Origin of the sequence: Bifidobacterium saguini DSM 23967 (genome assembly GCF_000741715.1) — a bacterium.
Taxonomy (GTDB): domain Bacteria; phylum Actinomycetota; class Actinomycetes; order Actinomycetales; family Bifidobacteriaceae; genus Bifidobacterium; species Bifidobacterium saguini.
In genome coordinates this window covers 1-168,357 of the sequence record NZ_JGZN01000004.1, presented here as the reverse complement: position 1 = coordinate 168,357, position 168,357 = coordinate 1, and the positions used below count along the sequence as shown (strand labels likewise).

123 protein-coding genes, 2 tRNA genes and 7 pseudogenes are annotated in these 168,357 nt (G+C 55.5%); 73 read left to right on the top strand and 59 right to left on the bottom strand.

Annotated features, from left to right (window positions below):
• From BISA_RS11830 to BISA_RS02200, 3 genes and pseudogenes are all read left to right on the top strand, one after another.
• Nucleotides 1–942, top strand: a pseudogene (locus BISA_RS11830) (ISL3 family transposase); the annotation flags it as partial.
• A gap of 43 nt (nt 943–985) precedes the next feature.
• Nucleotides 986–1,603, top strand: a pseudogene (locus tag BISA_RS02205) (RICIN domain-containing protein); the annotation flags it as partial.
• Between the two features lie 176 nt (nt 1,604–1,779).
• Nucleotides 1,780–2,967 (top strand): ATP-binding protein, encoded by a 1,188-nt coding sequence (locus tag BISA_RS02200; RefSeq protein WP_202806947.1) that lies wholly within the window; start codon nt 1,780–1,782, stop codon nt 2,965–2,967.
• A 65-nt stretch (nt 2,968–3,032) separates the two neighbouring features.
• Here the strand turns inward: BISA_RS02200 and BISA_RS02195 are convergent, their stop codons facing one another.
• From BISA_RS02195 to BISA_RS02175, 6 genes are read right to left on the bottom strand one after another with little or no spacing between them, the layout of a single operon-like run.
• Nucleotides 3,033–3,977, bottom strand: a complete 945-nt coding sequence (locus BISA_RS02195; protein ID WP_033889945.1) for a glycosyltransferase family 2 protein — start codon at nt 3,975–3,977, stop codon at nt 3,033–3,035.
• Between the two features lie 16 nt (nt 3,978–3,993).
• Entirely contained in the window at nt 3,994–4,704 is a 711-nt protein-coding gene (locus BISA_RS02190) for a hypothetical protein (protein ID WP_162178582.1), read from the bottom strand.
• Nucleotides 4,649–5,752: a hypothetical protein gene (locus BISA_RS12765; protein WP_156099582.1), complete on the bottom strand. Its 1,104-nt coding sequence runs from the start codon at nt 5,750–5,752 to the stop codon at nt 4,649–4,651. The genes BISA_RS02190 and BISA_RS12765 overlap by 56 nt, the downstream gene beginning before the upstream one ends.
• On the bottom strand, nt 5,722–7,431 hold the full coding sequence (locus BISA_RS02185; protein ID WP_033889943.1) for a DUF6020 family protein: 1,710 nt from the start codon (nt 7,429–7,431) through the stop codon (nt 5,722–5,724). Before BISA_RS02185 ends, BISA_RS12765 begins: the two co-directional genes overlap by 31 nt.
• On the bottom strand, nt 7,428–9,185 hold the full coding sequence (locus tag BISA_RS02180) for a DUF6020 family protein (protein ID WP_033889940.1): 1,758 nt from the start codon (nt 9,183–9,185) through the stop codon (nt 7,428–7,430). Before BISA_RS02180 ends, BISA_RS02185 begins: the two co-directional genes overlap by 4 nt.
• Nucleotides 9,182–12,463, bottom strand: coding sequence for a DUF4422 domain-containing protein (locus BISA_RS02175; RefSeq protein ID WP_033889939.1), 3,282 nt, complete (start codon nt 12,461–12,463; stop codon nt 9,182–9,184). Before BISA_RS02175 ends, BISA_RS02180 begins: the two co-directional genes overlap by 4 nt.
• Nucleotides 12,464–12,609: 146 nt before the next feature.
• Between BISA_RS02175 and rfbB the strand changes: the two genes are divergently transcribed.
• The 7 genes from rfbB to BISA_RS02140 all read left to right on the top strand — a co-directional run bounded on the left by rfbB (nt 12,610) and on the right by BISA_RS02140 (nt 21,660).
• The gene (gene rfbB / locus BISA_RS02170; protein ID WP_033889980.1) at nt 12,610–13,632 is read left to right on the top strand and encodes a dTDP-glucose 4,6-dehydratase; all 1,023 of its coding nucleotides are present in this window, start codon (nt 12,610–12,612) and stop codon (nt 13,630–13,632) included.
• A gap of 106 nt (nt 13,633–13,738) precedes the next feature.
• Nucleotides 13,739–15,193: a sugar nucleotide-binding protein gene (locus BISA_RS02165; protein ID WP_033889937.1), complete on the top strand. Its 1,455-nt coding sequence runs from the start codon at nt 13,739–13,741 to the stop codon at nt 15,191–15,193.
• A 114-nt stretch (nt 15,194–15,307) separates the two neighbouring features.
• A complete protein-coding gene (gene rfbA / locus BISA_RS02160) occupies nt 15,308–16,210 on the top strand; it encodes a glucose-1-phosphate thymidylyltransferase RfbA (protein WP_033889936.1) in 903 nt (300 codons plus the stop codon).
• A gap of 27 nt (nt 16,211–16,237) precedes the next feature.
• Nucleotides 16,238–17,521, top strand: coding sequence for a glycosyltransferase family 2 protein (locus BISA_RS02155; RefSeq protein ID WP_033889934.1), 1,284 nt, complete (start codon nt 16,238–16,240; stop codon nt 17,519–17,521).
• A gap of 9 nt (nt 17,522–17,530) precedes the next feature.
• The gene (locus tag BISA_RS02150) at nt 17,531–19,498 is read left to right on the top strand and encodes a rhamnan synthesis F family protein (RefSeq protein ID WP_033889933.1); all 1,968 of its coding nucleotides are present in this window, start codon (nt 17,531–17,533) and stop codon (nt 19,496–19,498) included.
• A 69-nt stretch (nt 19,499–19,567) separates the two neighbouring features.
• Nucleotides 19,568–20,404: an ABC transporter permease gene (locus BISA_RS02145; protein WP_033889932.1), complete on the top strand. Its 837-nt coding sequence runs from the start codon at nt 19,568–19,570 to the stop codon at nt 20,402–20,404.
• The gene (locus BISA_RS02140; protein WP_033889931.1) at nt 20,404–21,660 is read left to right on the top strand and encodes an ABC transporter ATP-binding protein; all 1,257 of its coding nucleotides are present in this window, start codon (nt 20,404–20,406) and stop codon (nt 21,658–21,660) included. Before BISA_RS02145 ends, BISA_RS02140 begins: the two co-directional genes overlap by 1 nt.
• 73 nt (nt 21,661–21,733) lie before the next feature.
• On the opposite strand, the gene BISA_RS02135 is transcribed toward BISA_RS02140, so the two are convergent.
• Together BISA_RS02135 and BISA_RS02130 are read right to left on the bottom strand one after the other, a co-directional pair.
• Entirely contained in the window at nt 21,734–22,993 is a 1,260-nt protein-coding gene (locus BISA_RS02135; protein ID WP_033889929.1) for a nucleotide sugar dehydrogenase, read from the bottom strand.
• 94 nt (nt 22,994–23,087) lie between these two features.
• A complete protein-coding gene (locus tag BISA_RS02130) occupies nt 23,088–25,490 on the bottom strand; it encodes an LTA synthase family protein (protein ID WP_279381609.1) in 2,403 nt (800 codons plus the stop codon).
• Nucleotides 25,491–25,838: 348 nt separating this feature from the next.
• Here BISA_RS02130 and BISA_RS02125 point away from each other — a divergent pair, with 348 nt between their 5' ends.
• The 5 genes from BISA_RS02125 (at nt 25,839) to BISA_RS02105 (ending at nt 32,550) form a co-directional block, all read left to right on the top strand.
• Nucleotides 25,839–27,968 (top strand): alpha-galactosidase, encoded by a 2,130-nt coding sequence (locus BISA_RS02125; RefSeq protein WP_152597258.1) that lies wholly within the window; start codon nt 25,839–25,841, stop codon nt 27,966–27,968.
• Between the two features lie 83 nt (nt 27,969–28,051).
• Nucleotides 28,052–29,413 carry an ABC transporter substrate-binding protein gene (locus tag BISA_RS02120; RefSeq protein WP_033889928.1) on the top strand — a complete coding sequence of 454 codons (1,362 nt, stop codon included), beginning with the start codon at nt 28,052–28,054 and terminating at the stop codon, nt 29,411–29,413.
• A 94-nt stretch (nt 29,414–29,507) separates the two neighbouring features.
• Nucleotides 29,508–30,446: a carbohydrate ABC transporter permease gene (locus BISA_RS02115; RefSeq protein WP_033889927.1), complete on the top strand. Its 939-nt coding sequence runs from the start codon at nt 29,508–29,510 to the stop codon at nt 30,444–30,446.
• Nucleotides 30,443–31,327 (top strand): carbohydrate ABC transporter permease, encoded by an 885-nt coding sequence (locus tag BISA_RS02110; RefSeq protein WP_081889967.1) that lies wholly within the window; start codon nt 30,443–30,445, stop codon nt 31,325–31,327. The genes BISA_RS02115 and BISA_RS02110 overlap by 4 nt, the downstream gene beginning before the upstream one ends.
• Nucleotides 31,328–31,473: 146 nt before the next feature.
• Nucleotides 31,474–32,550, top strand: a complete 1,077-nt coding sequence (locus BISA_RS02105; protein ID WP_051917287.1) for a LacI family DNA-binding transcriptional regulator — start codon at nt 31,474–31,476, stop codon at nt 32,548–32,550.
• An 83-nt stretch (nt 32,551–32,633) separates the two neighbouring features.
• On the opposite strand, the gene BISA_RS02100 is transcribed toward BISA_RS02105, so the two are convergent.
• Nucleotides 32,634–33,665, bottom strand: coding sequence for a glycosyltransferase family 2 protein (locus BISA_RS02100; RefSeq protein ID WP_033889926.1), 1,032 nt, complete (start codon nt 33,663–33,665; stop codon nt 32,634–32,636).
• 133 nt (nt 33,666–33,798) lie between these two features.
• Complete coding sequence (locus tag BISA_RS02095) at nt 33,799–35,088, bottom strand: ATP-binding protein (RefSeq protein WP_202806946.1); 1,290 nt, start codon at nt 35,086–35,088, stop codon at nt 33,799–33,801.
• 289 nt (nt 35,089–35,377) lie between these two features.
• Between BISA_RS02095 and glf the strand changes: the two genes are divergently transcribed.
• The 4 genes from glf (at nt 35,378) to BISA_RS02075 (ending at nt 39,578) form a co-directional block, all read left to right on the top strand.
• The gene (gene glf / locus BISA_RS02090; protein WP_033889925.1) at nt 35,378–36,553 is read left to right on the top strand and encodes a UDP-galactopyranose mutase; all 1,176 of its coding nucleotides are present in this window, start codon (nt 35,378–35,380) and stop codon (nt 36,551–36,553) included.
• Between the two features lie 176 nt (nt 36,554–36,729).
• Entirely contained in the window at nt 36,730–37,959 is a 1,230-nt protein-coding gene (locus BISA_RS02085; RefSeq protein WP_033889924.1) for an ATP-binding protein, read from the top strand.
• 23 nt (nt 37,960–37,982) lie between these two features.
• Nucleotides 37,983–38,642 (top strand): DUF4190 domain-containing protein, encoded by a 660-nt coding sequence (locus BISA_RS12160; RefSeq protein ID WP_051917286.1) that lies wholly within the window; start codon nt 37,983–37,985, stop codon nt 38,640–38,642.
• A 114-nt stretch (nt 38,643–38,756) separates the two neighbouring features.
• Entirely contained in the window at nt 38,757–39,578 is an 822-nt protein-coding gene (locus tag BISA_RS02075) for a fumarylacetoacetate hydrolase family protein (protein WP_033889922.1), read from the top strand.
• Between the two features lie 267 nt (nt 39,579–39,845).
• On the opposite strand, the gene BISA_RS02070 is transcribed toward BISA_RS02075, so the two are convergent.
• A complete protein-coding gene (locus BISA_RS02070; protein WP_033889921.1) occupies nt 39,846–40,775 on the bottom strand; it encodes an AEC family transporter in 930 nt (309 codons plus the stop codon).
• A 385-nt stretch (nt 40,776–41,160) separates the two neighbouring features.
• On the opposite strand from BISA_RS02070, the gene clpB reads away from it, so the two are divergent.
• The 3 genes from clpB to BISA_RS02055 all read left to right on the top strand — a co-directional run bounded on the left by clpB (nt 41,161) and on the right by BISA_RS02055 (nt 46,209).
• On the top strand, nt 41,161–43,830 hold the full coding sequence (clpB, locus tag BISA_RS02065; RefSeq protein WP_033889920.1) for an ATP-dependent chaperone ClpB: 2,670 nt from the start codon (nt 41,161–41,163) through the stop codon (nt 43,828–43,830).
• 141 nt (nt 43,831–43,971) lie between these two features.
• Nucleotides 43,972–45,006 carry a glutamyl-Q tRNA(Asp) synthetase gene (locus BISA_RS02060; RefSeq protein ID WP_033889919.1) on the top strand — a complete coding sequence of 345 codons (1,035 nt, stop codon included), beginning with the start codon at nt 43,972–43,974 and terminating at the stop codon, nt 45,004–45,006.
• Nucleotides 45,007–45,099: 93 nt separating this feature from the next.
• Nucleotides 45,100–46,209: a glycerophosphodiester phosphodiesterase family protein gene (locus tag BISA_RS02055; protein WP_033889917.1), complete on the top strand. Its 1,110-nt coding sequence runs from the start codon at nt 45,100–45,102 to the stop codon at nt 46,207–46,209.
• Nucleotides 46,210–46,400: 191 nt separating this feature from the next.
• Here the strand turns inward: BISA_RS02055 and rlmH are convergent, their stop codons facing one another.
• Together rlmH and upp are read right to left on the bottom strand one after the other, a co-directional pair.
• Nucleotides 46,401–46,880 (bottom strand): 23S rRNA (pseudouridine(1915)-N(3))-methyltransferase RlmH, encoded by a 480-nt coding sequence (rlmH, locus tag BISA_RS02050; RefSeq protein WP_033889916.1) that lies wholly within the window; start codon nt 46,878–46,880, stop codon nt 46,401–46,403.
• A gap of 154 nt (nt 46,881–47,034) precedes the next feature.
• Nucleotides 47,035–47,676: a uracil phosphoribosyltransferase gene (upp, locus tag BISA_RS02045; RefSeq protein ID WP_033889915.1), complete on the bottom strand. Its 642-nt coding sequence runs from the start codon at nt 47,674–47,676 to the stop codon at nt 47,035–47,037.
• Nucleotides 47,677–48,036: 360 nt separating this feature from the next.
• Between upp and BISA_RS02040 the strand changes: the two genes are divergently transcribed.
• Entirely contained in the window at nt 48,037–49,764 is a 1,728-nt protein-coding gene (locus BISA_RS02040) for a phosphatase PAP2 family protein (RefSeq protein ID WP_051917285.1), read from the top strand.
• Between the two features lie 309 nt (nt 49,765–50,073).
• Nucleotides 50,074–51,384: an ATP-binding protein gene (locus BISA_RS02035; protein ID WP_033889913.1), complete on the top strand. Its 1,311-nt coding sequence runs from the start codon at nt 50,074–50,076 to the stop codon at nt 51,382–51,384.
• A 354-nt stretch (nt 51,385–51,738) separates the two neighbouring features.
• On the opposite strand, the gene BISA_RS02030 is transcribed toward BISA_RS02035, so the two are convergent.
• From BISA_RS02030 to BISA_RS02020, 3 genes are all read right to left on the bottom strand, one after another.
• A complete protein-coding gene (locus tag BISA_RS02030; RefSeq protein ID WP_033889912.1) occupies nt 51,739–52,551 on the bottom strand; it encodes a hypothetical protein in 813 nt (270 codons plus the stop codon).
• Nucleotides 52,541–53,668, bottom strand: a complete 1,128-nt coding sequence (locus BISA_RS02025) for an NUDIX hydrolase (protein WP_081889965.1) — start codon at nt 53,666–53,668, stop codon at nt 52,541–52,543. Before BISA_RS02025 ends, BISA_RS02030 begins: the two co-directional genes overlap by 11 nt.
• A gap of 177 nt (nt 53,669–53,845) precedes the next feature.
• Nucleotides 53,846–56,083, bottom strand: coding sequence for an RNA degradosome polyphosphate kinase (locus BISA_RS02020; RefSeq protein WP_033889910.1), 2,238 nt, complete (start codon nt 56,081–56,083; stop codon nt 53,846–53,848).
• Nucleotides 56,084–56,708: 625 nt separating this feature from the next.
• Here BISA_RS02020 and BISA_RS02015 point away from each other — a divergent pair.
• Nucleotides 56,709–58,025, top strand: coding sequence for a metallophosphoesterase (locus tag BISA_RS02015; RefSeq protein WP_033889908.1), 1,317 nt, complete (start codon nt 56,709–56,711; stop codon nt 58,023–58,025).
• Nucleotides 58,026–58,347: 322 nt separating this feature from the next.
• Here the strand turns inward: BISA_RS02015 and BISA_RS02010 are convergent, their stop codons facing one another.
• Nucleotides 58,348–59,163: an IclR family transcriptional regulator gene (locus tag BISA_RS02010; protein ID WP_033889907.1), complete on the bottom strand. Its 816-nt coding sequence runs from the start codon at nt 59,161–59,163 to the stop codon at nt 58,348–58,350.
• Between the two features lie 292 nt (nt 59,164–59,455).
• Here BISA_RS02010 and leuC point away from each other — a divergent pair, with 292 nt between their 5' ends.
• Together leuC and leuD are read left to right on the top strand one after the other, a co-directional pair.
• Nucleotides 59,456–60,859 carry a 3-isopropylmalate dehydratase large subunit gene (gene leuC / locus BISA_RS02005; protein ID WP_033889906.1) on the top strand — a complete coding sequence of 468 codons (1,404 nt, stop codon included), beginning with the start codon at nt 59,456–59,458 and terminating at the stop codon, nt 60,857–60,859.
• Nucleotides 60,860–60,872: 13 nt separating this feature from the next.
• Complete coding sequence (gene leuD, locus BISA_RS02000) at nt 60,873–61,568, top strand: 3-isopropylmalate dehydratase small subunit (protein ID WP_033889903.1); 696 nt, start codon at nt 60,873–60,875, stop codon at nt 61,566–61,568.
• Nucleotides 61,569–61,610: 42 nt separating this feature from the next.
• Here leuD and BISA_RS01995 read toward each other — a convergent pair whose 3' ends face one another.
• Entirely contained in the window at nt 61,611–63,269 is a 1,659-nt protein-coding gene (locus BISA_RS01995) for a PH domain-containing protein (RefSeq protein ID WP_033889902.1), read from the bottom strand.
• Nucleotides 63,269–63,841, bottom strand: a complete 573-nt coding sequence (locus BISA_RS12155; RefSeq protein ID WP_161786508.1) for a PH domain-containing protein — start codon at nt 63,839–63,841, stop codon at nt 63,269–63,271. Before BISA_RS12155 ends, BISA_RS01995 begins: the two co-directional genes overlap by 1 nt.
• 255 nt (nt 63,842–64,096) lie before the next feature.
• Between BISA_RS12155 and BISA_RS13080 the strand changes: the two genes are divergently transcribed.
• The 5 genes from BISA_RS13080 to BISA_RS01965 all read left to right on the top strand — a co-directional run bounded on the left by BISA_RS13080 (nt 64,097) and on the right by BISA_RS01965 (nt 72,463).
• Nucleotides 64,097–64,342, top strand: coding sequence for a hypothetical protein (locus BISA_RS13080; protein WP_033889901.1), 246 nt, complete (start codon nt 64,097–64,099; stop codon nt 64,340–64,342).
• A 104-nt stretch (nt 64,343–64,446) separates the two neighbouring features.
• The gene (locus BISA_RS13300; protein WP_237746068.1) at nt 64,447–65,931 is read left to right on the top strand and encodes a CPBP family intramembrane glutamic endopeptidase; all 1,485 of its coding nucleotides are present in this window, start codon (nt 64,447–64,449) and stop codon (nt 65,929–65,931) included.
• A 215-nt stretch (nt 65,932–66,146) separates the two neighbouring features.
• Complete coding sequence (locus tag BISA_RS01975; protein WP_033889900.1) at nt 66,147–66,587, top strand: hypothetical protein; 441 nt, start codon at nt 66,147–66,149, stop codon at nt 66,585–66,587.
• Nucleotides 66,530–70,951 (top strand): immunoglobulin-like domain-containing protein, encoded by a 4,422-nt coding sequence (locus tag BISA_RS01970; RefSeq protein WP_033889899.1) that lies wholly within the window; start codon nt 66,530–66,532, stop codon nt 70,949–70,951. Before BISA_RS01975 ends, BISA_RS01970 begins: the two co-directional genes overlap by 58 nt.
• Before the next feature lie 303 nt (nt 70,952–71,254).
• Nucleotides 71,255–72,463 (top strand): beta/alpha barrel domain-containing protein, encoded by a 1,209-nt coding sequence (locus BISA_RS01965; RefSeq protein ID WP_033889966.1) that lies wholly within the window; start codon nt 71,255–71,257, stop codon nt 72,461–72,463.
• Between the two features lie 109 nt (nt 72,464–72,572).
• Here the strand turns inward: BISA_RS01965 and BISA_RS01960 are convergent.
• Nucleotides 72,573–73,034: pseudogene (locus BISA_RS01960) on the bottom strand (FAD-dependent oxidoreductase); the annotation flags it as partial.
• On the opposite strand from BISA_RS01960, the pseudogene infB reads away from it, so the two are divergent.
• From infB to ribF, 4 genes and pseudogenes are all read left to right on the top strand, one after another.
• Nucleotides 73,032–75,041, top strand: a pseudogene (gene infB, locus BISA_RS01955) (translation initiation factor IF-2); the annotation flags it as partial. The pseudogenes BISA_RS01960 and infB overlap by 3 nt on opposite strands.
• Before the next feature lie 138 nt (nt 75,042–75,179).
• On the top strand, nt 75,180–75,707 hold the full coding sequence (gene rbfA / locus BISA_RS01950) for a 30S ribosome-binding factor RbfA (protein ID WP_033889897.1): 528 nt from the start codon (nt 75,180–75,182) through the stop codon (nt 75,705–75,707).
• Between the two features lie 73 nt (nt 75,708–75,780).
• Entirely contained in the window at nt 75,781–76,890 is a 1,110-nt protein-coding gene (gene truB / locus BISA_RS01945; RefSeq protein ID WP_033889896.1) for a tRNA pseudouridine(55) synthase TruB, read from the top strand.
• A 115-nt stretch (nt 76,891–77,005) separates the two neighbouring features.
• Nucleotides 77,006–78,193, top strand: a complete 1,188-nt coding sequence (gene ribF, locus BISA_RS01940) for a bifunctional riboflavin kinase/FMN adenylyltransferase (protein WP_033889895.1) — start codon at nt 77,006–77,008, stop codon at nt 78,191–78,193.
• 67 nt (nt 78,194–78,260) lie between these two features.
• Here ribF and radA read toward each other — a convergent pair.
• Nucleotides 78,261–79,744: pseudogene (gene radA / locus BISA_RS01935) on the bottom strand (DNA repair protein RadA).
• Between the two features lie 149 nt (nt 79,745–79,893).
• Here radA and BISA_RS01930 point away from each other — a divergent pair.
• Entirely contained in the window at nt 79,894–80,523 is a 630-nt protein-coding gene (locus BISA_RS01930; protein WP_033889894.1) for a hypothetical protein, read from the top strand.
• 117 nt (nt 80,524–80,640) lie between these two features.
• Nucleotides 80,641–80,730, top strand: coding sequence for a 30S ribosomal protein bS22 (locus tag BISA_RS12445; RefSeq protein ID WP_004268639.1), 90 nt, complete (start codon nt 80,641–80,643; stop codon nt 80,728–80,730).
• A 158-nt stretch (nt 80,731–80,888) separates the two neighbouring features.
• Here BISA_RS12445 and rpiA read toward each other — a convergent pair whose 3' ends face one another.
• From rpiA to BISA_RS01910, 4 genes are all read right to left on the bottom strand, one after another.
• Nucleotides 80,889–81,587, bottom strand: a complete 699-nt coding sequence (gene rpiA, locus BISA_RS01925; RefSeq protein ID WP_033889892.1) for a ribose-5-phosphate isomerase RpiA — start codon at nt 81,585–81,587, stop codon at nt 80,889–80,891.
• A 190-nt stretch (nt 81,588–81,777) separates the two neighbouring features.
• A complete protein-coding gene (locus BISA_RS01920) occupies nt 81,778–82,689 on the bottom strand; it encodes a ribonuclease H family protein (RefSeq protein WP_033889890.1) in 912 nt (303 codons plus the stop codon).
• A 197-nt stretch (nt 82,690–82,886) separates the two neighbouring features.
• Complete coding sequence (gene pgm, locus BISA_RS01915; RefSeq protein WP_033889889.1) at nt 82,887–84,563, bottom strand: phosphoglucomutase (alpha-D-glucose-1,6-bisphosphate-dependent); 1,677 nt, start codon at nt 84,561–84,563, stop codon at nt 82,887–82,889.
• 201 nt (nt 84,564–84,764) lie between these two features.
• Nucleotides 84,765–86,288, bottom strand: coding sequence for a sugar porter family MFS transporter (locus BISA_RS01910; RefSeq protein WP_033889963.1), 1,524 nt, complete (start codon nt 86,286–86,288; stop codon nt 84,765–84,767).
• Nucleotides 86,289–86,635: 347 nt separating this feature from the next.
• On the opposite strand from BISA_RS01910, the gene BISA_RS01905 reads away from it, so the two are divergent.
• On the top strand, nt 86,636–88,690 hold the full coding sequence (locus BISA_RS01905) for a glucose PTS transporter subunit IIA (RefSeq protein WP_033889888.1): 2,055 nt from the start codon (nt 86,636–86,638) through the stop codon (nt 88,688–88,690).
• A gap of 72 nt (nt 88,691–88,762) precedes the next feature.
• Nucleotides 88,763–89,605 carry a PRD domain-containing protein gene (locus tag BISA_RS01900; RefSeq protein WP_033889886.1) on the top strand — a complete coding sequence of 281 codons (843 nt, stop codon included), beginning with the start codon at nt 88,763–88,765 and terminating at the stop codon, nt 89,603–89,605.
• A 2-nt stretch (nt 89,606–89,607) separates the two neighbouring features.
• Here the strand turns inward: BISA_RS01900 and BISA_RS01895 are convergent, their stop codons facing one another.
• Nucleotides 89,608–90,786, bottom strand: a complete 1,179-nt coding sequence (locus BISA_RS01895) for a diacylglycerol kinase family protein (protein ID WP_033889885.1) — start codon at nt 90,784–90,786, stop codon at nt 89,608–89,610.
• Between the two features lie 178 nt (nt 90,787–90,964).
• On the opposite strand from BISA_RS01895, the gene serS reads away from it, so the two are divergent.
• The 7 genes from serS (at nt 90,965) to galE (ending at nt 100,821) form a co-directional block, all read left to right on the top strand.
• Nucleotides 90,965–92,251: a serine--tRNA ligase gene (serS, locus tag BISA_RS01890; RefSeq protein WP_033889884.1), complete on the top strand. Its 1,287-nt coding sequence runs from the start codon at nt 90,965–90,967 to the stop codon at nt 92,249–92,251.
• 280 nt (nt 92,252–92,531) lie between these two features.
• Nucleotides 92,532–92,616 (top strand) — tRNA-Ser (locus BISA_RS01885).
• Nucleotides 92,617–93,452: 836 nt separating this feature from the next.
• A complete protein-coding gene (locus BISA_RS01880) occupies nt 93,453–94,769 on the top strand; it encodes an ABC transporter substrate-binding protein (RefSeq protein WP_033889882.1) in 1,317 nt (438 codons plus the stop codon).
• A 192-nt stretch (nt 94,770–94,961) separates the two neighbouring features.
• Nucleotides 94,962–95,933, top strand: a complete 972-nt coding sequence (locus tag BISA_RS01875) for a carbohydrate ABC transporter permease (protein WP_033889881.1) — start codon at nt 94,962–94,964, stop codon at nt 95,931–95,933.
• Nucleotides 95,930–96,889: a carbohydrate ABC transporter permease gene (locus BISA_RS01870; protein ID WP_033889880.1), complete on the top strand. Its 960-nt coding sequence runs from the start codon at nt 95,930–95,932 to the stop codon at nt 96,887–96,889. The genes BISA_RS01875 and BISA_RS01870 overlap by 4 nt, the downstream gene beginning before the upstream one ends.
• A gap of 479 nt (nt 96,890–97,368) precedes the next feature.
• Nucleotides 97,369–99,624 (top strand): 1,3-beta-galactosyl-N-acetylhexosamine phosphorylase, encoded by a 2,256-nt coding sequence (gene gnpA, locus BISA_RS01865; RefSeq protein ID WP_033889879.1) that lies wholly within the window; start codon nt 97,369–97,371, stop codon nt 99,622–99,624.
• Nucleotides 99,625–99,798: 174 nt separating this feature from the next.
• On the top strand, nt 99,799–100,821 hold the full coding sequence (galE, locus tag BISA_RS01860; RefSeq protein WP_033889877.1) for a UDP-glucose 4-epimerase GalE: 1,023 nt from the start codon (nt 99,799–99,801) through the stop codon (nt 100,819–100,821).
• Nucleotides 100,822–100,900: 79 nt separating this feature from the next.
• On the opposite strand, the gene BISA_RS01855 is transcribed toward galE, so the two are convergent.
• Nucleotides 100,901–101,572, bottom strand: a complete 672-nt coding sequence (locus tag BISA_RS01855; RefSeq protein WP_033889875.1) for a LuxR C-terminal-related transcriptional regulator — start codon at nt 101,570–101,572, stop codon at nt 100,901–100,903.
• Nucleotides 101,569–102,891 carry an ATP-binding protein gene (locus BISA_RS01850; protein ID WP_033889874.1) on the bottom strand — a complete coding sequence of 441 codons (1,323 nt, stop codon included), beginning with the start codon at nt 102,889–102,891 and terminating at the stop codon, nt 101,569–101,571. The genes BISA_RS01855 and BISA_RS01850 overlap by 4 nt, the downstream gene beginning before the upstream one ends.
• A 113-nt stretch (nt 102,892–103,004) precedes the next feature.
• Here BISA_RS01850 and BISA_RS01845 point away from each other — a divergent pair, with 113 nt between their 5' ends.
• The 3 genes from BISA_RS01845 (at nt 103,005) to BISA_RS01835 (ending at nt 107,539) form a co-directional block, all read left to right on the top strand.
• Complete coding sequence (locus BISA_RS01845) at nt 103,005–104,960, top strand: PspC domain-containing protein (RefSeq protein ID WP_237746066.1); 1,956 nt, start codon at nt 103,005–103,007, stop codon at nt 104,958–104,960.
• Complete coding sequence (locus tag BISA_RS12150) at nt 104,953–105,816, top strand: Asp23/Gls24 family envelope stress response protein (protein ID WP_051917282.1); 864 nt, start codon at nt 104,953–104,955, stop codon at nt 105,814–105,816. Before BISA_RS01845 ends, BISA_RS12150 begins: the two co-directional genes overlap by 8 nt.
• A gap of 133 nt (nt 105,817–105,949) precedes the next feature.
• Nucleotides 105,950–107,539 (top strand): alpha/beta hydrolase family protein, encoded by a 1,590-nt coding sequence (locus tag BISA_RS01835; protein WP_033889873.1) that lies wholly within the window; start codon nt 105,950–105,952, stop codon nt 107,537–107,539.
• Nucleotides 107,540–107,541: 2 nt separating this feature from the next.
• On the opposite strand, the gene BISA_RS01830 is transcribed toward BISA_RS01835, so the two are convergent.
• From BISA_RS01830 to BISA_RS01810, 5 genes are all read right to left on the bottom strand, one after another.
• Complete coding sequence (locus tag BISA_RS01830) at nt 107,542–108,177, bottom strand: DUF4125 family protein (RefSeq protein ID WP_033889872.1); 636 nt, start codon at nt 108,175–108,177, stop codon at nt 107,542–107,544.
• Nucleotides 108,178–108,236: 59 nt separating this feature from the next.
• Nucleotides 108,237–110,375, bottom strand: coding sequence for a DUF4037 domain-containing protein (locus BISA_RS01825; RefSeq protein ID WP_033889871.1), 2,139 nt, complete (start codon nt 110,373–110,375; stop codon nt 108,237–108,239).
• Nucleotides 110,376–110,640: 265 nt separating this feature from the next.
• Nucleotides 110,641–111,831 carry an MFS transporter gene (locus BISA_RS01820; protein WP_033889870.1) on the bottom strand — a complete coding sequence of 397 codons (1,191 nt, stop codon included), beginning with the start codon at nt 111,829–111,831 and terminating at the stop codon, nt 110,641–110,643.
• Nucleotides 111,832–111,951: 120 nt separating this feature from the next.
• Nucleotides 111,952–112,025 (bottom strand) — tRNA-Pro (locus BISA_RS01815).
• A gap of 112 nt (nt 112,026–112,137) precedes the next feature.
• Nucleotides 112,138–116,409: a glycosyl hydrolase family 95 catalytic domain-containing protein gene (locus BISA_RS01810; RefSeq protein ID WP_081889961.1), complete on the bottom strand. Its 4,272-nt coding sequence runs from the start codon at nt 116,407–116,409 to the stop codon at nt 112,138–112,140.
• Between the two features lie 378 nt (nt 116,410–116,787).
• Between BISA_RS01810 and lysS the strand changes: the two genes are divergently transcribed.
• The 4 genes and pseudogenes from lysS to BISA_RS01795 all read left to right on the top strand — a co-directional run bounded on the left by lysS (nt 116,788) and on the right by BISA_RS01795 (nt 121,803).
• A complete protein-coding gene (gene lysS, locus BISA_RS01805) occupies nt 116,788–118,467 on the top strand; it encodes a lysine--tRNA ligase (RefSeq protein WP_033889868.1) in 1,680 nt (559 codons plus the stop codon).
• A gap of 230 nt (nt 118,468–118,697) precedes the next feature.
• Nucleotides 118,698–118,763, top strand: a pseudogene (locus BISA_RS13555) (zinc-ribbon domain-containing protein); the annotation flags it as partial.
• Between the two features lie 243 nt (nt 118,764–119,006).
• Entirely contained in the window at nt 119,007–120,533 is a 1,527-nt protein-coding gene (locus BISA_RS01800) for a serine hydrolase (protein ID WP_161786489.1), read from the top strand.
• A 103-nt stretch (nt 120,534–120,636) separates the two neighbouring features.
• A complete protein-coding gene (locus BISA_RS01795; protein WP_033889866.1) occupies nt 120,637–121,803 on the top strand; it encodes a zinc ribbon domain-containing protein in 1,167 nt (388 codons plus the stop codon).
• 103 nt (nt 121,804–121,906) lie between these two features.
• Here BISA_RS01795 and BISA_RS01790 read toward each other — a convergent pair whose 3' ends face one another.
• The 10 genes and pseudogenes from BISA_RS01790 to BISA_RS01750 all read right to left on the bottom strand — a co-directional run bounded on the left by BISA_RS01790 (nt 121,907) and on the right by BISA_RS01750 (nt 130,785).
• The gene (locus BISA_RS01790) at nt 121,907–122,161 is read right to left on the bottom strand and encodes a hypothetical protein (protein ID WP_033889865.1); all 255 of its coding nucleotides are present in this window, start codon (nt 122,159–122,161) and stop codon (nt 121,907–121,909) included.
• Between the two features lie 55 nt (nt 122,162–122,216).
• Nucleotides 122,217–122,510 (bottom strand): hypothetical protein, encoded by a 294-nt coding sequence (locus tag BISA_RS01785; protein WP_033889864.1) that lies wholly within the window; start codon nt 122,508–122,510, stop codon nt 122,217–122,219.
• Nucleotide 122,511: 1 nt separating this feature from the next.
• Nucleotides 122,512–122,775, bottom strand: coding sequence for a hypothetical protein (locus tag BISA_RS01780; protein WP_033889863.1), 264 nt, complete (start codon nt 122,773–122,775; stop codon nt 122,512–122,514).
• A gap of 47 nt (nt 122,776–122,822) precedes the next feature.
• On the bottom strand, nt 122,823–123,077 hold the full coding sequence (locus BISA_RS01775) for a hypothetical protein (RefSeq protein ID WP_033889862.1): 255 nt from the start codon (nt 123,075–123,077) through the stop codon (nt 122,823–122,825).
• 44 nt (nt 123,078–123,121) lie between these two features.
• Nucleotides 123,122–125,725 carry an FtsK/SpoIIIE domain-containing protein gene (locus BISA_RS01770; RefSeq protein ID WP_051917281.1) on the bottom strand — a complete coding sequence of 868 codons (2,604 nt, stop codon included), beginning with the start codon at nt 125,723–125,725 and terminating at the stop codon, nt 123,122–123,124.
• A 21-nt stretch (nt 125,726–125,746) separates the two neighbouring features.
• The gene (locus BISA_RS01765) at nt 125,747–127,189 is read right to left on the bottom strand and encodes a hypothetical protein (protein WP_033889861.1); all 1,443 of its coding nucleotides are present in this window, start codon (nt 127,187–127,189) and stop codon (nt 125,747–125,749) included.
• A 33-nt stretch (nt 127,190–127,222) separates the two neighbouring features.
• Nucleotides 127,223–128,476 carry a hypothetical protein gene (locus BISA_RS01760; RefSeq protein WP_237746065.1) on the bottom strand — a complete coding sequence of 418 codons (1,254 nt, stop codon included), beginning with the start codon at nt 128,474–128,476 and terminating at the stop codon, nt 127,223–127,225.
• 63 nt (nt 128,477–128,539) lie between these two features.
• Nucleotides 128,540–128,605: pseudogene (locus BISA_RS13550) on the bottom strand (zinc-ribbon domain-containing protein); the annotation flags it as partial.
• Nucleotides 128,606–128,771: 166 nt separating this feature from the next.
• Nucleotides 128,772–129,707, bottom strand: coding sequence for a hypothetical protein (locus BISA_RS01755; RefSeq protein WP_033889858.1), 936 nt, complete (start codon nt 129,705–129,707; stop codon nt 128,772–128,774).
• Complete coding sequence (locus tag BISA_RS01750) at nt 129,700–130,785, bottom strand: hypothetical protein (protein ID WP_033889856.1); 1,086 nt, start codon at nt 130,783–130,785, stop codon at nt 129,700–129,702. The genes BISA_RS01755 and BISA_RS01750 overlap by 8 nt, the downstream gene beginning before the upstream one ends.
• Before the next feature lie 247 nt (nt 130,786–131,032).
• Here BISA_RS01750 and BISA_RS01745 point away from each other — a divergent pair, with 247 nt between their 5' ends.
• The 5 genes from BISA_RS01745 (at nt 131,033) to BISA_RS01725 (ending at nt 135,969) form a co-directional block, all read left to right on the top strand.
• Nucleotides 131,033–132,082: a hypothetical protein gene (locus BISA_RS01745; protein ID WP_152597153.1), complete on the top strand. Its 1,050-nt coding sequence runs from the start codon at nt 131,033–131,035 to the stop codon at nt 132,080–132,082.
• 39 nt (nt 132,083–132,121) lie between these two features.
• Nucleotides 132,122–133,546 (top strand): VirD4-like conjugal transfer protein, CD1115 family, encoded by a 1,425-nt coding sequence (locus BISA_RS01740; RefSeq protein ID WP_051917280.1) that lies wholly within the window; start codon nt 132,122–132,124, stop codon nt 133,544–133,546.
• Nucleotides 133,547–133,639: 93 nt separating this feature from the next.
• Complete coding sequence (locus BISA_RS01735; protein WP_161786490.1) at nt 133,640–133,969, top strand: helix-turn-helix transcriptional regulator; 330 nt, start codon at nt 133,640–133,642, stop codon at nt 133,967–133,969.
• A gap of 80 nt (nt 133,970–134,049) precedes the next feature.
• Complete coding sequence (gene menA / locus BISA_RS01730) at nt 134,050–135,039, top strand: 1,4-dihydroxy-2-naphthoate octaprenyltransferase (protein ID WP_033889850.1); 990 nt, start codon at nt 134,050–134,052, stop codon at nt 135,037–135,039.
• A 189-nt stretch (nt 135,040–135,228) separates the two neighbouring features.
• The gene (locus tag BISA_RS01725) at nt 135,229–135,969 is read left to right on the top strand and encodes a phosphoglyceromutase (protein ID WP_033889849.1); all 741 of its coding nucleotides are present in this window, start codon (nt 135,229–135,231) and stop codon (nt 135,967–135,969) included.
• Between the two features lie 155 nt (nt 135,970–136,124).
• Here the strand turns inward: BISA_RS01725 and phoU are convergent, their stop codons facing one another.
• A complete protein-coding gene (phoU, locus tag BISA_RS01720) occupies nt 136,125–136,799 on the bottom strand; it encodes a phosphate signaling complex protein PhoU (protein ID WP_033889848.1) in 675 nt (224 codons plus the stop codon).
• Between the two features lie 196 nt (nt 136,800–136,995).
• On the opposite strand from phoU, the gene BISA_RS01715 reads away from it, so the two are divergent.
• Nucleotides 136,996–138,189: a sensor histidine kinase gene (locus BISA_RS01715; RefSeq protein ID WP_033889846.1), complete on the top strand. Its 1,194-nt coding sequence runs from the start codon at nt 136,996–136,998 to the stop codon at nt 138,187–138,189.
• A gap of 15 nt (nt 138,190–138,204) precedes the next feature.
• Here the strand turns inward: BISA_RS01715 and BISA_RS01710 are convergent, their stop codons facing one another.
• Together BISA_RS01710 and serC are read right to left on the bottom strand one after the other, a co-directional pair.
• Entirely contained in the window at nt 138,205–138,459 is a 255-nt protein-coding gene (locus BISA_RS01710) for a DUF2530 domain-containing protein (RefSeq protein WP_033889845.1), read from the bottom strand.
• A gap of 77 nt (nt 138,460–138,536) precedes the next feature.
• Nucleotides 138,537–139,679, bottom strand: coding sequence for a phosphoserine transaminase (gene serC / locus BISA_RS01705; RefSeq protein WP_033889844.1), 1,143 nt, complete (start codon nt 139,677–139,679; stop codon nt 138,537–138,539).
• 224 nt (nt 139,680–139,903) lie between these two features.
• Here serC and BISA_RS01700 point away from each other — a divergent pair, with 224 nt between their 5' ends.
• From BISA_RS01700 to BISA_RS01690, 3 genes are all read left to right on the top strand, one after another.
• Entirely contained in the window at nt 139,904–140,857 is a 954-nt protein-coding gene (locus BISA_RS01700) for a CHAP domain-containing protein (RefSeq protein WP_033889843.1), read from the top strand.
• A gap of 165 nt (nt 140,858–141,022) precedes the next feature.
• The gene (locus tag BISA_RS01695) at nt 141,023–141,760 is read left to right on the top strand and encodes an NlpC/P60 family protein (protein ID WP_033889842.1); all 738 of its coding nucleotides are present in this window, start codon (nt 141,023–141,025) and stop codon (nt 141,758–141,760) included.
• Between the two features lie 209 nt (nt 141,761–141,969).
• The gene (locus BISA_RS01690; RefSeq protein WP_033889841.1) at nt 141,970–143,007 is read left to right on the top strand and encodes a universal stress protein; all 1,038 of its coding nucleotides are present in this window, start codon (nt 141,970–141,972) and stop codon (nt 143,005–143,007) included.
• A gap of 143 nt (nt 143,008–143,150) precedes the next feature.
• Here BISA_RS01690 and BISA_RS01685 read toward each other — a convergent pair whose 3' ends face one another.
• Nucleotides 143,151–143,564, bottom strand: coding sequence for an OsmC family protein (locus tag BISA_RS01685; RefSeq protein ID WP_033889839.1), 414 nt, complete (start codon nt 143,562–143,564; stop codon nt 143,151–143,153).
• Between the two features lie 231 nt (nt 143,565–143,795).
• On the opposite strand from BISA_RS01685, the gene BISA_RS01680 reads away from it, so the two are divergent.
• From BISA_RS01680 to BISA_RS01670, 3 genes are all read left to right on the top strand, one after another.
• Nucleotides 143,796–144,596 carry a thymidylate synthase gene (locus tag BISA_RS01680; protein ID WP_237746069.1) on the top strand — a complete coding sequence of 267 codons (801 nt, stop codon included), beginning with the start codon at nt 143,796–143,798 and terminating at the stop codon, nt 144,594–144,596.
• 141 nt (nt 144,597–144,737) lie between these two features.
• A complete protein-coding gene (locus BISA_RS01675; protein WP_033889837.1) occupies nt 144,738–145,400 on the top strand; it encodes a dihydrofolate reductase in 663 nt (220 codons plus the stop codon).
• Between the two features lie 39 nt (nt 145,401–145,439).
• Nucleotides 145,440–145,967: a low molecular weight protein-tyrosine-phosphatase gene (locus BISA_RS01670; RefSeq protein WP_033889836.1), complete on the top strand. Its 528-nt coding sequence runs from the start codon at nt 145,440–145,442 to the stop codon at nt 145,965–145,967.
• Nucleotides 145,968–146,006: 39 nt separating this feature from the next.
• Here BISA_RS01670 and BISA_RS01665 read toward each other — a convergent pair whose 3' ends face one another.
• Nucleotides 146,007–146,339: a branched-chain amino acid transporter permease gene (locus tag BISA_RS01665; RefSeq protein WP_033889835.1), complete on the bottom strand. Its 333-nt coding sequence runs from the start codon at nt 146,337–146,339 to the stop codon at nt 146,007–146,009.
• Between the two features lie 2 nt (nt 146,340–146,341).
• Complete coding sequence (locus BISA_RS01660) at nt 146,342–147,193, bottom strand: AzlC family ABC transporter permease (protein ID WP_081889959.1); 852 nt, start codon at nt 147,191–147,193, stop codon at nt 146,342–146,344.
• Nucleotides 147,194–147,660: 467 nt separating this feature from the next.
• Between BISA_RS01660 and BISA_RS01655 the strand changes: the two genes are divergently transcribed.
• The 4 genes from BISA_RS01655 to BISA_RS01635 all read left to right on the top strand — a co-directional run bounded on the left by BISA_RS01655 (nt 147,661) and on the right by BISA_RS01635 (nt 152,130).
• On the top strand, nt 147,661–148,905 hold the full coding sequence (locus BISA_RS01655; protein ID WP_051917279.1) for a tyrosine-type recombinase/integrase: 1,245 nt from the start codon (nt 147,661–147,663) through the stop codon (nt 148,903–148,905).
• A 92-nt stretch (nt 148,906–148,997) separates the two neighbouring features.
• The gene (locus BISA_RS12145; protein WP_051917278.1) at nt 148,998–149,699 is read left to right on the top strand and encodes a helix-turn-helix domain-containing protein; all 702 of its coding nucleotides are present in this window, start codon (nt 148,998–149,000) and stop codon (nt 149,697–149,699) included.
• 160 nt (nt 149,700–149,859) lie between these two features.
• Nucleotides 149,860–150,432, top strand: a complete 573-nt coding sequence (locus BISA_RS13295; RefSeq protein WP_237746064.1) for a hypothetical protein — start codon at nt 149,860–149,862, stop codon at nt 150,430–150,432.
• Between the two features lie 351 nt (nt 150,433–150,783).
• Nucleotides 150,784–152,130, top strand: coding sequence for a tyrosine-type recombinase/integrase (locus tag BISA_RS01635; protein ID WP_237746063.1), 1,347 nt, complete (start codon nt 150,784–150,786; stop codon nt 152,128–152,130).
• A 334-nt stretch (nt 152,131–152,464) separates the two neighbouring features.
• Here the strand turns inward: BISA_RS01635 and BISA_RS01630 are convergent, their stop codons facing one another.
• From BISA_RS01630 to BISA_RS01595, 8 genes are all read right to left on the bottom strand, one after another.
• Nucleotides 152,465–153,643, bottom strand: a complete 1,179-nt coding sequence (locus BISA_RS01630) for a sensor histidine kinase (protein ID WP_237746062.1) — start codon at nt 153,641–153,643, stop codon at nt 152,465–152,467.
• Nucleotides 153,640–154,305 carry a response regulator transcription factor gene (locus tag BISA_RS01625; protein WP_033889832.1) on the bottom strand — a complete coding sequence of 222 codons (666 nt, stop codon included), beginning with the start codon at nt 154,303–154,305 and terminating at the stop codon, nt 153,640–153,642. Before BISA_RS01625 ends, BISA_RS01630 begins: the two co-directional genes overlap by 4 nt.
• Before the next feature lie 178 nt (nt 154,306–154,483).
• The gene (locus BISA_RS01620; RefSeq protein WP_033889831.1) at nt 154,484–156,520 is read right to left on the bottom strand and encodes a beta-N-acetylhexosaminidase; all 2,037 of its coding nucleotides are present in this window, start codon (nt 156,518–156,520) and stop codon (nt 154,484–154,486) included.
• A gap of 132 nt (nt 156,521–156,652) precedes the next feature.
• Entirely contained in the window at nt 156,653–157,525 is an 873-nt protein-coding gene (locus BISA_RS01615; protein WP_033889829.1) for a carbohydrate ABC transporter permease, read from the bottom strand.
• 2 nt (nt 157,526–157,527) lie between these two features.
• Nucleotides 157,528–158,463, bottom strand: a complete 936-nt coding sequence (locus tag BISA_RS01610) for a carbohydrate ABC transporter permease (RefSeq protein WP_051917277.1) — start codon at nt 158,461–158,463, stop codon at nt 157,528–157,530.
• Between the two features lie 10 nt (nt 158,464–158,473).
• The gene (locus tag BISA_RS01605; protein WP_033889828.1) at nt 158,474–159,784 is read right to left on the bottom strand and encodes a sugar ABC transporter substrate-binding protein; all 1,311 of its coding nucleotides are present in this window, start codon (nt 159,782–159,784) and stop codon (nt 158,474–158,476) included.
• A 397-nt stretch (nt 159,785–160,181) separates the two neighbouring features.
• Entirely contained in the window at nt 160,182–161,111 is a 930-nt protein-coding gene (locus BISA_RS01600) for an ROK family protein (protein ID WP_033889827.1), read from the bottom strand.
• A 131-nt stretch (nt 161,112–161,242) separates the two neighbouring features.
• Nucleotides 161,243–162,358, bottom strand: a complete 1,116-nt coding sequence (locus BISA_RS01595) for an ROK family protein (protein WP_051917276.1) — start codon at nt 162,356–162,358, stop codon at nt 161,243–161,245.
• 233 nt (nt 162,359–162,591) lie between these two features.
• Here BISA_RS01595 and BISA_RS01590 point away from each other — a divergent pair, with 233 nt between their 5' ends.
• On the top strand, nt 162,592–163,917 hold the full coding sequence (locus tag BISA_RS01590; RefSeq protein ID WP_033889826.1) for an ABC transporter substrate-binding protein: 1,326 nt from the start codon (nt 162,592–162,594) through the stop codon (nt 163,915–163,917).
• Between the two features lie 55 nt (nt 163,918–163,972).
• Here the strand turns inward: BISA_RS01590 and BISA_RS01585 are convergent, their stop codons facing one another.
• On the bottom strand, nt 163,973–164,779 hold the full coding sequence (locus tag BISA_RS01585; protein WP_237746060.1) for an EamA family transporter: 807 nt from the start codon (nt 164,777–164,779) through the stop codon (nt 163,973–163,975).
• Nucleotides 164,780–164,820: 41 nt separating this feature from the next.
• Nucleotides 164,821–165,534 carry a YqcI/YcgG family protein gene (locus BISA_RS01580; protein WP_033889823.1) on the bottom strand — a complete coding sequence of 238 codons (714 nt, stop codon included), beginning with the start codon at nt 165,532–165,534 and terminating at the stop codon, nt 164,821–164,823.
• Between the two features lie 469 nt (nt 165,535–166,003).
• On the opposite strand from BISA_RS01580, the gene BISA_RS01575 reads away from it, so the two are divergent.
• Together BISA_RS01575 and BISA_RS01570 are read left to right on the top strand one after the other, a co-directional pair.
• Entirely contained in the window at nt 166,004–166,621 is a 618-nt protein-coding gene (locus BISA_RS01575; protein WP_152597154.1) for a DUF4192 family protein, read from the top strand.
• A gap of 94 nt (nt 166,622–166,715) precedes the next feature.
• Nucleotides 166,716–168,263: a ParB/RepB/Spo0J family partition protein gene (locus tag BISA_RS01570; RefSeq protein WP_033889821.1), complete on the top strand. Its 1,548-nt coding sequence runs from the start codon at nt 166,716–166,718 to the stop codon at nt 168,261–168,263.
• Nucleotides 168,264–168,357: the final 94 nt, after the last annotated feature.

Sequence of the window (168,357 nt, the reverse complement as noted above, 5' to 3'; positions counted from 1 at the left end):
CGGTGCCGTGGGCGAGGCCGGGAAGCGGGTTCACGCTCCTGTTCGAGGCGATGGTCGTGGAGCTGGCCAAAAGCCAGCCGGTCGCGGACATCGCCGAGCAGGTCGGCGAACATGACACCCGCCTGTGGCGGTTCATCCGCCATTACGTGGACGAGGCGAGGCTTTACGAGGACTACACGGGCGTGGAGGCCATAGGCATCGACGAGACCAGCCGGAAGGGCCACCGGTACATCACCGTGGTCGCCGACCTGGTGGAGCGCAACGTAATCTGCGTGGATCCCGGGCAAGGACTCGACCACGATCAAACGGTTCGCGCGGGATTTCATGGATCACAACGGCGATCCCGACCGGGTGCGTCTGGTTACCTGCGACATGAGCCTGGGGTTCGCCAAGGGCATCCGCGAGCGGCTGCCCAACGCGGCGAGAATCATCGACAAGTTCCACGTGATCAAACACGCCAACGAGGCCGTCGACAAGGTCCGCAAACAGGAGGCCCGCGGCAACGCGCTGCTCAAGCGGACCAAGTACCTGTGGTTGAGGAACGAATCGAACCTGACCGGCCTGCAATTGGAAACCAAGCGCAGCCTGCAACGGCGACGATTGAAAACCGGAAGCGCCTGTCAGATGCGCGAGACCCTCCAGGACATCTACGACACCAGCGCCGATCGAGCCGAGGCCGAGACGGCCCTCAAGCGTCTGTGCTCGTGGATGACGCGCTCCCGGCTCGAACCCATGAAAGAGTTCGCCCGCCAGATACGCCGCCACTGGCGGGACATCCTCGCCTACTTCGACCACCCCTACACCAACGCGATCCTCGAAGGACTCAACAGCGTCATCCAGAACGTCAAGACCCGAGCCCGCGGATTCAAGAACATGGGCTACTTCAGCACCATGATCTACCTGACCTGCGGCAAACTCGACCTCAGCACCGTCACCACCTGACAGACCCACCCACACCAAACAGCGAAAGGCCAAAAATGATGATGGTTCTATCACCTTACAGTCGGCAGTTGCCCGGAATCGTGTGCTTGATGTTGCTGCTGGTTCCACGGCCAATGGTGCGAATGTGCAGATTTATTCGTCAAATGGTACCAAAGCACAACGGTGGAAAGCTGTTCCGGCCAAGTCGATGCGTCAGCGCATTGATAACCTAGCTGCAGAGCATAAAAATGATGTTGCTGATGGCGTCTATCAGATTGCGCTGCACTCGAGTCCGTCGAAGGTATTGGATGTGTTCGCTGGCTCCAAGAGTGACGGTGCCAATGTGCAGCTGTACTCGTCGAACGGTACCAAGGCTCAACAGTGGAAGGTGTTGCATGATCCGACGGGCTATGTGACGATAACCAATATCGGCTCGGGTAAGGTGCTCGATGTTGCGGCTGGCTCTACGGCCAATGGTGCGAATGTGCAGCAATATGCTTCAAATGGTAGTTGGGCGCAGAAGTGGATTTTCGTGAAGAACTCCAACGGCTCGTTGACGTTGCATTCCGCGCTGAATGAATCCTTGGTCATCGATGTTGCTGCTGGCTCCACAGCGAATGGTGCGAACGTGCAGGTTTATGCATCTAACGGCACTAAGGCCCAGCAGTGGGTGCTGGAGTAGTGTGCCTGTGACGTTGATTTTCTTCGGGCTGGATTCCTACTAGAGCCTAGCCCTCTTTTATTTATGTCATTGAGTATTTTTGCTCAATGGTTGAGTAAAAATACTCAGTCATTGAGCATTTTTCCAACAGTACTGTAAAATGGCTTTATAGTGCGGCTTTTGAAAGGTTGGATATAGTGCAGTACGAAAGAATTTTAGTGCAGCGTTTGGCCGGAAGACTAAACGAGCCCCGTCGCTTCATACAGGTTGTTGTTGGTCCACGGCAGACGGGAAAAACCACGGCGGTGCGGCAAGCGTTGGAAAAAGTACGATTTGAGCATCGGTTCGCGCGAGCATCGCAGAATCTTACCATGCCTCGAGAATGGCTTCGCCGTGAATGGGATGAAGCTAGGATGCTCGCGCACCGATCCGATGCTCCTGTCATATTGGTTGTTGACGAGATTCAGATGATTCCTCAATGGTCGTCTGTAGTGAAGGCTCTGTGGGATGAAGATACCGATAACGGTACAAATCTGCTTGTTGTGCTTACAGGCTCCTCGGCATTATTGTTGCAAAAAGGTTTGCGTGAATCTCTGACTGGTCGGTTTGAACTTCTGCGATCGCAGCAGTGGGATTATCGTGAGTGTCGCGACGCATTCGGTATGAGTCTTGATGACTACCTATTCTTCGGTGGATATCCAGGTGCATTGCCTTTACGAGATGATGTGGAACGTTGGTTGGCGTACATGACCGATTCCATTATTAATCCGAGTATTCTTAACGATGTAATTGGTTTGGAACGTATCACTAAGCCAGCGCTTATGCAGGCGTTGTTCTCTCTTGGATCTGCATATTCCGCACAGGAACTGTCATACCGAAAAATCATGGGACAGCTTGATGATGCAGGGAATACCACCACCATCGCGCATTATTTGAATGTGCTTTCCGATGCTGGGTTGCTTACTGGTATTCAAAAATATAGTGATAAGACAGTGCGTAAACGTGCTTCATCGCCACGTTTAGCTGTGCATGATACGGCATTGATGACAGCCTCATACGGTCCGAACCGAAGTATGTTGCTTACGGATGCGAATCGTCGTGGGCATCTTGTTGAGAGCGCGGTTGGTGCCTATTTGCTTCGGCGCTCTGCGCAGGAAGGATTCGAGGTCAATTGGTGGCGCGATAAGAATAACCGCGAAGTCGACTTCGTTGTATCCAGTGGAACGAGTCGCACCGCTATCGAGGTTAAAAGTGGACGTATTCGTCGGCTGGATGGTCTGGATGCGTTCTGCGCCGAATATCCTGGTACCGCCACTATTGTTGTCGGTTCTTATGAGACGCCGCTGGAAGATTTTCTGTTGGGTAGAGTGCCGCTGTTCGTCTAACAATTAAGGGTGATGCTCGCAACTGCGAACATCACCCTTAATGAGTTGGTACGTGGCCCAATGGCTTAGTGTCGCTTCAGATAAGCGAACTTGTTGGCATCCACCACGAAGGTCTTGCGGTCGTTCTTGGCCATCACGTCGAGGATGATGCCGGCCACGATGAGCAATAGTCCTGCGATGACGAGCATTACGGCACCGATGAGGGTGGGGAAGTGCTCCACAACGCCGGTGTTCATGAACTCAACCGTCACCGTGCCGCACAGCACGAGACCGATGATGCCGATGATGAGGCCCAGCCCGCCGAAGAACGGCAACGGCTTGTATTCACGGATCATGCGGAAGATGGTGCCCATCACCTTGATGCCGTCGCCCACGGTGTCGAGCTTGGAGACGGAGCCTGCCGGACGATCGCGGTACTGAATCGGCATCTCGTAGAGACGCAGATTGTTGTTCAGCGAGTGGATGGTCATCTCGGTTTCGATTTCGAAGCCGCGGGAAAGCACCGGATAGGTCTTCACGAACGTGAAGTTGAACGCACGGTAGCCGGTCATGATATCGGTCACATGAGCGCGGAACAACCCGTTGATGGAACCACGGACCAGGCGGTTGCCGAAGTTATGGAACGGACGCTTATTCTCCTGGAAGTAGGTGGAGGAGAGGCGGTCGCCGATCACCATGTCGTAGCCTTCCAGCACCTTCTCGACCATTGCCGGTGCTGCGTCTGCCGGGTAGGTGTCGTCGCCGTCGGCCATCACGTATACGTCGGCGTCGATATCCTCGAACATGGCGCGAACAACGTTGCCCTTGCCCTGACGAGGCTCCTTGCGCACAATAGCGCCTTCGGCGGTTGCAATCTCCGCAGTGCGATCGGTGGAGTTGTTATCGTATACGTAAATGGTGGCGTTCGGCAGTGCCGCCTTAAAATCACGCACCACCTTGCCGATAGTGACTTCCTCGTTATAGCAAGGCAGCAGCACGGCAACAGTAGGGTTCTTGGTCTCTTCTGGCATGGTTATCACTATATCCTTAATGCTGGAGAGTCAAATCTGATTTGGCTTTTGGAAACCAGTGAGACAATCCAAAACCAGCGATTGTGCAGATGAACATTTCCCATACGGGATAGAAGCCAATGCCATAACCAGCGATTGATACGGAAGATTCCCCTGAGACGGACGAAGTCCAGAAGAATTCGACGAACCAAGAAACACCTGTAATAAGGGCTATGGCTGAGAGTATCAGGCCAGTAGCACATAGCGTCATCTCTCCAGTTTTTCTCCATTTTCGGCGGAACGCTTGTGCCATTGCAAAGGCGCTGACGACTGTTAAGCTAAGCCAGCCTATATAAGAGAGAATTGCTAAAGCCAGGTTCACTCGAAGTATAGGAATGAACAAATTATTAGTCGGGTCTCCCTCGGTTCCAGCTACTCTGCCTGACGAAGCAGTGCGTACGAATGTTAACCAATCAAAATCGCTATTCGTGTCAGCGGAGCTGCTACGTGGGGCTCGCGTTCCAACATTTCCGAGGACGGTTTTTGGATTCACTAAATCCAATGACAATTTACCGATATGCTTAATCCATGTTGCAGCTGTGTCTTTGGTAACTGGTGGCGCGCTCGAGCTGATGAATAGGCCACTTCTTGTTTCCAGCTTTCCATTTGAAAAAGCGTTCTGAAGCTCTGTGTTAGCTTTCTCGTAGAATTGCTGAGTTTTTTTCAGCATCTTTGAAATAACCTGCATCCTGATATCCGGTACGCAATGCCCACCAGCAGAAATCTCCTTGCAGTTCCTTTGTGGTGCTGCCGGCCCAGCCATCCCATGCTTTACGTATATCAGGTTCGACTGTACGTAGTGTTGGACTGTTTTTGAATGCAAGATCAATTGCATTTCTTGTAACCCATACCGAAGAACCGTATTTATCGGAATCTTTAGCTTTAATATGTACTATAGTTGAGGCTAGCCGAGCGAAAGACCCCTGCGTGTAGTCGCTGACAAGAAAAACCCCATAATGCATATAATTCATACAGGATAGTCCCAATCCGGCGATTACTGTAAACATTGGAGCAATCGCAAGAATACATCCCTTCTTAGTGAGCGTAGATAATGAGATTGTGCCTTGGTATTTTTGAATACACCAAATAATGAAAATTACTAGTGAACATGTAATAATAAATGGTGCAATCCAGATGCTGCTTTCCATTGTAAACCAGAATATTGCATTTCCTATGCCGCCAAAAATTCCGTATATAGCGAGTTGCTTTGGAGACTGATGACGATATAAGAATATAGCTATGTAAGCAGCGAAAACCATCATTGCCGAGGGGACAATGATACCCATGCGATATGTTGCTTGAAGAAATCTATACGTAAATGAGTTCGGGGAATATAATAATCCAGCAAATAGGATTACGCGAACGATGTCATTAGGAATGAGCGGTTTAACTGCATGTAAAAAGAACAAGACAGCTATAACAAGGAAAACAGTGAGAAGGGTTTGGTATGGGATGCCTGTATAAAAAGATAACGTTAAAAAGAGCGAATAGCCAGGAGATTTTCTTAAGGTAAGATGTGAATAATCCCCTAACCAATTTCCAGAAAGAATGTTCCTTGTATAGTTAATGAAAGCCTGGTCGTCAAAGAGGGAACTCATGTGCGCAACTAAAGGTGTTTGCGTGGCAATCCAAATGCGAATGAAGGCTAATATTATATAGGACCAGAATATAGTATTCTTTCTTACCGCATGTAAAGAAACAGTATTCATTTTTGTTCCGACTTGTATTTCATGCATAATGTATAGCCAATCAATATAGGAGCGATATAGATTAGCGGTAAAGTATATCGGCTTCCTAAGACTTGTATGGAAATAGGGGAAATCCATAAGCCGGCTTCTGTCAGTAGCACGGGAATAGTTATGAGCAGCATGAATGATAGCTTCGACCGATCAACAATCGTTGCAATAAAGAAGAAGAATAATGGAATTACTAAAGTGTAAATAGCACATTTAAATGCGATATTTAAGATTGGTGTGCGCACGATGCGGTTATATATGCGTTGTGCGATATCTCCTGATGACACTGCCCATCCTTTACTGATATAAGCATCAGGTATGTTCGACCCATCATAATCAGTCATAAAGCTGGAATCGAGCTGTTGCGCGATAAGTTCAGTTGTCTTTCCGAATCCGCTTTCTAGAGCGACATATGATTGTAGATATGAGTCAGGATGTCTTAGACCCTGAGCAATGTATGCTTTCATCCAATTGGGATAAGCGTCGGTAGGTTCTTGGATGCGGTACTTGACAGGATCCGCTATATACCATTTCCAACGCTGGGCAAGGTCACTGTAATCGAGGAGTTTATCAATGGATTTATGTTCCTCGGGTGTGACATCGTGCGGATAATCATGCACATAACGTGCTGTTTGTTGTAGTGGGACAGAAAGCGTCTCGTAATGCTCTGTCGGCTTCACTTGAAGCGCAGGAAGGACGAAATGAGGCATGATTCCTAATAGGAAAACTGCAGAGATGAAAAAAGATACAAGTATTTTTTTAAAATACTTATTTTTCTCGTTCCCAAGGTTTTCATTATTTTCTGGAGAAAGGCGCTTGCCGAGTTTGTTGTGTGAGATCATAAAGAACCAAATCAACAAAGCAAATATTGATGGAAGCAGTATGTATACTCCAAGTTGTTTGCTCAAGCAGGCGAATATCGTGATTGCGGTAAATGAGATAGTCGTTTGCCGCGTTAAAGAGGCTCCTCGGCTATGAATGATTTCGGCATAAAGAGTAAACCATATAACGAATAGGGGAGAAAATAATACATCCTTCGAAAGGAACGTGTTCCAAATGGGAAACATCGGGCAACAAGCGTAAAATGCGAGTGCTATGCGAGTTGGCCATAAAGCAAGTCCAAAACGATATTGAGCACGTGTAATCGCGAATGAAAACGCAAAGCAGCATAATGCAGATTCGAGAAGAACAAAGGAGAAGAACGCTAGCCCCACCTGGCCAATTGCTTTTCCAAGAACTGCTATGCTACCAAAAAGAACGACGGTGGCCAGTGGATTATGGTCAGATAGACTCGGTGTACCATCAAGCGTTCGGGTGAACCACCCTATAGAAATTAATGTGTCCCCCAAAAAATTTGCTGGATATAAAGCAATTAGCCACGGTAGCCAGCAGACCAACATGATGATTGAGCGAATGGTGATGGTCTTCCATATAGTGCGATGATGAACAGATGAATCTTTTGCCTTATTATTGGTCAAGGAATTTTGCATTAAAAATGCGCACGCAAGATAGCATGTTGCAAGCAAGCCCAAGAGAATAATGAAATGCGCTACCGTTTTTTTCGAGAACTGAAAGTAGCCATTGCTATCGATGGCATCGCATAGTGTCATTACGGTGGCTCCGATTGCTGAAAAAATCAAGGCCGACATAACTTGCGTTCGTGCAAAAACTTTATTCACTTCGTGTCCTTCAATATGGGGAGAACGACGATTAATGGCAGCGCAAAGAACAAAGGCACCACATATCTCACACACATCACAGGTGCTAATGCCAATGTTGCCCAATAGAGGAACGGGAAAGCCCAGGCAACAATCAAGTTCTTATTCTTCTTACGCTTGATAAGAAGAATAAGAGAAAGCAACATTGCGAGGAATGGCAGTGCTGGCGAGACCCAGATGGTCAATAGGGGATGCCCGCGGAACATATCCCAAGTGCCAGCATGCAACCATGCCAGATATGTCGGGAATTTAGTAGTTTGATTATAGTCCGAGACTTGGTTGGTGGCGCCTCCGGCATCAATAGTTCGATTGAACTCGTTCCATGGTGACAATCCAGTCCATCGGTTCATGGCCGAGCTTGTTGGATATAGGTAACCGATTTCTCCCCAGAGGAAGGCTCTGACATAGTTCGAGAGATGACCGTTCATTACTGAAAAATACATAGCAGCATATCCAGTTGGATTGGAACTGAACGCATCGTCTAATAATGCAGCCTTGGCTGGATCGGAAATAGGAGCCAGATAACCTGCTCCCTTGTCGGTGTCATAGAACTTGCCGATCGGGGTGGTATCCCACGGCTTAGTGGTAGTCCGACCGGCTTCCAGCGCATCTAAGTCGTAGTATGTTCCGATTTGCTGAATCTGTTCATCGGTCAAAGTGTTGTAGTCGTACATATAAGTACGCACAATCTGTTGAGATGGCACGGAAAGCGTCTCACGTGCGGAATCCGCACGTGTATTCGCAACGTTCGCAACAATGCCGGAAAATGCTGCTGACAATGCAAAGACCATTGCTATAGATATCACTGCTCCTAATCGTTGCCTCCATTGCTTGATGAAGGGCAAAGCGATAAGGACCACGATGATAACGACATACAGGCCTTGTTTGCGCATAAGACACATGCCCAGCACAGAGAGTGTCCATTTCGTCAAGAAAGGTATGTTTGTCAATTGAGCTGGGTTCTTAACGAAATCGATTAACAGTGTCACCGAAAGAATGAAAAACACTGCGAACAGCGAATCTTTGGCAGTAGTCACCGCATAGGCTTGAAGAACGGGATTAAGAACCATAATTCCGTTGATTGCCAACGTTATCCATACAGGAGCTCCCCAATCGAGAGCTTTACTGGTGGCGAATGCCATCGCGAACGCTAGAGCAAATGCTTGCACAAGGCAGAATAACGATACGCCAGTGTTGTACGAACCGAATAGAAGATTTCCGATTTGCATGCATCCAGCAAGGACCAATGTGTGAGCCGCTGGCCAGTGCAGGTCCACGATTCCTTCGTTGAGAAGATATGTTACCTGAATTGGACCGTCGCTTGAATAGTTGCCGGGATAGAACGATAGAAAGGCTGGTATCCACAAGATGAAGGTGAGGATGCCAAATGCGAGGATTCGTCTTCCCGGAGCTAGAGCGATGATTCGTTGAGAGAATTTCGAGCCGGATATGCAATTAGTATCTCGGTTCTGATACCAATCCCAAAGACACAATATGCCAAAAATGGCTATGGCAATAACGCATCCATAACAAAGGCCGCGAACCCAGATCCATGCGTCTTGGAAAGACATCAATCCTAGGGACTCATAAAATGAGCGTCCCACAGAAAATGTTGTGCCTAATCCAAAACCAACGATTACTGCGATTGCGATATTGATGGCGGTAAGAGAACTCCTGAGCTGTGTTAAAGCTCCATTAATTATTTTTGCCGTCACTGATTTGCTCGCTTGTAATTACGATTTAGAATCTGGTACAAAATTCCGAATTGCATATTCGGATTTTCAAACGGGGCCTTTACGGTGAATGCTTCTGGCCATCGGCTCATAAACTCGCCGCGTTCCTTTTCAAAACGAATGGCTTTCTTCCCGGAAGCATCCGAACCACGGGACACTGATTCGTAGTGATGAAGCTCCGCAGTCGGAATAAAGACAACGAGCAGCTTCTCGCGCAATACTTTCAGACAGAAGTCGACATCGTTATAGTTCACGGCGAGCTCTTCAGTCATGCCATGGACTTTATCGAACGCATCCTTACTGACCATCAAGCAAGCGCCGGTAACAGCGCCAAGGTCACGCGCAAGCATAGTGGCTTCGAAGTTGCCTGGGTAATTACGCGGTTCCTGGTAGTACAGATGTCCCGGGCCGTCAGGGCCAAAGCTGATGCCAGCATGCTGAATGGTGTTATCAGGGAACAACAGTTTGGCACCGGTGATACCCACATCTTCACGCATGCACGGACCGAGCAGTTCTTCAATCCAATTAGGAGTGATAACTTCTGTGTCGTTGTTGAGCATCAGGTAGTAATCACCCTTTGCTTGGCTTGCACCGAAGTTGATTATGCGTGAGAAGTTAAAGGATTCCATACCTTCCAACGTCACAACACGAACATGCGGGTCCAACTGCTGTGCCATCTCGTAGTACTTGAAGGTGAACGGGTCCTCGCTGTTGTTCTCCACAATAACGACTTCGTAATTGTCGTAGGTAGTCAATTTACGAATCGACGACAGACAGTTGTGCAGGACTGATACGGCATCCTTGTTCGGGATGATGATGGATACCATCGGATGGTTCCCGAGGGCATAATTGACTTTGAAACGACGTGGCATAAGCGGCGAATCAACGACCTCACCCTTGATGCCGCAACGTTCCAGATGCGTCTCAATGGAAAGACGGCTGCTGTCGAGTGTGTAGTCCTTTTGATCAGCACGTGCCGCGGTCGACTGGCTGTGTACGCGCCAATGGTATAGAACGCGTGGTTCATGGTGCACATAGCGAGCCTTTTCGCCAATGCGGAACGTCATATGCCAATCTTGCGAACCGTCATACTCCTTACCGGGCAGATCCAGTGTGTCCATAATGGACTTGCGTACGGTGAGGAAGTGGCATACATAATTCATGCCAAGCAGCAGATCAGGGTTCCACTCAGTCTTGAAGAATGGCTCGCGATACTTGCCGTTATCAAGCTTGTCTTCATCGCAATACAGCATATCCGTGTCAGGATGCTCGTTAACTGCTCGTGTATAGCAGAACAGTGCATCTGGTTCCAACACATCGTCATGATCCAGGAAGCACAGGAAGTCACCCGTTGCGAGCTTGATGCCCTCATTGGTGTTCAGCGTGATTCCTTGGTTCTTTTGCAATGTGATGTGCTGAATTCGCTTGTCTTGCGCACATAGCTTATCGACAACTTCACTAAGCTCCTGTTCTTCTGGGGATGCGTTGACGAGCAGGAGCTCCCAATTTGGATAGGTCTGCTTAACGACGGAATTCGCCATAGCACGCAGGAATGGGATTGGGGTTTTGTACAGCGGGACGATGATGGAGTATTTCGGTTTGATGGTAAACCGTGCATGTCGTTGTGCCATCAGCTCTCCAACAGTTGCGCGTTGGCGAGACCTGAACCATTTGTCGTAATCACCAGCTGCACAGGCAGGTTCTGTTTGCCGTGCCCACAGATTGCGTAATGCCTGTGTTTGTGCGGGTAAAGAACATAAGAATGCATCTTGATGATCGCTGTCCGGGAACTGAACCCAGATAATGAATGTGTCGGATCGGGGAATTCGCAGAGAGAAGGATACTTTTCGTATACGAAGTCCTGGAAGGGAAGCGTCATCGCTGAGCTCTTCGCCCATGCAGATCCAATCTTCCGTAGAAAGATGGTTGCCGAGTCCATCCAATGCGATGATATTCACGTAATCATTTGGATTGCCTTCATGCATCAGCGGAATGGAAACATGACCGTGGATAATCTCTGTACCGTCGAGATTATTAATCAACGCATCTGCAGATACGCGGGCATCGCTTTCGAGCAGTTGTTTATCGCAGTTGCGGATGGATCCTGCATCATTATGCAAGAATCGGTTGGCGACGGACTGCAGCTGTGCCATGCGGCGATTGATAGTGATGTCGGCAAAGACGTGATTGTTATGTGCATCATCCGTTGCCTGAACGGAGGTGGTTTGATCGTGCGCCACAATCGGAAGAACCAATACTGGCTTTGTGCCAGTTGGCACAATCTTCGCAGGCAGGGGTTTGCCGTCTGAAGAAATGGAGGAAACTTTGAACTTCCAGTTTGGTTTCAGTCCTTCTGCCTGTAGTCCAGCATAGATTTTTCCTGGACCTCGAACAATTGGTGTGAGCTGAAGTTTCTCAGCGTTCCTCGGAGCATTTGATGTCGTCGCAGCATGCTGTTGCTCATCTGTATTACGGAAGTAGACGCGTTGCAGGTTGATACCGTTGTAACCCTTGTCATATAGGTACGTGAGATACATGCCGCAGATACGTTCGCCAAGGTAGCCAGAGACTCGACGGGCAACGGGGGTGTAATGAGAGATATCTCGCAACTGTTCATGGGTTGCTAGCACATCAAATAGGAATTCAGAGTATGTGCGGAACAGTTCGCGCTTCATCACGAACATATTGCATACATAAACCTTGGTTTGGTTGAGATATTTCTGTGCGCTCGGCCAAATATCGGGATACTTCAGGCGAATAATATCCATAACCGTATCGAGATCTTCGATATGGTGTCCGAAGGAATCGCGGTACTGCTCATAGACGGTTGTCTTCTCCATCGCTTCAATTGGTTCTGGTGCAATGAAATCGTGCGCGGTGATGACCCTGCGCATGGTTTCCTCGTCAAAATCAATACGTTGCAGAGTCTCTTTATCATTGCGGTCGAAAGTGACATCGCCGAAAATAAATGGTTCATGGTGAATCGGGTATTCGGTATCAGAAAAATTGAAGTAGCGTCGGTAATGCAGGAAGCCGTAGTAATCAGCGTCTGTATTTTTCCAAGCCCAATACTGGCCGGTCAGCTCGCAATAGGAACGATTCTTTTGAGAGATGGATTCGCCATCATCGTCATGCAGCATATTAGGCATTCTGGATGCAGACAGCGCAGAGCCCACCTGAATTGGCTCCAAAAGGTTGTTCTCAGGAATGTGTGTACCAGGCTTGTGGCAGGAGACAAACAATTTAATGTCTTCGGACATAAATGAGCTACTTTCTTTCTCTGGCATGTGCTTCGTCTAGGATACTTCGTCCCCTCTATGGTGCGGTAGTTCCGTGAAATATCGGCTACAAATGCCACACGTTCCATAGATGCCTTCCGTACGGGAGAAACGGTATGATTTGCCGTATGGCTGATGAAGTTTTTATTCCGAAGAATATTATTGTGACTGGTGGCTGTGGTTTCATCGGTTCGAATTTCGTTCATTACGTGTACAACAATCATCCGGATGTGCATGTGACGGTCCTGGATGCGCTCACTTACGCGGGCAATCTGGAGAACATCAAGGGGATTCTTGGTGATCGGGTGGAGTTCGTGCATGGGAACATCTGCGACGCGGAGCTCCTGGACCGTATCGTTCCCGGTCATGACGCGATCGTGCACTACGCGGCGGAGTCCCATAATGACAACAGCATCGCGAATCCGGAGCCGTTCCTGAAGACGAATGTGGAGGGCACGTTCCGCTTGCTGGAGGCGTGCCGCAAGTACGACGTGCGCTACCACCACGTGTCCACGGACGAGGTGTACGGCGATCTGGCGTTGGATGATCCGGCGAAGTTCACGGAGGAGACCCCGTACCATCCGTCCAGCCCGTACAGCTCCACGAAGGCGAGCTCGGACCTGTTGGTGCGCGCCTGGCATCGCACGTTCGGCATCCGCGCCACCATCAGCAACTGCAGCAATAATTATGGTCCGTACCAGCATGTGGAGAAGTTCATCCCTCGTCAGATCACGAACATCCTGGAGGGCCTGAAGCCGAAGCTGTACGGCAACGGTCTGAACGTGCGTGACTGGATTCACACGGACGACCACTCCACCGGTGTGTGGACCATCCTGACCAGGGGCCGTATCGGCGAGACCTACCTGATCGGCGCCAACGGCGAACGCAACAACATCACCGTGTTGCGTGACATCCTGACCGTGATGGGCAAGGATCCGGATGATTTCGACTGGGTCAAGGACCGTCCGGGCCACGACCGTCGCTACGCGATCGACTCCACCAAGCTGCAGACTGAGCTTGGCTGGAAGCCGACCCATACGGACTTCCAGAAGGGCCTGGAGCAGACCATTCAGTGGTACACGGATAACCGTGCTTGGTGGGAGCCTTCCAAGGCGGCCACCGAGGCCAAGTACAAGCAGCAGGGACAGTGAGTGTAAGCGAGGGGAGACGGCCCGTTGACCGGGTGTCTCCCCTCGACTCATGGTGATGGTGGCTCTCCTGGGTGAGGGCTGGTATGTGCGGAAAGAGGATTGATTCATGTCGTTTGAATTTGAGAAGGAATTGAAGGTCACCGAGACCAATATCCCGGGTTTGCTGGTGTTTGATCTGCCGGTGCACGGCGATAATCGTGGCTGGTTCAAGGAGAATTGGCAGCGGGCGAAGATGTTGAAGCTGGGTTTGCCGGATTTCGGCCCGGTACAGAACAACATCAGCTTCAACGCGACCAAGGGCGTGACGCGTGGCATCCATGCGGAGCCGTGGGACAAGTACATTTCGATCGCGGCGGGTGAGATCTTCGGCGCGTGGGTTGACCTCAGGCCGGGTGAATCCTTCGGCCAGGTGTTTACGACGCGTCTGGATCCGTCGAAGGCGATCTATGTGCCGCGTGGCGTGGGCAACAGCTTCCAGGCGTTGCAGGACGGCACCGTGTACACGTATCTGGTGAACGCGCATTGGAGCCTGGAGCAGAAGAAGACCTATACGTTCGTGAACCTCGCCGACCCTGAACTGGACATCCAGTGGCCGATCCCGCTCGAGGAGTCGGAGCGCAGCGAGGCCGACCTGCATCACCCGATGCTCAAGGACGCGAAGCCGATGGCCCCGAAGCGCACCCTGGTGACGGGCTGCAACGGCCAGCTGGGCCACGCGATCCGCGCCTACGCGGAAGCCCACAACCTGGAGGGGTTCGAGTATACGGATATCGACGAGTTCGACTTCTCCGACCCGAACGCGTACGACAAGTATGACTGGAGCCTGTACGGCACGATCATCAACGCGGGCGCCTACACGGCCGTGGACAGGGCGGAGACCCCTGAAGGCCGTCCGGTCGCGTGGAAGGCCAACGCTCAGGGCCCGGCTCTGCTGGCCAAGGTGGCGAAGGACCATCACATCACGCTCGTGCACGTGAGCTCGGACTACGTGTTCGACGGCACGCAGGAGGAGCATACGGAGACCGAGTCGTTCGCCCCGTTGGGCGTGTACGGCCAGACGAAGGCCGCCGGCGACATCGCCGTGGCGAACGCCCCCGAGCATTACATCCTGCGGTCCTCCTGGGTGATCGGCGAGGGGCATAACTTCGTGAAGACCATGATGATGCTGTCGAACAAGGTCACGGACCCGGAGGACAAGCTGGACCAGGTGACGGTGGTGGACGACCAGTACGGCCGCCTCACGTTCACCAGGGACATGGCCGAAGCCATCTTCCACCTGCTCGACAGCCACGCCCCGTACGGCACGTACAACCTGACCGGTTCCGGTGCCGTGAAGTCGTGGGCGGATATCGCCAGGGAGGTGTTCGACCTGACCAACGGTAACGGTGATAAGGTCAAGCCGATCAGCACTGCTGAATACTTTGCCAACGCAACTAACCCGGTGTCCCCGCGTCCGACCCATTCCGCCCTGGATCTGTCGAAGATCGGCGAGGCCGGCTACACGCCCGCCGACTGGGAAGATAGCCTCAAGGCATACGTGGCCAAGGAACTCGAGAAGTAACCTTAGCTGCTATCCCGTGTGAAAACCGCACAGAATACTCTGTGCGGTTTTCTGTTTTGCGCTGGTATTGGCTAAGCTGGATACGCTTGTACGAATATGGAGAAAGCAGGTCTTATGAAGGGCATTATCCTCGCTGGTGGTTCGGGCACTCGACTTTACCCGCTTACGACGGTGACGTCGAAGCAGTTGCTGCCGGTGTATGACAAGCCGATGATCTACTACCCGCTGAGTGTGCTGATGATGGCCGGTATCCGTGACATCCTGATCATCTCCACGCCGAAGGACCTGCCCAACTTCGAAAAGCTCCTTGGCAACGGCGAGCAGTATGGCGTGCATTTCAGCTACAAGGTGCAACCCAGCCCGGACGGCCTGGCCCAGGCGTTCATCCTCGGCGAGGAGTTCATCGACGGCGAACCCTGCGCCCTCGTCCTCGGCGACAACATCTTCTACGGCAACGGTTTGGGTGCCACGCTGCGTAAAGCTAAGTCCAAGGCAGAGAACGGCGAAGGCGCTTCCGTGTTCGGTTACTACGTCGATGACCCGGAACGCTACGGCGTAGTCGAGTTCGATGCGGATAAGAAGGCTATCTCCATTGAAGAAAAGCCGGCTCATCCGAAGTCGAACTACGCAGTGACCGGCTTGTACTTCTACGACGAGCGCGTGGTTGAGTTCGCCAAGCAGGTCAAGCCCTCAGCCCGCGGCGAGCTTGAAATCACCGACCTCAACAAGATGTACCTCGAGGTGGGCGCATTGAACGTCCGTACGCTGGGCCGCGGCTATGCTTGGCTGGATACGGGCACCATGGATTCCCTGTACGAGGCCGGCGAGTTTGTGCGCACCGTGCAGCGTGCCCAGGGTCTGCCGATTGCAGTGGCCGAGGAGATCGCCTACGAGAACGGCTGGATCAGCAAGGACGAGCTCCTCGAATCCGCCGAACGATACGGCAAGAGCCCCTACGGCAAACACCTCAAGGATGTGGCGGACGACAAGATTATTGTCAAGCCGAAGGACGACTGAGTTATCTTGTTCTGAATGGGGAGAAGTATGCCCACCATCTCATTTGTTGTTATCGCATATAACGTTGAGCGATATATTGCAGATTGTTTGCATAGTCTGCAGGCCCAAACGCACAATGATTTTGAGGTCATCGTAGTTGATGATGCAAGCACGGATAATACCAAATCAATTATCGAATCAACTATTCAGGGCGATAATCGATTTACTTTAATCTCGAAAGAGCATAACGAGGGTGCGCACCTTGCCCGACGCACTGGTGTTGCGCACACTACAGGTCGTTATGTGATATTCGTTGATGGCGATGATCGCATGCAAGACACGGCTTGTGAGGTGCTTTCAGTAGTAGCGGCCAATCGTGATTTTAATATTTTGCGTTTTGGTCGCTCGCTTGTTCCCCATGGCGATGCCAATGAACGCACCGCATTGCAAGAGGAACGGGTATTCAATCTCACTACTGAAGACATGCATTCTAGCGATGTACTGAAATCGGTATTTTCTGAAGATTTTGCAGTACGTAACACGTGGAGCCTCATCGATTGTATGTTTGATGGTGATTTTGCTCGCCAAGGATTCGCGGCAATGACCAGTGAATCCCTTGGCCGCATGCAGGATTCCTATGAATTTTTCGTACTGGCTTCCCGTGCGCAGTCGATGATGTTCTTCACGGAATACCGGGCTCTTCGTTACAACTTTGGAGCAGGGGTTTCCGGATCTGGACTCGAAACTATACAGAAATTTGACCGTGGTCAGACTGGCATCCGCGCATCCATGAATGCCGTGCTGCAATATGCTGCTGCCGCTGAGAGTGATGATATGGCTCGTTGCGCACAGTGGTATAAACATACGGTTCTAGGTATTGTCGGCCGCGAGTGGGTTATGCGCCTAACGGAAACGGACCAGATTGCAGGCATGCGCTCTCTACGTCATGAGTGGGGAGACGAAAATGCGGCCTATATGTTATTGGACCCGCTTACAGCCCGGGCGCGTTGGTTCGTCGAGCACGAGGCGATTCCCTCAGATGACGATCCATATACTCGGTGGACGATGCTATTTGATGCATTGGATTTACATGAGGTATCGGACCCGCTGATTCAGCAACGCATCGATGATTACCGCTTGTTACGGCAGGAATTGATTGATCGTGGACAGCGTCAGCAGGAAGAGCTGCAGCGTCAACAACAAATTACAGAACAACAAAGGCTGTTAAAGAGCGGTTCATTGTTGCGCCGCGTAGTTGACCGTTGCCTTCCAGAGGGCAGCACTAGACGTAGGATATTGCGTGCCAGTGCTCATCGGATATTGCGCCGATAAGGAGTATGAGTGGTTACTGTATCTCTGAAGTCTCAACTTAAACGATGCGGAATCTATTGCATATATGACAAGTATGGTCGTGTCGGTCGGTATGTAGACTACTTCCTTTCGCAGCTCAGCGACTCATTGGACACACTTGTCATCGTGGTGAACGGGAGCTTAGATGCGTCGTCGCGTCAGCGTCTTGATCGGTTTGCTGACCGCATTATTTTCCGGGAAAATAAAGGTCTTGATATTGCGGCATATCGTGAAGCGATGCTTACCCTCGGTTGGGAGACACTGGCTTCATATGATGAAGTTGTCTGCTTGAACGACACCATTCTCGGACCTGTTTATCCATTTTCGGAAATGTTTTCCGTAATGGACGCCAAGGATGTGGATTTCTGGGGAATCACTGCTTACCCGCATGATGTTGCATTTGGCGAGGAAATTCCGACCCATTTGCAGTCGTATTGGCATGTGTACCGCAAATCACTGGTTAGTTCGCCAGATTTTCAACGGTATTGGGAAACCATGCCGGTGTATGAGGATTATGCGGCGGCGACTCGTAATCATGAGATGACGTTTACCAAACGATTTGCTGACCTTGGATTCAAGTGGGCCTCGTATATCGATTACGAAAAATACAAGCCTCAGTCAGCATATCCAATGTTGTACGATCCGGTATCGCTTATTCGTAACGATCGTTGCCCTGTATTTAAGAAGCGGTCGTTCTTTGTCGAATACCAGTATTATTTCAATCAGACAGCAGGGCAGCCAGGCTTGGAACTGCTCGAGTATTTGTGCAATCATACTGACTACGACACGGACTTGATTTGGGATGCGGTACTGCCCTCATACAATATCGCTGACATCGCGAAAGCAACTCATCTGAATTATGTGCTTCCATATGATACGCGGAATCAGCGTAATAATGATGCCCTCCGTTCGGCGTTTATCTACCATGTATACTTCTTGGATTTGCTTGACAAGACGTTGAGCTATCTCAAAAATCTTCCTGAAGACACCGACCTGTACATCACAACCAATCAGTCGAAGATTGAGGCCATTCAGGCTGCCATGGCGGCTCAAGGGTTCCATCATCCAGTCACGTTCATTCCCGTCCAGAACCGAGGCCGGGACGTATCTGCATTACTAGTTGGAGCTAATGACGTGGTGCTTGGCGGAAAGTATGACATCGTTGGATTCGCGCACGATAAGAAATCCGGTCAAAACCAGGAGAACGGTCATTACGGTACCGAAACTGAGGGATTCGCCTACAAACTCATGGAGAATACGCTCGGCTCCAAGGATTATGTGCAGAATATCCTGACACTGTTCGCGGATAATCCGCGACTCGGTATGGCAACTCCGCCTCCGCCCATCCATGCGTTGTATTTCGCTCATACGTTGCCGCATGATTGGGCTATTAATTTCGATATCACTAAGGATTTGTTGGAGAACAAACTCCATATCCATGTGCCCTTGGATGAGCGGAAGCCGAGCGTATCTGCCATCGGCTCGTGCTACTGGTTTAGGGTAGAGGCTTTGAAACCGTTGTACGAGTATGGATGGAGTTACGAAGACTTCCTGCCAGAAGGCAAGATGGGAGTCGATGGCACAATCTCACATGCTATTGAACGTGCTAATGGATATATTGCGCAGTCGCAAGGCTATTACCCAGCCTGGGTGATGTCTAGTAAATACGCGCGCATTGAAGTGGATTCCCTGTATTACATTGCGCAAGGGTTCATGGATACTACTAGTGTTGCTCGTCGTGGCGAAAGCGTGATGGAGAACCTTGGCAGTTTGAAATCGTCGCTGACGCTCAAAGGCAGATTGCGCCGATCGACGCATTTGGCGTTGGGCAAAGTGTTTCGAGTGTTGACTTATCCGCTGCCTCAGCCAGTGCAACAACAGCTCAGAAAAGTTGCATGGGCTCCAATTCACGCTGCATTTGCGGCATTGAAAAAACTGCGCTCTGGCTCGCGCCGTTAGCAGTGGTACGCCAGCTGATTGTATTGGGAAAAGCAGGGAAATCCTCTATCTGAGTAGAATAAGGTGCTTATGAAGAAAGCATGGGACAACCTCCGCAACCGTTACCATTACTCGGTAGTGGTGTTCAAGGAGCTTGTGAAGACCGATTTCCAGTTGCGATACCAAGGATCTTTCCTTGGTGTGCTTTGGTCAGTTCTGAAGCCGTTGATGTTGTTCGCGGTGATGTATGTGGTGTTCGTCCGATTCTTGAAGTTCTCTGACGGTACGCCAAGCTTCGCGATTTCGCTGTTGTGCGGTACGTGCTTGTGGAGCTTCTTCAACGAATCCACGTCGATGGGTATGTCTTCGATCGTGAACCGTGGTGATCTACTGCGTAAGATTCACTTCCCGAATTACATTATTGTGGCATCCACCACGATGGGAGCCATGATTTCTTTGGCCATCAACCTTGTGGTGGTGATTGTATTCGGATTCTTTGCTCATGCTCATTACACTTGGCATGTGCTTCTGGTGCCGTTGAATATCCTGCAGCTCTATGCAATCGCCCTAGGAGTGGCTTTAATTCTGGCCACTCTCTATGTGTACTTCCGCGACGTGGCCCATATTTGGGAAGTTATTCTGCAAGCCATGTTTTATGCCACGCCTATCATTTACCCAATTACGATGATTGCTCAGCGTGCGCCCGAACTAGCATGGGTTGAGAAACTGCTGATGATGGTTCCCACGACTCAAGCGATTATGGATGTTCGCCATAACCTTATTTCTCCTGAAGACGTGCCGACGATTTGGACGCTGGTGAACAACCCTTTGCTGTGCTTGCTGCCATATGTTGCTTCTGTCGTGATCCTGTGGATTGGCGTTCACGTATTCCGTAAGCATAGTGCCAAGTTCGCGGAGGTGCTCTGATGACTGCTGTGGAAAATATTGCAAAGAATGAGGTTGCTGCAGTAGCTGCAGACGAGCGTCCAGTGGTGCTGAAGGTCGATCACGTTGCCAAGTCTTTCCGCCTGCCTACGGAACAGGCTAGCGGTCTGAAGATGGCTTTCCTGAACTGGACGAAGGGCATTAAGGGATACACCGAACAGAAGGTGCTCCGTGACATTAGCTTCGAAGTGCATCAGGGCGATTTCTTCGGCATTGTGGGGCGCAACGGTTCTGGTAAGTCCACATTACTGAAGATCATATCTCAGATTTATGTGCCGGAACAGGGCACAGTGGATGTGCGTGGCAAGCTGGTTCCCTTCATTGAGCTTGGTGTGGGCTTTAACCCTGAATTGACCGGCCGTGAGAATGTATACCTGAATGGCGCGTTGCTTGGCTTCACCCGTGAAGAGATCACTGCGATGTATGACGACATCGTTGAATTCGCCGAGCTTGGTGAATTCATGGATCAGAAGCTGAAGAACTACTCCAGTGGTATGCAAGTGCGTTTGGCGTTTTCTGTGGCTATCAAGGCACAAGGCGACATCCTTGTGCTTGATGAGGTTCTGGCCGTCGGTGATGAGGCATTCCAGCGCAAGTGCGACAACTTCTTCTCCGAGGTGAAGAAAGACCCGACCAAGACCGTTATCTTGGTGACGCATAGCATGGATTCGGTCAAGAAATACTGCAACAAGGCTATCTTGATCAAGAATGGCGAAATCATCGAAAGTGGAGACAAGGATGTGGTCGCCGACCGCTACACCTTGGAGAATATGGCCACAAAGAAGGCGTCTGAAAAGGATGAGCCTGATTCCTTCCCTACAGGCTTGAACGCACGCGTACCGTTCTTGAAGGTATGGCCAGTTTCCAATCAGTTGTCTGATGGTGTAGAGCCGTTCCGTTTCGATGTCGAATATGAATTCACAGAGGACGTTCCCTTCTATCTTGCTATTTCGCTCGTTGATACGAAGCGAGGAGGCGTGGTGTGTGATTCCGGCTCGGTGCCTATGCAGAATAATGGGCGGCAGCGTGTTAGTTTTGAAATCCCGGTGAATGCTTTCAACAATAGCGATTTCAAGCTGTTGGTTTCATTGCGTCTTGACAATCCTGAGGATCCGAACAGAACGGATATGATTGCTTTTACCAATGATGACAATTCATGTTTCTTTGCTGTGAGGAATAGCAAGAATAAGAATTACGCATTGCTGAGTGACCGGGCACTGCAATTCCATCAGATTTAGAAAAGCTCATGCCAATAGTTGGAGGGGTGTGGTTCGTATTGAACCGCACCCCTCCAACTATTGTTTGCAGTAGTCAGTCGCGCTTGAACAAATCCCTTGTGTAGACCTTATCGGCTACGTCATTGAGGTCGCTGCTCCAGCGATTGCTGACGATAATGTCGGCTTCTTGCTTAAACTCCTCAAGATTGTGAGTGACCCTGCTGCCGAAGAAATCAGGAGCATTGAGCGTGGGTTCATAGACGATGACTTCAATGCCGCGAGATTTGATGCGCTTCATCACTCCCTGGATAGCAGACTGGCGGAAGTTATCCGAGCCGGATTTCATGGTGAGGCGGTATACGCCGACCACAGGCTTAGTGGTGCCGTTCGCCTTAGCCTTCTCGACCAGCTCTTCAATCTCAGAGGCGATGAAGTCCTTGCGAGTGCGGTTCGAATCCACGATGGCCTCAATGAGGTTCTGCGGCACCTTGTCATAGTTGGCAAGGAGCTGCTTGGTGTCCTTTGGCAGGCAGTAGCCGCCGTACCCGAAGCTGGGGTTGTTGTAGTTGTCGCGGATACGTGGGTCGAGGCAAACGCCCTTGATGATTTCGCTGGTGTTGAGGTCACGGCTCTCCGCATAGGTATCGAGCTCATTGAAATAGGCCACGCGTAATGCCAGATATGTATTGGCAAATAGCTTGATGGCTTCTGCCTCGGTGGTGCCAACAATCAGCTCTGGAATACCCTTGGACCCATCAGGGTTGATACGCTCGTGCTCGGTGGGATCAGCTCCAGCGGAAAGCAGATTGGCGAAGGTGCGTGCGGCCTCGACTGCTGCTTTATCATCTTGAGGAGCGCCTACAACGATACGGCTCGGGTGAAGATTGTCGTACAGTGCATGGCCCTCACGAAGGAACTCAGGGGAGAACAGGATGTGATCGTCGTTGAGCTGCTTGCGTAGCTGTGCGGTGTAACCCACAGGAATAGTTGATTTGATGATGATCCAAGCGGACTGATCGTATTTGCGGATTGCCGCAATGGCAGCCTCCACACTGGAGGTATCGAAGTAGTTCTTTTGGGAATCATAGTTGGTCGGGGTAGCCACAATAGCGTAATCAGCACCGGTATAAGCCTGCTTGGGATCGAGTGTGGCTTGGAAATTCAGTGGATGTTCTCCGGACTTATTCCCATCGAGGAACGCAGTGATTTCCTTATCAACAATCGGGCTGGTGCCTGCGTTCAGCAGATCCACTTTCTCTGGCACGATGTCGAGCGCATGCACCTCATTATGCTGCGATAGCAACAGTGCTACCGAAAGACCGACGTAACCGGTGCCGGCAACTGCAATCTTCATATCCACTTACTTTCTGTCTGCTGTGGTGCCATATACAAACTAATAATTTACAGCTTAGTCGTTTGGACTCTCGACGAATTCATTGAGCGCAATTCTATCCGGCTGCAAAGAAGCTGTCTTGAAGATAGCCCTTGCCTTTGGTCATGTCGTATTGCACCAGTCGATAATCTCGAAGCAGTGCGCGAGCTTCCTCCGAGAGTTCCTTACGCTTGATGCGGTTACCTGAAGCGTCCAGATATGCGGTGCTGCTGTCATCGCTCCATGAGGAATTGGAACCGACCAAACGATTGAAAGCGGGGAGAGTCGCGTGCACTTCCGTAAGCATCTCCAGATATGGAGAGACCTTGGCGTTCATGTGCTCTGCAGCCAGAGCCATAAAGTAATTGGAGGAAACAAAGCCAGTATTGTTGGCGTCAAGCTTGGTGCCAGCGGAGACAGATGTTTGATTCGACCAAATGGAATAGTCGGTTTCATGCAGTGGGATAGTGTTGTTGTTATCTGCTGCTGCAGTTGAATACACGGCGGGAAGATGATCTCCGTAGAAAATTACGGTGATGGGTTTCTCGATGGTATTCAACTGATTGAGGAAGTCGGCAGTTGCTTGATCGGTGAGATTGACGCCCTTCGCATAGCTGTCAATGCCCCATTTTTCATCATCGGAAAGCTCTGAGATATCCGCTTCCCTGAACTGGTTATTCGTATAGAAATCGTCATATGGCGTGTGGTTCTGCATAGTCACCAGTTGGATGAACTGTGCATGAGTACTGTTGTTGAGTGCGTCAAGAACGTTTTGATAAGATGCTGCATCGCTCACGTAAGGTGAACTATCAATATGTTCTTGATGAGTGATTGCCGGAGTACTGTCCAACGTATAGAGATGGTTGAAGCCGAACTTCTTATAGTTGGCATCTCGCAAATACATGTCCTTAGAGAACGGATGAACTGCCACAGATCCGCTTTGACCATATTTTGCGTTCCATATTTGGTTGAACGTATAGGGGTTCTGCTGATGGGGGACCAGTTCCTGGTACGGCGACTGCATGGAATCATCGAATAGAGCAAGGCTCAGTCCGGTCAGCGCCTGGTGTTCGATATTGGCGGTTCCGCCCCCAATGGCAGAAGACAACATGAGACCGGAAGTGGTGGAATCCTTGATGGTGCGGATGTTGGGCATTGGATCTTCAAGGAGAGCCACGCCGGGCACTCGTGTCGGATCAGAGAATGATTCCGAAAGAATCATAATCACTGTGCTGTCGGTAAGTTCGTTGGCTCGAGACTGATTGGTGGCCTGAGCATTCTTAGCGTAGCGTTGAGCAAGGTCGAGCATCGTTTCCTCGCTATAGTTCTCCGGCGTTTCCATTATCTTTGCATGTGCAAGACGAAGAAAACTGACTGCTGGTCCGTTATTGGTTGCGTCGGCTGCCGTGCTCCACGGTACAGGTCTATCGCCTAAGCTTTTCGCCCAGTTATAGGACCATGAGCCGTTAGTACCTAAATTCCAGGTAAACGACCAGAGCAGTGCAACGCTGAGCGCTGCGGCAATGATGCGCGTGCAGTTGCCGATAATGGTCTTTGCGTTGCGGAATGGGCGCCACCAATGGAACGGGATGACGCAACGTCGTCCGTCAATACATTGAAGAATCAGGCAGATAATAGTTAGCCAAACCAGCATGGTGATAGTGCCATCTACTAAGCCTTGGCTGCCTTTTGGAATAAATGATGTAATTTCGCCGCCATTGCCGCTGGAGAGGAAGCTCAGATCAGAGGGAATGACCGGCTCATTGCGTAGGTCCACTTTGATGCTGTTTGCTACCGCAAACGAGCTCATCGCAATAGCGAACACAGCTGTTGCTATCCAGAACCGGTTGAGGATGAACACAAGAACCAGGTAAATCATGCCCAGTGCACAGAAGTTAAGCAGCCAATTCAGCTTGCCTTCCAGCCACATTTGCGAGACGAACTTGGTGAGCTGCCCATTGACGCTGTTTAGGATTTTTGTTGTATCATCAACCGCGTTCGGGTCATCATAAGTTGGTTCCGTGTACATGCCCCATTGAATGAACAGCGTAGCCGCTGCAGTCATGAGAGCCATCACTACGGCATATAGAGTGTATGGGCCCTTCGGGCGTTTTTGCCACAGGGTGTGAATCGTTGCGAGCGCCTTAAGCAACGATTGCATCTGCTTGGAAGTGAGAATCGCCTTAGCAAGAGTTATGAACCATGCTGAGATTTGAGACGCGGTCCTCTTTATGCTCCGTATCAATAATGTAAGTGAGTTCAGTTTGGCGTCGTCGTCGGATACGTTGCTGATTGTTCCTGATGTTTCTGATGCATCTGATGCATCTGATGCATCTGCTGCAGAGTCAGTCTCAGATGCAACAGTGGGCATGATCGGCCTGGGTGCTTCTTCAGATGGTCCATTAGTGAAGACATCTTGGTTTTCGTTTTTAGCGCTATGGGTGCGATGCCGGAAATCAACAAAGGCGAGCATGGGCATGCTGCGATTTGTATTGTTATCTTTGTACCGCTGTCCGGTCACTGACTTCACCTGTTCTACTACTTCAATGTACCGGAGACATTGTAATCGCACGTTTAGGACGAGTTCATCTAAAAGGTTGGACATATTTATTTGTCGTACCAGCTTGACTTGGAAACGATACCAGTATATGCTGTTAAATATCTCGAGGTTGAGAAACGGCTGGTTGTAAAGAATCTAGATATAACAATACTTTCAAAGGAGATAAGTGGTAATGATTGCCTTAGCGAATAATGGTAACGATTTCGTATGGCTGGAGTTGCAATGACTGTGACACACGAATCTTCAAACAGTGAGAAGAGGTGAATCATGAGCAGTGTCTCTATTGGTAATGGGCATATCGAATACAAGTTCTTCTATAGCAAGGATGTTCCGCTGTCTGCGGAAGCGGTTGCACTAGAGGGGCGCCAGAATGAATCCGCTAGGATGGTGTTATTCCCTCATCGCATCCCTGTGGTGGAGATTATGGCTGCAGGCAGAGGAGAGGGCCACTGGATTACCAGCACTCGTCTTGTACAGACATCCTTAGGCGCAGCGTTGAGGGTTTCCTCTGTGGAAAGCCGTGAAGATAAAGATGCATCGTACTGCAACATCCATATGAACAGTGAGCAATATGGTCTGGAGGCCGTGCTTCATCTCACATTGTTCCATACCGCCAATGCCTTGCGTGCAAGCGTTGACATTACCAATACATGGGACGATTCCCTGGTTCTGGAATCCGTAACGCCATTCAGCACATCCTTTGGTACAACTCTTGAGAATAAAAAGACTGATTTCAGCTCTTGGTCCTCGTATGAATGCACCAATGAATGCATTGGTGAAGGTCGTTGGGTTAAGACGCCAGTCAGACGTTTTTGCCCGGCTTTGCATCCGGAGTTATCCCAACGCGATCCTCAAGGGTGCCATGCTGTATTTTCGGAGGGGACGTTCTCTACTGGAACATCATCGCCTGTCGGCGTGCTGGAATCTGAACGCCTCAATATGGCTTGGGCATTCCAGATCGAGAACAACGGCGGATGGCGCTGGGAATTCGGCGAGGATCGCTCGGATGGCTATTTCGCTCTATCCGGTCCCACCTGGCGTAACAATACGTGGTCTCGCACTCTTGGCAAAGACGAAACGTTCAGCACTGTTCCGGTGTCGATATGTTTCGGCACTGATTTCCATGAAGCAATGGCTGGCCTCACTCGTTATCGCCGGGCAGTACGCAGCCAAATGGGGCGCTCCTCATCCCCGATAATCATCTTCAACGATTACATGAACACCATCAATGGCGATCCGACCACTGAAAAACTGCTGCCACTCATTGACCAAGCTGCTGATCTCGGCATCGAAGTCTTCTGCGTGGATTGTGGTTGGTATGACGATTCCGGTGATTGGTGGCCGTCGGTTGGTGAATGGAAACCGTCCACTACCAGATTCCCCCACGGATTGAAGGAGGTAATCGATCGAATCAAAGACAAAGGCATGATTGCTGGCCTCTGGTTGGAGCCTGAATCCGTAGGCATTGAGAGTCCTGTGGCCTCTCAGCTGCCTGATGAAGCGTTCTTCCTTCATGATGGCAAGAGAATGGTGGAACAGAAGAGGCTCATGCTCGATTACCGCAATCCAATGGTTATCGACCGCATGAATAGTATCGTGGATGGTCTGATTGACGAATATGGTGTCGGATACTTCAAGTTTGACTTCAACATTCGCCCTGGTTCCGGAACCACCTATGCGGCAGATAGCTCCGGAGACGGCCTGCTGGAACACGGGCGAGCCTATCTGCGTTGGATCGACTCGCTATATGCTCGGCATCCCGGACTCATTATCGAGAACTGTTCCGCAGGTGGCGGCCGAACGGATTTTGCGCAGGCCTCCCATTTCCAGCTGCTCTCTACGTCAGACCAGCAGGATTACCGCCTCTACCCGGTGATCTCCACTGCCGCACCCATGACCATGTTGCCGGAGCAAGCAGGGAATTGGGCGTATCCGGAACGTGATATGAATGCCGAGCAATTCGCCTTCGCATTATGCAACACCATGATTGGCCACTACTTCCTCTCCGGATATGTGAACACGTTCAGCGAGTGGCAGAACAACATGGTCCGCGAGTCAATCGAAGCGTACAGCAAGGAGGTTGCGCCGCATATTGTGCAATCCGAACCATTCTGGCCGCTGGGCATGCCCGCTTGGGATTCGCAAAAAGTGTCGTTCGGTCTGAAAGACAGTAATACGGTCATCGTGGCTGTTTGGGGGCGTAACGCCGCTGAGAAGACCACGGTACTTCTGATTCCCGGAGCTGCTGGGCACGACGCCAGCATCGATGTATTGTTCCCCCGTTCACTGGAAGTCGACTCATGGGCTCCTCATTGGAATCGTGAGCTTGGCGCCCTAACCGTGGACGTCCCTGAACGTGAATTCCGTGCTCGGATATTCTCGCTCTCACTCAAATAAATAAGTCATTGCACCAATAAATCCAGATAACTCAATACACCCTGTCGCGGTATTGCGCCGCGCAAATAGAAAGGAAACCAACGATGATTTCTGGAAAGTGGGTAGGAAAGGGACGCGTCGCGTGTGCGGCATTGATCGCTTGCGCCACACTGCTTGCAGGAGGTTGTTCCAACCCCACGGCAACACAGTCCAATGAAGACACATCAGCCGCGGGGTATTGGCCGGATCAAAGCACTGACCTGTCAGGTGTGAACCTCACCATGTGGGTGTCTCCAAATTCCAAAAACTTGTTTGAAGACGTTGTCGCCTCGTTCAACAAAAAGACAGGTGCAAACCTCAAAATCAGCGTTGTCGCTGATGTGTACGTGAATAACGCCCAAACCAAGATCGCTACTGGTGACGTTCCAGACCTTGGCGTCTGGCAGCCGACTTCTTCAATGCTTTCCGGCCTAGTGGCCCAAGGCAAAGTCCAGAAGCTTGATAATGCTCCGTTCATCAAGAACTACAAGGAAGGTTACGCGGACGCGGCCGGCATGTACAAAGGATCTCGATACTCCCTCCTGTTCACTGCACCTTCCGTGCTGGGCGTGTATTACAACAAGGAAGTATTCGAGAAAGCCGGCATCAAGGAAATGCCGCAGAACTGGGATGAGCTCCTTGAAACGGCACAAACCATCAAGAACAATCTTCCGGAAGGCACGAACTCTCCGTTCTACGACATGGGCGGCGCCCAGTGGGGAACGCAATGGGCCGTTCAAGTACAGCTCGCTGAAGCCGCCCGTGACGGCTTGTGGGATCGTGTGAATAGCGGCAAGGAGAAGTTCACCGATTCCACCATCATGGACGCCATCACGGAATACCAGAGCATGATTAATGATCTTCACCTGTTCAACGAAGATATCGGTTCCGCTACAGATGTGACCGAAGAACAGGCGCTGCTTAATGGTGAGACAGCCATGATCTTCGGCAACTTGAGCCTGTTCCTCGGCGTCTCCGCAATGGCCAATAACGACAAAGCCACCTTGGATAAGAAGATCGGCTTCTTCCCAATCTCCAAGGAAGGCACTATCGCCACTGTGGTGCCTGAAGAGACCAATGGTCTCGTGGCCTTTAAGACCGGTGATTCCAAGCGAGAAGCCGCATCGCGCCAGTTCTTGACGTATCTGATGGGTGATGCCTACCAGGACTTCATCAACAGTCAGAACACTACGTCGATTCTGACCACGGCGGAGACCCCGGACACTGTTCCGCAGGCGCTGATTGATGCCAACGATTCCATCAAGAACAGTGTTGGCTCCATGCAGTCACTGGCCATTGCCAATCCCGATTTCTATGTGAATCTCGCCAGCATGGTAAACGGCACGATGACCGCTCAGCAGGCTGCTCAGACCACACAGGATCAGTTCGATGAAATCGCCAAAGCTCAGGGCGCAGAAGGCTTTTAAGCCTTTGGCGAGTTGACGGGCAGTATGGCGGTCGTTTCCCTTGTCGTAGCAATGGCCGCCGTACTTCTCCCCGTACCATAAGAAAGGAGTGTTGATGTCAACACATAGCGCATCGAGCGTGAAGCAATCTTCTACGGGAGTTGCCCGGCATAATTACATTCGGTTGCTCAGCCAGAACTATCCGGTTCGATTCCTCGTTCCTGCAGGTTTTATACTGCTGGTGTTCTTCTTTATCCCTACAATCCTGAATTTCGTTCTCGCGTTCACCAACTGGAGCGCATACAACCCGAATATCTCATTCAACGGATTCGATAACTTTATATCGCTGTTTAAGAACGGCATGCTACTCAGGGATTTGCGAACCACCCTGATCTTCGCTGTATGTGTGGCGTTCTTCCAGAATGTGTTCGGTCTGTTCCTAGCAGTCTTCTTGGAAGAAGACACCTTCGCCAACCGGTTGGCACGAGTACTATTCTTCATCCCCGTGCTGATGTCGGCGCTCGCAGTCGGCTACGTGTGGCAGGCGATTCTGCAGCCTAATGGCGCTCTGAACCAGCTGCTTGGCGGCCTGTTGGGACACACGGTGAAAACGGCTTGGCTGGGCAGTACCACATGGACCATCGTGCTCGTCTCGGCAATCCAAGGGTGGAAATGGGCTGGTCTAGCAATGATCATCTACCTCGCTGGATTGAAAACCATCGACTCCGAAGTACTGGAAGCTGCAGCAATTGATGGGGCGAACGGCTTCCAGATGTTCTGGAAAATCAAGTTCCCACTGCTGGCTCCTGCCGTGACATTCAATGTGGCTACCTCGCTGCTCGGTTCCATGAACGGTTTCGACACCATTCAGGCAATGACCAACGGCGGACCTGGTGGTTCCACCGAAATCTTCAACCTGTACGTGTGGCGTACGTTCGGCCAAGGAACTTATGCGCAATCCACAACAATGAGCCTCATCCTCTTCCTCGTGGTGATGATCATGGCCGTTCCCGTAATTACATACCTGCGCAAACGTGAGGAGAAGATACTATGACAATGGCTACGTTCCAGGCGGAACCGCAGAAGTCGGATCAGCCGGTATACAAAAGCAAATGGTCGACTGGCCGTAAGATTCGGCATATCGTGTTCCTGGTTCTACTGGTATTCATCTCTCTGGGGCTGCCGTTCTATCTGCTATTCATCACGGCGAGCAAGAACCAAGCAGAGGCATTGCAGCTCTCGCTCCGTCTGCCCACGGAATGGCACCTTATCGACAACTTCAAAACGGTGCTTACGGAAGGCAAGATGATTACAGCCTTCTTCGGTAGTGTGGCAGTTACGGTACCGGCTGTGGCATTGGCGCTGATTTTCGGCTCTATGGCATCTTGGATTCTCGCTCGACGTGCTACTAAGCCGATGGCCATTATCTATGCACTGTGCATCTCTGGCCTGATTCTTCCTCCCGCAGTGGTATCCGTCATGATGTTGCTGAAAACTATCGGATTGGCAGGTACCGCAATCGGCATGATTTGCGTATACATGGGCATATATCTCTCCACGGTGATTTTCTTCGTGACCGGATTCATCAGGACGATTCCGATATCTCTGGAGGAGTCGGCCCGGATCGATGGGGCCTCACCGGCGAGAATATTCTTCACCATTGTGCTGCCGTTGCTGGGACCGACTCTGGGAGCTGCGACGATTCTGCTGATCCTGTACATATGGAATGACGTGTTCTACGCGTTGTTCATTCTCTCCGGCAAATTCGATACGCTGCCGCTGAACTTGTACAACGTGGCAAGCGCCGGCTTACACCTCAACAATTGGCATCTCATTTTTGCGTACATCATCCTGATGAGTCTGCCGTTGCTAATTGTGTTCGCTGTGGCTCAGAAGAAGATTATCTCTGGTATTACCGGAGGCGCAGTGAAGTAATCAGGCTTATCCGTTGCTGATGTGAGGTCTAATTCCCGCCTCTGCATCGGCAACGGATTATCTATTTTGCTAATCTATTGAATAGTGGGCGGACTCAGCGCCGAGTCCCTATTCCGGACTTGAATACTGTGTAATGCGGTGAAAGGATGACCAAGATGCGAGCTTCTGGCAAGAAAAGCGTGTCCATCAAAGATGTTGCCAAGCTGGCAGGTGTGTCGGTGTCATCCGTATCCCGATATCTCAATGGTGGCAGCAATGTTAGCCCGGCAAGCCAGAAGAAAATTGCGCAGGCCATTGAAACGTTGAATTATAGGCCTAGCGCCTTGGCTCGAGCTCTGGTGAGGGAAATCAATCCGGCCATCGCAGTGGTGACGATTAACTCATCTCAGCTCGGACCGACCCAGATGCTTGGCGGCATAGAAGCTCGAGCTCGGGAACGAGGAGCCTCCATCACCATTTCCGTTCCTGAAACTGATCGCCGTGAAGATATTCTCAACTCTCTGCACATGGCTGCAGATCAGAATCCTTTGGGAATCATCTTTATGTATCCGGACATGGTCGACGAAAACATCAGCGACTTTTTCCCACTCGAGGGACCTTATGTGATGGTAACGGGCCAGCAGACTATGGGGGCCCATGAGGTATCCCTATGCGATCAGGAAGGTGGTGAGATCATCACTCGTTATCTTCTTTCGCTGGGGCATAAAACGGTCTACCATGTAGCGGTTCCGGTTCGATTGGAATACAACAGGCGCCTTCAAGGATGGCGGAAAGCTCTGGAAAATACCGGTTCGTATATTCCCGATCCGATTATTTGTGGGTGGGACCCGGAAGATGCGCGCGAAATCGGCCGTCGCCTTGCTCTGAACGATGACGTAACAGCTGTTTTCGCCGGCAATGATGAATTAGCCATTGGCCTTATCTCAGGCTTACGCGACATGGGCAAGCGCGTCCCCGATGATGTCAGTGTGGCTGGTTTTGACGACCATCCACTTTCCGGTTTTTGGGATCCAGGTCTCACCACCATTCACCAGGAATTCATACGCGCTGGCCGAGAAAGCGTGGATTTGCTGCTGCGGCAAATTCCTCAGTATCAGGAGAATCCTGATGGCGGAATTACCGATGCAAACGGCGATGAAACCGAGATCTCTAAAAAGAGTTTGGACATTCATGGCAAATTAATCATCAGAAACTCAACAGGAGCGCCGCGTCAAGAGAAATAAAACGTTTCTGTTGAGCATAGGTAATGCAGGAATTGTGGCCGTTGTCCAGTCTCGATTTAACCACGGTCAAATATCTACCGCGTTTACTTCATATTTTTGATTTTGGCATCGTAGATGTGTTTTTCGAGCAGTCGGATTTGGCGGGTTGCGGCGCAGTGCAGTCGCTGGGGGAGTGGGAGTTTGCGGAATAGCTCGTGGAACTCTGCAGTATCCTGTTTGCGCTGCTGCTGGCTGGTGGCATTGTTGAAGTCGGGTGCAGTGGTTTCCTCTTGGAATGAGCCGACGAGCGTGTAGTAGCTGCGGCCGGGGCGTACACCCTGCTCCAAGCACAGGCGGAAATTGGTGGCACCGGCTACGAAATTGTCGTGGTAGAAGCTGAAGCTGCGCTCCTTATGCGTCACCGAACCGGCGGATTGCAGCCAGTTGTACAGGTTCACATCGAGGTCAGCTACTTTGCCCATACGCGTGTACAGCTCACCGGCCACCATCACATCCTGTGCATACATGCCTTCCGGGAAGCGGATGCCATCCCACAGTTCGCGCTTATACAGGCGGCACCAGTTGGCTTCGTTGAAGTAGCGGGCTTCGGTATTGCGGCCGAGCTTATCGCCGATCAGACGCAGGCTCTTGCAGAATACGGTTTGGTAAGCGGCGAGCGGATGCTCGAACACGGTGATCTTGCCGGGCGCTTCGGCGCCGGCTGCAGCCTCGGCGGCCACGGCGTCCAGCTGGGAGACACCGAACTGACGCCAGCGTGCCTTGCTCATATCCGCACCAGTGTTCACAAGCGCATGCAGCAAGTATTCGATATTGCGGCGGTCGAGGATGTCGTCGTTGTCTGAAAAAGCGATGTATTCGCCGTGCGCCGCGTCTAAGCCGGCATTCTGCGCCTTTGAGATACCGCCGTTGGTCTGGTGGATTACCTTCACGCGTGGATCCTGCTTGGCATAGGCGTCGCAGATGGCGGGGCTGGAGTCCTTGGCGCCATCATCCACCAGAATCACTTCCAGATTCGTATACGACTGCCCCAGGATCGAGTCCACGCAGTAATGCAGGTAATCCTCGGCGTTATACACCGGCACAATAATGGAGACGAGCGGCTGAGGCTGTGGCATGGGGTTCCTCTGGAAATTCTCTGCTGATGTGGACATTCTCAGTATCGCACGATTATTCATCATGATGCTCTCGAAAATCAAGGTGATACAACGTAATTCTGCAAATGCAGACCTTTACTGTATTCCGGGAAGTTTACGCTTCCAGACTGTTCGGGTTGAGCAGAAAATCGTATACGCTCATGGTGAGAATGCCGTGGTCATCTCGGGTCGGTTTAACAACGTCGCGAACAAGCACAATCTTTTTGAAACTGTCGTCAACTCCTAGCAACGAAGCTTTCTCTTGGGCTATCTTCTCCTCGGTGGGCAACTGGTATGCGGATTGAATGTAATAACGCTGACTACCAAGATTGGCCACAAAGTCGACTTCTAAGTATTTCCGGTAAGACTCCCCATTCCGAGTTCCACGCTGTTCTACAATACCCACGTCGACGTTGTAGCCGCGCATCCGCAACTCGTTATAAACGATGTTCTCCATAATGTGTGTTTGCTCGACTTGCCTGAATCCCAGACGAGCATTGCGCAGACCTATATCTTCAAAGTAGTACTTTTTGGGGCTGCCGATGTACTTGCGGCCTTTGACGTCGTATCGGCGAGCTTCCTCGATGACGAATGCGTCTTCAAGGTAGTCGATGTATTGCACGATCGTTCTTGTGCTAATTTTGGAGTGCAGCACACTATCGAACGTGGCCTTGATTCTGTTGGGATTGGTTAAGGCGCCAATCGAGGATGCAAGCACATTGGTAAGGTCATCCAGTTCCTGAGATTTGCGCAGTTTATTGCGCGCGACGATATCCTTGAGGTAGGTTTCCGTGAACAAGTTCTCCAAATAGCGTGACTTCTGTTCATCGGTATGCATGGACAAGGTGAGGGGCATGCCGCCGAACACCACGTATTCAGCCCAGCCGTGCTGGACGTCTCCGTCATACACCTGCATAAATTCAGCGAACGACAGCGGGCGGACTCGCACCTCATCTCCGCGACCGCGGAATTGGGTCATCACATCTGTCGATAGCATTTTTGAGTTACTACCGGTCACATACACGTCCACATTGCGCATATGCAGCAGGCCATTGAGTACTTCATACAAGCGAGGCGGCTCTTCGCCTCGCAGCTCTTCGTCTGAGATGGCGTATTGGACTTCGTCAAGCAGCACGTAGTATTGTTCGGTTCTGCTGGTGATGCGTGATTTCAAATACTCAAACAGTTGAACCGGATTACGGTATTCGGCATATGACATGTCATCAAGCGCAATCTCGATAATATGGTCGTTATCTACGCCTTGTGCACGTAAATGGGCTTCGAACAAATCAAATAATAAAAAGGTCTTTCCGCAGCGTCTTGGCCCCGTGATTACTTTGACCATGCCGTTGCCCATGCGTGCGATGAGGTCATTGAGATACTTATCCCTGGTAATGAGCAGCATGCATCCTCCTCGTTTCATGTTGGCGCACTGTATTCAGTCTATTGCATAATATTGTCATTTTTGTCAATTATTGTTAATGCAACTGCTGTCTATTGCATATAATTGACATATATGACAAATATTTGCAATAGAACATGCGTTGTGTGCTTGATTTTGTCATCGCTGATGATGTGGTTGCCTAGGGATTAAATCCGTCCGGCGTGTGTACGAGTAGTATTGATGCGACTTGTGTTGTGAATGCTGAATAAGCGCACCACTACGGAAGCTTTGACTTTAAAGGAATGCGAATATGGCTGAATTCGAATACCCGGACCTGGTGATTGTTGGCGCTGGCCTGTTTGGCTTGACTGTGGCGCAGCAGGCGGTGGAGCATGCGGGCGCTCGCGTGCACATCATCGACGTGCGCGACCACATTGGCGGTAACGCGTACTCGTACTTCGATCCGGAGACCGGCGCGGAGATTCACCGGTACGGCGCGCACCTGTTCCACACCTCCAACAAGCGCGTGTGGGATTACGTGAACCGCTTTACCTCGTTCACCAACTACGTGCACCGCGTGTACGCCACGCATGACGGCGAAGTCTACCCGCTGCCAATCAACCTTGGCACCATCAACCAGTTCTTCCACGCGCATTACACACCGGCCGAGGCCCAGAAGCTCATCGCCGAGCAGGCTGGCGAGCTCGCCGGCACCGATCCGGAGAACCTGAACGACAAAGGCATCCAGCTCATCGGCCGCCCGCTGTACGAGGCGTTCATCAAGAACTACACGGGCAAGCAGTGGCAGACCGACCCGGCCGAGTTGCCCGCCTCGATTATCAAGCGCCTGCCGGTCCGCTTCAACTACGACAACCGTTACTTCAAGGACACGTGGGAGGGCCTGCCCGCGGACGGTTACACCAAGTGGTTCGAGCGCATGATCGATGATCCGCGTATCACCGTGGAACTCGGCGTGGACTTCTTCGACGAATCCCAGCCGTACAACAAGAAGGCTCTGCAGGCTGCGGGCGTGCCGGTGGTGTACACGGGCCCGATCGACCGTTACTTCGACTACGAGCTCGGCGACCTCAAGTGGCGCACGGTGGACTTCAAGGAGGTCCGCTACGGCGAAGGCGACCACTTCGGTTGCCCGGTGATGAACTTCTCCGATGCCGACGTGCCGTACACGCGTGCCATCGAGTTCAAGAACTTCAACCCGGAGCGTGCGGACCAGCAGAACCCGGACAAGACCGTGGTGTGGGAGGAGTACAGTCGCTTCGCCGAGCGCGGCGACGAGCCGTACTACCCAATCAACACGGACGCGGACAAGACGCTGTACGCGCAGTACGAGGCCAAGGCCGCCGCCGAGCCGAAGACCGTGTTCGGCGGACGTCTCGGCACGTACAAGTACTACGACATGCACCAGGTGATCGACACCGCCCTGACCGCATACGAGGAACAAGTCGCCCCGCTGCTCGCGAAGTGATGCTGTTCGTTAAGGTGCCTTATCTTCTGTGCATAACAAGGCAAGGAGATAAGGCACCTTTTCGGTACTTCTTCTCTGACGGGAATCATCTTAAGAATTATTTATAGTTCACTTTAATTCGTGATATCAATAGCCTATGATTTTAAATATACTTAAAATTGAAAGGCTGCTTGGTGATGAATTATATCGAACGTGAACAATTGATATCGGTGTTGTATCGACATCGGGATACGCAATCGGTCAAAGTTCTGACAGGTGTGCGTCGGTGCGGCAAAAGTACATTGCTGCGTCATTATGCGGATAAACTTCTGGCTGACGGTGTGCCGGAACGCAACATATTCGTTAAACGATTTGATTCCTTTGATATGCCTCTTGGATACTCGGCCGAGCAGCTCTATCGAGATTTGCGGAATGCTGCCGAGACCTCTGAATCAGGCACGTTTTATGTGATGCTGGATGAGATTCAGGAAGTAGACGGTTGGGAAAAAGTGGTTCGTCGTCTACAGACTCGTGAGCATACTGACGTATATATCACTGGATCGAACGCCTATCTGTTATCCGGTGAACTTGCCACCTATTTGGCGGGGCGTTATGTTGAAGTTCCTGTATATCCCTTGTCGTTTCGGGAATATGCGTCGTATGTAGCGCAACGGTCAATTCGAGAGTCGCAAGATCAGTCATTCGCTCGCTACATGATGTTTGGTGGTATGCCGGGTCTGTACTCGGACGGTGCTCCCGAGGATCTTAACCAAACCAAGGCGCAAGAGATTCTAAGTGCCATATATGAATCTGTGGTGATTAAAGATGTGGCGACTCGATATGGCATTCGTGATCTCGCAACATTAGAGAAGCTTAGTCGCTACTTGTTTGCCACTTCGGGCAATCTTTTCTCAACCAACAAAGTGGTGGGCACATTAAAATCAGCCGGTATTGGCATTACCAATCTGACTGCCGACAATCAAATTGATGCTTTAGAGAAAGCGTTCATCATATACGGCTGCGAACAATCTCGGCTTCGAGGCAAAGAGCTACTGCGGCCGCAACGCAAGTATTACCCAGTAGATAATGGTTTCCGCAATCTTGCGCATGGGTTCGATGGCTCCGATCAAGGTGCCCAGCTTGAAGGTATCGTATATATGGAATTGCGCAGACGCGGATATTCAGTGTCGATTGGTACGTTGCCGGATGGGGAGATTGATTTTGTTGCTCGACGAGGTTCGGAGAAAATTTATATTCAGGTCACATTGAATATGACTGACGAAAACACGCGTGCTCGTGAATTGGCTCCTTTGCAGAAGCTAAATGATGCTTTCCCTCGCATGGTGCTGACGCTGGATCATTTTGGTTTGGGGGTCACCGACGAAGGTATAACCATTAGGAATGTTGTTGATTGGCTGCTGAAGTAGCTGCCTTACGGAAGGAGAATTCGATGAGCGATTTGAATGAGCATGAGGACCTAGGCGAGACTTCCGGCGAAGAGCATCAGCCTGAAACGCAGCATGGGAATCCGACCGCGAACCCGCAGAATGCGGCTTCATATGCGGCTCCAAGCATGCAGCAGAGCAATCCATATGCGAATCCATACGCGAATCCATACGCAAATCCGTACAATCCTTACGTGAATCCCTACATTGCCCAGCGGTATAACAGCTTTGCCGTGGGCGGTTTTGTCGCATCATTCTTCGCCTCAATAATCGGCATTGTGCTGAGCGTCATCGGATTGAGTGAAATCAAAAAACAGGGCGGCAAAGGGCGCGGTCTAGCCATCGCCGGAATCATCATCGGCGCAGTCAAAATCATCGTTGAAATCATTCTGATTATCGTCGCAATCATTGGCGTTGTTTCGTGGGTCGAGCAGGAGTCTCGCAATGGTGGGCTGGACAGTTACACGTATGAATACAGCTTTGGAGACTCCGGCAACAGCCATAACCGTGACCGCAGCACTGATGACCATGACTACAGTGATTTGGACGATTTTGATTTCGACTTTGATCTTGACTCTGACTCCAATGGCGATTCTCGTGATGACTTCGATGACCTGTTCGAGCAATATCAAGGTGATAACAACACCACTGTCTTCGCACAGTAGATGAACTGGCCATTATGCTCTGTGTTTGATGTTGTGACATGAAACGGGTGGCAAAAAGTACGTTTCACGCAAAATGGTCATGCCGGCCTGAAGTGCCGTAGTAGTGTTGGCCCTATGAGACTTGCACGATTTTCTTTGAATGATGCGCCGCGCTATGCCTTCGTGCAGAAGGATCCAGTTGACGGCAAGGACTACCTCATCGAGTTGGACGGTCATCCGCTGGCCGGCGACCAGGTCAAGCCCACGGGCAATCGTTACGCGGTGGACGCAGACGGTGTACGTCTGCTCGCCCCGGTCATTCCTTCCAAGGTGTACGGCCTGGCCAAGAATTACGAAGCGCATGCGCAGTTCATGCACGAAGCCGGCCACTCCGAGATTGCTCACGCTCCGGAGAACATGGTCATCTTCACCAAACCGTCCACCTCGGTGATTGGCCCGGACGATCCGATTGTGTACCCGGCCTGCTCCAAAGACATGAACTTCGAGCCGGAAGTGGCCGTGGTGATGGGCCGCATTGCCAAGAACGTGCCGGTTGAAAAGGCTATGGATTACGTGCTCGGCTTCACCTGCGTGAACGACGTAACGTTGCGCGACCTGCAGGGCCTCGACCCGACCTGGACGCGCGCCAAGGGCTTCGACACGTCCTGCCCGCTCGGCCCGTGGATCGTGATGCGCGACGACCTCGACTGGAAGGACGCGAAGATTTCCTTCACGTTGAACGGCGAGGACGTGCCGATGGCATCCGGTACCACCGCGAACCTGATTCACGGCATCCCGGAGCAGATTGCCGCGATTTCCTCGTTCTCCACGCTACTGCCTGGCGACGTGATCATGACCGGTACGCCGAACGCGTCCGGTCATCTCGACCCGGGCGATGAGACCATCGTGCACGTGGAAGGCATCGGCGACCTGCGCAACGTGATTGTGCGCGCCTGATTTTGTTTGTGTTTGCCCATGCGGCATCATGGGCGGCTTAGAGCTTAAGGGGCAGTAACTGCGCGTCCGGACGGATGCGGTGCGCAGTTGCTGCCCCTTTTGTGATGCAAACAGGCAGTACCTGCGCAAGGGGTTCGTCGGTCCGCGCAGTTACTGCCTGTCGGAGGTCCGAAATCGGCAGTGACTGCGCGTGGGTTGTGTGCGGGCGCGTAGTTACTGCCTGCCGGATGAGGATTGAAGGTACAGGGTGCCTGCCCAAGGTCGCCGTCACGCGCCTGGCAGCGCCGCATGCAGCACGGTCATGACCACCAAACTGATGATGGCGGTCACGGTTAGGGAGAATCCCGCGAGCTTCGCGTTGCCGGTGAGCGAGTCAGTGAACTTGGTGGAGAAAATCGTGATGGGGGCGAAGGAACCCAGCACAATAATCTCGCGAATGCGCATATCAAACGGCAGTAGGAACCAGGCGGCCACCGCGATAATCACGCCAAACAGTGCGCGCCAGCCAATCACTTTAAGCAGTTCCATGCGGTCCTTGCGATTGTCCGGAATCTCCATCATCAAGCCGATCATGGCCATTGCGCAGAAGGCGTTCGCGTTGGCGAACGGGGTGATCAGCGTCACGATAGGCTGCGGAATCGTGATGTGCAGGAACATGAACACCAGCATCAGCATGTAAATGTCGAACGAAATCGAACCCAGAAAATCATGGGCGATATTGCGCAGTCGCAGGCTCAACGGCAGCGACTTGAAGTTCTCATCCATCTTGAGCAGCGTGCGCGTAATGGTGAGCGACCCGGCCGTGGCCACGGTTGCGTTACCAATGTCGAGCATGATGATGGGCAGGCCGGCCGAAGCGCCCATGAACGTCTGTACCACGGGCAAGCAGAACGCGCCCAAGTTCAATCCGGACGCATTAAGCATCTGGAAAGCGCGATAGTTGCGTTCATCGCCATGCGAGCCGAGATACACGATAAACAGCGGAATCGCGCAAGCGAAGAAGCCGAACAGCACAATCCACAGCATACGCATGTCATGCTTATTGGTGGCGAACGACAGGATGATGGCGCAGGGGAGCGTCAGATTGAACACCAAGCCTTGGGCGACCTTGTAGTCGCGCTCGCCGAAGATGTGCAGGTGTTTCAGTGCGTATGGGCCCAGAATGGCGAGCAGCAGCGCGCCGGATTGGAAAATCATGAAGCTTCTTCTTGTCTCTCGGAAAAGAGTGTGCCGCGTGCCGTTGCTGGTGCGAATGCTGACGCGCGAACGTTGCCCACAATAGGAGCTGCCATGCTCAATATTGGGCGGATGTGTGTGATTTGGACAGCGGGACTTCAGTGGATTTCAGTGCGGCTTCAGTGCGATTGGCGGTTGGGCGGCGGAAAACTGGCGGATCATCGGCGGATTCCCTAGTCAAATTCAAAACTTGAGTCACCTTCACTCAAGTTTTGGGAATAGAATGGGCTTTAGGTCGGTTGAACGAATCAGAACATGACACGAATGCCTGCCTGCTGGTGCGCAGCGGATGTTGATGCTGCCGCCGCAAGCAGGCATACAAGAAAGACTTTGGGAGGAACACATCATGGAACAGAAGTTCACCACTATGGCCCAAGAGGCCGTCGGCGACGCGATTCAGAGTGCGTCCGCCGCTGGAAATGCGCAGGTTGAGACCCTGCATGTGATGGATGCGCTGCTACGCCAGGAAAATGGCGTGGTGCGCTCGCTGATTGAGGCCGCGGGCGGCAATGCGCAAGCCATCGGCGCCGCCGTGCGCAACGCGTTGGTCGCGCTGCCGAGCGCATCCGGTTCCACTACTTCGCAGCCGCAGGCCAGCCGTCAGTTGACCGCCGCCATCGCCCAGGCTGAGAAGGAAATGCAGCAGATGGGCGACGAATACGTCTCCACCGAGCACCTGCTGATCGGTATTGCGGCCAGCAAGCCGAACCAGTCGGCGGAAATCCTGGAGAAGAACGGCGTGACCGCAGCCGCACTGCGCAAGGCAGTGCCGGGCGTGCGCGGTGGCGCGAAAGTCACCAGCCCGGATGCGGAAGGCTCGTACAAGGCTCTGGAGAAGTACTCCACCGACCTGACCGCCGCAGCCAAGGAAGGCAAGCTTGACCCGGTGATCGGCCGCGACCAGGAGATTCGCCGTGTGATTCAGATCCTGAGCCGTCGTACCAAGAACAACCCGGTGCTGATTGGTGAGCCTGGCGTGGGCAAGACCGCAGTCGTGGAAGGTCTGGCCCAGCGTATCGTGGCCGGCGATGTGCCGACTACCTTGCAGGGCAAGAAGCTGATTTCGCTTGACTTGGGCTCGATGGTGGCCGGTTCCAAGTACCGTGGCGAATTCGAGGAGCGCCTGAAGGCCGTTCTGAACGAAATCAAGAACGCTAACGGTCAGATCATCACGTTCATCGATGAGATTCACACCATCGTGGGCGCGGGTGCTGCCGAGGGTTCGATGGACGCTGGCAATATGCTCAAGCCTATGCTGGCCCGTGGCGAGCTGCGCCTGATCGGTGCGACCACGCTGGACGAATACCGTGAGAACATCGAGAAGGACCCGGCTCTGGAACGTCGTTTCCAGCAGGTGTTCGTGGGTGAGCCGTCCGTGGAAGACACCATCGCTATTCTGCGTGGTTTGAAGCAGCGTTACGAGGCGCACCACAAGGTCACCATTGGCGATGATGCGCTGGTCGCCGCCGCAACACTTTCCAACCGCTACATTTCCGGCCGTCAGCTGCCTGATAAGGCCATCGATTTGGTCGATGAGGCCGCTGCGCACCTGCGTATGGAACTCGATTCCTCCCCGGAGGAGATCGATGAGCTTCAGCGCAAGGTGACCCGTCTCGAGATGGAGGAAATGCAGCTCAAGAAGGCCGAGGATCCGGCATCCAAGGAACGCTTGGGCAAGCTGCAAGCCGAACTCGCGGACACCCGTGAGAAGCTCAGCGGCCTCAAGGCGCGCTGGGATGCGGAGCAGGCCGGCCACAACAAGGTCGGCGACCTACGTGCCAAGCTCGATGACTTGCGCGTGCAAGCGGACAAGTACACCCGTGAGGGCAATCTGGCCGAAGCCTCCAAGATCTTGTACGGTGAGATTCCTTCCATCCAGAAGGAGCTCGCAGCCGCCGAGAACGCGGATGCCGAATCCAAGGATGCTGGTTCCACCGACCCGTCGCAGGAGCCGATGGTCCCGGACCGTGTGGACGCCGACTCCGTGGCTGAGATTGTGTCCGACTGGACAGGCATCCCTGTGGGTCGGCTGATGCAGGGGGAGAACGAGAAGCTCTTGCACATGGAGGACTACCTCGGCAAGCGCGTGATTGGTCAGAAAGAGGCCATTCAAGCCGTGTCCGATGCGGTGCGCCGCTCTCGTGCCGGCATCTCCGACCCGAACCGTCCGACAGGTTCGTTCCTGTTCCTCGGTCCGACCGGTGTGGGCAAGACCGAACTGGCCAAGGCGCTCGCAGACTTCCTGTTTGACGATGAGAAGGCTATGGTGCGTATCGACATGTCCGAGTACATGGAGAAAGCGTCCGTGTCCCGCCTGATTGGTGCCGCACCTGGTTACGTGGGTTACGAGCAGGGCGGTCAGCTGACCGAGGCCGTGCGCCGTCGTCCGTACTCCGTCGTGCTGTTCGATGAGGTCGAAAAGGCCAATCCGGAGATTTTCGACGTGCTGCTGCAGGTGCTCGATGATGGCCGTCTGACCGATGGTCAGGGCCGTACTGTGGACTTCAAGAACACGATTCTGATCATGACCTCCAACTTGGGTTCGCAGTTCCTGGTGAACGAGGATCTGGATGCGGATGCCAAGAAGAAGGCTGTGATGGACGCGGTGCACATGAACTTCAAGCCGGAGTTCCTGAACCGTCTGGACGACATTGTGATGTTCCACCCGCTCACCCGCGAGGAATTGGGCGGCATTGTGGACATCCAGGTCAACAGTGTGGCTCAGCGCCTGACCGATCGCCGCATCACGCTCGACGTGACCGACTCGGCTCGCGAATGGCTCGCCAACACGGGTTACGACCCGGCGTACGGAGCTCGTCCGCTGCGTCGCCTGGTGCAGACCGAGGTTGGCGACCAGTTGGCACGTATGCTGCTGGCCGGCAAGGTTCACGACGGCGACACCGTGCTGGTCGACCAGACCGGTGGCGAGCACTTGGAGATCTCCGCATGGGCCAGCGACCAGCTTGTTGGTGATGACCCGGCCGTGAAGGTCGGCAAGGTCTCTGAAGACAAGTGACATCTGCTTAACAACTGAGCGCTGAATGGCTCTCTCTGCATATGCATATGTGTGGAGAGAGCCATTTCGTTACTATGAATGCTGTTGCAGTTGTACTGTCGCTTTGGCAGGGCTGAAAGGTTGAAGTTTGGGGAGGAAGCCATGACCGGACGATTTGCGCCCACCCCTTCGGGGCGCATGCATATTGGCAACGTGTATGCCATGCTTGCGGCATGGCTGTCCTCCCGCTCTTGTGGCGAACGCATGCTGTTGCGCATCGAGGACGTGGACAAGCCGCGCGTGATTGCAGGCGCGGACCAGCTCATGATGGATGATCTGCGCTGGCTCGGCTTCGACTGGGACAATGCTGATTCGCCGATGTATCAGTCCCGCCGCACCGAGCGCTACGAATACGCGCTCGAATGCTTGCAAAACGTGAGCATGGACGAATCAATGCAGAGCGTGCTCTACCCATGCTTCTGTTCGCGCGCGGATATTCGCGCCGCATCCGCGCCCAATGAAGGCGATGGATTCATGGTCTATCCCGGAACGTGTCGCCGGCTATTGCAGGATCATCCCGAGGAAGTACAGGCTCGTTTGGCTCAGGGCGATCAGCATTCCATGCGCATCGCTATGCCGCAAAGCTCCCCAGATCGGGATGCGTCTTTCGACGATTGTGTGTATGGACGTCAACAATATGATTTGCCTCGAGAAGTCGGCGATTCAGTAATTCGCAGAGCTGATGGGCTGTTCGGCTATCAGCTAGTCGTGGTTGTGGATGACCTTGACATGGGCGTTGACGATATCGTTCGTGGCCGTGATCTGCTGCGTTCCACGGCACTGCAAATGTGGATTCGGCACTGCCTGCTGGCAGGTGGATTCAAGCCGGAGTGCGGTATTGTTATCGCCAATCCTGAATACGCGCACCTGCCGCTCATCGACAATGCGGCCGGTCGCCGCCTTGCCAAGCGCGAACGATCATTGGACATGGGAGCCTTGCGCGCTCGCGGAGTCACACCTGAACAAATCATTGGCTTCTGTGCTTGGCTGCTGCGCATCCGCCCGACCTCCGAACCCGTCACTGCGGCCGAGCTGTTGAATGATTTCAGCTGGCAACCGTTGCACACCAACCATCCTGACCGCGCGCTTGACCCCGAGGATCCCAATACCCCGCAGTGGCTCGCGGACGCACTGTAATCTGCCAGCAAATTCACAAGAAGTTCATGGACGAACGGCCTCATTGAACGCCGGTGCAGCGGTAATCTGATACCACTAACGGGAAGGATTCCAATGTCTTCAAAACTGTTGAGAAATGCCGCACTGGCAGGCGTCGCGGCCGCTGGTGCTGCCGCCTGGGCAATTGCCCCACGTACCTTCAACGATAAGCGTCGCAACTTTGTGCCGTCCATTCCTGAGGTGTGGTACGCGCATCGCGGTCTGCATGATGCCGGCTCGGGGCTCGTGAACCCGAGCGATGTGGAGGATTATTCCGGCGACAATCCCATCAGCGCCAAGGCGGATGCTGCAAACTCGTCCATTGCCGAGAATGCTGAATATGTGGCATTGGCTCGCCGCATGGCTATGAAGGCCGGCTACGGCAGCCCGGATGTTGCCGGTCCAATCGCTCCTGAAAACTCGCTGGCTGCGTTTGCGGCCGCTTGCGAGGCAGGTTATGGCATTGAACTTGATTTGCAACTTACGCTCGACGGCCAAGTGGTTGTGGTGCATGACGCTGACCTCAAGCGCGTAGCCGGCGACCCGCGCCGCATCGAGGATCTTACCTACGACGAATTGACTCGTATCCCGCTGTTCCCCGGCTCCAAACCCGGCGACCTGAAGGCCAAGCCGTTGCCGGGTGCCGATGCGAATCCGCCGCTGGTGGTCACGCCATCCACCGCGCCTGATGGTTATTACCAGCATGTGCCGCTGTTCTCCGACGTGCTCAAGGTAGTCGCCGGTCGCGCACCGCTGATTGTGGAATATAAGTTCAGCAACAACAGCGCTTGGGACGCTCGCACTGAAGAACTGATGGAGAAAGGCCACGCACTGCTGGAATCGTATAACGGTCCGTATGTGATCGAGTCCTTCCATCCCGGTGCTGTGAACTGGTACAAAGAGCATCACCCGGAAGTGTGCCGTGGCCAGTTGAGCTGGCCGGCCAAGTTGCAAAAGGATGGTCCGGTGGAATGGGCTGCAGGCCTGCTGGCGTTCGACTGGATGTCCCGCCCTGATTTCGTGGCCTATGACTGGACTGGTGGCGCGTCTCCACAGGTTCGTCTGGCTCGCGCGATGGGTGCCATGCCGGTGTCTTGGACTGTGCGCAGCAGCGATGAGCTGGCCCAGTGCGACCAGTACTTCGACCGCCACATCTTCGAAGCGTTCGTTCCTGACACTCAGTGAGCTATGGTTCCTGCTGCCGAACCTTACATTGATGTGAGACTCGCACGACTACCCCTCAGTCGACTTCGTCGACAGCTCCCCTGACAAGGGGAGCCACAAGAAGGCGCAGACTGAGGGGAGTCCTTGCCGCGCAATAACTGAGAAGTCATCGCTGTGTGCAGTCGCACTCAGCAGTCGCTTGAGTGATTGCCTTACTTATGGTAGGGCTCGCCGGCGTTGATTTTATAGGCGCGGTAAATCTGCTCAAGTAGAATCACGCGCATCAGCTGATGCGGGAACGTCATTTTTGAGAAGCTGAGCTTAAAGTCAGCGCGGCGTAAAATCGCATCATCAAGACCGATGGATCCGCCGATCACCAGCTGAATATGGCTCGTGCCGCGTAGTCCCAAATCATTGATTTTCGCGGCAAGCTCTTCGCTGGAGAGCTGCTTGCCATCGATGGCAAGGGCGATAACGTAGGCATTATCGCGCAAATGTTTGGCGATGCGCTCGCCTTCTTTGGCTTTGATTTGCCGCTCGACACCTTCGGAAGCGTGCTCGGGGGTCTTCTCGTCCGCCACTTCAATGATGTTGAGCTTGCAGTAGCGGGAAAGACGCTTGGAATATTCGTCGATGGCGTCGCGAAGATAGCGTTCCTTTACGCGCCCAGGCGCAATAATGTCTATTTGCATACAGTCCTTGAAAACATAAGGCTCCCCTCAGCGAGGGGAGCTATAAACAATCAGTCAATGACAAGTAATTGATTAACGCGTGTGGCAGCAAGGCGCACCGAGGGAAGGCGCACATCTGGTGCGTCGACCGAGGAGCAACGTAGCTGACACTCCGTTAATCAATTACGCCGTAGAGGCGATCGCCGGCGTCGCCGAGTCCCGGCACGATGTAGCACTTGTCGTTGAGTTTCTCATCAACCGCGCACACCACGACCTTGAAGTCGATGGACGGGTCGATGTGCTCTTCGACATACTTGATGCCTTCGGGAGCGGCGATGATGTTGATGGCGGTCACGTCTTTGGCGCCGCGCTCGGCCAAGTAATGCGTGGCAGCAACCAGGGTGCCACCGGTGGCGAGCATCGGGTCGATGAGGAAGCACTGGCGGCCGGAGAGATCTTCAGGCAGACGGTTCGCGTAGGTGATCTGCTGAGTGGGGTGCTCCTCGTCACGCTTCATGCCAAGGAAGCCGACTTCGGCAGTCGGAATCAGACGTGTCATGCCATCAAGCATGCCCAAGCCGGCACGCAGCACCGGCACGATAATCGGGCGCGGGGAAGCGAGCTTCTTGCCGGTCATCGGAGCGACCGGAGTCTCAATCGGGGTGGAGACTACGGAAAGATCGCGGGTGGCTTCGTAAGCCTCAAGCATCACAAGCTCAGAGACGAGCTCGCGGAAGGTGGAGGAGGGGGTGTTCTTGTCACGCAGTACGGTGAGCTTATGCTCGACCAGCGGATGATTGAGTACATGCAATTCCATAATTGCTAAGCCTACCCGTTGTCCCTAGAGAAATCACCTAGACCGGGGATGAAGCGCAAGCTTTGTGATACTGCGGCACACAGCTGGCTGCATACAGTAGCGATCGATAGGAAGACCGCATGAAGTATTCGATTGTAGCCGTGACCTCGTAACTACATTGCCGCATTGCACTGTTCAATGAGCTGTCATGTCGTATTCATGGTGCGCAACCATACGGTACATATGCCTTTCCTAGCGTTGAAAATGAGGGCGTTTCTGGTTGGAATTGAACATATCTGTGCGTTCTGGACCCCAGCGTTCTTATCGATTGATGGTCGAAAACATCAATCCGTGCGGACCTATATCAATGAGGGAGGGGTAATGTCCGTATTCACATCAGGCAAGCGCGCGCTTGCTGCCCTCGCCGCCGTCGCTACGCTCGCTGCAAGCTTTGCGGCCGCAGTGCCGGCAATGGCAGAGGATCAACCTGTATATCCGTCCGACAGCACCAAAGCTGATCCGCAGGCGCTGCTCAAGGAGTTCGACAACTACTGGGTTCCAGTGGCCAATCCAAACAACGATGAAACCACTGTTTTCCGTGGTGACGTGACCGATGCAGGAGCATCCATTCTCAAGGAAAATGATGACCTGACCGTTGCCATCAACAATAAGGCGGCTGATGATGACGCCGCTGGCACCAAGGTTGATGATCATTACACGCAGCTGCAAAAGGCCTTGATTGATGGTGATCAGAACAACCGTGAGACGTTCGTGGATGCTTTCGGTCCAATCATGGGCGAATGGTTCTGGGATGGCATGGTGGTTGACCCGAATACCAAGACTCGCGCATTGCAGAAGACGTATGACCTGCTCAATGGCATGGTCGGCTACATTCCAGTCACTGGCGCAAAATACGGTTTTAACTACCCTCGTCCGTCGCTGAACAAGACCACCGGTGGTGATTTGTTCGACCGTAGCGCGAACGGCAAGAACGATTTGAAGGGCTTGCAAGCCGAACTACCGATTAAGCGTGCCGCCGATTGGGACAACCCGTGGCAGGATCCGTTCCGCGGCCTTCAGCACGGTGCCGGATATTCCGGTCTCGCCGGCTCGCTGGATGCCAATGGCAAGTACCAGAACAATCCTTCGCAATCCTTCCCCTCCGGCCATACGATGGCGTTCTACACGTCCGGTCTGACCTTGGCCGCGATGATGCCGGAATTTGCTCCGCAGATTGCGGCTCGTGCGGCTGAGGGCGGCAACAACCGCATCGTGCTTGGCGTGCACTACCCGCTGGATGTGATTGGTGGCCGTATTGTCGGTGAGGCTTCCGCTGCAGGCCGTTTGAATGATGATGTTTACTTCGAACAGGTTATCAAGCCCGCCCAGCAGGAGCTGCGCGACTATCTGACCAAGCGCGGTCAGGAAGCCGGTTATGGCAACACCCTTGAGGAAATCATTGCCAACACTAAGGCGAACACCACTAATGGTTACAAGAATCTCAACACGGATGCTGTAGCCACCGAGCCGGTCACCGATGTGAAATCCGCCGTCGACGTCTATACTGAGCGCCTCACCTACGGCTTCCAGCCGGTTGGCGCCACCAATCAGGCCGCTCGCGTTCCTGCCGGTGCCGAGGCTCTGCTGCGCACCGTGTTCCCGACTCTGAGCGCCGATCAGCGCCGTGAAGTGCTGGCTCGGACCGAAATCCAGTCCGGTTACCCCCTCGATTCCACTTCCGATGGTTGGCAGCGTCTGAACCTTGCCGCCGCGTTCAGCTCCAAGGTCACTCTTGACGCCAATGGCAATGTGGTAAGCGTTGAACCTGGCCAGCAGGCGCAGGTTATCAAGCAAGAAGAGCCGAATAATAACGGCAACCCCGATACCAATGGTGGCACCAACAACAACAGTGGTACCAACAATCAGAGCCAGAACAACGGCAATCACAGCAATAAGCCGAAACCGAATGCTGCTAAGCCAAAGGTCGCTAAGTCGAACGGCAACCTCGCCAATTCCGGTGCGGATGTAAGCGTGTTCGCTGGCATGACTGTGCTGTTCCTGGCTGCCGGTGCTGCGCTCGCTGCGGTTCGCAGAATGCGCAACCGTTGACTCTGAATCATTGAGATTGCAGTATGATTGCGCACTTTGGCGCACTGTTGTTGTGAGATAGTGCGCTGTGCAGAGCCCTACTGTGCAGCAGTCTCTCAGAAGTCAATACTGACTATGTAATGGGTGGTGCTCCTGCCTGAATAATGAGGCAGAAGCACCACCCATTTTGTATTTGACAAATAGTTGTGTGGTGCAAAACATGGAATATATGAGGTGTAAAATAATGAATTCAAATGGTGTAAAACACGGAATGTAAACGGTGTAAAACCGTGATAGTGAACTATGTTGACCGGCTAAGGAGATTAGACAATGAACGAATCGGGTAATCTCGGAGGCACCCTGTTCCAGCCTAATTATCGCCCTCGCGTGGTCGACAGTAGATTGAGTACGTTGCTGAAAGCTTTCGGCGGGGTGGAAATTGTTGGGCCTAAATGGTGCGGAAAGACGTGGACTGCTCTTTCACAATCGCGAAGTGCCGACCGATTGGATGATAGTGCTACGTTTGCAGCAGCCCAGACTGATCCCGCGCTGGTTTTAATGGGCGAAGAACCTCATCTGGTGGATGAGTGGCAAGACGTGCCGCAGATTTGGGATGCCGCACGCCGCCATATTGACGACAATGCGAACCGTAAAGGCCAGTTGATTCTTACGGGTTCGGCTATTCCCAAAGACAGTGAGGCTATTCACCACAGTGGAACTGGGCGTATCGCTCGCGTGCGTATGTGGCCTATGAGCTTGGCGGAATCCGGAGATTCCACGGGAGCGATAAGTTTGTCAGGTTTATTTGAAGGCAAATTCCACCCGGCAGAGCGCGAAACAAGCATCGAAGATATTGCTAGATGGTGCTGCAGAGGCGGATGGCCTGCGAACCTTGGGCTAGACGATGAATTCGCCTTGGAAATTCCGGGTGAATATATCAAGAGCGTGTTGGATATCAGTGTGCCGAAGATGAACAGGAGCGCTGGCACTGCACGGGCTTTGATGCGAGCGCTCGCTGTAAATATTTCACAAGCACCGAAATATACAACTTTGGCTGCAGACATGGCATATGGCGATGAACGTCGTGAGCCCGATACGCAGACCGTGAAAAGTTATATGGAAATGCTGAAGGATTTGTACCTATTGGCGGATTTAGAAGGCTGGGAACCGCCACTCCGGGCTAAAAGTCGTGTGCGAACCAAGCCCAAAAGGTATTTTGTGGATCCATCATTGCCGGCTGCGGTATTGGGCGCGTCTCCGGCAACGTTGATGCGCGATACGCAAACACTCGGCGATTTATTTGAAACCCTGTGTATCCGCGATCTTAACGTGTATTTGTCGTCTATGCCGGGTGCCGGCAACCGCATTACGTATTACCGTGATGATAAGGGTTTGGAAGTCGATGCTGTCATTGAACTGTCTGATGGTCGCTGGGGAGCTATTGAAATCAAGCTCAGCGATCTCAAAGTCACTGATGAAAATGCGAATAAGCTCATATCATTCCGTCATAAAATATGCGGTAATCCTCTGGCTCAAGTTCGTGAACCAGAATTTATGATGTTTCTTACTGGCCGTGGCAATAAAGCTTATCGGCGTAATGACGGCATTCTTGTTGTGCCTATCGCAACTTTGGGCGCTTAGAAGTGTGAAGCGTCGAGCCGCGAAAGCGCCTGTCGGCGCAAGGGCTGGAGCGTGAAGCGGACAGCACGGCGTGCTGTCCGTAGCGACAGCCTGAGTGAGGCGATAGCCGAGCGAGGGTGATGTTGAGTCTTCGCGTGAGCGAAGTCCTTAATTGCAGGACCGGAGGGGCTCGAGGCCCTTGCGTAGTGCATTAAAGAAAGTGTGAAGCGTCGAGCCGCGAAAGCGCCTGTCGGCGCAAGGGCCGCTCGCGGCGGCAAAAAATGGAGCCCGGGGCTTAAGCACGGCCCGACGCGAATCCCTAGTATAGCGTGCGCCTTGATGTTGGCACGCCGGACGCGTAAGGCTCTGCCGTGCTTACTCCAGCCGACCGCGACGCCAGAGATGAGCACCCTGCTCGAATGTACGTGCGGTGGTCATCAGGTTGGCTGAAGTATGCAGCAGCCGGGCTGCTCGAGTCGCTGGATGCGTCGTGCCCGTATCTTGCTTTGCCGTCAGCTCCGCCCCGGCAGGAGTACTCCGCTTTGCCGCCACACGCAATCCCAGCGCCACCACATCCGTGAACGCGGCCGCACGCTCCAATGCCACAGCAAAATCGCCCACGAACGCACCGGAAAGGATTGAATCAGCAAGTCGTACAATATCGTCTTCAGTAGGCGCCTGATCCACGCCGGCGATTGCCGAAGCCGTGGTGGCTACCGGCTCACCGAGTCGCCACAGTTGTGCAATCGAATCACGATTCTTACGCATCCAAGTGCGCAGCATATAGAGTCGCCACAGCACGCCTGGCAGCGAATCTGGTTCAGCATCGCTCCACAGTTCCGCAATCTCGTCCACGCCGACGGTTTCCACCAAAGTCAATACGCGTTGCACGACTTCTGGATCTTCGCTATGCCGCACGCGATCCAGCAATGCTGCGGCAGACAAATGGCTCATCTCGCTGAGTGCCTGCGGATCCATGCCGCCTGCCAAGCCATCGGCCACAGCAGGATCGAGCTGAGCTGGGCGTGACGGGCGTAGCGAACCCATGCGAGCCGGGCTGAACGCAGCACCTGCCGCGCGCAGCGAACCAAAGCCGGGTCCTAAACCAGAGCCATGCGAGGCGGCATGCGCGGCCGCAGCTGCAGCCGAAGAATTGGAGGAATCAGGGAATGCGGGCCTAGTAGACAAGCGGTTGAACCTTCTGAATATCGATGATTTCCGGGCCATCCGGAGTGCTGACAACGAATAATGCTACCGCTGTACCGGTTGGCATGAACGGTGTTTTCGCGATAAGCCGCTTGCCAAGTGCCGCAGGACGGCACATCGCCCGCAGATGTTCGAACATGCCGCCAATCACCGGCCGGTGCATGCAAATCGCCGTGCCCTGCTCGCGCTCGAGTGCAAAATCAATCTCACTGAGCAAGCATTCCCAAGCGGCTGATGGACTGGCTGCGAATGCATCTTCGGTCAAATCATCAAGCTTCACCATTTCGCTATTGGTTTCCCAAGCGAATGTTTCCAAGGTCTGCTGGCAGCGTAGCCAAGGAGATGTAGCCAGACGAACCGGATTGAAGCAGGCGAGCTCTGGGTTGAGTGCATAAGCCGCGGCCGCTCCGCGCGGCGTAATCGGACGATTCGCATCCGTACCCTTCCACATTTTGCGAGCCTCAGCCTTGCCATGCCGCACAATAATCACCGGCTGCGCCTTCAGCGCGCCCTCTTGCACGCGGTCGACAAACAGTGCCAGAACATCTTTATCGGTGGAGTGCGTCAGTTTCTTGCGCGCCTCCAGCGGAGTCAGCCAAAGCACTTCATCAATCTCGCCTTCATCCGCGCGATGTATCGGGCCAAACGCGTGCGTGCGGCGCAGATTATCCACGGTGCTGATGGGATGTGCCATCCAGAACATCACATGCTTGCCGTCTTCTGAGATGTTCTTGGTGTGGCGATGCTTGGCACCTTCCTCAGCGATGGGGTAGGTGACATCGCCCAAATATGCGCCGAGTGCCACAGGCAGACCGCTTTCCTCGCCCATTTCGCGTACGGCCGCATGTCTATGCGATTCGTTCGGGTCAAGCTTGCCCTTGGGCCAGCTCCAATCGTCATACTTGGGCCGGTGCACTACGCACAGTTCTATTTGGCTGAGTACGTTGTGCGATGAGTCCGATAGCGCCTGTGCGTCGACGGCGCTGGGAGATTCGTTCGTTGGTGATTGTTCCCGGGTGCTGTGCTGCCCTGCAGCAGGGCTCTCGGCGGTCTTCCACCGATAGATGATTCCTCCGGCGGCTTCTGTGACATGCCTCATATTATTGCTACCCATCACTGGTTATTGTAGGGCAAAACAGCTGCCGCTACGTAGTTTGTGCTTACAAAATGACGATGCCCGGTTCCCTGTGTGAGTACAGGAAACCGGGCATCAATTACTATCTGTCCGCTAACAGTCTACCAGTGTTTTCGCGTTAGCGTTCACGCTAGATGTGCGTCAGTTATGGGAAGCGCGGCGGCGCGTGTGCTTGCGAATCAGGTACTCTTGGCTGTCCACCAGCGGACGACCTTCATCATCCTTGGTGTGCAGCACATAGGTGCCGTCCGGCTGCATGTGCCAGCTCACGGTGGAATCAGCCATCTGCAGGTCCACATACTTGATGAGCTCGTCGATTTGCTCCGGAGCGGTGACGCGAACCAGAGCCTCCACACGGCGGTCGAGATTACGGTGCATCAAATCAGCGGAACCAATGTACACCTCCGGGCCGGAAGCTGGGCCTTCGCCAATCTGCGGGCCATCGGCGTTGCAGAAGGCGTAGATGCGGGAGTGCTCGAGGAAACGGCCGAGAATCGAGCGCACGCGGATGTTCTCGGAAAGTCCCGGAACGCCAGGCTTCAGAGCACAGATGCCACGCTCGACGATATCAATCTTCACACCGGCCTGAGAAGCGCGGTACAGGGCGTCGATGGTCTTCTCGTCAACGATGGAGTTGACCTTGATCTTGATCCATGCTTCCTTACCAGCGCGGGCAGCATCCTCCTCGCGGCGGATACGCTGGATGAGGCCAGTGCGCACGGTGCGCGGCGCGACCAGCAGGCGATGGAAACTGGACTTCGGAGCGTAACCGGAAAGCTGGTTGAACAGGCGGGTCAAATCCTGGCCGACTACCGGATCGCAAGTCAGGAGACCCAGATCGGTGTAGAGGCGGGCGGTCTTCGGGTTGTAGTTACCAGTGCCCACATGGCAGTAGCGGCGCAGACCATCGGCCTCCTGGCGTACGACTTCGATGAGCTTGCAGTGGGTCTTCAGGCCCACGATGCCGTACACCACATGCACGCCAGCGCGTTCGAGCTTACGGGCCCAGGCGATGTTGGCATCCTCATCGAAACGAGCCTTAATCTCCACCAGGGCGAGCACCTGCTTGCCGGCATGAGCGGCGTCAATCAGTGCGTCGATGATCGGGGAGTTGGAGCTGGTTCGGTAGAGCGTCTGCTTGATAGCCAAGACCTTAGGATCTGCCGCAGCTTGTGCCAGAAAGGCCTGAACCGACGTGGAGAAGGAGTCGTAGGGGTGGTGCAGCAGGATATCGCGTTCGCGGATGGCGGCGAAAATATCCTGTGCGCGGGAGGACTCGACTTCAGCGATCTGGCGGTTCGTGGTCGGTACGAACGGACGGTTCTTCAAGTCAGGGCGGTCAACGGCACCGAGCTCGAAGAGCACAGTCATGTCCAGCGGGCTGGGCAGGCGGTACACCTCGTCCTGGCTCACACCGAGTTGGTCGGCGAGCAGCTGGGAGAGGAACGGGCTGGTGGTGTCGGTGATTTCCAGGCGGATTGGCGGTCCGAAGCGGCGGCGCAGCAGTTCCTTCTCCATAGCGTTGAGCAGGTTCTCGGCGTCATCCTCTTCCACGTCGATATCTTCGTTACGAGTCACGCGGAAGGAGCGGGCTTCCTTGATAATCATGCCCGGGAACAGGGATTCCAGATGAGCGGCGATGAGCTTCTCCATCGTGATGAAGCCGTAACGCTCGTCCTTGGACTCTTCGTCGGTCATGTCGTCCACCGGCACGAGACGCGGCAGGTTGCCCGGAATCTTGACACGGGCGAAGTGGGACTTGCCAGAAGCAGGGTTCTCCACAATCACGGCGAGGTTGATGGAACCGCCGGAGATGTACGGGAACGGGTGGGCCGGATCCACTGCGAGCGGGGTCAGCACGGGGAAGACCTGCTGGCGGTAGTAGCGGGAGAGGCGCTCCTGCTCGGCTGGGGTGAGCTTGTCCCAGGTCAGCAGAACGATGTGTTCCTTCTCCAGCTCGGGAAGAATGGTGTTGATGGTGTAATGCGCATGCTCATCCTGCAGGCGATGTGCGGTTTCGCTGATAGCGCGCAGCAGCTGGCGCGGGCTCAGTCCTGCTGCGGAGGGCACGGCGATGCCGGAATCGATACGACGCTTCAAGCCTGCGACACGGACCATGAAGAATTCATCAAGGTTCGAAGCGAAAATCGCGGAGAAGTTAGCACGTTCCAGCAGCGGAACATCTTCGTTTTCTGCAAGCTCAAGCACACGCTGGTTGAACTTGAGCCAGCTCAGTTCGCGGTCGAAGAAGCGATCCTGCGGCAGCGGAGCTTCGCCTTCCTTATCGACGCGTCGGTCGTTCTTGTCTGTTTCGGCAATGTGCTCTGCGATTTGGCTTCGCAGGATTGCCTTTGAGGGTGCGTCAAATATCTGTGCCATAGCTTACATCGTAGGCTTTGGTGTGGCCGGATTCGCGGTTACGCGCCAGAGTTCAGACTCCGTTCATGTTGGTGTTGAAGTTGTGTGCGACACGCCGGAAATTCGTTCGAATCGAACAGAAACAAACATTGGACGGGTTCGAATCGAAAGTAACCGTTCGTTTATTGGATGTAACTGAGTTTGATTGAACAGTTGCGATAAAAACCGAACAACAGCGGTATGCAACTTGCGGTATCAGACCTACGTGAATAGATTATGAGGTACAAGAACAACTGAACAGAGCAGAGCCCACAAGTAGTGTATGGTCACGAGGACTGTTACGTTGGACGGGCATTGGAAAGACTTACCGTTGCAACGATGATGTTGTGCAGAGATTCTGCTCGTAAAGTTGAACTTGTAGAAAAGGCCCACTCCGGTGGGCCTTTTCTTTTGCTTGGATGCATGGTGGTGGGGACGCTGCAGGCAGCAACTGCGCGTCTGCACGTATGCGGCGCGCAGTCACTGCCTGTATTGGGCTGTTATTCGGCAGTATGTGCGCGGCGGGTGCGTCAGAGCGCGTACATACGGCCTGTTTTGCCTGCGCGACTGCCGTCTGTTTCAAGATTGCATGTGTACAGTGGTGTGCATGACGGAAACACAGCGAGCTCCTGAAGGTTTTAAGCCACGCATCAAGCCGGTCGAAGCCGGGGATGATCGTCCGGTTTCTATTTCCGCGCGACTTGGCCGACTGCAATTCCACACGTCTGGTAAATTCCGCGTATTGCAGGTGGCTGACATTCAAGATGGGCCGAAAATCGCCAAAGATACGATTGCGCTGATCGAAGCAAGCCTTGACGCCACGCGTCCGGATTTGGTGGTGTTCTCCGGCAATCAGATTGCCGGATTCAGTCCGTCGTTCGCCGGTTCGTTCCGTAAACGCCGCTGGAGTGAAGACTTCATTAGCGAGAGCGCTCTAGAGAAGACGCGCACTATGGTGCGTGAGGCAACCGCCCAATTCGTGGCGCCTCTTGAAGCTCGTAAAGTGCCGTGGGTAGTGACCTACGGCAACCATGATTTTCAATGCGGATTAAGCAATGCCGAGCTTGATGCCATATATCGTGAATTCCCTGGTTGCATTAATGCGGCTGACGCGTTGCTTCCTGACCAGACCATATATACGTGTGAGCTGGGTACGTTGGCGTTGCCAGTAAGGGATGTAGAAAACAGTCGCAACGTGATGGGCTTGGTCATTCTGGATTCAGGAGACTATGCGCATGGCGGCGGTTTCGGAGTGCCCTCTGAGCGTGCGCTTGATTTTCTGCGTCGAGTGCCGGGATTGCTGAGCGGAGAATCGGATGTGGAAGAGATGATATCTGATTCGTACCCGATGGTGAAGTCGATGGTATTCCAGCACATGCCGCTGCCGGAATATTACGATGTGCTCAAGCCGGTGCAACCCAACACTGCTTACGCAATGCAGGGGTATCGCAATCATGCCAATACCTATTACGTTCTTGATGAGGAACACACCCAGCCTGGCGGGTATCTCGGTGAGGGGATCTCTTGCCCGGATCAGTCAGATGAATTTGCGATTTTGCGGGATACCGGTGGCTATTTTGCCGTGGCTGCAGGCCATGATCATCGCAATGGTTTTGTGGGGGAGCGTGAAGGAATCACGTTGATTGCCACGCCGACCTGCGGGTTCAATACTTACGGTCCGGCACCAGCGAAACGTGCAACGCGATTGATCGAATTCGATATTCGGCACCCGTATGAGCCGCGTACGCAATTGTTGGAATTCGGCGAGCTCGTCGGCAAGCCCAGCTCATCTAAACAGGCGTACACCTATGCGGTGAACCAAGCGACGCCCGGCGAGGGTGAGGGCGACGATTTGCTGCGCAAGCCATCGTTCTGGAACAAAGTGGCTGACGTATTCCACGATATTGCCATCAATCTGCCGTGAATTGAGGTATGTGAAGGTTCACAGTCTGTACTGTTGGCGAGTCTGAGTGATTGCGAGTTGCTGCTACACCATCTTTGAGTCTGTTGACTGTAAGTTGAGTCTGTTGACTGTAGGTTTTTGAACAAAAACTGTAGGAATTTCAACAAAGACTGTAGGTTTTTGAACGAAATACGTTAGGAATCCTACAGTCAGAGTTCAATTCCCTACAGTCGGTGTTCAAAAACCTACAGTCAACGGGCAAATAGTTGCTCATGCATGACAAAAGGTTGATCACTGGGATATTCCGGCGAGCAACCTTTGTATATCAATGAGTAAAGAGGAACTAGCGGACGGCCTTTACTAGGGCTTCGGTCAGATACTTGCCAGCAGCCATGACCAGCGGAGCATAACGGCGGCCGGGAGCTGCACCCATACGGCCGGTCGGGCCGGAAATGGAGATAGCAGCGATGACCTGGCCGGAGGCGTTGCGAATCGGAGCGGAGATGGAGCACACGCCCTCTTCGCGCTCGTTCACGGACTCAGACCAGCCGCGCTTGCGGACGGCGGCCAGCTTGGTGGCGGTGAACTTCGCATGACGCAGACCCTGGTGCAGACGTTCGGAATCTTCCCAAGCCAGCAGGATTTGAGCGGCTGAACCGGCTTCCATCGACAGCATGGCGCCCACCGGAATCGAATCGCGCAGACCGGAGACGCGTTCCACAGCGGCGATGCACACGCGCTGGTCGCCCTGACGGCGGTAAATCTGTGCGGATTCGCCGGTGCGGTCGAGCAGGGTCTGCAGGATCGGGCCAGCGGCAGTCAACAGGCGATCCTCGCCGGCTGCTGCAGCGAGTTCGGCGAAGCGAGAGCCCAGAACAAATCGGCCATGCTGATCGCGCAGTACGAAGCGATGGCGCTCAAGCGCAATGGCCAAACGGTGTGCGGTCGGTCGGGCCAGGCCGGTGGCGGCAACGAGCTGGCCGAGCGTGGACGGTCCGGATTCGAGCGCGTCGAGAATTTTCACGGTTTTATCGAGCACACCAACGCCGGAATGAATCTCCCCGTCGGACGCAGGTGTGGCTGCTGCAGCAGGGGCGGTCTCAAGCGACTCGGGCGCGGTGGTGCCGGCTTCTAAAGGTTCTTCTTGGGAATCAGTCATAATACATGTGATTATGCCATCTCACATAGTGAAATACCAAATCGAGGAAGTGTCTCACTTGGTGGTCGCTGCTCAAAACATCATCCACGATGTTAGAAATCGGCGCACAAGAGCAACTTGACACAGTATATAAGGTATCCACGGACAGCACGAAGCAACGCAAAAACAAGTATTAACGCGGTTATCTCAATATCCGGCCTGAGCAAGGCCGAGCCCAACATGACCACATAGGCTTATACCACGAACAAGGCGCGAACACAATACCTCGCGCGGAATTTTTTGGAGGAACACTATGGGAACGACACTGGCCGAGAAGGTCTGGGCCGATCATCTGGTGCGCAAGGGCGGCGACGGCGCTCCCGATCTGCTGTACATCGATTTGATGCTCATGCACGAGGTCACCAGTCCGCAGGCATTCGAAGGCCTGCGTTTGGCCGGCCGTAAGCCGCGCCACGTCGATCAGCTCATCGCCACTGAGGATCACAACACCCCGACCGTGGATATCGATCGACCGAATCCGGACAAGACGAGCGCCCTGCAGCTGAGCACTTTGGAGAAGAACTGCAAGGAATTCGGTGTGCGACTGCACCCGCTGGGCGATGCCGACCAGGGCATCGTGCACGCGTTCGCCCCGATTCTGGGCTTGACTCAGCCGGGTATGACCATCGTGTGCGGCGATTCGCACACCTCTACTCATGGCGCGTTCGGTGCTCTCGCATTCGGCATCGGTACTTCCGAGGTCGAGCATGTGATGGCCACGCAGACCCTGAGCCTGAAGCCGTTCAAGACGATGGCCATTAACGTCAACGGCAAGCTGCCGGCGGACGCCACCGCCAAGGACATTATTCTGGCGATTATCGCCAAGATCGGTACCGGCGGCGGCCAGGGCTACGTGATCGAGTATCGCGGCGAGGCCATTCGCAACCTTACGATGGACGAGCGCATGACCGTGTGCAACATGTCCATTGAGGCAGGTGCCCGCGCCGGCATGATTGCTCCTGATGAGACCACGTTCGAATATCTGAAGGGGCGCCCGCATGCGCCGGAAGGTGAGATGTGGGACAAGGCCGTGGCGTATTGGAAGACGCTGAAGACCGATGACGACGCCGTATTCGACAAGGTGGTGGATATTGACGCCACGAAGCTTGGCCCATATGTGACTTGGGGCACCAACCCCGGTCAGGGTCTGCCGATCACCGCTGATGTGCCGGATCCGGCCAAGATTGCCGACGCTACCGAGCGTTCCGCAGCTGAGCGCGCAATCAAATACATGGGTCTGAAGCCCGGCATGCCGATTAAGGACATTGCCGTGGATACCGTGTTCATTGGCTCCTGCACCAACGGCCGCATTGACGATCTGCGCCAGGCCGCCGCAATTATGAAGGGCCGTCACAAGGCCGATTCGATTCACCGTGTGCTGGTCGTGCCGGCATCCTCCCGCGTGCGTTTGGAAGCGGAGAAGGAAGGACTTGACAAGGTGTTCAAGGACTTCGGTGCCGAATGGCGTAACGCCGGCTGCTCGATGTGCCTCGGCATGAACCCGGACAAGCTGGTGCCGAACGAGCGCTCGATTTCGACGTCGAACCGTAACTTTGAAGGCCGTCAGGGCAAGGGCTCGCGCACGCATCTGGCCTCTCCAGCCGTTGCCGCCGCCACCGCAATCCGCGGCACGATTTCCAGCCCGGCTGATCTGTAAAGGACGTTAGATTATGGAAAAACTCACTACTTTGACCGGCGTGGGCGTGCCGCTGCGCCGCTCCAATGTGGATACTGATCAGATTATTCCGGCAGTATTCCTGAAGCGCGTGACCAAGTCCGGCTTCGATGACGCCCTATTCTACGCATGGCGCCGCGATCCGAACTTTGTGCTCAACCAGCCGGAATACGCCGGCAAGGGCCAGATTCTGGTAGCTGGCCCGGAGTTCGGCATCGGCTCCTCCCGTGAGCACGCTGTATGGGCGCTGCATGATTACGGCTTCCGCGTGGTGATTGCCCCGAGCTTCGCCGATATCTTCTATGGCAACACCGCCAAGAATGGTGTGCTGGCTGCGATTATGCCGCAGGAATCCGTCGAGCTGCTGTGGAAGCTGCTCGAAGAGGAGCCTGGCCGCGAAATGACGGTTTCGCTGGAAACTCGAACCGTGACCTGCGGTGACGTGACCCTTCCATTCGAGGTGAACGATTACACCCGCTGGCGCTTGATGAACGGCTATGACGACATCGATTTGACGCTGCAGCACGAGGACGATATCGCCGCTTATGAGAAGATGCGTGCCGAAAAGTTCCCATTCAAGCCCAAGACCATCCCCGCCAAGCACTGGCCCGAAGAGCAAATCCAGTCCGCCCGCGAACCGGAAGATGACGGCAGTTGGGCTGGACCACTAGCTGATCGCGGCATTATCTGATGCATCCCATGTGGGGCTCTTCTCTCGGGAAGAGCCCCACAGTCATTGTTCCATCCACCGCTGCAGAGCCTCGGCATCGGCGCGATGCAGGAACATGAATCGCAATTCATCGATGCCGTTCATCACAAACAACGACATCTGCACGCGTTCGATGCCACGCGATTCGCGCCACAATGCTGTGTACCGCGTAATCGATTGCACTCGTGCCCTGCTCGTCACCAAAACGAATCTGGTGAGCCGAAGTGTGCCGGTAACAAGAATGCGCGATGAGCAACGGGCGCCAGAATCATCAGTGCTGAGCAGCGCGAATCCTTCAGTCCGTGCTTTGAGCAAACGACACACCATCCACCACAATCCCAGTGCGATAGGTACAATCACCAGCCACCAAGGCCAACCTAAGTCCGGAATGGCACACCAAGTGCGCAACGTCACTGCAGCATGCGCATCGGAACCTATCCACACTGCGGCGGTGATCGCCAAGGTTACGATCACCGGCAGCGTGAGGTAATACCGCAGCAGAGTACGCCCGGTATAGCGCAATTGTGGTACGTGTGCAGTGGCTTCCGCGTTGCGCGGTACGTGTGATGGCGATGCAGCAGGCGCTGCGGACATTTCCGGCAGCCCCCACTCCGGCAATATCTCGCGTAACACGGCATACACGCGCCGGGTGCTGATTACCGGCAGAATTTGCGCCGCCGAAGTCCCGCTTTCCCTGCTTCCGCTGTTTGCGGTTGAGGAGCTGAGCCCCAATCCAACCGAACAAAGGTGGAACGGCCGGCGTAACATCGATTGACGAATGGTCACTGTTTGAATGCGGCTGACCGGGATGGTCGTGGTGTGCCGGGTGAACAGTCCGCGAACCACCACCAAATCGTCACCGCGACGCCATACCTCGAATCCATAGAATCTCAACAGCGAGGTGACGATGCTTACCATCAGCAGCAGCATTACACATGCCAATATCAGCACAATAATCGAGAACAGCCCACCGGTGAGCGCAGTCTGTACCGAGCGCTCGGCTTCATGCATCATGCTGCGCGGTAGCACATCCTGAACCTGCTGCACAAAGCCATACACCACGAACGCCGCGGCCAAAAATCCTATGTCCGTTATGGCAAACAGCAGAATATCGCCTACGGAGGCGCGGAATAGAGGTTTTTGTGATGGATTGCTCGATGTTGGTACGGGTGTCGGTACAGGAGTCTGTGGGTCGTTTGCCAAGGCGGTGTTCGAATCTGCTGCCGTGGACTGCGACAATGCGCGCAGATGCTCCAATTCAAGTTGCAGCGCGGCCGGTACTGCATCCAATCGAATGTCGGTGTCTGCGGCACCTGCTGCCGAGACGGTAAGTCGCGCTACCCCAAACGGTTGCAGATAGATAGGTTGTGAGCTATTGATGGCATGGATCGAACCATAGCTAATTGTTCGATTCTTGCGAAAGAACAGACCCGACTTGAACGCAAGTTGGTCAGGTCCCAGTTGATACCGGGTGGTCAGCCAATTGATGACAGGCTGGCAGAGCGCGACGAACAGAACGCTGAGAAAGATCAATGCGATGGTCATGGCAGACAGCTCCCTGCGCGCGATGAATAGCAGTGCGAAGAACAGTCCGATGACGCCCTTGGCGGTTTCCACCACCCCGATGATCAGAGAAGCCGGGTGCAGCCTACGCCAGTTGGTGCTGGTGCTTTCGGTGTTCATCACAGATCATCCTTGGCTGCGGCAACGCGTTCGGAGATCAGCGATACCAGCCGTTCGGCCTGCGCGGTATCCAGCGCGGCGATCTCATGCTCGTCGGCTGCAGTGTGCACCACTACGGTGGTCAGTCCAAAGTGCCGCTGCACTGGGTTCTGCTTGGTATCCACATGTTGCACACGCGTATATGGCGTGGTGGTGGAGCGACGGAACAGCCAGCCTTTGCGTGTGGCAAGGTCGCGCTCGCCGATGCGGAATCGGGTGAAGGCGTACAAATACTTGGTCTGCAACGGTTGTGAAGCCAGATCCAGGACCGCATAGGCTACGGCAATCCCAACAATAAGTTGTTGCCAGAATCCCCACCAATCATTCGCCATGCACACGGCTGCAATCACAGCGCAGACTGCAAGCCAAATGGCGCATTGGATCGCCTCGTTAATCAGCCACACTGTCCGCACGCTCGGCGGAAGCGGTCGCCAATCGCCGGTGATGCCGCTGTTGTGGCTCTGTGGTTGTGCCATGCTGTCTGGTTCGCCATCGCCTTCGTTGATGGAGGCGGCATTACTGGGAGCGGGCATTTGCGTTTGTGTGTGGGTATGAGTTTGCGTTTGAGCCGTCGTCTGCGTCGTCGACATAGATTCCCCTCTGCTCCATGAATATGGACATGGTATCAGAGCTGGCTATGAATCGAATTGGGGACAGTATTGACTGATTCAAGGGGTGAAATGCGCGTTTCCCCCTCCCCCCCCCCCTATACTTGAAAGCTGCACTTGAAATACGTAGTGAGCATCGGAGCTTGCTGCATATTTCCGATGATGGGAGGGAGATATTTCATGATGGCTGCTCGTGTTGGGAAGCGTATTATCGGCGTAATTGGTGCATTGCTGATAATCGTTGTGGCGGCAGTTTTCGCTATACCAGTCCATGCAGCTGAAGTCGTGGAAAGCGCTGCTTCAACCGGGCGCGCACTCGCAATGACTGGATCAAACATATTGAGCGTGGTAGTGGTGGTAGTGGTGCTGCTTGTGCTCGCCGCCGTACTGTTCGCGTTCTCTAAGCGCAAACAACCCCGACGGTAGAACATATTAGGGGGGTATGAGGTTGCATCTGCCCGTCCCTGTATTCGTCAATATTTCTGGACATAGTCACGAATTGTTCAGAAATGACGAATAGGTTGAGCATCATGAGCATGAATGAGCAACAGCCAGGGTGGCAACCACGCGGACAGCAACTGCAGTCAGGATATGAGAATCAGACTCCGCAGCATTCTCAGCCGCAAGAACAGTCGCAAGAATCTGAACCGCAGCCGCAGTACTATGCGGCACCTCAGACGATGCCGATGCCCGCGGTGCCGATGGCTCCAGCTCCTCAATATCCATTCCAACAACCGCAGTATCCGCAGTATGCGGCTGTGCAGGCTCAGCCACAGCCGCAATACCAGCAAGCGCCGCAGTCGCCATCGTATGCCGCGCCCGCTCAGCTAGGTGTACCGCAACAGACGGCGCAAGTTCCGCAGCGGCCATGTGCGGTGCCAGCGCCTCCATCGGCGTATACGTACACGCCTACTCAACCGGCTGCTTGGCCACCGCAGTCGCAGTATGCTGCGCCTCAGCCCCTGAGCCAGCCGAGGCTACAGCCGCAGCCATATGCGTACGTTCCACCGCAGCCTCCGGCTATAGCAATCAATCCGCGCCAATTGTGGAAAACCTGGCGCAGACGTGTAGTCAATCGTGCGATGGGACTTGCTTTTATTTACGAAGGCATGATGTACGTGGGTAGTATCGTAGCCGTTATCGCGCTCGGCGTCATCATGCCCAGCTGGTCAGATTCCACGAAAGGCGACGGTATCGTCAGCCTTGCTTCGTTGGTCTTCGCTATGGGATTCCTGCTGATTATGCGCAACCGGGATATCCTGACCCGCGAATTCTGGCTTGGCGGACCTCATCGGGATACGTACGGCGAACCAAATCAACTTGGGCGAATCAGTCAATACGGCGGCGGACGTATGCGAGCTCAATGGTTCCTGATTTTCATCCTTCTGGGTCTTGGCGTGCAGAGTGTAGTTACATTGGCGCAAATGGGCGTTTCCATGTTTGGCGGCGACCTGGTTTCCCCCACCTCAGAAAGTTTGAATGAATCCTCCAACACCGTGACCATGTGGTTGTACATCGGCTTGCTGGGGCCGATTTGTGAGGAAGTCATGTTCCGCGGCGTGCTGATGAAGGAACTCAAGCCGCTTGGCAAGAACTTCGCTATTGTGACGTCGGCGTTCGCTTTTGGTTTATTCCATGATGACTTCGTGCAAGGTACGTTTGCCTTCCTGTTCGGTTTGATTCTCGGCTTTGTGGCAATGGAATATTCCTTGGTATGGTCGATTGCGCTGCATATTTTCAACAACGCGATTCTTTCCGGTGTGATTGATACATGGTTCGCCGGCCAGCTCAACGATTCGCAATACGCGGTGTACACGATAGCGCTCACGGTGATTGGCGTAGTCGGTGCCGTGGTGGCGTTGGCGCTTTACGGTCATGGGCTCAAGCAGTATCGCATGCAGAATCGCAGCATTCCAGACACGTATGCTGGGTGGACTTCTCCAGTGTTTATCGCGTTTGTGGTGGTGAATCTTGTCCTGACCACATTGCTGCTGGTCGAGGCGTTGGCTTCTTGATTGGTTATCGGGCGGTTATCGGGAACGAACTCGTTTGTATCATGCATGCTAATTATCGGCGGTAAGCCTCGCAAACCCTTGGAATTCTTGGGATTCGCTGGAAAAACATCCGTAAAAGGGGGTATTGTGCTTTCTTAGGAGAGTATTCAAATCGTTCTCCGGCTCGGATGCGGGGATGTGTGTACGCGTAGTGGCGGAGAAGAGGGGATTCCGCCATGACAATAACCAAGAAAATAGTGGGTGTGCTGGCCGCGGCTGCGACTGTGCTCACCTTGGGCGTGACGGCGCTGACCGCCAATGCCGCTGACAGTGTCGGCTCTGATGCCAACGCCACTGCAAATGTGAAACAATCATTGCAATATTTGCAGCAGCTCAATGATTTGCGCGCGCGTACCGATCGCACACCGCTGACCGCGCAGCAGATTGCAGACGCACAAAATGCTGATAATAAAGCCGGCATGACTGCTAGCCAGATTGCTGACGATACCGCGGATGGTGCGGCTGTTCCAGCGCTCAAGGTCAACAATGACCTTATGAAATGGGCCCAGACTCGTGCCAACGAATTGGTCGCTAAGGGCGCTTGGACGGTCACGCCAATATGTACAACGGTGCTCCGAGCTGGTATGCGCACGTTGAGAACACGGATTATAACCTGACACACTCCTCCAAGTATCAGAGCGGAACCTACTTCTTCGGTCCCGAAGCGTTGGCGTTGTCGTGGTCGAGTGCTGGTGGATTAACCGGTAATGCAGTCGATGCTTGGTATTCCGAGTTGTCCGCACAGCCAGGGAATAAGCGCCAGGGTTACGGTCATTATCTGACCGAGGTCAGCCCGCTGGCGGATATCGCTGGTATTGGCGTGGCTGTCAAGAACGGTTTCACCATTACTGTGCTTGAAATCGGCAACAGTTATCAGGGCGGATCCGTAACCGGTAAGAACCAGACCGTTGACGAGGCGTTGGCTGCGCTGGGCGGCGACCAAGAGCCTACCCAGCCGAGCGGTGACGTGGCCATCAACGAGACCAACTTCCCTGATGCCCATGTACGTCAGACGTTGAGCTCATACTCTTATGATCCCAATCAAGATGGTGTTCTGAGCAAGGACGAGCTGAACAACATCAACTATCTGTATCTTGATACAGTCTCCTCCCTCAAGGGTCTCGAGTTACTGCCCAAACTGAGTGCACTGAATGTGTATGACGGTTCCTTTGACTCGTTTGATTTCGCATCATTCCCAGCATTGACAAGTCTGACGCTCGCCAACACTGGCGTCACGCAATTGTCGGTGCCGGCCACGCTTCAGCAGCTGTCTGTGGGCGGCGAACAATCGATTGATTTGGACTTGACTCAGGCAACTGGACTCACCTCTTTAAGCATCAACGGTTGGGACAAGACAACATTGCCGAACCTCCCCAACCCGCAGAAGTTGGATGATTTGTCGGTGCGCGAGGCGAAGAACCTGCAGTCTGCTGATTTGTCAAGCTACACGGGATTGACTTCCTTGGCGCTGTCTGGAGATACCAGACTGAAGTCTCTGAAACTGAATGACAAGGCTGACCTGGTTCGACTGCTGCTGTACGGAGTGCCGGCAGACGTGAACCAGTTGGGTCTCGGCAAGTACACCAATTTGATTATTTTGGACTTGGGCGGCACCAATGTCAATGAATCCACATTGGCCTCGGTGAAAAGCAGCAAGCTTCAGCAGCTTGGTCTGGGCAACACCAAGATTACAAGCCTGAGCAAGTTCACTGGAACTGCACGCACGGTGATTCTTGGTGGCAACGGTATCGCTGATAATCAAGCGAATGGTATTGTCTCCGGTTTGACAGGAAGCAATATTTCTGGTGTTGATTTGTCCGATAACGATATTCGCAACATCACTATTCCTGAGAACGCCAAGTTTGATTCACTCAACTTGAATGGCAACAAGCTGACCTCGCTCAATATCCCGAGTTCGGTAACTCCTCGCAGTGAGGGAGAGTACACCTCCAGCTATGTGGATCTGTCCGGCAACCCGTTGCTGGCGGTGAATGCCAACGGCAACAACAAGGGTCTGTCTTTGACCGCTTTTGCAGGATACCAGGCATCCACGCAGCATCCGATCGCCGAGGGCATGGGTGGCGTTGAAGAAACGCCGCAGGCCATTGAAGCCGAACCATATACCGGCACTTACGACGAAGCCACTGGCAGCTTCAATCTCAAGAGCGTGGTTCCTTGGATCGATGCCTCTAAGATCAGCAACGTGGCAGGCGCCAAGCTTGACGGCACCAAGCTTACCGGTCTGACCGGTGAAGCGACGGTGACGTATTACTACGACATGAATCTGAAGCCGAAGAACAACAACAGTGGCGTTATCGATCATCTGAAGGCCACGTTGAAGCTGAGCCCGAAGTCCGCTCCGAAGGACACTGTCGCTCCGGTGCTTTCCGGCGTGAAGAAGGATGTGTCTTTGACGGTGGGCGATGCTTTCGACCCGAAGTCCGGCGTAACTGCTGCTGATGATGTGGACGGTGACCTGACTTCCGGCATCGCCATCGATCTTGGTGGCCTGGTGCTGAACAACGGCAAGGTTGCCAACAGCGGCGTCTTCACGGTGACTTACACGGTCGCGGATAAGGCCGGTAATACCGCCACGGCAACTACCAAGGTGACGGTTAAGACCAATACCAAGGCGTTGCAAGCAGCTGTTGATGCAGCAACCAAGCTTGACCAGTACCAGTACACCGCCGATACGTGGGCTGCTTTCACCGCGGCTCTTCAGTCAGCTCAGGATACGCTGGCCAATGCTGCCGCTTCCCAGTCTGACTTGGATGCAGCCCAAGCCAAGTTGGCTCAAGCACAGGGCGCGTTGGCAAAGGACACCACTGCTCCAGTCATTTCCGGTGCTGATAACACTACAGTTGACTTTGGCGCAACCTTCGATCCGAAGGCCGATGTGACTGCTACCGATGATGTTTCCGGCGATTTGACTGATTCCATTGTGATTACCGGCTCAGTGAACACCACTGTGGCTGGCCAATACACGCTGACCTACACGGTTTCTGATAAGGCTGGCAACAAGGCCGAAGCCGAGCGTGTAATCACTGTGAGCGAGAAGCCAGACACCACCAAGCCGGTGTTCTCCGGTGTGGAAGATGCCTCGGTCAAGGTCGGTGGCACCTTCGATCCGAAGGCTGGTGTGACCGCATCCGATGACAAGGACGGTGACCTGACTGATTCCATCGTGATTACTGGCACTGTGGATACCAATACGGTTGGCGACTACACGCTGACTTATGCGGTTTCCGACAAGGCTGGCAATACCGCCACTGTGGTACGTAAGGTTTCCGTGACCGCATCTGACACTGCCGCTTTGCAGAAGGCTGTGAATGCGGCTGCCGATTTGCAGGAATCTGATTACGCTGCAGACGGTTGGGCCGAGTTCGCTGCCGCTCGCAAGAATGCGCAAGACGTGCTGGCCAACAAGAACGCCACTCAGTCCCAAGTTGACAAGGCTGCCGCGCGTTTGACCGCTGCGCAGAAGGCCTTGAAGAAGCTCGACAAGACCAAGCCGGTGATTAAGGGTGCCGACGATGTGACCATCGCCGTGGGCGACGCTTTTGATCCGAAGGCTGGCGTGACTGCTTCTGATGATGTGGACGGTGATTTGACCGCGTCCATTGTGATCACCGGTTCGGTGGATGCCACTACGGACGGCGTGTACGAGCTGACCTACACCGTGTCTGACAAGTCCGGCAACAAAGCAACGGTGACTCGCAAGGTCACTGTCAAGCCGAGTGCTGACGCTTTGAAGCAGGCTGTGGAAGACGCTGGCAAGCTCAACGAGAACGACTACACCACGGATTCGTGGAAGACTTTCGCTGATGCACTTGCCAAGGCTCAGGCCGTGTTGAAGCAGCCTGACGCTACTCAGGCCGAAATTAACGCTGCTCTGAAGGCGCTTAATGATGCACAATCCAAGCTGGTCAAGGACGTCACCAAGCCTGAGTTCGCCGGTGTGGAAGACACTGAAGTTGCCTTCGGTGCAGCGTTTGATGCCAAGGCCGGCGTGACCGCTAAGGATGACGTTTCTGGCGATTTGACCGCTAAGATTGTCGTCACCGGTTCGGTGGATGTGAATAAGGCTGGTGTGTATGAGGTTACTTACACGGTTTCCGATAAGGCCGGCAATACCGCTACCGTTGTGCGCAAGGTGACCGTTAAGGCCGCTGATCGCACTGGTTTGGACGCTGCTATTGCCGCCGCTCAGACGCTTGACCAGTACCAGTACACGAAGGAATCGTGGGCTGCTCTGACCAAGGCGTTGACTGAGGCCATCAAGGTGAATGGTAACGCTCAGTCCACGCAGGCTGCCATCGATGCCGCGGCCAAGAAGCTTGCCGATGCCCAGGCTGCACTCGCGAAGGACGAGACTAAGCCGCTCTTCTCCGGTGTGGATGATGTCACACTGAACTACGGTGACAGCTTCGACGCCAAGGCTGGTGTGCTGGCTTGGGATGAAGTCTCCGGCGACTTGAGCGGTGCCGTTACCATTGCTGGTGCCGTGGACACCAAGACGGCTGGTACCTATGAGCTGACCTATACGGTTACCGATAAGGCTGGTAATACCGCCACCGTGATTCGTAAGGTCACGGTGAAGTCTGCCAAGGACGGCTTGCAGCAGGCGGTTGATTCTGCCAACAAGCTCAACAAGGGTGATTACACGGCCGATTCGTGGAAGCAGTTCGAGCAGGCTCGCGATAATGCCAGCAAGGTGTTGAGCGACCCGAACTCCACTGAATCTGAGCGCTTCGCAGCTCAGCAGCAGCTGGATGAGGTAATGGGCAAGCTCCAGAAGAAGACGCCTTCTGATGGCAACACTGACAATAAGGGTGAACTGAGCAAGGGCGATTCCAAGAAGAATCAGTCCAAGAATCCGTTGACGGATACCGGTTCGTCTGTGGTGTACATCCTGTTGGCTGTGGCTGTGCTGGTGGCCGCCGCTGTAGTACTGCTGGCTGCGCGTCGCCATCGTGAGTAGCAAGTGAGGTATTGAGACCGCCTGCGATTTCAGCAGCGGTCTCAATCCGAACCAGGCGATAGTTGAAAGCCCGTTCCTGTTTTTGTATGCAGGAGCGGGCTTTTCGCTATGCCATGCCGGTTAAAATGGCCTCTTATTGTAGTTGACTGTAGGGTTTTGAACACTGACTGTCGGATTTCTAACGTATTTCGTTCAAAAACCTACAGTCAGTGTGCAAAACCCTACAGTCGGTGTTGAAAATCCGACAGTCAAATGGGCGATGGTGGGCGGTGTGGCGTTCGCTGTATGGCTTATCGTTGGAATATGAGTGATTTTGAGCCGTTTTACGATGTGAACCGCACATATGAAGACAACTATGCCGACGGCCCGTTTGGCGCGTTTGCTGATGTGCTGAAGAAGGACGAAACTCCATCAGGCCGTGTGGCTGGTAGCTCCCCCTATAAGGGAGAGGTGGAGAAGGATGACGTTGCCTCTGGTCCCAGGATGATGGAGGCAAGCGGCACCTACTCTGATTACGGAGAACTGGGTGCACATGGCGAGTCATTCCTAGGCCAGCCGGTAAATTTGGCATTCGGTATTCCGGCAGGGCCGCTGCTTAACAGCCGCTATACTACGGCGGCCTTCCGTATGGGCTTTGATTTGGCCACCTATAAAACCGTGCGCTCGCGTGCGTGGGGCTGCAACCCGTTCCCGAACGTATTGGCTGTGCATCCTGCTTCCGCAGATGGTTCGCTCACTCCGGGGAGCGCGGAATTAGATGAAGGTGTACTGGCTGATACCAATTACGAGCAGCCGATTTCCATCTCCAATAGTTTTGGTGTGCCCTCCCAGGGGCCTGATGTATGGCAGCCGGATATGCGTGCGGCCATTGCGGCCGCCGGGCCGGGCCAGATTTTGGTGCCGAGCTTCCAAGGCTCGCGTGTGGAAGGCATGAGCGAAGAGGACTACATCGCCGATCATGCAACCACCGCACGGTTGGTCAAGGAAACTGGCGCAAAGCTGATGGTGATGAACACCAGCTGCCCGAATGAGGGGCACAACCGTTTGTTGTGCCATAATCCATTGCTCGTTGGCCGTATTACCGAAGCCGTGAAGAATGAGATCGGTGATACGCCGCTGATAATTAAGCTGGCATTCATTCCGAGTGACGATGATCTTGAACTGATGGTGCGTTCCACCGTGGGCCGTGGCACGGTTCAGGGCTTCAGCACGATTAACACGATTTCCGCGAAGCTTGTGGACAAGAATGGTAATCAGGCGTTGCCTGGCGTTGGCCGTGATCGCTCCGGTGTGTGCGGTAGTGCAATTCGTGGAGCTGGACTTGACATGGTGCGCCGATTGGCTGCACTGCACGAACGTCTGGGTCTTGATTTTGCAATCAATGGCGTGGGCGGCGTGGTTTCGCCTGCTGATTATCAAGCCTATAAGGCAGCCGGCGCAGATTCGGTGATGTCCGCTACTGGAGCCATGTGGGATGCTGAATTGGCTCGTAAGATTAAGTCGAGTTTATAAGTCTTGGATGCGTAATCTTTATAGTTTGCCCCAGCTGAAGTCCTTACGGCTGGGGCAAACTCGTTTTACAAGGGGCTGATTTGGGTGATATTGGAATATCCCGCGTGAGCTACGCTTCGGCGGCGGCCTTCATTGCCACGGCGCCGACGTAGTAGACCGGCTTGTCGAAGTTCGGCTGGAACAAGAAGTCCACGTTAGCCAACTGGTCGATGGTGAAGCCGGCCTGAATCGCCATCGAAATCACATTGGCAGCGCCGGAAATGTCGGCCTTGGAGCAGAACTGGCCGCCCTTGACCTTACGGGTTTCCGGATCCCAAGTGAGAATCGAGGTGACCGGTGTGGTGGTGAGCATGAAGTCCGGGCGGTAGTCCTCGGTGAGCTCGGTTTCGTGCACGGTAAGGCCGCGGCGTTCGGCGCCGGCCTTGGTGAGCCCCGAGGCGGCTAACGACAGATCGTAGAGCTGCACGGCGGAAGTAGCCTGCGTGCCCATGTACTTCACGGTCGGCTTCTCGATATTGCGGCCCACGAGAAGACCCTGACGAACCGCGTTGGTGGCCAGTGGAATGTAGTCGGTGGCAACAACTTCCAGGGCGGCGGTGCTCCGAGCAACGGTCCCGCACGCGGTGGCGGCCGCGGTGGTCGCGGCGGTGCTGCAGGTGCATTCGGCCGTCAGGGCGGTAAGTCCTCCAAGGCTCGTAAGAACCGTCTGGCAAAGCGTCAGGAATATGAGGAGCTGAAAGCACCGACCATTGGCGGCGTTCGCATTCCGAACGGCAATGGTCAGGTTATTCGTCTGCGTCAGGGTGCTTCTCTGGCTGATTTGGCCGAGAAGATCAACGTCAATCAGGCTGCCCTGGTGACCGTGCTCTTCCACTTGGGCCAGATGGCTACCGCTACCCAGTCACTGGATGAAGAGACTTTCCAGATTCTGGGCGATGAGATCGGTTGGAAGATTCAGCTGGTTTCCGCTGAGGAAGAGGATAAGGAGCTGCTCCAGCAGTTTGACATCAACCTTGATGAGGAAGAACTGCAGGATGATAAGGATCTGAAGCCTCGTCCGCCGGTTGTCACCGTTATGGGCCATGTCGATCACGGTAAGACCCGACTGCTGGATACTATCCGTAAGACCAACGTCATCGCACGCGAGGCCGGTGGTATTACCCAGCGCATCGGTGCATATCAGGTTACGGTGGATCTTGACGGCGAAGCCCGCAAGATTACCTTCCTCGATACCCCTGGCCACGAAGCATTCACCGCAATGCGTGCCCGTGGTGCAGAGCTCACTGACGTTGCCATCCTTGTGGTTGCCGCTGACGATGGTGTGATGCCTCAGACCGTTGAGGCCATCAACCACGCTCAGGCAGCTAAGGTGCCGATTGTCGTGGCTGTGAACAAGATCGATGTGCCTGGCGCCAACCCTGATAAGGTTCGCGGTCAGCTCACTGAGTTCGGTTTGGTTCCGGAAGAATACGGTGGCGACACCATGTTCGTCGACATTTCCGCCAAACAGAACATCAACGTGGACAAGCTCCTCGAAGCTGTGCTGCTCACGGCCGATGCAGAGCTCGATCTTCGTGCCAATCCGAACATGGACGCCCGTGGTGCCACCGTCGAAGCCCGACTCGACAAGGGTCGTGGTGCTGTGGCCACTGTGCTGGTTCAGCAGGGTACGCTGCACGTTGGCGATGCCATCGTGGCCGGCACCTCCTACGGCCGCGTCCGTGCCATGCTCGACGAGAATGGTCACACGATGGAGGCCGCAGGTCCGTCCACACCTGTTCAGGTGCTTGGCCTGACTTCCGTGCCTACCGCAGGCGATCTCTTCCTCGTGGCTTCTGATGATCGTGCGGCCCGCCAGATTGCTGAGAAGCGTCAGGCTACCGAGCGCGCCGCCCAGCTGGCGAAGCGCCGCAAGGTCGTTTCCCTCGAGGACTTCAAGAAGAAGTTCGCCGAGTCCGAGATTGACATGCTCAACATCGTCATCAAGGGTGATTCCTCCGGTTCCGTCGAGGCGCTGGAAGATTCCTTGATGAAGATCGAGGTGTCCGACGAAGTCGGCATCCAGGTTATCCACCGCGGCGTTGGTGCGATTACCCAGAACGATGTCAACCTGGCTACGGTCGACAAGGCTGTTATCATCGGCTTCAACGTGCGTCCGAACCGTCAGGTTGCCGATCTTGCCGAGCGCGAGGGCGTGGAAATCAAGTACTACTCGGTTATCTACCGCGCAATCGAAGACATCGAAGCATCCCTCAAGGGCATGCTCAAGCCGGAATACGAAGAGGTTGTCACCTCTCACTCCGAGATTCGCGAGATCTTCCGCTCCTCCAAGTTCGGCAACATCGCCGGCGTTATGGTGCAGGACGGCGAGGTCAAGCGTGGTACGAAGTGCCGTATTCTGCGCAATGGCGTTGCCACCGTCAACGATCTCGAGATCTCCTCGCTGCGTCGCTTCAAGGACGATGTCCAGTCCGTCAAGGAAGGCTACGAGGCCGGTATCAACCTCGGTACCTTCAACGACATCGAACTTGGCGACATCATCGAGACCTTCGAGATGCGCGAGGTTGAACGCAAGTAGTTCATGATGCGTATAGGCCCCCTCTGACCGAGGGGGCTGTCAGCCGCAGGCAGGTTGAGGAGAAGTTTCCCTCAATTTTGCCTACGTTCGGCAGCCCTCCTCGATCAGAGGGGGTCAAATTATTGAAAGGAAACCCTTATGGCAGGAACCAACCCCCGTGCCGCACGCATTGCAGCGTTGATTCAGCGCGTTGTAGCCTCCTCCATCGAGCGTGAGCTGCATGATAAGCGTCTGACCAACATCACCGTCACCGAAGTGCGTGTGACCAACGATTTGCAGATCGCCAAGATTTACTGGACTCAGCTCGGCCACGAAGGCAAGGAAGCAGGAGAACGCAAGCGCGCTCAGCAGGCTCTTGACCAAGCCAAAGGCCATCTGCGTTCCCTGGTCGGTCACAAAGCTGGCTTGCGTCTGACCCCGCAGCTGCAGTTCGTGTTCGATGAAGTGCCCGGTGAGGCTCACGAGATCGAAGATATTCTGGCTTTGGCTCGCAAGCGTGATGAGGAACTCGCAAAGGCTCGCGCCACCGCCCAGTACGCCGGTGATGCCGACCCATACAAGCACGACGATGAGCCCGAAGACGATTCGAACTTCGAAGACGACTTTGATTCCGATGATGATGCGGACGACTTCGAGGACGATTCCGTGGACTCCTCTGAAGAATAAACTGTCAACCCAGCCGAAGGCGAAGAACACCATAGCGAGCGGAAGCTCACCTCTGTTCTTGCGAAGGAGAACCATGCCACAATCCACTCCATCCGGCCTGCTTATTATTGACAAGCCGCAGGGTGTGACCAGTTTTGATGCGGTGGCCGCAGTACGTGGCGCACTGCATATCAAAAAAGTAGGCCATGCGGGCACGCTTGACCCTATGGCCACTGGTGCGTTGGTGATTGCATTCGGTCATGCTACGCGCTTATTGAACGCGATTGTGGCACACGATAAAACCTATGAGGCTACGATTCGCCTTGGCCTCGGTACCACTACCGATGATGCCGAAGGCGAATTGGTGCACGCGGCTACTTCTACCGATGTGCAAGGTCTTACCGAATCAGTGATTCGTGAGACTATTGCGAGTCGCTTCACAGGGGATATTGAACAAGTACCGAATACCTTCTCCGCTATCAAAATCGATGGCAAGCGAGCTTACGATTTGGCTCGCGAAGGCAAGGATGTAGAGCTGAAAGCCAGGCCGGTGACGATAGGCGAATTTACAGTTTTGGCCGTTCGCCGAGGCTTCGTGCCGGGCAGGTGTGCTGGTGAACCGCTTGTACAAGCCGGGACGAACATGCCTTCCGACATGGTTCCGGTAATGGATGTTGATGTTCGAGTCAGCTGTTCGTCCGGCACATATATCCGTGCGCTGGCCCGTGACCTAGGCGCCGAACTTGGCGTAGGCGGACATTTGACTCGTTTGCGACGTACGCGAGTCGGCAAGTTTGCATTGCCTGATGATACGAGCGGGCTGATTAGCGATACCGCCATGAGTGAGACTCATGCGCATACGATTACTGCTCATACAGAGTCGAAAACATTCACCACTCGCGAAGGTGAAACCATTGCACGCAATAAATGTGTATTGGACACTCCCGTTGAGTTATCCGGTGTTGATCGCCGCACTTGGTTGCTAGATCATGCTCTGACGATGGAACAAGCCGCTCGAGGCGCTATGCCGGCATTGGACATCACCGCCGAGGAGGCTGCGGAACTGCGATTCGGACGCCGCATCGAGCGCACCATCAGCGAACCTACGGCTGCCATTGTTCCGCAGACTCATGATGTAGTGGCAATTATTGAGCGAGCCAATGCGCATCAGGCGAAGCCCGCTACCGTATTCCCCATCGCGTAAAGTAGACGCGGTTAGTTTGATGCTTCTGACTCCTCCGTATGAGGGGAGCGGTTACGCGGAAGCGTGACTGTACAACATGTACGGCTCAGTTTGAATAAAAGGAATCCTACGAGACATGGAAATTACTTATCTGACTCCGGATGAACAGGGTGAAGTCGCTTGGCCCTCGTTCGACAACGATAAGAAGGCCGTGGTGACGCTCGGCGCGTTCGATGGCATGCATCTAGGGCATCAAGCCGTTATCAAGCGTGTAGTGGAGCTTGCCAAGAAGCATGATTCATTCTCCGTGGTGATTCTTTTTGAGCCGCGCCCGGCTTTTGTACACGGATGGGCAGCCAAGCATGATGGGCAGGAGCCCACGGAGGCCAATATTGATGCCGAAGCCTTGACAAGTGTGCATGAGCGTCTGCAACGTATTGAGCAGCTGGGTGTGGACCATGTGCTCGTGGTCCGTTATACCTTGGCGTTTGCCTCGAAGTCGTACATCTTCTTCCTTGGCCGGCTGGTCGGCAAGCTGGGCATGCGTACATTGGTGCTTGGTCAGGACGCTGCTTTGGGCAAAGACCGTGCAGGCGACATCAAGCATATTGCCAATCTGGCTGCTGGCGCTGGCGTGTTCGAGCTGGATGTGGTGGATGATCGCGGTCCGGGCGAGGTGCGTATTCCTCGTGACTTCAAGCCGCAAATGCCGGCTGAATGGGGGGAGCCGGCCGATCCGCTGGCTGGATTGAGCAAGGCGGAGCGTCGCTCTTGGAGCAAGAAGCATCAGGCCAAGGCCATGCGCGCATGGAGCTCCACCAATGTGCGCTACCTTCTGGCTCATGGCCGTATTCAGGAAGCTAACGCCATTTTGGGTGCGCCTCATGCCATTGAAGGTGAAGTAGTGCATGGCGAAGAGCGTGGCCGTACCATTGGCTTCCCAACTGCGAACCTTGGCACTGATATCGAAGGCTACATTCCCGTGGACGGCGTATATGCCGGCTGGCTGGTGGATTTGGGCGTGGAAAACTCTGATTCCACCGAACAGTCCGAAACCAATGCAACGCCCGAGGAGCAGTCTGCTCGACGTTGGCCGGCCGCCATTTCTATCGGCACCAAGCCCACGTTCAGCGAGAAGACTGGTCTCAACGAACGCGTGGTGGAGTCTTACTGCATCACCGATGACTGGCTGGACCTTTACGGGCACAAGGTGCGCGTGGAATTCACCGGATTCCTCCGCCCACAGGTGAAGTTCGACGGTGCCGACGAACTGGTCGCAGAACTCAAACGCAACGTCGAAGAGACTAAGCGTTTGGTTGCATAGTGAGCATCTTTGTTATCTGGCTCTCCCTCACACATGAGGGGGAGCCTTTACCGTAATAAGAGTGCATCTATTGGGCATGACCGGATGCATCTCTGCTGGTATTGCTTACTTTTTTCACACCCAGTGCTTCCAACGCGTCGGCTAGCGTTCCCGCCTCAATCAACCGAAGCCCATCGATATGCACTGGTTTGCGCAGCGGGGGAATAACCGCCGTGGTAAAACCTAAGCGAGCTGCTTCTCGCAGCCTATATTCCATACGTGGTGCAGGCCTCACCTGACCGGTCAGGGAAATCTCGCCAATCGCGCATGTGGTTTTCGCAATAGGTTTTGCAGTTGCGGCGCTCGCCAGCGCGCTCACAATGGCTAAGTCGGAGCCGGGCTCTTTAGCCTGTCCTCCGGCAATCGTAGATACGTAGAGGTCATTGGCCAGTAGGTTGAGTTTGCTGTGACGATATAACACCGCTGTCAGCATGGCAATACGGCTGGGATCCACGCCATTAACCGCTCTGCGAGGCGTAGGCAGCACTGATTTGGTTACCAATGCCTGCACTTCGATAGGCAAACTACGATGACCGTCGAGCGTGAACGTCACGCAAGTACCTTCTACCGGTGCGGAATCAGTGGTAGAAGGGCCGCCTCCAGACAGGAACAATCCTGATGGATCAGTGACTTCCTCAATACCTTCGCCGCTCATATCAAAGCAGCCGACCTCATCAGTCGGTCCAAAGCGGTTCTTGATTGCGCGCAACATACGAAGCGCAGTTTCACTATCACCTTCAAACTGGCACACCACATCAACCAGATGCTCAAGCGTACGCGGGCCAGCAATAGAACCATCCTTGGTTACATGCCCCACCAAAAACACTGGAATATCCAAGGTTTTGGCAGTATCGATAAGTGCGCTCGCCACTTCGCGCACCTGTGTGGAGCCGCCTGAAATACCATCAACCTCTTGAGAGACAATGGTTTGCGCGGAATCAACAATCACCAAAGCTGGCTTGGTCTGTTCAATCAACCCTAACGCGGTAGCCAAATCAGTGGTGGAGGCCAGCAGCAGATTCGGCTCTACAGCGTTGATGCGTGAGGCGCGAAGTCGAACCTGAGCTTGCGACTCCTCGCCGGAAATATACAGCACGGTGTGCGCCTTGCTGTTATCAGCGTTTGCTACAACTCTGGCCACATTGCCTGCCGTTTGCAGCAGCAGCGTCGATTTGCCGATGCCGGGCTCTCCGGCGATTAATGTCACCGAGCCTGGCACCACGCCGCCGCCAAGCACTCGATCGAACTCACTAAACCCAGTGGATAGCCGCTCCACAGTTTCTGTGCCGATCTCGGTAATAGGCTTTGCTGCCGAACGGGAAGTATCAGCCACGGTGATCGACTGCGTACGCGAGGTACGGCCGGGTGCTGCCGTTTTGGAACCCGCCGCCGGTCGAGCCTCGTGGAATTCCTCCACGGTGCCCCATTGCCCGCACTCAGGCATTTGCCATACCACTTCGAGCCGTTCCACCCGCATTCGGAACATACGTATTGCACAGTTGATTTCGCCATGATTCCACCCTAACGCCGAATATGAGGCGTGGTAAAATTTTTCCCTGCTAGCCGGCCTAGGGAATCAATGTTGCATGAAGATTCCAACAATCGCCGTAACGCTCTTGATATATCGAGCAGCGTCACACGGCTGTGAGAGAATCAAGGGCATGACTAACTCCGAGAATGTTTCGACTACACAATCCCACGGCAAGCTGATCGCAGTCGTCATCGCAGCCGCTGTGGTTATCGTTTTGGCAGTACTTTCGGCGTTCATCTGGCCGGGCTGGGCAATCGTTTCGAAAAACGATACCAACGCTACACAGACCACTCAGCAGCAGTCTACGGATACTGAGCCTACTAAGCCGACCATCGATCCTACTGCTTTGCCGGATGATGCCAGCGAGCTGTTGAAGGCCATGCCGGACAGTGTATTGAACTTTGCTCGTACCAAGGCTGAGGCTTCTACCTCATGGAGCAGTGCTTCCCCTCTTGAGGAATACACGGTGACCTACTCCACTGGGGATACGGCCAAGGATATTACGTTGATTGTGGCCCAGTGGTCCACCGCCGACAATGCCAAGACACAATATGATGCTTTGGCTGCCGCTCAAACTGGCGAAGAACTGGCTTCCGGCAATGTGAAGGTGTCCGGCGACGCAACTGGCTCGTACACCGTCAAGGCTGATGCATCAGATGCTAAGAAAGCTGTGGCCACTTGGCAGAACGATACAGTGGTGTTCCAGGCCAGCGGTAACAAGCAGGCGCTTGAGCGTTTCTACCAGAAGTTCCCGCTGTAAACCCGTCTGATGACTCGCTCAACTACGTTGTGCGCCACACAGGTTTTCTCTGTCTGGCAAGACGTGTACTATAGTGCGAGTTGCAACTTTTACGATTAATCGAAATGGAGGCTTCAGATGGGTTCTGTCATCAAGAAGCGCCGCAAGCGGATGAGCAAGAAGAAGCACCGCAAACTGCTGCGTAAGACCCGCCACCAGCGCAAGTAGTCTTGCTTAGCGATTTAAGGCATTGAAAACCCCGCGAGCCGTTTGGCTGCGGGGTTTCTTTATCTTCCGTCTGCTGTGCCGAGTAATGCAAAGAGCCGCACCTGCATTGTGCAGATGCGGCTCTTTTATGCTGCGTCAGCTATTAGTCAGCGCGCAACTCACTTGTTGGAATTGGTCATCACGCGCGGGCCGTTCGGATCGCCGACGATGACCTTGTCCACCATGTTGAGGAACAGGCCGTGCTCCACCACGCCAACAGTGGTGATGAGGTCCTCGGCCAGCTCCTGCGGGTGATCGATACGATCCAGATGCAGGTCAACCACGAAGTTGTTCTCGTCGGTGCGCACTTCCTTGCCCTCGGCGTCGAGACGCAGCACCGGCTTGTAGCCCTTGGCTTCGAACTTCTTGATGACGTGGCCGGCGCCGAACGGAATCACCTCGACCGGCAGTGGGAACTTGCCGATAGTGTCCACAACCTTGGACTCATCCACAATCCAGACGATCTGGTTGGAGTTGGTGGCCACAATCTTCTCCCACAGCAGGGCAGCGCCGCCGCCCTTGATGCCGTTGAAGTTCTTATCCACTTCGTCGGCACCATCGATGGTGATGTCGATGTGATCCACATCGTCGATGTCCACAATCTTGATGCCATAGCTCTCAGCCTGAGCCTGGGTGCGGCGGGAGGTGGTCACACCGGTGAACTCCAGGCCTTCCTCCTGATGACGGCGGCCGAGCTCATCCACCAGGAACTTCACGGTGGAACCGGTGCCGAGACCGGCGATCATACCATCCTGAATGAGCTTGGCGGCTTCGATGCCGGCGGCCTTCTTCAGCGCGTCCTGCTGAGCCTTATCCATGAGTTGTTCTCCTTTGTTTTCTCTGGGGTCAACCGTATGTATTAACGGTGTAAAGCCTTCCTTCTTATCCTAACGCGGGTGAGCGAATTTGTGCCCTCGTGTCCGTTTCCTATGCGTATGCGTGCGGCTGTGTGATGTGAGATTTATCGCAGAGTCGCGCACATGGCAGCAGATGGACTATCGTATTGCCTTATTTGCGGAAGAACGGCACATTGGTGATGGTGAGGTTACCCTCGCCATCTACATAGCCTTCAATCGCAATGGTGCCAGAGATTGGCATCGGCTGTCCGTTGAAGTACGGGCTGGTCTTTGGCGCGGGGGAGAAGGTCAGGTTGCCGGAGACGGTCAACCCGCTGGGAGAACCTGACGCCGGCGCTATGGGTGTAGCAGATGCGGTGGGACTTGCGCTGCTATTGGCCTCGCCAGCAGTCTCGCTAAAGTCCAAATCTGGTACGCCCTCAGGCTCGCTCAGTAGGTCGGCGATTGATTGCTTTCGTTTGGTCGGTTCCTGTGATTCGGCACTTGCAGAAGGTAATAAGCCGGTTTCAGGTTTACGCAAATCAGCTGCATCAGCCTTGCCATCCAATACCAATTGCACATCAGGCGGCACATCGGTGCCATGCGCATATTCAGAGTTCAGCAGCGACTGCCAGCCTTCAATCGGTAGATATCCATCGCGTGCACCCGATCGGCAATCGCTAGCATAAGTACGAGCCAGCTCGTCCACAAGTTCATTGCCAGCATTGCCGGCATGCCCCTTGACCCATTTGAAATTCACAGGTCCCGGTCTGCGTGAAATCTCAGCGTCAATCGCTTTAATCAGCTCTACATTCTTAACCGGCTTCTTCTGCGAATTCTTCCATCCGTTGCGCTTCCAACCCTTTACCCAAGTGGTGGAGCAGTTAATCGCATACTGCGAATCAGATTCGATGAGCAGCGGCTCGGAACCGGGGTGCGCTCGCAGCGCTTCAAGCACCGCGCACAACTCTCCGATTTGATTGGTGCCGTTTGTGGCTCCGCCTGCATCATAGCCATGCTTGTCATGCTCGTGACCAGGTGTGCCGCCTGCGTTCTTCGCATGGTCGGCCCACGCCCAACCCATTGGGCCATTAGGATTGCCTAAAGCACTTCCGTCTGTGGATACGGTAATAGTCATGTGCCCCACACTATCGCATAGGGCGTCGGACTTTGCAGCTGTTTTGTTGAAGTGACGCACAAACAAGTAAAGGGTTGTTGGACTGTAATGCCACAGTCCAACAACCCTTTATGTTTTAAAATTCAGCGCTTAATGAAGCAGAATCACTCGCTCAGGGCCTTGTCGACCACGAGCTTGGCCTCGTCGAGCACCTTATCGAGGGCTTCAGGGCTCTCGAAGGACTCGGCGTACACCTTGTAGATGTTCTCGGTGCCGGAAGGACGGGCCGCGAACCAGTTGTCCTTGGTGGTGACCTTCAGGCCACCGATCTTGGCGTGGTTGCCCGGAGCCTCGGTGAGCTTGGCGGTGATGTCTTCGCCGGCAAGCTGGGTGGCGGTCACATCGTCGCCGGTGAGCTTGGCGAACTTCTGCTTCTGCTCAAGAGTGGTTGGGGTGTCGACGCGCTTGTACCAGGATTCACCGAAGCGAGCCACCTGATCCTTGTGCAGTTCGGCCGGGTTCTTGCCGGTCTTGGCGGTGATCTCGGCGGCCAGCAGGTCAGGAATCAGGCCATCCTTATCGGTGGTCCACACGCGGCCATCGCGACGCAGGAAGCTCATGCCGGAGCTCTCCTCGCCACCGAAGGCGACCTCACCGGTGAACAGCGGGTCAACGAACCACTTGAAGCCGACCGGAACCTCAACCAGCTTGGCGTTGATGGAGGCAGCCACGCGGTCAATCAAGGAGGAAGAGACCAGCGTCTTGCCGATGCCGGCACCAGCAGGCCAATCCGGGCGATTGCCGCCGAACAGGTATTCCACAACCACGGCGATGTAGTGGTTCGGGTTCATGACGCCCCAGTTCGGGCAGACAATGCCGTGACGATCGGCATCCGGGTCGGTGCCGCCAACCAGATCGTACTTATCCCAAGCGCCGGCGTTGAGCTGGTCGACCAAGCCCTTCATGGCGTACGGGGAAGACGGATCCATACGAATCTTGCCGTCGTGATCGATGGTCATGAAACGCCAGGTCGGATCGACCTCAGGGCGCACGACACCGATGTTCAGGCCGTACTTCTCATTGATGAGCGGCCAGTAGTTCACGGAAGCGCCGCCGAGCGGGTCGATGCCGAGGCGCACGCCGGAGTTGCGAATCACATCGAAGTCGATGACGTTCTTCAAATCATCAACGTAGTGCTCACGGAAGTCGAAGCCTTCGACGTACTCGGACTTGATGGCCTCTTCGTACGGCACGCGCTTGATGTTCTTATAATCGCCGAGCAGCTCGTTGGCGCGGGCGGCGATGGCGTTGGTGGTCTCAGCCGGAGCCGGGCCGCCAGTGACGGGGTCATACTTGAAACCACCATCGGTAGGCGGGTTGTGGGAAGGAGTGACGACGATACCATCGGCAAGGCCTTCGCCCTCGAAACGCTGAGTGCCATCAGCTGCACGGTTATGGGTCAGAATGGCCTGAGAAACCACAGGGGTCGGCACGAAGTCATCGCGGGAATCGATGCGAACGTGCACGCCGTTGGCCACGAGAACCTCGATAGCGGTCTTCTTGGCCGGGCCGGAGAGCGCGTGGGTATCGGAGCCGAGGTACAGCGGGCCGGTGACGCCAGCCTTCTTACGATATTCGGCAATAGCTTGGGAGATGGCGATGATGTGAGCCTCGTTGAACGAGGTCTTCAGGGACGATCCGCGGTGACCGGAGGTGCCGAAGATGACACGCTGCTCGGGGACGGACGGATCGGGGACAAGGTCATAGTACTTGCCGATGACCTCATCGACGTTGATCAGATCTGCTGGGGTGGCGGGTAAGCCCGCATTTTTTGCTACCATGCTTCCCTATTGTGCCACGGATTTCAACGTTTTGGGCGAAGCTATGTTAAGAGTTGTCAACTTCTGTGCGAATGATGAAAAAAGATGTGGCGACACGCGGCCGAGAAGCGCCGCAAAACATGGCAAAAACAGTAATGGCCGGTATTGCATCCCGAAATAATCGAGGCAATACCGGCCATCAGGCGAGGAATCTAGCTGCGATCAGCGGTGAGCGATCTCCTTCTCAATCTCCTCCAGCGACTTGCCCTTGGTCTCAGGCACGAAGCGCAGCACGAACGGAATGGACAGGGCTGCGAACACACCGAAGATGGCGAACGGGCCACCCACGTTGTTGCCGAAGGCATCCAGCAGCACGAGGAAGAACTGGGAGACGATGAAGTTGCCCAGCCAGTTGGCGGCGGAGCCGAAGGAGGAGCCAATGCCGCGCACGGACAGCGGGAAAATCTCACCGATTAGCACCCAGGCGATCGGACCCCAGGAGATGGCGAAGCCAAGGATATAGAAGGCGATGAGAATCATGGTCGGCACGGCGAGCACAGCAACGTCGCCCACGAAGTTCATCACAGCGAGAATAGCCAGAGAGACGGTCATCACGATGGAACCGAAGATCAGCATGCCCTTGCGCGGGAACTTGTCCATGATCATGGTGGCCACGATGGTGGAGACGAAGTTCACCACGCCGATACCCACGGAAACCCAGATGGCGTCTGCTTCAGGGAAGCCAAAGCCCTTGATGAACACCTGCGGCAGGAAGTAAATCACGGAGTTGATGCCAACGAGCTGTTGGAAGAGCATGATGCCAATGGCGGCAATCAGCGCCGGGCGGGCGATGCGGAACAGTTCGCGCACGCCACCCTTGGTGTCCTGAGCGGCAACGGCCTTGATCTCATCGAGTTCCAGCTGCACTTGAGCCTGATCGACATCCTTACGAATCAGGGTCAACACCTTGAATGCGTTGCGTTCGTCGCCCTTGTTCACCAAGTAACGCGGGGATTCCGGCAGTAGAATACCGCCGATCAGCAGTAGTGCGGCCGGCACCAGTGCAGAGCCGAGCATCCAGCGCCAGTCGCGGGCGCCGAGCAGATTGTGACCCAGGAAGCCGAGGTTGGAAGCATACGCCAGCAAAATGCCGAACGTGATCATCAACTGGAACAGCGTGGAAAGCGAGCCGCGGCGCTCCTTCGGCGCAAGCTCAGCCAGGTAAGCCGGGGTCAGGGCGGAGGCGGCACCCACGGCGAGGCCCAGAATGATGCGGGCGGCGACCATCATCAGGAAGCCAGTGGCGGTGGCGCACATGCTTGAACCAATCAGGAACAGGATGGCGGAAACGATGAGCAGCTTCTTACGGCCGAACTTGTCGGACAGTGCGCCGATGGACAAAGCGCCGGCGCAGGAGCCGATGAGCACGGAGGAAGTGATGAAGCCGGTCTGGGAGACGCTCAAGCCGAAGTCGGATTCGATCAGCGGGGAAGCGCCAGAGATGATGCCGGTATCGAAGCCGAACAGCATACCGCCAAGGGCGCCGAACGTGAAGATGAATGAGCTATTGAGCGGGAATCGGGAGGAGAATCCGCGAGATTCCGCCGCTTCGATGGTCTCAATGGTGTTGGTCGCCATGTTTGCCATTGCGCTGGCACTGTTTTCGAGCGCCTCGGTGGCATCCGCTGCCACGTTCGTTGGTGCGGCTGTGGTGTTTGCCGTCGTCATTGCTGTCGTTCCTTTCATCGCCGTTGACGGAGCGCGTTCGTCGTGCTCCATGTGCCGCGTGCAGGCAGTACCTCGTTGTGCCACCGAAAACAAAAAAGACCTGGAACAATGTGGAACGTGCGCATCCAATACAGCAAAGCCGCATATGGATATGCAAATTCCACATCGCTCCAGGTCTTGCCTCGTTTCCAAGTAACAACCCTGCTACGCAACGTGTGAAAAATACAATACGACTTTTCTGCCCGCGACACTCCGAAAGACGATCGATTTCTGCAATCGTTTGCGATTTAGGGGTGCGCCGCAGCTGGATGGACAAAGTTGGATGTGATGCGAGACAATGGCGGAAACGGAGACGAAGGGAGCGAATGGTGCACGCCTCAGAAGCAATGGCCGAGCAGATTCTTGACGCTCTCGGTGGTTCAGCCAATATTCACGAACTTACCCACTGCGCAACCCGACTGCACGTCACCCTTGATGATGAGAACAAGGTCAGCTTGAAGCAAATCGAAGCCATTCCGGGAGTATTGGGAGCCTTCCCGCGCGCAGGTGGCCGCTATCAGATCATCATTGGTGGCGCGGTTGCTTCCGTTTACGAGCGCATGATGAGTGCAATGAAATCGGTTGCATCCCGTGCGTCCGAAATACCAAGAACATCCCAAGAAACCGAACACTTCGCTGGTCCCGCTACTGCCGCAGCTTCCGATGCAACCAGCCAAGAGCCTTCACAATCCTCCATATTTCACATGCCATTGCCGCGCACTATCCGCGCTTGGGCCAGCGCCATTTTGGACTATGTCTCCGACTCATTCCGTCCGTTGCTTGGCGTGCTGTTGGGTGCATCGATAATCATCGCGCTCGCCAATGTGGCCGTGGCGCTTGGCCTGACCCCGGATGGCAATGCCACAGATGGTTGGCGCGCCCTCAAAGCCATTTGGGAAGTCATGTTTGTGATGCTGCCCATCATGATTGCCACGAACGCAGCACGAAAACTCAATGTTGATTCGTGGCTTGGCGGCGCAATCATGTCTGCATTGATGGCACCGCAGATTGCGGGATTGAGCGGCGGCATCAGTGCGTTCGGCATGGTCATTCCCATCAATGACTACAGCGGCAGCGTGTTCGTGCCGTTGCTGATGGTTGCTCTGCTGGGCTTGGTCTACCACGGATTAAAACGCGTGATTGCGAACAGTGTGCAATTGGTATTTGTGCCGTTCTGTTCGCTTGTGGTGGTTTATGTGTTCTCGGTGCTGTTCGTAGGACCTCTGGGCGTATGGCTTGGCAGTGAGTTGGGTGCGGGCACTGCTTGGCTGAACGCGCATGTGCCGTTCCTATTCGCGCTCCTGATTCCTATGCTCTACCCGTTCCTGGTGCCGCTCGGTTTGCATTGGCCGCTTAACGCCTTGATGCTGATGAATATTCAGACGCTGGGTTATGACTTTGTGCAAGGGCCGATGGGTGTGTGGAATTTCGCCTGTTTCGGTGTTACAGCAGGCGTGCTCGTACTTGCTATTCGAGAGCGCGACCCTGCGATGCGTCAGACTTCGCTGAGTGCATTGTTGGCTGGGCTCTTGGGCGGTGTTTCCGAGCTGAGCTTGTACGGCATTCATTTGCAGCATCGCCGCACCTACCGCTGGCTGCTCGCCGGGTGTGCGGCTGGAGGTCTCTCCAGTGCGCTGCTGAGCTGGCTGTTCCCCTCTGTGCTGCCGTCCGGCCAAGTGATCCACGGAGTCACAACCACGGCATTCGCGTTCTCTTCGCTGCTAACCATTCCTGTGTTCAATCGAGCATGGGTGTATGCATTGTCCATCGCCATCGCATTCGCTGTGGCCATGTTGCTGACAGTACTGTTCGATTACCGTATGCCGCAAAGCGTTGCCGCGCAACCAAAAGCTGCTGATTCCTCGTATCCGCTGTGGCATGCGGATTCTCCCAATGCACTGTTTGCTCCTATCGCGGGCTCTGTAGTTGATTTGGATTCGATTGGCGACCCGGTGTTCGCGTCTAAAGCACTAGGCGAAGGCGTGGGCATTATGCCTGATGATTCAGCGGGTGCTGAAGCAGTGTATGCGCCGGTAAGCGGCACGGTAAAAACTGTGGCTAAAACCGGTCATGCGTTCGGCATTAAAACCGACGATGGCGTTGAGGTACTGGTGCATATCGGACTTGATACCGTGGACATGGGAGGAGAAGGATTCGTTCTGCAGGTTGGTAAAGGGGATTGCGTTGCTGCCGGCGATGTGCTGCTGCAAGTGGATTTTGCTGCTATCGTGCGCGCCGGCCATAATCCAGTAGTTGTGATGACTGTAGTCAATACGATGGCGATGACTTCGGTAATGCCATTGCTTGTAACTGCTGAGGCGCAGCAAGGGGAGTCGAGGAAGGTGACTGCCGGAGAACCTATTATCGATGTAGAACGCTAGCGCAGAGCATCAAGCGCAGCAATCGAATAATCGACAAGACATATTGTGATAGTCAGTGAGGGGAGGTGCGTCATGGAAATACTGAGAGTGTTCAACAATAACGTCGTGCTTGCCAAAGACGGCAATGGCGGTGAAGTGATTCTTACTGGCCGAGGCTTGGGCTTTCAGGCCAAGCCAGGGCAGTCGGTGGACGAATCGAAGATTGTGCGCACCTTTGTACCTGCGGATGGTCGAGACCCTGATCATCTGGCACAGATGCTTTCGGATATTGATCCGGAGATTATTCGTATTGTGGTGGACTCTATGAAGCAGATCGGATTAGGGGAGCGTGAGGTAGGCAGCACCACGCTGGTGATGGCGCTGTCTGACCATATCGCTGGTGCTATCGCGAGGCAAAAGTGTGGTATTACCGTTGAATATCCTCTGGTGGGGGAGATCAGCAACCTCTATCCCAAGGAATACGAGCAGGGATGTGCGCTGCTCAATGCCATTAATGACAAGCTTGCGGAACCGTTGCCGGCCGGTGAGGAAACATCGCTGGCCATGCATCTGGTGAACGCAGGGTTTGCCACTGGAGACTTGACCTACACATACACAATGACCGGTGTGATTCAGCAGATGTTGGACATCATCGAGCATACATACGGGCTGAAGCTCGACCGTGAGTCGGTGAATGTGGGGCGCTTTATTACTCATCTGCGCTATTTGTTCATCCGTATTCATCAGAACAAGCAGCTCGTGGATGAGCCGGCACCCATCGTGAAGGCAATTCGCGATGCTTACCCTGAGGCGTTGCGCTGTGCTTCAACGATTGGCAGATTGCTGGAATTGCGTTTGGACGCGGATGTAAGCGAAGACGAAGTAGCCTACTTAGCTATGCACGTAGCCCGGGTCACCGCTGACGCTCAGCAGTAGCCCTATTTCACTGGCTCCAGAATGCTCGTCGTCTCCGCGAAATCAGATGTGGCATTCGCTGCTGCAACCTGAGCAGTCTTCAGCGTGGAGGTATCCGGTACGCGCACGATGAGCGCTCGCTGGTCCACTGAGAAACGAATGTGCTTGGTTTCCGGCAGCATATCGCCATCCACTTGAGCCTTGGCTGGTTTCTCCAAGGTGATTTCCGCGGTAATACCCTGCACCTGCTCTACCGTGGAGTTGGTGGAGAGCGGGTTCTGCTCCGGTTTGCCGGTGATGGTCTGGTGTACCACATCGCCGAACAGGTTCGCCCAGCCCAGAATGCCACCGGTGGTGTCGATGATTTCAAAATCAAGGATGCCATCATCGTATGAGGCGGCGGGCATCAGCGAGAATACGGGGATCTGACCGCAATTGCCGGCCATAATCGTACGAAAATCAAGGTTCTTGATGGAATGAGTGGAACCATCGGAACTGGTAATGGTCAAATTGCCGCGGAACTTTGGTGCAAACAGATTCTTGATGCCGCCCACAAAGTAAGCAAGCCAGCTGATGTTGGCTTTCAATGCTGGATCGGTGTCATCAATCATGGCGGCATCGAAGCCGATACCGGCGATAATAAGGAACGCGTGGCCGTGATCGTCTTCAGGATGATCGAGCAAGCGGAGACGGCCCATATCCACCAAACGAGAACCGTGGGAGGTGGCCACGGTCAGTGCCGCATCGATATCATCCACAGGAATGCCCATATTGCGGGCGAACAAATTACCGGTGCCGATAGGAATAATGCCCAGCGCATGGCCGGTGCCGGAAACCGCGCTCGCCACCGTGCGCACCGTACCGTCGCCGCCGACCGCAATCACTACGTCGGCACCATCCTCGAGTGCTTCCAATGCGCAGGCGCGCCCGTCTTTGTCGAGCTGCGTGTCATAGAAACGAATACGATTCAATCCTTTAGAGCGGCAGAACTCCTGAATATGCAGACGCTGAGTGGCGGCCTGAGGCTTGGAAGGGTTGATAATAAAGGCGTACTGCACCTCATCGTCCCTACGCTTTTCCAGTGTTTCAGCGAGCTTGCGGCGGCGTGCGGCGCGAATACCCAAGACGATAGCTGCAATAAACACCGCAAGAAGCAGCACCGCGGCGATGATGATAAGCACTGTAAGCGTGGACTGAGGCATGACTCCTATTTGTAGTGGCACTCAAGGAACAAACGCCGAAGGTTGCGGGAACGTGAACAATTTGCGCACAGGGCTAGTGTGCGCGCTGTTCAAAACCATTCCTGCACTTGCGCAATTAGTGAGATTGATAGAATGAACAACCTATCGCGTGTCGGCTTACGGCGGTAGTGTTAGGCGCATGCTTGATATTCAATTCATCCGTGAACACACTGATATCGTCAAGGAATCCCAGCGCAAGCGCGGCGAGTCCGTTGAACTCGTCGATGAAGTGCTCTCCTCCGATACCGCACGCCGTGAAGCACTGAAGGCTTTCGAAGAGGCCCGCGCCCAGCAGAAGGAAATCGGCAAGAAGGTTGCCGCAGCCCCGGCCGACGAAAAGGCCAAGCTGATCGCTGAAACCAAGGAACTTTCCCAGAAGGTTGCCGAGTACAAGTCCAAGGCCGATTCCGCAGCCGAGGAATACACCACCGCCATGTGGAAGCTCTCCAACATCGTGGAGCCGGAAGCTCCGGAAGGCGGTGAGGACGATTACGTGGTGGTCAAGAAGGTTGGCCAGATTCGTGACTTCGCTGCAGAAGGCTTCGAGCCGAAGGATCACCTGACCCTCGGCACCGAGGTGGCTGGCATCGATATGCGCCGTGGCGTGAAGGTGGGCGGTTCCCGTTTCTACTTCCTGCGTGGCGCTGTAGCCCGCATGCAGATTGCCATGCTGACTATGGCTGTGGATCAGGCCGAGGAACACGGCTTCGTGCTGGCCATCACTCCGACGCTGGTACGTCCTGAGGTCATGCGCGGCACCGGCTTCCTGAACTCCCATGCCGACGAGATTTACCGTCTGCGCGAGCCCGATGACCAGTACCTGGTCGGTACTTCCGAAGTGGCTCTGGCCGGTATGCACGAGAACGAGATCCTTGACCTCGGCAACGGTCCGCTGCGCTACTGCGGCTGGAGCTCCTGCTACCGCCGCGAGGCCGGTGCCGCAGGTAAGGACACCTCCGGCATCATCCGCGTCCACCAGTTCGATAAGGTGGAAATGTTCGTCTATGCCAAGCAGGAGGACTCCTACAAGGAGCATGAGCACCTGTTGGCTATGGAACAGGAGATGCTTGCCAAGGTCGAGGTGCCGTACCGCATCATCGATACCGCTGCCGGCGATCTCGGCTCCTCCGCTGCCCGTAAGTTCGACTGCGAGGCTTGGGTGCCGACCCAGGGTCGTTACCGCGAGCTGACCTCCACCTCCAACTGCACCGAGTACCAGGCTCGTCGTCTGAACATCCGTGAGCGCATGGAAGACGGCAACACTCGCCCGGTCTCCACGCTGAACGGCACGCTGGCCACCACCCGTTGGCTGGTCGCCATTCTCGAGAACCACCAGCAGAAGGATGGCTCCATCGAGATTCCGAAGGCCATGCGTCCGTACATGGGCGGCAAGGAAGTCATCGAGCCGACCAAGTGGGAGGCCTGATTCTCAGGCCTGCTGTTGCCCTGCGACGCGCGCGACGCTATCGCTGGGCGCTGCTACGAATACTCCACCGGACTGTTCGTCAAGTGGGAGGCCTGATTTCGCCAGCTTTGTTCTCAATCGCTATTGCCTCCCTCTGACGATGGAGGCGGCTCGAAGAGTCGGAGGGAGAGAAGCCGGCGAAGCCGTAACGGATATTGTTGCAGCGGCGTCGGTAGGTTCTCCCTACCGTATGTATAATTGAACATCGTGCGCTTCGGGGTTGCTCGGAAATGCGCACAAAGGACAGATGTCTGAGCGGTCTAAAGAGACGGTCTTGAAAACCGTTGAGGGGCAACCCTCCGCGAGTTCGAATCTCGCTCTGTCCGCCCTTCAAGGGCTAGGCGACGCGCCTAGCCCTTTTTCTTTTCTTGGAATTCCTATACCCCACGTACAGAGTTCGTCTTAGTGCAAAGATTTCGGGCAGTGAGGCCTAGTCTCCCGAATTTCTTGTACTGAGTTCGTCTCAGTGCAAAGATTTCAGGTAATGAAGCCTGTTCTCCTGAATTTCTTGTGCTGACGGGTTCTCAGTGCAAGAAATTCGGGGTGAGTGGCCTTATTCCCCGAATAAGTTGCGCTGAGTGGAGGGGAATTTAGCGATGAGGGGAGATATGGGCCGGTGATAACACAAAACGACCGTTTTTGTTCGTGTGTACAGCACGCACGCGAGCAAACGCTCATGCATGTCTGCACATGTTCGCTGTGATGACAAACTATGGCCGCATAGGTGTTTTCTCATGTTCACTGAAATGACAGGCCGTATCCGCATGGGTATATGCACAAGTCGTTCGAGGATGGTCTCCGAAAACGGTAGCTGTTGAGGTCGTATCCACATGCGTGTATTCACTCGTCCACTGTGATGGCGAGTACACACGCATAAGTGTCTTCACACCTTCTTCATAATCTAGATACATGCCGTTGTTGAAAGCAGGATTTTCCGTGATAGTCTGTAACCGGTCACACAAACCAAGCGAATATAACATTTATGCGAAGGGAAGTCGGCTAAGTTAACTGACCTTATGTGTCTCGAACCGTTTGAACTCAACGTTTTTGCGGGGGGCGCGCGGAAATTGTTAGCAAAGTTGACAATTTTCTTTTGAAGGCATAAATTAGCTATTGTTCGTCACAGGGAAGTGATGAGACCATATAACGAAGGAGTAGAGATATGGTATCGCACAACAAGCGCCTGGTAGCAGCTCTGGCTGCAGTAGCAGCTATGGGTATGGGCCTTGCCGGTTGCGGCAGCGACACTGCTAACACTGGTGATTCCAGCAGCGACGGCGGTAAGGTCACCATCACCTACATGCACCGTCTGCCGGATTCCGAGGGCATGACTCTGGTCAACGACATCGTTGCCAAGTGGAATAAGCAGCACCCGGATATTCAGGTCAAGGCCACCAAGTTCGATGGCAAGGCCTCTGAAATGATCAAGAAGCTTGAGACCGACGTCAAGTCCGGCGAGGCTCCGGATCTGGCTCAGGTCGGTTACGCCGAGCTGCCTGAGGTCTTCACCAAGGGCCTGCTGCAGGACGTGACTGAGTACGCCGAGCAGTACAAGAATGACTTCGCATCCGGTCCGTACAGCCTGGTTCAGGTTGATGGCAAGGCTTACGGCCTGCCGCAGGACACCGGCCCGCTGGTTTACTTCTACAACAAGGCTGAGTTCGAGAAGCTTGGCATCACCGAGGTCCCGCAGACCGCCGATGAGTTCATCGCCGCTGCTAAGACCGCTGCCGCCGCTGGCAAGTACATCATGTCCTACCAGCCTGATGAGGCCGGCAACATGATCTCCGGTCTGGCTGGCGCCTCCGGTGGCTGGTACAAGGTGAAGGGTGACTCCTGGGTCGTCAACACCGAGACTGATGGCTCCAAGGCAACCGCTGACTTCTACCAGCAGCTGCTCGACGCCAAGGCAGTTACCACCAACCCGCGTTGGGATCCGTCCTTCGATGCTTCCATCAAGGATGGCCAGCTGATCGGTACTGTGGCCGCCGCTTGGGAAGCCCCGCTGTTCATGACCTCCTCCGGTGGCACTGGCTCCGGCGAATGGCAGGTCGCTCAGCTCGGTGACTGGTTCGGCAACGCTGGCAAGACCGGTCCTGACGGTGGTTCCGCTGTGGCCGTGCTGAAGAACTCCAAACACCCGAAGGAAGCAATGGAGTTCCTGGATTGGTTCAACACCCAGGTTCCGGATCTGGTTTCCCAGGGCCTCGTGCCGGCTGCTACCACTGAAGATGCTGAGACTCCTTCCGAGTGGTCCACCTTCTTCGGCGGCCAGGACATCATGAAGGAATTCAAGGACGCTAACAACAACATGGGTGACTTCACCTACATGCCTGGCTTCTCCGCAGTCGCCGCCAAGATGAACGAAACCGCAGCCAAGGCCACCGATGGCTCCGGCAAGGTTGCAGACATCTTCTCCGACGCACAGACCACCTCTGTGGATACGCTGAAGAACCTCGGCCTGTCTGTTTCCGAGTGACATTAACGGCTAGGGTTCCTTCCAGCCGCTGATATCCTCAACCACACATCGAAAGGCCGGAGCTCAACACTCCGGCCTTTCCTTTTACTTGAGTTCGGTTCGTCATTAATTGTGTTTGATCTGACTGTATCGATCCGAACTTTATTACGTACTTTCTATTTCTCACTGTTCTTTTGAAAGACAGGTTTCCCTATGACTGCAACAACAAAAACGGCGAAGACGGGGGTCGCCAGGCGTGCCGCTAAGCCAAAGGCTTCTGACGCTGTGAAGCGTGAGAATCGTACTGGCTGGGCCTTCATGGCACCGTTTGGCATCCTGTTCGCTCTGGTATTCATTCTGCCTATCATTTGGGCTATTTATTCCAGCTTCTTCCGCCAGGTCACCACGGGCGGTGGCGCATACGGCGGTGGCGAACTGGTGAACAAGTTCGTCGGACTTCAGAACTTCCAATACGTTATTACTTCCGGCAATTTCTGGGCTGGTGTGGGCAGGGTAGTGCTCTACACCGTGGTTCAGGTGCCGGTCATGATCATCGCAGCACTTGCTCTGGCAATGCTCATCGATTCCTACATCGTCAAGCACATCACTGCATTCCGTCTGAGCTACTTCCTGCCGTACGCCATTCCGGGCGTGGTTGCATCCATCATCTGGGTGTACCTCTACAACGGCCAGATTTCCCCTATCGTTAAGGGTCTTGCCGCCATTGGCATCAAGGTGAACTTCTTCGGCGACAATGTGGTCCTTGGCTCTATGGCCAACATCACGACCTGGACCTTCACCGGCTACAACATGCTGATCTTCCTCGCCGCGCTGCAGGCTATTCCGCACGATTTGTACGAGGCCGCACGCATTGATGGCGCTAATGGTTTCCAGATCGCCATGAAGATTAAGCTGCCGAACGTGCGCGCAGCTGCTCTGCTTGCCATGCTGCTCTCCATCGTCGGTACCATCCAGCTGTTCAACGAGCCTCAGGTGATGTCGATTTCCGATCCGAGTATTTCCAAGTCGTATACACCAATGATGATGGCCCTCAACACCTCGCAGGGCACCCTGACCCCAGGTGGTGATGGACCTGCATCCGCTGTGGCCATCGTTATGGCACTGATCGCTGGCGTCCTCGCCGTGGTCTACACGCTCGTTGAAAGGAAGGTGAACGCAGAATGAGCACCGTAGAAGCTACTGATAAGGAATCCCGCGCGGCCGCACGCGCTCGTAAGAAGGCTGACAAGATTCGCGACAAGCATGCCAACGACCTGCCTCGTTCCATGCAGCCTTCCGCGCTGGTCAAGACCATCACCATCGTTGTTCTGGTCTTCGCACTGATCTACTTCCTGTTCCCGATTTACTGGGCCATCATCGCCTCGACCAAGACGCCGAGCCAGATGACCGGCAGCAACGGTCTGTGGTTCGCCGTGGGGCTGAGCGATTTGCCTGCCGCCATCGCCAAGAACTATGGCACACTGATCGGTTGGACCCGTGGCCAGTTCTGGCGCTGGGTGCTGAACTCCCTGATCTACTCGGGCGTTTCCGCTCTGGTGGGTACGCTTGTGGCCGTGATGGCAGGATACGCTACCGCAAAGTTCAACTTCAAGGGTAAGAACCTTGCCATTGGTGTGATTATGGGCTGCATGCTGATGCCGGCCGCTCTGCTGACCATTCCGCAGTACTCCATCTTCCACGCCATGCACCTGACCAACACGATGCTCTCCATCATCATCCCGTGCTGCGTCTCTCCGTTTGGCTTCTTCCTGGGCCGTGTGTATGCGCAGACCTCGGTGCCGAACGAACTGCTTGAGGCAGCTCGTATCGATGGCGCAAGCGAAGCTCGCATCTTCTTCACCATTGTGTTGAGGATTCTGGCTCCGGCAATGGTCACGATCTTCCTGTTCCTGTTCGTGGCCACTTGGAACAACTTCTTGCTGCCGTTGATGATGGTCTCTTCCGACACTTTGAAGCCGGTGACCTTGGGTCTGTACGGCATGGTTTCCTTGGCAACCTTCACTGATCGTGGTGCTCTGATGATGGGTGCTCTGCTCGGTGTGCTGCCGGTGATTGTGCTCTTCCTTGGTCTCCAGCGCTACTGGCAGGCCGGCCTCGCCGCTGGTGCGGTCAAGGGCTGAGCCGTAACGAACAGTCCGGTGGACTGTTCGTAGGCTCAGCCTGAGTGAGGCGGCAGCCGAGCGAAGGTCGGATTGAGTCCGAGCGTAGCGAGGTCCGTTCTTGCTTCGGCCGAAGGCGAGCCGTTAAGCAGACAGCCCGGTGGGCTGTCTGTGGGCTCGGCTTGGAACTATCATTCCCGCCGTCCGGTGCCTCGTGCTACTCCTTCCGGCGCCGGACGGCTTCTTAACAATAAGTAGCACGCAACCATACTGACCCGGAGTCTTCCTGATTCTTGTTATGAGATCGTCGGTGGAACCGACTGGGAAGCTCCGGTGATGTTCAATTCGCTCTTCCGGCGTTGCCGTGGGGCTACTCTCAAGGATTTATGCAGTCAGGATCCTGGACGCCCGACGGCGGCGCCGGATTCTTGTTTTATATGCATATATTGTTTACAATTTAATTATCCAAAAAAATAATCAATGTCCTCAAAGGAGAGACTATGACTAGCACCGGCCGCTTCACCTTGCCTAGCGAGGAGAATTTTGCGGAGAAGACCAAGGAGCTTGCCGAACTGTGGGGCGCGGATGCCATCCGTAACTCCGATGGCACGCATCTGGATGAGGCTGTGCTTGCCTTGGGCAAGAAGATCTACAGCGCATATTTCCCGACTCGCGCGCATAACGAGTGGATCACCTTGCATATGGATGAAACCCCGCAGGTGTATCTGCTGACCGATCGCATCCTGGCCGAATCGGATACGGTTGATATTCCGCTGATGGAAAGCTTCTTTGCCGAGCAGCTGAAGCCGAATCGTGATGCCGACCCTCACAAGTATTGGGAGGTTGTAGACCGCACCACCGGCGAGGTCGTCGATCCGGCGAACTGGACGCTTGACGCGGACGAGGACACCGTGCATGTGAGTGGCGTTGCCGCATGGCATGAGTACACGGTGAGCTTCCTGGCCTACATCATCTGGGATCCGGTGGAAATGTACAACCACCTGACCAATGACTGGGGCGATAAGGAACACGAGATTCCATTTGACATCTATCATCCGGCCACCCGCAAGTTCGTGTTCGACACGTTCGAGAAGTGGTTGAAGGACAATCCGCAGGTGGATGTGGTGCGTTTCACCACGTTCTTCTACCAGTTCACCCTGCTGTTCGATCCGAAGCATCGCGAGAAGATCGTGGATTGGTTTGGCTGCGCCTGCACTGTGAGCCCGGCCGCTCTCGATGACTTCGAGAAGGAATACGGCTACCGTCTGCGTCCGGAGGACTTCGTGGACGGCGGCGCCTACAACAGCGCATGGCGTGTACCGCGCAAGGCGCAGCGCGACTGGATCGACTTCCTCTCCGGCTTCGTGCGTAAGAACGTCAAGCAGCTTGCCGATATGTCTCATGCCGCGGGCAAGGAAGCGATGATGTTCCTTGGTGACCAGTGGATCGGCACTGAGCCATACAAGGAAGGCTTCGAAGACCTGGGTCTGGATGCCGTGGTCGGTTCCATTGGCGATGGCACCACAACCCGTATGATCGCTGACATTCCGGGCGTCAAGTACACTGAGGGCCGCTTCCTGCCGTACTTCTTCCCGGACACCTTCTACGAGGGCAATGATCCAAGCATCGAAGGTCTCGACAACTGGCGCAAGGCACGTCGCGCCATCCTGCGCTCTCCGATCTCCCGTATGGGCTACGGCGGATACCTGTCTCTGGCGGCCAAGTTCCCGAAGTTCGTGGATACCGTGACCCACATCGCCGATGAGTTCCGCGATATCCACGATCGTACGGACGGCAAGCCGGCCGAGGGCGAGCTGAACGTGGCCATTCTGAACTCCTGGGGCAAGATGCGCTCCTGGATGGCGTTCACCGTGGCCCACGCGCTGCCGAACAAGCAGACCTATTCCTACTACGGCATTCTGGAATCCCTGTCCGGTATGCGCGTGAACGTGCGCTTCATCAGCTTCGATGACGTGCTCGAGCATGGCGTGGCCGATGACATCGACGTGATCGTTACCGGTGGCCCGGTGGACACCGCATTCACTGGCGGCGACGTGTGGGCCGACCCGAAGTTGGCTGAGACGCTGCGCGCCTGGGTGCGCCGTGGCGGCGCTCTGGTGGGCGTGGGCGAGCCGAGCTCGCTGCCTCGCTTCCAGGCCGGCCGCTTCTTCCAGCTGGCCGACGTGTTCGGCGTGGACGAGGAGCGCTACCAGACCCTGTCCGTGGACAAGTACTTCCCGCCCGTCACCCCGGATCACTTCATCACCGCCGACGTGCCGGTCGACCCGCAGGCCCGCGAGGCATGGGAGAAGGCCGGTTACCGAATCCCGCTGTCCGGCTGCGGTGGTGGTCAGGGCATCGAGCCGCTTGGCGGCATCGACTTCGGCGAGCCGGTGCTCAACACCTACCCGGTCAACGAGGATGTGACGCTGCTCAGGGCCGACGACGGCCAGGTGCAGCTCGCGGTCAACGAATACGGCGAAGGCCGTGGCGTGTATGTGTCCGGTCTGCCGTACTCGGCCGCCAACGCCCGTCTTCTGGAGCGCATCCTCTTCTGGGCCTCCCACAACGAAGGCAAGTACGCGGCATGGAGCTCCTCGAACCCGGAGTGCGAGGTCGCGCACTTCCCGGAGCAGGGTCTGTACTGCGTGATCAACAACACCGACCAGCCGCAGACTACCACGGTCACGCTGGAAGATGGCAGCAGCGAGACCTTCGACCTCGAAGGCAGCGGCATCGCCTGGCGCAACGCCTGATCTGATATATTGGCTCCCCTCTCTGAGGGGAGCCAATGTTCTCTTTTGTGAACAAAAAGCACACAAGAACCGCTTACTGCGCTTGATTTTGCAATCAAATGCAGTAAACTCATACATGAAAGAACAAAAGTGCACATTCTAGAAACAGAAGTGCACATTCTTCAAGGAGAAGACATGACCACTGTTCTGGTTACGGGCGGCGCGGGCTTCATTGCCACCCACACTGACGTTGAGCTGTTGAACAAGGGATACGACGTGGTGTCCGTAGACAACTACGGCAATTCCTCCCCGATCGCCCTTGACCGCGTTGAGCAGATCACCGGCAAGAAGATCAAGCGTTACGACGGCGACGTGCGCGACGAAGCCCTGATGAACAAGATTTTTGATGAGAACCCAATCGACTGGGTTATCCACTTTGCAGGTCTCAAGGCTGTGGGCGAATCCGTGGCCAAGCCGATTGAGTACTACGACAACAACCTGTACTCCACGCTGGTGCTGCTCAAGGTGATGCGTGCACACAACGTCAAGAAGATCATCTTCTCGTCTTCCGCTACCGTGTATGGTTCCCCGAAGGAACTGCCGATCACCGAGGAGACTCCGACCGGTGGCACCACCAACCCGTACGGCACCTCCAAGCTGTTCCAGGAGCAGATTCTGCGCGATGTGCATGTGGCTGATCCGGAGTGGACCATCGTGCTGCTGCGTTACTTCAACCCGGTTGGCGCTCACGAGTCCGGCCTGTTGGGCGAAGATCCGAAGGGCATTCCGGCCAACCTGACCCCGTACGTGGCCAAGGTTGCCATTGGCGAACTCAAGGCTGTACAGGTCTTCGGCGACGATTACGACACTCCGGACGGCACCGGCGTGCGCGACTACATTCACGTTGTCGATCTGGCCAAGGGCCATGTGGCCGTTATCGATCACATCGAAAAGTCCGGTGTGTTCACCTACAACCTGGGTACCGGCCACGGATACTCCGTGCTTGAGGTCATCAAGGCTTACGAGAAGGCCGCTGGCCACGCGATTCCGTACGTGATCAAGCCTCGCCGCCCCGGCGACATCGCCGCCTGCTACGCTGACGCTTCCAAGGCCGCCCGCGAGCTGGATTGGAAGGCCGAGCTGACCATCGACGATATGGCCAAGTCCTCCCTGAACTGGCAGATCAAGAACCCGAACGGTTTCCGCGACGCCAAGTGACCTCCCCTTTCTGGCTCCCTCTGAGGGAGCTGACCGCGTAGCGGACTGAGGGAGAGACCTAGGAAACAGTCTGTAAGACCTATACAATCCGTCTATCAACGGCCCAACGTGTGAGCTCGGTGCGGTTGGAAAGCTGAAGCTTTCTGAGCACCGAGCTCACATGCGTTTCCACGGTCTTAATCGAAATAAAGAGCTCAGCAGCCACTTCTTTATAGGTGTATCCGCGAGCGATCAGCCGCATTACTTCCTGCTCGCGAGCAGACAAGCGATCAAGTTCCTCATCATGTACTGGCGCATCGGAAGCAGCGCCGCCATATGAGCCACCTTGGAATGCGGAGAGCACAAAGCCGGCCAATTTCGGTGAGAACACGGCGTATCCTTCATGCACCTGCTTAATCGAGGAAATCAAATCAGCGCCGGTGATGGTTTTCGTCACATACCCTTGCGCTCCGGCGCGAATCACCGAACCCACATCCTGCGGCGCATCGGATACCGACAGTGCCAGAAATACCGTATCGGGGGAGTAGGGGCGGGATTTCAGCAAGATCTCAGCGCCGCCTCCACCTTCGCCACCCGGCACATGCACGTCAAGCAGCACCACCTGCGGTTTGACCTGCGCAACCATCGCCACCGAACTGGGCACATCCGCAGCCTGCCCCACAATATCGAACGTATTCTTCAGCGTGGCGATCACACCGGCACGAAACATCTCGTGGTCATCCACCACTGCCACGCGAATCTTCTCGCTCATTCCTTCTCTCCTTGCTGTGTTGCAGTAGGCGCTATCGGCATGTGCATGCGCACTTCGGTTCCCCATCCCGCTCTGGATACGATTTCCACTGTACCGCCGCGCCGCTCAATGCGGCCGATAATCGATTCGCGAATACCGAGTCGGTCTTTTGGAATCGCGTGGATATCGAATCCGCTGCCATGATCGCGTACGAACACCTCCACCAGCGAGGCATTGGCCTCGCAATACAGGGAAATCGGCTCCCCGCCGTGCGTCACCGCATTGACCAGCGCTTGACGCGTGGCATCCAATAGCGCATCGGTTTGCGCACTTGGACGAGCATCGCCCACAGTCACCACTTCAATGGGCTTGCCGTGGCCGTCTTCTACCTCGGCTGCAATCGCCTTCAACCCCGCGCTGACCGAGCGGTCAGACGTGCCTCGCTCCTGATAAAGCCATTCGCGCAATTCTCGCTCCTGTGCGCGCGCCAATGTGAACACGGTATCCGGTTCCTTGGCATGCAACTGAATCAGCGCCAAAGTCTGCAATACGCCATCGTGCAAATGTGCAGCCATATCCGCGCGCTCCTCCTCGCGCTCTTTCAGAGACTGCTCATGTGTAAGCTGCCGCAGCATGGCATTGGCCCACGGCAGCACTGCAGTCGCCATTGCAATGATCATCACCAATCCAGATGCCATAATGCGCCGAGGCGAAGTACCCCAGCCAATGAACGACACATTGGACACATACAATGCCCAGCCAACGAAAATCAACGCCAATCCGCCCAGCATGGAAAACACTTGCATGCCTCGAGGCGCAAGATTCATCCACGCCAAAGCGATGCCAGCAAATACCAGCAACAAAGGCATGATGATGTCATTATCCACGCCGGCGCTGAACAATAGGAGACCTATGGTCATCAGTGCGAATCCGCTTAACGCCACCAATGCTGGTTTTGGCGCTCGCCTGACCGCGTCCGCTAATGATTCGGAACTGCCGACAATATCTTCTGCAGGAATAGCTGAACCTTGTGCATCCACAGGGCGATTGCCATGCGCTAAAGGAGCCTGATTGATTGGCATGGTGTTGGATTGTGCTGCTGCGGCGGCTACCGGATTGCCTGCGGGCACAAAAATCCACAAGAATACATATGCAACAATGCCAGCACCGTAGAGCATGGTCAGCACAATGAACGCCAAGCGCACCCATACTACGGAAATACCCAAATGCAACGCAACGCCTTGGCATACGCCGGTAAGCCAGCGGCCACGTTTAGGGCGCATCAACGGCATGCGCGCGGGCAGTAAAGGCTCGGAGGCCTGCAGTGTGGGTGAAGTCATAGTTCTATTGTGCCGCGCTTAGGGAGTCATCACCGAGTTTTAAGCCCGGGTTCAGGGATGAATCAGGGTGGTTTCGGGGGAGTATGGCACCAGTCAAGCGCTGTAATGGAACTATGAGCAATCCGAATATGAACCAATACCAACCGCCGCGTGAGGGCATTGGCACTGGCAGTGCCAATGGCAAGGCTCCGCGGCGTCTCTTCACATGGATCCGGTCGAGTGGTCTGATGCGTGGCGACGACCGGTGGATTGGCGGCGTATGCAGTGGCATCGCCGCCCGGCTCGGTTGGAGTCCGACGCTGGTGCGTGCGCTGGTCATCATCGCTACGCTGTTCTTCGGCTTCGGTGCCGCGCTCTACGCATTCGGCTGGTTCTTCATGCCGGATGTGCGCGATGGTCGAATCTTGGCCGAAGAGTTGATCGCCGGACGATGGGACTGGAACTGCCTTGGCTGCTTCGTGTTCCTGGCGGTGGCGCTGTTGATTCCAGGTGCTGGCTGGGCGAGCATCGTGGTGGCGGCAATCGCTTTGTGGTGGCTGATGAAAATCGGTATTCGCCAGCGTGAGGGTTATGGTTTTGGCGCTCGCGCTCGTGGCGCTAACGGGCCGGTGCCATACCCGCCATATGGGTATGCGGCTGGTCCCGCTGTCCCCAACGCCATGCCCAATGGTGCGCCGACTGCTCCGTATGCCCCGTATGGTTCGCCGGCATCGTATAGGCAAGCCAATCCGGGCGCGGCACCGTATCCGGGTGAGTCTCAGCCAACGCCTCAAGCAGGTGCGATGCCGCAGCAACCGTCTCAAGCCGCGTCGCAGTCTCCTACCCAAAGTAATCCAGGACCTTTCGTGCCACAGGCTGGGCAGCCGTCACCTCTCTATGTTTCACAGGGTGTTTCACAGCCTGCTGTGCGGGAGAATGTTGTCGGCGCCACTCAGCCTGCAGCGGACTACTCCGCACCCGCTGCGTCAGTCGTGCCGGACACCGTTCCCCACAAATCCAAGCGTCGCAAGCCGGCTGGCCCGATTATGGTGTTAAGCATCTTGGGTATTTCCTGCATCTCCTTCGCTGCTTTGATGGGATGGATTTGGTTCAACGATCTGGGTATCGAATCCATTGTGCGCTGGGGAACCGTATGGATTTCCGCGCTGTGCGTGCTGATGGGCATTGTGGTCGTAGTGCTGGGCATGAAAGGCCGGCGAACTGGAGGTTTGATTCCGCTGGGTCTCATCGCCGGATTCTGCGCGGCCTGCATGATTATGGTGTGCAGCACCTATTCGGTCTATTGGTATCACTACACGCTTGCCGATAGGCAGAACACATTGCAAACCATTGAACTGACGAAGAACGCAAGTTCCGAGAACTGGTACGACATGAGCGAGGTACAGGTCGGTCGTACGTTTGCGTCTGACTCCAGCGACCACACGTTCAAGAAACTCGAAAAAGGTGTGGCATTCAGTGGCGATAGCTACGAACAGAGCAAAGCCATCCTCGATTTGTCTGCCTGGGACGACACGCATGCACCCCATCAGGTGAAAGCGCATAGCGGCAAAACCATTACCAGTAATTGTCCGGTTGGCACCATCAAGGTGGCCGCGAGAAGCGCTCAGGTGCATATCATTCTGCCAGACGGTTGCACGTACGGCTTCGGCGAGGGGCAGTACGGGTATATGGTCGGGCCAACCAGTGTCGGCGGCAAATACGCACTGGTGTATGACACTTCCGGTAGCTTCAACTTCAGCTTGGACGGTGACTCTCCATTCGATACCGCGCCTATAGGCGCGAAGAACTACGAATGGATGGCGAACCAAACTGACTTGATGCCGGAATCAGGCCCCGAGCTGCTGATCGCCGTGCCCTACACCGTGGAAGGCCGCGTGAATGTGGTGTACGCGTCCGACTGGGAGGATGATGACTTCCAGCAATACGCCGACAAGTACGGCACTGAAAGCGGCAACGTTGAACGCCAGCAGTATCTGGACGAGGAAAGTGATTACTCGCCTTGGAATCAGCAGCCCGATAATTCCGGCAATGATTCCGGCGATGCCAGCAAGGAGGCGAACAATGACTGACGATATCAATGCAACCAAGGAATTCCAATCCGTTGAGGATGAGAGCCAGACTCAGATTATTCCCACGGAGTCTGCGATGGAATCGCAGACGGACGCCGCAGTCAGTGAGACCAAGGTATTCGAATCGGTAGCTGACGGCAGTCAGACCCAGGTGCTGCCCACTGCAAATGATAATCAGCAGACTCAGGTGCTGAACGTCGAACAGCAGACGCCTGACGAGAGTCTTACTCAGCCAATGACTGCGATCGATTCCGAATCCCAAGCCGCTGAAACTCAAGTGATTGAGCCTCACGTTGAGAAGTCTGCAGATAGCGAGCAGACGGAAACGGATACGATTACATTACAGTCGGTGGCTGATGTGGAAGAACCGGACAATGCGGAATCAGATACTCAAGAATCCGTGGCGGCCGATGCCTCATCTGCTGAGATTGCACCGGAAACTCCAGTTCAGCCGGATTTGAATGTGCCGCTGATGGAAGCGTTCGCTCAGTCTGCAGATGATGTGCCCTCGCCTCAAGCCGATGCTGTCTCCGATAGTCCGCAAGATTGCGAAGAGCCAAACCAGCAGGAATCATCTGCCCCAGACGTTCCGGCTGCCGCTGCCGTGACAGCCTCTGAGTTGAAGAAACCCAAGCATGATATCAGTGTTCTGACCGTCATCTTCGGCGTTCTGGGCCTGATTATCGGTGTTATCGGCTTGCTGTTCGGCTGGGCATTCCCCGGATTGCTCGTTGAAAGTTTCTACATTGATCCGCGCATGTTGACTGCGATCATCTGTGGTGCAGTCGGTGCGATTCTGGTGATCGTAGCGATTGTCTGGGCTGTTTTAGGCGCCAAGAAAACACAACAACAATAGCTCCTTCTTTTAGGCTCCCCTCCATGAGGGGGCTGACTGCGATAGCAGACTGAGGGGGAGCGTCAACATCCGTTGAGATTGGGCAGTGTTGCGAGTACACCTAATATCCGATGTGTGAAATCAGGAGGCTGTGATGAAACGAGTGGCGCGCATTGCATGCATTGCGCTAGTGCTGATGCTTATCTGCGCGCTACTCGGCTGGGCCATGATGCCGCGTTGGAAAAGCAAGCCATATACCGACCACATCGCCGTAACCTCCTCCGACCCTGCCATCGTTCCAGCGAGCATATCCATTGCTCACGAAGGACAGTATCAAACTCGCGAAACCCAGCTTTCCGTTGATATTGGCGATGGTGAAACATTGCCTGCAGTGCTGCGCGAACCAATCAATGCTCCAGGCGCGCGCCCAGCCTGCCTGTTCATTCATGGCTCCGGTACCAGTGGGGCCGAAGATTTCGGCGATATCGCCAATGCGATGGCCTCCGCAGGCATCGTGACGCTGGTTCCAGCTAAAAGCAACGAAGATTACACAATATTCCATCGTGATTACCCACGATTTGCCAGCGAATACAGCAAAGCGTTGGATGTGTTGCGCGACGTCGATGATGTGGATCAATCCAACACCGGCATTTACGCCGAATCCGAAGGCACATGGATTGCTACGATTCTCGCTTCGAAGCGCCACGATATTGCGTTTGCGGCACTCACTTCCGCGCCGGTATTCAAAGGCCGTGAGCAAATGGCCGTGGCGATGAGCACGTATGCGCACGAGGCGGGAGCGCCCAAGCCGGTAATCGAAGACACAATGAAACTACTGTCTTTGGATTACCGGCCATTTGGGCTGCAATATGCCGACTTCGATGCCGACCATTACCTGAAATCGCTCACCATGCCAGTATTGGTCAGCTACGGTGTCTACGACACTGCCATGCCAATCGAACAGGGAGCGCAACGCATTATGCGTGTAGCTGCACGCAATGGAAATAATGCGGTGACCGTGCGTTACTTTGCCGGCAACCATCAAATGCGTGCAGGTAAAGGATTGTTCGCGCCGGGACTTCCATTGGCTGATGGATACACGCAAGCATTGGAAAACTGGGTGAATGGGGTAGCGGCCGGTGCCTCTCATAGTGGCTGGGCTACACCTCAGGTAGCAGGACCCCAACCAGGGCAGCAGTATGCGGCTCCTAGCCGAACCAATTCCGGCATCATCGGATCATTAGGCGTACTGGTAGGCGTGATGCTTGCCGGTCCATTGTTGCTGGGAGTGGCATTACTGCTGAGCATCGTTGCGATCGCGCGTACGACATGGCGTGAGCGCGATGATGGCATTGTGCGAATGCGGGGAAAGCGCGCGGCATTGTATACGGTGCCGCCATCGCATGCTCGTGAAACGGTGCCAGTCAGCGTAGCCGAGCCGTGTTGGGGCTTGGGGTTGAGCCTGCTCGCCGCCTCTGCGTTACTCTATGGCTACCTTGCCGCAGTCGGCGCTGCAGCGGTGCTCGCCATGACGCCGGCACCCCGTTTATTCGATATCGGATGGCATGTGCTGCAGGTAATCGCCGTTCTCGTGGTGATTATTCTTGCATGGAGCGGGCAGACCATGTGGTCTGCTCGCCATAGCATTACCGGTATTCAGCGTGCGATGTGCTGGCTGGTGATTTCAGCCGCGGCTTTCACGCTGCTCTCCATGACCTTCTGGGGACTGTTCTGCTGGTGGTAGAGTTATGCCGCCTGCAATGCCTCCGCTTCTTTAAGACTTTCGAATCCACCGAGCTTTACCGTATGCAGCAAGGTTTCTTCGGTGATATTGCGTGGAGGAGTGACGCTCGCGCGCTCGCTAATCATGGTTTCATACAGATCGAATGTGGTATCCGAATAGGTGCTGAGTTCGCCGCGCAGATAGGTCTCGAACGAAGTGGCTTGCAACGTATCCTCATCGGTAGTGAGCACCCGCATGGCTTGGCCAAGTTTCGGATACTGTGCGCGGAAATCAGCAGCCCATGCCACCTGTTGCTTGATGACCTGCTCCTGACGTGCGATACGGTTCGCGGATAGTTTTGGAATATACGGTTCGATGTTCTTTCGGAACTCGTCTGGTGCGGTGGATGCCATCATACGGCCGTATTTCTCAGTGATGAGATTGCGCCCGACCTTGTCTGCTGCATCCAAATCCGCCGCATAGGCAGCCAGCAGTTCATGCGGCCACGTTAAGAACTGTGCCAAACGCATCTGATGGAACACTGGCCAATTGCCTTGGCAAGCCGCACGCCCACCCTCGTTATTGGTGTTCTGGAACTGATTCCATTCGTGCCGCACAATAGCCTCGCGCAGCTCCTCGTCATTGAGTTTGCTAGTCATTTCCGTTCCTTTCACATATTCACAGCGTCAGCGACAGATGACTGAGGGGGAGCCGTCAATCACAGGCTTTTCAATACTGAATTATCGGATTGGATATGTTCCTCCACATATGGCCGTTGCCACTCGAGGAAGGTTTCGCTGGATGAAGTCAGTCCCTCGCGCTGTAATTCCTTAACGATTTCAGCGGCAATATGTTCCACCGTGTTGGCGATGACTTCAACAGCCGGTTCGGAACCCTTACCTCCCTCGCCGAAGCTGGCACCGCCATAGCATGCGGCCGAACTCAGACGCATAACCGTCTCCAACTGTTCGCAAATATCCGGCAGCAAGGCGAACATCGAGCCGGAAAGCTTACGCAATGCGGCGAACTGCCATTTGTAATACGGCAGGTATCCAACAATCAGCGGCTTATTAATCAGGAACACCAGCGATGCCGTGGCCTGAACGAATTCGTTGATGGATAGCCAGGCTGCCGCACCATCGCCACGCTTCAAGGAACGTGACAGATTGTATTGTCCAGCTTGCGCAATCATGCCGAGACGCTTGGAAATCAGCGACAGTCGCACATCTTCGGGCATATCCTTGAAACCTTGACGCACGGCGGAGAATTCGCCGGTTGGATCTTGGAATACTGCACCATTGGTGGCTGCGGCCAGCGTGGCCTCATCCAACATCAACCATTCATGCGGCGCATCCTGAGCAGGAGCCTTGGTGTAGCCGGTGATGGATGCGAAGAAATCGCCGATGCGGAATACGCCATCGCGGCGGCTCGCGCCTTGCGCGCGCGGTGTGGTGGGGGAGAAACGCTGCGAGTTGTCTGCATCTTCAGATGTGTTTGCTGCGGTACTTTGAACATCTCCGGTGAAATGCACAGTGCCTTGCTCATCCACGGTAAAGTCACGAGTCAATGCCTCATAATCGGCCTGCAGTTGCTCGCCAATTGCAGCATAATCCTCATCGTTGAGCCACAGGCAGAAGCGCGGGCCAAAATCATGATCTTGGGAGTATCGGTCATCAAAGCCATAGCATTCTGAGCCATGACCAACCAAACCAACTGCGATACGGCCGGCATACTGCGAGTAGCGCTGTACAACCATCGGTTTACCGACTTGATTCCAGAATTCGCGAGCCAGTTTGAGACCGGATACCGGGCACAGGGAAGATTGCTTGCTTTCGGAATTGATGGTTGACCGAGGTGTGGAATCTGCCTGTTGCCGAGATTCGCTGACGGCTGCCGGAGTGGAACGGTCATCTGCAGTGACGGCCTTGGTCTCGGCTTCATGCAGATTCTCGGCGGTAATACGGTAGTAATCAGTGTCTGTGCCATAGTATTCGGCAATCACCGTCAGAGCTTTGCGGTAGTGAGCTGCCGCCTCGCTGTAGCGCTGTTCGGCATAGAGCACTTGCGCAAACCCAGCCAGAGCAGAAGCATAATGGGCGGAATGCGTAAGCTTGCCAGTGGCATAGATGGCCAACGCCTTGGCGGCATGCTCGTGTGCGTCTTGGAGTTTGCCCTCCTGCAGCAATACCAGCGCCAGATTCGTGTGAGAGGATGCCACGTCAATATCCGCTTGCGGATTCACGCTGGAGGTTTCGACAATGGTCAGGGCCTGCTGCAGTTCTTGTTCTGCCAGCAGTAGACGGTTGGTTTCGCTGTAGAGCATGGACAGGTTGTTATGGAGCGCAGCCAGACGGCGGTCGTTAGCGGGATAGACCTTTTGCGCACATGCCAACGCTTGGGCATAGAGGTCTTCGGCCTGGTCATATTGTTTCGCTGCACGCATGGCAGTGGCGCAATTAATCAGTGTGGTGGCCCAGACTTCGGAACCTTCCAATCCCATGCGCAGCGCCAATTCGATGGCGCGTTGCACAATCCACTGGTTTTCCTTGTGCTTGCCCTGCGAACGATTGAACCCCATTGTTTCATTGAGCACGGTCAGGAGTCCGGCTTCATCGCCCGCGTTTTCTGCATCGATGGCCGCTTGCTCTAGATATGGTCCGGCTTCGGTTTCAGCGGCGTGACGATTGAAAATATCGTCCAAACCTTTGAGGAAGGCATCGGTGTTGAACGTTGCAGGCGATTCATCGGTGGTGTCTTCGCTGTCGCCCGGCAAACCTGCAGTATCGTCCAAATCTCCGGGACCATGTGCAAACTGTGCGGCGAATTGTTCGAGCAGCGCGTCTTCGTCAACCACCATGTACCTCCTTGAGCTGATGCTCCTATCAGTCTATGGGCAGAAGGAGGTGTGTGCGCCTACGCAACCCTGTGAATTACCTCTCAATCCCCATTAATCACTCATTGATACCTATTTGACGCCTATTGACACTCATTGACTGTAGGTTTTTGAACACTGACTGTAGGTTTTTGAACGGATTTCGTTGGAAAACCTACAGTCAGTGTTCAAAAACCTACAGTCAACTTATGGTCAATCTGCGGAGATTGATGGGAAGGGGTGGGATTGGTCAGCCGACGGTGATTTCGTGCAGACGCTGGGCGGCTTGAGTGTCGGATTCGCAACGCCAGGAGTAGAACGTGAGCAACCCGATCGACAAAATCGCCAACGGCAGACCGCCCAAGCCGGTGAATCGGTAGTTCATGGAGAACGTGGTCAGCATCATGCCGCCGACGATGGAACCGACTGCGTTGCCGAAGTTGAACGCCACCTGCACGGCAGCGCCGGCGATAAGTTCGCCACCGCCCTGGCCGGCTTCGGTCATCAGCAGCTGTTGCGGAGCAGAAATGAAGAACAGGCCGAAGGCGATCCAGAAGGTGAGCAATGCCGTGGTGAAATGATTACCGGGCAACAGCAGCACCATGAGCAGGCCAATACCGGAAATCGTCTGTCCGAGTGCAGCGGTGCCGGCGTGACGCCAACGGTCGGTGATTCGCCCACCGATAAGACCGCCAACCACCATGCCGAAACCGGCGAGCATCATCAGGAACGGTACGAGCGAAGACGACCAGCCACCGGTTTTCTGCAACCAAGGGGAGACGTAGCTCCACCAGCAGAACACGCCTGCGTTGCCGGTGAATACGGCGGCGAGAATCACCCACGGGCCACGGCGAGTGAGGAACTTGAACTGGCCTGCAATGCCGGCGTCCTTAATCGGAGCCACGTAAGGAATCATCGTAACGGTAAGCACAATGGTCATGGCGGCCCATGCGGCGAGCGCGCCGAAGGCAAGTCGCCAATTCAGATATTCGGCCAGCAGTGTGCCAGCTGGTACACCGAGCATATTGGCCACGGTCTGACCGGTGACCATGATGGATACGGCTTGGGCTTCCTTGCCTTTTTCGGCAAGGGTTTTAGCAATCAGCGTGGCCGTGCCGAAGAACGCGCCATGTGGCAAGCCGGAGATGAATCGCGCCACGATGAGGATCGCGGCGTTCGGAGCGAATGCCGACATTGTGTTGCCAACGAGCGCAATCACCATGAACAGCACAATTAGGTTGCGTGGCGGTACCTTACGGCCGAACACAAGAATCAGTGTGCCGATGCACACGCCGAAGGCGTAAGCGGAAATATAGTTACCAGCGGTTGGAATAGAGACGTGCGTGGCTTCGGCAGCTTGAGGGAGGATACCCATCATCACAAATTCGGCTGCGCCGAGGATGAATGCGCCTGAAGCAAGTGCAAGCAAGCTTTTCTTCATATTGTGTTCCTCTTGTGATTGTGCTGTGGAGTGTAAGCGGATGTGCGGTGTGAGTACATTGCACATCCGCTTACGCATAGCAAAAGGGCCACCGGCTTTCACCGATGGCCCTTTGAGTTGTCGGGCTGGCGGGATTTGAACCCGCGGCCTCTTCGTCCCGAACGAAGCGCGCTACCAAGCTGCGCTACAGCCCGTTTTGGCAACGAACGTAGATATTACAGGATTTTATTTGAACTGCAAAATCGGCGTGTCGCGATGGGTGTGGGCTGGCGCCCCTAATGCCGCAAGGGGCGCCAGTGCAAAGGATTATTGTGCCTGGTCTCCTCCCTTCTTACCGCGGATAATGAACGCTGCGCAGCCAGCCAGCGAGAGTCCGATAGTCAGAAGCACTGCGGCGGCTATGCCTACGCCCGTAGCAGATAAGGGGGATCCCTTACTGCTTGTTGCGCTGGAAGTATCCTTGTTTGATGTTTCCGGCGCTGGGGTGGGTTCCGGGTCCGGCTCAGGGTCGGGCGTCGGCTCTGGCTCTGGGTCTGGGTCTGGATTAGGATCAGGATCTGGCTTGGGCTCAGGCTCTGGGTCTGGGTCCGGATCGGGATCTTCCTTATCCACAACCGTGATTTCCAGCGTGCCGGAGGCGGATGGGGTGGATGCTGATGTAGCGGTGATAGTCACTTTTCCGGCTGCCTTGGCGGTGACTTTGCCAGCAGCGTCCACCGTAGCCACTGATTCATCAGAGGAAGACCAGTTCACGGTCTTGTCGGTGGCCGTATCAGGTTTGACTGTTGCCTCCAACGTGAACTCGTCGCCCACCGTGGCAGTCGTTTGGCCGGTGAGCGTGATGCTGGAGACCGGCGTCGTCTCCGGTTCCGGATCCGGCTTCGGTGAAGCCTTGACGATGGTGTACGACTCGCCCTTGGCGGTATCGAAGACAAGCAGGGATTCACCGTCTTCGTTGCGAACCGTCTCAGACTTGACCGTAACGCCGTTCTGCTGGACCTCGTAGTGCTCGGCTCCGCCCTCGGTGATCTTGACTGCCGCCTGGCCACCGTTGTTGGATGTGAGCTTGACCTTGGTGGTCTTGCCCTTGGCCCAGGTGATGCCGACAGTGAAGTTACCGCGCGCCACGAGACCATTCACTTTGCCAGACGCCCATGCGGACGGCAGTGCAGGCAGGATGTTCGTGTAGTCCTCGTATGAAGTGCCGTCTGTTGCGGTGAACGTTGAGCTGGACTGCATCAGCATTTCGTTCACGCCGGAGGTGTTGCCGAAGTTGCCGTCAATCTGGAATGGAGGGTGAGCGTCGAACAGGTTCGCGTACATGGCGCCCTTGAGCTGCTTTTGAATCAGCAGGTAGGCATGGTTGCCGTCGCCGGTGCGTGCCCACGAGTTGATGCGCTGGCCCACGCCCCAACCGGTTGCATCGTCGCCACGCTTGGTCAGCGAGACCTTGGCGGCATCCATGTATTCCGCGTTGTCCACGGTGATGAGATCGCCGGGGAACAGGCCGAGCATATGCGAAAGATGGCGATGACCCTGTTCGTAGCCGGAAATGCTGTTGCCGTTTGCATCCTTGCCGAGCTCGCCTTCGAAGTACCATTCCTTAATCTGGCCGCTGCTGCCAACTTCAATCGGGTGAAGCAGGCTCTTTGCGCATGACCATGAACGGTTTGCGTCTGCGTTGGTGAACGTGCCGGCATCATCCTTGGCCCAGTTATCCACCGAGCATGCCGTAAGATCGCCGACCAGACCGTCCGGATCGCCCTTGGCCTCGGCGGCTTCGATGGCGTCGTTGAGCATCTGCCATACCAGCGAATTCTCATACGTGTTGCCATCGGTGCCTTGCGGCCCATGCTCAGGCGAATATGCCACGCCGGTGGTCAGACGCTTGCCATTGCCGGCCTTGTGCAGCATGTAGTCAACGTAGAAGTGAGATTCCTCCTTGAGCAGTGCGTAAACACGGTCAAGCAGTTGCTCATTGCCTGAATACTCATATGCTTCGTACACGTTCTGCAGAATCCACGGCACGGCGGCCGGGCTCCAACCCCACGAGAACTGGTAGCCGGGAGCGGTGAATCCGTACGCCGTGTTTTCGGTGTGTGCCATGAAGCCTTCGCCTTCGCCAATGGCTGCATCGGCATTCGCGGTTTCGGCTCCCGCATACACTTTCGCGGTAACACGGCCAGGCTTGACCAACCCCTCCACATACTCGATAAGCGGCTCGGCGAGTTCGCCCATATTGCCGGAGTAGGTGGGCCAGTAGTTCATCTGTAGGTTGACGTTCATATGGAAGTCAGAACCCCAAGGTGTGGCGCTGTTGTGGCCTTCATCGGCTGCGGTAGTGGACCAGATGCCCTGCAGATTGCTGGGCAATTGGCTGTTCTCGCGAGAGGAACCGATGGTCAGGTAGCGGCCATACTGGTAGACAAGTGTCTCCAGTTCGCGCTGCTGCTTGGTGGTTGCGCTGCCGCTGCGGTAAGCCTTGACCAGCTTGTCGGTGGCAATGGCGCCGTCCGAAGCGTGGTTGCTTTGCCCGAGATCAAGCTTCACACGATCGTAGATTGCCGTATGGTCGGCGATGTGCGCCTGCTTGACGGCAACATAGCCCTTATTGGCTGCGGCTTGTACCGTGCTGGCCACGCGAGCGTTCACATCGTCTGCCGTTTCGCCGGTGCGGTAGTTCGGATACTCCTGCTTGTAGTCGGTTGCGGCGGCAATATACAGTGTGACGGCGGTTGCGTCACTGATGGTCAGTGATGCGCCATCCGCGCCGGTTTCCACGGTGCCTTCGCCATTGTCTACAACAGCCTTGATTTGCGAATCGTAGATGAGCCCGTTATTGCCGAGTGCGCCGCGCACGGTGAGCGTATCGCCGATGACGGTGGTGGTTTCGCCCTGCTTGGAGAAGCCTGCGTTGGTGGGCATGGCGACGGTAAGGTTCAGCTTGCCGGCTTTGCTTGCCTTGAGCCGAGCCACCATCACGTTATCTGGATTGGAGGCGAAGTATTCGCGCGTGTACGTTACGCCATCATGCGCGAATGTGACATCCGCCTTGCCTTTGGAAATGTTCAGATCACGTCGGTATTCGGTGGCCGAGGTGTTTTTGCCGAAGCCGTAATCGATGGTGATGTTGCCCCAATTCTGGTAGGCGCCTTGCTCGACGGCATTTTCGCCACCGGTCAGGTTGCCGGGGTTGACGGTGGTGGCACCCTGCTCGAGCTGCTTGTTGAGCGCTCGCAGCGTTGCGCCATTATTACCCTTGGACTCGTTATTGCCGCCGTTGTAGGTTGCGGTTGAGCCAGGGCCGCCAGTCCACAGCGTCTCCTCGTTGAAGGTGATGCGCTCCTTGCCGATTTCTCCCCAGACAGTGCCGCCGATGCGTCCATTGCCGATGGGTAGTGTGGTCTGCTGCCACTGATTGCCATCAGCATTGCCATTCATCCATTGGCCGGCGGTCATCGATGCGTCCGTGGATGAGGCGGGCTGGGAGTACCACAGCCAGTCATCGCCGCTGGTGTCGCCGTCACCGCCTTCTTCGACTTCAGCGATAACGTACACGTTGAACGAGGCGGTAATGCTGGGATCGGCGTTGTATGTGACGGTGATGGGATATGCGCCAATGTTGTTGCCGTTGAATGCGCTCGCATCAAGCGTGTATTCGTCAGCGGACAGTGTTCGCACGCTGCCATCGGCGGTGCTGGTGGCGGTGACGGCAAGGCCCTTGGCGTTGAACTGTTCGCCGAGGCTGTATTTGGTCGTCATCGCGGATGCGTCGATGGAGAGCACATAATCCTTCGGCTTGGCGGTGACGGTCAGCTGTGGCTTCATGTCGTCGGTTGCTCCGGTCAGCGAGGTTACCTCGTTGCTGCCGAAACGCACGTCGATATGGCGGGATTCGCCGAGCGCCAGCGTAATAAGCGTGTGTCCTGCCTCAAATTGCTCTCGAATGATATCGGTCACATCAAGTGTGACTTTCGTGGTATTCGAAGCACTTACCGTCATTCGGTCCGCATATTTCACCGAGCCGAGCGTGAAGGCGTCCGATTGCGCCTTGGTGGCGTTCGTGGCATCGAACTTCGGTCGGCTGGCCCAGGTGGCGCTATTCACATCGCAAGCCGCCGCAGTGGTGCATGTTGCGGTGTCTACGGCCGTGACGTGCACGGTGTCGGTTGCGTCGGCACTCTGCTGGGCGCCCGCATAGCCGAGATAGGTGAGCGTTAAGGCCGCATGTTCGGGCGCTGCCGTCTGAGCGGACAGGTCGAAGGTCATCAGGCCCATCTTTGCGTCGGTCTGGTCATTGATATCGGTGGATTCGAAGAGTTCGCCGAAGTCACCGTAGCCGTTTGGCTGCAGTGCGCCGAGGTAGGCTGCAGTGTTCTTTGTCTGGGTCTTTTCGTTGGCCCAAGCCTGCAGTGTGGTATCGGCGATAGGGGTGACGGTTGTGGTGTTTCCGGTGCGGGGTGCCGTTGTTTCCAACGCTACCGCAGGCGCTGTGGCCATAGTCAACGTCAGGCTGGTTGCCGCTATGCCTGCAATCCATGAGAGGATGCGGGAGCGTTTATGCTGAGGGGTGCTCATAAATAGGGGATACTTTCTTGTAGTGCCGCCGCGTCAACGTGGCGGGCGATAGTGCGGCGTGAGTTCGGGCCGCGGGGAACCGGTTGTCTGAGACTGCCAGGCTGTGTAGAAGGGACATTGACATGCGGTCAGCGGCATTGTTGACCATGCATCACACAAATGTTAAGTTCCCTTACATTGGGTGTCAAACTTACAATCTCAGGCATTGCTTGTTGATGGTCTGCGAAGCGTTGTGCTCACTGGAAACAACGTTTACAGTATGGCGAATACTCGGCGCGTCGCTATTATGCAATGTTGCTGCAGTGCCGCTGTGCCACTGCTCATGCGCTCGGGCTCACAAAGGCCGGTGGTAGAACCCCGTCGCTACACTGATGCGTTATGTGCGAAACCCAAGAATCCCAAGCAAATGAGGAAGAAACCCCGGTAGTCCCGCAGATGACTACCGTTGAGCGTGCGGAAATGCTGCTCAAGCAGGATGCCACCATTACCGAAAAGATTAAGTCCGGCGCCACGCTGGATGAGGCTGTGGACCCGTCCAACAAGGAATTCGGCCCGCTGGCCCACCCGGAGCAGGTGCAGATGCGTGTGGCCAAGCGCGCCATGATGCTGGATGCCGGCATGGCTCCCTACCCGGTGCATCTGGATGTGACCAGCACCATCGAAGCCGTGCGCGCCAAGTATGATGGCAAGCTTGAAGCCGGCGAGGAAACCGAAGACATGGTTGGTATCGCCGGCCGTGTGCTGTTCCTGCGCAACGCTGGCGGCCTGTGCTTCGTGCAGCTCGCCGCAGGCGACGGCACCAAGATTCAGGGCATGATTTCCAAGAAGGAGATCGGTGCCGATTCTCTGAAGCAGTTCAAGCAGCTGGTTGATCTTGGTGACCATCTGTACTTGAAGGGCCGTGTGATTGCCTCCAAGACCGGTGAGCTGTCTGTGTTTGCCACTGAGTGGGCCATCGCTTCCAAGGCTTTGCAGCCGTTGCCGGCCCTGCACAAGGAACTGAACGAGGACACGCGCACCCGCAAGCCGTACATTGCCATGATTGCGGACGAGAAGACTCGCAATATGGTGCGCAACCGTTCCAAGGCCGTGGCTTCCTTGCGCAACACCTTTGCCAGCCATGACTTCCTCGAGGTCGAAACCCCGATGCTGCAGACCCTGCACGGTGGTGCTGCGGCCCGCCCGTTCACCACGCATATGAACGCTTTCGATTTGGACCTCTACCTGCGTATCGCTCCGGAACTGTTCCTGAAGCGTTGCCTGGTGGGTGGCATCGACCGTGTGTTCGAAATCAACCGCGACTTCCGTAACGAGGGCGTCGATGCCACGCACGCCCCTGAGTTCACGATGGTCGAGGCCTACCAGGCTTACGGCACCTACGATTCCATCGGCCAGTTGGTCAAGGAACTCGTGCAGAAGACCGCTATGGACGTCTACGGCTCCCACAAGGTCACGCTGCTGGATGGCACCGAATACGACTTCGGCGGCGAATGGAAGACCATCAGCATGTATGACTCCCTCTCCGAAGCCCTCGGCGAGGAAATCGTGCCGAACGGCGGCCCGGAGCACCCCGGCACTTCCGTGGAACACCTCGGCGAGATCGCCGACAAGCTCGGCGTGGAGCGCGATGAAGTCGAGAACCACGGCAAACTTGTCGAGCACCTCTGGGAGCACTTCTACGAGGACAAGCTTTACGAGCCGACCTTCGTGCTCGACTTCCCGGTCGAAACCTCTCCGCTGGTCAAGGGTCACCGCACCAAGCCGGGTGTGGTGGAGAAGTGGGATCTCTACGTGCGCGGCTTCGAGCTGGCCACCGGCTACTCCGAGCTCAACGATCCGGTTGTGCAGCGTGAACGTTTCGTGGCCCAGGCCAAAGATGCGCTCGCCGGCGATGAGGAGGCCTGCGATATCGATGAGGACTTCCTCGAGGCTCTCGGCGTGGGCATGCCTCCGGCAGGTGGCATGGGCATGGGCATCGACCGTCTGCTCATTGCTCTGACCGGTGCCACGATCCGCGAGACCATCACCTTCCCGCTGGTCAAGCCGTTGGTCGCCTGACATAAGGTTTGTGGCCTGACGATAGGCCAAGTGAGAACCCCTCAGCTCTATTTGATACGGAGAGCTGAGGGGTTTCTTGTATGTGCAGTGCATGCAGTACGGCTTCATATGCATTCGCGTAAATCCGTATATTCTACGAACTGTCCATTGCCCTGCTTTCTATCATGGCGGCGTAGCTGAAAGTGCTAACTTATAGTTATCGCCACGAAGAAGGATGCGAGGGAAGAAATATGGGATTCTGTGGTCAATGTGGCACAAAGTTGGTGCCGGGAGCTGCGTTCTGTCAGCAATGCGGCTCTCGGGTTGAGTCTGAAAGCCAGCCATCTGCGCCAGTGGAGCAAGCTGCTGCAACTCAGCCTGATGCTGAGCAAACAGCCGTGGAGCAACCCATCGCAGCGCAGCCCACAGTAGAACAGCCTGCTGCAGCGCAGCCCACAGAGAGTATGTCTCCGCTGTTGCCTACTGAAACAGCAGCTCCCGAAATACCGGTTCCTGGAATGCCGTCCGATGCGACGGTTCCGGAAACATTTGCTCCCGTGATGCCACAGACGGTTGAGAATAATCTTCCGCCAGTACCACTGCCTCCGAGGCCTGACTCCACTGCAGGTACTCCAGCGATTCCTAGCGCCGATACGCCGGATGTTCCTGCGCTGGATACGCCAGTAGATGCCAAAACCAAGAAGTGCAAGAAGATTATTGCTTTGGTGATTGCCGCAATAGTTGTTGTAGCGCTGGTAGTGGCCAGCGTGGTCTACGTGAAGTTCCGCAACAATACGGCATCCGAGGCTCCTGCAACAACCACTGCGAAAACCACGAAATCAAAGAAAACTGAGAAGAAGTTCTCGTTTGACTCGAAAACGCTGGACGACATCGTCGACGCAGCGCAGCCGGCATCGGTGGCCGCTGCGACTGCTGATGGCAAGGCTGAGTATTCATCGTCCAAGGCGAGCACCAGTGGTGTAGCCAGTGGTTTGTACCTGCCCGTGTACCTTGCCATAACCGATAACGGCAAGAAGCAGAACGATCAGGCCACTGAACTGCTGAAAAATCAAAGCAATGACACTGCCAACGCGCTGATCAGCCAAATGGGTGGCCTTAATGCGGTGAACAATTGGCTGAAGAACAACGGTTACACGCATACCGAGTTGCAGCGCAACTATGGAGACACTGCAGCATCCCAGGCTGGTAAGGAAAACGTGACCACGGCCGAGGATGCCACCAATATGTTGACCGTGATCGAACGCCTTGGCCTTAGCGATTTGATGAATCTGGACACGCAATCCGAAGGCATTACCGTGCCCGATACCATGACTGTGCACGGATTCCACGGCCAAGGTATTGGCGGATATTACAACTATTACTTCATCATCAAGGATGGTGACCGTACCATCACGCTGACCGTGATGACGCAGCAAAGCAAGGAGGCCGCCGCCAAGCTCGCATCCGATCTGCTGGCCGAGATTCACAAGCAGGCCAACCCGGACAACAAGGGCGAAGGCAACAAGAACAGCAACAATGGCGATACCGCTCAGAACGGCAATGACGGTTCCAATGCCGTAACGCCAGTGCAACTCACTCAGTCGTACACCACGCAGTTCGACACGGTGAATATGATTACGGTGACGAAATACACATTCCAATATCCATCCGATTGGACCATTGGACAGCCCGAAATCACAGATCTGGTCGAAATAGTTAACTTAACCAATGCTCGTGGTGTGACCATCCAATACTATTGGGGGCCGATACAGGGCAAGTTCATGAAGCATGAGACGGTGACGAAGATTGCTGATGCGCAGTTTGATGCGCCATGTGCCCAGGATTGCCGAAATTATCAGAACCCAGGCCCCTTTATGGTGGCGCAAGTTGATGGTGATGAAGGCTCGCACTTGGCGTTGATGCCGGACTCATACCAAGGAGCACATGATTTTCCGGCTTATACGGGATACCTGTTCGAGAGCTTCGGATATAGCAGTTTCGCCACAATCGATACCAAGGGTGGTCTGACCGCACAGGAGAAGGCGGAAGTCATCGCCATCCTCGCCAGCCTCAGAAGCGCACAGTAAACGCGCCGAACGCTCAAGCCACAGATAATTCCATCGCCGTTGTGAGGTACTGCCATCGCTGCGCAGCATCGCACAACGGCTTCACCTGTAAAGGAGAAACCTCATGTTCTGCCCATCATGTGGCAAACCGAATGCAGAAGGCGCCAAATTCTGTGCGTACTGCGGCAAGCCAATGCCTCAGCAGCCTGCACAACAGGCAGCGCCACAACAACCAACGCAGTCCGCGTCGAGCTCGCAGCCTCAGCCATCCATACCATTGCCAAACCAAAGCGGTACACAGTCGGCACAAGCAGAGCAGAAACCAACCAGCCACCTACTCGACACCCTGCACAATGCGCCTCGCGGATTGCTGGTCACCGTTGTAGTGGTGGCAGCACTCGCAGTCGGTTCGTTAGCGTTACACGGGTTCGGCTCCACCTCGAAGCAGGCCTCCAGCCAGCAGCAATCCTCTTCATCCACCAGCGCTGATACGCAGTCCAATGGTGCCGATGATTCCTCTGATGGCACTCAGCAAGAGGATTCTCCAGTGAGCATCAGCGATGTTTCGTATAGCAAGAGCTACTACTGGGATAGCGGCCTCAGCAAGCAGGATTGCTATGTGGTCTCTATGACTGTTTCGAGCAGTGAGGCGCTGACCGTCGCTCCGACCATCCGCGTTGACTACAGTGCTACCGACAAGTACGGTGATGTGCGGGATCATGTAGTGGCATTGGGCGGCCACGTTACCAAGTACGCAAGCATTGAGGATGAGAACTCCGAGGTTGGCGGATTCCAGATCTTCGCTAATACGGCAGGTGGCACATCCAATTTCAGCATTGGCGCAAGTGCGCAGCGAACCGTGGACTTCTATATCATCTATGATGCCGATGCCGTAACCGACGTATCCAAAATCAGCGTGATTGATTCCCAATACAGCGAAGACGATAGCTCCAGCGAAGGCACCCTTGATGAGGACGCATTGAGCCAAATCAAGTTTGAGAAACAGCAAGCTGGCGATAATGGGCACAATTCGTTGACCGGTACTGTTGAGAACACTACGAATGATAAGTGGCCTTCAGCCAAGGTATCGGTAATGTTTACCATCGATGGTCATCCGGTGGCAGGCGGATCCGGATTCATGGTGAGTGGCAAGGTGGATAAGCCGTTGAAGCCTGGTGCATCCGGTACCTGCACGATTGAGCAGCCGCTGACCGATGAGGAAGTGGCGAAAACCGGTGGCACGCTTGCATGGCAAGTGGCCTCGGTGTCGTATGACATCGATTCGGAGTGATTGAGTATAGGCGATTGAACTGTAGACACAAGTAAGGGCCGCGCGATTTCCGTAATCAGGAATTGCGCGGCCCTTACCGTAGATGACCTAGCTCGTGAGTATTTCAGAACGACCGCAGCTGTCGCATGGCCGTTTTCGCAGCCTGTTGATAGCGCTGCGTATTCGCGACCAACTGCTGCAATTCCGCGCGTGCCTGTGCGGCTTGTGCCTGTGCTCGCCCACCTTTAGGAATACGCGCCAACGACGATTCCGCAGTGCTTACAGCTTGCGCTGCCTGGCGTGCCGCATAGGACACGCGTTCAGCGGATTTGACGTACCGCTGCAGGTCATCGATATGATTCTGAATGCTTTCCACCATGATTAGGCTCTATTCTCCCTAAGGTTGTGCTGCGATCAGATGACTGTGCAGTCATTTATCGGTAGGTATCGGGAACGTAGACGACTTCGGTAACATCTATGCCTTTGGCCGCGGCGATGGCGGCGGCGATGGATGAGGCCGCCGCGCTGGCGCTTCCAGTCATTACATGGGCAGCACCCTCAACCGGAACACCAGTGCCGGTGCCCTGCAGGGTTGCGTTCGACATCTGCTCCACCTTGGCGGCTTGGCTTCCAGCCTCATTCGCTATGCGCAGCGCTTGTTGTAATGCGGCGACTGCAGCGTCTCGTGCTGCAGCCCACTGCTTGTTTACCACGGTGACGTATGCCATATCAGGCTCCTCGCGATTCCTTGATGTATCGTGCGGTTTCGTTCTGCAACTCTTCCAGCATGCTGATCGCTTTCTTCATTGCTGCAGATGCCTGCTGTACTTCGCGCGTGGCGCGCTGACCGGGAATCGAGCCGCGCGTGACCGCGGCTAATTGCACGGTGTTGCGGTCGATTTTCTCCCTGTTGGTTGCCATCAGTGTTTGGAGCTGCTTGGAGTTGTGGCTGATTTTCGCTGCCGCGAGTTGCGTTTCGTAAATTGATGCCATAGTGGGTATGTCCTTAGTGAATATACGAATTGATTGAGCAAGCTTGTTTAGAGCATGCGAATCTGGTCCAGTGCCGTGGAAGCCTGCTTCAACTCGATGAGCGTCTCTTCCAGCGACTTTTGAGTCTGCTTGATGGAGGCAATCATGCGCTGATCGTAACCTTTATCACTGCCGTCAAGTTCTGAAACCACCAATGACATATTGTCCCGTGTGGCGCCTTGATAGTTGAGTACCAGCCTGATTTGGGCGTTGATTTCGCTTTGCAGCAAAGTCACAATGGCCTTGGTCTGCCGTAACGACATGATGACTTCCTTTCTTATGTGTGCTGTGCGTCGGGATGCGCTGGTTATATGCCTGGATGCGGAGCGATGGGCAGTGGCACTGTGGCATACGGAATGATGATTGCCGGTTCGTTCATGTTGGAGGCATCCCACGCGAGGGCGCGATTGTCTTCAGGCGTGTATTCGAATGCCGGATCGCCGGTGATGTTACCGATGGTACGTTGATCGGTTTGGAAGGCGATGCGTGCATCGAAGAAGTCCAAACCATCGGATGCAATACCCATCTGCTTCTCGAAAGCGCTGTATTTGCGCCACCAGCCGAGCACATGAATGCCGTTGGTCGGGCCCTGATCACAGAGTGTCGAGAATTCCTCCGGCATCCGGCCAACGCGATCCAGGCCAAAGCCGAAGATATAGGTCTCCATCTCATCTGCAGTGGATTCGTCTCCAAGATGCGAAGTGCTCGTGGGAGCCGAGGGGCCATTGACATCAAGACTCGGCATAGGAACGGCAATATCGGCGGTGCTGCGGCCCGTATCGGTGTTGGAGAAGGAATCGGAGCTCGGCTGTGGCGGAAGCCCGAATTTCGTGGCGTCAAAGTCGGCGCCGAAATCGGTATTGGCATCCGCCGCAGCTTCCCAGTCAACAGTGGGCAGCAGTGCGTCGCTTCCGGAATTAAGCCCATGCTGTGCGGCGATTTCCTGGATGGTCTTAGTGATATGACGACGATCCACTAAGTCAACTTGCACTCCCTGAGCCTGTAGCATATTGCGGAGCTGCTCGCAGGTGTACGGCCTGCTGGGATCTGGCAGCATCGCATCGAGAATCACAAAGTGGGCAGCATGCTCCTTGCTCTGACGTGCCAAAGCGAGGGCGAAGCCCATCAATTCCACAGGAACATGCTCGCCGGAGCCGAACAACGCAATATTGCGGCCAGCATCTCGGCCCAGCGGAATCGCCAATGGTTCGGAATCAACTTCAATTCGTCCGCCGGCCAGCACTACGGGAGAGCCGCTGATATCCGGTACTGCGAGTGATGCGTCAGACTGCCAATCGCGGTCGCGCTCGCCGTCGAAGACGAATGGCGGCCGGGTCATGTGTGCGTTGATGGCGTACTGCCACCACTTCCGTCGCAGCGGCAGCAGTGTTTGCTCCTCGAACTCGCCTCCTGCGTACGCGATATTGACGGTGTCATTATCCTTTGGGTTGCCATAGTTGAGGTTGACGATAGCCTCATGCGGTCGCAGATATGCGGCAGCTTCGTTATTCATGCCCAATGTGGCACGGGATTCGGAGACGGAGTTCTTCAAAGCGATGCGAATCGGTACCTGTGCCAGCAACGTGTTCTCTCCGCCCATCAACGCCATGCTGTTGCCGATGGTCTGGGACGCCAGAATGATGTGAATGCCAGCTGCACGGAACAAGCGGACGGCATTCGTCAGCAACGAAGCAATATGGCGTGATTTCTCGTCGTTCGAGTCAATCATCATCTGGAACTCATCGATGATCAATACGATACGGGAAATAATAATGCCGGTCTTTTTGCGATAGTCGTAGATGTTTTGCGCGCCCGCCTCTTTAAAGAGCTTCAGACGTTTGCGGTGCTCGTCAAACAAGTGCTCGAGTACGCTCAAACCGAATTCGCGATCCGCTTCAAGACCTATGGCGCGTGCCTGAGGAAGGTATGCGCCATCAGCCTGTTGGCAGAACGGCTGCAATGTAACGCCTTCCTTAAAGTCCAGCAGGTACAGTTCCAATTCCTGAGGACTGTAACGCTGGCAAAGGCTGTGGATGATGACGGAAATCAGGTTCGATTTACCTTGACCCACAGCGCCGGTGATCAACGCATTGTGACGCTGATTCAGCGAATCGCCAAGCGTGATTTCCACATTTCGTTTGCCGTACCGGCCTACGGAGAACGTCACGCCGTCGATGCTGCTGCCTTGCCAGAGCACATCATCAGACAGGTTCTCGACGGTGTTGAAGAGAATGGAATCAGTCCCGTACGCCGGGTCTTTCAGTTTTTCCGTGATATTGTGCGCGACTGCGATGATGTCGTTGGCATTGGTTTCGTAATAGTTCTCTTGCGGTATCCAAGCATGTTGATACGGCTTGAGAACAATGTTCTTCATCACCTCATCATCCGGGAGCAGCGAATGCATAATGATGCTCACGCCCGCCCTTGGCCCGGCTGTGGCGAGAATGTCCAGATTGACTTGGATGTCCTTGGGCAGGAGCGAATAATTCGCCGCCACCACCAGAAGGGTGTAGCCGCCCATAGGATAATCCTCGTGCTCGCGAAAATCAGCCAATGTAGGTGCGGTTCCCTGCATCATGTCATACGTGGAACGCACCTGTTCCTTGAGACGTGTAATGGCCAATGCCAAATCCTGCTTGGAGCTGAGTATGTCCAGCAGCTGGCGGCCGCCTTCGTTGAGCTCTTTGAATGGTGCGGCGAATCCGGTCAGTCGTTCGTCGTAGACCATAACGTTCAACTGGCCTGGAGCGGTGTTGGCCAAAGCTGTGCACATGAAATCCTGCGTCAAAGCGATGCTGTAGTTGCTGTTCACCAGCGACTCTTCCACCCAGATATTTCCATTGCACAGCAGCGGCCAAGTGCCGCCTCCTACGTTTACTTCACGGGCGACCGGAAGCATCGGCGATGTCATGATGTTCTCCCTGAAAATGAATTATTGCAATGACAGTACGTATTGCGAAGGGTCCTGCTGGGCCAGCTGTATACGGTTCTGCGTCTGCTGCATAGTGGTTTGCAATGCGTTGATATTGCTGGCGACCTGCTGCAGTTCTTGGTTTGCTTGCGTGATTTGTGTCTTGAGCTGGTCATATCGTTTGCCGGCAGTCAGGCCTTGCCATGCCAGATATACACACGGTACTTCCAACACCAGTAACAGAATGAACGCCAGCATTCCGGCATTGGTGCCGCATGTAATGATGATCAACCCCAGAATGACTGCTGCAACGAGTGCAAGACGATGGCGTTTTGGCGGTTTGCCATCATTGGACATAGACTGTGCTTTGCCGAGCAGTGCATTGTATTCAGCGGTTTTGTTGGCGTGACTTTGCTGCAGATTCTGATAATTCGCATTCATCTGCGTCAGTTGTTGCTGCAATGCTGTTGCATCTTGTGCTGCTTTTTGATTGATCCAGGCGATGCGCTGATTGCATGCGGCGATTTCTTGCTGGAAATGCTGCTGCCATTGGCTTTGAGTGGACTGCGGAATAGGTTTCGCGTTCAATTCGTCAATGCGCTCGCGGCAGGTTTTTGCATAATCCTGAATATCTTTGATGGTTCGATGAGAAAGATCGTGCCTCACCGGAGCGTATTGAGCCAAATCCTTGTATAGGGTTTGGAACTGCTGATCGGTCCATTGATTGTGGGTGACGGCCAATACATGCAATCCATATGTTGCACAATGCGAGGACTCGTCAAGGAAGCGTTCTCGGTTGTCGCCTGTGGCGACTTGTCTGAACAGTTCGGCCTGATACAGGTGGATGTAGGGCTGAGCGGTTGCCGAGGCATGTCGCACTGCGTCATTCAGCTTGTTTAATGCTTGTTGAGCTTTGCCTTGCGCGAGTAGCACTTCCATCCATGCGTGAAGCACATCCAAATGGGTTTGTTCAGAGTATTCTCCAACCTTGAGATATGCGTCGGCGTCGATGATGTGGGATTCTGCGGTTTTGATGATTTGCTCATGGTCAAATGCATCATTCGAGGTGGGTTGCTTGAGCTCGATAAGTGCAGCCCATGCGTGCACTTGCGGATCATTGCCTCGTGCGCCGATGGCGTTCCCGATGATGGTTTTCGCTTGGCGGTACTGCTTGTTCTTGTAGAATTGCTGAGCCTGACCCAGCCAATCCGTTTCATGTGTTTCTTCCGCTTGAGGATGCTTTTGAGCTTCCAAGGCAGTGTCATAACGCTGACGTGTAGTCTCGTTTGCAAAAGCATTCGTCAAAGCATCATTGATGAGAGGAAGCAAGCGTTTTGCTTCATCGCTCTGCAGATAAGTACTTTCTTTTGCAGCCTTCAGGTATTGCAGCTGCTGCTGAATCGCTGCAAGCGAATCCGCGGGGTTAAGATTCAGCAGCTCATAGTAATCAGGAATTTGTTCCATTGTGGTGACCGCTCCTCGTGACGATACCTATGTTCAGGATTTGAAGCCGAAGTGCTTCAGCTGTTCTTTGGCGCCATCGACCAATCCGCCGACGTCAGGAATGTTGAGATTCTGAAGGTTCGGAATGGGATTGCCATTGCCGGCATTGTTGATTTGGCTGGTAATGTTCTGGGCAATGATGTTGTTCTGATACTGCTGTGCGATGTTTTGAACAGCGTTCTGTGCGGCTTGCTGTGCAACGCCATTGCCGGCTTTCTTGCCGAACTCATGCGCGACCAGATCAAGGCCGCCTGTGGAGGTATCGAGTACGCCCTTGCCGATTTTGGAAATCATGCCGAAGGTGAGGATGCCGAGAATCGCGGTGATGATGCCGCCGATGATGCCAGCTTTCTTCAGGCCGTTCGACAGTGAAACGTATCGCTTGGCTCCAGCCACGGACTGGACCCTGTTCTTCTTCAGCAGGAAAACGGTTTTCTGCAGTTGTTCTGCATCCTTGAACTCGCTGTCGTAGTACCCTTCGGCGATGGCGGCGATGCGCAAATCATTGGTGTGGGCTCGTGCATAGATGGCCTTATCGATGAACTTGATGGCATACCTAGCGATGAAGTAGCTCACGATCATGGGAACGAACGCGGTGAGCATGGCAAGTGTGGTGTTCGTGTATATATCATTGCCGGCAATTTGCTGAAGCAGCATCGAAATCAGGGTGCCGAAAATGGCCCACAGGACGAAGCCCACGATCACGCTGTAGTAGCTGTACCAAGTGAATTTCATTTCACTCTTGGGGTCGATGCCCTTGGCTCGGCAATACCGGACCAATGTTGCTTCGACGTGCGGGGTTTTATTGCGCTGCAGATACAGCAGCATGAGCACGGCGCCACACAAATAGCCAAGCACGAGCACCACGATGAATATCACGATGTTGGAAACGTATTCGAAAAGCATGAAGAGTGCGAGAACCGCGACGAGGAAAGGAACGAGTGTGCGTTCCTTCATTACTTGCACCAGAGTCCATGTAGTGTTCGTCTTGTCGAACTCCGCATCGGCGGCCAATGGGGCGGCCGGTGCGGTTTGCTGGCTTTGGTCTGTGGCTGGGGCAGTATTCTGCGGTAGCGGAATCTGCGGCATTGCCGGCTGAGACGGTTGGATTGGGGTCGGTGTGGTTGCTTGGAATGCCGGCTGAGGAATCGATGGCGCTGGCATGCCTGTATCGGTGGCCGGCATCATCGGGGTGGGGGACACGGGGGCGCTGCCGGAGTGGGGGGCTACCGGTGTAGCTGCCGGCATTGGGGCGACCGGAGTTGCGTCAAATGCATTATTTACTGCTTCTGCTGCCGGTTGAGTAAGTGGGTGCCCGCAGGAGGTGCAGAATTTGGAAGTGTCTTTGTTGGGGCTGCCGCAATTCGTGCAATACATGAGTGAATCCTTCCTTGGCTTGCTAACTAAAAGTTAGCACAGTGGATATTAATGATTGGCGATATTGTCACTGTAAGAGCAAGGCGAATAGGCGTTGCGTAGATTTTACGGGAAACAGGGTGGGCTTATGCGCTCATCGGTGCACTTCGATTGCGGTGACATACGGCTAGGCGTTGCGATGGAGTTTGTCTAGAAACTCCTCGTACTCCCGCTCTTCTTCGGGGGTCAGATGCCATGAGTCATCGTCCAATAGGGGGTCTTTGTCTTCAAAGAACCGACGCAACGATTCAGGGCAGCCTTGCGGTATCGCATTGTTATGCACATAGGTGAACTCGTGCGTCATCCAGCCTTCGGTCAAGCGCCGGTACCATTGCCATGCCTCATCCCAATCGGTGAACACCTGTCGGGCCGCTTCGCTATCTGTTCCGATTCCTATGGAAAGGCCAGCCTCTACAACATCAAGCCCATCAACATCCGTGCGCATGTCCCGCGGAACCAGCGTGGCGAAGAAACACTGCTTATCCGTGGCTTCAGTGACCAGATCGGTGACCCAGGAGCGGCCGAGCAGGTACAGTGCAGCGCCGGTACGTGAATCCCAACGTAGCGGAATCACCACTTCGTTATATGACTCATCGTTGGCGATAAGCGAATACAATCGCACAATATCTTCTGCAGGAACGACTTCACTTGGTGAGCTCACGCTGCCGGTATCCGGCTCCGGCGTGTGCGAGGCGTATCTGCTGCGAATCGGGATGCGGGGTGCCTGATCATTCAAACGAAGCTTGCGCTCGGCACACAGTATGCTGATGAGCTTCAGCGACTTGTCTTTCGCGCGAGGTTTGCGTTTCGTGTTGCCACGATGGGCTGTGGTCAATGCATAGCCGTGATTATCGAGATAGTTCAAGCATTGGCGGCGCAGCTTCGCCACCATGTTCTCATTCTTGGGGTCAAACGTGGTTCCTGATTCTTCAAGCAGTTGACGATGATAGATGAACAACACCGCATCGGTCACTCTGCCATTGCGCTCGCAGATGGCATAATCGTCCCGGAGCCGTGAGAGCAGATCGTCGGCGAAATCATAGGTGGTATGTGGTTCAGTCATGATTGCCTCCGAGCAATGTGTGGGTTGTTCGAGCCCAAGTGCGGCGGCGGAAACCGGAAAGCGCTTGCATAATACGATCGAAATCAACGTTGCCGCCGTATTCGGCAGTGCGATGGTTCTTCCAGATATACCGGCGCAAGCGATCTAAATCAGTCATGAACGGTATGAGTTGGTCGGTTCCCGGGAAAGCGATTTGCAAGTCGCACAGCTCCACGTCCAAAGCAAAATCCACGGTTGCCGGCAGGTCGGTGAGGAATGATGCCGTGGTTTTTGGCGTGAAGTAGCCGCCCATCGGCCAACTGTCATCGTTGTGATGCACGTAGTACGTGCTCAGCGTGGCATAGTAATTGTCGTATTTCTTGGAATCGAAAATCGTGTGCCAATCCAGGTTGTCTGGTTTGGGACGGTTGGAATAATACTGCTCGTCGTACTCGTTATCTCCGAGCTCATTCGATCCACATCCGCGCAGGTCGCTGGGCAGCTTATCTATCAGGCCCAGCACACGGCTGAAAGAAATCTGCCTTGATTTCGGGCATTGGTCCTTTCGGATGATGTCATAACCATATCTGCCGTGGAATTCATTGGTTTCATCAGGCTCGCCGATATCGGTGATTGGTATGAATACTTCGGGTGAGCACAGGTTTGCAAGGTCGGCAACGGTGAACGAATCTGCGCGCATCATCAGGAAAGCCACCGCGCAATACGCGGCCGCCTCATAGAAATCAGAGGCAGTCTGCGTGTTCTCGGCATCCTGCATGAAGTGGTAGATGTCCCAAGCAAAAGGGTTGGCCAAATCGTAATCGTATCCGCTGCCGTTTGCCTCATTCCAGCAGTAGGTGGCCAAATCATTAAGCTTCGTATACCTGCCAAGCGCCATGACTTGCACATCCTGCATAATATGTTCGCTGCGTTTGCGGCTCTGAGCATTCACGTCCGCATCGGCAATAGTCCAATCGGCCAGTTCCAGCAGCATTGTGGTGACATCGCACGCCGATTGCCGAATTTCATTGCAATCATGGTGATGCTTGCGGTGCCGTGACGTATATTGCGCCTGCATCTGCTCCGTGGAGAACATCATCGCTCCTTTTCCTTTCCGTATTACTGCATTGGTGACGGTTGTGCATGGTAAAAGAATGCGATATCGCTTCAGCGTAGTATCTACGGTTTCGCATTGCCTCGCTTTGTGTTGTTCTCTGGACCGCCATCGTCAAGTTCCGTAGATTCTACGAGCGGATTCGGTGCGCCGGCGATACATTCATGTCCACCGTGGAATACACAGGCGGTTGGTCGTGTTGACCTGAAGCCGTGAAGCGCGAGAGGAACGCATGGGAATGGATTCCGAGAACACTGGAGGTAGTGCACTGATTCGAGTTCCGCTGGAAGAACGATTCCGCCGACTGGTGGGTTGTCGGCACACCAGCCCCGACTATGCGGCGTCGGTGATTCGCGATGTGGCCCGCATGACGCTTCGCGAATACTGTGCCGCGGCCGTGGCCCTCGGCATAGAGGTTCATGAGCCGCAGCAAAAGGAAGAAACGAATTTCGAGGACTCGGATTCCCCAGAAAATAATTTCTCGGACCTTGACTTGGATGATATCGATTTCGAGGATCTTGCATTCAAGGACTTCGACCCGGACGAGTTTGAGAACAACGAACGTCAGGAGTTGTTTTACGCCGAACTCAAGAATGCCATCGAAGCCATCGATACTGCCGGACAGGAGGTGAAAATCAGTCTAGACATGAGCGTGGCAAGCCTAGCCCGATTGCTGCGCACACGGTTGCTTCGGCTAGACGCGGACAACCTGTGGTACACGCCGGACCACAGTGAATCGGCCCGCAAGATTACTGATGCGCTCGAATGCTTCGTTCGACCTCTGGAAGTGGATCCCAAGGCGAGTGGAGAGCGGAGAGAGCATCGCAGGAAAAGTAAAGAGAGACAACGATGGGTGGAGTTTACGAAACCGTTGGAATCCAAGAGCGGCAAGGCTCGTAGGATTCCACGGATTCCGTTGGATCAGCGCTTGAAGGAAAGCCAGAACAAGGCCAGCTGCAATAACGGCTCATGCGCAGACAATCTGCTCGATACGCTGCGCCGCCTACCGCTCGCCGACTACTTCGAAGGGTGTTCGCTGCTGGTCGGCGTCGCCACAGTGGCACCGATGCGCAAGATGGCGCTCGCCAGAAGCGAGCAGTTGGATGTGCCCGCATTCCCATTGCTTGGTGAGGCCTCCTACGTGCAGGCTCAAGCAGCCAAGTCATATTGGATAGAGCGGGAGGAGTGCGTTACACGACCAATGGGCGATGAGGATGCTGACGTGAACCTTGTCTCCATCATCGCACCGCTGGCGAAGATGGCCGACTTCCATCTCGCCTGACCGGTTCGTGTCCTGTTGATTAACTTGAGAGGAGCATCTATGAACACATTCGTCAATACCATTGATTCTTCTGCCCTGGGCGAGCGGATTCTCGCAGCAGGACTTACCGCCTCCAACAACACCCTCATCTCCCACCTCAATAACAACGATCTGATCATCGGCCCATCCGGAGCCGGCAAAACCCGAGGCTATGTGAAGCCCAACCTGCTGCAGATGAACGAATCCGTCATCGTCACCGACACCAAGGGCAATTTGGTGCGTGAGATTGGCCCGGTGCTTGCCGCCCACGGTTACCGCGTGGTGTGCGTGGACTTCACTGATCTGGCCGGCTGGGGACCAAGCCCGGTATGCAATACGCCGGGAACGAGAATGATCGGTTACAACCCGCTCGATTTCATCCGTACCCATCCGGACGGTGAATTCAATGAACAGGATGTGGTTGCCATCGCCTCCGCCATCAGCCCGGTGGAAAACAACAAGGATCCATTCTGGGATCAGGCCGGTGCCATGTACCTCTCCGCATTCATCGCGTACACGATGCAATGCCTGCCGAAAAAAGAACAGAACCTCGCCACCGTGCAGCGCATGGTCAGCGTGATGAACGAGGGGTCGATTCCCGTCATGATGGATGAAATGTGCCAGATCGACCCCCAAGGCATGACCGCCCGACGCTGGAGGGCTATTCAAGCCTCGCAGCGTGCGGACAAGATGGATTCCTCCATCCGAGGCATCCTCGAATCCAAGCTCGCGCCGATGGCGTTTCGCGGAGCAACCGGGATGTTCACGCGCTCCGAACGCATCGACTTCGCCAAACTTGGTCGAGGCCACTGGGCGGTGTTCGTCAACGTCTCCGACACGGATCGTTCGATGGACCGTATGGTCAACCTGTTCTACACGCAGGCGTTGCAGCAGCTGTGCCGCTTCGCAGACACCCAATGCGACGGCAACCGCCTGCCGGTGCCCGTGCGTATGTACCTCGACGACTTCGCCACGAATTGCCGTATTCCCGACTTTGACAAAGTCATCGCGGTGATTCGTTCGCGAGGAATATCGGTTAGTGTGATTCTCCAGTCGCTCACGCAGCTGGAAAGCATGTATGGTGCGGCGACCGCCGCCAGCATCGCCAACAACTGCGACCATTGGCTGTACCTGGGTGGGCAGGATACGGACACTGCTCGTCAGATTAGTCTGAGGGTCGGCTGTGACCCAGGCGAGGTGATGCGGATGCCGCTTGACTGCATCTACGTGTTCGAACGAGGCTGCGAGCCGGAACTCGCGACGCCCTACGACATCGCCACTCATCCGCTTTACAGCGAGACGCCGGAAGGTCGCCGGGTGACTCGCGCAGCCGAGGATGCCGTGGCTGCGGCGGAGCGAATCCTGGCGGGTGCGGTCAGGCAGAGCGCTGCCGCGGTTCGCGACCGCCGACGCAGCTCTGGCCCAGAGTCAGGTTGCGGCTATTAACGGTCGCAACCCGGCGCCGAGCCGGTGGATATTTCCAAAATGCTAACCGGCTGTTAGTGGACTTATGGTGGCCTCTGCATTGCAATGGTCACCATGTCAACCACGAGTTATCAACGCTTCCTCTGGGCGGTCGGTCACCGCGTCCAGATGCTGCGTAAATCCCGTGGCCTATCGCAAGAGCAGCTGGCCGAACAGCTGGGCATGGATCGCGTTTCCATCGGATACATCGAACAGGGGAGAAGGTCTCCCAAACTCTCCACGCTGTACGCGCTTGCGGGAACATTGGGCGTGCGCGTATGCGACATCTTTGACGGACTGGAAGGCAAAGCGCAAACGGATGTATCGGCTTCGCGGCGTGCGGCCTTGGCGCTGGACATGAACCGTGACGATGCCGATGAGCCGGAACGCAGCCCGTCGCTGTAGTTATTGGCGTCATTGCCTTACTGCGAAAAATCACCTCCGTTTCAGTACGTAGCGATTGCCTATGGTCTACGCTGAGAAGCATGGATTTACGTTTATGGCTCAGTGGTTTGCGCCCCAAGACATTGCCCGCTTCTATTGCACCAGTGCTGGTGGGAACGGCATTAGCATTTCGACACATTGATCAGCTCGGCACCTGTGTCGATATCTCTCCAGTACCGCAGGAATGCGTTGCCAATCGAGCCATAGCCGAGCCTTTGCAGGCTCATTTCTGGCCGGTGGCCATACTGTGCATGCTCGTGGCGCTATTCCTGCAAATCGCAGTCAACTTCGCCAACGATTATTCCGATGGCGTACGCGGCACTGATGAGGGGCGGGATTCGGCGGAATCCGAATCAAACGCTCAGGCGAACGGCCGAGCCTCGAAACCACAGCGTTTGGTCGCATCCGGAGTACCGCCGAAGCATGTGCTTATCGCAGCCGGTGCTGCCGCAGCGCTCGCCGCTGTCTGCGGCCTGGCTGCGGTTATCATTTCGCAGGCATGGTGGCTGCTGGCCGTAGGGGCCGCAAGCCTTATTGCAGGTTGGTTCTACACCGGTGGCAAACATCCGTATGGTTATGCAGGGCTCGGTGAACTTGCGGTGTTCCTGTTCTTTGGACTTGCCGCAGTACTCGGTACCGAATATGCGCTGAGCAGTACCATCGATACTCTTGCAGTGGCCGCGGCCATCTGTTGCGGACTCAATGCTGCAATGCTGCTGATGGTCAATAATCTGCGTGATATCGAATCCGATTTCAAGCATGGTAAGCGTACGTTGGCCGTGCGCATGGGGCGGGATCATGCCACTACCATGCTCATGGTCTGCTGCATTCTCGCCTGGGCGCTGGGCTTATTCCTGTGCATGTATCTGTGGATGCCGTGGGGCGGTATATTGCTGCTTTCCGGTATCGCAGTGCCGATTCGCATGGTCTCCAGCGTGCCGAAACGTCAGTTCCGCACTGCGCTAAGCGACGCGGGATTCCAGACCCTGCTGTTTGCAATAGTGGCAGCCATCTCCGCGATCATCGCATAACGTTATGGAATTGATGCCGTCAATCGGGTTTTGACTACCCCTCAGTCAGCTTCGCTGACAGCTCCCCTGACAAGGGGAGCCGAGAGAAACGGCGACAATTCCCTAATCAGCGCATAACGTTACCTTTTCGATACGCGAAACATAAGATGAATGTTCGCATTTGGCGACTTTGGGCGGTAGACTGGCCGTATGTCTTACAAACTAGTACTGCTCCGTCATGGACAGAGCGCATGGAATAAAACCAACCAGTTCACCGGTTGGGTCGACGTACCGCTGACCGAACAGGGTGAAGCCGAAGCCAAGCGTGGCGGCGAGCTGCTCAAGGAGAAGAACGTCCTTCCGGACATCGTGTTCACCTCCCTGCTGCGTCGCGCCATCAACACCGCCAACATCGCACTGGATGCCGCAGATCGTCTGTGGATTCCGGTTGAGCGTAACTGGCGTCTCAACGAGCGTCACTACGGCGCTCTGCAGGGCAAGAACAAGACCGAGATCCGTGAAGAGTACGGTGACGAGAAGTTCATGCTGTGGCGTCGTTCCTACGCCACCCCGCCGCCCGAGATCGATCCGAACGATCAGTACGCCCAGAACCACGACCCGCGTTACACCGGCGACCCGGTTCCGGAAGCTGAGTGCCTGGCCGATGTGGTCAAGCGCGTTGAGCCGTACTTCAAGTCCGCTATCGAGCCGGAGCTGAAGGCTGGCAAGACCGTTCTGATCGCCGCTCACGGCAACTCCCTGCGCGCCATCGTCAAGATGCTGGATAACCTGTCTGAGGAAGAGATCGCCAAGGTCAACATCCCGACTGCTATCCCGCTGCTGTACGAGCTGGACGAGAACTTCAAGCCGATCAAGCCGCGTGGCGAGTACCTGGATCCGGAAGCTGCCGCTGCCGGTGCCGCTGCCGTCGCCGCTCAGGGCCAGAAGTGATCTGAAGCGCTAGCGCTTTAAGACATCAAGGGACTGCACAAGTTCATGTGCAGTCCCTTTTTTGTATGGCATGGTGTGCCGGCAAAAAGAAAACGGCGTCCAGTCGTAACCGGATCGCCGTTTCGGGCATCCCCTAGGGGATAGGAATTGAATTATCAGGCGATGTCAATGCCTTCATCACGCGTAGGCTTCTTGGACGGATCGAAGCCGGAGACAATGTAGGCCACACGGCGTGCAGCGGAAACCGCATGATCGCCAAGACGCTCCAGGAAGCGGCCCAGCAGCACGATGTCCACCGTTTGCTGACGGGTCACATCATCGGACAGGGCCAGCTCGAAGGTCTTGTGATGCAGGTCGTCGAGCTTGTCATCGTTCAGGATGATGCTTTCCGCATGCTTCTCATCACGGTTGTTCAGCAGGTTGACTAGTTCGTCGGCAGTGTGGTTGAGGAAGTCAATCATCTCGGCGAACACCGGCTGAGCGGACTCAGGCAGCGGGGAAGCGGGGTAAGTGCGGCGAGCGGCTTCGGCCACATGGCGAGCAAGATCGCCCATACGCTCGAAGGTGGAGGCCAGACGCAGAGTGGAAACCACCACGCGCAAATCGGTGGCCACCGGGTTCTGCTTGGCCAGCAGCTTGACGCACTGGTCAATAACGGAGGATTCAAGGGCGTCAATCTCGATGTCGCCATCGATCACGGTCTGCGCGGCTTCGACATCCTGCTTCAGCAGTGCTTCACCAGCGCCGTTGATCGCCTTGCGTACATCTTGCGCCATATGGTCGAGGTCATCAGCGACTTGCTTCAGCTCCTCGTTGAAAATAACGCGCATTTCTCTAGCCTTTCATGCTTGCTTGTTGCAACCTGTACCAGTTTATTATTTATACCGCTTAGTGCTACTTCAACGTAGGCAAACGCAACCTCAAGTTGTTTTATTGTTCATTGGGTTGTTCACTTGCAATTCATATTATCGGCGCGCCGAAGTAATAAGTAGTGTTCGACGCGCCGAGTGTGGAACAATGTTAGCTATGACACAAATGCCGCTTGCTGCCGTGATCGTGCTTATTGTCCTATCCGTTGCGCTGCTGGTTGTGATTGCTCTTGTGGTTCTTGGGGTTGCCACACAACGGATAACGTTGAACTTCGGTCATGATGATGCCGATGATACTGATGATCTATCTGACGATACCGCCGTTTTGCTTTCCATGATGCCGGGAACCTCTATTGTGGTGGATGACCATGATGGTGTGGTCCGTTGCAGCCCGGCCGCCTACCATCTGGGCGTAGTCGAAGAGGATGCCATTGTTGATTCCACGGTGCTGGATGCCGTGCATGAGGCAAGAAAATCCGGTGGCAAACGCCAGTTCGACCTGACCACCAGCACGCCGGAGCGCTATGCCGGCGAGCGTGGCGGCAACGAACACGTCACCGCGCAATCCGTGACCCGCCCGAATTGGCTGAAAGTCACGGTGGCCCGCATCAGTGAGAAATTCGTTATTGTGCTGATTGCTGATGTCAGCGAAATCGTCCGATTCGGTCAGGTGCGTGATTCGTTCATCACTAACGTGTCCGAGCAGTTGTTGAAGCCCACGCAGGCGCTTTCTCAGCTGGCGGATTCGTTGGAACACGGTGACCTTGATCAGACCCGTATTGCCGCGGATGCGCGCCAAGTGCGGTCCAGCTGCAACAAGCTGAATCATATGGTTGCTGACTTGCTGCTATTGATTCGTGCACAGGAACCCATTACCCCGTCTTCCGCGAATCGTCTTAATGTAATGGAACAACTGCGAGCCACTATAAAGCATCTGCAGCCGGAAGCCGAACAAGCTGGCGTGCAGCTGATGCTCAAAGGCGATGACGCCTTGGTGATTAATGGACTTGCCGACCAAATCGATAGTGCCGTGACCAAGCTGGTGGAAAATGCCATCGGATATTCCAAGGAACATGGTGTGGTGAGTGTCTCGGCATCGCGGTCTAAGGATGGCGACCGCGCAGTGATTCGTGTGATCGATCAGGGTGCCGGAATCGCCAAGCGCGATCAATCTCGTATTTTCGAGCGATTCTATCGAGGCGCTTCACAAACCGAACGCACTGCAGAAGGTGTGGGGCTTGGCTTGGCCATTGTCAAGCATGTGGCACTCACCCATCATGGTGATGTGTCCGTGTGGAGCTCCGAGGGGCAAGGCAGCACGTTCAGCTTGAGCCTGCCACTTGCTCAGTAAGTTTGGAGTTTGGCTTTACAGGCCCAGGCGCCGGTAGTCCCAGCGGTCGAAGAACTCCCAAATCAGCAGCAGAAGCCCGATGATGACACCGGACGCGCATATGATAACCAGTGATTCCGTGCCGCGCCCAATAGCCACGAGAATCAGAGCGATAATCAACGCCACGGCCCATAGTCCGGTTCCGATGCCGAAAACCTTACGCAAATCAACCCGCACCGGCTTTGGGGCGGGCTTGCGAACGGCTGGGTCGATAATAGGCGCAAACTTCATAGTCACAGACTGTAGTAAAGAGGAACGTCAAACGTTCCTCTTTACTACGTTTCCTTACTATCTAGTAGTTCTTGGTTTTACAGATGCTCGACCACGTAGTCGATGCACTTGGTCAGGTTCACCACATCCGCAGGTTCCACTGAGGGGAATACGCCGATACGCAACTGGTTACGGCCAAGCTTGCGGTATCCGGCACAATCCACAATGCCGTTTTCGCGCAGCAAAGCCAGTACCTGATTGGCTTGTACGCGCTCATCCAAATCAATGGTGACTACCGCGTTGGAGCGTGCATCGTAGTCGGAGACGAACGGTTGCGCGTAATCGGAATGTTCCGCCCATGAATACAGCAGGGACGCGGACTTGGCGCAACGTGCAGTGGCCCAATCTAAGCCGCCGTTATCATTCAGCCAGCGAACCTGATTTTCCATCATGATGAGGTTCGCCACGGAAGGCGTGTTCAACGTCTGATCCTTGCGGGAGTTCTCCAGTGCTTTGGTCAGCGAAAGGAATGGCGGAACCCAACGGCGTGCGCCGTCCAGATGAGCGCTGGATTCCACGCCGGCTGCGCGTTCGATGGCAGCGGGGGAGAGCACTGCGATCCAAAGCCCGCCATCTGAACCGAACGCCTTCTGCGGGGAGAAGTAATACACGTCGGTTTGACTGATATCAATAGGCAGGGCTCCTGCCGCACTGGTGCCGTCGATAACGGTCAAGGCACCGGCTTCCTGACTGCCGGGAACGCGGCGAATCGGAGCTGCCACTCCGGTGGAAGTTTCATTATGGGCCCAGCAGTAGGTGTCCACACCTTCGGTGAATTCCGGAAGCCGATACGTGCCTGGTTCCGAAGAGAAAATCGCCGGCTCTTCAAGGAACGGGGCGTTAGCTGCGGAGGCTGCGAATTTGGCGCTGAACGAGCCGTAGGCGCCGAATGCGGCGCGGCGTGTAATCAGAGACGCGCAGGCGATTTCCCAGAATGCGCTGGCGCCGCCGTTGCCCAGTGCCACTTCATAACCGTCTGGCAACTTGAAGAAGGCATGCAATCCTTCGCGAATGGAGCCGACGAGTTGCTTTACCGGGAGCTGACGGTGAGAGGTGCCCAGCAATGTGGTGGCACCGGCGTCAAGAGCTGCTATTTGCTCTGAGCGCACTTTGCTGGGGCCGGAGCCGAAGCGGCCATCCTCAGGCTTTATTGAATCGGGAATCTTTACTGTCGTAGTCACGTCAGATAAGGGTAATCATTGCAACGGAATAATGCCAAGATTTGCTCGGTTGCCGGATTGATACAGTGTCAACATAAATGATGTCGAACCGGTTCGACACGCCCTTGTGGATGCTATTCGGTTATCAAATGACACATGTTCGTTGTAGAGTAGTGGGCAGTGTCGGTACAGCAGTACCTGATCATGATGTACTGTTGTCAACCAAACCAAGGAGTTTATTAGGTATGAAGCATGCTTCGCATAAAGCGGCCAAGGTTTCGAGCCAGAAGTTTAGCTTAGCGAAGGCACTGTTCTCCTCTGGTAAGGGGACGCATTCCATTCGCTCTGTTCGCGCTGTGCAATCTGCAGGCGACGATGCCGCTGTGCTGGGCTTGGATCCCGCAGTGGCCGCCAAGATCAACGAGATTGCTCCGCAGACCCGTCGTTCTATTCGTCAGGCCGCCCGTGCCGCCGAACGCCGCAGCCATATTCTGGCTTCCGCATCGTTGGCCGCTCTGGTTGGTACCGCAGCTGGCGCTATCGCTTTTGCTAGCCCGGAAGAAGACCTGACGCTCGCCGATAACGCCACTACGACCACGCAGATTAAGCGTGTGAGCGATGTAAGCTCGGCTTCCCGTTCCGAGGCGCGTTCTGATTTGAGCTCGTCCGGTACGCAGTCCACGTCAACGGATTCCTCCAGCAGCTGGGGATTGAGCAATTCCGAAGGAACGTTGGATACCAACCTGATGAATCGCAATACCGCTCGCAACTCTGTGGTGGCTGCGCTGATGGATCAGGATCAAGGCTCGATTCCAGCTGGATTCAATCCAAACCATGATGCCGGCAAGAATCAGAACACGTATCCGTGGGGTCAGTGCACTTGGTATGCCTACCAGCGCCGCACCGAGTTGGGCCTGCCGATTGGCGGCAGCTTCGGAGACGCTCGTTCCTGGGCAAATTCCGCCAGCTCTCGTGGATACTGGGTCGACAATACCGCTCGCCATACTGGCGACGTAGTGGTCTTTGCTCCCGGTCAGGAGAACGCCGACTCCTATTACGGACACGTCGGTGTGGTGGAAAAGGTGAATTCCGATGGTTCCATCGAGATTTCCGAATCCAACTACAAGGGCTTGGGTGTGATTTCCACCCGCACGTTTACCGCCGAACAAGCCAGCACGTTCCAGTACATTCATTACTGACGGTATGTATTGCCGGCATACTTGCACTGCCGGTATTCATACTGCTCATACCGCAGATTGATACCATATTCCTCGCGACACGCCGAAGGATGTCTGCTATCTCATAGCCTGGTATTCCGCTATGAGCAAGCTTTGTTGATTGGTGCAGTGTACAGTAAGGGTTTTATGAAGACCAATTCTGTGATTTCTTCTGTGGTGGCAGTGTGCGCCGCAGCCGCATGCTTGTTTGCCTTTGTCCCGGCCGCATCCGCGGCTCCGGCTCAGGAAACCGTCACCTCCACGAAATCCTTCCCCGCATATACGCAGGTGCGCAAGGATTTCACCGCTGAAGCTACCTCTACCGAGGTGGACAGCGATGCTAGCTGGGGAGATGTGGAAAGCCTGAACGTTCCCCAAACCCAGTCTCAGGCGGAAAAGGACGCCGAGGCTCAGAAGAAAGCTCAGGAAGAAGCCGCCAAGAAGGCTGCTGAGCAGACTCAATCCCAGTCCCAGGCGGCAAGCCGCAGTGATTCTCGCTCCACGTTGAGCTACTCCGATTCCGGAAGTGCAGCCACCGCTGGTGCTGCGGCTTCCATTGACCGCGCTTATTCACTGATTGGCAGCTCGATGGACTGCACGGCACTGGTTACCAAGGCACTGGCCGCACGAGGCATTAATTTCCACGGATGGCCTGAAGAATACGTGAACGTACCTGGCGGTTATGTGGTCACCGATGGCACGTTGGAGCCGGGCGACATTTTGATTTACAAGTACACCAATGGCACCAATGGCGGCGTGCACTATGATCATGTGGCGCTGTACGTTGGCGGCGGCAAGGCCATTCACGGTGGCTGGACTGGCGGTGTTGTGGCATTGGCCGGCACGCTGCCGAACAAGCTCACCACTGTGGTGCGCATTCCGTAAGCTTTTTTTTAAGCTGTAACGCTTGTATTAAGGGCTCTGTAGACATGATTCACATGTCTGCAGAGCCCTTTGCGTTATGCGCATGGTTGTGTGCGAGCTCACTGTTTTGTGGAGCATTTCCGCATTTTCGTTACCGGCTCATCCGAGTGTCGCGCGGTATTGTTGGAGATACGCGGTGCTGATGCCGCGATAACTTCAAGGAGGTCGTCATGATTAACGACAAGGCCATTCTCGTCGGCGTTGACGGGTCACATGCCAGCTATAAGGCAACATGGTGGGCCGCGAATTATGCGAAGCATGCCGGACTCACGCTGCAGATTGTCTGCGCGTATTCCCTGCCCAGCTATGCCGCTGTGTCATTTGATGCTACGTACACGGCAATGGGGGATGATAACGCCGCGCACTCGGATGCTCAGGAGATTCTGTCCAAGGCCAAGGCCATTGCTGATGAGCAGGGTGTTGAGGCCGCTACGCTGATCGTTACCGGCGACCCTGCGTCTGTGTTCGTTGAATTGTCTCGCAACTACAACCTGATTGTGATTGGCAACCGTGGTAAAGGTGGTTTGGCCGAGCGCCTGCTGGGAACCACGTCCTCCTCGCTGCCGGCATACGCATACTGCCCGATTGTGGTGGTGCCGTACACCGATGACGATGGCAACTTGATGCATTTGAACAACACCATCACCAAGGTGGCAGTCGGTTCCGACGAATCCAAGTGGGGTCTGAAGGCTCTGGAGATTGCCGCTGACTTCGCCACGTGCTGGGATGCCGAGCTTGATGTGCTCTCCGCCGTGCCGAACCTGAAGGGCATTGACGGTGAGGACGATGTGTTGAAGTCGTATGAGGATGATTTGGAAGTCCGCATCAAGCCATTGCAGGAGTCTCATCCGAACCTGAAGATTAACAAGCGTATCGTCTCCGGTCCGGCTGTCAGCGCACTGACCAAGGCCAGCTACGATCACGATGTTGTGGTGGTTGGCTCCCGTGGTCGCGGTGGTTTCACCGGTCTGCTGCTGGGCTCCACCAGCCAGGGACTCTTGCAGCACGCGGTCGGCCCAGTGTATGTGGTGCCGCGTAAGTATGTCGAGGCTGCGGAATCCCGTCTGGACACCGTGCCGAGCTCTCCGGCTGAAGTACCTACCAAGTCGCTGGAGGAGATTGCCGGCGTCGAGGAGATTCCGGTGGCCAAGGCTGAGCCGGAAGTCGTCAAGGAAATCGAAAAGACCATCGATCCTGAGCGTCAATAAGCTAGCGCTCAACTGACCGCCATCAGAGAAGGGGCATGACCCTGGACACGCTCAAGGCCGTTCGGCCAAGCTTACGGTCCGGTGTCATGCCCCTTCTCTGATGGCTCCGGCAGTAACCGGAATTGACTATCAGGTCGGTTGCATCAACGCTTGATGGTCACGTTCATGCGCACGGGGGTTTCCTGCACGTAGGTGTGCTTGACCGTGCAGCCCTTGTCGATATGGCGGGTGATGCGTTCCTTGAGCTTTTCGGCATCTTCATCGGAAAGACCGGCATCGGAGGCATCCACCACAACCTGCTCGTCAAAGCCGGTGTACGCGTCGTTCTCAGGGTCATAGGAGCCATCCACCACGATCTTGGCACCCTTGCCTTCGCCGAGAGTATGCTCGATGGCGAACTGGCTGGAAAGCGCAGCACAGCCGGCCAAAGCCACCTTCATCAGATCGCCCGGAGTGAACTGACCACGATCCTTGCCGAACTTGATATGTGCACCATCATCGCTGAACGCATCCCATGAACCGTCCTTGTTACGCTCCACCCACAGTCGCTTACCCATAGTGTGCCTCCTTACGGCATCTCATGGCATTGATTGACCTCTCCATTATGCCTCGAGCGCGGTGGTTCCGGGAGTATGAATCATGTAATGGCCGTGGATTATCTAGTCATGACGCCAATGCGATGTTGAGGTCTTGCCCCTGCCGCTACCATAGTGCGCATGGCTTTGACCGAAGAACAACTTGCAGAAATCCGTTCACGTATCCCCGCTCGTCCGCAAACCAACATCCCCATGCCTTATGAGGATTTGGTGCGCAAGATTCTGACCGAAGGCACGCTGAAGTCCGACCGTACCGGCACGGGCACGATTTCCCTATTCGGCCAGCAGATGCGGTTCGATATCTCCAGCTATTTCCCATTGCTCACTACGAAGACAGTGTTCTTCAAAGGTTTGGCATATGAGCTGTTGTGGTTCCTGAAAGGCTCTACCAATGTGCGTTGGCTGCAGGACCACAATGTGCATATTTGGGATGAATGGGCGGACGAAAACGGCGATCTGGGCCCTGTATATGGCGCACAATGGCGTTCATGGCCGGCACCTACTCCTGAAAACCCCAATCACACCATCGATCAGATCGCTAATGTGATGGATTTGATTAAAAACCATCCGGATTCCCGCCGTATGGTGGTCTCGGCATGGAATCCGGCAGAGGTGGAGAACATGGCCCTGCCGCCATGCCATGCGCTGTTCCAGTTCTATGTGGCGAACGGCAAGCTGTCTTGCCAGCTCTACCAGCGTTCCTGCGACATGTTCCTCGGCGTGCCGTTCAACGTGGCCTCCTACTCACTGCTGACTCTGATGATGGCGCAGCAAGCTGGTCTTGAACCTGGCGAATTCGTCTGGACCGGTGGCGACTGCCATGTGTATGACAATCACATTGAGCAAGTGCTTGAACAGTTGGGGCGCGATCCCTACCCGTACCCACAGATTGAGATTCGCAAGGCTGATTCGATTTTCGACTACCAGTACGAAGACTTCACCATCGTGGGTTACCAGCATCACCCCACCATCAAAGCTCCTGTTGCGGTCTGACTTCCTTCGGCTCCGCTAATAGTGCGGAGCCTCACCTTGCCTAAGGACAGTCCACTGGACTGTCCTTTTAACGGCTCGGCAGTCTGACACATCAACTACACTAAGGCCCAGTTCCGTTGAATCCAGGAGGAGTAAAGCGAAATGGAGCATGACAGTAGCCGTAGCGGCTATCACGAACCCGAGCCCGGGTCTGCCGGGCTGTCTGCTAACGAAGAGGATTGGGGAGATGATTTCCCCAAGACTTTTTCGGTGAATCTCATTTGGGCCGAGGCTCGCGACAAAGAAGGTCGTCCGGGTGCCATCGGCTTTAATGGCGGAATGCCGTGGCATTGCGCCGAAGACATGAAGCATTTCAAGGAGCTGACGGTTTCTCACCCCGTAATTATGGGTCGCAAGACTTGGGAGTCATTGGGCTTGAAGTACCGTCCGCTGCCTAACCGAGACAATATCGTCGTTTCTCGTGATCCGCTGTATAGCGCCCCCGGTGCCACAGTGGTGACGAGTCTTGACGATGCGCTCGACCTGGCCCGCCAGGAGGCGATTCCGGACGATGGTCTGGACCGCTCCGAAATCTGGGTTATCGGTGGAGCCCAGCTGTTCGCCGAAGCGTTGCCATTCGCCAACAAGGCATATGTGACGCTGTTGGATGCGCAAGTGGATGCCGATTCCTACGCTCCTGATATGAAAGCGCTGGTTGAAGCCGGCCTATGGCAAGAAGTTGAAGTAGGGGAGCGTTTGAAGCCCGCCAACCCTGATTGTGGCATTGCCTCCTATCAGTTCTGCATTCTGACGAAAACCAAGTAATACGTAGCCGAACGGCTGTGTACGAGATGAAAGCTATCGATGAGCAACACTACCCATCCCTATACCGTAATGACCGTGTGCACCGGCAATATCTGCCGCTCTCCAATGGGAGAGATTATTCTGCGCCACTTCTTCAATGAGCGTGGATTAGGCAGTAAAGTGAACGTGGAATCCAGCGGTGTATCGGATGAGGAGTGGAGCCATCCGATTGATCCGCGTGCCGTGCGTGTGCTGCGCGAGCGTGGTTACGGCGATGAGATCCCGCACGATCACTTCGCTCACCGCATTTCTCGCGACGAAATCAACCGTACCGATTTGTTCCTGCCGATGACCGCATCGCATATGCGTGCACTGCTGCGTATGCTGCCGGCCGGTAAGCGCGCCGAAGTGCATATGTACCGCAGTTTCGATCCGAACCTGCCCAAGCCAAAGCCTGGGCGTGAGGATCAAATCGATCTGGTGGATCCTTGGTATGGCGGACAGCATGAATTCGAAGTCGCCATCGATCAGATCGAAGAGGTCGCTCCCTACATTGTTGATTGGGTAGAGAAGCAGCTTCAGGACTGAATATTCATAAGGCTCCCTGCGGGGAGCCTTATTCCGTTTCTAGAACACCAGCTGTACCAGCAGCATGTACACTATCGTGCCGGCTGCAATCGAAAGCAGCATATTGCGCTTCCACCAGTGCAGCAGCACAATCACAGCGCAGGCAATAAGCTCGGGAATACCATGCGAGCCGGTGAGAATCGGCGTGTTACGCAGCGCATATACCACCAACAGGCCAGTCATGGCATAAGGCAGCACAGAACCCAAATAGTTGATGAATCGTGGTGGTTCCTTCGACTCCGGGAAAATGATAAACGGCAGGAATCGGGTCAGCATAGTGCCAACCGCTACGGCCACGATGGTGAACACCCCTTGCCAGACGGTCATAGTCATGATTATCGAACCTCCTGCGAAGCATCGGCGTTCTCGCCGGCATTGTTTGCTGATGCGTTCTCGGACTCGATATTGAGCGTATCCAAATGAGGCCGCAATATGGTGAACAGCACCAGCATGGCAATCAATGCAGGAATCATGAAGTTCTCGGCACCAAAAATCACGAGGCAAACGAGCGCCGCAAGCACGCCAATGATTGCGGACAGTCGCTCACGATGCTTGCCTCCGAGCCACTGGTCAAGGAAAATCACCAGAAACAGCGCGGTGAGCACAAAATCAAGGCCGGTGGTATCAAACGGCAGATGAGAGCCGATAATGCCGCCAGCGGTGGCGCCGACTACCCAATAGCATTGATTCAACACAGTCACCCAGAAATAGAACCAGCCGCGATCCACCGTATCCGGAATCCGCGCGGTGGAATTAATGGCATAGGTTTCATCGCACATGCCGAAAATCAGGTATGGACGCTTCCAGCCGAGTCCTTTGAACCTGCCCAGCATGGACAAGCCATAGAACAAGTGTCGAGCGTTCACCATCAGCGCCAGCAGAAAGCCGGCAAATGGGTTGAACGCAGAGAGCAACAGGTTCACGGTGACGAATTCCATCGAACCCGCGAAGATGAACGCGCTCATGCACATGGGCCACACGAACGAGAAGCCTTTCGTGCCCATCAGAATGCCGTAGGAGGCGCCAAGGAACAGAAACCCTAGGCAGATGGGAACGGTGAGCGGGAACGCCGCTTTGAATGCCGCAAGACGTCTTCCGGCTCGTTGATCCGGGGAAGCCTGCTGGCTATCGTGCAAACGATTATTGGTAGGTGACGGTTCGGCCTGTGCTGTGTGTTCTTGTGCCATACGTCCCTCGTTATATTTCGGATGCTTGGGTTGCTTGTGCAGCCGCATATGAACATATGAAAAAACCTCGACCGATTGGCCGAGGTTTTTGTTGAAGTACCCCCAGAGAGGGGGATACGGCCCAGCGTCGTACAGGTCCATCTCCACCACTCCGGGGGCAAATAAATCCACTTTCATTACTTACAAAATCAATCATAGCAACGGTTCCCGCTTTCTTCCAATAGACACGCAAGCAGTGTTGCTCCTTAGCGTCATCTTCATGCGGCTGATGGTCGAAACGACCTGTGACGAGTGATTGAATCAGCCTAAACCTCAATGATTGCAAGGCCTAAGGCACTAGAGGTGCATTTTTAGGTGCAATGGCTCACTGAGAGCGTATTCGGCCACTTGGTGGCATTTTTGGTGGCATTTTTCCGAGGCTGTTATGCCATGCCATCGATCTTGGATTCAGCACAAGGAGCATCATCATGTCCGCAAGGACGAAGAAGGACAGTATGGGGCCGTCGCCGGGGCGACGGAGCAGATTCGGCACCGTGACGCCGCGCTACGATACCGCAGGCAATCTCGTCGCCTGGCAGGTGCGGTACCCGGACCCGAAACGACCGGGCAAGAAGGTCCAGCGCCAGTTCAAGCCGGACATGGAGCACGAGGCGCACCAGTGGCTCGAAGAGGAACGGCATCTGGTGGAACTGGACCGCAAGCACATCCAGGAATGGGTCCATCCGTCAGAACGCCGCCGCAGGAAGCGCGCGAACCTTATCTCGTTCGAGGATTACGTGACCCGGTGGGCGGAAGGATACCGGCTGCCGAACGGCGAGAGGATAGCCGGCGGCACGCGCCGGAACCTGTATCTCGACATCGCGCACTTCATGCCGGGCTTCAAGGGCAAGCTCCTGACCGAGATCACGCCGAAGGACATCAAACGCTGGTACGACGCGCCGCACCCAGAGGGGCAATGGGCGTTCCGTCGCTCATGCATGCGTCTGAAGGCGGCATTCGCCAGCGCCACGAAGATGAGCATGGACGGTTCCCCTCCGTTGATCCGCGACAACCCGTTCATCCTGCCCATACCGCCGGCGCCACGATCCGCCAGGGAGGATGTTCCGCCGGTCACGCCGCTGGAACTCAAGCTGATCGCGGAGAACATGCCCGACTACACGAGACTGGCGGTAATACTCGCCACGCTCGTCGGAGGCCTCCGTTGCGGCGAGCTGTGCGGCCTGCAGGTCAAGGACATCGACCTGAAGACCAAGCGCCTGACAGTGCGCCATTCCGTCAACAGGGGCTATGCGGATCGCGGTTCGACACGCATCGCCAGGACCAAGACCGACTCCAGCCGGCGCACCGTGCCCATCCCCGACGGGCTCGTGCCCCTGATTCACGACCATCTGCTCAGGCACTGCGAATGGACGGACCCGGAAGCCATGGTCTTCCGTCCCAGACGAGCCTCGGTGATGAGCCAGACCACCTTAGAGGCCCAGTTCCGCAAAGCCAGGGAGAAAGCCGGCCGCCCCGACCTGACCTTCCAATCCCTGAGGGCGAGTCACGCGACTCTGCTCATGCTCAAGGGCGGTACCTTGCGGGAGGTCATGGACGAACTCGGCCACGTCAGCGAGAAGGTCGCCATCAAGCACTACCAGCGCATCGTCGCCCGACACCGCAACCAGATCGTCAACCAACTCGCCGAAGACTTCATCAAAGCAGCGCAATGACCACATGTAGACGAATACGGGTTGAGACGCCCTGTTGCCCGGTGTATACAGAACTATTCCCAATCTGGAATAGTTCTGTATACAATAGGAATATGGCTATCAGAACGAATCGGACGCTGCTCACACGGCGGGAGGCCGCCCGTAGGCTCGGAGTGAGCGAGCGACGGGTCAGCGCGCTTCGCGCTGCTGGCCGGCTTGAATCCTTTTCCGTGGGTGGCGGCTCGCTGATCACGGAGGATTCCGTACGCCGCCAAGCACAGTGGCAAGGGTCGGACGGGCGCCCTTATTCACCGGACATGGCGTTCGGGGCGCTATACATGCTCAGTGGGCTCGACGCGCCATGGCTGGGCCGGCAGCAGCGATACCGGCTCAAAGGATATCTCAGAAGAACGGATGCGGAGAGCCTGATCCGTCTCACTCGACAGCGCGCGACGATGGTCGAATACTGGTGCCGGGATTCCAACCTCGCCAAGGTCGAAACCCTCATTCGTCCCTCCGCCGCCACCGGAGCATTGGCGGACTCGTTTCAGCTGACCGCCACGGATGCGGTGGAAGGCTACGTCCCCGCCGTTGCTCTGGATGACATCGTCCGACAATGTCGGCTGAAGGAAGGCGTGACACCCGTCCGGGTGCGACTCCGCATCACTGACAATCTCCCCTTCGGCGAGGGCCCGATGCCCCTCGCCGTATGCGCGGCCGACCTGGCCGAATCCAACGACCCGAGGGAACGCCGCGCCGGTCTGGAAACCCTCCAACAGATGATCGACGACCACCACCGCAAGGAGCAGCAATGATTTCCACAATCCACATACCCAACACGGGCCATCCGTGGAGCACCGTGTATGCGGTCGCCGCGGCGAACATCCCGGAATCATGGCTGCTCACAGGCGGTCTCATGGTCCAACTGCACGCCATCATGGGCGGATTGACCGCACGCCCCACCACCGACGCGACTTGCTCGCCGACCTCATGGCGGACCGACGCGGCATCGCCAGACTACGCGGCGTCCTTGCCGCCCGCGGGTTCGAGATGCAGCCAGGCACGCTGACCGGATACACGACCCGCATGGGCGCGCCGAACGGCGACGTCGTGGACCTGCTGGTCGCCGATCACCTGCCCAAGTTCCTCGGCAACGACGCGACCATCGCCGGCACGCCGGTGCTGTCCATGCCGGGCGGCGCCCAGGCCGTGGAACGCAGCATGCAGGTCAGACTCATCGACGACCAGAGCGGAACCGAAGTCACAATCCGTATCCCGGATCTGCTCGGCGCGCTAATACTCAAAAGCGCGGCCTACAGTGCCGACCACGCCGGCTACGGAGACCGCCACCTCTACGACGCCGCCATGCTCGCATCCCTCATCCCAGACCCTGACGCCGAGCTCGCACGCCTGCACAGCAGCACTGACCGCAAACGCATCAAACTCCTGCACGACAAGCTCACCGAGGATTCCCCCTACTGGGACAACCTCGACGAACCACACCGCCAGGACGGACTGGACGCCATCGAAACACTCGCCACATGGTGACGGGCACCCTGTCAGCAAGTTGCATATACGGGGCATGCCATCCTGAATCACATAGTTCGAAAAAACGTCCCGTTCCCTCGCGACAGAGCACGGCCAAATACTCGACATTCAAACATTCAAAGATGAAGTATTGAGCGTCTGCGTGCATATCGATCTGACACGATACCGGCCTAATGCGCGCAAGCGTGCTTCATTTGGCATCTGCCGTAAGACCTCAAGAATCATCAGTCATCACAGCTCTTATTTTCCGCTTCTCTTTTCGTTTTATGCGGATAGAACTTATCGGCACAGACAATGAATGGCCTCAAAGAGGCCATTTGCATGTGTATGTCATCTCAAGATGACATACACATGGCGAACTCCTCCTCTCCGGCATCATTTGACTTCAATCTCCCGAAAGGCGCACACACGGTGCGCCTTTTTGCTATCAAGGGGGATTTCATGCCCAGGAATAGGCATCCCAAGAAAAACCAAATGAAAAAGCCGCGAAGCACATGGGGAACGGTCATACCACGTTTTGATGAGAACGGAGGAATCATTGCCTGGCAAGTTCGCTACCCGAACCCGATTGCCCCGGGGAAACGAGTGCAACGACAGTTCAAACCCTGGCAGGAACTAGATGCCAGAACATGGCTCGAAGAAGAGAAACATCTGGTAGATCTGCACAATAAAGGTATAGCTGAATGGAAGCACCCGACCCAACGAAAAAAAGACAAGCTGAAGGAGTTCAAGGAACAGGAGCAGCGTCATATCCTGTTCCGCGATTATGTGGCGCAATGGGAATCAAACTACAAGCTCCCGAATGGCGGAGAGATAGCCGGAGGGACACGCAGGAACCTCAAATTAGACATCCGGCATTTCATCACGGATTTTGAGTCACTCCGCCTCTCGGAAATCACACCCCTGAAAATCAAGGCATGGTATGACAAACCGCATCCAGAAGGGCAATGGGCCTTCCGCCGTTCCTGCATGCGATTCAAAGCGATTCTCGAATCCGCGACAAAGCCCGGACTAGACGGAACGGCACCATTGCTTCAATTCAATCCATTCATTTTTCCCATACCTCCCGCACCGCGATCATCGCGTATCGACGTGTCACCGGTGACGCCTCGCGAACTGACTTTGCTGGCGCAGGCCATGCCGGAATACACAAGGTTGTCGGTCTTCCTCTCGACTTTGGTCGGAGGGTTGCGATGCGGGGAACTATGCGGTCTTCGTGTCAAAGATATAGATCTTGATGGTCAGACGTTGCATGTCCGACACTCCGTAAACCGCGGCAGTATGGATCGTGGAGAAATCCGGTATAGCAGAACGAAAACGGAGTCGAGTATAAGGAACGTGCATATACCAGATGCCCTCATGTCGATGATTCGTCAGCATCTTCATGATTACTGCGACATGCGCCTGCCGGATTCACCGGTATTCGTCCCACGAAGGGCGAGGATAATGTCCCAAACCACTCTGGAGGAGCAATTCGCCAAAGCTCGCGTGAAAGCAGGGCGGCCTGATCTGACATTTCAGGGACTGCGGGCAAGCCACGCGACATTGCTGATGCTGCGAGGGGGAACACTTCGTGAAGTCATGAACGAGCTGGGACACACCAGTGAGAAAGTCGCCATACGGTATTATCAGCTCACCGTAGTGGAGCATCAGAGCCAGATCGTTGACCATCTGGCTCAGGAATTCATGGACGAATAACCATCCAGTAAGAAAGTAGCGAGCAGGCGTGGGCGTCCGATTGATTTGACGGACCCCACGTCTACACGAATACGACCATTGATGAGGTCAGAATCCGATAGCTCCGGGGAATGTCATGCGATAGATGACAAAACATTGATGGTGGAGCAACGAACCTCGTGATTATGCGATACTGCACATCACGGAAAGGACAGTCATGAAAGTAATTGCCTCTGTGTTGATTCTTATATCATTGGTGACGTCAGGCGCTCCTCCTGCAGGAGCTGGTTCCACAAGCCAATGGGAATCCGTCTCCACAGCAAGCACCCGTATCTATCCGGGTTGCCCGCCGCCACTATACTGGATCTGCCATATCGGAAGCTGATTCGAGGGGAATTCTGACGTGGAGCTGCCAGGTCCCGTCTTCAGTGGAAATTCTCGAATCGCCGCCCAAAGACCGTATACGCTCGATATGCAGCTTCAAACCATTGCGTGATGCCGGCTTATCGGGAAACAGGTTATCGTCCGACACATCGTTGACCTGATCGATATGGATGGATGAATCGTGGAAGTTGACGGAGATGTAGTATTCCCCGTTCGGCTTTGCGTGGGCGGCGGTATTCGTATATAGCTCCTGCAGCAACGACACTATTTCGCGTGAGCAATCATCATTGATGCTTTCCGGAAGGTTCGAAGACAAACGTGTCCTTCCTGAAAAACCAAGCTTCGCCAAGGTTCTGTCTCCTTGTTCCGCAATGGTTTGAATCTGACTTGCACAAGATGCATTCATGTCGTTCATGTGTTCTGCATCATCGCCATTCATTAAGTTGATAGCGCTTCGAACTTCTCCCAATGTCTTGACGAGCATTGTGCGAAGTTCCGTGACTTCCGTTTCGGTGAAGACGTTTTCGTGACTCAGGGATTTCCTGTCTAGCAATATTGCCATATAGGTGAGGTTTCCGGTAACGGAATCATGAATCTGGCTGGCGGCGATGTTCTCCTTTCGGATCATTGCAAGATGCTGCTGCATTTTCTCGACCCTCAGTTTATCCTGTTCGGCCTGATTCGCCAGATTACTCCATGAAACGGCTCGCCCAGCGAAGAAAACCAAAAACATGATGAACAGCAGCATGACGTATTCACTGACCGGAGTGCCGGTCTCGTCGAATCTCCACATGCGCACTGCGGATACCGCCAGCGGGTAAATCGCCCCGTATGGAGGTTGGACATATAGCCCCGCATAGGCCAATGCCAGCCAGATTCCCCACAGGAAACTCGGCCCACTGTCATCCGGTATAAGGCAGCATATAAGAAAGGAAACCACGACTATATTGGCACCCAGCATCGGTCGAAATGCCATTAACGCAAGTGCGCCTATATGAACAATGACCAGCAGGCCGGTCATTGCGCTGTTTGGTGGATAGGACCAGGTTTCCGCCAGCGTAAGGATAATGCTGATCGCAGGAAGAAGATAGCGGATGTATGTGGAATTTCGACTTATATAAGCGATGAATGCTCCGCGCCTGTCTTTCATTCTTCCTTCATTTCAAGCCAACGGATTACTGCTTGCGTTCGGTTCTTGGCACCTATTTTCTCGACTACCCGTTTGATGTATGTCTTTACGGTCGGTTCTCCTATACTGAGCTTTGCTCCTATTTCCTTTGATGTATATCCTAGCGCGCACAGATTCATGACCTCTTCCTCTCTTCTGGTGAGGTTTTTGTATCGATGCTCCGGATTGTCCTCTCTGGACAATCTTGCATAGGCTTCCTGTGCGGTTTCCGATGACTCGTATTTCACATGAGGTGATTGTCCGTTAGCCAACAGGCACAGGGCTTGGCAGACGTCACGCACCTGCGCCTTATCCATCAAGCACGCGGCCCCGTTTTCCAAGGCCTGCACATAATATCGTTCCAAGGAGAAAGCGGTTATGCCGATCAGCACAATCTGCGGTGTTTTGGAACGGATGGCCCGACATACCTCATAACCGGTCATGTCTTCCAGGGACATGTCCACCAGCAGAACGTCAGGCTGCGTTTTCTTATCTAGGCATTTGTCTATGGCCGTTTTGCCTTTCGCCGCCGTCCAATATATTTCGGCGAACGGCAGCAGCTGCTTAACCATAAGTTTCATCATGCCAAGCGTGAGTTTGTCGTTATCGACAATGGCGATTCTGATTCGTTTCCCTAGATACATTGCTCAATCATCCGTGATACGGCCAAGTGTGGTGGCGTCGTAAGCGTTTGGTTTCAAGTCGGCGACATTGGTGGCCTTGGTCTCTCGTGCCGGACAAGACCACCAATGCGTACTGGTACTAGTTGCTCAGGAATCGGTTGGGTGTAGCATGAAGACTCCTCTCACGAAACGCTGCTGCTCATAGTACGCTTCGTGCTCCGTTCGCTGAGCGCAGGTGCTCAGCAACCCGGAAAACGACTTCCTGCAGTCTGTGCAGTTCGGAGTCGCGGCTGGTCATACCCCATTGCGCCGCATACGCCTCCATCCAGATCTCCAATGCTTCGGCAAGGTTCGCCGCGTCGTCATGCTGAATCGCCTCACCTGATTGCACAGTGCCAATGACCCCGGTCTCGGACGCGAGTCGGAGACCAACTCGATTCAGAAGTCGCTGCCCCTCGATGGCTACGCGAAATGCAGCGGCATCCCCGTTGGTCCAAGGTCCTGAGGTCGCGGCGATTGCGGAGATTCGACGGGCACTGGTCTGTAGAAGGTGATCTGCGGTTTCGCCGAGCGTGACGTGATGTTTCAGATAGCGGAGCAGTATCCGTCGGGATTCCGTAAGTGACGGTGCCTGGCTTCCGTCCTGAAGGGCGCGGACCACGTCGTCCGGTCGTTCGTCTTCCGGCAGCAGTCCTGGGATGGTTTGCAGGACCCCGGTGTTGACGCCGCCCCGTCCGTCATCAAGTTCCAGCCATGTGATCAGATGGTTCCATTCGAAGCTGGCCGCATGACTGGCATGGGTGAGGATATCAAGCAGTTCGCCGCTGGCGTCGTGGTATTCAAGTCGGGAGATGCGGCGGAGCATGTCGGTTTCGTCGGGGATGCGTCCGGGGTTCCATGATTCCTGTGCGCCGATGATCATGCCGGGGATGGCCATGCGCGGGTCGTTGACGTGGCCGAGGTCGCCCCAGTCGGTGACGAGCATGCCCTGCGCGCCGTATTGCGTGCCGTAGCGGGCCATGCGGGTGATGTTGTTCCAGGCGTCGTCGATGCGCGGCAGGAGCGCGTTCCAGCACCATACGGCCGGGCAGACGATTTGCGTGGCGCCGGATTCGGCGACGGTGCGGATTTTCTCGTCGGTGACCTGCGGGTCGTACTGCCAGTTGAGCAGGGTGACGGTCTCGGGGAGCCGTTCCAGGATTTCGGGGTGTTCGAGGGCGATGTCGCCCCACATCATCGGCTGTTTGCCTTGGGTTTCGAGGTGGCGGCACAGGCGGGTGACGTAGTCGGCGTACATGGCCGCGACCCCGACCTTTTCGGCGAGGGGTTTGGAGCGGCCCTTGCCGAGGTCGAAGGTCTCGTCGGCGCAGATGTTGAACTTGTCCGAGCGGAACAATTGCAGGTAGTCGTCGATGAGCCGGCACGAGAGGTCGAATGCGTGGTCGTCGCTGATGTTGAGCGTGTGGTGGCGCATGCGGTCGATGAATCCGAACGGCTCGTCGGCGGTCTCGGGGAATTCGCCGAGGTCGCGCAGGGATTGCGTGCGCAGGGCCATGTAGAGGTGCCCGAACGTGGAGACGGACGGCACGAGCTCGATGCCCCGTTCGGCGCAGTAGTCGTCGAATTCGAGGATGTCGCGCGGCGCGAGCGGGCTGGAGCCGCGCCAGGTCTCGCTCATCCCGTCGAAGCGGAAGGTGTGTTCGACGTAGAGCTGGAGCTGGTTGTACCGGTACAGGCAGAGTTTGTCGGCCCAGTGTTTGAGCCAGTCGAGGGTGGGGACGCGCCCGCGGGTGACGTCGAGGTAGTAGCCGCGCGTTTCGAAGGCGGGCTGGTCTTCGATGTGCAGGCAGGGCAGGGCGGCGCCGCATTGGCGGATGAGCTGGCGCAGGGTCTGCACGCCGTTGCGCACACCCTCGAAGTCGGCTCCCGCGACGGTCACGCCGTCCTTGGTGATGTCGAGCGTGTACGCGCCGGACGGACGCGCACGGAGATCGTCCAATGTCGTCAATGTGATGAATCCAGGCCAACGGTCACCCGTGGCGATGTCCCATTCCAATCCCGTAACCGCACGGATGTCGTCGGCAAGTTGTGTTGCGAGTACCTGCCGTTCGTCTCCGAACGTACGTGGCTCGTTGACTCGGCCGCACATCGGCAGCAGTGAGACGCCCGCCTTGTGCTGTACGGTCTGCGGCATAGGAATGATGGTCCATCCCTTCAGGGTTGCTTGATCGCTCATGGAAGTCCTTTCTCAGTGGTTCACCTTTGATTGCGGTATATTGCGTTTGGGGTTCCGAGATAACGCGCGGCGCCGGAACCACTCGCAGAAATGGTCCCGGCGCCGCACGCATTGTTTATCGCCCCGTTTGGGTTATTTGACGGCTCCGGTGGTCACGCCCTTCATGATGTTCCTTTGAATGATCATGAAGAAGATCACGACGGGCAGGGAGAAGATGACGGATGCGGCCATCTGCCCGCCGAAGTCGGTGCCCATGGTGGGCGTGGAGAACGAGGAGAGCCACACGGGCAGCGTGTACTTCGACTGATCCTTCATGAACGTGTAGGCGGTCATGTAGTCGTTCCAGGCGTTGATGAACGCGAACACGGACGTGGACACGATGCCGGGCGCGGCCAAGGGGAAGGTGATCTTCCACAGGATCTGCCAGTCGTTGGCCCCCTCGACGGCCGCGGACTCGAAGATGTCCTTCGGGATGTTCAGGAAGAAGCCGCGCATGTTCCAGATCGCGAACGGCAGGACCATGGCGATGTACGCGAGGATCAGGCCGCTGTACTTGTTGAGCAGGCCGAACTGGTTGAAGATGATGAACTGCGGGATGATGCCGCCCGAGGTCATCTGGATGGCCAGCACGAACACCATGATCGCCTTGCGGCCGCGGAACCGGTAGAGGGTCAGGGCCGCGCACGCGAAGAACGCGAGGACGATCGACAGGACGATCGACACGGCGGTCACGATCACGCTGTTCTTCAGGTTCGTCAGGAACGAGGTCTGGGTGACGGCCACCATGAAGTTGTCGATCGACAGCTTCGCGGGCCAGAACACGGGAGTCGCGGTCATGATCTGGTTGCGCGGCTTGATCGACGTGACGAACATCCAGTAGACCGGGAAGATCCACACGATGCAGAACGCGACGGCCAGCACGATCGTGCCGATGCGGCGCAGCTCGGCCGATGCGCTCCGCTTGGCGCGCGGCGCGACGCCGTGGTTTGCGGTTGCCCTATTCATGGTCACAGGTCCTCCCCGGATTTGAGCAGGTAGCGGATGTACACGCTCGTCAGGGCGAGCAGGATGAGCGTGACCAGCACGCTCGCGGCGGCGCCGGTGCCGATGTCGAACGACACGAACGCCTTCTTGTAGGTGAAGATGCCGATCGTCGCGGTCGTCTCGCGCGGGCCTCCCTGGGAGACGAGCCAGATCTGGTTGAACACGTTGAAGTCCCAGATCACCGACAGCATCGTGATGACCATCAGGCTCGGCTTGATCAGCGGCACGGTGATCTGCCAGTAGCAGCGCAGCTTCGAGTAGCCATCCAATTGGGCCGCCTCAAGGCAGGACTTGTCCACCTGCGTGGTCGCCGCGTACAGGTTGATCGCGATGTACGGGACGGCCTGCCAGACGACCAGCAGCCAGATCTCCAGAAACGCGAGCCACGTGTTGTCGGTCCACGACAGGTTCGTCACGTCCCCGAACAAATGGGTCTGGGTCAGCAGCCAGTTGACCACGCCGTACCCCGGCTGGAACAGCCACTTCCACACCACCGACGAGGCCACGTTCGGCATGGCCCACGCGAAGATCAGCACGAACGTGACCAGCCAGCGCATCACCGGCCCCAATTTGGTCATCAGCTGGGCCACGCCCATGCCGATCAGCACGCTGCCGGCCACGAGCGCGGCAGCGAACCCGAACGTGCGGGCCAGCGACTTGTAGAACTCCGGGTCAGTCAGCACGTTCTCGTACTGGTCGAACCCGACGATGTTGAACGAGCCCGTGAACAGGGTCTTCTGGTTGAAGTCCGTGAACGACGTGAAGACCAGGAAGACCAACGGCACCACGACCAGCGCGACGATGATCACGCCAGCGGGCGTCAGCAGCCACAGCGGCGTCAGATTGCGACGCCGCTTCACCACGGGGACGGCGGCAGCCGTCGATTGCGCATTGCTCATCACGCCGCCCCTACTTCTTCGCGTACAGGGAGTTAGCATGCTCGTCGAACGACTTGGCCGCGGCCTTGGCCGTGGTCGCGCCGGTGGCGATGTCACCGAAGCAGTTCAGGGAGCTGTCGTTCTCGATGGTCAGCCATTGCGGTGACGCCGGCGTGGCCTTGGTGTCCTTCGCCGACTCGAAGAAGCCGGTCAGGTAGGACGGGAAGTCCGCGGACTTCATGACCTCGTCGAGGCCTTCGACGTAATTGGGCATCCATCCGTCCTTGGCGAACACGTAGTCCTTCTGGATCTCGGGGCTCGCGGCGATCTTGATCCACTTGAGCGCCAGCTCCTGACGCTTGCTCTTCTGCGCGACGCCCCACACCGAACCGGCCATCATCGCCGGCTGGAGCTTGCCGCTGGCGCCGGGCATGGGGAACGATCCCAGATCGTCGGTCGTGAGGTCGGGGTTGTACTGCTGGATTGTGCGGATGCCGGCGCTGTTGTTCAGGATCGCACCGGTCTTGCCCTCGGCCAGCAGCTGGCTGAAGTCGGGGTTGCCGGTATCCAGCGAGCGGGACGCCTCGGAGGACCACTTGTGCTGGAATTCCAGCCATTGGTCGATGCCCTTGAGCGAGGCGTCGCTTGACAAGGTGCTCTTCCAGGTTCCGTCCGACTGCTGTTCGGCGAAGTCGCCGCCCGCGTCCCAGATCCACCGTGCCGCCGACTTCCAATCACGTCCGGGCATGTAGAACGGGGAGAAGTCCTTGTCGGTGTTCGCATCCCGGAGCTTCTGGAGATCGGTCTCAAGCTCCTCGTACGTGCTCGGCGGATTGTCTATGCCTGCCGCGGACCACATCTTCTTGTTGTAGATCACGGCGCCGGCGGCTCCCAGCGCGGGGATGCCGTACAGTCTGCCGTCGATGGTGGCGGGCTCTTCAAGGCCGGACAGCCAGGTGTGTCCCTGCCTCATATCGTCGGCCTTGTCCGTCAGATCCAGCAGGCCGCCGCTCACGGCGAACCCTGCGACCTGCGTGTTGCCTAGATCGATCACGTCCGGCGGCGTGTCCGTGGACAGCGCGGTCGTCACCTTCGTGTTGATGTCGGCCCACACCTGGGTCTGCACATCGACCTTGACTCCCGTCTCCTTGGTGAATCGCTCGTTGATCGCCTTGATGGTGTCCTCGCTCTGGTCGCCCTGCATGATCCACACCGTCAGCTTGCCGCCTGCGGACGCATCCTGCTGCGATCCGCCGGACGGGGCTCCCATCGAGCATCCCGACAGGGTGAGCGCCGACGCGGCCGCCAAGGCGATGGCCGCGGAAATCCTCTTCGTTCTCATGATGGTTTCCTTTTCCTGGAATGCCTGCCCGACGCCGTCGTTCGGAGGAATAGCGCGACGTGCCGCTGCGCACGACGGTCCCGGGTCCGTATCCGCCCGCGCTGCCATGCGCGGGCGATGCCGCTACGTACGCCGTTGCCGACGTCCGTAGCGATACCGAGGAACATGACGCCACGCCTCTTCTGGGCATCGCGCCGCAGCAAGACCGGATATTTTGTTAGCAAGCCTTGCGTAATTCCTGTAGTTGGTTTCAACCTCCTTGAAAGCCAAGGATATGACGCCTTAACCCTTTTTGCAAGTCAGTCGAACAAAATAATGGATACGGTGCATCCCTGTCTGTCGAAGATTGGGGAATCTGGTTTCGGCGCGCCGATGGCCCGCCGGCACCTAGGTCTGGTCAGCAGGCGATGAGGGACGCTCCGAGCGCGCCAATCGGAATCGACGCATCGGCGAGCCGCAGGCGTTCCGTCAGCCGCAGACCCGCGATGAATCCGCTGGAGACCTCCCTGTCGCGCAGTTCCCCGCGCAGCGCATCAAGCAACGGGGATCCGGCGCGAGAAACACCGCCTCCGATGACGATGACCGAAGGATCCGCGGCCTGAGCGACGATCTGCACGACATCGGCGAGGGCATGCAGCGCGATGCCAAGAACCCGTTCCGCTTCGCCATCGCCGCCGTCGGCCTTCGCGAGGATGTCAGGCAGCGGAGGATCCGCAACGGGCCACATGCGCCGCAGGCCCCCTCCCGAGCATGCGGTCTCCAGGCATCCACGCTGACCGCATTTGCACGCCATGCGGTTGGGGTCCACCGGCAGGTGGCCGATCTCCCCGAGGGCGCCGGTGTCGCCGCGTTCGACGAGGCCGGCGCGGACGAAGCCGGCCGCCAGCCCCGTCCCCAGGTTGACGAACGCCATCCTGCCGTGCTTGAGCCGGTCGGGCAGCGTCCCATAGGCCCCCAGCGCCGCGGCGTTCACATCGTTGTCCACCCACACGGGAAGACCGAGCATGCCGGATGTGCGGCCTCCCAGCTCCAGGTTCTCGATTCCGAGATTGACCACGTTCTCCACGCGCCCGGTGTCGCGGTGCACCAGTCCGGGGATGCCGATGCCCACCGATCTCACCTCATCGAACCGCATTCCGGCCACCTGCCGCACGATGGCGACCGCATCCTCCACGACCTCGTCGCCGCCTTTCCGGGCTGCCTTGCGCGCGGATGCGAGAACCGTGCCGGCCGCATCGGTCAGCACCGCCTCGATCTTCGTTCCGCCGACATCCACGCCGACGCGCAGGTTCTCCGCTTCCGGTATACCACTGGCATTCATCGTCATGACGATCTCCGTTCCCGAGGACGGACTCCTGTTTCGTCCGCCCACCATTATGTTCGGAACCCTTACATATTGGATTCGGGAAGCGATGATACACCACGCCACGAGCACCTGGCGGCGGGACGCACGTGGCGTCAGGACGAGGCCGCCGCGGACAGCCCGCGCCTGCCCACGATCTCGCGCAGCACGGAGACCGCCTGCCCCCGCAGGGTGGCGTCGTCACCGAGCTCGCACCGGCGCACCCGCATACCGCTCTGGTAGTCGTTCCGCGACAAGGAGTTGACGGTCTCGTCGCATGCATTGAGCAGCGTCTCGCCGACGATGTCGGGAGGTCCGTAGACGGCGATGTCATGAAGATTCAGCAGGCTCGCCGGCATCGCCAGCGCGCCGCCGAGCCTCGCACCAGCCTCGGCCAGGATGTCCGCGCGACGATTCGGGTCCCGGCGAATGCGGTCGCGCAACGCGATGGCGGAGACGTAGGTCTCCAGGCAGCCGCGCTTGCCGCAGGTGCATGCCGGACCGTTCGGGTCGATCACAACATGGCCGATCTCGCCGGCCGCATGGTCGTCGCCATCCACGAACTCGTCGTTCAGCAGCACCGACGCGCCGATGCCCCGGGTGATCTGCACGAGCAGGCAGTTGGGATTGCCGTGCCCGAGGAAGCGGTCGGCGAGCAGTGCGGCGTTCGCGTCGTTGTCCACTCGGACCGGCAACGAGAACTCGCCTTCGAGCATGTCGCGAAGCTCCACGTCGTCCCAGCCGAGATTGGAACTGGAGATCACCCTCCCTGCACCGGAGACCACGCCGGGGACTGCGACGCCGATGCCGACAAGCCCCGAACCGGCAAGCCGGATCATCTGACCGACGAGCGACAGCACGTCGTCGAGATCGACCCGGTCGCCATCATCAAGCACACGTTCACGACGCTCCACGATTCTGGCCCGCAGATCCATCACGGCGCCGGTCATCACATACGGGCGCGACAGATCGATGCACACCAGACGAAGCACGTCCGTATCGATGGCCAGCAAGGTGCCCGGCTTGCCGCGGCCATCCCGTTTCCCCGACCCCAGTTCCCGCAGCAGGCCGTCGTCGATCATCTCGCCGGTCACGTCCGTGGCGGTGGCGCGCGAGAGCCCCGTCTCCTTGCATAGGTCGGCGCGCGACAGTTGCCGGTCAGGGAACAGCAGCCGGAACAACAGTCTGCGGTTGTTGGCCCTTGCGTCGCTGGGATTGGATTTAGCGTACATGGGAGCCCTCCTCGGGTGAGACGATTGCGGAAATGCGGAATCACATTATCGGGACGGACATCCCGGCGTCATCCTCGAACGGCTTTCAGAATAACACCCATCAGGGGACTGACAATATGAAAACCCCGGTGTTTTGACAAGTTTCCCATCTCTGTACATAATCATGTTCGACATCCAAACAAAATAGTTGCGACATACGGCCAAAGACGGCCAAGCACGGAAAGAAGACCAACATGAACAACACCACACGCGCAGCCATAGCCACGGCCGCCATCGGAGCCCTGCTCATCCCTCTCGCGGGATGTGGCAACACAATCGCAAACTCGGGCAAGACCGAACTGACGGTATGGTCGTGGGACGCCAGCATCGATCGCGCCGCCAAAATCTTCATGAAGGCCAATCCCGACATCACAGTGAAGGTAAGCAACGTCGGCAGCACCGAAGAGACCTACACAGCGCTCAACAACGCGGCCCAGGCCGGCAACGGCCTGCCCGACGTCACCCTGATCGAATACCTCGCCATCCCGCAGTTCGTGCACTCGGACACACTCATGGACCTGAGCAAGGTCTACGATGCCACCAAGCTCAAGGACACATTCACCCCCGGCACCTGGAACTCCGTGAACATCAACGGCGGCGTGTACGCGATGCCCGCCGACTCGGGCCCCATGGCCTACTTCTACAACAAGGACGTGTTCGACCAGGCCGGCGTCAGCGAACCGCCGACCACATGGGACGAGTTCTACGAGGACGCGAAGAAGATCCGTGCCACCGGCTCCTACATCACCTCCGACTCCGGCGACGCGGGCCTGTTCAACGCGATGATGTGGGCCATGGGCGGCCACGCCTACACGCTCGACGGCGAGAAGCTGACCATCGACATCACCGGTGACAAGGGCGCCCAGCGGTTCATGGACCTCTGGCAGAAGATGCGCGACGAGGACCTGATCGACGTCCACACGAAGACCTGGACCGACGACTGGATGAAGTCCCTCGGCGACGGCTCCGTCGCCAGCCTCATCAGCGGCGCGTGGATGGCCAACAACCTCCTGCAGGGCGTGCCCCAGGCCACCGGCAAATTCCGCGTCGCCCTCCTGCCCACCGTCGACGGCACGCCCATCAACGGCGAATACGGCGGCAGCGGCCTGGCCATCACCAAGGAGGTCCCCGACAGCAAGCTCGACGCCGCCAAGAAGTTCGTCGAATACGTCACCACCAACGACGAGGGCATCGACGCCCGCGTGTCCAACGGCAGCTTCCCCGCCACCACCAAGACCCTCAACCAGAAGGACTTCCTCGCCAAGACCACGCTCAGAAACGCCGACGGCAGCGACAACGAGTTCTTCGGCGGCCAGAAATACAACGAGGTCTTCTCCCAGGCCGCCAAGAACGTCACCGGCAAATGGGAGTTCCTGCCCTTCGAGCCCTACGCCCGCTCCGTCTACAACGACAATATAGGATCATTCTTCTCCGGCAAGGAGACTTTCAAGGCTGCCGCTGACAAGTGGCAAAAGGCTTTAAAGAACTATGCCGCAGATCAAGGATTTAGCGTTCAATGATGGAATAGAGTGGCTGACAGGAGGCGTTTGTTCTTGCCAGCCACTTGTGCTTGTCTTACGCTTTATCGGCTGTCCATACGAGCAAGGCGCCGGCGAGGGAGACGACGATGACGCCGAACACGGCCGTGAGAGTGATGGTTTGGTGCAGGATCAGCGCGGCGATGATCACGCTCATGGCTGGATCGATGGAGAACAGCGTGCCGACCACGCGCGCCGACGTGATACGCCCGGACATCGTATCCATCGTGTAAGGAATCGCCACACCCAGCACTGCCGACGAGACGATGACACCCCATTGGGCGGGCGTCGCATGCATGACATGGCTGACCGATACCGGCAGCGTGGCGAGAGCGGCCACCGTGACCGACAGGGCGAGCCCGTCCAGTCCGGTGCCCGCCTTGCCGACCTTGTCCGCAAACAGCGTGTACAGGCCAAAACAGCAGGCCGAACCCAGCGCAAACAGATAACCCACTGGGTTGAAATAGCCTCCCGGCGTAAACGAAATCAATCCCACACCCACCAGCGCGACCACCGCGCACAGTCCCTCGCGCCAGTGACGAGATCCGGCCAGGGCGACCACGCAGGGGCCAAGGAATTCCAGGGTGACGGCCACGCCCATCGGGATGCGGTCGATGGCCGAGTACAGACAGATGTTCATCGCCGCCATCGCCAGCCCGTAGACCACGATGCCCAACCATTCGCCTTTCGACCGGCCCGCGAGTTTCGGACGGATGAGCACGAGCATGACGACCGCGGCGACAAGCATACGCATCGAACTGACCGGAATCGGCCCCAACGCATCGAACAACGATGCCGACAGGGACGACGAGGTCTGAATACCCAGCGAACCGACCATCACCATGCCTGTTGCGAGCAGTATTTTGTCTCGGGTATTTATAGATTTCATCGTTTGATTCGGCTGAGAATATCCTGTTCGGTCAGCAGCATGGATGCCTCGATATTATCGTCGCCTAGGAAGAACTGCGGCAATTCCGGAGCGTTACCGTGTTCTCCTAAAGCCGGGGAAATTGAAATTGCGTCATATTGTGCAATACGTTCACGAATACGATGACGTATCTGCATCGGGTTCTTACCAATATGGTCAAAAGTAGATCGCGATTGAATTACCAGCGTGAAAGCACTTCCCAGATTGCGACTACGGCGTTTAACGTGATGTGGGGTACTGAAATTGATAAAGAAATCAACACCTCCATACCAAAAATCCCAATTGGGATCGTTCGGATTAGTAGGTGCTGAAGCAGGCCAAGGTGTCTGATCCGCTGTTAGTAGTTCCTTGAGAATAGCGGAAGCTAAATTCTTATCTTCTTCAAGATTATTGGTACCCGCTCCTTCAATCCAAAGAACAATTGTCTGATTCGAATTTTTCATGATTGATTGAACTGCCGCATTGAACAACAGTACTATTTGCTGATATCCTGCTGAAATATCAGCAAGGCCGAACAATAAATCATTGTGTCGGAACGCCAATGGTGCAAAAATACACGGGAATCCCTTGCTTTGAACAGCTTCGTCAAATTCCCGTAGATATTTCATCGCTTTTGCTGGTGCTGTGTGGATATCAAAAAGCGCACTTTTGTCGGAAGAATCAGTATTCATATCCCCTCCTGTAAATGAAACTGATTTACGTCAAATGATGCCAGGTGTATCTTCTTGATAGTTCGTTTTGGGATGCTATGTCATCTATAGATGACATCCGCGCCGCTTGTGGAGAGAATGCTCCAGGCGGGGCTGTTCGACATACTCTCCGCAATCGGCGCGGGAACGCGGCCCCGGGCCATGCGCTGCGCGCATGACCGTGTTGTCTGGCCGCTCGCATGCTCGCGGCGGTGGGCCGCGCGGAATCTGACGAGGGGGGTTGCGGCCACCACCAGCATGCCATGCGCTCCGTCTGCGTTCCCTGCGCCGTGTCCCGCGCCGCTCCCGTGCCTGCGCTGCGACAGCGGACCAGCATGCCGTCTTCGCTGCGGCCCGGATCGTCGCGGTCCACGCCTCCGGTCTCTCCGCCTGCGCGCATGGCAGGCGGGTGGTGTCCGAAATGGAAACCACACGGAAAGGACCGATGGACATGAACGACATGGTGGACACCCGCACGGCGGGAACCGGACTGGCGAAGTGCGTACGCGACGGGTTCCTTCAGGACCGGCGCGAACTTGGGCCGGCGCAAGCAGCCGACAAGTGGTTCGCGCCCCTGATGGACAGGTGGAACGGCCTGCTGTCGCGCGACGAGGGCGGCTTCTCCCATGAGGAGCGCGTCACGCTGGCGGTGCTGATGACCGAGTGCCTGAGCATGCGGGACGCGCTGATACTCGCATCGCTGCGCGAAATGGGCGGCGGCGAACTGCACATGCTGTACGCCCAGCCGCATTCGATGGAATCGGCGGCCGTGGTCATGCGCGAACTGTCACGGGCGTTCAAGGACGCCGACTACCAGCCGGACACGCGACGCGGGGAACGCGCGACGGCGTTGCTGGAATCGGTGACAGCCGACGCACCGGACGGATACGAGGCGCAGCCGATGGCGTCGTGCGCGTACCTGCTGTGGATGGCCGACCGTTCGACCGCCGCCGCGGTGCGCGCGCTCAAGGCCTTGGCCTTGGACGACGACTGTTCGCTGGCGTCCCTCGTGCTCGCGGCCAGCGAGCACGGCATTCGCCCCGCATGGACGGACCGCCGCCGCCACTGAGCGTCGTGCATTCCCGCAGATTCAATCCGGTCGGGGCTTCCGACGTCGGAGGCCCCGACCAATCCCAATCATCTGACTATTGAAGGAGACAATCATGGAAACCGCAATCATCGAACGTCCCGTAGCGACCAATGAGGGCATGGAAGAATCGAACATCGTCATGCTGGACGTGGGGCTTATCGACCCGAACCCCGCGAACCCGCGCCGTGACGTGGGCGATGTGTCGGAACTCGCGGATTCGATACGCGCGCAGGGCATCCGGCAGAACCTGCTCGTCACTCCCACGCCGCAGGGACGCTACCTGCTCGTCATCGGGCATCGCCGCCTCGCCGCCGCCAAACTCGCCGGATTGAGCCGGGTGCCCGCCGTGGTGGCCGATTTGTCGGAACGGGAGCAACGCGAACTCATGCTCGTGGAGAACAGCCAGCGCGCCGACCTGACCGTCATCGAGGAGGCCGACGGATATCAGGGGCTTCTCGATCTGGGCGTGGGCGTGGACGAGGCGGCGCAACGCACCGGCCGTTCCACATCATTGGTGCGCCGACGCCTGAAGATAGCCGCCATCGGCGAGAACGCGCGAAGCAAGGCCGGAACCGCCCAGCTGAGCATCGACGACTGGGAGACCATCGCCGACTTCGACCAGTATCCAGACCTTCAGGAACGGCTCGCCGAGGCGGCGGGCGGCAAGAACTGGAACATGGCCGTCAAGCACGCCCGGCAGGAGCGGACATGGCGCGAATGGCTCGACACGGCGCGAGCCGAATTGGAACGCATGGGCATCGACGCGGCCGACGAACAGCCGAACATGGACAACTGGTATGACTCGCCGAAGGGATTGCGTCGCACCACGATGCTGACCACGGGCGACATCGCCAAGACCATCGAAGTATGGCGCGACTCCCATGACGGTGCCACGCCCGTCGTGGGGGTGCGGGCCGAAGGCGCGTCATGGGCGCGCGGCATCGTCCTGTACGAGACCGTGGACGAGGAGGCGGAGACCGCGGCCCGCGAGGCGCGGGAGGCGCGTTGGCGAGAGGAACGGGAACGCGAGGAACGCGAGACGGCACCGGCCAAGGAGTTCGCACGGGCAAGCCGTGATTTGCGCATCGCGTTCGTGACGCATCTCATGGAACTGAAATCCCAGCCGAAAGGCATCGGCAGGGCCGTCGCCCTGCTGTCAGCGAGGTTCGCGCTCGATGCGCTCACCGAGGGATTCGACCAATGGGACAGTCACGCCGAAGACGTCTGGGAGCAAATCACCGGCATCGACACGACGGGCGACGACACTGATGATGAGGAGCCGGAGGGCGAGGCCGAAGACCCGTTACGCGCGTCCATTACCGCAATGATTGCCGGCGACCCGCAACGGGCCGCGTTCGGACTGCTCTACGCATTGGCCGAGGAACGCGTCAGCTGGGAAACGTGGCGCGGCGCGGCGACCATCGCGGAACACGCCGCACCGCTGTACGAGGCTTTGGAAACGCTCGGCTACCGCACCTCGGACACGGAGACCGAAGCCCTCAACGGCTCCCTCGCGCCAATCGATGACGACGACAATGGCGGGGATGCCGGCATAGGGCAGGACGACGACGGGACGTCGCAGACCGACGACGCATCCGGCGAGCCGGAAGACGCCGAATAGGCAACGGACTGGGCGGAACCGGAATACGGGTTCCGCCCAGTCCGGGCGCGGACGGCGAAACGTGACGGCGCATGCGCGCCCGCACCTGCCGGAG

Excerpts from the sequence above, each read along its gene's own strand:
- BISA_RS02195 (WP_033889945.1), bottom strand. The coding sequence starts at position 3,977 with ATGCCAGAAGAGACCAAGAACCCTACTGTTGCCGTGCTGCTGCCTTGC.
- BISA_RS02190 (WP_162178582.1), bottom strand. The coding sequence starts at position 4,704 with ATGCAGGTTATTTCAAAGATGCTGAAAAAAACTCAGCAATTCTACGAG.
- BISA_RS12765 (WP_156099582.1), bottom strand. The coding sequence starts at position 5,752 with ATGCATGAAATACAAGTCGGAACAAAAATGAATACTGTTTCTTTACAT.
- BISA_RS02175 (WP_033889939.1), bottom strand. The coding sequence starts at position 12,463 with ATGTCCGAAGACATTAAATTGTTTGTCTCCTGCCACAAGCCTGGTACA.
- rfbB (WP_033889980.1), top strand. The coding sequence starts at position 12,610 with ATGGCTGATGAAGTTTTTATTCCGAAGAATATTATTGTGACTGGTGGC.
- BISA_RS02165 (WP_033889937.1), top strand. The coding sequence starts at position 13,739 with ATGTCGTTTGAATTTGAGAAGGAATTGAAGGTCACCGAGACCAATATC.
- rfbA (WP_033889936.1), top strand. The coding sequence starts at position 15,308 with ATGAAGGGCATTATCCTCGCTGGTGGTTCGGGCACTCGACTTTACCCG.
- BISA_RS02155 (WP_033889934.1), top strand. The coding sequence starts at position 16,238 with ATGCCCACCATCTCATTTGTTGTTATCGCATATAACGTTGAGCGATAT.
- BISA_RS02145 (WP_033889932.1), top strand. The coding sequence starts at position 19,568 with ATGAAGAAAGCATGGGACAACCTCCGCAACCGTTACCATTACTCGGTA.
- BISA_RS02140 (WP_033889931.1), top strand. The coding sequence starts at position 20,404 with ATGACTGCTGTGGAAAATATTGCAAAGAATGAGGTTGCTGCAGTAGCT.
- BISA_RS02135 (WP_033889929.1), bottom strand. The coding sequence starts at position 22,993 with ATGAAGATTGCAGTTGCCGGCACCGGTTACGTCGGTCTTTCGGTAGCA.
- BISA_RS02130 (WP_279381609.1), bottom strand. The coding sequence starts at position 25,490 with ATGCCCATGCTCGCCTTTGTTGATTTCCGGCATCGCACCCATAGCGCT.
- BISA_RS02125 (WP_152597258.1), top strand. The coding sequence starts at position 25,839 with ATGAGCAGTGTCTCTATTGGTAATGGGCATATCGAATACAAGTTCTTC.
- BISA_RS02120 (WP_033889928.1), top strand. The coding sequence starts at position 28,052 with ATGATTTCTGGAAAGTGGGTAGGAAAGGGACGCGTCGCGTGTGCGGCA.
- BISA_RS02115 (WP_033889927.1), top strand. The coding sequence starts at position 29,508 with ATGTCAACACATAGCGCATCGAGCGTGAAGCAATCTTCTACGGGAGTT.
- BISA_RS02110 (WP_081889967.1), top strand. The coding sequence starts at position 30,443 with ATGACAATGGCTACGTTCCAGGCGGAACCGCAGAAGTCGGATCAGCCG.
- BISA_RS02105 (WP_051917287.1), top strand. The coding sequence starts at position 31,474 with ATGACCAAGATGCGAGCTTCTGGCAAGAAAAGCGTGTCCATCAAAGAT.
- BISA_RS02100 (WP_033889926.1), bottom strand. The coding sequence starts at position 33,665 with ATGCCACAGCCTCAGCCGCTCGTCTCCATTATTGTGCCGGTGTATAAC.
- BISA_RS02095 (WP_202806946.1), bottom strand. The coding sequence starts at position 35,088 with ATGCTGCTCATTACCAGGGATAAGTATCTCAATGACCTCATCGCACGC.
- glf (WP_033889925.1), top strand. The coding sequence starts at position 35,378 with ATGGCTGAATTCGAATACCCGGACCTGGTGATTGTTGGCGCTGGCCTG.
- BISA_RS02085 (WP_033889924.1), top strand. The coding sequence starts at position 36,730 with ATGAATTATATCGAACGTGAACAATTGATATCGGTGTTGTATCGACAT.
- BISA_RS12160 (WP_051917286.1), top strand. The coding sequence starts at position 37,983 with ATGAGCGATTTGAATGAGCATGAGGACCTAGGCGAGACTTCCGGCGAA.
- BISA_RS02075 (WP_033889922.1), top strand. The coding sequence starts at position 38,757 with ATGAGACTTGCACGATTTTCTTTGAATGATGCGCCGCGCTATGCCTTC.
- BISA_RS02070 (WP_033889921.1), bottom strand. The coding sequence starts at position 40,775 with ATGATTTTCCAATCCGGCGCGCTGCTGCTCGCCATTCTGGGCCCATAC.
- clpB (WP_033889920.1), top strand. The coding sequence starts at position 41,161 with ATGGAACAGAAGTTCACCACTATGGCCCAAGAGGCCGTCGGCGACGCG.
- BISA_RS02060 (WP_033889919.1), top strand. The coding sequence starts at position 43,972 with ATGACCGGACGATTTGCGCCCACCCCTTCGGGGCGCATGCATATTGGC.
- BISA_RS02055 (WP_033889917.1), top strand. The coding sequence starts at position 45,100 with ATGTCTTCAAAACTGTTGAGAAATGCCGCACTGGCAGGCGTCGCGGCC.
- rlmH (WP_033889916.1), bottom strand. The coding sequence starts at position 46,880 with ATGCAAATAGACATTATTGCGCCTGGGCGCGTAAAGGAACGCTATCTT.
- upp (WP_033889915.1), bottom strand. The coding sequence starts at position 47,676 with ATGGAATTGCATGTACTCAATCATCCGCTGGTCGAGCATAAGCTCACC.
- BISA_RS02040 (WP_051917285.1), top strand. The coding sequence starts at position 48,037 with ATGTCCGTATTCACATCAGGCAAGCGCGCGCTTGCTGCCCTCGCCGCC.
- BISA_RS02035 (WP_033889913.1), top strand. The coding sequence starts at position 50,074 with ATGAACGAATCGGGTAATCTCGGAGGCACCCTGTTCCAGCCTAATTAT.
- BISA_RS02025 (WP_081889965.1), bottom strand. The coding sequence starts at position 53,668 with ATGAGGCATGTCACAGAAGCCGCCGGAGGAATCATCTATCGGTGGAAG.
- BISA_RS02020 (WP_033889910.1), bottom strand. The coding sequence starts at position 56,083 with ATGGCACAGATATTTGACGCACCCTCAAAGGCAATCCTGCGAAGCCAA.
- BISA_RS02015 (WP_033889908.1), top strand. The coding sequence starts at position 56,709 with ATGACGGAAACACAGCGAGCTCCTGAAGGTTTTAAGCCACGCATCAAG.
- BISA_RS02010 (WP_033889907.1), bottom strand. The coding sequence starts at position 59,163 with ATGACTGATTCCCAAGAAGAACCTTTAGAAGCCGGCACCACCGCGCCC.
- leuC (WP_033889906.1), top strand. The coding sequence starts at position 59,456 with ATGGGAACGACACTGGCCGAGAAGGTCTGGGCCGATCATCTGGTGCGC.
- leuD (WP_033889903.1), top strand. The coding sequence starts at position 60,873 with ATGGAAAAACTCACTACTTTGACCGGCGTGGGCGTGCCGCTGCGCCGC.
- BISA_RS01995 (WP_033889902.1), bottom strand. The coding sequence starts at position 63,269 with ATGAACACCGAAAGCACCAGCACCAACTGGCGTAGGCTGCACCCGGCT.
- BISA_RS12155 (WP_161786508.1), bottom strand. The coding sequence starts at position 63,841 with ATGCCCGCTCCCAGTAATGCCGCCTCCATCAACGAAGGCGATGGCGAA.
- BISA_RS13080 (WP_033889901.1), top strand. The coding sequence starts at position 64,097 with ATGATGGCTGCTCGTGTTGGGAAGCGTATTATCGGCGTAATTGGTGCA.
- BISA_RS13300 (WP_237746068.1), top strand. The coding sequence starts at position 64,447 with ATGAGCATGAATGAGCAACAGCCAGGGTGGCAACCACGCGGACAGCAA.
- BISA_RS01975 (WP_033889900.1), top strand. The coding sequence starts at position 66,147 with ATGACAATAACCAAGAAAATAGTGGGTGTGCTGGCCGCGGCTGCGACT.
- BISA_RS01970 (WP_033889899.1), top strand. The coding sequence starts at position 66,530 with ATGTACAACGGTGCTCCGAGCTGGTATGCGCACGTTGAGAACACGGAT.
- BISA_RS01965 (WP_033889966.1), top strand. The coding sequence starts at position 71,255 with ATGAGTGATTTTGAGCCGTTTTACGATGTGAACCGCACATATGAAGAC.
- rbfA (WP_033889897.1), top strand. The coding sequence starts at position 75,180 with ATGGCAGGAACCAACCCCCGTGCCGCACGCATTGCAGCGTTGATTCAG.
- truB (WP_033889896.1), top strand. The coding sequence starts at position 75,781 with ATGCCACAATCCACTCCATCCGGCCTGCTTATTATTGACAAGCCGCAG.
- ribF (WP_033889895.1), top strand. The coding sequence starts at position 77,006 with ATGGAAATTACTTATCTGACTCCGGATGAACAGGGTGAAGTCGCTTGG.
- BISA_RS01930 (WP_033889894.1), top strand. The coding sequence starts at position 79,894 with ATGACTAACTCCGAGAATGTTTCGACTACACAATCCCACGGCAAGCTG.
- BISA_RS12445 (WP_004268639.1), top strand. The coding sequence starts at position 80,641 with ATGGGTTCTGTCATCAAGAAGCGCCGCAAGCGGATGAGCAAGAAGAAG.
- rpiA (WP_033889892.1), bottom strand. The coding sequence starts at position 81,587 with ATGGATAAGGCTCAGCAGGACGCGCTGAAGAAGGCCGCCGGCATCGAA.
- BISA_RS01920 (WP_033889890.1), bottom strand. The coding sequence starts at position 82,689 with ATGGGTTGGGCGTGGGCCGACCATGCGAAGAACGCAGGCGGCACACCT.
- pgm (WP_033889889.1), bottom strand. The coding sequence starts at position 84,563 with ATGGTAGCAAAAAATGCGGGCTTACCCGCCACCCCAGCAGATCTGATC.
- BISA_RS01910 (WP_033889963.1), bottom strand. The coding sequence starts at position 86,288 with ATGAAAGGAACGACAGCAATGACGACGGCAAACACCACAGCCGCACCA.
- BISA_RS01905 (WP_033889888.1), top strand. The coding sequence starts at position 86,636 with ATGGTGCACGCCTCAGAAGCAATGGCCGAGCAGATTCTTGACGCTCTC.
- BISA_RS01900 (WP_033889886.1), top strand. The coding sequence starts at position 88,763 with ATGGAAATACTGAGAGTGTTCAACAATAACGTCGTGCTTGCCAAAGAC.
- BISA_RS01895 (WP_033889885.1), bottom strand. The coding sequence starts at position 90,786 with ATGCCTCAGTCCACGCTTACAGTGCTTATCATCATCGCCGCGGTGCTG.
- serS (WP_033889884.1), top strand. The coding sequence starts at position 90,965 with ATGCTTGATATTCAATTCATCCGTGAACACACTGATATCGTCAAGGAA.
- BISA_RS01880 (WP_033889882.1), top strand. The coding sequence starts at position 93,453 with ATGGTATCGCACAACAAGCGCCTGGTAGCAGCTCTGGCTGCAGTAGCA.
- BISA_RS01875 (WP_033889881.1), top strand. The coding sequence starts at position 94,962 with ATGACTGCAACAACAAAAACGGCGAAGACGGGGGTCGCCAGGCGTGCC.
- BISA_RS01870 (WP_033889880.1), top strand. The coding sequence starts at position 95,930 with ATGAGCACCGTAGAAGCTACTGATAAGGAATCCCGCGCGGCCGCACGC.
- gnpA (WP_033889879.1), top strand. The coding sequence starts at position 97,369 with ATGACTAGCACCGGCCGCTTCACCTTGCCTAGCGAGGAGAATTTTGCG.
- galE (WP_033889877.1), top strand. The coding sequence starts at position 99,799 with ATGACCACTGTTCTGGTTACGGGCGGCGCGGGCTTCATTGCCACCCAC.
- BISA_RS01855 (WP_033889875.1), bottom strand. The coding sequence starts at position 101,572 with ATGAGCGAGAAGATTCGCGTGGCAGTGGTGGATGACCACGAGATGTTT.
- BISA_RS01850 (WP_033889874.1), bottom strand. The coding sequence starts at position 102,891 with ATGACTTCACCCACACTGCAGGCCTCCGAGCCTTTACTGCCCGCGCGC.
- BISA_RS01845 (WP_237746066.1), top strand. The coding sequence starts at position 103,005 with ATGAGCAATCCGAATATGAACCAATACCAACCGCCGCGTGAGGGCATT.
- BISA_RS12150 (WP_051917282.1), top strand. The coding sequence starts at position 104,953 with ATGACTGACGATATCAATGCAACCAAGGAATTCCAATCCGTTGAGGAT.
- BISA_RS01835 (WP_033889873.1), top strand. The coding sequence starts at position 105,950 with ATGAAACGAGTGGCGCGCATTGCATGCATTGCGCTAGTGCTGATGCTT.
- BISA_RS01830 (WP_033889872.1), bottom strand. The coding sequence starts at position 108,177 with ATGACTAGCAAACTCAATGACGAGGAGCTGCGCGAGGCTATTGTGCGG.
- BISA_RS01825 (WP_033889871.1), bottom strand. The coding sequence starts at position 110,375 with ATGGTGGTTGACGAAGACGCGCTGCTCGAACAATTCGCCGCACAGTTT.
- BISA_RS01820 (WP_033889870.1), bottom strand. The coding sequence starts at position 111,831 with ATGAAGAAAAGCTTGCTTGCACTTGCTTCAGGCGCATTCATCCTCGGC.
- BISA_RS01810 (WP_081889961.1), bottom strand. The coding sequence starts at position 116,409 with ATGAGCACCCCTCAGCATAAACGCTCCCGCATCCTCTCATGGATTGCA.
- lysS (WP_033889868.1), top strand. The coding sequence starts at position 116,788 with ATGTGCGAAACCCAAGAATCCCAAGCAAATGAGGAAGAAACCCCGGTA.
- BISA_RS01800 (WP_161786489.1), top strand. The coding sequence starts at position 119,007 with ATGCCACAGACGGTTGAGAATAATCTTCCGCCAGTACCACTGCCTCCG.
- BISA_RS01795 (WP_033889866.1), top strand. The coding sequence starts at position 120,637 with ATGTTCTGCCCATCATGTGGCAAACCGAATGCAGAAGGCGCCAAATTC.
- BISA_RS01790 (WP_033889865.1), bottom strand. The coding sequence starts at position 122,161 with ATGGTGGAAAGCATTCAGAATCATATCGATGACCTGCAGCGGTACGTC.
- BISA_RS01785 (WP_033889864.1), bottom strand. The coding sequence starts at position 122,510 with ATGGCATACGTCACCGTGGTAAACAAGCAGTGGGCTGCAGCACGAGAC.
- BISA_RS01780 (WP_033889863.1), bottom strand. The coding sequence starts at position 122,775 with ATGGCATCAATTTACGAAACGCAACTCGCGGCAGCGAAAATCAGCCAC.
- BISA_RS01775 (WP_033889862.1), bottom strand. The coding sequence starts at position 123,077 with ATGTCGTTACGGCAGACCAAGGCCATTGTGACTTTGCTGCAAAGCGAA.
- BISA_RS01770 (WP_051917281.1), bottom strand. The coding sequence starts at position 125,725 with ATGACATCGCCGATGCTTCCGGTCGCCCGTGAAGTAAACGTAGGAGGC.
- BISA_RS01765 (WP_033889861.1), bottom strand. The coding sequence starts at position 127,189 with ATGGAACAAATTCCTGATTACTATGAGCTGCTGAATCTTAACCCCGCG.
- BISA_RS01760 (WP_237746065.1), bottom strand. The coding sequence starts at position 128,476 with ATGCCGGCAGCTACACCGGTAGCCCCCCACTCCGGCAGCGCCCCCGTG.
- BISA_RS01755 (WP_033889858.1), bottom strand. The coding sequence starts at position 129,707 with ATGACTGAACCACATACCACCTATGATTTCGCCGACGATCTGCTCTCA.
- BISA_RS01750 (WP_033889856.1), bottom strand. The coding sequence starts at position 130,785 with ATGATGTTCTCCACGGAGCAGATGCAGGCGCAATATACGTCACGGCAC.
- BISA_RS01745 (WP_152597153.1), top strand. The coding sequence starts at position 131,033 with ATGGGAATGGATTCCGAGAACACTGGAGGTAGTGCACTGATTCGAGTT.
- BISA_RS01740 (WP_051917280.1), top strand. The coding sequence starts at position 132,122 with ATGAACACATTCGTCAATACCATTGATTCTTCTGCCCTGGGCGAGCGG.
- BISA_RS01735 (WP_161786490.1), top strand. The coding sequence starts at position 133,640 with ATGTCAACCACGAGTTATCAACGCTTCCTCTGGGCGGTCGGTCACCGC.
- menA (WP_033889850.1), top strand. The coding sequence starts at position 134,050 with ATGGATTTACGTTTATGGCTCAGTGGTTTGCGCCCCAAGACATTGCCC.
- BISA_RS01725 (WP_033889849.1), top strand. The coding sequence starts at position 135,229 with ATGTCTTACAAACTAGTACTGCTCCGTCATGGACAGAGCGCATGGAAT.
- phoU (WP_033889848.1), bottom strand. The coding sequence starts at position 136,799 with ATGCGCGTTATTTTCAACGAGGAGCTGAAGCAAGTCGCTGATGACCTC.
- BISA_RS01715 (WP_033889846.1), top strand. The coding sequence starts at position 136,996 with ATGACACAAATGCCGCTTGCTGCCGTGATCGTGCTTATTGTCCTATCC.
- BISA_RS01710 (WP_033889845.1), bottom strand. The coding sequence starts at position 138,459 with ATGAAGTTTGCGCCTATTATCGACCCAGCCGTTCGCAAGCCCGCCCCA.
- BISA_RS01700 (WP_033889843.1), top strand. The coding sequence starts at position 139,904 with ATGAAGCATGCTTCGCATAAAGCGGCCAAGGTTTCGAGCCAGAAGTTT.
- BISA_RS01695 (WP_033889842.1), top strand. The coding sequence starts at position 141,023 with ATGAAGACCAATTCTGTGATTTCTTCTGTGGTGGCAGTGTGCGCCGCA.
- BISA_RS01690 (WP_033889841.1), top strand. The coding sequence starts at position 141,970 with ATGATTAACGACAAGGCCATTCTCGTCGGCGTTGACGGGTCACATGCC.
- BISA_RS01685 (WP_033889839.1), bottom strand. The coding sequence starts at position 143,564 with ATGGGTAAGCGACTGTGGGTGGAGCGTAACAAGGACGGTTCATGGGAT.
- BISA_RS01680 (WP_237746069.1), top strand. The coding sequence starts at position 143,796 with ATGCCTTATGAGGATTTGGTGCGCAAGATTCTGACCGAAGGCACGCTG.
- BISA_RS01675 (WP_033889837.1), top strand. The coding sequence starts at position 144,738 with ATGGAGCATGACAGTAGCCGTAGCGGCTATCACGAACCCGAGCCCGGG.
- BISA_RS01670 (WP_033889836.1), top strand. The coding sequence starts at position 145,440 with ATGAGCAACACTACCCATCCCTATACCGTAATGACCGTGTGCACCGGC.
- BISA_RS01665 (WP_033889835.1), bottom strand. The coding sequence starts at position 146,339 with ATGACTATGACCGTCTGGCAAGGGGTGTTCACCATCGTGGCCGTAGCG.
- BISA_RS01660 (WP_081889959.1), bottom strand. The coding sequence starts at position 147,193 with ATGGCACAAGAACACACAGCACAGGCCGAACCGTCACCTACCAATAAT.
- BISA_RS01655 (WP_051917279.1), top strand. The coding sequence starts at position 147,661 with ATGTCCGCAAGGACGAAGAAGGACAGTATGGGGCCGTCGCCGGGGCGA.
- BISA_RS12145 (WP_051917278.1), top strand. The coding sequence starts at position 148,998 with ATGGCTATCAGAACGAATCGGACGCTGCTCACACGGCGGGAGGCCGCC.
- BISA_RS01635 (WP_237746063.1), top strand. The coding sequence starts at position 150,784 with ATGGCGAACTCCTCCTCTCCGGCATCATTTGACTTCAATCTCCCGAAA.
- BISA_RS01630 (WP_237746062.1), bottom strand. The coding sequence starts at position 153,643 with ATGAAAGACAGGCGCGGAGCATTCATCGCTTATATAAGTCGAAATTCC.
- BISA_RS01625 (WP_033889832.1), bottom strand. The coding sequence starts at position 154,305 with ATGTATCTAGGGAAACGAATCAGAATCGCCATTGTCGATAACGACAAA.
- BISA_RS01620 (WP_033889831.1), bottom strand. The coding sequence starts at position 156,520 with ATGAGCGATCAAGCAACCCTGAAGGGATGGACCATCATTCCTATGCCG.
- BISA_RS01615 (WP_033889829.1), bottom strand. The coding sequence starts at position 157,525 with ATGAATAGGGCAACCGCAAACCACGGCGTCGCGCCGCGCGCCAAGCGG.
- BISA_RS01610 (WP_051917277.1), bottom strand. The coding sequence starts at position 158,463 with ATGAGCAATGCGCAATCGACGGCTGCCGCCGTCCCCGTGGTGAAGCGG.
- BISA_RS01605 (WP_033889828.1), bottom strand. The coding sequence starts at position 159,784 with ATGAGAACGAAGAGGATTTCCGCGGCCATCGCCTTGGCGGCCGCGTCG.
- BISA_RS01600 (WP_033889827.1), bottom strand. The coding sequence starts at position 161,111 with ATGACGATGAATGCCAGTGGTATACCGGAAGCGGAGAACCTGCGCGTC.
- BISA_RS01595 (WP_051917276.1), bottom strand. The coding sequence starts at position 162,358 with ATGTACGCTAAATCCAATCCCAGCGACGCAAGGGCCAACAACCGCAGA.
- BISA_RS01590 (WP_033889826.1), top strand. The coding sequence starts at position 162,592 with ATGAACAACACCACACGCGCAGCCATAGCCACGGCCGCCATCGGAGCC.
- BISA_RS01585 (WP_237746060.1), bottom strand. The coding sequence starts at position 164,779 with ATGGTGATGGTCGGTTCGCTGGGTATTCAGACCTCGTCGTCCCTGTCG.
- BISA_RS01580 (WP_033889823.1), bottom strand. The coding sequence starts at position 165,534 with ATGAATACTGATTCTTCCGACAAAAGTGCGCTTTTTGATATCCACACA.
- BISA_RS01575 (WP_152597154.1), top strand. The coding sequence starts at position 166,004 with ATGAACGACATGGTGGACACCCGCACGGCGGGAACCGGACTGGCGAAG.
- BISA_RS01570 (WP_033889821.1), top strand. The coding sequence starts at position 166,716 with ATGGAAACCGCAATCATCGAACGTCCCGTAGCGACCAATGAGGGCATG.